The organism is Streptomyces sp. P9-A2, assembly GCF_036634175.1.
GTDB lineage: Bacteria > Actinomycetota > Actinomycetes > Streptomycetales > Streptomycetaceae > Streptomyces > Streptomyces pratens.
On sequence record NZ_JAZIFX010000001.1, the window covers coordinates 6354891 to 6585576 of the forward strand.

The following is a 230686-nucleotide window of genomic DNA, read 5'->3' on the forward strand; positions in this document are numbered from 1 at the left end:
CGACCCAGCTCTCGATCACCAGCAGATGAGCCACAACTCCCCTTTTCCTGTTGTCCCTTGCGGCGCGCTCCGCCGGCGCCGGGGCAGCCCGACGGCACCCGTGAGGAGGTGTCGGACCGCACGATGCACACCATATCGCTAATGATTTTCATTGTCAGTTACCTTGGGGGCTCATCGCGCCGACCCCGCCAGGGGTCGCCGCGCGGCCGAGGTGCGGCCGAGGTGTGGCCGAGGTGTGGCCGAGGTGCGGCCGAGGCGGGTGAGCGGTGCCACCGAGGTGCTCGCCGGATCGCCGCGACAGACCAGGCCTCTCCTGGGCGCGACACCCGCCGGAGGTGATCGCCACCCGGCGGAAGCTCTCGGCGACGCCGTGCCGATGGCTCATGAGCGGCTGAACCCGCAGAGGCGGCCGCGTGCGGCCCGAGAGGGCCGGAAGAGGCCCCCCCGTGCCCGTAGCTGCGCCCCGTATGCCACCTGTGCCCCCGATTCATTAGATCAGGGCCTTTGGGGTCGATTTCCGCAGACCGGAGTCCTTTCCTCCTCGAGGATCGGCCTGCGGCGGACGCGGGAGAGGCGTCGCACCGCGTGGTTCCGACGAGCCGCGCGGCCCAGGAGAAGCGACGAACAGGAGAGGGGACGACATGCACCTGACTCCCCACGAGCAGGAGCGCCTGCTGGTCCACGTGGCGGCGGATGTCGCCCGGCGACGCCGTGAGCGAGGACTGCTGCTGAACTATCCCGAGGTCATGGCGCTGCTGACGGCGCACGTCTACGAAGAGGCGCGGGCCGGGGCGACGGTCGACTCCGTGATGGAGTCCGGGCGGCATGTGCTGCGGCGCGGCGACGTCATGGACGGCGTACCGGAGATGATCACCCACGTCCAGGTCGAGGCGACGTTCCCGGACGGAACGAAGCTGGTGACCCTTCACGATCCGTTCGACGCGGCGGCCACCGAGATCGACGTCCACCCGGGCAGAACGGAACTGCTGCCGGACGAGGACGAGTACAGGGTGGCCTTCAACGAGGGCTCCACGCCCGTGCCGCTGCACGTGTCCAACCCTTCGGACCGTCCGATCCAGGTCGGCTCCCACTTCCACTTCGCCGAGGTGAACGAAGGGCTCGACTTTCCCCGCGAGGCCGCCCACGGCATGCGGTTGCACATCGCGTCCGGCACGTCCGAGCGGTTCGAACCCGGTGACGAGCGGACCGTGTCGCTGGTGCCCATCGCCGGCGACCGGATCGTCGGCGGACTCCGGGCCGGCAAGAGTGAAGAGGAGAAGCACCTCGATGCCCGACGAGACCGATAACCCCTCGGCCCCACTGCTGCGGTCCCGCTACGCCGACCTCTACGGCCCCACGGCCGGCGACCGGATCCGGCTCGCCGACACCAACCTCGTCCTCAGGATCGAGGAGGACTGGTGCGGTGGCCCGGGACGCAGCGGCGACGAGATGGTCTTCGGCGGCGGCAAAGTGATCCGCGAGTCCATGGGCCAGTCGCACATCCCCCGCGACGATCCGCGCAAGCCGGTGGACACGGTGATCACCGGCGCTCTGATCCTGGACCACTGGGGTGTGGTGAAGGCCGACATCGGACTGCGCGACGGCCGGATCCAGGCGATCGGCAAGGCGTACAACCCCGAGACCATGTCGCCGCGCCCCAACGACGACCCGCGCGCGTCCGACTTCGTCGTGGGGCCCGAGACGGAGGTGATCTCCGGAAAGGGGCGCATCCTGACCGCCGGTGGCGTCGACACACACGTGCACTTCCTGTGCCCCGGCCAGATCCACGAGGCGCTCGCCTCGGGCGTGACGACACTGATCGGAGGCGGCACCGGCCCCGCCGAGGGCAGTACGGCCACGACCGTCACACCCGGCAAGTGGCACATCCAGCGGATGTTCGAGGCACTCGACGCCTACCCGGTGAACATCGGCCTGCTCGCCAAAGGCAGCACGGTCTCCGCGAAGGCGCTGCTCGACCAGGTCGCCGCCGGTGCCCTCGGCTTCAAGATCCACGAGGACTGGGGCGCGACCCCCGCGGTGATCGACGCGGCTCTGACGGTGTGCGAGGAGACCGGGGTCCAGGTCGCCCTGCACGCCGACTCCCTGAACGAGTCCGGCTTCGTGCAGCACACCTTCGCCGCCACCAAGAAGGACCGCCGCACCAAGGACGCCAAGTACCGCAGCCTGCACATCTTCCACATCGAAGGCGCCGGCGGCGGCCACGCGCCCGACATGATCAGCCTCGTGAGCAAGCCGAACGTGCTGCCCGCCTCGACGAACCCCACCCGGCCCCTGACGATCAACACCGTCAAGGAACACGTCGACATGATGATCGTGTGCCACCACCTCAACCCCGAGGTCGAGGCCGACATGAAGTTCGCCGACTCGCGGATCCGGCCCTCCACGATGGCCGCCGAGGACCTGCTGCACGACATGGGCGCCATCTCGATGATGTCCTCCGACGCCCAGGCCATGGGCCGCATCGGAGAAATGATCATGCGAACCTGGCAGACCGCGCACGTCATGAAGTCCCGCTACGGCCACCTGCGGGAGGACGACGCCGGCGCGGACAACTTCAGGGCCCGGCGCTACGTCGCCAAATACACCGTCAACCCGGCCATCACCCACGGCATCGACCACGAGGTCGGCTCCGTCGAGCCGGGCAAACTCGCCGACCTGGTCCTCTGGGAACCCAAGTTCTTCGGCGTGAAACCCCACATGGTCATCAAGGGCGGCCAGATCGCCTATGCCCAGATCGGCGACGCCAACGCCTCCATCCCCACCCCGCAGCCCTATCTGCCGCGCCCGGTCTGGGGCTCCCGGGGCCGGTCCCCGGCGGCGAACTCCTTCAACTTCGTCGCGGAGGCGGCCCTCGACGGCGAACTCTCCCGGACCGGACTGCTCAAACCCCTGCGCGCGATCTGCTCCACCCGGGAGGTCACCAAGGCCGACATGGTGCACAACAACGGCCTGCCGGACATCGTCGTCGACCCCGACACCTTCGAGGTCACCATCGGCGGCGCCACCACCTCCGACGTCCGCACCATGGTGGACGGACACGAGGTCGGGCGGAACTACGCGACGGAACTGCCCATGGCCCAGCGCTACTTCCTGTTCTGACTGTTCCGGCACCCCCGGTCCGGGTCGGCACCCCCGGTCCGGGTCGGCACCCCCGGTCCGGGTCGGCACCCCCGGTCCGGGCCGGCCGCATCGACGTGGGCCGGCCCCGCGCCTCACGAAAGGAGGGCCTGTCACCCCATGAGCCGTACTGCCCTGCTCATCCTGGCCGACGGCCGTTTCCCCGCCGGCGGGCACGCCCATTCCGGCGGGATGGAGGCCGCCGTCGCCTCCGGAGGCGTGCACGACACCGCGAGCCTGGAGACGTTCTGCCGCGGGAGGCTGCACACCGCCGGACTGACCGCGGCCGGCCTCGCCGCCGCGGCCGCCACCGGATACGACGCCCTGGCCCTGGACGACGCCGCCGACACCCGCACTCCCGCACCGGCGCTGCGCCGCGTCGCGCGCCGCCTGGGCCGGCAGATGATGCGCGCCGCCCGCTCCACCTGGCCCTGCGCCGGTCTCGACCACCTCGCCCGCCACCGGCCGCAGGGGGCCCACCAGCCGGTCGTCCTCGGCGTCACGGCCCGCGCCGCCGGACTCACCGCGCTCGACGCCGCCCACGCCGCCGTGTACGAGAGTGTCGGCGGTCCGGCGACCGCGGCGGTGCGCCTGCTGAGCCTCGACCCCTTCGAGGCCACCGCGGTGCTGGCACGGCTCGCCGGCGACCTCGACGCCGTCGCCGGCGCCGCAGCCGACGCGGCGGGGCGCGTCGCCGCCGAGGGCGTCACCGTCCTGCCCGCCACGTCCGCCCCCCTGCTGGACATCACCGGCGAGCAGCACGCCGCCTGGACCGTTCGCCTCTTCGCTTCCTGACCACACCCGGACCGACCTGGAGCCCCCGTGCATCTGGACCACCCCGTGACCATGCCGCAGCGCCACACCTACAGCGCCGATCCCCGGCGCCCGGACGGCAGCCGCCGCGCCCTGCGGATCGGCTTCGGCGGACCGGTCGGCTCGGGCAAGACCGCGACCGTCGCCGCACTGTGCCGCACACTGCGGGACCGGCTGTCGATCGCCGTGGTCACCAACGACATCTACACCCAGGAGGACGCGGCGTTCCTGCGCCGCGAGGCGGTGCTGCCACCGGAGCGGATCACCGCCGTGGAGACGGGAGCCTGCCCGCACACCGCGATCCGCGACGACATCTCCGCCAACCTCGAAGCGGTCGAGCAGCTCGAACAGACCCTGGAACCGCTCGACCTGATCCTCATCGAGTCCGGAGGGGACAACCTCACCGCGACCTTCTCCCGCGGACTCGTCGACCACCAGGTCTTCGTCATCGACGTGGCCGGCGGCGACGACATCCCGCGCAAGGGAGGCCCGGGCATCACCACCGCCGATCTCCTCGTGGTCAACAAGACCGACCTGGCCCCGTACGTCGGAGCCGACCTGGAGGCCATGGCGGCCGATGCCCGCAAGCAGCGCAAGGGCCTCCCGTTCGCCTTCACCAGCCTGACGACGGCCGACGGGGTCCGCCCGGTCGCCGACTGGGTCACCGAGTGCCTCGCGGCCTGGCATGCCGGAGCCACCCGGTGAGGGCCGCCGCAGGGCTGCCGGCCGCTTCCCACGTCGTTCCTCACGCCGTCGCCCCTGCCCCTGCCCCTGCCCCTGCCCCTGCCCCTGCCCCCGCCCACCCCGCAGGCCTCCGCGCCACCGCCCGCCTGCGGGCCACCCACAACGGCCGCGCCACGACGGTCCCTCTCCTGCACAGCGACGGGCCCTTCCACCTGCGCCGCCTCCGGCCCCGTGGAGAGTGGGCACGAGTCTGCGTGCTGGGCGCGATGAGCGCACCCCTCGGCGGGGACAGACTCGCGCTCGACGTCACCGCCGAGGCGCGCACCCGGCTGGAGGTGACCGCGGCCGCCGCCACCATCGCCCTGCGCGGCCCCACCGCCGACCCCGCCACCTACGACGTACGGCTCACCGTCGGCGAGGACGCCTCCCTGCGCTGGCTGCCCCAGCCGTTGATCAGCACCCGGGGCAGTACCGTGCACCAGACGTACCGGGTGGAACTCACCGCCGGCTCCCGGCTGCTCCTGCGTGAGGAACAGCTCCTGGGACGCACCGCCGAGCCACCGGGTCACCTGTCCACGCGGCTGACCGTGCGGCGCGACGGCCGGCCGATCCTCGACCAGCACACCGTCTACGGTGCCCCGGCGCCGGCCTGGGACGGACCCGCCGTACTGGGCGACCACCGCGCGACCGGCCAGTTCCTCCTCGTCGATCCCGGGCTGGACGCGCCCCCGGCGGCCGTCCTCCTCGGTGACCCGGTACGGGGACACTGCGTTCTGGCACCGCTCGCCGACGGCCCGGCACTGCTCGCCACCGCTGTCGCACCGACCTCCGCTCGGCTGCGCCGCCTGCTCGACGCGGCCCTCGCCCGGGTGTCCGGCGCGGAGATACGGCCCGGGGTGCGACCCGGCACACCACGGTAAAGAACACGGTGGCCCAGGGCGTGGGCCGATCACCGGCCGGCTTCCGCCCGCCGGAACCGTTCGAAGACGCGCGCCTCGGTTTCGCCGGTGGTCACGTCCACCCGGACGTCGGTGCGGGCGGGGCGTGCCGAACGACGTCGCCCGTCAGGCTGCGCGGTACCCGCCGCAGGCGGGCCGGACCACTCCTGACGGGCGTGGCGGGTAACGGGGCGGAGCGTCGGTGCGGTCGGGGTGGACGACCTGGGCCGCCACCACCGGAGGCGTCGGGAGAACCGTGCCCCGGCCCGCCGGACGCTGCCCACGTCGTGGTTCCTCATCAGCCGGCAGGAGATGCCCGCATCGGCCCAGCAGGAGGTGCCCGCTCGGGTGAGGACGTCGAGGATGCCTTACGGGGCCTGCCTCAGGGACCGCTTCACCCCCGCTCTCTGACAGGCACGCCCGGCCGGGGGACGAGCAGGTGAGCCCGCCCGAGGACACGGGGAAGGGGCGGCACGGGTTCCGGAGCCTCCCCTGCCGCTCCGACCGCGCGCGGAGACACCTCTCCGGAGCCTCTGCCCGCCCCGACCGCGCGCGGAGCCCCCTTTCCGGAGCCTCTGCCCGCCTCCCCGCGCAGCCCACTCGGAACGTTCTCGCCCTCACCGCCGGAAAGCCCGCACACCGTGGACCACTCGACAGCTCCCGTACTCGACGCTCCGACGGCGTACGACGCCGCCCGGGCGGTCCGCCGGGCCTCGACGGACGAGGGCCACCAGTGCCTCAGCATGCGACAGCAGTCACAGGGCAGAAGAGCGGAGACCGCTGCTCGAGTGGCGGTGGGCCATAGGCACGCCGAACCTGAATGAGGTGGGCACGCGCCTGGTGAGACGGACGAAGGCCGGTACCTTTTCGTACCCTCATGGAGGCTTCGGATGGCGACTGCTGCCGCACGCACGGCCGACCTCGGGAACCTGTGGACCCTGCCCGGGGTCTACGCCCCCCAGGCCGACACCCACCTGCTCGCACAGGCGCTCCACACCGAAGGCGTCACGGCGGACACGGACGTCCTCGACGTCTGCACCGGAAGCGGCGCGCTCGCCGTGCTGGCCGCCCGGACGGGGGCACGGGTGACGGCGACCGACATCTCATGGCGGGCGGTGATGACCGCTCGGATGAACGCCCTTCGTGCCGGACACCGCGTCCGGGTCCGGCGCGGCGACCTCACCGGGCCGGTGGCGCGGCAGCGCTTCGACGTGGTGGTGAGCAACCCGCCGTACGTGCCCGCACCCCACGCGCACCGTCCCCGCCGCCACAGACCCGCGGTCGCCTGGGACGCCGGTCGCGGCGGACGGCAGGCCGTCGACCGGATCTGCGCGCACGCCCGGGACGTGCTGCGACCGCACGGCGTCCTGCTCATGGTGCACTCCGGGCTCTGCGGCGTGGAGGAGACGCTGAGGCAGCTGACCAACAGCGGGCTGCGCTGCTCGGTGGTGGACCGCTCCTACGTGCCCTTCGGCCCCGTGCTCACCGAGCGGCTCCCGTGGCTGCGGGCCCAGGGCCTGATCGGCGCCGGCGAGGACAAAGAGGAACTGGTGGTCATCCGTGCCGAACGAAGCTGACCGGCCCAGGCGGGTGACCGTCGACGGCAACGGGCCGATGCTGATCGAAGGACCGGTGGAGATCGTCCGGGAGGACGGCACGATCGCCACCTCCGACCGGTTCGTCGTCGCCGTCTGCACCTGCCGCCGCAGCCGCATCCTCCCGTGGTGCGACACCAGCCACCGCCGCCGCAGGAAACCCCCCGGCGCCGCACCCCGCGAGGAGGGCGACCGGCCGCACGGCCACGACCCGAAGGACATCCATGACGGTGACCACCACTGACCACAGCCCTGCAGCTGACCACAGCCCTGCCGCCGCCTCCGTGCCCGCGCCCAGGGGACCGCTCTCGGCCGGACTGTTCGCCGCCCTCGCCTCCTCGGGCCAAGCCCCTCCCGACGCGGGCGGGGCCGCGGTCGCCGACCCGTACGGGGAGGACCTGCACCTGGCCCTCTATGTGCTCTACGAGCTGCACTACCGCGGTTTCACCGACGTCGCGGAGGACCGTGAGTGGGACCCCGCGCTCATGCCCCTGCTCCGGGCCCTCGAAGAGCGTTTCCTCGACGCCCTGCGCGCCGACGTGCCCGCCGGCCGCACCACGGACGAGGCGTTCGGCGAGCTGCTGGTGGAATCCACCGACCACGGCGACAGCGTCGCCCACCACCTCGAACACCACGGGGAGCTGTGGCAGATCCGGGAGTACGCCGCGCTGCGCTCGCTCTATCACCTCAAGGAGGCGGACCCCCACGCGTGGGTCATCCCCCGGCTGCGCGGGCGGGCCAAGGCCGGCATGGTCGCCATCGAGTACGACGAGTTCGGTGCGGGCCGGGCCGAGAACATCCACGCCCAGCTCTTCGCCGAGCTGATGGCGGACCTGGGGCTGGACACGCGCTACGGCCACTACGTGGAGGCGGCGCCCGCCTGCGCCCTCGCCGTCGTGAACGTGATGACGCTGTTCGGCCTGCACCGCGCGCTGCGGGGAGCACTGGTCGGCCACTTCGCCTGTGTCGAGGTCACCTCGTCGCCGGGCTCCCGCCGGCTCGCCGCGGCGATGCGGCGCACCGGCGCCGGCCCCGCGGCCGAGCGTTTCTACGCGGAGCACGTCGAAGCGGACGCCGTGCACGAACAGGTCGTACGCCGGGAAGTGATCGGGGGCCTGCTCACCGACGAGCCGCACCTGGAGCCGGACGTGGCCTTCGGAGCGGATGCCACCGTCCACCTGGAGGGCCGGCTGGCGTCGCATCTCCTGACGGCATGGCGCGACGGGCGGTCGGCGCTGCGTCAGGGATGACAGCCGGCGCCGCGCCGGGGAGGCCAGTCGGCACCGCGTCGGGGACAGCGGCCGGGGCGCCTCACCGCGCCCCGGCCGCCCGGTCGTCGGCGGGCGCTCAAACGGTCCGCGGGGGCAACGGGCGCAGTGCCGGGCCGTGAAGCACCTCGCCGTCGACGCCGAAGCGTGAACCGTGGCAAGGGCACTCCCACGCGGTTTCCGCCTCGTTGAAGGCGACCGGGCACCCGGGATGGGTGCACCGGGCCGACACGGCGTGCACGGTTCCGCCCTCGTCGCGGTAGACGGCGCAGCGCCGCCCCTCGACGCGCACGACCGCGCCCGATCCGGGGGCGATCTCGGCGACGGAGTCCACGTGGCTGCTCTTGAGCCGGTCGCCCACGAAGTGCCGGGCGACCTCGGCCTGCTGCTTCAACAGCGTCGCGCCCTCCCGGACGGTGCTCTTCAGCCGGCGCGGATCGTAGAGCCCCGCCCACTCGGATTCCGCGCCGGTGATCAGCGAGGTCAGCAGCTGTCCGGCCATGGCGCCGCCGCTCATGCCCCAGCCGCCGAACCCGGTCGCCACGTACACATGGTGCGCGCCGGGGTGGAAGGGGCCCACCAGCGTGACGAGCTTGCGGGCGATCCGATCGCAGGGATCTGCCATCGCTCAGTTTCCGCAGCCGTCGACAAGGGTCAGGATCGCCATCTGACATGACCAGCCTGATTCCTTTCGACTTGACGTATGCCGATATCGGCATACGATCGCCCCATGGCACGAGCAGCGACGACGTCGGACGTCTTCAACGCGATCGCCGAGCCGCAGCGCCGGGAGATCCTGGTACTGCTGCGGGCGGGTGAGCGGTCGGTGACCGAGTTGGCCCAGGAGTTGGGGATGACCCAGCCGGGGGCGTCCAAACACCTGCGGGTGCTCCGGGAGGTCGGGCTGGTGCGCGACCGCAAGGCAGGCAAGCAGCGCCTGTACGGCCTTGACGCCAGCGGGCTGCGGCCCGTCCACGAGTGGACCGGCGGTTTCGAGCAGTTCTGGAACGAGAGCTTCAACCGACTGGACGCCTACGTGCAGGACCTGAAGCAGACAAGGAAAGCGGAGTAGCTGATGAGCACGACAGAACAAGGAACGCCGGCGCAGTCGGCGACAGCCGACCGCGAGATCGTCACCTCCCGGATCATCGACGCCCCACGGGAGCTGGTGTTCGAGGCGTTCACCGACGTCCGACACCTGTCGCGATGGTGGGGACCGGAAGGGTTCACCACCACCACGCGGGCGTTCGAGTTCCGCGTCGGCGGAGAGTGGGACTTCGTGATGCACGGACCGGACGGGACGGACTACCAAGAGTGGATCACCTGGACCGAACTCGCCCCACCGGAACGGATCGCGATGCTCCACGGTGAGACCCGCGACGACCCGAACGCCTTCGAGTCGGTCCTGACGTTCGAGCCCGACGGCACGGCGACCCGGATCGAGATGCACACGGTGTTCCCCACCAAGGAGCAGCGCGACGAGGCGGTCGAGAAGTACCACGCGATCGAGGGCGGCCGGCAGACCCTGAGCAACCTGGCTGCATACGTCACCGAGATCGTTCGGAAGGGAGTTGAGGACTGATGGCCGGGAAGGTGTTCTTCAGCGTGTCGATGTCGCTGGACGGTTTCATCGCGCCCGAGTCCCTTGGGGACTTGATGGGGCAGCAGTGGATGGAACTGCAGCGGTGGATGTTCCCGCTGCGGTTCTTCCGGGAGAACCTGAAGCTCGGCGAGGGCGGCGAGGAAGGGCGCGACAACGACATCGCGCGGGAGACGTTCGAGCGCACCGGCGCGAGCGTCATGGGCAAGCGCATGTTCGACGCCGGCGAGCAGATGTGGCCGGAGGAGGCGCCGTTCCACACGCCGGTCTTCGTCGTGACGCACACCAAGCGTGACCCCTGGGAGCGGCCGGGCGGGACCACCTTCCACTTCGTCAACGACGGCATCGAGTCCGCCCTCGACCAGGCCCGCGAGGCCGCCGGCGACCGGGACGTCCGCATCGCGGGCGGCGGCGCGACGATCCTGGAGTACGTGAACGCCGGCCTGATCGACGAGTTCTCGATCGCGCTCTCACCCGTGCTGTTCGGCTCCGGAATCCGCCTGTTCGAGGGCGTGGACGCCGGCCGCGTGGCCCTGGAGCAGGTCCGCGCGGAGCCCTCCCCGAGGGTGACGCATTTGACCTACGCCGTCCGGGAGCGGTAACTGTCCCGAACTCAGCGCTCTCCCGCCGAGGTCAGCTGCCCGTGGACGGCCCGGCCCGCCCTGGCGGCGACGACGGATGGCGATACGTGCTCACCTATGGGGGCGGGGAGCTGGCCATGTACGCCGACACGGTGTCCGCTGCTGTCCGCAGTGATCCCCGGCTACGACGAACTTCCCAGCGACGAGAACGGCGACGAAGCAGCGTTCGTGGCTCGCTACGAGGCGGCGATCGAGAGGAAGAGCTGCGCTACACGGCCCGCCGCTGTCTGACCGCCGTCGGGCTGAAGGCCGCCGGCGTCGAGACAGCGAATGCCACCTTCGCGGCCCGCTGCGAAGCGATCTGGGGCCAGGGCACCACCACCGTGGCCTCGGACTCCACGCACTTCAAAGCCTGGGACCGCAACATCTTCACCGAGTGGCACTCCCGTTACGAGCTCCAAGGAGATCTGGTGCCGGAAACACAACCTCCAGGCCCCGGCGAGAAGGCCGGGCGTGCCGCGTGTCAGACGTGGCCACCGCACCACCCGGAGGCTTCAACTCATTCCGGGAGTCCTGCGGTGGCCACCAACGACGCTGAAGGGAAGCTCAGAGGCTGCCCAGTTGGTTACAGCCCGACCGGGTTGAGGTAGGTGGCCGGGCGGGTGGCGCCGTCCTGCTTGAGGATCTGGCCGCCGAACGGCCACTTCAGGGTGAAGTGCTCCGTCTCGTTCGGCGGGGTGACCAGGAACTTTGCCGGAACGAACTTCTCCTTCTGCGGGGTGGACTTGGCCACCGGAAGCAGGTTGATGCTGAAGTCCACCGTGTCCCCCTGCTTCAGGATCATCTTTGCGGGCTTCTTGGAGGAGCGCGCCAGCGACCAGGTGCCGTCGGTCTTCTGAGCACCGGTCATGTCGACACCGGCGAAGCCGGACAGGGTGCAGGTGCGCTTGCTCTGGTTGGTGAACCAGATGTACGCCTGGGTCTGCTTCTTGGTCTGCTCCATCTCCGGCTTCGCGTCATCCCCCATGGCGAAGCCGGCCTTCAGGTCGGCGGTGTGACAGCGGGTCGGCTCGGCCTTGGCGGGGGCGGCCGAGGCCGGGATGGTGGTAGCGGCAGTGCCGGCGACGACGACGGCTGCAAGGGCTACGGCGGTCAGCTTGCTCTTCATGAAGTTTCGGGTTCCCCTCGAATGCGAATCGGCGCGCGAGGTCAGTGCGCGCCCTACGCGCCTGAAGATGTGCAATGCCTGGGGGAGGTTCGGTGTGCCGGAGAGCTTTTTTCCGACAGCCAGGCTCCCAACTGTGGCCGCGTACGAGAACTCATGCGGTGCGGTCCGTTGCAGCGTCGTGGGGGAGGACACCGCAACGGCCCGCGACCTCGCTCAGCGTCCGGTCCAGCACAGCGGGACCGATGGCGGCGTGCGACGCCCGTATCCGACCTGAATATCACGCTGAGCTACATGGCACTTGGTTCGCCGCTCGTTAACGACACTCCTACACGAGGGAGTGAGCGGCGGTGAGCTTCGCCGTCGTGTAGCCGGTCACCCCGGTGGCCACGCGGTCCGCCTCCAGCACGACCACACTGCGCCCGGCCCGGGTCAGTTCCCAGGCGGTGCTCAGGCCGGCCATGCCCGCCCCGATCACGGCGACGTCCGCCGTCGTGTCGGTGTCCGACGGGGGCCACCGGGTGCCCGGTGCGGTAGCCATCCAGTACGACTCGGCGATGCAGGGCAGTTCAGGTCGCGTTGTCATGGACCACGTGTTCCCCCCCGCGGCCGGAAGGAGACGCGGCGGGCCTTTTCTTCCCCTGAGCGGCCCTGCGCCACCATATGCGCCGTCAAGTCACCGAACACGCTGTTCCGGACCCGCGCGAGGTACGGACGAACGAGACCGGTCAGGTCTCGAATCCGTCCACGGCTTCCCCCGCGGGCCCGCTCGCACCGGGAACGCCGGCCGCGGGACCGACGGACCTGCCGGCCCAGGTATGGACCCGCCAGCCTTCGTCGGGCGCGCCGGAGAGGATGACGACACCGGTGTTCTGGAGCGCGTGCCGGGAAGCGAAGTCGACGTCGATGTTCCCGGCCCGCGCCGCCGCCCACATACGGATGGCGGCACCGTGACTGACCATGGCCACGGTCCGCGCCCCCGTGGTCGCGGCCTCCTCGACCACCGCGTCGAAGCGCCGCAGCGCCTCCACGCCGTTCTCCCCGCCCGGCATGCGGAGCGCGGTGTCTCCCGCCGACCAGGCGAAGGCGGTGGTCAGGTACGTCTCGACGGCCTGCTCGTCGCCCCGCATCTCCAGATCGCCGGCCGACAGCTCCCGGATACCGTCCCGCACCCGGACCTCCAGCCCCGTCCGGGCCGCCAGCGGCTCGGCGGTCAGCTGGGTACGGAGCAGCGTGGACGCGTAGAGCGCGCCGATCTCCTCCTCCACGAGCGCCGTGGGGAGGGCGGCCGCCTGTTCCCGGCCCAGGGGAGTCAGCGCCGGCCCCGGTGCGGCCGTGTCCAGCAGGTGCTTGAGGTTGGACGGGGTCTGACCGTGGCGAATGAGCAGCAAGCGCATGGGAAGGGTTCTGTCTCCAGGGAAGCCGGTGGCGGGTCTCCACTGTCCCACCTCGAGACCACGCCCGGTGCGGCGGGACCTCTGGCACCGCAGGGGTCCCGCCGCGTGGCGACAAGCCGTTTCCACGCGTCGGCGCGAGGCGGCATCGCCTCCGCGAGCGACATCTGCCGGAGCGAGGCGCAGTCCGTACCGAAGTCCCCGGCGAACCGCGGCCGGCGGTGTCGGCCGCGGTTCGCCGGGGAGGAGACGTGTCGGCTCGCGCCGGAAGAGTCCGCCGGACAGGCCCTACGGGTGCAGTACCACCTTGGTGTAGCCCTCGATCCGCTTGTCGAACTTGTCGTAGGCCGACGCCGCCTGGTCCAGGGGGAGTTCGTGGGAGACGACGAAACTGGGCTTCGCCCTGCCCTCGATGATCATGTCTCGCAGGTACCGGTTGTAGCGCTTCACGTTGCACTGCCCCGTACCCATCCGCAGGCCCTTCTCGAAGAGCTTGCCGATCGCGACGAGGAGCATGCCGTGCTTGGCCTGCTCGTCCGGGCCTCCCGGGTCGGACGGGACGTAGAGGCCGGGCACGCCGAGCGCTCCGGTGGCCCGGACCGTAGCGACGAGCGAGTTCAGGACGGTCGCCGGTTCTTCGTGGTCCGCGCCGTGCGCCGTCGCCTGGTAGCCGACGGCGTCGACGCCCTTGTCCGTGCCGATGCCCTCGGTCTGCTCCTTGATCTGCTCGGCCGGGTCGCCCTCGGCGAAGTTGATCGGAACCGCGCCGATCTCCTCGGCCTTCTGCAGCCGCTCGGGGACCCGGTCCACGGAGAACACCTTCTTCGCGCCGCGCAGCAGAGCCGAGTAGGCGGCCATGAGCCCGACCGGCCCTGCGCCGTACACCGCGACGCTCTCGCCGGGGCGGACCTGGGCGAGTTCACAGCCGTGGTAGCCGGTGGGGAAGATGTCGGCGAGCAGGATGAAGTCGGTCTCGTGCTCCTGTCCCGGCGGCAGCTTCAGGCAGTTGAAGTCGGCGTAGGGAACGCGCAGGTACTCGGCCTGGCCGCCCTTCCAGGGCCCCATGGCGACGTAGCCGTACGCCCCGCCCGGGAAACCGGGGTTGACGGTCAGGCAGTAGCCGGTGAATCCCTCGACGCAGTTGTCGCAGAAGCCGCAGGCGACGTTGAAGGGCATCACCACGCGGTCGCCCTCCTTGAGCGAGGTGACGCCCTGGCCGACCTCCTCGATGATTCCCATGTTCTCGTGGCCGAAGACGATGCCGGGCTCGGCGGCGGTGCGGCCCTCGTACATGTGCAGGTCGGAGCCGCATATCGCGGTGGAGCTGACCCGTACGATCACATCGTTCGGATGCTGGATGCTGGGCTTGTCGACCTCTTCGACCGCGACGGCGAACGGTTCTTTGTACACGACGGCCTTCATGGATGCGACCTCCTGCTCGATGGCACACGTATCCGGTCGCCACGCCCCGGCCCGCTCTCCGCGTGACTCATCTCTCATGATTCTCCGGTCTGCGGGATCGGGCAAACCGGTAATCTCGGGACGTATAAGTTTTCGGCGCCGCACCAGGAAGGGAGTGACGGACCATGGCAGCGCAGAGGCTGGGAACCCTGCTCGTCCCCGTGCCGGGATTGTCAGGCATCACGTACCCGCCAGGAACAACCGTCACGGTCCGTGGCGGCGGCGCGACGGTCGACGCCTTCGTCAACGGCGACTGGCTTCCTCTGTCGTGGTGGGAGTTCTCCGACGGACTCCGCGAGGACATCGCCGACCGCTGACAGCCGTGTCGCGACAGCCGTGTCGCGACAGCCGTGTCGCGACATCCGGGCCTGTCGGGCCGCCGCCCGTCAGGTGACCTTGACCCAGTCCAGGGTGCGTTCCACGGCCCGCTTCCAGTCCTGGTAGCCGCTCTGGCGCTGCTCCTCGCTCCAGACCGGGCTCCAGCGCTTCGACTCCTGCCAGTGCGAGCGCAGTTCGTCGGTGTCGCGCCAGAAGCCGGTGGCGAGGCCGGCGGCGTAGGCGGCGCCCAGGGCGGTGGTCTCGGCGACCACCGGACGGCTGACCGGCACACCCAGCACGTCGGCCTGGATCTGCATGCACAGGTCGTTCGCGGTCACACCGCCGTCGACCTTGAGCACGTCCAGGTGGACGCCCGAGTCCTGTTCCATGGCGTCGACCACGTCGCGGCTCTGGTAGCAGATGGCCTCCAGCGTGGCCCGTGCGATGTGGGCACCGGTGTTGTAGCGGGCCAGGCCGACCATGGCGCCGCGGGCGTCGGAGCGCCAGTACGGGGCGAACAGGCCGGAGAAGGCCGGTACGAAGTACATCCCGCCGTTGTCGTCCACCGAACGAGCCAGCTCCTCGCTCTCCGGGGCGCTCTTGATGATCTTCAGCTGGTCGCGCAGCCACTGCACGGCCGCGCCGGTGACGGCGATGGATCCCTCCAGCGCGTAGACCGCGGGGCTGCCGGCGAACTGGTACGCCACCGTCGTCAGCAGCCCGTGCTGCGAACGCACCAGCTCCGTACCGGTGTTGAGCACCAGGAAGTTGCCGGTGCCGTAGGTGTTCTTGGCCTCGCCGGGGGAGAAGCAGACCTGGCCGACGGTCGCCGCCTGCTGGTCGCCGAGCACCCCGGTGATCGGCACGGGGGCACCCAGCGGCCGGGAGGTCCGGGCCTGGCCGTACGCCTCGGGATGGGACGAGGGGTTGATGGACGGCAGCATCGCACGCGGGATGCCGAAGATGCCCAGCAGCTCGTCGTCCCAGTCCAGGGTCTCCAGATTCATCAGCATGGTGCGGCTGGCATTGGTCACGTCGGTGGCGTGCACCCCGCCGTTGGGTCCGCCGGTGAGGTTCCACAGCACCCAGGCGTCCGTGTTGCCGAACAGGGCGTGGCCCGCCTCGGCGGCCTCACGTAGTCCGTCCACGTTCTCCAGCAGCCACTTGATCTTGCCGCCGGAGAAGTAGGTGGCCGGCGGCAGGCCGGCCTTGTGCCGGATGACCTCGCCGTGGCCGTCACGCTCGAGGGCGGCGGCGATGCTGTCGGTGCGGGTGTCCTGCCAGACGATGGCGTTGTAGTAGGGGCGGCCGTTGCGCGGGTCCCAGACCACGGTCGTCTCGCGCTGGTTGGTGATGCCGATGGCCTTCAGATCGGTGGCCGACAGGTTTCCGGCACGGAGGGCGTTCTGGATCACCGTGTTGGTGCGCTCCCAGATCTCCACCGGGTCGTGCTCGACCCACCCCGACCGCGGCAGGATCTGGCGGTGCTCGAGCTGGTGCTTCGCCACCTCGTTTCCGGCGTGGTCGAAGATCATGAAACGTGAACTGGTGGTGCCCTGGTCCACCGCGCCGACGAATTCGGGCATCGTGGCCACCTCTTCTCGTGGTCGTGCGGTACGACGGACGGCGCCCGCCCGCTGCTGTTACTAGGTCTCCTCGGTGGCCGGGCCTTCCTCGGACGCCCCCATCCGGGCCTTGATCACCGGACTGATGAGCAGGTCGTACACCGCGGTCCCCAGGAGTCCGCCGATGAGGGGGCCGACAATGGGGATCCACCAGTAGCCGCTGAACCATTCGAATGACCCGGGTAGGGCAATGGAGCCCCAGCCTTCGAAGAAGGTGAAAAGTCGTGGGCCGAAGTCGCGTGCGGGATTGATCGCGTATCCGGCGTTGGTGCCGAAGGTCAGACCGATCGCGACGACCACCAGACCGATGAGGAACGGGTGGAGATTCGACATCGGAGCGGTATTGCGGGTGTCGATGAGTGCGCAGATCAGTAGCAGTAGAATCCCGGTGCCCACGATTTGGTCGAGCAAGGGGCCCCACCAGGAATCTCCGAAGTATTCGGCGGGGAATGTGGCGAAGATCGAGTAGGTCGCCAGTGATTCGTCCCGCGGAATCCCCGCTTTGACATTGGCCGCGTCGATCGCCCACCGGTAGCACGCGTAGATGAGCGCGGCGGCGACGAAGGCGCCCGCGACCTGCGCCAGCCAGTAGGGCAGGACCTTCCGCCAGGGGAAGTCCCTCCATGCGGCGAAGCTCAGCGTCACCGCGGGATTGAGGTGGGCGCCGCTGATACCGCCGGCCACATACACGCCGAATACCACGGCGAGACCCCAGCCCCACGAAATGATGAGCCAGTTGGCGGGACCGAAGTCCACTGTTTGCCGCCCTGATCCGGGCAGGCCGACGACGGCGACGGCCACCGAACCGATGCCCAGTAGAAGCAGGACGAACGTCCCCAGGAACTCTGCGAGCATCTCACCGGCGAGGCCTTTTCGGTAACCACGTCGATGGACTATGCGTTCAGCCATCGGTTCTCCTCGGCTGGAATGGCGCAGGCTTGCCCTCCCCATTACCGGGAATCTATGTCGACCGGAGGGATCCCGCCTGCGCGGCGCCGAATTTCCCTCGCATGGAGTAACGGCGCCTTTCCGTTCTCGGACCGAGGCGATCCGGCCGGGGCGGCGAGCGGAGCCGGGGGAGACACCCGGTCGGGTGGCGCCGCCCCCATGGGGCACGGACTCAGCCGATGATCGTTGACCCGATCCGCTCGGACGGGCCGGTGGCCTTGTGCCGGATCAGGGCGAGGTCGATGGTCTCACCCGCCGGACGGTCGTGGTCGAGCGGGACTTCCAACGTCGCGCAGTCGAAGCCCTGCTGGGCCGGATCCTCGCACGGCTGCCAGTCCAGGGCCGCCGCCCCGCCCGGCCCTCCCCGCCCGGCCCTCCCCGCACGGTCTGCGGTACGGCGGCGGCAGCGGGGGAGATCAGTACGCACGGCAGCATCACCGCGACGCACCACGCCGGCCTGCCTCGACATCTCGATATCGGCCCTGACATCAGGTGTCCCTTCGCGTCGACGTACCGGCCGCTCGTTGCCGGGGGCCGGGCTGTTTCCCCTCACCCAACGGCCGGGCGGTTCGCACCGCACGCGCTGAGCATCCGAACGCGGTACGGGAGGAGGCACGGGAGGAGAGACCCCCACCGCCCGGAGCCCGGCGAACGACGAGGTGCGGGTCGAGGCGGGACGGAGAGCGCGGGGGACCCCGCCCCTGGCGCCCAGGGCGGACCTCACCGATGAACCGGTAAAGCCATGCATGTCTCCGCGCCGCCCATGGTCGCCAGTTCACTGGTGCGGCGGTGTTCCGCGGAATGTCCTCCGCCTGCGCCTTTCCTGGAACGGTTCCCGCGCCCCGGGTGTGGCGTCGGGGCGTACTAGACCGGTTCAGCCGCCTGCCGTTAGTTTGAGCGGAGCCGTACACGAGAGGGCCGGACCGTCCTGCCGAAGGAGCCGTACATGAAGGAAGCCGTCCAGCTCACCGAAGGATGGAGCCTCGACCACGACGGGAGCCCTCTGCCCGCTCGGGTCCCCGGCTGTGTGCACGTCGACCTGCTCGCGGCCGGTCTGATCCCGGACCCCTGCGTCGGCCTGAACGAGACCGAGGTGGCCTGGGTGGGCCGCCGGGCCTGGACCTACACCCGGGAGCTGGCCCCCGGCGAGACGGCCGCGGAACGCCACGAGCGGACCGACCTGGTCTTCGACGGCCTCGACACCGCGGCCGTGATCACCCTCGACGGGTACGAGCTCGGCCGGACCCGGAACATGCACCGGCGCCACCGCTTCGACGTCACGGGCCGGCACGGCCCGCTGCACGTCGCGTTCACCTCCGCCTACGAGGAGGCCGCCGCGGTACGGGCGCTGACCGGGGAACGGCCCAACGCCTACCCCGAGCCGTTCCAGTACATCCGCAGGATGGCGTGCGGCTTCGGCTGGGACTGGGGGCCGACGCTGGTCACCGCCGGGATCTGGCGCCCGGTCCGGCTGGAGCGCTGGTCGACGGCGCGTCTGGCGACGGTCCGCCCCCTGGTGACGGTCCGCGACGGCCTGGGCGGGGTGGAGGTGCGCGTCGACGTCGAGCGCACCGAGCGGGGAGCGGACCACCGCCTGGAGGTACGGGTGGCAGTGGGTGGCGTACAGGCCAGTGCCGCGGTGGACGGGACCGGCGCGGTGCTGACCCTCCAGGTACCCGACCCGAGGCTGTGGTGGCCGCGCGGATACGGCGAACAGCCTTTGTACGACCTGGAGGTGACCCTCGTCGACCGGGGCCGGGGTGCGGCAGCACCAGCCGAAACCCCCGCGGAGGACCGGCCGCTCGACTCCTGGACGCGCCGGATCGGGTTCCGCGACGTGACCCTCGACCGCTCACCGGACGCACACGGCACCGCGTTCACCTTCGTCGTCAACGGCGTACCGGTCTTCGCCCGCGGCGTGAACTGGATCCCCGACGACGTCTTCCCCTCCCGCGTCACCCCCGAGCGCTACCGCACGCGGCTGCGCCAGGCCGCCGACGCCGGTGTGGACCTGGTACGGATCTGGGGCGGAGGCATCTACGAGGACGACGCCTTCTACGACCTCTGTGACGAACTGGGCCTCATGGTCTGGCAGGACTTCCTCTTCGCCTGCGCCGCCTACCCGGAGGAGCAGCCCCTGCGCGGCGAGGTGGAGGCCGAGGCGCGGGACAACGTGGTCCGGCTCATGCCGCACCCCAGCCTCGTCCTGTGGAACGGCAACAACGAGAACCTGTGGGGGTTCCGCGACTGGGACTGGGAGCCCGGACTGCGGGGCGACTCGTGGGGCGGCGGCTACTACCTCGACCTGCTGCCCCGGGTCGTCGCCGAACTCGACCCCACCCGCCCCTACACCGCCGGCAGCCCCTGGTCCGGTTCCTGGGACCACCACCCCAACGACCCCGCGCACGGCACCCACCACTCCTGGGAGGTGTGGAACCGCCGCGACTACGCCGAGTACCGCGACTCCGTTCCGCGCTTCGTGGCGGAGTTCGGCTGGCAGGCACCGCCGGCGCTGGCGACCCTGAGGCGCGCGCTTCCCGGGGAACGGCTCGCCCCCGACTCGCCCGGCATGCTCCACCACCAGAAGGCCGAGGACGGCAACGGCAAGCTGAACCGGGGCGTGGCACGCCACTTCATCCTGCCCGAGGACGACTTCGACCGCTGGCACTACCTCACCCAGGTCGTGCAGGCCCGCGCGGTCGCCGCCGGGATCGAGCACTGGCGGTCGCACTGGCCGGTGTGCGCCGGCACCGTGGTCTGGCAGCTCAACGACTGCTGGCCGGTGAGTTCGTGGTCCGCGGTGGACGGCGACGGCCGCCTCAAGCCGCTCTACCACGAGCTGCGCCGCGTCTACGCCGACCGCCTGCTGACACTCCAGCCGGGTGGCGTGGACGACGACACCGACGGCCCGGTGCTCGCCGTGGTCAACCAGTCCGCCGCGCCGTGGCGCACCGCCGTGCGCCTGCGCCGCATGCGCGCGGACGGCACGGTACTGGTGGAACAGGTCCTCGACGACCTGACCGTCCCCGCCCGTCAGGTGAACCGCCTGCCCGTACCCGGCGACCTGATACCGGACGCGCCGTCCGCGAGGGAGTTCCTCGTCGCGGACACGAATGCGGACGGGGGCACGGACGGGGGCACGGACATGCACGCGGACGGGGGCACGGACGGCCTGCGCGCCCTGTACTTCCCCGTCGCCGACAAGGACTTCGCCTACCCCGCCCCGCGCTACGACGTCGTCGTACGGACCCCGGTCGTCGGACCGGCGGGCCCGGCCGGTGCGGGAGACGGTGCCGCCACCGGCGATGGTGGCGGCACCGGTGGCGGTAGTGTCGAGGTCGTGGTCACTGCGCACACCCTGGTACGGGACCTTCTCCTGCGGGCCGACCGGCTGGGCCCCGACGCCGTCTGCGACTCCGGACTGCGCACCCTGCTGCCCGGCGAGACGATCCGGCTACGGGTGAGGAACGCCGTGGACACCGGAGCCAACGCCGTGCGCGGCGCCTTCTCCAGCGTGGAACCGGCGTGAGCACACCCAGTACGCCCGGCACACCCAGTACTCCGGGCACACCCAGTACTCCGGGCACACCCAGTACTCCGGGCGCCTCCCCCGAACGCGTCACCATCAAGGACGTCGCCGCGGCCGCCGGAGTCTCCAAAGGCGCGGTGTCGCTGGCGTTCAACCACAAATCGGGGGTGTCCGAGGCCACCAGGGACCGCATCTTCGCGGCGGCCCGCGAACTGGGCTGGGCGCCGAACTCGTCCGCGCGCAGTCTGTCGCGGCAGTCGGTCGACACCATCGGCCTGGCCATCTGCCGGCCAGCCCGGCTGCTGGGCCTGGAACCCTTCTACATGGAGTTCATCTCCGGCATCGAGAGCGTGCTCGCCGAACGCAACTGCTCCCTGCTGCTGCGCCTGGTGGGCTCACTGGAGGAGGAGATCACCCTCCAGGAGCGCTGGTGGAAGGAACGCCAGATCGCGGGGTCCGTCCTGGTCGACTTCCACCAGCGGGACCCGCGGATCGCTCCGCTGCGGGAGCTCGGACTGCCCGCGGTGGCCGTCGGGCACCCGGACCTCACCGGTGGCTTCCCGTCGGTGTGGACCGACGACGCCCCTGCCGTGGCCGAGGCGGTGCGCTATCTCGCGGCCCTCGGCCACCGGCGCATCGCCCGGGTGGGCGGGCCCGCCGGACTCGGCCACAGTGCCATCCGGGCGGAGGCGTTCGGGCGGACCCTGGGGGAACTCGGCCTGGACGGCGGCCGGCACGTCGAGACGGGCTTCTCGGGGGAGGAAGGCGCACGGGCGACCCGCTCGCTGCTGCTGGCGCCGGACCGTCCCACGGCGATCGTCTACGACAACGACATCATGGCCGTGGCCGGGCTGGGCGTGGCGGCCGAGATGGGCGTCTCCGTGCCCGACGACCTGTCCCTGCTGGCCTGGGACGACTCCCAGCTGTGCCGTCTGACGCATCCGACCCTGTCGGCGATGAGCCACGACGTGTACGGATTCGGGGCGGAGGTCACCGAAGTCCTGTTCGACGTGATCGCCGGCGAGGAGGTCCGGCCCCGCCCCGTGGCGACCCCCTCACTCGTGCCCCGCCGCTCGACGGGACCGCCCCGGGCGCAGGGCGCACGCTTCTAGGGCCTTGCCCGGCGGATCATGTCCGATCCGATGCGCATCTCGTCGGGGGAGTCGCCGTCGTCGTCATTTCCGATAGCCGAGGATAGTCATCATTCCGGATTCGGAGTGGTACTGGTTGTGGCAGTGGAGCATCCACAGGCCCGGGTTGTCGGCGTTGAAGTCGAAGACGAGTTTGCGGTGCGGCAGTACCAGGGCGGTGTCCTTGCGGGCTCCGCCCGCATGGCCGCTGGTGAGGGCGAAGGTGTGGCCGTGCAGATGGATGGGGTGCCACATGTCGGTGGCGTTGAAGAACGTCAGGCGGACCCGTTCTCCCTCTCGGATCGGGTGGCGTTCCTCGACGGAGTAGGGCCGGCGGTCGAAGCTCCAGTCGAACTTCCTCATGCTGCCGGTCAGTCTGAAGCACAGCTCGCGGTCCGGGGGGCGCTCGCAGAGGGCCACGGATTCGTCCGGCACGAACCGTCTGGCCGGCACGAACCGGCCGTCGAGCTCATCCGGATGCGCGGAGCATCCGGGGAAGCTTCCGCTGCCGGTGCGCAGGACGGCCAGGGCCCTCGCGTTCTTGCCTTCGGCGAGCGCGACCAGCGGGAACACTCCGTCCTTGGCGGTGACGAGCACGTCGTAGCGTTCGGCCATGCCCAGCAGCAGCGTGTCCGCCCGCATGTGCTCGACCGGGTAGCCGTCCGTGTGCGTCACGGTCATCTCGTGGCCGCCGAGTGCCACCCGGAAAGCCGTGTCGCTCCCGGCGTTGATGATCCGCAATCGGATCCGGTCCCCGGGGCGGGCCCGGAAAACCGAAGCGGCTTTCGGGAGGCGGCCGTTGATCAGATAGTACGGGTGGTCGACATGACCGCCCCCGCTGCGCAGCAGGTGGCTGTGCCCCTTCCGCAGGACGCGGGAGGGGCCGGCGTGCTCACCGGGGGAGTGGGCCGAGCCATGCGTGCCGGCGGACCCGTCAGGTGCGATGTCCTCACCCATGTCCATCGGGATGTCCCTGCCGTCGTGCAACTGCGTGAGCACACCGTCCGGAGTGGAGCCGTCCACGCCGTCCAGCCAGTCGTCCAGGACGACGACCCATTCCTTGTCGTAGGACAAGGGCTCCTTGGGGTCCTCGACGATCAGCGGGGCGTACAGGCCGCGGTCGAGCTGCATTCCCGAGTGTGAATGCAGCCAGTACGTACCCGGATGCTGCACGGCGAAGCGGTAGGTGAAGTCCGCGCCGGGCTTGATGGAGGGCTGGGTCAGGCCCGGCACGCCGTCCATGTCGCAGCGCAGACGGATACCGTGCGAGTGCAGCGTCGTCGTCACGGGCAGGTGGTTGACGAGCTTGAGGGCGAGAGTGTCACCCGCGGTGACCCGGACCTCCTTGCCGGGCAGCGCGTCACCGTACGCCCATGACCTGACGGTCCGCCCGCCCAGGTCGAGGGGCGTCTCGGTGGCAGTCAGCGTGAACGAGCGCAGAGGGCCGGAGCCTCGTTCCTTCTCGGCGGCGACGACCTCGGGATCGGACGGGTTCACATACCCCTTGGGCCCCCTGGGCACGAAGCCACCGCTGCGGTGGTCGGGGCCCCTGGTCGCCGGGTGGGTTCCGGTTCCGGAGGGCGAACCGGACGCAGAGGGCGAACCGGGCCCGGAGTTCGGGCCGGCTCCGGAGTGCGAGCCCGGTCCGGAACAGGCGGCCAGGGCCCCCGCGCCGATGGCCGTGATCGATGCACCGATCAAGGTGCGCCGTGTAGGTGAGTGCATGTCTAGATAACACATGCCATATAGTCATATATACGGTAAATAGATCGGCGCGTCCTATGATTCACCCGTACTGCCCAACGTGGCTCCCGTCGGGACCCCGGCGGCTGAGCACTGTCACCCCGGCTGTCTGCTGCGGGCGTTCGCCTCGGCGACGAGGGCGCTCAGCAGCTCGGAGGGGGTGAGGGGGCGCAGGTGAAGCGGGTCGGCGTCCCATTCGCGGCCACCGGTGAGCGGGCGGAGCTGGACGTACGGGCCCACATGCCCCATGACCCGTCCGACGCGGTCGCGCACGGTGTCGCGGACGGCCGCGCCGAGGCCGGGTAACCGAACGGCATCGAGGCTGACGTCGTCCGTCACTCGACGACCCTCTCCGCGCCGCCCACCGTCCTTCCCTCCGCGGCCCCCCTCGTGATCACGTCCGCGAGCGCGAGGGCGACCGGGGCCGAGCACACGCCGAGGTGGACCAGGGCGTATGGGGCCTCGCCGGTTCTACGGGCGTCCGCCCACGGCGTACGGATGTCCATCGCGGGAAGCTGGACACCGGCCAGGGTGAGGGTGGTGGCGAGGGCGTCGCGGGCCTCGAGGGCTTCGCGGATCTTGGGGATGTGCGGCATGGGGTCCTCGTCAGGGTGCGGTGGGCCGTGTGCGGACGTGCGGTGATCGACGTGGTTTCGCTGATCTCCTGACCCGACTGCGCTGGGTGTATTACGCTGCGTAGTCCGGTCGTTACAAGGATGCCCGGGGTGCGGGCGCCCACGCCGTGGACGGGGTAGTGGGCCCCCGGCGCGCGGAGGTGCTTCCGTAGAGTCCACACGGCCCACACCGTCGCATCGTTCAGCAGTACATCCCGGAAAGGAGCGGTATGTCGCAGCGACGCGCCATCACCGGCCGCAGCCAGGAGCCCCGCCAGCGGTTCGCCGAGGAACTGCGGACGCTACGGGCGACAAGCGGGATGAGCCTGCGGGCACTCGGCGAACGGCTGGGCTGGGACTGGTCGTTGTTCGGCAAGATGGAGAAGGGCGAGACACTCGGCAGCCCGGAGGTCGTCCAGGACCTCGACACCCACTACGGCACCCCGGGCCCGCTGCTGGCACTGTGGGAACTGGCCGCCGGGGACCATACGCAGTTCCGCGAGCGGTACCGCCGGTACATGGCCCTGGAGGCGGAGGCGGTGAGCCTGTGGCACTTCGCGGTGAGCGTGCTGCCGGGACTGTTGCAGACGCCGGGGTACGCGCGGGAGGTGCTGACTGCGGGCGGGCTCAAAGGCAAGGAACTCGACCAGCAGGTCGACGCCCGGATGAGCCGGCGTGAGCTGCTGGACGGCGAGAAGGCCCCTCCGTTCCGAACCATCCTGTCGGAGGCGGTGCTGCGGACGCCGTTGCGCGATGTGGGGGAGTGGCGCGGGCAGTTGGAGTACCTGGCAGATGTGGCGGAGCGGCCGAACGTGACGGTCCATGTGCTTCTGCAGAGTGCAGGCGTTCACGGTCTTCTGAGTGCCGACGTGTGGTATCTCCTTCTTCCCGAGGGCCGGACCGTCGCGTATACCGAGAACGGATATCAGGGCGAACTCATCGAGGAACCAAGCCCAGTTGTGCGTCTGTAGAAGACGTACGATGCGGTGCGCGACCTGGCGCTTACCCCAGCGGAGTCGCGGAAGTTCATCCTGCGAAGGTTGGAGGAAGTCACGTGCGACCGATAGACCTGACTGCCGTGTCCTGGCGCAAGAGCAGTTACAGCAACCAGGACGGCGGAGCGTGCGTCGAGGTCTCCGACGACTTCGCGTCCGTCGTCCCCGTGCGGGACAGCAAGGTGCCGCACGGTCCGGTGCTCGTGTTCCCGGCGGTTGGCTGGGCGTCCTTTGTCTCCGCTGTCAGGGGCAGGCAGTCGAGAGCCTGAGGGGCGGGGCCGTTCGGCCCGGCAGAGGGCGGGGTGTCCGCGCGGTGCGTGTCACGCACACCGGATTCGGCAGCACGGGCCGGGCCGGGGCGGCCGTCGCCGATACGTGTGTGCGTGACGGGCCCCATCGCATACTGAGGTGACGCGAAGGACGGCGGGGTGTCAGCGTGTCGCGAGGTTTGCAAGCAGTTCGGCGGCGGGCTTCGGGTGGACGAGCCAGCGCAGGTGGCTCCCTTCGAGCGTCCGGACCTCGAACGGGTTGTCGGGTGTGAGCGCGTCGGCTTCGCGGATCATACGGTCCTGCATGGCGAGCGGAATGCTGGCATCATCGGCCAGACGCACATAGGTCCTGGGAATCCGGCCCCAGGTCGCGGCCTGTGCCCGGTCGGTGGACGTACCGACGTCGAGATTCTCATCGGGCTGGAAGGTGTTCAGGAACGTCCGGAACTCGTCATCGGTGAGGTCGGCGGCGAAAGCCTGCCTGAACGCGGTGAGTGCCGTCGGGTCGGCGGTCCGGAAGTTGGTCCGGAGCAGACCGAGCTCGACCGGGTTCCCGGCGATCGCCGGAGCGAAGGCGCCCGGATCGACGTCCGCCATCTCCGGCTCGGCGTAGTAGGCACCGACGTCCAGGTCGACCGGGCACCAGGCGGAGACGTAAGCGATCCTGTCGATCAGCTCGGGCCGTGCGTTGCCGGCCGCGGTGACCGTGGCGCCGCCCCTGCTGTGGCCGACGAGGACGGTCGGCCCGTTGCGCTTCGCCCGTTCGAGGACGTCGATCACGCGGGCGGCGTTGTCGGCGAGTGTGACCCCCTTGATGTTCCCCGGTTCCGCGGCGAGCGCGTGGAGGTCCTGAGGAGCCTGGTAGGCCGCGGGGAACGTCGCCTCGAACCCGTGCCCCGGAAGGTCGACCGCGACCGAGCGGTGGCCGAGCAGGGCAAGCTCGGCCTGCAGCGGCGCGAACGAGAACGAGTTCGCGAAGGCCCCATGGACAAAAATGAACGTCGGTAGATTCCGCATGCCTCAGCCTCCAACGGAACGATCTCCGGGGCAAGCCCAAGTCGGTTGTTCCGCAGTGGTATTCAGCGGTCGCGGAACGGGGGGAGCACCTTCTGTTCCACCAGGCGGTCGAACAGGTGCAGGAGCCGCGTCTCGGTGTCGAGCGCGTCCGCGAAACCCGCCTGACGGATCTTCACGGTCGACGTGATGTTGTCCGCCTCGTGGTGGAACAGGAAGTCCCCGACCGGCCAGGCGACGAGCTTCCCGTACGGCGTCGGGACCAGGCCATGACGGTCGACGAGCCGTTGCCACACGTCCGCGCGGGTCGGCATCGCCTGCGCGAGCGACATCTGCTGCGGCGGGGCGTAGTCCATGCCGAAGTGCTCGGCGAACCGCGGCCAGAGGCCGGACCAGCGGAACTGGTCGCCGTTGGTCACGTTGAAGACCTGATCGGCGGCGCTCCCGGCGGAGCCCGCCCACACGGTCGCCCGGGCGAGCAGCTCCGCGTCGGTGGTCTGGTACAGCACGTCGTAAGCGGCGCGGGTGCCGGGGAACCGCATCGGCAGACCGAGTTCCTTGCAGATCGCGGCGTAGATCCCGATGACGAGCAGGAGGTTCATCGGATTTCCGGTCGCATAGCCGGTCACCCCCTCGGGGCGCAGCGCGGTGAACGCGAAACCCCGGTCGGCGGCGGCCTGCCGCAGGAGGTCCTCCTGCGTGGAGTAGAAGTGCGGGGCGACGAGCCGCGGATCACTCTCCTTCGCCGGCGTCGTGAAGTACCCGAGGTGATGGCCGTACGCCTTGCCGCCCTGGTAGAGCGTGACGTGGCGGAGCGGCGCACCGGCGGCCCGCAGTGCGTCGAGGGTGTTGCGCAGGAGCGCGTCGTTGACCTCGATCAGCTCGGCGTCGGTCGGCTTCTCGATGTAGGCGGCGAAGACGAGGTGCGTGACGTCGCGGAGGCCGGCGAGGCCGGTCGTCGCGCTCTCGGCGTCGAGCAGGTCGACGCTGTGGTGCTGCCAGGGCGCGTCGTCGAGGGCGCGGCGGCTCACGCCGTGGACGGTCCACCCCAGCCGGCTGTACTCGCGGGCGGAGTGGCTGCCGATGAGGCCGCCGTCCCCGGCGACCAGGACGGTGCCGCCGTTCACGGGCAGGTCGGTCAGTCCGAGTCCTGGCGTGGTGGGGGTGGGGGTCGTGGTCATGGACGGGATCTCCGTTCGTGGGACGCGGCGGGTGCGGCCGGGCCTGTTGCGGTGCGGCCGGGTTCATCGCGGTGCGGCCGGCGGCGACGCTCAGGTGAAAGGCTACGACGCGGCGACGAGGGGTGGCGCAAGGTCGTCGCCGCCGCGCCCGAGCACGTCGACGCCGTGCTCCACTACGTGTTCGACAGCCTCACGCCCGAGCAGAAGCGAGCCCTCGGCGAGGCGGCGGCCCGCGTCGTCGAGGCCCTCGGCCCACCGGGCATCGCACGGGCCTGAAACCCCGGCGCTCCGCCGGAGGTGCAGGCGTGCGCGTCGGGCGCCGACGTCGTGAGCGCCGGTCGGACGCCGGGCGGAAGGCCGGGGCCTGCCGCCGGACCCTCGACTCACGGCGGGCTGTCGCTCAGCGTGCGCAGCAGCTCGGGGAGTGCGGTGCCGATCGGTTCCCGGATGACCTCGTCGGCCCGGTCGTCGTACGGAGTGGGCTCGGCGTTCATGATGATCAGCCGGGCGCCGTGGTCCGTGGCGACGCCGGCCAGACCGGCGGCGGGCTGGACCTGGAGGCTGGTGCCGACGGCGACGAAGACCTGGCAGGCCTTGGTGATGGCGAGCGCATCGTGCAGGACCACGGGGTCGAGGCGCTCACCGAACATGACCGTCGCCGATTTCAGGATGCCGCCGCACTCCAGGCACGACGGGTCGTCCTCGCCGGCCTCGACCCGGGCCAGGGCGTCCCCCATCGGCCCGCGGGCATGGCACTTCGTGCACACGGTGCTGCGAGCACTGCCGTGGAGTTCGAGGACCTTCCGGGCCGGCAGGCCGGCGAGCTGGTGCAGACCGTCCACATTCTGCGTGATCACTCTGACCGGCACACCCGACCGCTCCAGCTCGGCGATGGCCCGGTGCGCCGCGTTGGGCTCCGCCTGGAGGGTGCGGTTCTTGCGCCGCATCTGCCAGGACCGCCGCCGGATCTCCGGATCACCCATGTAGTACTCGTACGTGACGAGCTTTTCCGCCTCCGGATCCTTCCGCCACAGCCCGCCCGGGCCACGGTAGTCAGGGATGCCGGAATCGGTGGAGACGCCTGCGCCGCTCAGGAGGGCGACAAGGGGCTTGGTCATGGGCCGAGCGTAGAGCTCCTGGCTGGTTCGGAGCGAGCGCGTTTCACGAGGCCCTTGGGGGAGGGCGGAGGAGAGTGCGTCGAGGTCTCCGACGACTTCGCCGCCGCTGTCCCGGGGCGGGACGGCCGGCTCCCGCGCGGTCCGGTGCGTGTGGTCCCGGCTGTCGGCCGGGTGTCCTTCGTGTCCGCTCTCGGAAGTGGGCAGTTGGGCGGCTGACCGGGCAGGGCGACGGCCCCGCGCTCTTCTCGGATCGCGGGGCCGTCGGCCTGACCGTGCCGGCTCAGGTCACTTGGTGAGGGCCTTCTCGATGTCGGTGATGACCTTCTCCATGGCGATCGGGCCGTTGCTGCTGCTCCAGACCTGGCCGTCGACCCCGTGGTCCCGGCCTGCCTCGACGGCCTTCATCCGGGTGAAGGCCTTCTCGGAGCGGGCGGCCTCCAGTGCCTTGTCCCCCTCGGCGTTCAGCGTGGCGATGAAGACGTGGTCGGCGTCGGCCTTGGTGAGGTTCTCCAGGGACAGCGGGTCCGAGTGCGGCTGCTTGCCGAGGTCCTTGGCGATCGGCAGCGGCGACAGGCCGGCCTCCTCCAGCATCGCGGTGGGCATGTTGGCGGAGTTCATCACGATCGGGCCGCCCGGCATCCACCGCATGACGATGCCCGTGCCCTCGGCGCCGTCGCCCGCGTTCCCCGCGCGCTCGACCAGGGCGTCGATCTTCTGGTCGAGTTCGTCGGTCTTGCCCAGCGCCTCGCCGTAGGTGTCGAGGCCGGAGCGCCAGTCACCGGCGGCCGGGACGATGGTCGGCGCGATGGCGGAGAGCGTCTCGTACTGCGACTTCTCCAGGTTGGCGCCGGTGAGGATGAGGTCCGGCTCGGCCTTGAGGATCGCCTCGGTGTTGGGTTCCCGCACCGTGGCGACCAGTGGGATGTCGGCGGCCCGGTCGCTCAGATAGGCGGGAGCGCCCTCGGCGCCCCGGGCGGCGCTGGTGCCCACCGGAGTGATGCCGAGCGACAGGGCGGTGTCCAAGGAGGCGTCACTGAGGGTGACGATTCTCTTCGGTGTGCCGTCGATCTCCACCTCGCCGAAAGCCGTCTGTACGACCCGCTCGGTCCCGCCGGCCGCCGTCTTCCCTTCACTGTCACCGGAGTTGGCGGAATCCGACCCTCCGCAGGCGGCGAGGGTCATGACCAGCGGGGCAGCGGCCAGAGCGAGAGCGGCAGAGCGCAGCGAAGATCGGCTTCTGGGCATGGGTGTCTCCAGGAGAGGTGGATGCGTGGCGAAAGCAAAGTTAGGTTAACCTCACCTTTGTTGAATGTGGAAGGAGGGGTGAGGGTGACACTGCGTTCACTTGTCGTGCGCGGCCTGCTCCCCGGCGCCGGTGTCCTGCTGGCCGCGGTGATCGCGAGCCTGCTCCTGGGCGCGGGCGACGTCGGACCGGGGCGTGCCCTGTCCGCCCTGCTGGGCGGCGCCGACGGCGATGCCCGGTTCACCGTGCTCGAACTGCGGCTGCCCCGCACCCTGGTCGCCGTCGCCGTCGGTCTGGCCCTGGGGATCGCGGGAGCCCTGCTCCAGGCCGCCGCCCGCAACCCACTGGCCGAACCGGGCCTGCTCGGGGTGAGCGCGGGGGCCTCCTTCGCGGTCGTCGTCGCCCTGGTGCTCGGCGCCTCGGCCGCCACCCTCGGCCCCTACGTGGCCGTCCTCGGGGCCGGCGCCGGATGTCTGCTGGCACTGGGCGCGGCCCGCCTGCGCGGCGCAGGGGACGACCCCGTCCGCCTCGTGCTCGCCGGAGCCGCCTTCAGTGGACTGATGGCCGCCGGCTCCTCGGTGATGCTGCTCGTCGACGCCCGCGCCGCCGACGAGATCCGCTTCTGGACCATCGGATCGGTCGCCGGACGGGAACTGGCGGACCTGTGGGCCGTCGTCCCCGTCGTCGGTCTCGGGCTTCTCCTCGCCGTCCTCGTCGCCCCCGCCCTGACCGCCCTGAGTCTCGGCGACGACGTGGCCACCGGTCTCGGCCACAGACCCGGCCGGGTCAGGGCCGTCGCGGTCGCCGCCGTGGCCCTGCTGGTCGGCGGTGCCACCGCCCTGGCCGGCCCCGTCGCCTTCGTCGGACTCGTCGTCCCGTTCGCCGCACGCGCCCTGGTCGGCCCTGACCTGCGCCGGTTGCTGGCCGTCTCCGTCCTCCTCGGCCCCGCCACCGTGCTCACCGCCGATGTCGTCTCCCGGCTCGTGGCCCGCCCCTACGAGATGCCCCTCGGCGTCATGACCGCGCTGCTCGGCGCGCCCGTCCTGGTCGCCGTCGTCCGATCCCACAGGTTGCCCTCGCTGTGACAACGCACCTCGCCCCGCCCGGACCGGCGACCGAGACCAAGCCCCCGGCACCCGTCCGCCGCCCACCGCTCACCGTCCCCGGGACCTGGCGCCTGGCCGCCGGCCCCTACGCCGTCCTGATACCGCGCAAGCCGCTGCTGGGCACCGCCGCCGCCCTGGTCGTGCTGATCGCCGCGAGCGCGGTGCACCTCGCCGTCGGCGAGATCCTCGTCCACCCGCTGGACGCGCTGCGCGCCCTGTTCGGCGACGGCACCCCCCGCGACCTGCTGGTCGTCGAACGCCTGCGGCTGCCCCGCCTCCAGGCCGGCCTCGCCGTCGGCGCCGCCCTCGGCGCGGCCGGCTGCCTGATGCAGACCCTCGCCCAGAACCGGCTGGCCACCCCCGACACCGTCGGCCTCAACGACGGCGCCGCCGCCTTCGCCGTCGCCTCCGTCACCGGACTCACCACCAGCCTCCTGCCCAGCGGCGCCGCCCTGACCGGCGCCGCCACCGCCGCCGCCCTCACCCTCGCCCTCAGCGGCGGAGCCGGACGCGGAGGCTACCGCTTCCTCGTCGTGGGCCTCGGCGTCGGCGCCGTCTTCGGCGCCGTCACCAGCCTCGTCCTCGCCCGCTCGGCCGCCGACGCGGCCAACGCCGCCTACGGCTGGACCGTCGGCACCCTCAACAGCCGCGACCAGGACGCCGTGGCCCTGCTCGCCCTCGCCCTGCTCGTCGTCCTGCCGCTCGCCATGGTCCTCGGCCGCAGACTGCTCCTGCTGCGCCTGTCCGACTCCGTCGCCTCCGGTCTCGGCGTCCGGATCAAGGGCCTGCGCCTGGCCGTCATCGCCCTCGCCGTCGTCCTCGGCGGCCTCGCCGTCGCCGTCGCCGGACCGCTCGGCATGATCGCCCTCGCCGCTCCCGAGGCCGCCCGCCGCATCGCCGGGCCCCGTTCCGTCCCCGTCCTGCTCTCCGCCCTCGCCGGGGCGCTCTTCACCCTCCTCGCCGACCTGCTGGGCCGCACCGTGCTGGCCCCGCTGGAGATCCCCGTCGGCCTCGTCACCGCCGTCGTCGGCGGCCCGTACCTGCTCTGGCTGCTGCTCACCACCCGTACCAGGAGGTCCCTGTGAGCTGGGACCGGGAGCTGTCCGCGAATCCGTACCAGGAGGCCCCTGTGAACCCGGCCGAGACCGACAGCCGTCTGCGCACGCGGGACCTGCGCCTGGCCCACGGCTCCAGGGTCGTCGTCGACGGCCTCGACCTCGCGCTGCCCGAACGCCGGGTCACCGTCATCGTCGGCCCCAACGGCTGCGGCAAGTCGACCCTCCTCGGCGGGCTCGCCCGGACCCTGCCCGCGCGCGGCGGCGCCGTCCTCCTCGACGGCCGCGAACTCACCAGGATCCCCACCCGGGAGATCGCCCGCAGCATCGGCATGCTCCCTCAGTCCGCGATCGCCCCCGACGGCCTCACCGTCCGCGACCTCGTCCGCTACGGCCGCCAGCCCCACCAGGGCCTGCTGCGCCAGTGGTCCGCCGACGACGCCCGCGCCGTCGAGGAGGCGCTCACCGCCGCCGACCTGCACGACCTCGCCGACCGCCCGCTCGAGACCCTCTCCGGCGGGCAGCGCCAGCGCGCCTGGATCGCCATGGCCGTCGCCCAGGAGACCCCGATCCTCCTCCTCGACGAACCCACCTCGGCCCTCGACATGGGCCACGCCCTCGAAGTGCTCGAACTGGTCCGCTCACTGGCCGACCAGGGCCGCACCCCGGTCCTGGTCCTCCACGACCTGACCACCGCCTGCCGCTACGCCGACCACATGATCGCCCTCAAGGACGGCGCGATCGTCGCCCAGGGCCCGCCGTCCACCATCGTTTCCCCCGACCTGGTCCGGGAGCTCTACGGCGTCGAGAGCGCCATCCTCACCGACCCGCTCCACGGCACCCCGGTGATCTGCCCCCTACGCGTCACGCCCTCCGGGGCAGCCGCCTGAACACACCCCGGACATCCGTGGGACGCGTCGACGAGCCCTGTGCGCCGGGTCCTCGACGCGCCCGCCCGCATCGACGGCACGGCGGGGCCGTCGCCCTCGATGGGTGCCCCGGGGCGGGACCTCCACCTGCGTCGCCGCGTGATTCCGGGGGTGGCCGGGCCCGCCGTCAGACCGGATAGGCGTGGGTCTGGGCCGCCTTGACCGTGGCCCAGACGTCCGCGCCCGGGTGGAGGCCGAGTTCGGCGGCGGCGACCGTGGTGAGGTCGGCGGCCAGGGGGAGTTCGCCGGTGAGGGCGACGCGGATCTGGTCGCCGTGGGTCTCCATCCCGGCGACCTCGCAGTGCCAGAGGTTGCGGGCGCTGGAGCCGGTGGGGCGGTCGCGGTGGAGGGTCACGGCGCCGGGCGGGAACGCGACGAAGACCTGACCGGTGAGATCCTCGGTGGTGGTGAGTGCCGGGCCGCCGTCCAGCCGTACGGTGTGGCCCTCGGCCCGGCCGGTGTAGAGGTTCAGGCCGACGAGCTGCGCGATGTAGTCGGTGCGCGGGTGGCGGGCGATGTCCTGGGGCGTTCCCTCCTGGACGACCCTGCCGTGCTCCACGACCACCAGACGGTCGGCCAGCACCATCGCGTCGAGCGGGTCGTGCGTGACCAGGACGGCGACGGCCTCGAACGCGGCGAGATGGCGGCGGAGTTGGGCGCGTACGTCCAGGCGGGTGCGCGCGTCCAGGGCGGCGAGGGGCTCGTCGAGGAGGAGCAGCCGGGGGCTGGTGGCCAGGGCACGGGCGAGGGCCACGCGCTGCGCCTGGCCGCCGGAGAGACGGCGGGGCTTGGCGCCGGCGTGGTCCGCCAGGCCCATGCGGTCCAGCCACGCGGCGGCCGTCGCCCGTGCCTCCGTCTTCGTGGCGCTTTGGCAGCGGGGGCCGAAGGCCACGTTGTCCAGCGCCGTGAGGTGCGGGAAGAGGAGGTAGTCCTGGAAGACGACGCCCACGGGGCGGGACTCGGGCGGCACACGGTGCAACTCGGTTCCGTCCAGGTGGAGATGGCCCGTGGTGAGGGGTGTGAGGCCGGCCAGGGCGCGCAGCGCCGTGCTCTTGCCGGCGCCGTTCGGGCCGAGCAGGGCGACGACCTCGCCCGGCGCCGCGGTGAGCGCGATGTCCAGGCGGAAGGTGCCGCGGTCGACGACCAGGTGGGCGTCGAGGCCCTCGGGTTCGGGGACGCCGGGTTCGGGGGCGTCGGTGTCGTCACGGGGGAGGTCGTGCCCGGGCTTGCCGGTGTGGGTCATGACGCGGTCATCCAGCGGTCGCGCAGGCCGGCCAGCACCGCGATCGAGACGGCGAGCAGGACCACGCTGAGCGCGATGGCGGCCTCCGGGTCGCTCTGCAGGGCGAGGTAGACGGCGAGGGGCATGGTCTGGGTCCGGCCGGGAAAATTGCCGGCGAAGGTGATCGTCGCCCCGAACTCGCCCAGCGCCCGCGCCCAGGCCAGCACGGCGCCGGCGGCGATGCCGGGCGCGATCAGCGGCAGCGTGACCCGGCGGAACGCGGTGAAGCGCGACGCGCCCAGTGTGGCCGCGGCCTCCTCGTAACGGCGGTCGGCGGCACGCAGCGTGCCCTCGACACTGATGACCAGGAACGGCATCGCCACGAACGCCTCCGCGACCACGACCCCCGCCGTGGTGAACGGCAGGCTGATGCCGAACCAGGCGTCCAGCCACTGCCCGACGACGCCGTTGCGGCCCAGCGCCATGAGCAGGGCGACACCGCCCACCACCGGCGGCAGGACCAGGGGGAGGGTCACCAGCGCACGGACCAGTCCCCGGCCGGGGAATTCCGTACGGGCCAGCAGCCAGGCCAGCGGTACGCCGAGGACCAGACTCACCACCGTCGCCGCGGTGGCGCACACCAGGGAGAGCCGCAGGGCCTGCCACACGGCGGGGCTGGTCAGCTGCTCGGGCATGCTCTGCCACGGGGCCCGGGCCAGCAGCGCGAGCAGCGGCACCAGCAGGAACGCCAGTGCGAGGAGCGCGGGGAGCAGCAGGGGCAGCGGCACGCCCTGCCCGCCGCCCGCCCTCATACGGCGCCGCGGACCGGTGCCCCTACGGGTCCCCTTATGGATCCCTTTACGGGTGCCGGAGGTGTCCGCCGGGGTCACGGCGTCAGGAACCCGGCGTCCGCCAGCACCCGCCGGCCCTCGTCGGACCGCACGTAGGCGACGAACGCCTCGGCCGCCACGGCGTTCGGGGCGTCCTTGAGCAGGGCGATGGGGTAGTCGTTGACGGCCTCGGCGGCCTCGGGGAAGTCCACGCCCTCCACCTTGTCACCCGCCGCGTGCACGTCGGTCTTGTACACGAGGGCGGCGTCGGCCTCCTTCAGCCGGACCTTCGTCAGGGCGCTCTTGACGTCCTGCTCGTACGACACCGGGGTGAGCTTCAGACCGGAGGCGTCCAGCGCTGTCTGCGCGGCGGCCCCGCACGGCACCTCCTTGTCGCACAGGACGACCTTCAGTTCCGGTTCGGTCAGGTCCTTCAGTGAGGAGATACCCTCCGGGTTGCCCGGCAGGGTGGCGATCTCCAGCCGGTTGCGGACGAAGGTGGCCGGGGTGCCGGCGGCGTCCCCCGCGTCCGTGACGATCTTCATCGTCTTGGGGCTGGCGGAGGCGAAGACGTCGGCGGGGGCGCCGCTGGTGATACCGGCGGCGAGGCTGTCGCTGCCGCCGAAGTTGAACGTGACCTCGGTGCCCGGGTTCGCCTTCTCGAACCGCTCGCCCAGCGTCGTGAAGCTCTCAGTGAGGGAGGCCGCGGCGAACACGGTCACCGTGCCGGACAGCTTGCCCGAGGCGGAGCCGGACCCGGAGCCGACCTCGTCCCCGTCCCCGGACGACGAGCAGGCCGTCGCGGCCCCCAGAACCAGCAGCACGGCAGCACCGGCACCGGCCGACCGGGGCAGGCGGGTCAGGGGTGCGGGGCGGGTCATCACGGGGCTTCTCCCTCGGCCTACTGCTGTTCGCGGACCGTTCCAACAGGAACGCACGCGCTGATAATAATGCCGCAGATGCGGGCTGAGAATCTCATTTAACATCGCATCAGCTGTACACAGGTCGCGTGAAGCTCGCAGGTGCGTTTATGTTCAGCCGTCGCTCGCGATGCCTGAGACGCGAAAAGTGATAGCTCCACCTATGATAGGTGCACCTATCATTCCTGTAGAGGTGGTTCCCGATGCTCAAACCGGCGCGGCTGTTCGGACGGGACGTGGAATGGCGGGAACTGGGGGAGTTCGCTTCATCGGAGCGGCAGGGTGCGTCACTGGGGCTCGTGTACGGGCGGCGGCGGCAAGGGAAGACGCTGATGCTCGAGCTGCTGGCCAGGGAGAGAGCCGGCTTCCTGTTCGCCGCGACACAGCAGAGCGAGACGCAGAACCTGGCGGATCTGGGTGCCGCGTACGCGTCGTTCCACGGGCTGCGGCGACCGGTGGTGTTCGGCCACTGGCGGGAGGCCCTCGACGAGTTGCTGCGCATCGGCGAGGACCGGGCCGTGCCCGTGGTGATCGACGAGTTTCCGTACCTGGTTTCGGCGACTCCCGCGCTGCCCTCGTACCTGCAACAGGTGCTGAGTCCGCTGAGCCATGCCAAGGAGCACACCCGTACCCGGCTGATTCTCTGCGGCAGCGCGCTGACCACCATGGCGCAGCTGCTCGGCGGGGGTGCCCCGCTTCGAGGACGAGCGAGCATGGAGCTTGTGGTGCGTCCCTTCCGGTTCCGGGAGGCAGCCGACTTCTGGGGTGTGGCGGAGGATCCCGAAGTGGCCTTCAAGCTGCACGCGCTCATCGGCGGTACGCCCGCGTACAAGGAGATGTCCGGAGGAGCGGGGCCGGACGGTCCGGCGGACGTCGACCGGTGGGTGGCCCGTCGGCTGCTGAATCCGGCCTCGGCCATGTTCCGTGAGGGAGGACTGCTGCTGCGCGAGGAGCCCTCGATCGCGGACCCGACCTCGTACGCGGCGGTCCTGGCGGCGGTGAGCGCAGGTCATCACCGCAGGTCGGAGATCGCCGGCGCCCTGGGGCGGCCGAGCGGCTCGCTGGCGCACCTGCTCTCCGGACTCCAGGACATCGGTCTGCTGGAGCAGGGCGAGGACGCCATAAGGGACAAGCGCAGTGTCTTCCGGGTGGCTGAACCGATGGTGCGGCTGCACCAGTTGCTGATCCAGCGGCATGAGCCGGAGCTGGTGGTCGGCCGGGCCGACCAGGTGTGGCAGGAGAACGCGGACACCGTCGCCGGCAAGATCTACGGACCGCACTTCGAAGAACTGGCCCGCCAGTGGTGCTTCGAGCACGCTGGGCCCGAGACCCTCGGAGGGCGGCCGAACTGGGTGCGGCCCACCGAGATCGCCTGCCGGGAACACCGCCGTGGCCATGAACTGGATGTCGTCGTGGGGGAGTCGCCGGCGTTCGGAACGGACCGGATCACCGCGATCGGTGAGGCGAAGGGCACCCTCACCCCCGTCGGGCTGCCGCATTTGGAGCGTCTGGAGCACCTGCGAGGGCTCCTGCCCAGTGCCCGGGTCGGCGTTCTGCCCAAGCTTCTGCTCTTCGCCCGTTCCGGCTTCACCGGTGATCTCCGGCGGGAGGCGGACCGGCGCAGTGACGTCGAACTGGTCGACCTGCACCGCATGTACCGCGGGGATTGACCAACTCCCTCCGCCTGGGCTTCGGATGAGCGTGAACGGCCGCTGGTGTATGAGATACGAAAGAGCACACCCATGGTGTCCGGAGCCTTGCCAGGCCGACGGAGGTCGCCCTATTCTCGCGGTGAGAAAGCGCTTTCCCCCGGTTGTCGATTCGGACCCAGTGGAGTGAAGTCGCCGCGTCGACAGGTGACTTCACGCAGGAGCCGCCACGGGTCCGGCGAGGGAGAACGGTCGCGGTGATCCCGCGGCCGACCCGGCCGGCATGCCGACCGGGAGAGGGGACGGCGCCCGTGACACCAGCACCGCTCACAGCACCCGCAGCAGGGCAGGATCAGGGCGCCCGCAGGGCGCGATCACAGTACGGCCGCGTACGCAGTGCTCGGCCGAGCACGGCCGAGCGCGGCCGCATCCGTCCGGAGGGATGTCCGCCGGATTCGACCGCACTCTATATGACATGCCCATGCCGTTACGGTCGGCCATCGCGGCTGCCCTGACCCATGCCACCTGTCCCCGGCACGTGCAGACGAACAGGGAGAGACTCGGATGAAGAGATCAGCGGCAGTGCGCCTCAGTGCGACGCTGGCCACGGCGGCCCTCGCGGCCGCGACCGGGCTGGCGGTGTCGACGTCCTCGGCGTCGGCGGCCGTGAGCGGCAGCGCCACGGGCTACGCCACCCAGAACGGCGGGACCACCGGCGGCGCCGGCGGGCAGACCGTGCGCGCCACCACGGGCACCGCGATCCACTCGGCCCTGTGCGGCCGGGCCAGCAGCAGCACCCCGATCATCATCGAGGTCCAGGGGACCATCAACCACGGCAACACCACCAAGGTGTCCGGCAGCAGCTGCAACACCGCGGCCGGCGTGATCGAGCTCAAGCAGATCAGCAACGTCACGATCGTCGGGGTCGGCAGCGGTGCCGTCTTCGACCAGCTGGGCATCCACATCCGGGAGTCCAGCAACATCATCATCCAGAACGTGACCGTCCGGAACGTCAAGAAGTCCGGCTCGCCCACCTCCAACGGCGGCGACGCCATCGGTATGGAGAGCGACGTCCGCAACGTCTGGGTCGACCACGCCACGCTCGAGGCGTCCGGCGGGGAGTCGGAGGGCTACGACGGCCTCTTCGACATGAAGGACAACACCCAGTACGTGACCCTGTCGTACAGCATCCTGCGCAACTCCGGCCGCGGTGGCCTCATCGGGTCCAGCGAGAGCGACCGCTCCAACGGCTACGTCACCTTCCATCACAACAAGTACGAGAACATCGACTCCCGCACACCGCTGCTGCGCGGAGGCATCTCGCACATCTACAACAACCACTACGTGAACCTGCACGAGTCCGGCATCAACACCCGGGCCGGGGCACGCGCGAAGGTGGACAACAACTACTTCGAGGACTCCAAGGACGTCCTCGGCACCTTCTACACCAGCGAGGCCGGCTACTGGCAGGTCGGTGGCAACATCTTCGACAACGTGACCTGGTCCGCCCGCAGCGGCGACAACCAGCCCGCCGGCCCCAACCCGACGTCCAACACCACGGTGAGCATCCCCTACTCCTACGGCCTCGACAACGCGAACTGCGTACCGGACGTGGTCAACCGGACGGCCGGCGCCAACAAGGGCAACCAGGTCTCGGACGGCAACTGCACCCCGCAGAACCCGGGCCCGACCGACCCCACGACTCCCCCCACCGACCCGACCGATCCCCCCACCGGGACCAACCTCAGCCTCGGCGCCGGTGCCGACGGCTCCAGCAAGGCCAGCGGTACGAGCTACGGCAACGTGATCGACGGCAACCTGGGCAGCTACTGGTCGCCGAGCGGCTCGACCGGCTCCGTCTCGGTCAAGTGGTCGTCCGCCACCTCGGTGTCGAAGATCAGCATTCGTGAGGCAGCGGGCTCCGAGGGCGGCATCCGCAACTGGAGGGTCCTCAACAACGACACCGGTGCCGTTCTGACCTCCGGCAGCGGAGCGGGCGTCATCTCCTTCCCGAAGACGTCGCTGAAGAAGGTCACCTTCGAGATCACCAGCTCGAACGGCAGCCCGCGGGTCGCCGAGTTCGAGACCTACAACGGCTAGGCAGGCCCCTGAAGTCAGAGGTCTTCACGCGTCCGGCTCCAGGTCCCCGCCCGGGGCCAGGGGCCGGACGTCGGCCGTGCCGCCGGAAAAAGGGGAGTGTACGTTCGTACGCTCTGCGGATAGGGTCCGTGCATGACCATTGACGTACTGCGGCGGCCGGGCTCGGCCGAGCGGCAGGCTCGCGCAGCCGTTGCCGTGCTCTTCTTCACCAACGGCGCCCTGTTCGCCAACCTGCTGCCGCGCTATCCGCAGATCAAGGCGGATCTCGGCATCGGCAACGCCGCCTACGGACTGGCCGTCGCGGCGTTCCCGGCGGGGGCCGTCGTGGCCGGGCTGGGGGCGGGAGTCCTCGTCCGCCGACTGGGCTCGGCGCGGGCGGCGGTGGCGAGCACCCTGCTGACCGCGGCCGGGATTCTCGTCGCCGGTCTGGCGCAGTCGGTGGTGCTGTTCGCGATGGCACTGTTCCTGGCCGGCGCCATGGACGCGTTCACCGACGTCGCGCAGAACGCCCACGGGCTGCGGGTGCAGCGCCGCTACGGACGCTCCATCATCAACTCCTTCCACGCCATCTGGTCCATCGGCGCCGTCACCGGCGGAGCCATGGCCGCCGGGGCGATCGCGCTCGACCTCCCGCTCGGCGTGCACCTGCTGATCTCGGGCGTGCTCTTCGGGATCACCGCCTGTGTCGCCCTGCGGTTCTGCCTGCCGGGACCCGACACCGAGCCGGCCGAGGAAACGGAGGCGAAGGAGGAGTCGAGGGAGAAGGGGAGCGGCGGAGGCGGGCGTTCGGTCGTGACCTCGCGGACGCGGTACGTGCTGGCCGCGCTCGTCCTCATCGCCACCGCCGGGACGCTCGTCGAGGACGCGGGCAACTCCTGGGCCGCGCTCTACCTCTCCGACTCACTGAACGCGTCGGCGGCACTGGCGGCCTCCGGCTTCATCGCCCTGGTCGGGGCCCAGTTCGTCGGCCGGATCCTCGGCGACCGGCTCGTCGACCGGTTCGGTCAGCGCGCGGTGGCCCGAGCCGGCGGCCTCATCGCCGCGGTCGGCATGGGGCTGGCGCTGGCCGTGCCCACGGTGCCCGGCACGATCCTCGGCTTCGCCGCGGCCGGGTTCGGTGTGGCGACCCTGGTGCCGGCGGCGATGCACGAGGCCGACGAACTGCCCGGCCTCAAGCCCGGCTCGGGGCTGACGATCGTCTCCTGGCTGATGCGGCTCGGCTTCCTGCTCTCCCCGCCGATCGTCGGCCTCGTCGCCGACGAGGCCGGCCTGCGCCTCGGCCTGCTGGTGGTGCCCCTCGCAGGCGTGATCGTGGTCGTGCTCGCCGGGGTGCTGGGGGCCCGGAAGCGGCAACCGGCAAGCGACGAGGGGTAGAAGAGCGCCGCGGCGACCCTCGTACGCAATGAGCGTACGTTCGTACGCTCCAGGGTGTACCGTCGGTTTCATGCCGACGGACCACTTCGCGCAGGACCCCCGTACCAACCTGGAACGGATGCGGGCGGGCGACCTCTACATCGCCGACGATCCCGAGATCGCCCGCCGGCAGCAGGAGGCCGTACGCCTGGCCGCCCGCTTCCAGGCCGCCTTCGTCGAGGACGCCGCCGCGGCGCAGTCGATCCTCGCCGAACTGCTCGGCGCCGTGGGCGAGGAGGCGCATGTGCGCCCGCCCCTGCACGTCGACTACGGCAGCAACATCACCATCGGGGCACGCACCTTCGTCAACTACAACCTGACCGCGCTGGACGTCGCGGCCATCGTCATCGGCGAGGACTGCCAGATCGGCCCGAACGTCCAGCTCCTCACCCCCACGCACCCCGTGGAACCGCAGCCCCGGCGCGACAAGCTGGAGGCCGCGCAGCCGATCACCATCGGCGACAACGTCTGGATCGGCGGCGGCGCCATCGTCCTGCCCGGAGTCACCATCGGGGACAACTCCGTGATCGGCGCCGGCGCGGTCGTCACCAAGGACGTACCGGCGAACGTGATCGCCGTCGGCAACCCCGCCCGCCCGGTCCGCGGTATCTGAGGCTCCCGTGGCCACCGGACACACCGACCCGCAACGGCGCGAACGCATCATCGCCGCCACCCTCGACCTCATCGCGGAGGAGGGCCTCGCGGCGGTCTCGCACCGCAAGATCGCCCGGCGCGCCGGGGTGCCGCTGGGGTCCATGACGTACCACTTCAGCGGGATGGACGAACTGCTCAGAGAGGCCTTCGGTGAGTTCACCGGCCAGGCGGTCGCGGTCTTCGACGCGTATCTCGCGGAGCCGGCCGACAGGGAGGAGGCCATCGAGGCCGTGGCCGACCTCGTCCACACCCTGTCCGAGGGCAGCCGGCGCGACCTCGTGCTCACCCAGGAGCTGTACGCTCTCGCCGCACGCCGGCCCGCCTACCGGGAACTCACCCACGAGTGGATGCGCCGCAGCCGGGTCCACCTCGAGAAGTACTTCGACCCGGACACCGCCCGCCAGCTCGACGCCCTCATCGAGGGACTGACCCTCCATCGCGCCCTGTCCCGGGAACCCCATGACCGGGTCCTGACGCTCGCCGCGATCACCCGCATCACCACGGCGACCGGCACTCACCGGGAGCCCTGAGCGGGACCCCCAGCCGCCCGTGCGGCACAGTCCTGACCACTGTGCCGCACGGGCATCACCGCCTCAGGCGACCCCGTCCACGTCCGGTCCCGCGCCCCCACCGGCCGGGGCGGCCACAGCCTGCTTCCGCCAGGTGACGCGCCGCGCGGAGACGGACACCAGCAGGGCCGAGGCGGCGACCACCGCCATGCCGACCGTCAGGTCCGTTCGGCCCGCCACGAAGCCGATCAGCGCCGGGCCGGCCAGCAGGCCGGTGGTGCCCATGGCGGCGACCAGGGCCAGGGCCCGCGGACCCTCCGCGGCGGCCGCGACGTAGAGGCAGGGCGTCACGGTCGCCATGCCCAGGCCCACACAGGCGAAGCCGATCAGCGCGGGCCAGGTCCCGCCGGCCGCCAGGGCGAGCGCGAGACCGGTGCCGGCCACCACACTGCCGACGTGGACGACCCGTGCGTCGCCCAGGCGGCTCCGCCAGCCGTCGCCGAGGAGGCGGGCCAGCACCATCATCACCGACACCACGGCGATGCCCAGCGGCGCGAGCTGCCCCGACGCGCCGGTCTCCGCCGTGAGGTAGAGCGCCGACCAGTCGTTCATCGCGCCCTCGGTGACCGTGCCGAACACCATCGCGCAACCCAGCCAGAGTGCCGCCCCGGAGGCACCGGCGAAGCGCCGGACGGTCTTGGCGGTGCCCTTCGCGGCATCCTCCTCCGCGACATCCCGCTCGGGCTCGTCCCGCTCGGGCTCCGCAGTGTGCTCGTCGGCGGTCAGACGCGGGCGCGCGGCGGTGAGCAGCAGCAGGAGCAGGGCCGCGGCGACGGCGAAGTGCGCGGACACGGTGTGCGTCACGACGTTCATCCCCGACGCGAGGAGCGCGGCCGCGAGCGAGCCCGCGCTGAACGTGGCGTGCAGCCGCGCCATCGCGGCCCGCCCGTACCGGGCCTCGAGCGCCGCGCCCTGCGCGTTCATGGCGACGTTCAGACAGCCGACGGCCACCCCGTCGACGAAGACCACCACCAGGGCGAGGGGGTAGGAGCCGGCCGCGGACAGCGCCGGCAGCACCGCCGCCAGAGCCAGTGCCGACCAGAGCGCGAGACGCCGCGAACCGAGCTGCCGCATCAGCCGGGCGACCAGCGGGAAGGACACCGCGGCGCCGACCCCGCAGACCATCAGCAGCAGACCCAGCCGTGTTTCGTCGAGGCCGAACCGGTCCTTGAGAGCGGGCAGCCGGGAGACCCAGGTGGCGTACTGGAAGCCGAGGAAGCAGAACAGCGCGGCGATGGCCAGCTGGTCGCGCCGGAAGGCGCCGAGCGCGCGGGGTGCGGGGGTACGGGGTGCGGGGGTGCGGGACATGGGCGTCAGCCCTCCGTTTCGGGGCCGTCGGACCGGCAGCCCGGGACCGGGCCGGACATGTAGACCGCGTTCTCGCCGTAACTCGCGGGGAGTTCGACCCGTCGGTCGGGCCGGAACCCGTGCCGGGCCCAGAAACTCTCGGTGCCTCCCACGGCGACCAGGGAGACCTCCTCGTACACCTGTCGTGCGGTCGCGGTGAGATGGCGTACGAGCCTGCCGCCCAGGCCCCGGCCGCGCAGGTCGTCGGCGACGACCAGGTCGTGCAGGTGCAGATGGGAGGAGGCGAAGGACCGCTCCTCGGGCCGCTCCAGGTCCGGATACCGCGACGGCGGGTAGGGCAGGGCGAGGACGTAGCCGGCGATCCGGTCGCCGGTCTCCAGGACGAAGCAGGTCGCAGGGGAGGCGCGGCCCCGGGACTCCAGCGCCTCCCGGCCCTCGGACAGCCCGGCGGGCGCGTACACCTCGGCCTCCAGGGCGGCGACCCGCGGCCAGTCGTCCTCGGCGAGGAGGCGGATACGCAGGCCGCCCAGCACCTGGTCCCGCACCAGCACCTGATCCCGCACCGGTACCCGATCCCGCCCGGAGCGGACCGGGGAACCACCCCTGCCGCCACCGCCACCGCCCCTGCCGTCGCCGTCGCCGTCGCTCCCGCCCACGCAGCTGTGGGGGAGCGGGGCGAAGCCGTTGAAGCCGCGGGTCATGTAGCTGGTGGCGTAGGCGCCGCTGGACAGCACCCAGACCGGGTCGCCCGAGGCGAGCGCCTTCGGCACGAGGACACGGCGGTGCTCGGGCGCGTAGGAGTCGTCGCTGTCACAGGTGGGGCCCGCGACGACGGCGGGGACCAGGTCGGCGTCGGCCGGATGGGTCGGAAAGACGAGCGGATACTGCAACTCGTCCATCTCATAAAGGCCGTTGAACTTTCCGCAGCTCAGATAGAGCCAGTACGCCCGTTCCCCGTCCGGTCGCCGGCGCGAGGTGAGCCGGGAGACGTGCGCCCTGACGGCACTGTGGTCGGCGACCAGATGGCGTCCCGGCTCGATCAGGAAGTCCAGTGGATCCGGGGCGAGTTCGCGGAGGCGTTCCATGCCCTCGCGTAGGACGGCGAAGATCTTGTCCAGCGGGGGTTCCAGCCGGTCTCCCCGCCGGTCCGTGTAGCCGAGTGCGGGCAGGCCGCCGCCGAGGTTGACGTGATCGGGCGAGATTCCGCGCGCGTGCAGTGCCGGCAGGACCTCACCCAGCGTCGCGAACGCCTGCTGCCAGGCCTCGGTGGTCATCTGCTGCGACCCGACGTGCACCGACAGCCCGGCGGGGACCAGACCCGCCTCCCGCGCCGACTCCAGTACGCGTACGGCGTCGTCCGCCGAGCAGCCGAACTTCCGGCTCAGTCCCCACAGGGCCCCCTGGCCCGTGGTCGCCAGCCGGCAGAACACCCGGGAGCCGGGGGCGTGCGCGGCCAGCGCCGCCACGTCCTCCGGGCTGTCGGTGGCGAAGTCCCGTACGCCGAGCCGGTGGGCCTGGGCGATGTGCTCGTCGGACTTGACGGTGTTGCCGTAGTGGATCCGGTCCGCGGGCGTGCCCGTGGCGAGGGCCTGGACGATTTCCCGGGGGCTCGCCGCGTCGAACCCGGCGCCCCGGCCGGCCAGGCACGCCAGCACCTCGTCCACGGGGCACGCCTTCATGGCGAACCGCACGCCGACGCCGGGCAACTCCCCGGTCAGCGCGTCGAACCGGGCGGCGATGCCGTCCAGGTCATGGATGATCCGGTCGTTCGGGGCAGCCGCGAGCGCGGTACGCAGTGCCGGATTCACCGGACCGCGCCCCGGGACCGGACGGTGGCACCGGGGCGGGCCGCGCTCCGGACGCCGGTCGTCCGGGCCGCTTCCATCAGCGCCGCCCAGCCGTCGATCAGCAGCACGAAGTCCTCGATGTCCCGCCCCGCCTCCGCCAGCAGCGACTCCTGCTCCGCGGCCACTCGCTCGGCGAACTCGGCGTATTTTCCGCCCAGTCGTCGGTAGGTCCGCTGGACGACGTCCAGTCGGCGCTCGTTCTCGGCGCGGTCCAGCCGCACGCTGCGTGCCAGCAGGGCACGGACCGGCGCCGCGTCGAGCCGCTGCCCGTCGTCGAGGAGCGCGGGACCGGCCTCGGCCATGCCGGCGTAGACGAAGTGGAAGTGGAGCATCGACAGCAGGAACTTCACGAACCGCCGCTGGTACGCCATGAATCCGGCATGCGTACGGCGTTCCCCGGTGTAGAAGTTCTCGATGTCCCGGTTGTGCAGGACACCGGGCAGGGTGGCGTCGTGCACGGCGTGGACGAGGAAGTAGTCGCTGCCGATGGTGTCGGTCGCGGGCGGCAGCGGCAGCCGCTCGTACACGTCCTGGTGGAAGGCGATGTTGCACATGTCCACCCGCATGGGGTCGACCAGGGTCAGCGTCGCGTGGTCGCCCCGGAAGGGAAGCAGCCCGGCACCCTTGAAGGACTCCTCGGCCAGGCCCGCCCGCTCCTCCTCGGACCACTCGGCCGGGGCCCACAGGCCCACGACCGTGTCGTACGCGTCCTTGTCGAGTTCCCGGATGCCGCCGATGTCGACGGACAGTTCCCCGATGAAGGACGCGCCCACCATCGCCACCGGCCGATGGGCGAGCGATGGATCGAGGTCCACTTCCGACACCCCGGCGGAGGCGTCGGCGGCCCGCTTGCCGAGAGACGCCAGCTCGTGACGGATCGGGAAGACGGGCTCGCCCTCGAACACCTGGTAGCGGCTGTCGGAGTCCCGGCGGTGCACCGAACGGCACCCCAGAGCGGCCGCGACGAGGAACGCCCGGTCGGTGCAGGCACCGTACGAGACGCCGTCCGGGAGCAGGAGGCCGAGCAGGTGGTCCGGCTCCGACTCCGGCAGCGCGGCGCGGTCGATCACGTCCCGCAGAAAGACCCGTTGGGCCCGCTCGTCGAGGTGGTGCACCACGACACCCGGGACCACGGGCAGCCCGGCGACGGTGCGGTCGTGCGCCGAGACGGTCGGCGCGTCGGAGGAGTCGAGAATCAGCAGATGCACCTCGACCTCGAACTCCCTTACGGCGTAAGCCGCTTCGGCGGCGACGGCGGAGATGGTCGCCGCACACGCCCGGTTCGTCGGGAGTGTCAGACCGACCCTGTGCCGGCGTGGCACGTCGAACGCCCCGGTCATCGCGTCCGCCCGGGACGGCCACCGTGCTCGTGCCAGGAGTCCATTCCCAGCAACTTCCGCCCCAAGTCGCTGAGTTCGGCGGTGCCGTACCGCTCGGACTCGTGCCGGGTCGCGTCGCCGAGCAGGGTCGCGTTCCAGTCCGGCGTGCCGAGCGTGCGCCAGGACTCGATCCGGGACCGGCGCAGTTCCTCGTGCTCCTCCAGCGCCGGCATCATCGACAGGTACTGCACCGCCCGTACCCCGTCGGCGGAAGTGTTGGGTGCCACGCCGTGCGCCAGCATGCCGTTGAAGATCAGCAGGTCACCGGCGTTGAGCTGGGGCCGGATCACCGGGAACTCGGCCCGGTCGGCCCCGGGCCGGATCGGGTCGCGGCCGGCGGGCCGGCCCACCTTCCACTCCTCGAAGCGGTGGAAGAGTCCGGGCGAGCACTGGAAGCCGCCCTGGTCCGGCTCCGTGTCCGTGAGCGCGATGATGCCCTGCACCCGCTGCGGCGGCACACTGGCCGTGGTGTCGACGTCCCAGTGCAGCTCGATGTCGAAGCCCTCGTCCGTCGGCTCGATGAACGACCGGGAACGGTTCCCCACATTGGGCGGGTTGAGGTTGAGACGGTCCAGGGTGACCCAGAGTTCCTCGCAGTCCCACACATCGGCGAAGGCGTCGTGGACGCGCCGCGACTGCCTGCTGTCCCAGAGCAGTTGGTGGTGGTACGCCTCGACGAAGCCGTAGACGTACAGGTCCCGGTCGAGGTCCGAGCGGAAGGTGCGCTCCTCGTACCAGGTCTCGGGGCGCTGCGGGTCGAGGCCCTGGAAGTCCCAGGCGAACTCCAGCAGCAGCTTGGCCGCGTCCGGGGATATCGCCTCCCGGACCACCACATAGCCGTACGCCTGCCAGGAGGCGAACTCCTCCTCGGAGAGCACCCGCAACGGCCGGGACTTGGTGAGGTGCCGCAACTGGGTCCCGGCGAGGTAGGTCTCGCCGTCGGCACTGAAGTACGGGCGTTCGGAGGCGGCGCGGTGTAAGAAGCGGTGGAGCGCAGGACGGTCCTGCGTCGGACGGTCCTGCGTCGGGTGGTTCTGCGTCGTCATGCGGTCACTCCGGAAATCCTGGGTCGGTCGTCAGTGGTGCGGGGGTGTGGGATCGGGCGATCAGGCGCATTCGGGCAGGAGGGCAGAGCCCGGCCGCGTCGGTGCCCGCGCGCGACCGGGGCATGAAGGAAGGGGAAGGGCAGAGGTCGGGTGAGGTGAACCGGTCAGATGCTGCGGACCGCGGCACGCCGGGCCGCCGCTGGGCCCGTCACGGGTCCGAGCCCGGCTCCGGCCTCGGCTCTGTCGCCGGTCGCGTCCCGTCGCAGTCCGCCCGACCAGCGGGCGAACTCCTGTACGCGGGAAGCGGCTTCGGTGAGCCGTTCCTCCGGCAGGCGCCCGTCCCGTACGGCGCGGACCAGGGCGTCGGCGAGCCGGGCCGTGGTCCGTTCGTCCGCGTGCCCGTGCCCGCCGCCGACGCAGACCGCGTCGGCCCCCGCGGCGACCGCCCGGACGGTGGCGCCGGCCACGCCGTAGCGGTCGGCCACGGCGCCCATCTCGATGGCGTCGGTCACGATCAGACCGGTGAAGCCGAGTTCGCCGCGCAGCAGGTCCTGGGTGACGGCGCGGCTCAGGGTCGCCGGCCGGCGGTCGTCGTAGGCGGGGACCAGCAGGTGGCCGGTCATGACGGCCCGCACGCCCGCGTCCATCGCGGCGATGAACGGCGGCAGCGCGGTCAGGGCCACGGTCCCGGCCCGCGCCGGCACCTGCGGCAGCCCGAGACGGCGGCTGACAACGGTGTCACCGTGGCCCGGGAAGTGCTTGGCGCAGGCGGCGACACCCGCCGACTGCAGGCCCCGTACCCACGCGGCGGCGTGCCGGGAGACCACGTCGGTGCGCGCGCCGAAGGAACGGACCCCGATCACCGGGTGGTACGGATCGGGGGCGACGTCGGCGCTCGGCGTGTAGCTCAGGGTGATGCCGAGCGTGTGCAGGTCCCGCCCGACGCCGTGGGCGACCTGTTCGGTGACATCGATGTTGTCGAGGGCGCCCAGTGCACGGTTGCCCGGACGGAACGCCCCGGTGCGGGCGTCCGGGCGGGTGGCGCCGCCCGCCTCCTCGCCGCCCGCCTCCTCGCCGTCCGCCTCCTCGTCCAGGCCGATGACGAGGTCGGGGTTCTCGGCGTGCAGCGCGGAGGTGAGTGCTGCCACCTGCTCGGGGCCGTGGATGTTGCGGCCGGACAGGGCGACGGAGGCGAGCCCCTCGGAGATCCGGCGGCGCACCCAGTCCGGCACGGTGGAGCCGGTGAAGCCGGGCTGGAGAACGGAGTGTGCCAGCCGCAGCAGGCGTGGATTACCGCCGATGCGGCCGTGGTCGGCCATGCGGGACCTCCGGGCGGAGTGGTGCGCGTGGACGGGGAAGGGAGGGGGATCGCGGCGCGGGAGGGCGCCCGATATGACGGGTTCGGGCTGATGGCCCGGACTGATCGGTGCGTTGGATATTGGCCTGGACCAATGAGGCGTGTCAAGGAGCAGTCAGGCGCGAGCATGTCAAGAGGGGTGTCGTCGGCGTGGGGATGCGGACGGCGTCAAGGTGCGGACGGCGTCAGGGTGCGGGCGGCGTCAGGGTCGCCGTGAACCGGTACCGCGAGCCGCGGTACACCGCGCGGACCCATTCGACCGGCGTTCCCGTCTCGTCCCGCGAGTGGCGGGACAGCCGCAGCATCGGCAGGCCCACGTCCGTGTGCAGCAGGTCGGCCTCCCGCGGTGTGGCGGGGGAGGTCTCGATGGTCTCGTCGGCCTCCGCCAGGCGTATGCCGTACACCTCGGTGAGCGTCGCGTAGAGCGAGGTGCGGCGGGCCAGGTTCCGGCGCAGGCCGGGGAAGCGGCGCGCGGACAGATGGGTCGCCTCGATCGCCATGGGTTCGCCCCCGGCCAGGCGCAGCCGCTCGACGCGCAGCACCTTCTCGCCCCGCCCCACCTCGAGCAGGGCCGCCAGTTCCTCACCGGCCGCGATGTGGTCGATGTTCAGGAGCTGGGAGGCGGGGGTGAGGCCCTGGTTGCGCATGTCCTCGGTGTACGAGGTCAGTTGGAGGGTCCGGTAGATCTTCGGGCGGGCGACGAAGGTGCCCTTGCCCTGGATGCGGATCAGCCGGCCCTCGCTCACCAGTTCCTGAAGGGCCTTGCGGACGGTGGTGCGCGAGGTCCGGAACTCGAGGGCGAGGGAGCGCTCGGCCGGCATCGGCGAGCCCGGTGGGCGCGCCTCGGTCAGGCCCAGTAAGTGCTGCTTGATGCGGTAGTACTTCGGGGCGCGGCCGGTGGGGTCCGGTGCCCCCGTGTCGGTCCGGGCGCTGCTGAGGTCCGTGCTCATGACCTGCCTTCCGGCTGCGGGGTCCGGCGGCGCGGGCGGCGGGCGCCGGCCGCGATGCACGTCGGCGGACGGCCGGGTTCGACGCCGCACGCTCGGCGGTCCCGTTATAACCGCACACCCTCTTTTGGTCTAGTCCAACCCTCGACACGTCCCTGTTCAAGGGGAGTTCGAGGTTCCGCGAGAAGCGTCGGGAGAGGCCCGGGGGATTGGCCGCGCGACCCTTGACAGGGCTATAGGTCTAGGCCAAGCTCCCCCTTGCTGGTCTAAACCATTTAGAGGAAGCCGGGCCCCAGCCCGCCGAGTGCCGCGCCGTTGCGAGGGTCACCGCCGAGGGTGTGGGTGTGGAAGGCATTCCTGAGGAGGGGTGGCGCGTGAAGCGCAAGCTGATAGCAGCGATCGGGGTCGCGGGCATGTTGTTCTCCGTCGCCGCGTGTGGCGGCGACAGTGGTGACGGCGACAAGAAGGCAGGCGCGGACGGTTACGCCGGCGAGACGCTCACCGTGTGGGTGATGGACGGCTCGTCGCCGGACCAGTGGCAGAAGGACCTCACCGCCGAGTTCGAGAAGAAGACCAAGGCGAAGGTCAAGTTCGAGGTCCAGCAGTGGAACGGCATCCAGCAGAAGCTGACCACGTCGCTGTCCGAGGAGAACCCGCCGGACGTCTTCGAGATCGGTAACACCCAGACCCCGGCCTACGCGAAGACCGGCGGCCTCGCCGACCTCGCCGACCTCAAGGCCGAGATCGGCGGAGAGTGGACCGACTCGCTCAACGAGTCGTCCGTCTTCGAGGGCAAGCAGTACGCGGCGCCCTGGTACTTCGCCAACCGCGTCGTCCTCTACAACAAGAAGGTCTGGGCGGACGCCGGCCTCAAGGACACGCCCAAGACCCGTGACGAGTTCTACGACGCGCTCAAGGCGATCGGTGACAAGACCGACGCGGAGCCGATCTACCTGCCCGGCCAGAACTGGTACCACTTCGTCGGCCTGGTGATCGGCGAGGGCGGCGAACTGGTCAAGAAGGACGGCGACAAGTACGTCTCCAACCTCGACGACCCGAAGGTCGCCGCCGCCGCGGAGACGTACAAGAAGTTCCAGGCGCTGTCCAAGGCGCCCAAGGACAAGGACGAGGCCACCCCGCAGCAGGGCGAGGTCTTCGCCGACGGCAAGGTCGGCGCGTTCATCGGCATGGGCTGGGAAGCCGGCATCGCGATCGAGGCCAACCCGAAGATCGAGAAGGACATCGGCTACTTCACCATCCCCGGCGCCACGGCCGACAAGCCCGAGGGCGTCTTCCTCGGCGGCTCCAACCTCGCCGTCGCCGCGGGCAGCAAGAAGCAGGAGCTCGCCAAGGAGTTCCTGAAGATCGCCCTCTCCGACCAGTTCGAGGGCCAGCTGGCCAAGCTCAACGGCGTCATCCCCAACAAGGAGTCGCTGCAGAGCAACCTCAAGGGCAACGCCCCGGCCGAGGCCGCCGCGCCGGCCGCCGCCGTCGGTGGCACCACGCCGCTGATCCCGGAGTGGGCCGCTGTGGAGAACGACCCCAACCCGATCAAGACGTACCTGACCGCCGTCCTGAACGGCAAGTCCCCGGCCGAGGCCGCCAAGCAGGTCGAGGGCGAGTTCAACAAGCGTCTGTCGCAGCAGCAGTAGCCGCAGCGAGCGCACGGAGCGGGCGGGGGCCGGCCACTCGCCGGCCCCCGCCCCGGCGTCGAGTATGTCGAGAAGAGAGATCGCGAGCATGACCGTGCAGACCGAACGGCCGCCCTCCGGCCCGGCGGACGTCCGCAAGGCGGACGACGGGGGGGCCGGCAGGCCGACACCGAGAGCGGCGTCGCGCGTCGGCGCACTCGCCCCGTACCTGTTGCTGCTGCCCGCCTGTGTGGCCTCCGTGCTGCTGCTCGGCTGGCCGCTGCTGAAGGACGTGCTGCTGTCGTTCCAGAACCTCAACATGGGACAGCTGATCCAGCGCGTCACCGAATGGAACGGTGTCGACAACTACCGGACGGCCCTCACCAGTGAGGACTTCTGGCGGGTCACCCTCCGCTCGATCCTCTTCACGGCGGTCAACGTCGTCCTGATCATGGTGCTGGGCGCACTGGTCGGCCTGCTGCTCGCCCGTCTCGGCAAGGGGATGCGGTTCACCCTGCTGCTGGGCCTGGTGCTCGCCTGGGCCATGCCGATCGTGGCCGCCACCACCGTCTACCAGTGGCTGTTCGCACAGCGCTTCGGCGTCGTCAACTGGGTCCTGGACAAGCTCGGCTGGCACTCCATGGCCGACTACAGCTGGACCAGCAGCCAGATGTCGACGTTCTTCGTCATCACCGTACTGATCGTGTGGATGTCCATCCCGTTCGTCGCGATCAACCTCTACGCCGCGACCACCACGATCCCGAAGGAGCTCTACGAGGCCGCGTCCCTCGACGGCGCCGGCGCCTGGCGCGGCTTCACCACGGTCACCCTGCCGTTCCTGCGGCCGTTCCTCTACGCCACCACGTTCCTGGAGATCATCTGGGTCTTCAAGGCGTTCGTGCAGGTCTACCTCATCAACCAGGGCGGCCCCGACCGGCTCACCGAGATCCTGCCCGTCTACGCCTACGTCGAGGGTGTCGGCAACCAGCACTACGGCATGGGCGCGGCGATCGCCGTCCTGACCATCGCGATCCTGCTCGGCCTGACCGCCTACTACCTGCGGATCGTGCTCAAGCAAGAGGAGGACGAGCTGTGAAGCGCTCGCTCTTCGGCCGCCTGTGGCCCAACGCCACGGCCGTCGTCCTGTTCATCGGCTTCGTCTTCCCCGTGTACTGGATGTTCAACACGGCCCTCAAGCCGACCGGCGACATCCTCTCGGAGGACCCGGTCTGGTTCCCGACCGACATCACCTTCGAACACTTCAAGACCGCGACCGATGTCGACCACTTCTGGACCTACGTCACCAACTCGCTGACGGTCACCGTCCTGGCCGTGGTCTTCTCGCTGGTGATCGCGCTGGCCGGTTCCTTCGCCCTGGCGCGCATGCGCTTCAAGGGGCGGCGCGGCTTCATCATCGGATTCATGCTGGCCCAGATGGCGCCCTGGGAAGTCATGATCATCGCGATGTACATGATCGTGCGGGACGCGTCCATGCTGAACAGCCTCGTACCGCTGACGCTCTTCTACATGATGATGATCCTGCCCTTCACCATCCTGACGCTGCGCGGCTTCGTCGCCGCCGTGCCCAAGGAGCTGGAGGAGTCGGCGATGGTCGACGGCTGCACCCGCGCCCAGGCGTTCCGCCGGATCATCCTGCCGCTGCTCGCCCCGGGCCTGATGGCCACCTCGCTGTTCGGCTTCATCACCGCCTGGAACGAGTTCGCCCTCGTCCTGGTGCTCAACAAGGACGCCGAGGCGCAGACGCTGCCCCTGTGGCTGTCCAGCTTCCAGAGCCAGTTCGGCAACGACTGGGGCGCGACCATGGCCGCCTCGTCGCTCTTCGCCATTCCGATCCTGATCCTCTTCGTCTACCTGCAGCGCAAGGCCGTCAGCGGCCTCACCGCGGGCGCCGTGAAGGGATAACGCCACCCGATGACGACATTCACCACCGGCACCGACGCCCTCACCCGGGACGCGCTGGCCGTACTGCAGCCCGGCTTCGCCGGCACCGCCGCGCCCGACTGGATACGCCGCAGGCTCGGCGAGGGCCTCGCCTCCGTCGCCCTCTTCGGCCGCAACGTCGCCACCGCCGAACAGGTCACCGCCCTCACCGCGCAACTGCGCGCCGAGCGGGACGACCTGCTCGTGGCCATCGACGAGGAGAGCGGCGACGTCACCCGGCTGGAGGTCCGCACCGGCTCCTCCTTCCCCGGCAACCACGCCCTCGGCGCCGTCGACGACACCGCCCTCACCCGCGGCGTCGCCCGCGAACTGGGCCGCCGGCTCGCCGAGTGCGGCGTCAACTTCAACTGGGCGCCCTCCGCCGACGTCAACGCCAATCCGGACAACCCGGTCATCGGCGTCCGCTCCTTCGGCCGCGACACCGACCTGGTCGCCCGGCACACCGCCGCCTACGTGGAGGGCCTGCAGTCCACCGGCGTCGCCGCCTGCACCAAGCACTTCCCCGGCCACGGCGACACCAGCGTCGACTCCCACCACGCCGTCCCGCACATCGACCTCGACGCCACCACCCTGCACGAACGCGAACTCCAGCCGTTCCGGGCGGCGATCGAGGCCGGCACCCGCGCCGTCATGAGCGCCCACATCAAGGTCCCGGTCCTCGACCCGGACCGCCCCGCCACCCTCTCCCGCCGCATCCTCACCGGCCTGCTGCGCGGCGAACTCGGCTACCAGGGGCTGATCGTCACCGACGGCATGGAGATGCGCGCCGTCTCCGGCACCTACGGTCTCGAACACGGAGTCGTCCTGGCCATCGCGGCCGGCGCCGACGCGATCTGCGTGGGCGGCGGGCTGTGCGACGAGGACACGGTGCAGGGCCTGACGAACGCTCTCGTCGCCGCCGTCCGCTCGGGCGAACTCCCCGAGGAGCGGCTCGCCGACGCCGCCGCCCGGGTCCGCGCCCTGGCCGACTGGACGGCCACGATGCGGCGCTCCCCGGCCCCCGAGGGCGACCGCGATCCGGAGATCGGCCTCACGGCGGCCCGCCGCGCGGTGACCGTCACCCGCACCGGGCCCGCCGCGCCGGTCACCGGGCCGGTGTACGTGGCCACCTTCCACCCCGCCGCCAACATCGCCGTCGGCGACGAGACCCCCTGGGGCGTCGGCGCGGAACTGGAACGGCTGCTGCCGGGCACCACCACCGGCTCCTTCACCGACACCGGCTCCGACACGGGCTCCGGCTCAGGCACGGGCTCAGGCACGGGCTCCGACGTCGGTGCGCGGGCGCTCGAGGCCGCGGCCGGCCGGCGCGTGGTCGCCGTGGTCCGCGACGAGCACCGGCACCCGTGGATGCGCACGGCCCTGGACACCCTGCTCGCGGCCGGGCCGGACGCCGTGGTCGTGGAGATGGGCGTACCGCAGTCCGCGCCGCGCGGCGCGCCGCACATCGCCACGCACGGCGCGGCGCGCGTGTGCGGGACCGCGGCGGCGGAGGCGGTCGTCGCGGGCTGACACGCGGGGAAGGCCCCGGCCGTCGGCGGTGTGCGCCGACGGCCGGGGCCTTCGCGAGGGGGACGGGGTGCGGACGGCCGCGTCAGACCGCGGTCGGGGCCTGGGGCTGTCCGGCCGGGGTTTTTCCGGCCGTGTGCCCCGTGTCCAGCTCCTGGGGAGCGCGGACGCCGGCCATGCCCACCACGGTCACGATCGCGGCCACGAGGGCGGCGACGGCGCACACCATGTAGGCGAGGCTGTAGCCGCTGCCCAGGGCGTCGAGGGCGATGCTCTGCGCGGCCGAGCCGGGGGCGTCCGGCGGCAGGCTGTTGACGGCGATCGGACCGGCCGCCTGGCCGATCTCGGTGGCGGCGCCCAGCTGGTCGGGCGGCAGATCCGAACCGGACAGGTTCGAGGAGAACGTGTCGCCCGCGCGGCTGAGGGCGACCGCGCCGACGACCACCGGGCCCAGTGCGAAGCCGAGGTCGCGCAGCATGTTGGTGGTGGCGCTGGCCATGCCGGCCAGCGGGCCCGGCACGCTGTTCAGCGCGACGGCCGTGATCGAGCTGACGCCCAGGGCGAAGCCGATACCGATGAGCAGGGTCGGCAGGACGAACGGGGTCAGGCTCGTGTCGGTGACGTCCAGCCGGGTGCACAGGAACGAACCGACGGCCATCAGGAGGAAGCCCGTGGTCAGCAGCCAGTTCGGGGCGACCTTGTGGAGCAGCCGGGAGACGACCGGGATCAGGACGAACGCCGGGCCCTGCAGCAGCAGGAACGGAACGGCGACGCGGAGCGGGTCCTGGTGCTGGACGGGGCCGAGCCACATGCTCGTGGTGAAGCACGCGCCGAGGAAGGCGATCATGCCGATGACGGCCACGATCGATCCCACCGTGAAGGCGCGGTCCTTGAACAGGGTCAGGTTGAGGATCGGGGAGTCGGCCCGGCGCTCGATCAGGACGAAGGCGATCAGGAAGGAGGCGCCGACGACGAACGCACCGATGATGTCCGGCTCGCCCCAGCCCTTCTCGGGCCCCTCCACGGCCGCGTACAGCACCAGGATGAGACCGAGCGCGAAGGTGATCTGGCCGGGGATGTCGAGGCGACGCCCCTCCGCGGCCTTCGACTCCTTGGCCATGGTCAGGCTGAGCACCACGCTCGCGAGGGCCAGCACGACGAGGACCATGTAGGAGCCCCGCCACGAGCCGGCCTTGGCGAAGACGCCGCCGATCAGCGGGGAGACCGCCGCACCGGCGGACAGGAAACCGCTCCACAGCGCGATGGCGCGGGCCCGTTCCCGGGCGCTGCGGGCCACGTCCGCGATCATGGTGAGCGATCCGGGGAACATGGCGCCGGCGCCGAGACCGTTCAGCGCGGCACCGGCCCACAGCGTCTGCACGTTGGGCGCGAGGGACGAGACGATGCTGCCGGCGACGACCATCGCCGCACCCGCGGCGATGAGCTTGCGGCGGCCGAACAGGTCGCCGAGGACACCGAAGGTGAACTCGAAGACGACCACGGCGATCATGAAGGCCGCCGTGATCCAGGTCAGCTGGGACCCGTGGGTGCCCAGGTCCTGCTGGAAGAGGCCGTTGAGAGAGGCCGGCAGGGCGTTGGCCAGCTGGGCCACGAACACCGCGCAGCTTGCGGCCGCAAGCGTGCCCGCGTAGCCCGGCCTCCGGGCAGCCCCCGCGGAAGGGCCAGAGGACGTCGTCGTCCCGTTGTTGAGCGTCACTGCGTTCTCCCTGACTGGGATGGTGAGACGGTTCGGCCCCTTGTGGCCGATACCGGTTTGGTGGTGAGCCGCCGCTCAGGGCGTGGGGGAACCGGGTCGGACGGCCCGGACGGGCTTCCGGGGCACAGGGCGTGCGCCGGGAGCCGGACGGGTCGGTGGGTTCGTCCGGCCCCCCTGGGGGGTGGGGAACGCCGGGAACCGGTCGGTGGTGCCGTCGAGCACGGCACGCTGCTCGACGCCCGCGGGGCGGGGTGCCGTGAATGCGGGAGCACGCGGGCGCCGGGTGGCCGGTCCGGTGGAGCCGTGGCCACGGCCGGGACGGCCGGCGGTGATCAGCAGACGGCCGGCCACTGCCGCTCGGGCCGGACTAACGGCATCCGGCGCGCAACGAAGTACCTCACTCGGGAGTTCCTCTCTGAACCATGGGCCGAGAAGTGTTGCGGCCTCACATCCGCGACGGGGCTGGATCGGTGGATACGCCCGTCCGGCCACGGGTGGACGTGGCCCGAAGTGGGGGGAGGAGCGCCGGGTCGGGCTGTAGGAGTGGCGCGAATCAAGCGGGGTGACGGCGAGAATGACACTCCGCTTTACGTTCCGTCAAGGAAATGTGCGCCATGTATTGGAAGTAATCCTGGGGTGAGGACCCCGAGGTCGGGCGCGGTGCCCGGCGCTACGATGAACGCCATGACCGCCCCAGCCGCCGCCCCGCTGCCCACCCCCACTGGCGTCCCGCTGCCCCTCCCGTCCGACACCCGGGGACGGGGGCGCTGACATGGCCGGTCTGCGCGAGGCGCAGAAGCGGATGACCCGCCAGCTCCTGCTGGACTCGGCGCTCGACCTGTTCCGCGCCAAGGGCTACGCCGCGACGACCGTGGACGACATCGCGGCCGCGGCGGGCACCACACGGGTGACGTTCTACGCGTACTTTCCGTCCCGCAGCGATCTGATGCGGGCACTCATCGGCGAGCTGAACGAGAAGCTCGAACGCGTCGACTCGCCCTCCCGCCGCTCCACCGCCCGGCGGCTCGTCGAGGTGGTCCAGGACGGCAGCCGCGAGGCGATCACCGAGTGGCTGTACGACATCTCCGGCCGCTGGGACTCCGTACGGCCCCATCTGGTGGCCGCGTTCGAGGCGGCGGCGGTCGACCCGGATCTGCGCGGACTGGTGAACGCCTGGCTGGACGAGGCCGTCAGCGACGTCGAGGAGGGCCTCCACCGGGCCGACCGCTTCGCACCGGACAGCCGTCACCTGCGCGGCGTCCTCGTTCTCGCCCAGCTCGACCACGTCGCCCGCAACTGGACCCCCGGCCGTTGGAAGGCAGACCGCGAAGCCATGATCGACATCCTCGCGGAAAGCTGGACGAGCCTCCTGAACGACGGCACCACGGCGCAGCCGGCATCGGGACCGGGACCGGTATCGGGACCGGGACCGGTATCGGAACCGGGACTGGCGCCGACATCGGAACCGGAACCGGACCAGCCCTGACCCTCCGTCTTCCTCATGCCGCGGGCGGACCGTCCCTGCCCCCCGTTCCGCACACGCGACGGACGGACCCCTCGCGCGGACGGGCCGGCCACGGGCGACCGGCTGCGGACGGACCCTCGCGGGCCGACCGGCTGTGGACGGTCGGTCGCGGGAGCCGCAGGCCGCTCAGGTCATCGTCGCCAGGTCCGCACCCAGGGCCCGTGCCGCCGCCCGCAGGGTGCCGACCAGGGACTGGAGTTCGTGCGGGTCGTAGCGGACGCCGGGCATGGAGATCGACAGGCCCGCCAGGGTCCTGCCCTCGCGGTCGCGGACCGGGACGCCGACGGCCACCAGACCGCGCTCCGAGCGGTTCCGGTTCACGGCGAAGCCGCCCTTGAGGACGCTCTTCAGCTCCTTGGACAGCCGGCCGAGATCCGGGCGGTCCTGCGGCCGGTCACGGTAGCGCTCGGGTGCGTACACCTCCGCCAGTTCCTCCTCGCTCAGCTCGGCGAGCAGCAGCAGACCCCCCGTCGTACGGTGGGCCGGGAAGACCATCCCCTCGCGGGAACCGACCCGCAGCGACCGGTGGCACTCCACGCTCGCGATGAACCTGGCCGTGTCCCCGGTGCGGATGGTGAGGTTCGTCGTCTCGTTCAGCAGGTCCACCACCCGGTGCAGATGGGGCAGGGCCGCCGTCCGCAACCGTGACACCAGGGAGCGCGAGTGCGTCGCCAGCTCCAGTACCGGGCCCGCGTGGTACACGCGCTGCTCGTCGCGTACCGCGAAGTCCCGGTAGACCAGCATGGCCAGCAGCCGGTGCGCGGTCGACCGGGCGACCCCGAGCCGCTCGGCGAGCTGGGAGACGGTCAGCGCGCCCTCCAGCTGGAGCATCGTCGCGGCCCGCAACGCGTGGTCGACACTCGTGATCGTGTACGGCGGCGGCGTCTTGAGGGGCTTGTCCACGGCGGGCCTCCCGGCGTCAACGGTTCTGCTGACCAGAATTTACATGTTCGTCCCCTGGGACAAGGGAGAAGCTGGTCACGTGACTACCTCATTCAGCACCCCCTCTGCCACGGGCTCCCCCGTCCGCCTGAGCGCCGTCAGTGCCGCGGACCAGCCCGACGTCACCCCGGCGCTCGAGGAGCTGTACCGGGGCTTCGAGAGCGAGCTGCTCGTCCCGCTGTGGACCGAGATCGGCGACCTCATGCCGGCTCACCCACGATCCCGCGCCGTCCCGCACCTGTGGCGCTGGGAGAAGCTGCGGGAGCTGGCCGCCCAGGCCGGCGAGATCGTCCCGGTCGGCCGGGGCGGCGAGCGGCGCGCCATCGCACTGGCCAACCCCGCCCTCGGTGGACGGCCCTTCGCCACGCCCACCCTGTGGGCGGCCATCCAGTACCTGATGCCCGGCGAGGACGCCCCCGAGCACCGTCACACCCAGCACGCCTTCCGCTTCGTCGTCGAGGGCGAGGGCGTCTGGACGGTCGTCGGCCGCGACCCGGTGGCCATGCGCCGCGGCGACTTCCTCCCGCAGGCCGGCTGGAACATGCACGCCCACCACAACGCCACCTCCAAGCCGATGGCCTGGATCGACGGCCTGGACATCCCGTTCCAGTACACCAGCGAGGCCCAGTTCTTCGAGTTCGGCCGCGACGAGATCAGCGACGCCGAGCGGATCACCCCCGACCGGTCCCGCTCCGAGCGCCTCTGGGGACACCCGGGGCTGCGCCCCGTCGCCGCCACCGTGGACGCCCCCGGCACGCCCCTCCTCGCGTACCGCTGGGAGCACACCGACCGTGCGCTCACCGACCAGCTCGCGCTGGAGAAGGAGGGCTTCGGCGGCACCGTCGAGCCCGGCCACGCCGCCGTCCGGTTCACCGACCCGTCCAACGGCACCGACGTGCTGCCCACCATCCGCGCCGAGGTGCACCGCGTGGTGCGCGGCGCCGAGACCGCCCCGGTGCGCGAGACCGGCTCGTCCGTCTACCAGGTCTTCGACGGCTCCGGCACCGTCACCGTCGGTGACACCTCCTGGTCCGTCACCCGCGGCGACCTGTTCGTCGTCCCGTCCTGGCAGCCGCTCTCCGTGCGCTCCGAGGCCGGCTCCACCGACTCCGACTCCGGCTCCCTGGACCTCTTCCGGTTCAGCGACTCCCCGATCTTCGAAGCCCTCCGGCTCAACCGCACCCACGTGGAAGGAACCACCCGCTCATGAAGCTCGCCACCCTCCGTACCGACGGCACCACGAAGGCCGTCCGGCTCGACGGTGACGTCCTGGTCGACCTCGGGTTCCCCGACGTGGGCACCCTCCTCGCGCAGGACGACTGGGCGGAGCTCGCCGCCGCCCCCGCCGCCGGTGACGCCACGACGTACCCCGCCGAGGGCGCCGACCTCGCGCCCGTGGTCCCGCAGCCGTCCAAGGTCGTCTGCGTCGGCCTCAACTACCGCAACCACATCCAGGAGATGGGCCGGGACCTGCCCGAACACCCCACCCTGTTCGCGAAGTTCGCCGACTCCCTGATCGGCCCGGCGGACGACATCATCCGCCCCGAGGAGACCGACCAGTTCGACTGGGAGGTCGAACTCGCCGTCGTCGTCGGCAAGCAGGTCCGCCGCGCCAAGGGCGAGCAGGCCGAGCAGGCCATCGCCGGCTTCACCGTGCTCAACGACATCACCACGCGCGACTGGCAGTTCCGCACCCGCGAGTGGCTCCAGGGCAAGACCTGGGACTCCACCACCCCCGTCGGCCCGTACCTGGTGACCCCCGACGAGCTGCCCGGCGGCGTCCGCCCCACGCTCGACGTCAAGCTCACCGTGGACGACGAGGTCATGCAGTCCGACAACACCGGTGACCTGCTCTTCGACCCGGTCGCCCTGGTCGAGTACGTCTCCACGATCATCCGCCTCAACCCCGGCGACATCATCGCCACCGGCACCCCCGGCGGCGTCGGCCACGCCCGCAAGCCCGGCCGCTACCTGCTCGGCGGCGAGAAGGTCGTCACCGAGATCCAGGGCATCGGCCGCCTGGAGAACAAGGTCGTCAAGGAGAAGCAGGCCTGATGTCCCGCTCGTTCGATGACGCCCGCCGCTGGGCGGAGCTCGGCACGAACCTCGTGCTCGAGGCCACCGCCGACTTCGACGACAAGGCCTACGACGCGCCCAGCGGCCTGCCCGGGTGGCAGCGCCGCCAGCTCGTCGCCCACGTCGCCGCCAACGCGGACGCCCTCGGCAACCTCGTGCACTGGGCGGCCACCGGCGAAGAGACCCCGATGTACGCGTCCCCCGAGGAACGGGCCGCCGGCATCGAGCGCGGTGTCGGCATGCCCGCCGCCGAACTGACCGGGTGGCTGCGCCGCTCCGCCGCCGAACTCGCCGCGTCGACGGCCGGACTCGGCGACGGCCAGTGGCAGCACCCGGTCGTGACGGCACAGGGCCGTACGGTGCCCGCCACCGAACTGCCCTGGATGCGCTCCCGCGAGGTGTGCGTCCACGCCGTCGACCTGGACACCGGCATCACCTTCGCCGACCTGCCGGCCGATTTCCTCGGCGCCCTCTGCGACGACGTCATCGCCAAGCGTGCCAAGGCCCCCGGCCCGGCGCTGCGCCTGACGGAGACCGACACCGGAGAGGTCCGGGAACTCCCCGGCGACGGCGAGCCGACCGTGCTCACCGGCCCGCTCGCCGAGATCACGGCCTACCTCACCGGGCGCAGGCACGCCCTCACCGCCCCCGACGGCGGCCCGGCACCCACTTTGGGCCCCTGGCTCTGACCAACCGGGCCGGTCTCCCCCCGGCTCAGACAGGAAGAACACGATGACCCCAGCGACCCCTCCCACCGAAGGCCGACCCGACGCCATCATCGTCGGCGGCGGTATCGGTGGCCTCAGCACCGCCTTCGCCCTCGCCCGGGAGGGGCTGGCCGTCCGCGTTCTCGAACGGGCCAAGGAGTTCGGCGAGGTCGGCGCCGGCCTCCAGATCGCGCCCAACTGCACCCGCATCCTCGACGAGTACGGTCTGCTCGACGAGGCCAAGGAACTCGGCGTGGTCCCCGAGAACATGGTCATGCGCGACGCGCTCGACTCCCGCGAGCTGGTCCGCCTCGACCTGGGCGAGCTCGAGCGCCGCTACGGCTTCCCGTACATGGTCATCCACCGCAGCGACCTGCACGCGATCTTCCTGCGGGCCTGCCGGCGGGCCGGCGTGGACCTGGTCACCGACCAGACGGTCGTCGACTACGAGAACACGGTCGGCGGGGCCCGCATCACGCTGGCCGACGGCCACACCGAGGAGGCGCCGCTCGTCATCGCCGCCGACGGACTGCGCTCCGTGGCCCGGCAGAAGCTGGTCGGCGACGACGTCGTCAGTTCCGACTACGTGGCCTACCGGGCGGCCGTCCCGATCGACGAGGTCCGGGACAACGGCATCGCCGAGAAGGACGTCACCGTCTACGTCGGACCCCGCTGCCACTTCGTCCAGTACGCGCTGCGCGGCGGCGACATGTTCAACCAGGTCGCCGTGTTCCAGTCGCCCAAGGCCCTCGCCGGGCAGGAGGACTGGGGCACCCCCGACGAACTCGACGCGGCCTTCGAGGGAACCTGCGAGACCGTGGGCAAGGGCATCCCGCTGATGTGGCGGGACCGCTGGTGGCAGATGATGGACCGCGACCCGATCGACACCTGGGTGCACGGCCGCATCGTCCTCCTCGGCGACGCCGCCCACCCGCCGCTGCAGTACATGGCACAGGGCGCGATCATGGCGATCGAGGACGGCTGGGTCCTCGCCCGGCACGTCTCCCGGCTGCGCGCCGAGGGCGCCGCCGCCGCGGGCGTCGACTGGGACACCGCACTGGCCGCGTACGAGGCGGTCCGCGTCGAGCACTGCCGCCGGATCCTGACGACCGCCCGCGCCTGGGGCGAGCTGTGGCACCTCGACGGCACGGAGCGGCTGCAGCGCAACGCGATCATGCGGGGCATCGACCCCGCCGAGTACGCCTTCACCGACTGGGTGTACGGGCCCACCGCGCTGTTCCCGGACGAGGAACCGGCCATGTTCACGCCCGTCCCGCTCGCCTCGGCCGACATCGAGGAGAACGAGGCGGCGGCCCCCGAGGCCGCGCTCGCCAGCGGCACGGCCCGCTGACGACCGCCTGCGCGACCGCCGGTGAAGCGGTCGCGCAGGCGGCCGGCGGATCAGGGCCGGTCCGGCGGTCATGCCGGAGGCGCGGGGGTCGGCACGCCCTCCCCGAGCGGCTTCGAGCAGGGGTGCTCCCCAGCGGCGTTGTCGTCGGTCACCGACTCCCCCGTTCGGCTTCGCTCGAGCGGGGGATCCCCATGTGCGGAAGGGGTCTCCCCCGCACGGGAGGGGTCCCCTGCACGGGAGGGGGCCCATCGCGGCGGCGCCCTTCTCCGCCTCGCGGCTGAACGCACCGGCCCCTGCTCACCCCAGCCGGACGGATGCCGTCGGCTGCCTCCGACCTGGTCCGCCGGACCGGCCCAAGGGCCCGCGCCGACGCGGAGCACGGGTCCACGTTCACTGACATGACGTGACATGACGAACGCCGGCCGGTCCGCAGGTAGCGGACCGGCCGGCGTTCTGTGGTGCGAGCGGCCGGAGAGCGGTCAGCCCCCGGCCGGCAGCATCAGCCGGGCCAGCAGGTCGTCCAGGGTGACCAGGCCGGTCAGCCGGCCCGTGTCGTCCCGGACGACCGCGAGCGTGCCCCGGCGGCGGCGCAGCACGTCGATCGCGTCGGCGACCGTCGTGGTGTCCGTCAGCTCGGGCACCGGGCGGGCCAGCTCGCGGGCGCTCGTGGCACGGCCCCGGGCGCGGGCGACCAGCGCGTCACGCGCGTGGAGCGCGCCGAGGACGGTGGAGCCGTCACGGACGAGCAGCCGGGTCCGGTCGTACGCGGTGGCCACCCGCAGCACCTCGTCGACGTCCGCGTCACCCTCGACGGAGTCGATCTCGTCGGCCGGGATCCGCAGGGCGGAGACCGGGGTGTCGGGCTCGGTCAGCGAACGGGTGAGCAACTGCGAGTCGGTCTTGCTGATCAGACCGAGCCGCTCCGACTCCACCACCAGGTGGGTGAGCTGCTCACGGTCGTGGACCGAGGCCAGCTCGTCGCGCGGGCTCACCCGGCACAGCCGTACCAGTGCGTTGCTCACCACGTTCAGCACGTGGATCAGCGGCCGCACGACCTTCACCACCGCCCGGAACGACGGGGCGAGCAGCATCGCGGAACGCTCCGGGTGGGCGATCGCCCACGACTTGGGAGCCATCTCGCCGACCACCATGTGCAGGAACACCACCACGGTCATCGCGACGGCGAACGCCACACCGTAGCTGACCGCGCTCGGCAGACCCAGGCTGTGCAGCAGCGGGTCCAGCTCGTGCGAGATCGCGGGCTTGGACACCGAGCCCAGACCCAGCGTGCACACCGTGATGCCGAGCTGGGCACCGGCGAGCATCAGCGACAGCTCGCGCATACCCGCCAGAGCGGCACCGGCGCCGCGCCGCCCCTCGGACGCCGCCTTCTCCATACGGTGCCGTTTGGCGGCGACCAGCGCGAACTCGGCCGCCACGAAGAACCCGCTGCCGATCAGCAGCAGCACGGTCACGAAGAGAGCCATCGGGAAACTCATGCGGGCTCCTCCGTCTTCCCGGCTTCCTCCGCCAGGGACACGATCCGGGTGAGGCGCACCCGCTCGGCGACATGCCGGTCCAGGGTGCGTACGTCGATCACCGCGTGGCCGTCCTCGGGCAGCTCGACGGTGACCCGGTCACCCACGGTGGGGAAACGGCCCAGCCGGTCCACGATCAGCCCGGCCACGGTCTCGTAGTCGTCCTCCTCGGGCAGCCGTACACCGGTCGCCTCGGCGACCTCGTCCAGCCGGCGGCCCGCGTCCACGAGCCAGCCGTCGCCGTCGGAGACCGCCAGTTCGGAGACCTTGTCGGACTCGTCGGCGATGTCACCGACCAGCTCCTCTGCGATGTCCTCGTAGGTGACGATGCCGGCCACGCCGCCGTGCTCGTCGAGGACGACCGCGAACTCGTCGTCCTGTTCGCGCATCCGCGCGACCGCGTCCGGCAGCGGAAGCGTGTCCGGCAGCAGCAGGGGCCGCCTGGCCATCGCGCCGGCGGTGGCGCCGGCCAGCCGGCCGGCGGGAACCGCCATCAGCTCGCGCACACCCAGCACCCCCGCGACGTCGTCGGGGTGATCCCCGAGCACGGGATAGTTGGAGTGGCCGTGCGCCGCGATCAGGCCGACCGCCTCGTCGGCGCTCGCCTCCCCGCGGACGAAGACGGCGTCCGCGCGCGGCACCATCACCGTGTGCAGGGTCCGCTCGGAGAACTCCAGCGCGTGGTCCAGCAGGGTGGCGGTGTCCCCGGGCAGTGCCCCGTTCTCGTGGGACTCGCCGATCAGATGGCCGAGTTCCTCCAGCGTGGCCCCGTGGTGCAGTTCCTCGACCGGCTCGATGCCGATGCGGCGCAGCAGCCGGGAGGCGGCGTTGTCGAAGATCCGCACCAGCGGTCCGACGACCTTCAGATACGCCAGGGTCGAGCCGGCCAGCGCCTTCGCCAGCCGCTCGGGCACGGCGATGGCGAGGTTCTTCGGGGCCAGTTCGCCGATCACCATCTGGACGACCGTGGCGAGCACGAAGGCGAGCACGACGGAGACGCCGCTCACGGCCGCGTCCGGCAGTCCGAGGCCGGACAGTGCCGGACGGAGCAGCGCGGACACCGACGGCTCGGCGATGAAGCCGACGACCAGACCGGTGACGGTGATGCCGAGCTGGGCGCCCGACAGCATGAAGGACAGCCGCTCCAGCACCTTCAGGGCACGGGCGGCCCTGCGGTCCCCGGCCTCGGCCTCACGGGCGAGGGCGAGCCGGTCCACGGAGACGTAGGCGAACTCCTGGGCGACGAAATAGCCGGTGCCTGCGGTGAGCACGAACACGGCGAGCAGGCCCAGCAAGGCCTCCACGGCACTCATCGAACACCACCCCGCCGGGTGCCGGTTTCCACAGGTGTGTGACGGGATGGTCGGGAACTGTGTCCCGGGGGGTCCGTCGATCTGGCGGACACGTGCGTGACTCCTCGTAATATGTGCTGGTGGTGTCTGTCAGCGGTCCAACGATTCCGACGGGGGCCATGTTCCCGCAAGAGGCCGGACCGCACCCGTCCGGGTGCGGGGCGGGCGACTTCACGTCTTGCGGCATGCCGGGCCCCGGTCGGTGTCGACAGTCGGTATCTACAGCAGTGTAGGAGTTGGCGGATCCGACCCCGGGGCACGAGGGCTCACGCCGGGCGGCCCGGGGTGGTGGCGTGTGTCGCATTGGGCCGAACGGGTGGCCATGCGTAAGAATTGCCCGATGCAGACAGTCAGCGCGACCCAGGACGGAGCATGCCGGTGAACAGCCACGATGTCACCGACGAGCAGTGGGAAGGGCTCGCCCAGGTCGTGCCGCTGCGGGGCCGCGACGCCTGGCCGTCCTCGGTGGGCCACCGGCCCAGGCCCGAGGCCGAGACCGAGGCGCGACGCCGCTTCGTGGTCCTGAGGGTGAACGTGTTCGCGGACGCCCGCGACGTCGCGGAGACGCTGATGGCCGGGATACCGGTCCTGCTCGACCTCACCAGCGCGGAGGGCGACGTCGCCAAACGGATCCTGGACTTCAGCACCGGCGTCGTCTTCGGCCTGGGCAACGGCATGCACCGCGTCGACCGCAACGTCTTCCTGCTGACCCCGGCCGGCACCGAAGTGGCGGGCCTGATACAGGGCGTCGGGATTCCCGGGGACGGTTAGGGCCTGCCCGCCGGGCAGGTCCCCCGGGCAGGCTCCCGGCTCCCGGGAGTGAACGGGCGGGCGCCCGCTTCGCCCGATCGTGGGAAGTCCGCACAAGCGGAACGGTTCGCCCCGCGCCGTAGCCCTAACGTCCCGCACATGACCCTGCCTCACCCGTCACCACCGTCCACGTCATCCCCGTCCCCCTTCCCGCTCCTCTCCCCGCCCTCCGTCGTCCCGTCCGCCGGGGCCTCCTACGGGGAGGGCGGCACCCAGGGGCGCCCGGACCGGCCGCACCTCACCGAACTGCTGCTGTCCGCCTTCGCCGGGCACCGCAACACCGGGCTCCCGCTCGGGCCCCTCACCCTGCTGGCCGGGGCCAGCGGCAGCGGCAAGACCAGCGCCCTGCGGGCCTACGAGGCGCTGGCCCGGCTCGGGGGCGGGGCCGAACTCGGCGAGGCGTTCCCCGAACCGGACGCGTGCGTGCCGGAACGGGCCCGCGCCGACGCACAGGACCGCCGGGGCTTCCGCATCGGCTGCACCGCCGACGGCCCCGAGGGCCCGGTCCGGCTCGAGGTCGCCGTCCAGGCGCAGCCCGGGCTGCGGATCGTGGGAGAGCGGCTGACGGCGAACGGCATGGTCCTGCTGGAGACCGCGCTGCGCGATCCCCGGCGCCACACCGTGCAGGCCGCCTGGCACACCGCCGGGTCCGCCCCGGTCACCCGCGCCCCGCTGCCCGACGACCGGCTGGGCACCGCGCTGCTGCCGCTGCGCGTCGCCGGCCGGACGCCCGGCGAGCGCAGAGTGCTGGCCGCCGCCGAGCAGATGGTGGTGGCCCTGCGCTCGGTCTTCGCCTGCGACCCCCGGCCCGACCGCATGCGTGACCCCGTGCCGACCGGCACCGGGCGACTGCTCGGCGGCTGCGGCAACCTCGCCGACGTGCTGTGGCGCACCCACACCGAGTGCGCGATCCGGTACGGGCTCCTGGTGTCCGCCGTGCGCGCCGGATGCGCCGGGCCGGTCGCCGGCCTGCTCGCCGAGCCGTACGGCGGTGGACTGGTCCGGGCCCTGCTCGACCGGGGTGACGGAATCCGTACCGAACTCGGACGGCTCGGCGACGGCGAACTGCGGTACGTCGCACTCGCTTTGGTGCTGCTCACCGGACCCGGCGTACTGGAGGTCGACGCACCCGGCGAGGTCCCGGCCGCACTGCAGACCCTCACCGTGCTCGCCGACGGACTCGACCGGGGCATGGACCCGCACCAGCGCGCGGACATGCTGCGGCTGGCGGCGCGGATGTGCGAACGCGGACACATCCGGCTGGTCGGCTCGGTGAGCGACGCCTCCTGGGTGGCGGGAGTGGACGGCGTCACGGTGGTACACCTGGACCGTGACCGACACGCCCGAACCGACGCGCCCCGGTGACCCTGCCGCATCTGCCGCACCTGCCGCTCCCACCACACCCGTCGGCCCGCCCGCCCCGCTGGACGTGGCCGGACTCCAGCGCAGGCTCGCCGAGTTCGCCGCGGCGCGGAACTGGCAGCCGTACCACACCCCGAAGAACCTGGTCGCCGCACTCAGCGTGGAGGCGTCCGAACTGGTCGAGATCTTCCAGTGGCTGACGCCGGAGGAGTCGGCCCGTGTCATGGCGGACCCCGACACCGCGCACCGCGTCGGCGACGAGGTGGCCGATGTGCTCGCGTACCTCCTCCAGTTGTGCGAGGTGCTCGGCATCGACCCCCTGGCCGCGCTGAACGCCAAGATCGACCGCAACGAACACCGCTTCCCCATCTGAACGGGCCCTCCGCGGGCTGCCCCTCCGCGAGCCGTCACTCTGCGGGCACTCTGCGGAGGGGGTCTCTCCGCTATCACTCTCCGCAGTCGATATGTCGACCGTTTTCGAATCGTTGTCCCCAGATTTCCACCTTCCAGCAGGTGTTCTGTCTCAAACGGTCTCACTCTGGGTAGTGAACAAGGAAGTTGGGTGGACGCGTGGGCAGCGCGTCGGACAGACAGGGGCGGCGCATGGACGCTGTGCGGCTCATAGAGACGAGCAGGCGGGCCCTCACCACCGCCGGCGGCGTGCCGGAACTCTCGGCCGAGGTATGGCAGGCGCAGGCACTCGCGCAGGCGATAGGCAGTCGCCTCGCGGTCACCGGCCCGCCCGAACTGCGCGGTGAGGCCTTGGGGCTGACCGAACTGGCGGGCCGTGGCTGCGGTGTGCTGGACACCCCGCGGCTCGGGGCGGGCGAACTGCGCGCGGCCCTGCTCACCGACCTGGGCGACGCCCGGCAGGTCCTGCTGCACCTGGGCGGACTCCTCGGTGAGGTCGGTATCGCGCTGGTCGGCATGGCCTCCTCGGCGGACGACGAGACCTCGTACTGGCAGTGCGTGGAGGCCATCGACGCGGCGGACGAGTCCCGCGACCGCGTCCTGGAGATGCTCCGCAAACTGGCGGACCGCGACCGGACCCTCGCGGAACGCGAGGCGGGCTAGGCGCGACGCAGGCACGGCGCGGGCGCGACACGGCCACGACGGACCGGCCGGGCCCTGCCGGGCCCGAGCAGGCAGGATGGAGGAATGGATCTCCGTATCTTCACCGAGCCCCAGCAGGGGGCCACCTACGACACCTTGCTCACCGTCGCCAAGGCCACCGAGGACCTCGCCTTCGACGCCTTCTTCCGCTCCGACCACTACCTCAAAATGGGCTCCGGGGACGGCCTGCCCGGCCCCACCGACGCCTGGATCACCCTCGCCGGTCTCGCCCGCGAGACCCGGCGCATCCGGCTCGGCACCCTGATGACCGCGGGCACCTTTCGCCTCCCCGGCGTCCTCGCCATCCAGGTCGCCCAGGTGGACCAGATGTCCGGGGGCCGGGTCGAACTCGGCCTGGGCGCAGGCTGGTTCGAGGACGAGCACAAGGCGTACGGCATCCCCTTCCCGAAGGAGAAGCTCGCCCGCCTGGAGGAGCAGCTGGAGATCGTCACCGGCCTGTGGGCCACGGAGACCGGCCAGACCTACGACTTCCACGGCGCGTACTACGACCTCACACGGTCCCCGGCGCTCCCCAAGCCGGCCCAGACCAAGGTCCCGGTGCTCATCGGCGGCCACGGCGCCGTCCGCACGCCCCGGCTCGCAGCGCGATTCGGGGATGAGTTCAATATGCCTTTTGCCTCCATTGAGGACAGTGTGCGCCAGTTCGGCCGGGTGCGCGCCGCCGCCCAGGAGGCCGGCCGCGACCCGGGCTCTCTCGTGTACTCCAACGCGCTGGTCGCCTGCGTCGGCAAGGACGAACAGGAGATCGCCCGCCGCGCCGCAGCGATCGGCCGCGAGCCCGACGAGCTGCGGGCCAACGGACTGGCGGGCACCCCCGCCGAGGTCGTCGACAAGATCGGCCGCTACGCCGAGATCGGCGCCCGGCGCATCTACCTCCAGATCCTCGACCTGTCCGACCTCGACCACCTGGAACTGATCTCCTCCCAGGTCCAGTCCCAGCTCGGCTAGCCTCTCCGACCGTGCGGGCAGGCGCGCCCGCACGGCCCACATGGCCAGGCGGGCCCCGCAGGCCTGCACGCGCTCTCGGCAGGCCTGCGGACGGGAGCCTCGCCGTCCACGCCCATACAGCCATCGGCCCCTCCGGCCTCGGTGACCGTCAGGCATCCCTGCGGTCCCTGGGACACGCTCATGAGGCCTTGGGCAAGGCGCACCTGGACGAGCCCCGCCCGGGCCAGCCGGCCTTCCAGGGGCCGACCGAGCTGACGACACGGCGGAAGGCGGGAACGGCGGAGCTGGTGACGCGGGCGCTCCTGGAGAACCGGCACGAGGACCTCGTGGTCCTGCTCGTCGACACCGAGCACCCCAGGGTGCAGGCGATGTGCGAGTCCTGGGGTTTCCGGAAGGTCGGTGACCGCCGGCCCTTCCCGGACTCGCCGCTGTACGCCGTGATGCCGACCGAGCTGCCTCTGAAGTCGTGACCCCGCAACGGGCCCGGCGGTACTCGGCCAACCCTCGCACCGCCCGGGAGCGAGGATCCTGGACTCAGGACGAGACACCCGATCTGCCCAGGCGACGCTCAGTCTTCCTGCGCGTCGTCCGCGAGTGGAGCGGTGTCCTCGGCCGGCGGGGCTTTGACGGTCACAGGCTGATTGATGTCGAGGAAGGTGATGGTCAGGTCGAGCGGCCCGCCGGTGGTGTCGCCCCGCGTGGTGTCGGACTGGGCCCGCATGCGGAACTGCTTGGCATGGTCGTCGCCGTCGATCCACAGGTCCATGGTGAGTGGGTCGGAGATGCCCAGCCCCATGAACTGATCGAGGCTCTCGATCCGACGCTCCCGAGTCTCCTCGTCCGGGGCGGCTTCACGGGCGGCGAGCAGGCCGTCGAAGGAGACCGTGCCTTTGTAGTGTGCGGTCCTGGTGCCGTCGACCGTCTCCGTCCCGATCACCCTCAGGTCCTTGGCCCCGGTCAGGAGTGTGGACTGCACGACCGGGCTTCCCTCGATCTGACGGGGCAGTACGCCGTAGGTGTTGTTGTCCACCGTGCTGCCTCCCCATGCGGCCGGGTCTCCTCGGAACCAGCTCTTGCCCTCCAGCTTCCCGGCGTCGACCGCACTCCCGCCGACGTACATCACCTCATCGACGAACCGGATCTCCAGCCGGCCGTCCCCGGCTTGGTCAGCCGCGGACATCTTCATACTCAGGCTCAGCGGTTCCGTGTTCATGGATGCCTCGGCCTGCAGCCGGCCTTTCCCCGGCGCGGTCCCGGTGACCCGATAGCGGAGCGATGTGATGTCTTCGGAGTTCGCTGCCGCCTTCGCCACGGCCGTCGTGGGCGCCACCTCGGGCGGGTCTGCAACCGCGGCCTCGCTCCTGGCATCTCCTCCGCAGGCAACCGATCCCCCCACGAGCATGACGGTCACGAACGCCACGCCCGTCACCTTGCGTGGTACGGAAACAAGAGCGGACATTCCCACAACCCCCTTGATGGATGGCAGATCCATGCCAAGGTCGTGAGCCTAACCCGGGTATGTCGTGAGGTCTGATGGGGCCTTGTGAGGTAGGCGCGTCAGACGTACACGCACCACGTTCGGTGGTCGTACTCTCAGCTTGGGAAGCCGATGCGCCCATGGGCGAGTTCATGATCCGATCTGCAGCGGGGCGCTGTCGTAGCCCAGCTGACCGTCACCCGATGTTCCGTCGTTCCTCGTTGCTCCCCGTCCGTTCCTGCTGGATCGGGCACGCTGAGGGCACGGGCGGTGCTCTCCCGGCTTCCCGGGATGGAGGTCGGGAGGAGCCTCGCCGGGTCTGGCCGACGGTCATCCGGTCGGCTGCGGCCGTCGGGCTGATACTGCGCTCACCGCAGAGCCGCAGACCAGGACTGCTGACAGCGCGATCAAGTTGGTCAGAACGTCTTGGATTCGTGCGACGGGGACGATCACGATCACGACGCTGCGGGGCCGGAGACAGGCGCCTTGCCGGAAATCGTGAGCAGCCGGCGGACATGTGTCACGCGAGCGCTCAAATGAGCGACACCGGGACAGTAGTGGTCGAAGTGCTCACGGATTCGGGATGGTGTGTCCTCCCCAGGGCGGTTCAGTGATCAACTGAGCCATGGCGGTGGCAAGGGCGGTCGACAGCCTGTCGTTCACGGCCCGTGCCTCTTGGAGGATCAACAGGCTGTAGCGTACAAACAGCTGTAGGCCGCCGGCGAGAGGGCTCTCGGCTCGGGAGCTTGGGTCATCCACGGGTGGCTGCCCGGCCGGCCCGCGGTGGAGTGGCGGCCGGTGGAGCGGTAACGGACGGGGCTTCCCGTGTGGCCGGGCTCCCGCCGGCCTGGTGGGGGTCCGCTGTCGTTACGAGGTAATCAAGTACCGGCGTGGCCCCGATCCGCTCATACTCGGTCACGTGTTCCTGACGATCTCGACCACCGGCGACCAGATGAACCCCGCTACCGACCTGGGCTTCCTCCTCCATAAGCATCCTGAAAGCCCCTTCTCGGCCCAGCTGTCCTACGGCACCGCGCACGTCCTCTACCCCGAGGCGGACGCCGAGCGCTGTACGGCGGCGCTGCTGCTGGAGGTGGACGCGGTGGCGCTGGTCCGGCGCGGCAAGGGCAAGGGCCGCGGCGGCGCCCCCGATGCCGCCCTCGCCCAGTACGTCAACGACCGCCCGTACGCGGCGTCCTCGCTGCTCGCCGTGGCGCTCAGCGGTGTCTTCTCCAGTGCGATGCGCGGCGTGTGCAAGGCCCGCCCGGAACTCCCCGGGCAGCCGCTGCCGCTGCGCATCGAGATACCCGCGCTGCCCGCGCGCGGCGGCCCCGCCCTGGTGGGGCGGCTCTTCGAGCCGCTCGGCTGGACGGTCACGGCCGACCCGGTGCCTCTGGACACCGAGTTCCCGGAGTGGGGCGACTCGCGGTACGTGCGTCTCGTTCTGGAGGCGGACACCCTCACTCTCGCCGAGGCCCTGCGGCACCTCTACGTGCTGCTCCCCGTCCTCGACGACGCCAAGCACTACTGGGTCTCCTCCGACGAGGTGGACAAGCTGCTGCGGGCCGGCGAGGGCTGGCTGTCCGCCCACCCGGAGCAGAAGCTGATCACCAGCCGTTATCTCACCCGCCGCTGGTCGCTGACCCGGCAGGCGCTGGAACGGCTCGAGCTGGTCCGGCTGGCCGAGGCGGACGACAGCGACGTCGAGGAGATCGACAACGCCGTCGGGGCGGACGCGGAGTCCGAGGAGAGGCCGACCCCGCTCGCCGTGCAGCGCCGGGACGCGATCATCACCGCACTCGGTGCCTCCGGTGCCGCCCGTGTGCTCGATCTCGGCTGCGGGCAGGGTCAGTTGGTTCAGGAGCTGCTGCGCAACCCGGCCTTCACGGAGATCGTCGGCGTCGACGTGTCGATGCGCGCGCTGACCATCGCCTCCCGGCGGCTCAAGCTGGACCGCATGGGGGAGCGGCAGGCGGCGCGGGTGAAGCTCCTCCAGGGCTCGCTGTCGTACACCGACAAGCGGCTCAAGGGGTACGACGCGGCCGTGCTCAGCGAGGTGATCGAACACCTCGACCTGCCGAGGCTGCCCGCCCTGGAGTACGCCGTGTTCGGCGCGGCCCGTCCTCGCACGGTCCTCGTGACCACCCCGAACGTCGAGTACAACGTGCGCTGGGAGAGCCTGCCGGCCGGACATGTCCGGCACGGCGACCACCGCTTCGAGTGGACCCGCGCGGAGTTCCGAGCCTGGGCGGCCGAGGTCGCCGAACGGCACGGGTACGAGGTGGAGTTCGTACCCGTGGGGCCGGACGACCCCGAGGTCGGGCCGCCCACCCAGATGGCCGTGTTCGTGACCGGAGAAAAGAAGGAGGCGAAGGCGGCATGAGCGACGAGACCACCACCGGAGCCCAGTCCGAAGCTCAGTCCGCAGACCGGCCCACCGGGAGCCGCGGCCGGGCCCTGCCCGTCACCGATCTCTCCCTCGTGGTGCTGATCGGCGCCTCCGGCTCGGGCAAGTCCACCTTCGCCCGCCGTCACTTCAAACCCACCGAGGTCATCTCCTCCGACTTCTGCCGCGGCCTGGTCGCCGACGACGAGAACGACCAGAGCGCCTCCAAGGACGCCTTCGACGTCCTGCACTACATCGTGGGCAAGCGGCTGGCCGCGGGCCGCCGCACCGTCGTCGACGCCACCAGCGTCCAGCAGGACGCCCGGCGTCAACTGATCGAACTGGCCAGGCAGTACGATGTGCTGCCGACAGCCGTCGTGCTCGACGTGCCCGAGGAGGTGTGCGCCGAGCGCAACGCGGCCCGTGCGGATCGCGCGGACATGCCCCGCCGGGTCGTCCAGCGGCACATCCGCGAACTCCGCCGCTCCCTGCGGCACCTGGAGCGCGAGGGATTCCGCAAGGTGCACGTCCTGCGCGGGGTCGAGGAGATCGAGGGCGCCACCGTCGTCACCGAGAAGCGGTACAACGACCTCACCCACCTCACCGGCCCCTTCGACATCATCGGCGACGTCCACGGCTGTGCCGCCGAACTGGAGTCGCTGCTCGGTGCGTTGGGCTACGCCGGTGGGGTGCACCCCGAGGGCCGCACCGCGGTCTTCGTCGGTGACCTCGTCGACCGCGGCCCGGACAGTCCGGGCGTGCTGCGCCGGGTGATGTCGATGGTGAGGTCGGGCAACGCGCTGTGCGTCCCCGGCAACCACGAGAACAAGTTCGGCCGGTACCTCAGGGGCCGCCAGGTCCAGCACACCCACGGGCTCGCCGAGACCATCGAGCAGATGGACCGGGAGAGCGAGGAGTTCCGCGCCGAGGTGAGGGAGTTCATCGACGGCCTGGTCAGCCATTACGTCCTCGACGGCGGCAGGCTGGTCGTCTGCCACGCCGGTCTGCCGGAGAGGTACCACGGCCGCACCTCCGGCCGGGTCCGCTCGCACGCGCTGTACGGCGACACCACCGGCGAGACCGACGAGTTCGGCCTGCCGGTGCGCTACCCGTGGGCGGAGGACTACCGGGGCCGTGCCGCCGTCGTCTACGGCCACACCCCGGTCCCGGAAGCCACCTGGCTCAACAACACCATCTGCCTGGACACCGGTGCCGTCTTCGGCGGCAAGCTCACCGCGCTGCGCTGGCCGGAGCGGGAACTGGTCGACGTACCGGCCGAGCGGGTCTGGTACGAGCCGGCCCGCCCGCTGCGCACCGAGGCCCCCGGCGGGCACGACGGCCGGCCGCTGGACCTCGCCGACGTGCACGGCCGCCGGGCCGTGGAGACCCGGCACGCCGGCCGGGTGGCCGTACGTGAGGAGAACGCGGCCGCCGCGCTGGAGGTCATGAGCCGCTTCGCGATCGACCCGCGCCTGCTGCCGTACCTCCCGCCGACCATGGCCCCCACGGCCACCTCGCACCTGGACGGCTACCTGGAGCACCCGGCCGAGGCGTTCGCCCAGTACAAGGAGGACGGGGTCGAGCGCGTGGTGTGCGAGGAGAAGCACATGGGCTCGCGCGCGGTCGCCCTGGTCTGCCGGGACGCGGACGCGGCCGCGAAGCACTTCGGCGTCGAGGACGGCCCGGCCGGATCGCTCTACACCCGCACCGGCCGCCCGTTCTTCGACGACACCGAAGTCACCGAGGAGATCCTCGGCCGGCTGCGCACGGCGATCAGCGACGCTGGGCTGTGGGACACCCTCGGAACCGAATGGCTGCTGCTGGACGCCGAGTTGATGCCGTGGTCGCTGAAGGCGTCCGGGCTGCTGCGCTCGCAGTACGCCGCCGTGGGCGCCGCCTCCGGCGCCGTGTTCCCGGGCGCGCTCGCGGCCCTGGAGAGCGCCGCCGCCCGGGGCGCCGAGGTGGCGGACCTGCTGGAGCGCCAGCGTGAACGGGCCGGCGCGGCCGAAGCGTTCACGCGGGCGTACCGCCGCTACTGCTGGACCACCGAACAGCTGGACGGCGTACGCCTGGCCCCGTTCCAGATCCTCGCGGCCCAGGGCCGCAGCCTCGCCGGGCTGCCGCACGACGAACAGCTCGCCCTGCTGGACCGCATGATCGAGCACGACGCCACGGGCCTGCTGCAGACCACCCGGCGTCTGTACGTCGACCCCGCCGACCCCGAGTCGGTGCGGGCGGGCGTCGACTGGTGGCTGGAGATGACCGGACGCGGCGGCGAGGGCATGGTCGTCAAGCCGGTCGGGGCCCTGGTCCGCGACCCGAAGGGCCGCCTGGTGCAGCCCGGCATCAAGTGCCGGGGCCGCGAGTACCTGCGGATCATCTACGGTCCCGAGTACACGCGCCCCGACAACCTGGCCCGGCTGCGCGGCCGCTCACTCGGCCACAAGCGGTCCCTGGCGATCCGCGAGTACGCCCTCGGCCTGGAGGCCCTGGACCGCCTCGCCGACGGCGAGCCGCTGTGGCGGGTGCACGAGGCGGTCTTCGGCGTCCTGGCCCTGGAGTCGGAGCCCGTCGACCCGCGGCTGTAGGGAACGGGACGGGACGGACACCTACGGCGACCCGGTCGGTCCGGGCGGATCTCCGCGCCGGGACCGCCCGGACCGCCCGGGCCGTCCGGACCGCGGCCGAGGTCCGCCCCGGCCGCGGAGGGGTGAACAGCCCGCCGGGTGGTCAGGATGGAGTCATGACCTACCACGTCGACTCCGAGGCCGGAAGGCTGCGCCGTGTCATCCTGCACCGGCCCGATCTCGAGCTCAAAAGGCTCACCCCCAGCAACAAGGACGCCCTGCTGTTCGACGACGTGCTCTGGGTGCGCCGGGCGCGCGCCGAGCACGACGGATTCGCCGACGTCCTGCGCGACCGGGGGGTCACCGTCCACCTCTTCGGTGACCTGCTCGCCGCCACGCTGGACGTCCCGGCGGCCCGCTCGCTCGTCCTGGACCGGGTCTTCGACGAGAAGGAGTACGGCCCGCTGGCCACCGACCACCTGCGCGCGGCCTTCGAGCCGCTGCCGTCGGCCGAACTGACCGAAGCGCTGGTCGGCGGGATGACCAAGCGGGAGTTCCTGGACGCCCACCCGGAACCGACGTCCGTGCGCTTCCACGCCATGGAACTCGACGGCTTCCTGCTCCGCCCGCTGCCCAACCACCTCTTCACCCGCGACACCTCCGCCTGGATCTACGACGGCGTCTCCATCAACGCCATGCGGTGGCCCGCCCGGCAGCGCGAGACCGTGCACTTCGAGGCGATCTACCGGCACCATCCGCTCTTCCGCGACGAGGGCTTCCACCTCTGGTCCGAGGGGCAGGCCGACTACCCGTCCACCATCGAGGGCGGGGACGTGCTGGTCATCGGCAACGGCGCGGTGCTGATCGGCATGAGCGAGCGGACCACCCCGCAGGCCGTGGAGATGCTCGCGCACAAGCTGTTCGCCGCCGGGTCCGCCGAGACCATCGTGGCCCTCGACATGCCGAAGCGGCGCGCCGTGATGCACCTGGACACGGTGATGACGATGGTCGACGGCGACACCTTCACCCAGTACGCGGGCCTCGGCATGCTCCGTTCGTACACCATCGAACCCGGCTCGGGGGACAAGGAACTGAAGGTCACCGACCATCCGCCGGAGCACATGCACCGCGCGATCGCCGCCGCGCTGGGGCTCAGCGAGATCCGGGTGCTGACCGCGACCCAGGACGTCCACGCCGCCGAGCGCGAGCAGTGGGACGACGGCTGCAACGTTCTGGCCGTCGAGCCGGGCGTCGTCGTCGCCTACGAGCGGAACGCCACCACCAACACGCATCTGCGCAGACAGGGCATCGAGGTGATCGAGATCCCCGGCAGCGAGCTGGGCCGGGGCAGGGGCGGACCGCGCTGCATGAGCTGCCCGGTCGAGCGGGACGCGGTATAGGCCTCTCGTGCGGATCGTGCCGGGCGCAGGCACCCGTCCCGGTACCGCCACCACTCGCTTGCATATAAATTCTGATGCTTGTATACAGTTACATTCATTCTCGTACCCGCAGCTCTGGAGCTCCCCATGGCGACAGTCCCGACCGCCCTCGCAGGCCGCCACTTCCTCAAGGAGGCGGACTTCACCGCGCAGGAGTTCCTCGGCCTGCTCGACCTGGCCGCGGAGCTGAAGGCCGCCAAGAAGGCCGGTACCGAGACCCGGTACCTCCAGGGCAGGAACATCGCGCTGATCTTCGAGAAGCCCTCGACGCGCACCCGCTGCTCCTTCGAGGTCGCCGCCGCCGACCAGGGCGCCTCCACGACGTACATCGACCCGAGCGGCTCGCACATCGGGAAGAAGGAGTCCGCGAAGGACACCGCGCGGGTGCTCGGCCGGATGTTCGACGCGATCGAGTTCCGGGGCGACTCCCAGGACACCGTCGAGACCCTCGCCGCGTACGCGGGAGTGCCCGTCTACAACGGTCTGACCGACGACTGGCACCCCACCCAGATGCTCGCCGACGTACTCACCATGACCGAGCACGGCGGCGGAAAGCCGGTCACGGGGATCTCCTTCGCCTACCTCGGTGACGCCCGCTTCAACATGGGCAATTCCTACCTCGTCACCGCGGCCCTGCTGGGCATGGATGTGCGCATCGTCGCCCCGAAGGCGTACTGGCCCGCCCAGGAGGTCGTCGACCGGGCGCGCGCGCTCGCGGAGTCCAGTGGGGCCCGCATCACGCTCACCGAGGAGATCGCCGAGGGCGTCGCGGGCGCGGACTTCGTCGTCACCGACGTCTGGGTCTCGATGGGGGAGCCCCAGGAGGTCTGGGACGAGCGGATCACCGCCCTCGCGCCGTACGCGGTGACCATGGACGTGCTGCGGGCCACCGGCAACCCGGACGTCCGCTTCCTGCACTGCCTGCCGGCCTTCCACGACCTGGGGACACAGGTCGGCCGCGAGGTGTACGAGAAGCACGGCCTGGAGTCGCTGGAAGTGACCGACGAGGTGTTCGAGTCCGCCCACTCGGTCGTCTTCGACGAGGCGGAGAACCGGATGCACACGATCAAGGCGGTCCTGGTGGCGACCCTGGCCTGAGCGAGGACGGTGCCCGCCGCGGTCCGCTCAGTCGGGCCTGCGCTGGCGCGGCACCGCCGGCAGCCGGAACCACACGGCCTTGCCGGACGAGGTCGAGCGGTGCCCGCACGCCGAACTCAGCGCGCGGATCAGCAGCAGCCCGCGCCCGTGCTCCTGCCAGGGGTCCGGCTCGCCGCGGGGCGGACGGGTCAGATCGCCGGGTGGCTCCGGATCGGCGTCGTGCACCTCGACCCGGCACCCGGTGGGCAGCAGCTCCACCACCAGCTCGATCGGATGGCCCTCGGAGGTGTGCTCCACGGCGTTGGCCACCAGCTCGGCGGTGAGCAGCTCCGCGGTGTCGCGGTCCGCGGCGTGCTCCCGCTCGGCCAGCGCGGTACGGACCAGCGCACGGGCGACGGGCACGGCCGCGGTGGTGTGCGGCAGTGCGACGCGCCAGGAGGCGGAGGTCGAAGGTTCGTACACGCTGAATCCGATCGTGGAGAGCAGGCAGGCGGTAGGCGGTCCTGCTTTCGGTTACTCGATGGTACGGCGCCACCCCCAGGAGGTGTCGCCGACCTGTGACGGACGTCATGCATCCGGGGGTGCGGCCGTCACGGCTTCCCTCGCCCGCCGGACAGCCCCCGGAACCCGCCGCACCGATCATGCCCGGCCCGCCTGTCGCGTAATCATGACGATGGTCACGGATGGGCGATGACGGCGGTGGTCGCGGACGAGTGACGCCACCGGCGGAGGGAAGCCTCGCGAGCCGCGCGTCACCCGTCACGCGTTACCCGTCACGCGTCACATGTCACGTGTCACAGGCTCGCGAAGACCGCTCCCGCGTCCCGCAGACGTGCGTGCAGGCCGTGGAAGACGCGCGCCGAGCGGGCTCCCGGCCAGCCCTCGGGGAGCAGCCCGGGAGGCAGCCCGGGGTCGGTGTAGGGGAGGTGGCGCCAGGAGTCGAGGGCGAGAAGATAGTCGCGGTACGCCTCCTCGGGCGGGGTGTCCTCGCGTTGCCGCCAGGCGTCCAGCACGGGCGCGTGACGGTCCAGGAACGCCTCGTGCTCCTCGGCGATCCCGGCCAGGTCCCACCAGCGGGCGACCGCCTCGACGGTGGGCGTGAACCCGAGGTGCTCGCCGCGGAAGAGGTCGACGTAACCCTCCAGCCCCAGCCGCTCCAGGGTGTGCCTGGTCTCCTCGTGCAGCCGGGCCGGCGCGATCCACACCCCCGGGGCGGCGGTGCCGAAGCCGAGGCCGGACAGGCGGGAGCGCAGGAGGTGACGCTTCTGCCGCTCGGACTCCGGCACGGAGAACACGGCGAGCACCCAGCCCTCGTCCCCGGGGCTCGCGGAGGCGTGGACGCGGCGGTCGCTGTCGTCCAGCAACCGGCGGGCGTCCGGCGAGAGTTCGTAGCCGGCCGCACCCTGGGCGGTGCGAGCCGGCAGGAGCAGCCCGCGCCGTTTGAGCCGGGACACCGAGGAACGCACGGCGGGAGCTTCGACGCCGACCGCGGCCAGCAGCCGGATCAGCTCGGCGACGGGCACGGGGCCCGGCACGAAGCGGCCGTACGCGCCGTAGAGCGTGACGATGAGAGACCGTGGGGCAGGCTGGTCGGACACGTTGATCATCTTAGGACGTGCCGATCGGCGCCCTCCCCCCGGGCATAGGCATCACGCCTGGTCATCTCCCGTACCGGACAAGGAGGTTCCGGTGCGGGGCGGGCGGGGAGCGAGGCGATCAGGGAACGCGGGGGTGTCCCATGCGCCGGGTGCCGCGCCCGCGTCCACCGGGCGGATCGGGGAGGTGGCTCCGAAGACGTCGTCCGGGTCGCAGGCGTGCCACCCTGCGTGGGGCTCCGCCCCCGCAGGCCGCGCTCGCCGGCTTCGGCGCGCGACGCGGACGAGCCGCCGGCCGGAACCTGCCGGCCGAGGACCGGCGCGTTCCGCCGCGCCGCGCCGGTCCGCTCAGGCGGCGACGGTGAGGTGGTCCGCGGGGACCCGGTGCGGGGCGATCACGCGGCCGTCGGGCAGCAGTTCACCCGTGTCGTCGAAGACGATCGCGCCGTCGCACAGCAGGCTCCAGCCCTGTTCGGGGTGGGCGGCGACCACATGGGGGACCTGCACATGGGGGACCTGTACATGAGGCCGGGGGCAAGACGTCCGGTGGGCACACATGGCGCACCTCCACATAGGTGGATCGATCCGAATGGGTCGTCTACGAGGACCATGCCCCCGTCGCGGACTCGTCGGAACGGCCGGCCGCGAAGCGTGACAGCCCCCGGACAATCCCGGGACGGTTCCCCGACGGCCGATGCCGACTCGCCACCGGAGGGGTGAGGGTCACCCCTCCCGGCCCGCTCTCCCGGTACTGGTGGGGGCCTCAAACCCTCGTTCCCTGTGTTCCGGGAGGTTCCCATGTCCGTATCCGTATCCGTATCCACTTCGGCACCCGTGTCCGGGTCCGCGCGTCCCGTCCTCGTCCGCGCGGCGGCCTGTGCGGCGCTGCTGCTCGCCGCCGCCGTGGCCGCGCCCCCGGCGGTGGCCGCCGCTCCGGTTCCTGCCGAGGAGACCGTGACGGTGGACTCCGAGGGACGGATCGCCGACGACGGCACGGTCACCCTCTCCGGCACGTACCGCTGCCTGGACGCCTCCGGGCCGGTCTTCGTCGGCTCCTCCGTCCGCCAGGGCACCGCCCACACGCGCTACGGCGTCGGCGGCACCCCGGCGGTGTGCGACGGCGAGACCCACAGGTGGGAGAACACCGGACGGGTCCCCTCCGACGCCCTGGGGGCCGGCGTCGCCGACGTCGAGGCCACCGTCACCGAGCTGCGTTCGGTGGACGGCCTGACGCTGCTGCCCGTGTTCCACGCGGTCCAGCAGCAGGAGGTCACCCTGGCCCGCGGCTGAGTGACCCGCGGCTGAGTGACCCGCGCCCGAGTGGGTGACGCCCGCCCGCCGTTCGGCCGGACCGGATCGCGCCGGCCTGTCCGCCGGCCCCGGATCAGAGCTGTTCGTCCGGCCAGGCCAGCAGGCGGGCGCCGATGACCGCGGTCTGGAGCATGTAACGGTGGGCGGGCTCGGCCGGGTTGGCGCCGGTGAGCTTGTGGATGCGTTCCAGGCGGTACGTCAGGGCGCGCACGCTCAGTGAGAGCCGGCGGGCCGCCTCCGCCGCCACACAGCCGGAGTCGAAGTACGCGGTGAGCGTGTCGAGGAGCGGTTCGGCGCCGCCCCGGGCCGAGGTGAGCGGGCCGAGGGTGTTGTGGACCAGGTCGGACATGGCCTGGCGGTCGCGGGCGAGGACGGGGTAGACGAGCAGCTCGGCGGCGCGCAGCACCGGCTCGTCGAGTCCCAGCCGTTCGGCTATCTCCAGTGTGCTCAGGGCCTCTTCGTACGACTGGACGACCCCGCCGGGTCCGGACTGCGGGCGGCCGATGGCGACCTGGCCGCCGTCGGTGGCGGCGTGCGCCTGCTTGGCGAAGTGCGTGAGCACCTCGCCCTGGTGCCCCGGTGCGACGCACAGCAGTCGGCCGTCCTTGGTGGTCAGCAGGATGCTGCGGTCACCGAACCGGGAGATGAGGGCCTGCTCCACCTGCCGCGGCACGGCGTCCCCCTCGTCGTAGGCGACGGGGCCCCGGGCGACGGCGACCGCGTGCTCGTGGGAGAGCCGCAGGCCGAAGCGTTCGGCGCGCTCGGCGAGCCGGCCGAGGTCGCTGCGGCCGTAGAGGAGGTCGTCGATGAACTCCCGCCGGGCCGCCTCTTCCTGACGGACGGCCAGCCGCTGCGCCCGTTCGTAGCCCTCGGCGAACGCGTCCACCGCCTGCTGGACGGCGGCGAGCGCCTCCTCGGCCGAGTCGTCCCTGCCGCGAGGCCAGGCGTCACGCGCGGCGGTCAGGTGGATGCGTACCAGGGCGCGCAGTCCGAAGCCCGCCTCCGCCGCCCGTTCCCCCAGGTCCCGGCGGGAGGCCAGCTCGTCGCGGGACAGGCGCCGGCCCGTGGCCGCGACCTCCCCCAGGATCTGGGCATAACCTTCGAGATACTCCTCGGGAATCTCCCGCTCCGCCACATCGCCCCCCGAATCCTGACGCGTCCTTGATGCGTCCTTGACGCCGTCCTGACGCGCGGTTTGATCGACACCCGGCATGCAGACCCTAGTGAACATTGCCGGAATCCGGCAATGCGGGGGCGGCGGTCGGCCGGGCATCATGGTCCGCGGGGAGCACCGCGGACGGTTCCGGTGCCTGGCACCGGCAGGTGCGGGGCTCCGGAACCGGCGAGGCCGGTGCGGCCGTCGGCGCGAGCCGTCAAGAGGGACGCGGGACGCAGCACGCGGGACGCGGGGACCGGGAAAGGGGTGGCAGGGATGTACATGATCGCGGATGCCGCCACGGGCCTGCCCACGCTCCTGCTCACCGCCGCCCTCGTCGTGGCAGCCGGCTTCTGGCTGCTGGTGGCCGTCGGCGTCACCACACCGCAGGCCTTCGACTCGGACGCGGATCTCGACGCCTGGGGGATGGGCGGGGTGCCGGTCGCCCTCGCGCTCTCCCTGCTGACCCTGTTCGCCTGGCTGCTGGCCACCGGCGTGACCGTGCTGCTGGACGCGCACATTCCCGAGGGACCCGGCGCCGGACTGCTGCGCCTGCCGGCCCTGGCCGGAGCCCTGCTCGCGGCCTGGCGGCTCACCCGCTTCTTCGTGCGTCCGCTGCACCGCCTGCTGCCCGACGAACCCGAGCTGTCCCGGTAGTTCCGCGGGCTCCGCGGGCTCGGCGGGAACCGGGGCGGTTCACCCGGCGTGTCCCGTGGCGGAGCCGGCGCGCGGCTCCCGTGCGGACCGCGAGTGCCGCACCACCGCCACACAGCCGTCACTTCGAACGACACGCCACCACCACGCCGTCACCACGTCACCACCGTGCCGTCCGGGCCGGGCGGCACCGGGGCGGTCCCGCCGCCCCACCTCCCGCCGCCCCACCTCCCGGCGCCCGGCGCCGACCTGTCACTTCCGTCCGTCACCCAGCTCCGAAGGACGTATCCCATGGATGCTGCCACCGTGGGCATCGCCGTGCTCGTCGGCGTCTGCCTTCTCGTCGTACTCGTCGTGCTGTTCCTCATGTCCAAGCTGTTCCGGAAGGTGGAACAGGGCAAGGCGCTCATCGTCTCCAAGGTCCGCAAGGTCGACGTGACCTTCACCGGCCAGGTCGTGCTGCCGGTGCTGCACAAGGCCGAGGTGATGGACATCTCGGTGAAGACCATCGAGATCACCCGGGCCGGGAAGGAAGGCCTGATCTGCCAGGACAACATCCGGGCGGACATCCGCATCACCTTCTTCGTCAAGGTCAACAAGACCGTGGAGGACGTCATCAAGGTCGCGCAGGCCGTCGGCACCGCGCGGGCCAGTGACCGGAACACGCTGCAGGAGCTGTTCCACGCGAAGTTCTCCGAGGCGCTGAAGACCGTCGGCAAGCAGCTGGACTTCACCGACCTCTACACCAAGCGCGAGGAACTGCGGTACCGGATCATCGAGGTCATCGGTATCGACCTGAACGGCTACCACCTCGAGGACGCGGCGATCGACTACCTGGAGCAGACGCCGCTCGCCCAGCTGGACCCGGGCAACGTGCTCGACGCGCAGGGCATCCGCAAGATCACCGAGCTCACGGCAATAGAGCACGTCCGCACCAACGAGGCCCAGCGCGGCGAGGAGAAGGAGATCACCCGGCAGAACGTCGACGCGCGCGAGGCGATCCTCGAGCTGGAGCGCCGGCAGACCGACGCCGAGATCAAGCAGCGCCGGGAGATCGAGACCGTACGGGCCCGCGAGGAGGCCGAGACGGCACGGGTGATGGAGGAGGAGCGGCTGCGCGCGCAGAGCGCCTTCCTGCGCACCGAGGAACAGCTCGGCGTGCAGCGCGAGAACCAGGCCCGTGAGGTCGCCGTCGCCGCCAAGAACCGTGAGCGGGTCATCGCCGTGGAGAGCGAGCGCATCGAGAAGGACCGGATGCTCGAGGTCATCGCCCGTGAGCGGGAGACCGAGCTGACCCGGATCGCCGCCGACAAGGAGGTCGAGGCTCAGAAGCGCGACATCGCCGAGGTCGTCCGGGAGCGGGTCGCGGTGGACCGTACGGTCGCCGAGCAGGAGGAGTCGATCAAGAGGCTGCGGGCCGTGGAGGAGGCCGAGCGGGAGCGGCAGGCCGTCATCATCGCCGCCGAGGCGGAAGCGCAGGAGAAGCTGGTCAAGGACATCAAGGCCGCGGAGGCCGCCGAGGTGTCCGCCACGCACCGTGCCGCCGAGCAGCTGACCCTGGCCGAGGCCCGGTTGAAGACCGCCGACCTCGATGCCCAGGCCAAGCTGCGGATGGCCGAGGGCATTCAGGCCGAGGCCGCCGCCGAGGGGCTGGCCGCCGTGCAGGTCCGCGACAAGGAGGCCGAGGTCATCGAGAAGGCCGGCCGTGCCGAGGCCGAGGCGTCCGAAGCCCGGATGCGTGCCGAGGCCGAGGGCGCGCGGGCCAAGGCGCTCGCCGACGCGGAAGGCATCAGCGGCAGGCTCAGGGCGGAGGCCGCCGGTCTCACCGAGAAGGCCGCGGCGATGGCCGCGCTGGACGAGGCGTCCCGCGGACACGAGGAGTACCGGCTGCGCCTGGAGGCGGAGAAGGACGTACGGCTCGCCGGGCTCGAGGTGCAGCGGCAGGTCGCCGAGGCGCAGGCCACGGTGCTCGCGACCGGTCTGGAGAGTGCCGACATCAGCATCGTCGGCGGGGAGTCCGTGTTCTTCGACCGGCTGATGTCGTCGATCGCGCTCGGCAAGGGCATCGACGGGCTCGTCCAGAACTCCGGGACCGTCCAGGCCCTCGCCGGCCCGTGGCTGGACGGATCGGCGAGCTTCCCCGACGACCTGAGCCGGATCCTGGGCTCCGTGTCGAGCGCCGACGTACAGAACCTGACGGTGTCCGCGCTGCTCATGAAGCTGATGAAGGCGGATGGCGAGAACACCGGCCAGATCAAGCAACTGATTGAAAAAGCTGGGGAGTTGGGACTGGCGGACACGCCGTTGGCCGCGCTGAACGGCCATGCCAGGGCCTGACCACCCCCCCCCGGTCGGGGAGCCGCCGCACAGGGGACGGCGGCTCCCCGACCGCTCCTTTTCGAGAGGCAGCCATGACCATCGGCACCCAGGAGACGCCCGGCACGGGCACACACCGGCAGTCCGGAACGGGCGCACACCGGCAGTCCGGCACGGGCACCCGTGACCGGTCCGCCGCGGGCGCGCACGGCCCGGCGGGCGCGGGCATCACCACAAGCGCCACGGCGGGCACCGGCGTCCAGGAGACGGTCGACGGCGGCACCTACCAGGTGCTGCGCGACCGCCTGACCGGGCAGGCCGCCGAACTCGCACGGCGTACCGAGGAGTTGAACCGGCTCCGGATCGACACCTTCGGCTCCGCCGAACTGCGCCTGACCGGCACCGAACGGCTGCGCACCGACCGTGCCGGAGTGCCCCGCGACATCGTCGCCGTGGGTGACGTGCTCCTCTTCGGCTACGGGGCCCAGCCCCGCCCGGAGACGGACACCGCCGTGGGCGACGTCCTCGCCGCCCACGACCGCGACCTGAACCGGCTGCCCGACGACGCCGTGCCCGGCCTCCTCGACGACCCCGTCTTCGTGCGGGAGTTCGCCGCCCTGCACCGTTACTACCGCCAGGCCCGCCTGTTGCGGCTGCGCCGCGTCGACGGCAGGCTCCTCGCCGTGTTCCAGACCGGCGAGAAGGCCGGCGACATCCGCGTCCTGCGCTGGTCGGTGTCCGAGGACGGCCGGGCGGTCTTCCTCGACGCGCGCGGCGACCGCGACCACGCGCGCACCCCCGCCCCGGACATCGAATGGGTCCGCACCACCCGCGAGGACCACGTCCTCGGCCGGCACCCGCACGTCTCCGTCCAGGGAGAGGTCTTCGTCGACACGCTCGGCGGCACCCTCACCGTCAGGACGGACAGCGACACCGAAACCCCCGACGGCATCCACACCGAACCGGTCGACGAGCCGCTCCAGTCCCTCGCCGACGCCGAGATCGCGTACGCCCGCGTCGGCGCGCTGATCCTGCTGCGCGTCCTGCCCTACAAGGAGACCGCGCACCGCCACCTCGTCTTCGACACCCTCACCCGCACCGTGGTCCGCCTCGACGGCATCGGACAGGACTGCCGGCGCCTGCCCGGGGACCAGGGCATCGTCTTCCCCGGCGGCTACTGCCTGGCCGCCGGCACCCACAAGACGTACGGGCTCGACACGGACGGCATGGAGTTCGAACGCGAGGTGCGCTCGCCCAACGGCGAGGACGTGCTGTACGCCTTCCACGCGCCCGGCCGGGGCCGCGCCCTGCTCCTGTCGTACAACGTGATCCGCAAGGAGGTCGCCGCACCGCTGAGCTGCCACGGCTGGGCGCTCTTCGACGACGGCGCGCTGACCCTGCTGCGGCCCGACGGCGACGACCCCGCCCGCGTCCACCCGCTCCAGCTGTGGCACTCGCCCTACGTCTCCGACACCCACGCCGCGGGCCGGCCCGTCGGCGACGGCCCCCTCGACCGGGTCGGCAACGCCGACCTCGTCCGCGGCATCTCCGACTGCCTCTCCCTGGTCCGCTCGGTCACCGAGACCACCCCGACGACCGAGGTGTACGAGGCGCTGGCCGCCGCCTGCGTCCGCACGGCCGACGCCCACCACTGGCTCGACGAACCCGAACTGGGCGACCTGCGCAGTCCGTTGGAAGAGGTGCGCACCACCGCCGAACAGGTCCTGGGCGAGTTCGAGACCGTACGCGACCTCGGACGCCGCGCCGCCGCGGCGCTCGACGAGGCGGCCGCCCGCATCGGCTCCGTGGTGCGCCGGCTGCGCGGCGAGCAGCCCCGCGAGGCCGCCGCCTGGGTCGAGGGCCTCACCGAACTCCGCCACGCCCAGGGCCATCTGCTGACCCTCAAGGAGCTGCGGTACGCCGACCACGCCCGCATCGACGAACTCGCCGACGAGGCCGGAGCCGACCTCTCCTCCTTCGGACAGCGCGCGGTCACCCACCTCGCCCACGAGGACGCCTTCGCCGCCCACCACGCCGACGTCGAACGCCTCGTCGCCGACGCCGAGCAGATCGACACCGCCGCCGAGGCCGTCCCCGTCGCCGCCCGCCTGGACGAACTCGCCGAAAGCCTGCGGACGGTGACCGAGGTCGTCGCCGGACTCGACATCGGCGACGCGACCGTCCGCACCGCCGTACTGGAACGCGTCGCCGAAGCCCTCGGCGGCGTCAACCGCGCCCGCGCCACCCTCGACGCCCGCCGCCGCGGACTGCGCGACCGGGAGGCCCGCGCCGGATTCGCCGCCGAACTCGCCCTGCTCGGCCAGACCGTGACCGGCTCCCTCGCGGCCGCCGCCGACCCCGAGTCCTGCGACGAACAACTGACCCGCGTACTGGCCCAGCTGGAAACCCTGGAGTCCCGCTTCGCGGAGTTCGACGATGTGCTCGGCGAACTCGCCGGCCAACGCACCGAGATCTACGAGGCGTTCGCCGCCCGCAAACAGAGCCTCACCGACGCCCGCGCCCGCCGCGCCGAACAGCTCGCCTCCGCCGCCGAACGCGTCCTGGAGACCATCGCCCGCCGCTCCGCGGCCCTCGCCGACACCGACGAGGTCAGCACCTACTTCGCCTCCGACCCCCTGGTCGCCAAGGTCCGCCGCACCGCCGGCGAGCTGCGCGACCTCGGCGACCGGGTCCGGGCCGAGGAACTCGACGGCCGCCTGCGCTCCGCCCGGCAGGAAGCCGCCCGCGCCCTGCGCGACCGCACCGACCTCTACGCCGACGGCGGCCGCGCCATCCGCCTGGGCAGCCACCGCTTCGCCGTCACCACCCAGCCCCTCGACCTCACCCTCGTCCCGCACGGCGACGGCCTCGCCTTCGCCCTCACCGGCACCGACTACCGAGCCCCCGTCACCGACCCGGCCCTCGCCGAGGGCCGCCGTTACTGGAACCGGCACCTGCCGTCCGAGTCGCCCGAGGTCTACCGCGCCGAACACCTCGCCGCCCGCCTGCTGCACGAGCACGGCCCCGACACCCTGCACGGCGCCGACGACCTCGCCGCCCTCGTACGCCGGGCCGCCGAGGAGACCTACGACGAGGGGTACGAGCGAGGCGTCCACGACCACGACGCCACCGCCCTCCTCGACGCCGTCCTGCCCCTGCACGAGGGAGCCGGACTCCTGCGCCACGAGCCCGCGGCCCGCGCCCTCGCCCTGCTCCACTGGACCCACGGCACCACCGCCGAGGAACGCGCCGACCTCACCCGCCGGGCCCGCTCCCTCGCCCGCGTCCGCGACGCCTTCGGCCCGCCACCGGCCCTCGCCGACCTGTGCGCCGAACTCGCCCGCAGGATCGGTGCCTGGGACAGCGACCGGGACAGCGACCTGAGCGGTGGTCGGGACAGCGACCTGAGCGGTGGCCGGGTCGGCGGCGCCGGCGCCGGTGCGGGTGGCGTACCGGCCCGCCCGGAGGCAGCCGCCGCCTACCTCTTCGACGAACTCACCACCGGCCCCGACGGGTTCGTCATCAGCGCGCAGACCCGCACCCTGCTCGACAAGTTCCGCCGCACGGTCGCCACCGAGGCCTACGACGAGGACCTGCCCGCCCTCGACACCCTCGCCGACCGCCGCCAGCTCGTCGAGGCCTGGCTGACCGCGTACACCGCCGCCACCGGCAGCCGGCTCACCCCCGGCGACCTCGCCGAGGCCGTCGCCGCCGAACTCTGCCCACAGGCGCCCCGCCACGAGTCCGACGCGCCCCTCACCGTCACCGTGGAGGGCCTGCTCGGCACCCACCCCCGCATCGCCGACCGGCGCCTCACCCTCCGCCTGGACGAATTCCTCGCCCGCACCGAGGAGTTCAGGGACCGCGACACCCCCGCCTTCCGTGCCTTCCAGCGCCGCCGCACCGCCCTGGTCACCGCCGAACGCACCCGGCTGCGCCTGGACGACCACCGCCCGCGCGTGATGTCGTCGTTCGTCCGCAACCGCCTCGTCGACGAGGTCTACCTCCCGCTCATCGGGGACAGCCTCGCCAAACAGCTCGGCACCACCGGCGAGTCGGGGAGCACCGGCACCGGCGGTCTGCTGCTCCTCGTCTCCCCGCCCGGCTACGGCAAGACCACCCTCATGGAATACGTCGCCGACCGGCTGGGCCTCGTCCTGGTGAAGATCAGCGGCCCGGCGCTCGGCCACTCGGTGACCTCCCTCGACCCGGCCGAGGCGCCGAACGCCACCGCACGCCAGGAGATCGAGAAGGTCAACTTCGCGCTGGCCGCGGGCAACAACACCCTCCTGTACCTCGACGACATCCAGCACACCTCGCCCGAACTCCTCCAGAAGTTCATCCCGCTCTGCGACGCCACCCGCCGCGTGGAGGGCGTGTGGGAGGGCGAACCGCGCACCTACGACCTGCGGGGCAAGCGCTTCGCCGTCTGCATGGCCGGCAACCCCTACACCGAGTCCGGCGACCTCTTCCAGGTGCCCGACATGCTGGCCAACCGCGCCGACGTGTGGAACCTCGGCGACGTCCTCACCGGCAAGGACGACGCCTTCGCGGCCAGCTTCGTGGAGAACGCGCTCACCGCCAACACGGTGCTCGCCCCGCTCGCCGCCCGCGACCGCGGCGACCTCGACCTGCTGATCCGCCTCGCCGAGGGCGATCCGACCGTCCACGCCGACCGGCTCACCCACCCGTACGCGCCCACCGAACTGGACCGCGTCCTCACCGTGCTGCGCCATCTGCTCACCGCCCGCCGCACCGTCCTCGCGGTCAACGAGGCCTACATCGCCTCCGCCGCCCAGTCCGACGACGCCCGCACCGAGCCGCCGTTCCGCCTCCAGGGCTCCTACCGCAACATGAACAAGATCGTCCAGCGGATCCAGCCGGTCATGAACGACGCCGAGCTCTCCGCCGTCATCGACGACCACTACGCGGCCGAGGCGCAGACCCTCACCACCGGCGCCGAGGCGAACCTGCTCAAACTCGCCGAGCTGCGCGGCACGCTCACCGCCGAACAGGCCGACCGCTGGGCCGGGATCAAGGCCGCCCACGTGCGCACCCACGCCCTCGGCGGCCCCGACGACGACGCCCTCACCCGCGCGGTCGCCGCCCTCGCCCTCCTCGGCGACCGCATCGCCGCCGTCGAGTCCGCCATCACCCGCGCCGCCGACCCCCGCCGGCTCATGGCCCGCCCGGCGGAACGCCACACGCCCCGGCCGGAAGGGCGGCCGGAGAGGGCCCGGCCGGTGGGAGACGGGGGCCCGAAGCCGGAGGAGGGTCTGGAAGGGAGCGGGCACTCGGAGGGGGAGCGAGGGGAGACGTGATGCACACGGCGCCGGGCCCGGATTGCCCGATGCCGTGCGTTGCCGTCGTGCGAAGGCTGGAGCTGCTGTGCAAGGGCCTCAGCTCGTGGTGACGAGCTCGTCGAGCAGCCGCTCCACCAGGTAGTTGTCGCCGAGGAAGCCCTTCACCGAGGCGTCCTCGTTGCGCTGAGGGTCCATGCCCGACCAGTTCAGGTCGTATCCCGCGTCGGCGCTGAGCTGGGCCAGGAATGCTCGCTGGGCACGGCCGTTGCCCTCGCGGAACGGGTGGAGGACGTTCAGGTCGCCGTACAGTTCGGCCAGTCGGATGACGAATTCCGGCCGGGGGAGATCTCGCAGACAGCCGGAGGAGGCGAGACGGCCGAAGACCTCTCCGGCGTAGGGCACGAGATTCCTCGCCGGACAGAACGGCGTGCGCTTGGCAATGTTCACGGTACGTAACTCGCCTGCCCACGGACAGATGTCGCCGAAGAGCGCAGCATGGAACGTCTGGAGATGGCCGAGGTCGTATGCGCCGGGCAGGGGGCGTTCAGCGAGCATGACGAGGCGCGCCCGGGTGATGTCCGCCTCCGCTGCCGCGAGCAGCCGAGGGTCGGTGATGTCGAGCTTGTTGCGCAGCACGCCGTTGGGCAGGGCGTACGGATCGTTCACCCTGCCTGCCGCTGTGAAGTCGGTCGGTGGCGGGCGATCGCACGGGCGACAAGGGTGTCCGCGTCGAGGTCGCCCTTTACGTACTCCTCGGTGTCGCGGTCGGAGGCCTCGGAGGCGTGGAGCCCTTCGGCCTCGATGGAGCCGGTGGCCGAGGCGACGGCCGCACGTCGTGTCGCTCGGCCGCTCAGCGCCTCGAAGGCCTCGACGGACAGAAGGACGCCCTGGGGCTTGCGGTGGGCGCCGATCAGAACCGGGTTGGCATCCGCGCCGGACTCGGACAGGTCGGTCAGGATCCGCGACAGTCTCGCGCGCGCGTCGCTGACGGTCACGACCTCGGGGATCTCCATGCTGTCACCGTACCCATATAGAGGCTTGGTTCTGTACAGATTCTAGTACGGATTCCGATGGGATACGCGGTGTGGCGAGGGTGTGGCCCGTCCTGTCGGCCGACCTTGAGAGCTGTTGTGAACTCACCGAATCCGGAGTACGCAGAAACCTGGAAGCCGGCGTGCTCATCACCGGCGGTGTCACTCCGCAGAAGACCGCCGAACACATCCGGGAACTTCCGGGAACTGCAGCGCCGGGGGATTCCGAGGCCCTTTCCTTGAGCCAGTCACCTTCCGCCACACCGTGGTGGCCGTACCCGGCGAGGTGGGGCCGGTCGACGTGGGCTCGTGAACCGGCTTTCCGCGCGGGGCTGCCTGAGCCGGAGGTCATCCACCGTCGGTGTGCTCCGCGGGCTCCGGGGACACCGCGATCAGCGCGGCCAGTTCCTCCGGGGTCCGGGGCCCGGTGGCCGGGGCTGTCAGCAGACCCTGGGCGCGCAGCAGTCGAGCCGCCGCGATGCCCCACGGAAGCCGCAGTCCCGCCGCCGCGAGGAGGTCCGTACGGGCCAGCATCTCGGCGACCGGCCCGGTACGCACCCCGGAGGGCGTGAGCAGCGCGGCGTCGTCGGCCCAGCGCAGGGCGAGATCCACGTCATGGGTCGCCATGACCACCGTGGTGCCCCGCTCGCGCAACCCGGCGAGCGTCGCGAGCAGCCGTTCCTGACCGTCCGGGTCGAGGCCCGCGGTCGGCTCGTCCAGGATCAGGACGCGCGGCCGCATCGCCACCGCCCCCGCGATCGCGGTCCGCTTGCGCTGCCCGTAGGACAGCAGATGCGTGGGCCGTTCGGCGAGCGAGGTGATGTCGAGCGCGGCCAGCGCCTCCGCGACCCGCGCCCGTACCTCCGTGTCGGACAGCCCGAGGTTCAGCGGCCCGAACGACACGTCCTGGCCCACCGAGGCCGCGAACAACTGGTCGTCGGGGTCCTGCACCACCAGCTGCACCGTCGTCCGCAGCCGGGTCAGCCCCTTGCGGTCGTACCGGACCGGGCGGCCCGACAAGGTCAACTCGCCCCCGCTCGGCCGCAGTCCACCGCTCAGCAGCCGCATCAGCGTGGTCTTGCCACTGCCGTTGCGGCCCAGCAGCGCGAGCGCGCGACCCTCCCGCACCTCGAAGTCGAGGCCGGCGAGCACGGCCGGGCCGTCCTCGTAGGCGAAGGACGCGTCCCGCAGGGCGACCAGGGCGGGTTCGTTCGGCGCGGACCCGTTCACGACAGGGGCCTTTCCAGGACGAGGGCGACGACGGCCAGCGCCGCGAGAAGCAACAGGCTCAGGGCGGTGAACCGTACGGAGACACGTGCCTCGGGCACCAGGACGCGCAGCGTGCCGTCGTAGCCGCGCCCGGCGAGTCCCGCCTGCAGCCGCGCCGCCCGGTCGAAGGACCGGACGAACGCCGTCGCGCCGAGACCGCCCAGTGAACGCCAGGACGCCGCCCGGGTGGTGTGCCCGAGCCGGGCCGCCTGCGCCTGACCGATCCGGCGCACCGAGTCGAGCAGCAGAAAACTCATGCGGTACATCACCAGGGCCACGTCCACCAGCGGTGCCGGCACCCCGGCCCGCACCAGACGCGGCAGCAGGTCGGACATCGGCGTGGTGAAGGCGAACAGCAGCACCCCGAGGGACGCCGCCGAGGTGCGCAGCAGCAACTCGCCCGCGCGCAGCGGCCCTTCGGGGGCCGGGGACACGAACCCGGCCGGCCCGCCCACCTGCACCAGCAGCGTGAGCGCCCCGGTGACGCAGAAGCCCAGCGGCACCCGGTAGGCACGCCACAGCCGCCGGCCCGGCACCCCCGCCGGGCCCAGCAGCACCACGAGCGCGGTCACCAGCACCAGGGCCGCGCCCGGCCACGGGGGCAGGGAGACCGCGAGCACGGTGAGCCCCAGCCCGAGCACGGCCTTGTCCACGGGATGACGGCGGCGCCAGCGACTGCTGTGCGCCGCCGCGTCGATCGGCAGCACGCGGGATCAGGACCGGGGACCGGGGGAGACCGCCTCGCCGGGGCGGCCCGAGGCGGCGTCGGAGTCGGCGTCCGATTCGGTGTCCGGTCCGGTGTCCGGTCCGGTGCCGGGCACCGGCTGCTGCCGCCGCGCTTGTTCCGCACCCTGCCGGCGCCCGCGCCGCACCCCGAAGTAGTACGCCAGGACACCCGCGCCGACGGCGGCCTGGAGGGCGAAGAGCCCCGACTCGATCTCACCGGACGGAGGTTCGTACAGCGGCGAGAACCACGGCTCGTAGTCCGGTTCGAGCTCGGTGATGGCGGTCTCCGCCTCGCCGTCAGCACCGGCGAACGGCTCCTCCTTGTGGTCGCCGAGCCCGAGCGCCAGCGGCAGCACCGCGAGCGCGGCCACGGCGAGCAGCAGCAGGGCGTTGATCTTCGCGTTCCTGGTCATCGAGCCACCGTCCCGGTACCGGTCGTCCCCGTCGTACCCGCCGTCTGCTTCGTCTCTGTCTCCGGCTTCGTCTCCGGCTTCGTCTCCGGCTCCGTTCCCGTTTCCGGCGTTTCCGTCCCCGCCGTCGCCGAAGCGGCCCGCTTACCGGTCAACAGCACGCCGAGACGTGTCAGTTCGCCCCTGCTGGACTGCACCAGCAGGCGCATCACCAGTACGGTCAGCAGTCCCTCGCTCACCGCCAGCGGGATCTGGGTGAGGGCGAAGATGGAGCCGAACTTCCCGAGTGCGCCCGGGAACCCGCTCCCCGGGTCGGGGAAGGCGAGCGCCAGCTGCACGCTGGTGACGCAGTACGTGGACAGGTCGGCGACGAACGCGCCGCAGAACACCGCCGCCATCAGCGGCACTCCGGACCGCCGCGCCAGCCGGTACACGCCGTACCCCGCCCATGGCCCGACGATCGCCATCGAGAAGACGTTGGCGCCCAGCGTGGTCAGCCCGCCGTGGGCCAGCAACAGGGCCTGGAACAGCAGGGTGATGGTGCCCAGCACCGCCATGATCGGCGGCCGGAACAGGATGGCGCCCAGCCCGGTGCCGGTGGGATGGGAGCAACTCCCGGTCACCGACGGCAGTTTCAGCGCGGACAGAACGAAGGTGAACGCTCCCGAGGCGCCGAGCAGCAGCGTGCTCTCGGGATGTTCCCTGACTTCACGGACGAGTGACCGGGCACCGTGGACGACGAACGGCGCCGCCGCGGCGCCCCAGGCGACCGCGTGCACCGGTGGCAGAAAACCTTCGGCAATGTGCATGGTTCAGCAGACCCTCTCCAGCACCTCGTGGATGGTTGACGCGCCTTGGCCGGTCTCCTGGCTGACGGGTACCACCGCCCGTGCTCCGCCTTCCCGGGTCCTGGGGCCTGTCGTCACATTCCTGCCTGCCGGGCGACGCCATGCACGCACTCTCGCCGCACCGGGTGCACGCCCACGTACAACCAGTACGTGGGCGTGCACCCGGCACACCGAGAGCACGCACCTGACGCCGCCCGGCCCGCCCTCCGGGCGGACGACAGGAATGTGACGACAGGCCCCAAGTGGACCCAGTGGCTGCCCGTCGGTCCTGTCGAGGGACAGGACCAGGGGCCGGAGCCGGACTTCCCGATCACAGTGGCGAGGGCCGCACCGGTATCGCACCGGATTTCCCGTTCACCAAGGCGTGGCGACAGTAGACCCGGATCCGTCCTGGTGACAAGCGGGTGCCGGGGGCGCGCGGACGGCGTTCCGCAGCTCGTGTCCCGGCGCGCACCTGCGGTCCTGACAGCAGGTGCGCGCGGATGTACGCAGGTGGTGCGGCGGCCGCCCCCTCGCGGCCCGCCGGACGGCCACTGTCGCCGAGACGCCGGCATGAGGGGCCGGGTCCCTGGGCAGAACCTTGCTGCAATTAGTATGCAACAACGAATTCTGGTCAGTAGAGGTGTGAGGATCGATGACGACCCGACGAATACGGCGCACCACCGGCGCGGCCACCACGGCCGTCGCGATCGCGGTGGTCGCCGCCTGCTCGGCGCCTACAGGCGGCACGGACGCCGGTGCGGGCGGTGGCGGGTCCGCCGAGTCCGTGGTGATCGGGGTCCCCTCCGAACCCGACACCCTGAGCCCTCTGCTCGGCTACGGCAAGGACGGCAACTCCAAGATCTTCGACGGGCTGCTCGCCCGCGACGCCGACCTGAGGCTGAAGCCCGCGCTGGCGAAGGCCCTGCCCGAGATCGGCGACGACGGCCGCACCTACACCTACACCCTGCGTTCCGGCGTGACGTTCAGCGACGGCGAACCCCTCACCGCCGAGGACGTGGTCCACACGTACGAGACGGTGCTCGACGACAAGACCAACAACACCGCCAAGAGCGAACTGGACGCCGTCGAAAAGGTCCGCGCGGACGGCGACGACAAGGTCGTCTTCACCCTCAAGTACCCGTACGCGGCCTTCGCCGCCCGCACCGTCCTGCCCATCGTCCCCGAGCACCTCACCGCCGGGCAGGACCCCAACACCGGCTCCTTCAACACCGAGCCGGTCGGCACCGGACCGTACGTCCTCACCGGCTGGAGCAAGGGCGAGAAGCTGACCTTCAAGGCGAACCCGGACTACTGGGACGGCGCCCCGAAGGTGAAGAAGCTCACCATGGCGGTCATCGCCGACGACGACGTCCGAGCCACCCGGCTGCGCTCCGGCGACCTCGACGGCGCGACCCTCCCGCCCAACCTCGCCGCCACCTTCAAGAACGACGACGGCCGCACCACGTACCAGGCCACCACCTACGACTTCCGCGCCGTCACCCTCCCCACCGCGAACAAGGTCACCGGCGACACCGCCGTCCGCCGCGCCCTCGACCTCGCCGTGGACCGCCGGGCCATGGTCGACAAGATCCTCGACGGAGCCGGCCGCCCCGCCTACGGCCCGCTGCCCCTGGACGACCCCTGGTACACCAAGGACGTCGAACGGCCCCAGAACCTCGCCGAGGCCCAGAAGATCCTCGACCGCGACGGCTGGAAGGCCGGCAAGGACGGCGTCCGCGCCAAGGACGGTGTCCGGGCCGCCTTCACCCTCTACTACCCCTCCGGCGACAAGGTCCGCCAGGACCACGCCCTCGCCTACGCCTCCGACGCCAAGAAGGCCGGCATCGACGTCAAGGTCGAGGGCGCCACCTGGGAGGTCATCGAACCCCGGATGGGCGAGGACGCCGTCCTCGCCGGCTTCGGCAGCACCGGCGACCCCGACTTCGGCCTCTACACCCTGCTGCACTCCTCCCTCGCCGGCGACGGCTTCAACAACATGGCCCGCTACGACAACCCCGCCGTCGACAAGGCCCTCGACACCGGCCGCCGCAGCCAGGACCCCGAGGACCGCAAGGCCGCCTACGACGACCTCCAGCGCGAGCTCGTCAAGAACCCCGGCTACACCTTCCTCACCCACATCGATCACCTCTACGTCCTCGCCGACCGCTGGGAGGGCCTCACCACCCAGGTCGAACCGCACGAGCACGGCTTCGCCAGCGGCCCCTGGTGGAACGCCGAGGACTGGCAGCCCAAGAAGTGACCCCCCTGCCCTGGGCGGCGATGGCCCGCCTCGTGGCACGGCGGGCCCTGCTCGCCGTGCCCGTCCTGCTCGTCGTCACCTTCGGCGTGTTCGCCATCGCCGCCGCCTCCCCCTTCGACCCCGTCAAGGCGTACGCCGGCACCGCCGCGCTCGGCGCCGACCAGGAGACCCTGGACCGGCTCCGGGACAACCTCGGCGTGGACCGCCCCTTCGCCGTCCAGTGGTGGGAGTGGCTGACCTCCGCCGTCACCGGCGACCTCGGCCAGTCCAGCGTGCTGCGCCAACCGGTCGCCGACGCGATCGGTGAGCGGATCATGTGGTCCACGCTGCTGTGCGCCGTCGCCTTCGCCGTCGCGGTCCTGCTCGGCACGCTGCTCGGCGTGCTCGCCGCCCGCCGCCCCGGCTCCCTCCTCGACCGCACGGTCACCTCCCTCTCGTACTCCCTGGAAGCCGCGCCCGTCTTCTGGCTCGCCCTGCTCGCCGTCTGGCTCTTCGCCCTCCAACTCGACGTCCTCCCGGCCGGCGGCCTCACCGACACCGGCAGCGAACACGTCACCGCCGGACAGGTCACCGGCCACCTGATCCTGCCCGCCGGCGTCCTCGCCGTCTCCCAGCTGCCCTGGTTCACGCTCTACGTCCGCCAGGGCGTCGGCGACGCCCTCGCCGAGGACCCGGTACGCGGCGCCCGCGCCCGAGGCCTCGGCGAACGCACCGTGCTCCTCGGGCACGCCCTGCGCTCCGGACTCCTGCCCGTCCTCACCCTGATCGGCTCCCGCGTGCCCGAGCTCATCACCGGTGCCCTGCTGGTGGAGACCGTCTTCAGCTGGCCCGGTATCGCGGCCGCCACCGTCGAGGCGGCCACCGCCGTCGACTTCCCGCTCCTGGCCGCCCTGACGACCCTCGCCACCGCCGCCGTCCTCGCCGGAAACCTCCTCGCGGACCTCCTGTACGGACTGACCGACCCGAGGGTGAAGCTCAGTGAGATGTGATTCCCATGGCTGACACCATCGTTGAGAGGGCCGACGCGAACGTGCCCACGACGGGGACCGAGTGGCGCTCGCGCGGCACCGCCCGCCGTTCCACCCACACCCTGCGGCTGCGCGTCTCCGCCGCCCTGGTCGCCGTCACCGCCCTCGCGGTCCTGCTCGTCCCCCCGCTGGTCCAGCTCGACCAGCAGGCCGTCGACCTCGCCTCGAAACTCCTCCCACCCAGCTGGGCCCACCCCTTCGGCACCGACGACGTCGGCCGCGACCTGCTGCTGCGCTGCGTCTACGGCCTGCGCGTCTCCCTGCTCGTCGGCGTCGTGGCGGCGCTCACCGCCACCGTGATCGGCACCGCCGTCGGAGCCGCCGCCGGGGCCCTCGGCGGCTGGGTCGACCGCCTCGTCATGCGTCTGGTCGACACCATCTCCTCCGTCCCGCACCTGCTGCTCGGCATCTTCATCGTCGCCATGTTCCGACCGGGCGTCTGGCCCGTGGTGGTCTCGGTCGCCGCCACCCACTGGCTGTCCACCGCCCGCATCGTCCGCGCCGAGATCCTCTCGCTGCGCTCCCGCCCCTACATCGACGCGGCCGTCTCCGGCGGCGCCTCCCGCCGCCGGGTGGTGCTACGGCACCTGCTGCCCGGCGTACTGCCGCAGGCGGGACTCGCCGCCGTCCTGATGATCCCGCACGCCATGTGGCACGAATCGGCGCTGTCCTTCCTCGGCCTCGGCCTGCCCACCCACACCGCCAGCCTCGGCACCCTCATCCAGGACGCCCGCGGCACACTGCTCGCCGGGCAGTGGTGGCCCACCCTCTTCCCCGGCCTGTTCCTGATCATCCCCACCCTCGCCATCGCCGGACTCGCCGGAGTCTGGCGGGAGCGGATCAACCCCCGCCGCCGATCGGAGCTGATGCTGTGACCGAGCGACCTCCCGTTCTGTCGGTCCGCGGACTGTCGGTGCGCTTCCTGGTGCCCGGCTCGGGCCCCGTCGCCGCCGTCACCGACGCGTACTTCGACGTCGTACCCGGCGAATGCCTCGCCCTGATCGGCGAGAGCGGCTGCGGCAAGTCCGTCCTCGCCTCCGCCCTCCTCGGCCTGCTCCCCGCCAACGCGCAGACCGCCGGCCGCGCCCTGCTCGACGACCTCGACCTGCTCGCCGCCGACGAACGCACCCTCGCCCGCACCGTGCGCGGCCGCCGCATCGGCCTCATCCCGCAGAGCCCGGCCGCCCACCTCACCCCCGTCCGCACCATCCGCGCGCAGACCGAGGAGACGGTCGCCGCCCTCACCGGCGTCCGCGGCCGCGCGGCCCTGCGTGCCGCCGCCGAAAAGGCCGCCGCACGCGCCGCCTTCCCCGCGGACCACCTCGACCGCCACCCGCACGAACTCTCCGGCGGCCTCGCCCAGCGCGCCGCCACCGCCCTCGCCCTGATCGGCGACGCACCCCTCCTCCTCGCCGACGAACCCACCACCGGCCTCGACCGCGATCTGGTCGACCACACGGTCGACGAACTGCGACGCCACGTCGACACCGCCGACGACCGGGCTTTGCTGATGATCACCCACGACCTGGAGGCAGCCGAACGCATCGCCGACCGCGTCGCCGTCATGTACGCGGGCCGCATCGTCGAACTTGCCGACGCGAAAACCTTCTTCGGCACCCCCGGCCCCCGACACCCCTACAGCCGCGGCCTTCTGAACGCCCTCCCCGACCGGGACTTCACCCCGATCCCCGGCATGCCCCCCGAACTGGGCGCACTCCCCGAAGGCTGCGCCTTCGCCGCCCGCTGCGACCACGCCACCGCTCTCTGCACGACCCTCCCACCCCTGACGGAGACGGTCGCCTGCCACCACCCGCTCCCGGTCGAGACCCTGGAGGACGTCCGTGCTTGAGCTGCGCGCCATCACCGCCGGCTACGACCGCCGGTCGGCCCCCGTCGTCCTGGACGCCACCCTCACCGTCGCCCCCGGCGAGGCCGTCGGCCTGCTCGGCCCCAGCGGCTGCGGCAAATCCACCCTCGCCAGGGTCGCCGCCCTCCTGCACCGCCCCGACGCCGGCACCGTCACCGTCGACGGCACCCTCGTACGCCACTGGCGCCACCGCGCCCCGCGCCCGCTGCGCACCGCCTTCGGCGTCGTCTTCCAGCAGCCCCGCCTCTCCGCGGACCCCCGGCTGTCCCTCGCCGACCTGATCGCCGAACCCCTGCGCGCCACCGGCCGCCGCGACACCGTTCCCGACCGTGTCCCCGAACTGGCCTCCACCGTCGGTCTCACCCCCGACCTCCTCACCCGCCGCCCCCACGAGGTCAGCGACGGCCAGCTCCAACGCGCCTGCCTTGCCCGCGCGTTGGTGCTCCGCCCCCGCTGGCTGATCTGCGACGAGATGACCGCCATGCTCGACGCGTCGACCACGGCCGCGCTGGTGGCGGTGGTCGAGGCCTACCGCACCGAAACCGGCGCCAGCCTCCTCGCCGTGGGCCACGACCGCACCCTCCTCGACCGCTGGTGCGACCGCACGGTCCACTGGGACACGGTGGTGCCCCGGCCGGTCACGGCGGAGTAGCGGCGCGTGCCCGTCAAGCGGCTGCTTGCTCTGCACATGAGCGAGTACGCCGACGCCTCCGACCGTGATCCGTCGGATGGAACTCAGGGGTGCATGACGATCTTTCCCACGTGCCTCCTGCGGGCGAGTTCCTCCTGCGCCTGAGCGGCCTGGTCCAGTGGGAAGGTCGCGGCGACAACGGGCTGGACCTCGGCCTGGCGAGCCAGGTCCACAAGGAGACCGAAGTGCGTGGGCGTGTGCATCGAGGAGCCGATGACCTGCGCGTTGTGCAGGTAGAGACGGCGCACGTCAAAGGTCACGTCGTACCCGCCGAGTGCGCCGGCGATGACCCACCGGCCTCCTTCGCGCAGCAGCGGCAGCCCTTCACCCACCAGTTCGCCGGCCACGACGTCGAGTGCGACGTCGATGCCCTCCGGGGCGGCAACGCGGATCTGCTCCGCGACGTTTCCTGCGCGGTCGACGACTTCGTGCGCGCCTGCCTCGCGCACCGCATCGGTCTTGGATCCGCTGCTGACGGCGAGCACCCTTGCGCCGCGTGCACGGGCGATCTGCACCAGCGCGAGGCCGACGCCGCCGGACGCCCCCGAGACCAGGACGGTCTCCCCCTCCCGCAGCCGACCCCGCTCGATCATGCCCAGTGCCGTGCCGTAGGCAGTCGGCAGTGTCGCGAGCTGATCGTCCGTGAGCGGGGATTCCGTCACGTCGTGTACACGCTCCGCCGACGCGGTCACGTACTCGGCGTAACCACCGTCGCGCTCGCTCCCCATCAGGCCCACCGGGTTCGCATCCGGCCCTTCGGTGTCGTAGATCGCCGGGTCGACGACCACTCGGCGCCCGACGAGGCTCCCGTCCACGTCGGCACCGACCGCCACGACCCGGCCGGCCACGTCGGCGCCCTGAATGCGCGGGAAGTCGATCGGGCCACGCCAGCCCGACAGCGCCTTCGGGTCTCCCGGGCGGCCGTAGGCGCCCTCCCGGGTCCACAGGTCGGTGTTGTTCAGCGCCACCGCGCCGACCCGGACCAGCACCTCTCCCGCCTGAGGGGCAGGCACGGCCACTTCCGTCAGCTCAAGAACCTCCGGCCCTCCGTGTCCCGTGATGCGCACCGCGCGCATGGACTCGGGCACGCCCATCGCCAGGACCTCCTCGCGGGTATACTGATCTGTGAACATCAATCACCGTACACCGCTCAGCGGAAGGGTGCCTTGTGGAGCAAACACGGCCCATGACGCCGGCCGGACGCCGCATCGTGGCGGCCGCCGAGGAGCTGTTCTACCACCGCGGAATCACAGCGGTCGGCGTGGACCTGATCGCTGAGCACTCAGGCGTCACCAAGCGGACTCTGTACAACCAGTTCGGGTCGAAGGACCGCCTCGTGGCGACCTACCTCGCGGAACGTGACCAGCGCTGGCGGTCACTGGTCCGCGCCGCCGTCGACGCCTGCGACGACCCCGTCGAGGCCGTCACCGCGCCCTTCGACGCACTGCGGACCTGGAGCGAGACCAACGCCCGTGGATGTGCGTTCATCAACGCACTGGCCGAACTTCCCGACCCCTCGCATCCCGCGCACCGCATCGCCGCGGCTCAGAAGCTCTGGCTGCTGAACCTGTTCGAGGAACTCGCCACCGCGGCGGGCTGCTCGGGCCCGGCCACCCTCGCCACCCGGCTCCTCGTGCTGCACGAGGGCGCCGTCGCCACGCAGCCGCTCTCGCTCGACACCCTTCCGCACAGCACCGACCTGGCACGATCCCTGGTCCAAGCCGGCACGCCACCCCGCCACCAGCCGTCGAGCAGGACCCCGACCCCCGCACCTCAATGGTCTTATCACCTGCTGTGACGAGGCCGAAGTGCTGGCGTCAGAGGTGGAGTTCGCGGACGCGGGCGGTGGTGTCGGTCATGGGGCGGGGATCCTGCGCCGGTCAACCTCAAGCCGAGGCCGTGGCAATGCAGAACTCATTGCCCTCCGGGTCGGCCATCACGACATGGTGCTCGGCACATTCCTCCAGGACGTTCCCGCCCGCCTTCACCAGCCGCTCGGACTCCGCCCTGATCCTCGCCCACCGCTCATCGTGACTGCCGTGTCCCGGCACCCGGACGTCGATATGGAGTCGGTTCTTCGCGGCTTTCGGCTCAGGGACCTTGAGGATGCAGAGCCGGGGCCCGACGCCGTCAGGATCGCAGAGCCACGCGCCGTCGTCCGCGGATTCGTCTTCCGGAAGGTCGAACTGCGCGAGCCACTCCTCGCGGGTTCTGAAGGGAGCGGGCGGCGGCTCGTCCGCATATCCCAGGGCCGTCTTCCAGAACTCGGCAAGGAGCTTCGCGTCTGCGCAATCAAGGGTCAGATCGATTCTGGCTGCCATGGCAGGACCGTACTGCGCCCCTCTGACAGCCGCGGCTGAGGCGGAGGAGAGACGACGGCTGATACGCCGTGACCGGTCGGCCACGGCAATCCATAGGGCGGCGCCTGCCTTGAGGTTTCCGACGACGTGCTTCCCGTCGTTCCCGTGCGCGACAGTAAGATGTTGAAAGGTCCGGTACTTATCTTTGCGGCGGAGGGCTGGACCTCCTTCGTCACTGCCGTGAGGACCGGCGAGCCGGGCGCCTGACCTACCCGGCGGAGGTCGATAACGGCCCTGTGCACACCGAACGTTGAGCACGGGACCGTCCGGCAGCCGGAAGGTTCACCGGGTTGCGGGACGGGCCTTCGCATCCACGTGCGCTGCAACTACCTCGGTCCTGTCGGCATCGCCCGCACAGGCACTGTCATCGATCTCGCGGTGCCCCGAGCGTTGAGCCCTCAGGGGGCGCGCACGCACGGATCGGTGGCCGGGATGCTAGCCGTGTGAGGTCCCGGCTACGTCGACTGTTTCGGAGCCTTCGCGGCGCACCCGCTCGGCGCCCCAGGCGCCGAGCGGCCCGAGCGCTTGATTGAGCGTGCGTCCGTGCTCGGTCAGTGAGTACTCCACCCGCGGCGGCACCTCGGCATAGACCTCCCGGTGCACGAGGCCGTCCGTCTCCATCTCGCGCAGGTGCTGCGTCAGCATCTTCTCGCTCACTCCCGGCAGACCGCGATGGAGCTCGGCGAAGCGGCGTACGCGACGGGCGTCAAGTTCCCAGAGGATCAGTCCCTTCCACTTGCCGCTCACCACGTCGAGCGCAGCGTCGATGCCGCAGATGTAAGGCCCGCGTCTCGGCGCCTTGGCCATCACTGATCCCCTTACTAAAAGGTAAGTACCGCAGAAAATAGTGGGTACTTCCGAGCGTAGTGGCACCCTCCGAGGATGGAGGGGTGAACGAACAACAGAACCGAATCAGGCGAAACAGCGCTGTCACCGTGATCGGGCTTGGCCCGATGGGCCAGGCGATGACCCGCGCCCTTCTCACCGCCGGCCACCCGGTCACCGTGTGGAACCGCACCGCCGGTCGGGCCGACGGCGTCGTCACCGACGGAGCGACGCTCGCGGCGACACCCGGCGAGGCGGTCGAAGCGAGTGACCTCGTGATCCTCAGCCTCACCGACTACCAGGCGATGTACGACATCCTCGACAGTGCCACCGCATCGCTCGGCGGCCGGACGCTGGTCAACCTGAGCTCTGACACTCCCGACCGCTCACGCGAGGCAGCGACCTGGGCAGCGGGCCACGGCGCCACCTTCCTCACCGGAGGTGTCATGGTCCCCGCGCCGATGGTCGGCACGGAGGCCGCCCATGTCTACTACAGCGGCCCCGACGAGGCGATGCAGAGCCACTTGCCGACGTTGACACTGCTCGGGACACCAAAGCACCTGGGCGGGGACCCGGGTCTCGCCCAGATGATGTACCAAGCCCAGCTCGCGCTGTTTCTGACCACCCTGTCCGGACTGATGCACGCCACCGCGATGCTGGGCACCGCAGGAGTCAAGGCCCAGGAAGCGCTGCCGGAGTTGCTCTCCTTCGCGGACTCGATCGGCGGCATCCTGAGGGCCGGGGAAGAGAACCCCGGCGCCGCGCTCGATGCCGGAGAGTATCCCGGCGACCTCAGCACGGTCATCATGATGGGTGCGACGTCCGACCACATCGTCGAGACCAGCACGTCACTCGGTCTCGACCTCGCGCTCCCGCTGGCCGTGCAGGCCCACTATCGGCGCGCGATCGAGGACGGACACGGCGGCGACAACTGGACCCGCATCATCGACGGCATCCGAGGGCCGCGCTGACGAAACGCGGGACCGATGAACACACGCTCCAGCCGCGACGCACGTGGTCGACTCCGGGGCCGCCGGCTTCGGTGGCCGTGTCCGGTAGTGGCAGGTGTGCCCACAGCGGCCGTCGGAACCGGAACCATCCCCACGGGTGCGGGGAGCAGCTGTACCGGATTGAGGATGGTGCCTCGCCGGGTGGTGTGGGGATCTCCGCGATACCTGCGCTGCGGGGCCGGAGACGGAGGCCTTGCGGAAAAGCGTGAGCAGTCGGCGGGCATGTGTCACGTGAGCGCTCAAACGAGCGGCATCGGGACAGTGGTGGCCAAAGTGCTCACGGCTTCGGGGCGGTGTGTCCTCCCGGGCATGGACGCGTGTCCCGGCATCGCACGCGTCGAGGCCGCCGTCCCACCGGGCGGTCACGGAAAACCGCCCGCACGAGCAGCAGACCGCCCCCTGCAAGGCCCGATGCACCGTCACTCGATCTCATGCCCGCCGGGCAGCACGACCGGCCCCGTCCCGCGACGCCGCCTTCAGATCCCTTAGGGTCTGCCGGAGAACAACATGCGGGTGGGCGGCGCGCTGACCTGCGACATCAAGTCCAGAAACCCACAAGTTGTTTCTCTGCACGCCCTTACGAGATGGTGCGCGATCGAGGTCGCGGCGGGATGGGACGGGTCGGGTTGAGCTGCTTGTCCGGCTGTTCAGAGCAGACGAACCGAGATACTCCGGCCGTGGATGCCGTGGATGCCGTGGATGCCGGGGTGATGGGGTGATGGGGAGTGGGACGCGATCGGACGTGGTGGTGCCTGCAGGGAGCAGGTCGGCGCACGCCGCGGGCCGGCTGCTGCGTTCTGTGGTGGCAGCGGACGTCGAGGTGATCGCGGAGTTGCGGGCCGCGGTCATGCCGGTGCCGCCGTCCCCAGGAGGCCGGACGGTTCCATTGCGCTGACCGCCCGGGCCTGGGCTGTGAGCGGCCGGAAGCCGGTCCACTCAGGGGCGAGCCGAGGGCGGTTCATCACGAACCTCCAGGACGCTGGATGACCTGCCCTGCCGCTGCGCGGGACTGCGGTGCCGGTGTACCACTCGGTCCCTCGCAGGGCCGGTGAGGACGCTGATGCCCGAAGCGTTGACGATGCCGCGGTGGTCACTCCGGCCGGCACTGCCGTCGTCAGTCGTCCTCGGGGTCGAGCTCGAACGTGAAGTAGACGCCCAGGGTGTGGGGCTCGTCCTCGCCGTGGAAGTAGTCCCAGGAGACGTCCACCAGGCGCACGTTGTGCTCCCGCACCCATTCCTGGGCCTTGCCGAACGCCCCTGCGGCGGTCGTGGCGGGGAACAGTTTGCGCGCCATCGGGTGGACCTGGGTCTCGGCATCCGAGTCGTCGAAGCCCTCGGGGGACATCCAGGCAGAGGTCGGGGTCGAGTTCCATGGGCTGTGCCCTTCCCGTCGTCGTCACCGGTTCGCGTCGTCCGGGCGGTGGTCTTACCGGCCTCCGCACGCGACGCCCGGTAAGACCACCGCCCGTCCTGGAAAGGTTGCGACCGCGGGGCGCGGGGCGCGGTGGCGCGACGCAGCGAGCACGGAACCGGCGGTGAACAGGCCGTGCAGAGGTCAGAGGGTCGCGTCGGACCACAGGTCGAGGATGTCGTCGCCGCTCATGGCGCCGTCGGGTTCGCTCTGTGCTCCGTCCAGCAGCTGCTCGGTCCAGATGACCTTTCCGGTGGGCGTGTACCGGGTGCCCCAGCGTTCGGCGTAGCGGGCGACGAGGAACAGGCCGCGGCCGCCTTCGTCCGTGTCCGCCGCCTGGCGCAGATGGGGTGAGGTGCTGCTGCCGTCGGAGACCTCGCAGATCAGGCGGCGGTCCCGCAGCAGACGGACGTGGATGGGGACGGTGCCGTGCCGGATGGCGTTGGTGACCAGTTCACTGAGGATGAGCTCGGTCGTGAAGCCCGCGTCCGTCAGGTCCCATGCCGCCAGCTGGCGGGTGACGTCGGCGCGGACGCCGGACACGGCGGCGGCTTCGGGGGGCACGTCCCAGCCGGCGACCTGCTCGGGGTCGAGCACCCGGGTGCGAGCGACCAACAGGGCGATGTCGTCGTTCCCGCCGTTCGGCAGGAGGGCGTCGAGCACCGCGTCGCAGGTCTGCTCGGGAGTCCGGCCGGGGTGGGACAGCGCGCCACGCAGGATCTCCAGACCGACGTCGATGTCCCGGTCGCGGGTCTCGATGAGCCCGTCGGTGTAGAGGACCAGCTGGCTTCCCTCGGGCACCTCGAATTCCGTGGTCTCGAAGGGCAGGCTGCCCAGGCCCAGCAGCGGACCGGCGGGCAGGTCGGGGAAGGACACGGTGCCGTCCGGACGGACGAGCGCGGGCGGCGGGTGGCCGGCCCGGGCCACGCTGCACCTGCCGACGGCCGGATCGTAGACGACGTACAGGCAGGTGGCTCCGATGAGCCCCTCGTCGTCTCCCTGGTCGGCCCGTTCCCGGTCGAGCCGGGCCACCAGGTCGTCCACCCGGGCCAGCAGCTCGTCCGGCGGGAGGTCGAGGGTGGCGAAGTTGTGCACCGCGGTACGCAGCCGCCCCATGGTGGCCGCCGCGTGCAGACCGTGCCCCACCACGTCCCCGACCACCAGTGCCACCCGGGCGCCGGACAGCTCGATGACGTCGAACCAGTCCCCGCCCACCCCGGCCTGAGCCGGCAGATAGCGGTGGGCCGCCTCCAGCGCGCTCAGGTCCGGCAGGTCGCGGGGCAGCAGACTGCGTTGCAGGGTGACCGCCAACGCGTGCTCGCGGGTGTAGCGGCGGGCGTTGTCCAGTGCCACGGCGGCCCAGGCGGACAGCTCCTCCGCGAACAGCACATCGCTCTCGTCGTACGGTTCCGCTCGCTCCGAGCGCCAGAAGTCCACCGAGCCCAGCACCGTGCCGCGAGCCCGCAGCGGTACCGCGATCAGGGAATGGAAACCCTGGCCCAGGAGCTCCTCCGCGCGGTCGGGGGCCAGGGTCCGCCATCCCTCGGTGGTGCTCAGATCCGCCTCCAGCACCGCGCGGCCGCTCTTCACGCACCGTGCCTGTGGCGTGGCGTCGGGGAAGCGAACGGTTTCGCCCACCGCCATCAGCGGCAGGCCGGTGTGGACGGCGCTCACGCCGGCCCGCCGCATGACGGTGCTCCGCCCGGTCGGCTCCTCGCCGCGCAGCACCTCCTCGGCCAGGTCGACGGTGACCAGGTCGGCGAAGCGCGGAACCGCCACTTCGGCCAGTTCGTGTGCGGTGCGCTCCACGTCCAGGGAGGAGCCGATCCGTGCCCCTGCGTCGTAGAGAAGGCTCAGGCGCTCCCGTGAGGCTTCGGCGCGCCCGGACAGAGCCCGCAGCTCCGTGGTGTCCCTGAGCGTCACCACGCTCCCGGTGGCCCCGTCGTCGGGAGCTGTGCGTCGCTTGTTGACCGCCAGCAACCGGTCTGCCGAGAGGAGCACCTCGTCGGTGGCCGTCCGCTCCGAGGTCATCAGTTCGACGATGTCCGGGCTCAGACCCAGGGCGGTGACCTGCTGCCGCTCCGCGTCCGGCGGCAGGTCCAGCAGTCGCCGCGCCTCGTCGTTGGCCAGCACCAACTGCCCGTCGTCCCCCACGATCAGCACCCCCTCCCGCACCGCGTGCAGCACCGCGTCGTGGTGGTCGTACATCCGTGTCATCTCCACCGGGCCGAGACCGTGGGTCTGGCGCAGCAGCCGCCGGCTCACCAGGGCGGTGCCGCCCGCGCACACGGCCAGCGCCCCGCCCGTGGTCGCCAGGAGCACCGGCAGCTGGTCGGCCGCCATGCCGGCCACCTTGTGGACCGTGATCCCGACTCCCACCGAGCCGACGATCGTCCCGTCGGGCTCGGTGACGGGGACGTACGAGACCACCGCACGGCCCTTGGAGGTGTCGATCTGCTGTGTCCGGGGGGAGGTCGGCGGCCTGAGCGGGCTGATGACGGCCTTCCCGATCTGGGAGGGGTCGGGGTGCGTGTAGCGGACCCCGTTCGGCGAGTACGCGACGATGAGATCCACGTCGGTCGCCCGCACGATCCGCTCGGTGATCGGCTGCAGCACCTTGGACGGGTTGGGCCCGGTCATCGCCGTCAGGGTCTGCGGGGAGTACGCGAACGTCGTGGCGACGGCCCGGGACCGGGCCTCGGCCTCATGGGTGCTGTTGCTCCGGGCCTGGAGTACGAGAGTGACCAGTGCGGCGGTGATGATCAGGGCCACGATCAGGAGCTGCAGCACGAACACCTGGCCGGCCACGCTCCGCACCCGGAGCAGGGACCGCAGCCGCCCCGGGGGCCGCGCCGGCCGGGAACCGCGGCCACGCCGGTTTCGCGGCCGGTCCTCCGGCCGGTTCCGCTGCTCCTCCGACTGCTCCTCCGGCCGGTCCCGCTGCCGGGCGGCTCCCCTGCGCGCGGTGAGGCCCCTGAAGCCGCGGGACGAGGTGCCGGGAGGGCGACGGGAATCTGAGGTCACTGCTTCGTTCGCCTCCTCCGCGGCGATGTCCAGGCCGTCCCGGTGCGCTTCCTGTCCATCGGGTCGTCCGCCCGTCGAACCCGCTCCGCGGGAGACGGGGTATTCGGGATATCAGGATCAAGCAATCTTCAACCTGTACATTCTGCGCATTCCTTACGAACGGGTCAACGGTACTCGCTCGGGGCCGCTTCGGTCCGGTCGGGTGCGGCGTCCGGTGCCCGCCGAGCATGGACAGTGCGGCCGCGGTCGGTGCGGTGGCCGCCGAGGGCAACGGGACGGGAGCGGGCTCGTGTCGCGCAGGGCGTCCGGTGGCTGCGCGTAGGACGTCGGGCGGCTGTACGAGGTGTTCTGGGCGGCCGCGTGCAGGGCGTCGGGTGACGCGGACCGGCCGGGCCGTTCGGGGCGGCGCGCGCCGTGATGCGAGGCGCCCCGCGTGACCCTCCCGGGCAGCGCTTCCGGGGGAGGGGGCCGGCTCCTGCCGACCGTGAGCCGCAGCCGCAGCCGCAGCCGCAGCCGCAGCCGCAGCCGCAGTCTCAGCCGCAGTCTCAGCCGCGGACGCAGTCCTCGATCACCGAGGCGACCTGCTCGACCGCGGCCGAGACGCGGTGCGTGCGCCGGGCCAGTAGCAGCTCGACCGACTCGGGGGCGGTGAGCGGGACGTAGGTCACGCCCTCGAGGCTCAGGCTCTGCACCGACTGCGGTACGAGGGCCACGCCGTGTCCCGCCGCGACGAGGACGACCAGAGTGGCCGTCTCGCCGACCTCGAGGAGCGGGTCGGGCCGGAAACCGGCCCGCCGGCAGGCGGAGAGGACGCGGTCGTGCATCGAGGACCGGGACTGCGAGGGATGGATGACGAACGGCTCGTCGGCCAGGGCCTCCAGTGGGACGCTCGGGAGGCCCGCCAGCCGGTGGTGGGACGGCAGTACGGCCACCAGCGGCTCGGACCGCAACGGCGTGACGCGCACGCTCTCCTCCGGTGCCGCGCCCCGCAGGACGGCGAGGTCGAACACACCCGCGAGCAGGCCCTCGACGAGCCGGGGGGTGAGGATCTCACCCCGCAGGTCCAGGGTGACCTTGGGCAGCTTCGCGCGTACGGTGCGGGCGATCCGTGGCAGGACGTCGTAGGTGGCCGTGCCGATGAAGCCGACGGAGACCCGGCCCGCGTGACCGGTGGCCAGCTCCCGCATGTGGGTCCGCGCGCGTTCCTCCTCCGTGACGAGGGCGCGCGCGTAGTCGGTGAGGTGACGGCCGGCCTCGGTCGGCTCGACGCGCCGGGTGGACCGGTTGAACAGAGAGACACCCAGCTCCCGCTCCAGCTGCTTGATCTGCTGGGAGAGAGCCGGCTGCGCCACGTGCAGGCGGGCGGCCGCGCGCCCGAAGTGGCACTCCTCGGCCAGGGCGAGGAAGTACCGGAGCTGACGGAGTTCCATGGACCCCATTTTATAAGTCCTGCTTATGAATCGATGCCGACTAGGTCTTGGACATGATGAAGCGGGCGCTCGTACGGTGGAGGCGTGAGCGACAGTTACCTTTACGCAGCAGCACGAACGCCCTTCGGCAAGTTCTCGGGCGCCCTCGCCGAGGTCAGGCCCGACGACCTCGCCGCGGTGGCTGTCACCGGGACCCTGGCCAAGACCCCCGGGCTCGATCCGGCGGAGATCGACGACGTCGTCTGGGGCAACGCCAACGGCGCGGGCGAGGACAACCGCAACGTCGGCAGGATGGCCGTCCTCCTCGCGGGACTGCCCACCTCGGTCCCCGCCACGACCGTCAACCGGCTGTGCGGGTCCTCCCTGGACGCCGCCATCATCGCCTCCCGCGCCATCGAGACCGGCGACGCGGACATCGTGCTCACCGGCGGCGTCGAGTCGATGACCAGGGCGCCCTGGGTCCTGCCCAAGCCCTCGCGCGCGTTCCCCGCCGCGGACGTGACCGCCGTGTCCACCACCCTCGGGTGGCGGCTGGTCAACCAGCGCATGCCGAAGGAGTGGACCGTCTCCCTGGGGGAGGCGAACGAGCAGCTGGGCGAGCGCTTCACCATCGCCCGCGAACGGCAGGACGCGTTCGCCGCACGCTCCCACAACCTCGCCGACGACGCCTGGAACGCCGGCTTCTACGACGACCTGGTGGTGCCCGTCGTCGCGGACCGCAAGGGCACGACCGTCGCCCGGGACGAGGGGATCCGCCCCGGTTCGACCGCCGAGAAGCTCGCCGGGCTCAAGCCCGTCTTCCGCCCCGACGGCGTCATCACCGCCGGCAACGCCTCCCCGCTGAGCGACGGCGCCTCCGCGGTGCTCCTCGGTTCGGGTGAGGCCGCCGCACGCATCGGCACCGACCCCGTCGCCCGCGTCGCCGGCCGGGGCGTGTCCGCGCTGGACCCGCAGATGTTCGGCTACGCCCCTGTGGAAGCGGCCAACCGGGCACTGAAGGGCGCCGGGATCACCTGGTCCGACATCTCCGCCGTCGAACTCAACGAGGCCTTCGCCGTCCAGTCGCTGGCCTGCGTGGACGCCTGGGACGTCGACCCGGAGATCGTCAACGCCAAGGGCGGCGCGATCGCGCTCGGCCACCCCTTGGGCGCCTCCGGCGGCAGGCTCCTGGGCACCCTCGCCCACCGGCTCCAGGAATCGGGGCAGCGGTGGGGCGTCGCCGCCATTTGTATCGGAGTCGGCCAGGCACTCGCCGTGGTCCTGGAGAACGTCTCGGGAGGCAACCGATGACCACCCTGCTGTGCGACCACGCCGACGAGGCGGTGGCCGGGATCGAGGACGGCTCGACCGTGCTCGTCGGAGGGTTCGGAATGGCCGGCATGCCGGTCGACCTGATCGACGCCCTCATACGCCAGGGCGCCAAGGACCTCACCGTCGTGTCCAACAACGCCGGCAACGGCGACACCGGACTCGCCGCACTGCTGGCCAAGGGCCGGGTCCGCAAGGTGATCTGCTCCTTCCCGCGCCAGGCGGACTCCTGGGTGTTCGACGGCCTCTACCGGGAGGGCCGGATCGAACTCGAGGTGGTCCCCCAGGGCAACCTCGCGGAACGCATGAGGGCGGCCGGGGCCGGCATCGGCGCCTTCTTCTGCCCCACCGGAGTCGGCACGCTCCTCACCGAGGGCAAGGAGACCCGCGAGATCGACGGCCGCACCTACGTGCTGGAGTACCCGATCAAGGGCGACGTCGCGTTGATCGGCGCCCACCGCGCCGACCGCATGGGCAACCTCGTCTACCGCAAGACCGCCCGCAACTTCGGACCGGTCATGGCCACCGCCGCGACCACGGTGATCGCACAGGTCCGCGAGATCGTCGAGACCGGCGACATCGATCCCGAGACCGTGGTGACCCCCGGCATCTACGTCGACCGTGTGGTGAAGGAGGCCGACCCCGCATGAACGCGACCAGCCGAGTGACGAACGACCGAGACGCGACGAACGACCGAGGTGCGACGAACGGCCAGGGCCCGCTGAGCAAGCAGGCCATGGCAGCCGTCGTGGCACGCGACATCCCCCAGGGCGCCGTCGTCAACCTGGGCATCGGGCAGCCGACCCTCGTCGCCGACCACCTGCCCGCCGACTCCGGGGTGGTCCTCCACACCGAGAACGGCATGCTCAACATGGGGCCCGCCGCGAAGGAGGGCGAGGTCGACCCCGACCTGACCAACGCGGGCAAGGTCCCGGTGACCGAACTGCCCGGAGCCGCCTACTTCCACCACGCCGACTCGTTCGCGATGATGCGCGGCGGCCATCTGGACATCTGCGTCATGGGCGCCTTCCAGGTCTCCGCCACCGGCGACCTCGCCAACTGGAGCACGGGAGCACCCGACGCCATCCCCGCCGTCGGCGGGGCCATGGACCTGGCGATCGGCGCCAAGAAGGTCTTCGTCATGATGACCCTCTTCACCAAGACCGGCGCCCCCAAGCTGGTGCCCGAATGCACCTACCCGCTCACCGGACTGCGCTGCGTCGACCGCGTCTACACGGACCAGGCGGTGTTCGACATCACCCCCCAGGGCCTCAGGGTCGCCCAGACCTTCGGCACCACGGTGGACGAACTCGCCGACCGCCTCGGCATGCCGCTGCTCGCGCCGGAGGCGTGAGACACGGGCCGACAGCCCGCCCGAGAACGTACTGATGGCCTGCCCGCTGACCGCGGGCAGGCCATCAGCACGTCCGCCGGGCATCGCGACGCCCGGCGGACGGGAGCAGGACACCGGCCGGAGAAGCATGGACGCCGACGCCTCCTCGTCCTCCGTGAACTCCGGGGAGATCTTCGGCGGCCGCCTCAGGCGCGGCGGGACCGCACGACCAGGGCCGTGCCCCCGGCCACCGCGAGGACCGCCGCGCCACCGAGGACCGCGGCCCGCTCACCCGCGCCGGTCTCGGCGAGACCGGGACGCGCGCCGTGCGCGGCCTGCAGGATCAGGTCGGTGATGTCGCCCGGATTGGTCTCCATGACGGCGTGCGGGGCGTCGACCTCGACGGTGGTCGAGCCCGCCCGCTTCGCCATGAAGCGCAGGTTCTCGGTACCGATCGTGCGGTCGTCGGTGGCCACGAGGTACCACGAGGGGATCGTCTTCCAGGCGGCCCCCTCGCTCGGCTGGGTGTTCGTGGCCACGTTCGCGGGCCGCTGTGAGGCGGCCAGGGCGTTCGCCCGAGCCGCGTCGAGCCGGTTGCTCAGGAAGACGTCGCTGAATTTGTCCGGCTTGATGTACAGGTCGACATCGTCGGGGCCGCCACCGAGCGGCACGGCGTCCAGTGCGGTGGGGACGAGGGCCCGGGGGTCGTCCGTCAGATGACTGCCGGGGTGCTTGGCGACCAGCTGCAGAGCCGTCTCGCCCTTGTCCGGGGCGAACCCCGCGACGTACACGAGGGACGTGACGTTCGGGTTGCCGGCCGCCGCGTCGGTGATCACCGAACCGCCGTAGGAGTGACCGACGAGAACGAGGGGGCCCTTGATCGTCTTGAGCAGGGCGGCGAGGTAGGCGGAGTCGCCGGAGAGGCTGCGCAGCGGGTTCGCGGGGGCGACCACCGGATAGCCCTCGGCCTGGAGGCTCCGGACGACCTCGTTCCAGCCCGAGGCGTCCGCCCAGGCGCCGTGCACCAGGACGACGGTCGGCTTGGCGCCCTCATGGGCCCCGGCCCCACCGCCGCTCTCGGAGGCCGTGGACGGGCCGGCGACTGCCAGCGCCGCGGCGGGTAGGAGGACGGCCAAGGGAAGTGCCCGCCGGGCGGCGCGCCGTATGTGCTCCATAACCACTCTTTCTCGAGGGGAATGACTGCACGACGACACTGCGTTCCACCGACGGGTGCGGCACCACGAAACGGTCCGGTCGGGTGAAGACCGCACCGGCGGGCACAGCCGCTCAAGGAGGACGCGGCACAGTACCGAAGGAGACCGCGAACCGGCGCCCGGCCCCCTCGGACTCCCTCTGGCCCCCTCGGACTCCCTCGGTCGGTCGGACGACGCCGCGGAGCCGGCCGGTAACCGGGCGCCCCGCCCAGTGGCACGCCACCCGGCCGGGGCCGACGCCCGTCCAGGTCCAGCAGATCCGGTTTCGCCTCCACCCCGATACCGCCCGACGCCGCGATGACCTCCTGCGGGGTGGGCGGTTCGGGGAGCGTGTAGTCGACCTCGCCGGTGAACTCCTCGGCGGTCATCCGCTCCTCGCCGATGACCGCGTCGGCCGCGAACGGCATGCCGAACACCTGCGCCGCCACGTCCAGGATGCCCCCGGCCGGCACGCCTGCCCTCCCCCAAGCTCTCGGCTCCTCCCCCCCACGCTCGGCTTCGCTCGAGCGGGGGGACCCCCATGAGCAGGGGGACTCCCATCGCCCCGAGTGTCGCGGAGGTCGCCACGGGACAGATCCGCCCGAGCGGCCGGTCCGGCCGTGCGGCGCCGACCGCCGTCGCCAGCCGGCGCAGCAGCATGGCCACGTCGGTGCCCTGCGCGCCGTCGTAGGTGTGGAACTCGTCCAGCACCACGTACGTGACGTCCGCGCCCTCCCACAGGGACCTGTCCTCACCGCGCTGAAGCAGCAGGTCCAGCATCTTGTAGTTGGTGATCAGCACGTCCGGCGGGGCGCCACGCATCTCCTCGCGCCGTGTCATGACCCGCCGGAAGTCGGTGTCCGGCCGGTCGCCGATGTACAGCCCCGCGGTCACCTGGGCGAGGTCGGGCGCGGTCAGGTAGTCGCTGACGCGGCCCGCCTGGTCGGTGGCGAGCGCGCTCATCGGATACAGCAGGACGGCCTTCACCCCGCGCCGCCCGAGAGCCTTCTGCCGTCGGCAGTGGTCGAGCACCGGCACCAGGAACGACTCCGTCTTGCCGGAGCCCGTGCCGGAGCCCGTGCCGGTCGTCACGAGCGTCGGCTCGGCCTCCCTGCCGCCCAGTGTGCTGAGCCGCTGCCACGCCTTGGCCTGGTGCCGCCACGGCGTGAACCCGGGCCGCCACTCCAGATACCGCTCCCACCCGTCGTCCGCCTTCTGGAACGGCGTCCTGATCCGCAGATACGGCCCCCGGAAGATCCCCGACCCGGGGTCCCCCAGGAACCGTTCCAGGGCTCGCCGGGTGTCGTCGTCGGCCAGCGCGTAGGTCGTCGTGAGGTACTGCGTCAGACTGCCCCGCAGTTGCGCGGCGGCCAGCGTGGGTTTCACGACGCTCCCCTTCGTCCGTGGATCCCGGGACGCTCGCGTGGCAGCGGTCGCCCCGTGTGATGCGGATCAACCGTATAGGGCAGGTCGGACAGCGTGTGACGGGACGGGTACACCGGCGGACCGCTCCCGCCGGAAGGGGCCGTGCCGGCCCTGCCCCCTCGCCGAATCGTGGCCGATTGGCGCCCTTTCGGGCTTTCCTCACTGGTTTCACCCTGAAAGAAAAAGAAAACGAAGGAAGCACAGCGGCCGTGGAAACGCGGCAGCCATATAAGCGGGTGTCAATTACGACCCTGCTGTCAGAGAAGCCCCAGCACCGCCCACACCGTCTTCCCGGGGGCGTTCACGCGCGGCGTGGTACCCCACTCGTCGGCCAGCGCCGCGACCAGCATCAGACCCCGGCCGGACTCGGCGTCGGTGGGCGGTTCGTCGAGGAGCGGTAGCGGTAGCGGTACGCGTTCCGTTCGGGTGTCGGACACTTCTACGCGTAGCTCCCCATCGGTGCCGGTGAGGCGCACCTCGAAGTCCCTTCCGGGCACGTGGCCGTGGCGTACGGCGTTGGCGGTCAGCTCGGCCGTGATGAGGGACAGCGTCTCGTTGGTGGTGGAGGTGTGGGGGTGGCCCCACGCGTCGAGCCGGTCCGCGACCAGACGGCGTGCGAGGCGGGCACCTCGCGGGGTGGGGCTGAAGCGCATGACGAACTCGCGGTTCACGGTGTGCGCTTCAGCGATGGGGGAGGGTTTGCTGTTCATGGCCCTTACGCTGCCGGACTCACCCTGGTGGTCCCAGGTCCGACGTGCGCACAGCGAGGCGTCGTGGGTGACGGTGTGTTTCGTGTATGCCTCTGTATGCGGCGACGGTGGTCGGAGACGGAACCGCGGGGAGCGGTCCCGTACCTACTCCCCGTACTCCCGCAGCAACTTGTTGAGGTTGCGGATCTTGTCCACGTCGGCCTTCGGCAGGGGATCGCTGCTGTTGAAGTGCATGACGTTGTTGCGGATCCTGCGGATCTCGTCCAGCCGATCGATGAACACCTTTCGGTCGAGCGGCCACCCGAGCTTCTCCCACAGCCCGGAGTTCTCCAGTACGCGTTTGTAGTCACCGACAGTCATATCGCCGAAGGAGGCGATGCGCTCGCTCTTCGGGTCGCAGAGCTTCGTGACCTCGGGCAGGGTGAAGGCCCCCGCGATGACCTGCCGCAGCCTGCGGTCCATCTCCCCGATCAGGAGGAAGTGCCCGGCCAGATCACCGTAGGCCTGGGCCACGTCGGCGGCGGTGACGATGCCGGCGATGGCGTTGCGCTGGTCCCTGACGAGGACGAAGTCGTGCTCGGCCAGGGTGGGAAGGACGTCGATCAGGTCGTGGTCGTAGCGCACGTCCCGCGCGTCCACGATGGCCTGGGAGAGGTGGGCGCCGGGGTCGGCGTGCCGGGCGCGGGCTATGGATTTCCACGAGACCGATCCCCGCAGGTTGTGCGGACCGGCGAGGACGGGCAGTTGGGAGAAGTCGTGGAGCACCATCAGCGTGATGACCTCCTCGAAGGTGGCCGTCGGTTTGACGCTGATGACACCGCCGAGGGCGGAGGGCAGCGTGCCGACGGTCAGCCCGGTCTCGCGGGATTCCTCTTCTTCGGACTGACCGGCCGGCACCGGAATGGTCGCCGGTGACCCGGTGAGAGCAACGTCCTCGGTGTCTTCTTCCGCGGCCTTGACCAACTGGACCGTGGCGGTCAGGGGGACCTTGTCGAATTCCGGTGAGGTGACGAGGCTGTGGTTGGCGAGGTCGGCCTCGATCTGCTCGTTGACGAGTCCTCGGCCCGTCGCACCCCACCAGCCCAGCAGCTCCTGCACGGAGAGGGTGAACGGACTTCCCGCCTCGGCCGATTCACGGGCCTTCTTCAGCCGGGTGTGCCGTTCACTGGGTGACAGCGACGTCTGTCGTTGCTCGTCCGGTTCCGAGGGGTCGGCTTCCTCGGCGGCGCGGTCCAGCAGTTCCTGGCGCAACTGCGTCAGCAATCTGCCGTCGTCCACCTGCCACGCCTCCCACCCGTCGAACGTCCCGTACCCGACGGCGACCATGGCGGCCTTGGACGGCGAGCGGAATTCCTCGCCGTCCGCCAGTCGGATCCACCCCCGGGAGGTGACTGTGGCTTCGTGCTTCTCGCCCATCCGGGGCCGAACGAACGACAGGTGTTCGCCCTCCGAGAGCAGCCCGGCGCCGAGCAGGTCGGTGAGGGTCACTCGGCGTCCGTCCAGGAGGTAGCGGGCGCGGGACTGCGTCTCTGCGGAACCGCCGTTGGAATCGGTCATGTCACCTATGCCTTTGCTGGTGGAAGGGGTGCGAGAGCGTCTGCTTCAGCCCGGATCCACCGGCTTGACGCCTGTGGGCCGTTCTTCCGGGAACGAAGAAGTGCCTTGCGACCTGCGATGATGGGGTTTCTCTAGGACCACATCAGGCACGATCGGCAAGGCACTTCCGAGATGCAATCTTCCCATGCCGCGACGGCGGTCTCATCCGCGTTCGACGACCCGAACCTGGTCGCGTACGGCGGGCTGGAGCCGGTGGTGCGGCTGGCCGAGCGGTGCGGTCTGCCCGCTCTGGCCGATGAGTACATCCGTCTGCCGGCCTCGAAGGACGGCACCGGTGCCTTCCCCGCGGCGAAACTGATGTCGCTGGTGGGCGGCATGGCCGCGGGCGCCGACTGGGGGTTGCCCCCTGCGGGGACATCGATGACATGCACCGGCTGCGGCACGGCGCGATGGGCCGCCTGTTTGCCGGGGTCCGGGCCCCGTCCACGCTGGGATCGTTTCTGCGTTCCTTCACGCACGGGCATGTGAAGCAACTCCACGCCGTGGCCCGCCGGTTCTTTCCCGCACTGGCCCGTCATACCCCGCTGCTGCCCGGCGCGGACCAGGTCGCCTACGTGGACATCGACGACACCATCCGCCGCACCTACGGCTACGCCAAGCAGGGCGCCGGCTACGGATACAGCAAGGTCAAGGGCCTGAACGCACTGCTCGGCATCGCCTCCACACCCCTGGCCGCCCCGGTGATCGCCGCCACCAGAATGCGCAAAGGACCGTCGAACTCCGCGCGCGGCGGTGCGGCGTTCGTCGCCGAGACCATCCGCACCGCCCGCGCCTGCGGCGCCAGTGGCCTGCTGGTGGTGCGGGCGGACTCCGCGTTCTACGGCGCCGACGTCGTGAACTCCTGCCGGGCACTGGGCGCGCGGTTCTCCGTCACCGTGCGGATGAACGCCTCAGTCAAGGCCGCGATCGCCCGCATCGACGACGGCGCCTGGACGCCGATCAAGTACCCCAAGGCGGTCTGGGACGAGGAAGGCGAGTGCTGGATCTCGGACGCCGAGATAGCCGAGGTCCCCTACACCGCGTTCACTTCCAAGCCGAAGAAACAGCAGGTCACCGCCCGTCTGATCGTGCGCCGCGTCAAGCGCCTGGGCCCGGGCACCGTCCCCGCCGGGCAGGGCACGCTCTTCGACACCTGGCGCTACCACGCCGCGTTCACCGACTCCCCGCTCTCGTTGAAGGACGCCGAGCGTGATCACCGTCGGCACGCAGTGGTCGAGCAGGTCATCGCGGATGTCAAGAACGGTGCCTTCGCCCACGCGCCGTCCGGTCACTTCCAGGCGAACGCCGCGTGGCTCGCCCTGGCAGCCCTGGCGCACAACCTGCCCCGCGCCGCCGGCGCCCTGGCGTCCGCCTTCCATGCCAGGGCCACCACCGCAACGATCCGCGCCCACCTGATCAACGTGCCCGCCCGCCTGGCCCGTTCGGCCCGGCGGCTCACCCTCCACCTGCCCGAATACTGGCCCTGGGCCGACGACTTCACCAGGCTCTTCGACCTGGTGCACGCACCACCACGCACCGTCTGAGAAGCCCTGACCACCCCGCCCGCAAGAGCCCGAGACCGCCGAACACGTGGAAGAGCTGGACAGACCAGCGGATACCCCCTGCCCGCAACCCGCAACCCGCAACCCGCAACCCGCAACCCGCAACCCGCAACCCGCAGATCAGCCGTCAGACCACTCGAACGCCCCCGGAACGATCACTCACGAAGTAAGCCGGTGGATCCGGGCTCAGTCGGCGACCAAGATCACTTGTCGGCGAGTGGCGGACTGGTTGCCTTCGCGCGCTTGCGGGACTCCGCCCTTCTGGCATGCCTATGTCACCAGTCTATGATCAACTTCGAATTTGATCACCCTCACGGGTGATTGACAGGAAATAACCCTTACAGGGGAGAACATGAGGAGACGCTTCACGGCGGCGGCCATATCCATGGCCATGTCCGCCACACTGGTTGCCTCAGCGGGCACCGCACAGGCGGAGGGCGGTGGCGACGGAAGCCCCGCCATCACCACTTCCGGCCCCGCGGAGCACGTCACTGAGGCTCCGGACATCACCTCGGCGCAGCTCGCCGCCAAGCTCTCGGGACAGCGGGTGGAAGCCCTTTCCGAGCGCACGGTCGACGCAGGCACCTGGGCCAACCCGGACGGCACCCTCACCACGGAGTCATACTCCGGACCTGTAAGGGTCAAGGAGAACGGCCGCTGGAAGCCCCTGGACACCACCCTCGTCGACACCGGCGCACAACTGGAGCCGAAGACGGCCGTGGCCGACGTCGTCCTCTCGAACGGCGGCAACGAGGACTTCGCGTCGGTCAGTTGGGGCAGCCGCACCTTCGGCCTGGACTGGGGCAAGGCGCTGCCCGCGCCCCGGCTGGACGGCGACACCGCCGTCTACCCGTCCGTGGTCCCCAACGGCGATCTACATGTCACCGCCCTGCCGCACGGCTTCTCCGAGTCGCTGATCCTCAAGAAGCGGCCCACCGAACCGGTCGAACTGCGCCTTCCCGTCACCCTGGAGGGCATGGAGCTGAAGAAGACCGCCCAGCGGCATCTGCGGCTGGAGGACAGCTCCGGCAACCTCGTCGCCAGCGCTCCCGCGCCCCGGATGTGGGGCACGGGAACCGACCCCTTGTCGGGCGACCCGCTGCGCCACGCCGAGATCGCCACCACCGTGGAGGAGACCCCTCAGGGCACGGTGCTGGTCCTCAGGCCCAGCACGGCGTTCCTCGCCGACCCCTCCGTGACCTACCCGGTCACCATCGACCCGACCACCACCCTGGCCGCGTCCACTGACACCTGGGTCGCCACCAACTACCCGGACTCGCAGCGCGGCTCGACCGAGCTGAAGGCCGGCACCTACGACGGCGGCACCACCAAGGCCCGCTCGTACGTGAAGTTCGACGTCACCAAGTTCGCGGGCAAGAAGGTCCTCAACGCCGAGCTGCGGCTGCACTCGTACTGGTCCTCCAGCTGCTCCACCACCGGCTCGGGCGTCGAGGTCCGGCGCATCACCGGCACCTGGGACCCCAGCGGAGTGACCTGGGGCGCCCAGCCCGCGACCACCGCAACCGGCGCCGCCGTGTCCAAGTCCGCGTACGGCTACAGCTCGGCCTGTCCCGCCAACTTCATGCGCTGGGACGTCGCCGGCATAGCCCAGGCGTGGGCGGACGGCCAGCCCAACCACGGTGTCCAGATCAGGGCCGTGAACGAGAGCGACTCCCTCAGCTGGCGGCGCTTTCGCTCCGCCAACTTCGTCGCGGGCTCACAGGGCCCGACCGAGCCCGCGCTCTCCGTCACGTACAACACCCGGCCCGGCGCGGCCACCGCGTTGAACCCGGCCGCGGGCGCCGTCACCGCCGACACCACGCCCACCTTCCAGGGCAAGGCCAGCGACGCCGACAGCAACACCGTCCGCCTCACCTTCGAGGTGTGGAACGCCGACGGCACCACCCGGATCGCCCAGGGAACCTCCCCGTTCGTCGCCTCCGGCAGCACCGCCGCCTGGACCGCGCCCACCTTGGCCGCGGGCTCGTACAAGTGGCGCATCGAGGTCTTCGACGGCATGGAGTGGAGCGGCACCTGGTCCGCCTGGCGGACCCTGACCATCGACCCGACCGTCCCGGCGTCGCCCACCGTCAGCTCGGCGCACTACCCGGCCGACGGACTGTGGCACGGTGACTCCGGCCAGGTCGGCACCTTCCGGATCACCGACGGCACCGGCAGGGCGGTCTCCGCCGAATACACCTTCGACGGCGGCACGACGGTGGTCACGGCCCTCACCTCCGGCACCGCGAACGTCTCCTGGACGCCCGCCGCCCGCGGTGTGCACACACTGCGCGCCCGGGTCCGCAACGCGGCCGGCACCTGGTCCGACTGGCGTGACCACACCTTCCACGTCGGCGACATCACCGGCGACCTGACCACCTCGTTCATCAACGAGATCGCCGAGACCCACTTCGGCTCCCTCCTGCACCCGGCGGACGACACCACGGAGGAGGTCGAGGAGTTCCCGGAGGAGACGGTCGTCGAGGAGGACGACACGCCCCCCGGCCACGTCGAGGAGGAGGACCCCGAGGTCGAGGAGACCGAGGACTCCGCCGGGGCCGACGCGACCGCCCAGCTCCCGGACGCCGCGAACAGCTCCATCGTGGGCACCAGCCCCGACGGCGCCACCCAGACCCTGGTCAACCTGCCCCCGGCGGTGGCCTCCCCGGCCGAGCTGAGCGAGACCGGTCTGGTGATCTACCCCAACACCCAGCAGGACGCCGACACCGTCGCCGTCCGCAACAGCACCAGCGCGGTCGAGGTCTTCCACCTGCTGCGCAGCCCGAACGCGCCGCAGTCGTTCACCTACACGGCCAACATCCAGCCGGGCCACGAGATCACCGCGGTCAGCGAGAACACCCTGATGATCTCCGACGCGGAGGGTGACGCGACCGCCTTCATCTCCGCCCCGCTCGCCCTGGACGCCAAGGGCGAGACCGTGCCGGTCTCCATGCGGCTCTCCGGCAACGACATCATCGTCTCCCTCGCCCCCGCGCCGGGCCAGACGGTCACCTTCCCGGTCCTGCTCGACCCGGGCGCCGGGTACGGCGATCTGACCCCCGCGGAACGGAGTTACTGCCGCACCAACGCGTACGACTGCAACAAGGCCCGCAAGGATGCCGACAAGGCGTTCGGCGAGGCCGCGAAGCGCTACCCCAGGGCGTCTCTGTACCAGGGCACCGGCGACGCGTTCCGCCACTGCTACTGGAACGCCCGTATGGAGATCAACATCGACCATGAAACCGCCTACGAGGTCGCGACCCGTCATGAGTCGGAGTCCCGCGGTGTCGACAAGGAGATGGATCTCCGCAACAACAAGATCGGCCGCAAGATCGGCCGTGACTACCGTGGCAAGAGCAAGTCGAACCACAAGGCCCGCGACAAGTGCATCAGTTACGTCAAGAACGGAAAGCTGTGGATCATCAAGAGCAAGAAGCTTGTGAAGAGCAACGCATGATCCGTTTCCTTACGCGCCGCGTCGCTCCCGCGATACTGCTGCTCCAGGTCGCCTACGAGGGTCTGCTCCAGATCGCCTTTCTGACGCTCTGGCCGGACACCGCGGAACTCGACCACACCGATCCCTCCGGCTTCAGCCCGCTGAACGCCGCCCTGGTGGTACTCACGCTGGTGGGCCTGACCGGCGGTGCGGCCCTGCTGGGCCTGGAGCGCGTACGGTCCCGGGCGCCGCGTGTGCTGACGGTGACCTGGCTGGCCCTGCTGGGCCTCGGCCAGACGGTGCTCGCCGTGGTGGCCCTGGCCACCACCGGCAGCCCGGCGGGCCTCACCCTGCCGACCGCCCTGCTGTTCGCAGCGGCCTGCGCCACGGTGGCCGTCGCCTGTGCACTGACCATCCGCACGGGCTCCGGAGCCGTCCGGCTGAACACGGCCGACTGAGGCGACAAGCCGACGGCCGATACGGAGGCGGCTCCCCGGAAGGTGCGGGGGGCCGCCTTCGGCGTGCTCCGCCGGCCTGGGCCCTGGCCACCAGTTCAGCAACCAGACCGTCATCCACAGCATCCAGCGCATCCACGGCGGCCTCCCCGGCCTCGATGTCACTCATCACGTCAGTCATCAACTGTCGCTTCCAGCTCGGGAGTTAAACCTCGACTTTCGACGTTTTCGTTGATCGTCGCGCGGGTCGCTCAGGCGGGTGATGTGACGTCATCTGGCCGCGCTGGCCGGAGACAGCAGAGAAGCATCGGCGGTGCTTTCGTCGCCTCCGGGGAGGGACCCGCCGATGCTTCCGGATCCGACCGTACCCGCTTCGCCGCTCGCCGTGCTGGAGTTGGTGCGCGGTTGCTTCACCGCGCCGACGTTCCGCACCTTCGCTGCGCTGGTCACGGGGCTGATTGCGCAGACGGGCCGGTGCACGGTGACCGGGATGCTGCTCGGTGCGGGGTTGACGCGCACCTGGTCCCACGACCGCGCCCACGCCTTCTTCTCCCGGGCGGCCTGGAGTCCGGACACCCTGGGCGTGTCCCTGTCCCATCTGATCGTGCGGCGTCTGCTGCCCGAGGGCGCGGTGCTGACCATGGCGGTGGACGACACGCTGTTCAAGCGGCACGGGAAGAAGGTGCACGGTGCGGCCTGGCAGCACGACGGCGCGGCCAGGGGGTCCAGACCGGTCGGGCGCGGGACCTGCTTCGTGGTGGTCGGTATTGTGGTTCAACTGCCGTTCCTGGCACGGCCGGTGTGCCTGCCGGTGATGGCCCGGCTGTGGCGCCCGAAGCAGGAGCAGTCCAAGGTCGACCTGGCCGCGTCCATGATCCGCCTGCTGGCCGCCTGCCACTACCGGCGGCGCATCCACGTCGTCGCGGACGCCGCCTACCACGGCAGGGCGCTCCGGGATCTGCCCGCGACCTGTACGTTCACCACACGGCTGCCCGCCTCGGCGGTGCTGTACGACCTGGCGCCGCCGCCCACCGGGCGCCGCGGCCGACCCGCCCTGAAGGGCAAGCGGCTGGGCACGGCGAAGGACCTGGCCGACGCAGCCGTCTTCGCCGCATTCGAGGTCACGCGCTACCAGCGCACCGGGACCGTCCACCTGGCTGCGACGACCTGCCTGTGGTACGGCTCGTTCCACACCCGCACCGTCCGCGTGATCCTTCTGCGCGATGGGGACACCGTCAGCGGCTACGACCTGGCCCTGGTCACCACTGACCTGGACACGCCGCTTTCGGAGTTGGTCGCCCGCTACGCGTGTCGCTGGTCGATCGAGGTCGCCTTCGCCGAGGCCCGCGACCTGCTCGGGGCCGGCCAGGCCCACAGCCGCACCCGCCACGCGGTGGAGCGCACCGTGCCGTTCGGCCTGTACTGCTACACGATCACCGTGGTCTGGTACACGCTGCACGGCCACCACCCGGCCGATGCCGCCCAGCACCGCGAGCGGGCCCCGTGGTAGACCACCAAGGCCGCGCCGTCCCTGTCCGACATGGTCGCCAAGCTCCGCCGGGTGATCATCGCCGCCCGATTTACGCCCATCAGCCCAGACCGGCCCACGGATGAGGAAATCCGCGCCGTCCAGCAGGCGTGGGCCGCAGCCGGCGCAGCCTGATCACCCAAACCTGCCAGAACGTCGAAAGTCGAGAACATCACTCGTCGCCTGGAGAGCGCATGAATGTCGTTGAGAAGTAAGAGCACCCGACGTGGCGAGGGCTCTCGGTGATCACGTGCGGAGGCATCCCGGCCCGTGGCAGGATGACGGCAGGTCGACCCGAACGGCCGAGGCCGCGTGGGCGTCCGAAGCAGGGGCTGCGTGCAAAGTGCTGGGTCGGGGAGCTGAGACATGGTCGCCTTCTACTCCTCCGCGCTGGACGGAGTCGCTGCCAACCCGGCCCTCCCCACACCGCTGTTGCTGCGGCTGATCGCCTTCGACGGCGGGGGTCACGGCCCGCCCCTCCAGGCCCTCCACCGGCCGGGGCTGCCCGAGCCGGCCGTGGCGGCTGTCCTCACCCACCCGGTCCTGAACGCGCGAGTCCTGTTCGCGATGAGTGGCCAGGCGGAGCCCGAGCAGCGGGCCCGGCTCGCGGACGATCCCTCGCCCAAGGTGCGGGCCGCCGTCGCGAACGGACCCGAGTGGACCCACGATCCCCGGACGAAGGTCCGTCCGCTGCCGGACGCCGTGTGCGGGCGTCTCCTCGAAGACCCCGAACCGTCCGTACGCAGCGCGCTGTTGTACTCGCCCCACTTGGCGCCGTCCTTCCTCGCCTCCCTGGTCCGGCATCCCGATCCGGCCGCACGACGTGCCGCCCTGCGCGTCTGGGACGAACTGACGGCGGACGGGCGCGCCACACTGCTCGACGACCCCGACCCCGAGGTACGGCGGTCGGCCGCGCTGTGCGCGTGTCCGCACGACGCACGGCTCACGGCGGCGCTGCTCCGCGACCCCGCCACCCTGCCCGAGGCGCTGCGCCGGGGGCTTCTCGACCGCGCGGACGCCGAGCGGTTCCTCGCCGAGGGCGTCCACCTGGCCGAACTCGCCGGTAATCCGTCCCTGCCGGCCGACCTCGTGGACCGGCTCGCCGTCGACCCCGACGACGGGGTGCGGCTCGCCGTCTCCCTTCGGCCCGAGCTGACCGAAGCCCGACGCGCCGCGATCGACTTCACCGTGGCCCCGCACGCACGGGGTGACGTGGACTGGGTGGCGGCCGGCATCGCCGATCAGGAGGTGTTGCGGCGGGCCGCGGCCTCCGCCCACCCTCTGCTGCGCCGCGCCGCGGCCCGCAGCCCCTATCTGCCCCCGGATCTCCTGCGGCTTCTGGTCGAGGACGCGGACGTCGTCGTGCGCACCCACTTGGCCGTGTATCACCCCGACATCCCGGAGGAGGTCCTGATGAGCGTGTACGCATGGCTCGGCGGGACGTTCTCCGCCTGGATGGCGACCGGCCACCCTCGCTTCCCCCGCGAGGGGTTGGCCGCCCGCTACGCGGACCATCCGGACGGGATCTACCGGCAGCTGGCCGTCCGCGACCCCGCCGCCGGCCCTGATCTGATCGAGCGGCTCAGCCACGACCCGGACGTCTGGACGCGCCAGGCGGCGGCCCGTGACCCGCGCCTGCCGCTTCCCCGTCTCCTCGAGGCCCTCGCCCTGCCCGAGCTGGCTTTCGGCGCGGGTGCCAACCCGGCCCTTCCCCCAAGTGAGATGGCCGTGGTCATGGACGAGGCCGGGGTGCCCGGATGACGGCGGGCGCCTGGAGCGACGCGGCCGAGGTGCTCGGGGCCGATCCGCGTGTCCGTGGTCACCGCCCGGCGGGCCACCCGCGTCCCGGACGACGGCCCGCCCCAGCCTGCTCCAGGTGCACCGCCGCACGGTCGCGCGGGGCCGGGTGTCCGCGTCAGCACCAGCGGGTTCGGGGGCAGTTCCAGCCGCCTCCGCCGCCTCCGCCGGACGAGCCCCCGGAGCTGCCCGAGCTGTCCGGCAGGCCGTTCGGGAAGGCGCTGTTGCGGTTCCGGTCGCCGGGGAAGGGGTCGCGGTAGTCGGGGTCGCCGTCGTCGTCCCGGTCCGGCAGGCGGGGACTGTCGTCGTCCTCCCGGCCGGGTTCCGGGCAGCCGTTGCCCGGGTGGGTCAGCTCCAGGGTCACCCATGTGCCGATGGTGACGTCCGCGTCCTCGGCGGGGTCGGTCACGCACACCCGCCAGTCGTCGTACTCGCCCTCGTCGGGCAGCGTGTCGTTGAGATACGCCGTGTCCGCCATTACCCGGTCCTCCGGGACGATGTCGAGGTCCACGACCTCCTTGTGCGCGGTCTTCCAGGTCTTCCGGACCAGGTCCGGCATCTTCGGCCACGGGATGGCTCCGCCGTCCGCCCCGGGACACGGCGCGCCCGTCTGTACGGCACCGAAGTCGATCGTCTTCCTGTCGGACGACGTCCAGCCGGTCTTCTGGAAGCAGACGGTCCAGTTGGACCGCATCCAGATGCTCTTGTCGTCGTCTGACGCGTTGTGGTCGTCCACGCCGAACCCGGCGGCCTCGGCCTTGTCCCGCGCCTCGTCCAGCGGCAGGCCCCGGTAGTCGGCGGCCTTCGGCCGGGGCTTGGGCGCCGGCTCCCCGTCGTTCCCGGTCGCCGAGGGCGTCGGCGAGGCCAGGGCGCCGGCCGCACGTCCCTTCCCGTCCGCCTGGGCCACGGGAGAGGTCCCGTCCTCGGGCGGGTCCGGGATGACCGCGCCGAGCAGCGCCATGGCCCCGATGGTGGCGGCCACCTTCACGCCCTTCTGCCAGGGGCTGTCCTTCCAGATCAGGACGATCGCGAAGATCAGCAGGAAGAAACCGAGGAACGTGTTGACCAGCCCCAGCAGGGGCACGGCGAGCACGAAGCCGACACGGGCCGGGGTGGTCAGCCACCACCGGGTGCCGGGAGCCGCCGGGCGGCGGTAGTGCGGCGGCGTCGGAGGGGCGGGCGGGTGGTGCATGGGCGGTGTTCTTTTCTTGAGCAGGGTCATGACGGGCCCGCGAGGTGAGGTCGCTCCGGCCGTCGGTCGAGCGACGGCATCGTACAGGGCGCGCTAAAAGACCCCAAGGGTGGATCAGTGTATGCCGGTCGCCCATCCACGGCTGTCACACCTGATGGGGGGAACTTTCGGACTTCACATGTTCACCGACGTTTTGGGGTTTTAGCGTTGACGCCGGGTGAGGAGCCGACCGGGGGCGCTGTACGCGTCCCCGCGGGGCTTGTAGGCGGGGCGGGCCGTGTCCCTCGGCAGGGTGGGGGAGTTGGGCGGACCGGCCGGTGGGCAGCGGAGGTGAACGGGCTATGAGCGAACTGGTGCGGGAGCCGGGGGAGACGGCCGAGCAAGGAGAGCCGGGGCAGGACGCGGTGCCGGGACCTGCTCCGGAGCCGGGGACGGGCATCCTGCGGGTGTTCGGGCGGCAGATGAAGCTGTGCCGGTTGCGGGCGGGCCTGGAGCGGCCGGAGGTCGGCACGCGGACCGGCTACTCGCCGTCGACCATCGCGGCGTACGAGCAGGGGCGGAGGGTTCCTCCGCCGAGGTTCATCGACCTGGTGGATGAACTACTGGATGCAGGCGGGCTGTTGAAGGAGATGAAGGAGGAGGTTGCTCGGGCGCAGTACCCGGCGTTTTTCCGGGATGCGGCAAGGTTGGAGGCGGAGGCGGTTGAGCTATGGGTTTACGGAACCCATGCGGTGCCTGGCCTCTTGCAGACCGACGAGTACATGCGGGCTGTCTTCGAGATGTGGCGCCCGTTGCTGGATGAGGAGACAGTTCAACAGCGCATCGCTGCACGGCTGGCTCGACAGGGAGTTTTCGCCCGAAGGCCTGCTCCGTTGGTGAGCTTCGTCATCGATGAGTCAGTTCTACGGCGGCCGTTGGGAGGCCGCGCTGTCATGCGTGGACAATTGGAGCAGTTGCTGCTCGTTGGCGCGTACCGCAACGTAGAAATCCAGATCATGCCGTTGAACCGAGAGGACAACGCTGGAGTGGATGGGCCGTTCACCGTGCTGCACAGGGACGGTGAAGATCAAGTGGCCTATCTGGAGGCGCAGGGACGGAGCACAATCGTGTCGGAGCGAACAGAGGTCCGCGGCATCGTGTCGCGTTATGGGATCATCCGAGCGCAAGCTCTCACTCCGCGTGAGTCCTTGGCCTTCATCGAGAAGTCGCTGGGAGAACTATGAGCGTCGAAGAGACCGTCCAGCTCGACTGGTTCAAGAGCAGTTACAGCGGCGGAGCTGGTGGTGAGTGCGTGGAGGTGGCCACCTGCCCGCACACCGTGCACGTGCGGGACTCGAAAGACACGAACCGCATGAGCCTAGCGGTCGATTCGGAGGCGTGGACCGCGTTCGTCGGGTTCGCTGCTGACCGGATCGGCTGATTCGCTGTCTTACCGCTGTGCCCTGTGGCTCCGAGGAGAGTCACAGGGCACAGGCATGTCCGGGCTTGCCCGACGGTCAGGCGTTCACGGTCACTGGCTCGGGCGGAGTCCACCGCCCGGCAGTAACCTCCGCGTCTAGGACCTGTCCTGGCGATCATCCGGTAGGGCGCCTCGATGATATTTTGACCGGAATCGTGGGAGTGGTGGGCGAATAAGTGGACAGTGACCTGCGGCGTGCGGTCGTCATGACGCTTGGCGAACTCGGGCGAAGCGATGACTGGCGTGACCGAGCGGATGCCGGTCACAGCCTGGCAGGGTTCGCCGAGATGCGGGAGGCCGTAGAGCCGCTGCTGGGGCTTGTACTCGACCCTGGTGACACCTTCGTCACCCGACGGACCGCGGAAGGCTTGCTTCGTCGAAAGGACAGGGTCGGACTGACGATAGTCGCGTCCGCGCTGGTAGTCGCCAACGACAATCACGCCGATTGGATCCACACCGCAATCGTCGATGTCTTCAGCATCTTCTCGGACGACCTGGACGAGGCGCTACGGCTCTGCGATGAGATGTCGGACGACACCGACGATCGTGTTGCCCGGGGGGCCCGTCGGCTGCACGAGAGTCTGGCAGAGATCGATCCCGTTCTTCGCCCCTCATAGAGGGGGCGATCGCTGTTGTGAGAGTTTCGCCGCGTACCGCTCCCTGCCGGCGGCTTCGAGGGCCCGGTGCGTCGTCGTGCGGAAGCCGCCGGTCCGATCGTGGCGCCGGGACCGTTCCGGGGGGAGGCTTCACGCCGTCCCGTCTGGGCGGGAGCGGGTGCCGGGGGGAATGACCCGGCACCCGCACACGGTACGGCGGGCGGCGGTTCAGCTGTTCGCGGGCGGCGTCTGAGTCATGGGCAGCGACGGGTCGGCCGACCATTCCTCGATGGATCCGTCGTACACGGTCACGTCGTCCCGTCCCAGCAGGACCAGGACGAACCCGAGCAGCGTCGCCGAGATGCCGCCGCCGCAATAGAGGAGCGTGCCGGTGTCGGCGGGCAGAGCACTGACCGCCTCCTCCAGCTCCGGGCGGGGCCGGAACCGGCCGCGGGAGTCCAGCAGCCGGTCCTTGGCAGGCAGGTTGAGGCTCGTGGGGATGTGGCCGCGGCGGGTGTACCGCGTGGGCGCCCAGCCGTGGAAGGCGTCCTCGCCGAGCGCGCACACCAGGACCCGGTCGGGGCGCGAGCCGTTCATGACGTCGAGCACCTCGGACTTGTCCACCAGGGTGCCGCGCTGCTCGGCCGGCCAACCGGCGCCGGGCGCGGCCGGGCCGGCGGCGTCCAGGTCGGCCGCGGGGCCGGAGGCAGCCGGTCCGCCCTGGGCCAGCCACTCCTGCAGACCGCCGTCCAGGACGGCGACGGTGTGCAGGCCGATCTCCCGCAGGGCCCACCACACGCGGGTCGACCACATGCGCGAGGCGTCGTCGTAGACCACGACGCGGGAGTCCGGGCCGACGCCCAGCTCGCGCAGGGCGGCGGTGAACCACTCGCTGTCGGGCATGGCGTAGGAGAACCCGGCCTCCGGTGCGGCGAGCGCGCCCGCCAGGTCGGCGTAGCGGGAGCCGGGAATGCGGACCCGCTCCCAGTCGTCCCGGCCGGTGGGCAGCGGGGCGGCGTTCCCCGCTCCGTCCGCACCGGGCGCGGAGGCGTCCGTCGGGAGGGGCTTCTGCCGCACCGTGGCATCGAGCACGACGAGGCCGGGGCGGTGCAGGTTCTCCCGCAGCCAGGCGGCATCGACCAGCGGTCCCGGCAGATCGACGGCGGCGGCCGGCGGGGTGGGCACGGCGGGGTGGTCAGGAAGCGGCATCGGTTCGCCTTCCGTAAGCGGCGGCAGGGTGGTCGGGCCGTACGCGTCGCCGGCCCGGGCCGTGGAAGCTCTCCCGCAGGGTCGTCCCCTCGTAGTCCTCCCAGACGCGTCCGCGTGCCCTCAGTTCCGGGACGACCAGATCGATGAAGTCGCCGAAGGAGGCCGGGGGGAGGATGTCGGTGCGCGGGTGCCGCGTCACGCGACAGAAGCGGCCCGGCCGGCGAGAGCGGGACAGGACCGGCCGGTGGAGGCGGCGGCACGGTGGCAGACGGTTCCCTTGGGGAAGAACGAGGGAACGGACACGTGGGCACCGCCTTCCGAGGTCACAGAGCCCGGCTCTGGGCGTGGCCCGACGATAACAGACCCGTTCGGCGCCCCGCGTTGCCTGTGCGAACGGCGTCCTACCAGGTGACGGGCCCTTCGCCTTGGCCCGCCACGTGTGTACCCCGGTGTGTGCGGGGCGCGGAGCCGACGACGCCCGGACCGGACTCGGGACGGGGCTCGGACGGGGCTCAGGACCGTGCGAGGGCCGCCATGCGCAGGTCCTTGGTGCGGCTCTGGTGCTCGATCATGTACTGCCCGGCGGCCGCCGCGTCGCCGCGGCGGACCGCGTCCAGGATCCGGGCGTGCTCCTCGACGATCAGCGCGAGGTTCTCCGGCTGGGTGGTGGCGCCGAAGTCGTACACCTTCAACTGGGCGTCCAGACGGTCCATCAGCTCGATGATCGTCGCGTTGTGCCCGGCCTCGCGCAGCACCCGGTGCCACTGCTCGTTGAGGTCCTGCAGCTTTGCGGGGTCCGCCGACGCCACGGCGCACTCGTGGACGTGGACGAGCCGGGCGAGGTCGAGCTCGGTCCGGCGGGTCGCGGCCGCCTGCGCGGCCGTCGACTCCAGGGCGATGCGCGCCTCGCAGATCTCCAGGATCTCCTGGGGAGTGCGCGTACGGACCACGTAGCCGCGGGTGGCCTGCGTCACCAGGCCTTCCTGTTCGAGCCTGATCAGCGCCTCCCGGACGGGAGTGCGCGAGACGTTGAACTGCGTGCTGAGACCGGTCGGGATCAGGACGGTTCCGGGCGGTGACTGGCCGTCGAGGATGCTCCGCCGGATACGGGCGTAGTGGCTGCCCGTGCCCGCGTCGGCGCCCCGGTCTCCCCGTGCGGTGCTCAAGCCGTTCGCTCCTCTTCCGTGTCGAGGGCCGACCCGCCGGCGGCGCACGCAAAGCGGCGCTCTCGGCGGACAGGTGTTCTCGCGATTCGAGACGGTCATAGTCTGCCACTGTCTACATGTGTATACAGTTGCTTGCAGTTGAATCCGGACTTGAGTTCCGTCGCGTCCTCGGGTCCGGGTCCAAGTGTTCGAGTGGATGACCCCTATACGCCTGACAGGATCACGGGAGCTTCTGATGCATCGTGGCGCGCAGCCAGGGCGATACGCCGCCCACCCGGCGCACCCGGTAGCCGGGCCGACCTCCCGTTTCTGCAACAGCCTGACGAGCCGTCGGCACATCGACCTCATGCGCGTCTTCAGCACGGGCTGTTGCTGATCACACGCCTCCTCCGCCCGCCGCGTCCCGGCCGCTGAATCAGCGGCGGGCGCGGCTGTGTCCGGCCCGATGCCAGGCGCGTCTCCACTTCGTCGCACGCCCCGCCCGTTCCTCGGCACGGCGTGGGAGCCGGCCCCGGGCACCGCTCCCACGACTCCGCAGGCCTCCTCGGCTGCCGCCGCTCACCGGCCAGGCGGCCCAACGGGTGGCCGAACCACTCCTGAAGGGGATCTCCATGCCCGAGCAGCTGCTGCTCGCCAAGGACCCGCAACCGCACTCCGGCCCGCCCGGTCCGTCCGACCCGTCCGGCCGGCCCGGCGCCGGAAAGGACCGGGGGACCGGGTCGCCCTCCGCCGCCCGCAACCGCCGGGTGCTGCTGCGTGCCGCCCGCACGGCCGGCCCCTGGGTCGTCCCCGTGCTGGTCCTGGTGGTGTGGCAGTGGACCGCCGCGGTCGGCATCCTGCCGCCGTCCATCCTTCCCGCTCCGGAGGCGGTGTGGCGGGCGGGAGCCGATCTGGCCGCCACCGGGGAACTCCAGTTCCACATCCTCACCAGTCTCCGGCGCATCCTCCAGGGCTTCGCCCTCGGCGCGGCCACCGGCCTGATCCTCGGGTTCCTGGTCGGCATGTCCAAGGTGACCGAGATCCTCCTCGACCGCTCCCTGCAGATGGTGCGCACCATCCCGCACCTGGCGCTGGTGCCACTGATGATCGCCTGGTTCGGGATCGGCGAGGAGCCCAAGATCCTGCTCGTGGCACTGGGCACCTTCTTCCCCATCTACCTGAACACCGTGACCGGCATCCGCGGCGTCGACCCCAAGCTGCTGCAGCTCGGCCGCTCCTACGGACTGGGGCGGTGGAGCCTGGTGCGCGACATCGCCGTCCCCGGGGCGATGCCCACCATCCTCTCCGGTATCCGGTACTCCCTCGGCGTCGCCTGGATGACCCTCGTGATCGCCGAGACCATCTCGGCCAGCGACGGCATCGGCTATCTCGCCCAGAACGCCCGCGAGTTGCTGCGCACCGACCAGATCGTCCTCGCCATCGTGCTGTACGCACTGGCCGGTCTGCTCGCCGACCTGCTGACCCGGCTCATCGAAAGGAAGGTGCTGCGGTGGCACCCGAACTACCGTCCCAGGGCGAACCAGTGACCCCGGCGCGGACAGGTGCCCGGCTCGCCCTGGAAGGCCTGGGCCGGCAGTACGACGGCCGGTGGGTCCTGGAGAACCTCGACCTGGAGATCGAATCCGGCTCGTTCGTCTCCTTCCTCGGCCCCAGTGGCGCGGGGAAGAGCACCCTGCTGCGGATCATCGCCGGACTCGAGAAGCCGAGCGCGGGAACCGTCGGACTCCAGGGAGAAGGTCCGCAGCCGCCCATGGTGCGGATGATGTTCCAGGAAGACCGGATGCTGCCCTGGCGCTCGGTCGAGGACAACGTGCTGCTGGGGGTCAAGGGCCGCCGGGACGAGGCGCGCGCACTGCTGGAGGCGGTGGGCCTGGGCGACCGCGGCGGCGCCTGGCCGGCCGAGCTCTCCGGCGGGCAGCGACAGCGCGTCGCCCTGGCCCGCGCCCTGCTCCACCACCCCGAACTCCTGCTCCTGGACGAGCCCTTCGGAGCTCTGGACGCGATCACCCGGATCGCCATGCAGCAGCTCCTGGAACGCCTGTGGCTGGAGCAGCCGCGCACCGTCCTGCTGGTGACGCACGACGTGGAGGAGGCGCTCGTGCTCTCCGACCGCGTCCTGGTCCTGGCCGACGGCGCCGTCGGCCGCGACCTGCGCATCGACCTGCCCCGCGGGGAGAGGCGCGGCCACCCCCGCCTCGTCGCCTGGAAGGAAGAACTGCTCCAGGGCCTTCTCGCACCGCACGCCGCCGCCCCGGCCGACGTCTGAGCCCGCGACAGCACGCCACCGCGGCCCCGCCCCGCGCATCCGCCCACCCGAGCGACGCCTCCCCGAGCGACGCCCCACCCGAGCAACGCCCCACCGAGAAAGAACCGACCGTGACCGTGAACCGCCCGTCCGCCCGTTCGACCACCGGAGCCTCGCCACTCCTGTCCGGCAAGCTCTCGCGCCGCGGTGTCCTGGCCGCGGGCGGCCTCGCCGCCCTCGCCCCGGCCCTGGCCGCGTGCGGCGGTGGATCACGGCCCGGCTCCGCCTCGCTCGCCGACGGCGTGCCGCAGAAGCTGCGCTACGCGGTCATCGGCAGTGGCAAGACCGGCATCCCGGCGGCCCTGCGCTACAAGTTCGAGGGCGTGGACCTCGGCAAGGAACTCGGCGGCACCACCGTCTCCTGGCCGTCCGGGTTCACCGCCTCGCTGCCGGTCATGGAGGCGCTCAAGTCCGGCAGCGTCGACTTCACCTTCGCCACCGCCACCGCCGTGGCCTACGCGATCGGCGGCGGCGTGCCCATCGTGCCGCTCGCCGCCTACCCGCTGCCCTCCAACGAGGTCGAGATCCTGGTCCCCCAGAACTCGCCCATCCAGGGTGCCGCCGACCTCAAGGGCAAGCGGGTCGCCGACCAGCAGGGCACCACCGGCACCTACAGCCTCATCAAGTACCTGGAGACCGCCGGCCTGCGGCTGGACGACGTCGAGTACGTCAACCTGCCCGCCGCCGACGCCGAGTCGGCGTTCGCCAACGGCAAGGTGGACGCCTGGATCAGCTGGACCCCGGCCATCAGCCTGGGCCGCGCCCGGCACAAGGCACGCTCGCTGCCGAAGGTCAGGACCTACGACCACACCTTCTACGTGGCGAGCGAGTCGTTCGTCGAGGAGTTCCCGGAGGCCGCCGCGAAGGTCGTCCGCGTCATCCGGGACACCCAGCGCCGCATCAACGCCCGCCCCGAGGCCGCCGTCGACTTCTTCGACAAGATCGGTGGATTCGGCTCGGAGGACCTCGAACGCAAGGTCTTCCTCGAGGTGACCAAGGACAAGCGGCAGTCGGAGTCCCTCGCCGACACGCTCGGACCGGTGGACAGCAAGGCGAGCGAGAACACCCAGGACCTGGCCGACAACTTCCACGACCTGGGCGTCTACCCGTCGAAGATCGACGTGACCGGATTCCTGGAGGACTCGCGGTTCGACGCGATCAAGAAGACGGTGGCCGCCGAACTGGCCAAGTGACGGACCCGGCGTACCGCACGACACAGCGCACCACAGCAGGGAAGAGAGAACACGCAGTGAGCACCCCCCAGAACAAGATGCACCTCGCCGCCTTCGTGACCGCGGGCCCCGGCCGGCCCGGCGGCTGGCGCCACCCCGGATCCGAGCCCGGCTGGCTGTCGGCCTCCTACTACCAGCACATCGGCCGCGTGCTCGAACAGGGCAAGTTCGACCTGATGTTCCTCCCGGACATCCTGTCCGTGCCGGACCGCCTCGGCGGCAGCATGGACAGCCAGCTGCGCTACGGTGCCCTCGGCTCCCTGCGGCTGGACCCGACGCCCGTGCTGTCGGCGGTCGCCGCCGCCACCACCCACCTCGGCCTCGCCGCCACGGTCTCCACCAGCTACTTCGACCCCTTCCCGGTGGCGCGCTCCCTCTCCACGCTGGACCACCTCAGCGACGGCCGCGCCGCCTGGAACGTGGTGACCTCCTTCCAGGACTCCGAGGCCCGCAACTTCGGCGAGGACCGGCACATCGACCGCGACCAGCGCTACGCGCGGGCCGACGAGTTCCTCGAGGTGGCCTGCAAGCTCTGGGACAGCTGGGAGGACGACGCCCTCGTCTTCGACGCCGAGACCCCGCTGTTCGCCGACCCCGACCGGGTCCACAGCATCGACCACAAGGGCGACTGGTTCAACGTCCGCGGCCCGCTGAACACCCCGCGCTCGCCCCAGGGCTACCCGGTGATCATCCAGGCCGGCGCCTCCCCGAAGGGCCGCGACTTCGCCGCGCGCTGGTCCGACGTCATCTTCTGCAGCCACGCCTCGCTGGAGTCGGCCAAGGACTTCTACCAGGACATCAAGGCCCGCGCCGTGGCCCACGGCCGCCGCGCCGAGGACATCAAGATCCTCCCCATGGCGACCCCCATCATCGGCCCCACCACCGAGGCGGCCCGGGAGACCGAGGCGCGCCTGTTCGAACTGGTCCCGCCGCTGGCCGGCCTGTCCACCCTCGCCTACCACCTGGACATCGACCTCTCGGAGCTGCCGCTCGACGAGCCGCTGCCCGACGTCGACGTCCCCGGCGTCCAGGGTCACTACCAGGAAGTCGTGGAGATGACCCGGCGCGAGGGCCTGACCCTGCGCGAGCTGGGCAAGAAGTACGGCGGCCGCACCGAGGGATCGTTCGTCGGCACCGCCGCCGAGGTCACCGACGGCATGGCGCAGTGGTTCACCGAGGGCGCCTGCGACGGCTTCACCATCGGGTCCGTCCACACCCCGGGCGCCTTCGAGGACTTCGTCCGCCAGGTCGTGCCCGAGCTCCAGAACCGCGGCCTGTTCCGCACGGAGTACGAGGGCAGCACCCTGCGCGACCACCTCGCCCTGGAGCGCCCCGAGACCGGGCAGTGGCACGACCGCCGCCACGGCAACGCCGACGGCGACAACGGCTGACCCCGCCCTTCGTACACCGGAACCCGCACAGCGACGCCAAGGACCTCACGGCATGACAGCAGCAGGCGACATCACGAGCATCACCGGCCGCACCACCGACACCCCGGGGCGCCTGCTGGTGACCGCCCGGACGAACCACTTCGTCTCCGACGCCCGCACCGGCCCGGGAGAGGCCGTCCAGGCAGGAGAGCTGCTGCTGTCCTCCCTGGCCTCCTGCTCCCTGAGCAACATCCAGCTCCATGCCGAGGAACGCGGCTCGGGCCTGACCGGGGGCCGGGCCGAGGTCAGCTACCAGCGGGACCCGCAGGACCCCACCCGCTACACGTACCTGCGGATCGAGCTACTGCTCGAGGGAGTCGACCAGGACGAGGCCGATGTCCTGGTCGGGCTCTTCACCGACAGTTGCCCGATCTACAACACCCTGCGCCGGGGCGGCCACGTCGACGTGGCCGCCCGGGTGCGGGAACCGCTCGCCGACGCCGCCTGAGAACCGGACGCCCTCCCCGAAGCCGGGCCACGCCGAAACCCCGCCCGAGGCATGGCCCCGGGCACTCATCGGCATGTCCGCGAACGAGGTGACGGGCCGGGCCGCCCACCCGGCCCGGCCCGCCCCACCACATCCCCCGCCCCACCACATCCCCCTACGTACACACCCGAGGTGATCACCGTGGCCACCGTCCTGTCCGTCTCCGGCAGCCCCTCCGCCACATCCCGCACCGCCCGCCTGGTCCGCCACCTGGACGCGCGGCTGACCGCCAGAGGCCACGAAGTGATCCCGCTGGACGTACGCACCCTGCCCGCCGAGGCGCTGCTCGGTGCCGACTTCGGCCATCCCGCGATCCGCGAGGCCACCGCCCTGTTCGAACGTGCCGACGGTGTGGTGATCGGCACCCCCGTCTACAAGGCGGCCTACTCCGGCCTGCTCAAGTCCCTTCTCGACCTGCTCCCGCAGTACGCCCTGACCGGCCGGACCGTACTGCCCCTGGCCACCGGCGGCTCCACCGCCCACGTCCTGGCCGTCGACTACGCACTGCGCCCGGTCCTCGCCTCGATGGGCGCCGAGCACATCACCCCCGGCTGGTTCGTCCTCGACAAGCACCTGGCCACCGCCCCGGACGGCACCCTGGACATCGAACCGGAGACCGCCCGCCACCTCGAACGCGTCGTCGACGGCTTCGCCTCCGCCCTGGAACGCAGCGTCCTCCAGCCCGCCGCCTGAACAGGGGCAGGTGCGTCGCACTGGACCAGAGGAACCGAGTACACGCGAGGCACTGAAGTCACGTTGCCGTTGTCAACAGGTCTTTACCTGGGGGTCGTTTTTAGTCCGTGTACGCTAGAGGCATGACGGACAATGCCGCCCCACCGGTAGGCCCTCTTGTCACCGGTTCCGAGATTGCCCGGTTGGCCGGAGTCACTCGGGCCGCTGTCTCCAACTGGCGGCGGCGCTACGACGACTTCCCCGCTGCGGCGGGAGGTGCCGCGAACAGTCCGCTCTACGCGCTCGCCGAGGTCCAGGAATGGCTGGACAAGCAGCGCAAGGGCCAAGAGGTGTCACCCGAGGTCGAGTTGTGGCAGGCCATGCGAGCCGCGTACGGGGAACAGATGGTCGCGGGTCTGGCCGAGGTGGCCTCGGCACTGGCCGGAGAAAGTGGGCAGGGCCTGCCGGAGGACGTCGCCACCCGTGTGCGAGAACTCGCCCGGACCGAAGCGCCCGTCGACCTTGTGAAAGCACTGACGGAACGTTTCACGGACTCCGCTCGGCGTGCGGGATCGGACCAGGTGACGTCCGAGCGCGTGGTGCGCGCCATGTGTCACCTCGCTCCCGAACTGCGGTCCGACGCCACGGTGTTCGATCCCGCCTGCGGCATCGGGGTGCTGCTCCTGTCCGTCGCCTCCGAAGCGGGAGCGCGCTGCTGCGGCCAGGAGACGGATGCCGACAGTGCCCGCTTCGCGCAGCTCCGCGCCGACCTCCTGGGCCGATCGGGCGTGCGCATCGCGGCAGGTGACTCCCTGCGCGCGGACGAATGGCCGGATCTCAAGGCGGACCTGGTCGTCTGCGACCCGCCGACCGGCGTGACCGAGTGGGGGCGGGAGGAACTGCTGCTCGACTCCCGCTGGGAACTCGGTACCCCGTCCAAGGCCGAAGGGGAGCTGGCGTGGCTCCAGCACGCCTACGCGCACACCGGGCCCGGCGGCCAGGTCCTCATGGCCATGCCTGCCTCGGTCGCCTACCGCAGGGCGGGCCGCCGCATCCGGGCAGAGCTCGTACGCCGGGGGATCGTGCGCCAAGTGGTCGCCCTGCCGCCGGGCACGGCGACCTCTCACGCCCTGCCCGTTCATCTGTGGTGTCTGAGGCGCCCCGAGAACACGGGAGCCGCGGACACGAACCAGACCGTGCGCATGGTCGACCTGACCGGCAACAGCCCCGACGGGAGCCTGGAACCACGCCCCGACCAGGTCGCCGACGTGCCGCTGATCGAACTCCTCGACGAGACCGTCGACCTGACCCCCGGCAACCATCTCCGGTCCCGGCACCGCGACTATCCCGGTGAGTACGCCGCCCTGCGCGAGGAACTGGAGGACCAGGTCCGTCGGCTCGCCACCCTTCTGCCCGCACTCGCGCCGGGTGGCGAACCGGGCTCACTGGACGGTGCCACCACCAGCGTCGCGGATCTCGCCCGCGCCGGACTCGTCGCGTACGACGGTCCGGAGCCGGTCTCGGCCAGCGAGCAGCTCGACACGGACTATCTGCGGGGATTCCTGCGCAGCTCCGTCAACGCCCGCCGGTCCACCAGTGCCAGCGGTACCTACCGACTCGACGGCAGGGGTTCACGCATTCCCCGCATGGGCATCGACGAGCAGCGTCGGTACGGCACCGCCTTCCGGTCCCTGTCCGCGTTCGAGGAAGGCATGCGCAAGGTCGACGAGCTGAGCCGGCAGCTCGCCGACGTCGCCCGTGACGGCCTCGCCGCGGGCGCTCTGGTGCCGGAGGAGTGACGAGGCCGGGGCGGGCCACCCCTGACGGGTGCCCCGCCCCGAACCGCACCTGTCCGCACCCGTCCGCGTCGGCACGCGCGTCGGCACGCGCGTCGGCCGGCCGGCACGGGCGTTCTGGACGGACTCCAGGCGCAGTCTCTTGTCCGCGTTGAGTTCGGCGACGCTCATGGCCTGGAATTTCGCCATGCCTTGCGCACTCCGGCTCGGCCCGGCTTCTCCAGGGTGTCGTAGCCGTCCCAGAAGCTCTGGGCGAAGGCGAGCCGGGGCATGAGGGCACTTCCTTTCCGCCTGACGGCGTTTCATGATCGAGAATGTGGGGTGGCAGCGGCCAGCCGTCCGGAGCTGACGGCAGATGTTCACCCCTTCGGGAGGCGCCACAGCACACTGGGAATTCGAACACTGAGCGGAACCTGTCAAAGCGATCAAGGCAGGTAGATCGTTCTAACGTTGTGCCGGGATCAGTGGGCCGTCTGGTGTCGGCTTGTTGATCCAGGCCGCTTGGGGGAGTTTCGGCGGCTCCGGTAGCTTGCGGACGAAGCGTTCGGGGTGCTTCGCGTAGACCGCCCGGAGGACGTCGGCACGCATCTCGCGGAGCTGCCCGGCGAGACCGAAGTGCACGTCGTAGGGCGTGTGCAGGCCGATCCCGGAGTGCCGATGCTCCTCGTTGTACCAGGTGAAGAACTGGGTGCACCACGCCCGGGCGTCCTCGAGGGATCCGAAACGCTCGGGAAAGTCGTGCCGGTATTTCAGGGTCTTGTACTGGCTCTCGCTGTACGGGTTGTCGTTCGACGTCTTCGGCCGCGAATGCGACTTGGTGACGCCGAGACCGGCCATCATCTGGGCGACGTTCTGCGCGACCATCGGGGACCCGCGGTCCGAGTGGATCGTCAACTGCCCTGGCCCGATGCCGTACTTGGCGATCGCCTCGGACAGGAACCGCTCAGCGAGATCCTTGTTCTCCCGGTCGGCGATCATCCAGCCGACCGTGTATCGGCTGAAGATATCGATGATCGTGTAGAGGCAGTAGTAGACGCCCTTGACCGGCCCCTTCAGCTTCGTGATGTCCCAGCTCCAGACCCGGTTCGGGCCCTCGGCGACCAGCTCGGGCACCGTCCTTGGTGGGTGGACGGCCTGACGGCGGCGTTCACGGACCTCGCCACGGCGTCGCAGGAGCCGGTACATCGTCGACTCCGAGCACAGGTAGACACCCCGGTCCAGGAGGACCGCGTAGATCTCGGCGGGCGCCATGTCGGCGAACTCCGGGGAATGGAGCACATCGAGGACCCGTATCTCCTCTTCGGGCGCGAGAGCGCGGGGGTGCCGGCGCCGTTTTTGCCGCGGCCTGGCCGGGGCGGGGCTCTGGCGGTGGTGGCGGTAGTAGGTGGCCCGGCTCACGCCGAGCGCGGCACATGCCTGGACGCGCCCGACCAGCCCGGTGAGCTCTTCGAGGGCGTGGTCGCGGGCGGTGTCGAACACGGCCGCGGGGTCGGCCTCGATCACTTGGTGTTCTCGCCGTTCTGGTTCGCGGCGCTGTCCGTGGCGAACTGGTCGAGCAGCGCGGAGAGTTTTCCCTGAACCTCGATCACGGTACGGGCCTTCGCGAGATCGGCTTCCAGGCGGGCCTTCTCCGCCTTCAGCTTCGCGATCTCCCTGTCCCTCGGGTCCATCTTCGGCCGTCCGGCCGGCGCGGCGAGCGCCTGCTGGGCGCCCTTGTCCCGCTGCTGCCGCCACGTCGTGATCAGCGACGAGTACAGACCCTCCCGCCGCAGCAGAGCACCCTTGCCCTTCTTGTCCAAGGTCTCGTACTCGGTGAGGATCCTCGCCTTGTACTCCGCGGTATACCGGCGCGGGCCGGTCGACCGGGCTTCCACCTGCGGATCAGGGGTCCCGTGGTCGTTCGTGCTGGCCACCCGGGCACTACTCCTTCTCCGCCCTCGACTCAATGAATCATCCAGTATGCCTGACTCGACCTACTTTGACAGAGAGGGGAGTGAGCCGCTTGCCGCCGTCAGGGAAGGCGGCCGGCACTCGCCCGCGTGACGTCGATGCTCCACGACGGTGGCAAGCGCCGTCCCCACGACGGACGGGAAAACACGTTGGCCGGCTGTCGCCGAGCTGCGACGATGCAGCTGTTTCCCATACGGAGGACCTTTGTTCGTATTCGCCTGTGCGAGGTGCGGGGCCGAGCTGACCGTCCCGCTGTCCCAGGTCTCCCTTCCGGCCCACGCCCGTCAGATATACGGGAATGGGGTCCGGCTTCCGGTGCTCATGGAGGCAGGGACGTTTGCCGTGGACCCGGAACCCTGGGGGCGGCCGTGGCGGATGTGGGACGAGATCGATCCGGGTGAGGCGGAGGCACGCGGCATCTACGCACCGGTCCACGCCCTGTCCGACAGCGCGCCCGGGGCGATGGTCATCGCGCCCGGCGATATCCGCGGAACCCGGCTGATCCCCGAGAAGCGCGGCGGTGCCTGCTGCGGCCTCGACGGGGCCGACGGCCCCAACATGGCCTGCGAGGCGTGCGACCTGCCCGTGGCGACCAGGGTCGACGACTGCTCGCTCTGGCAGGCCGTGCGGCTCAGCCCGGACGCGGTGCACCGCGTCCTCGTCGACGCTGTCCACGCTATGCCGCTCTCCTGGGCGGAGCTGACGGAGAAGAGGGAGAGCACACCCCCGTTCGAGCCGATCGCCACGTGGGGAGGACGGTTTGGGCCGAGCCACTACTGGTCGTGGAGTCCGCAATGGGAGGCGGCAGCCGGCCGGGCGCTCGCCCACCTGCTGGCGGCCTCCGAAGGGCAGCCGGTGAAGGTCCCCGACGGTCTGACCGCGGACGTGTTCCAACGCGCGCTCGACGCCCTGCTGCCCGCAGGCCCGCCGAAGCGGCGCGCCGTCCTGGCCGGCCCGGCACGGCCCGCCCCCGACGCGGGCGTCGGCATCCTCCTCGTACCGGTCCATCCCCAGACGGGGCAGACCTGGACCCCCGTCGGCCCGGCTGCATCGGCATACCCGGTGCCGCTGCCGCTGGGGGTGTGGCTGTGGCTGGTCTCTCCCCAGTCGTACGTGCCGGTTCCCGCGTCGGGCGGCATACCCCAGGACGTCCTCCGCGACGACCCGCTCCCGCCGCGCCCCAATTACCTGTTCCGGGCCGACCGGGGAACGTTCCAGCACACCTTGGTCCGGCTACCGGCCGTTCGCAGCCCGTGGCTGCGCACGATCCTCGAGAACCTCACGCAGGACAGGCCGGCCGGCCTCTTCTAGCCGTCCGGCAACCGGACAGCGCCAGACTCTCGTGTTCCCTACGCCTACGCGGCCAGCGCAGGGAACACGACCACCGAGCCGTCCTTGTCGCGGGCGATCTCGATCGCCACGTCCGTCGCGGGCTTGTCGACCACGACGCCGTCGCCCAGCTGGCGAATCCGGTGTGCCGCGCGCATCAGGCGATCTACTTCACCGGTGGTGAAGACGGGCCGCAAACCCTGCGGGCGAGCCAACTCCAGTGCCGACAGGCGTTCCAGGACACCGGTGATGCTCGACTCCAGTTTGTCGAGGCGCTGCTGGTCGGCCTTGAGTGCGCGGACGAAGTTCTCGAACAGGTTGTCAGGGTCGGTCTGGGCATGCTCGACGGCCTGCAGGACGATGACCCGCTGCTTCAGCGCGATGGCCAAGGAAGCGAGTTCGAGGTGGGTGCGGAACGTGCCGCCATGGTCGTCGACGCCGGGGAACGACTTGGTCAGCGTGCCGATCTCGACGGCCTCGCCGTCGGGCAGTTCGTCGAGTGCGCTCTGCCACTGGGCAAGGCGGCCGTCAGCGTCCACACCGGAACGGTTGCCTTGCGGTCGTCAGTCATCGTCTCCCCCTCGGTTTCGGACGACAGCCTACGGCTGACGTCCGACAAGAACGGCATGAACCTCGTTCTCTTCGGGGCGAGGGCGGCACGTCACCGCGCGCGTGCCGCCCGACCTCCCCGTGGACTCCGCCGTCGGATCACGGTCTTCACAGCAGGAGGGGAGGCGGGCATGAAGAGCCCCGACTGTTGAGGGCAGTCGGGGCTTCGGCAGCACCCCGGACGACGCGACCGCCATGTGACGGGCGTCGCAGGTGTGGCGGCCTACTGATCGGTGCGGTATCACCCGGCCGTTCGTGTGTGCCTTGGTCAGCCGGTCGAGGAGCCGAGGGCTCCCAGGCCCTGGTCGGGGACTGCGGTCTGCTCCGGGCTCTGGGCGGGTGCGGGGATACGGTCCGTGGCGGAGGGCGCGGCGAAGACCTCGTCGAGGGTGGTCGCGTCGATGGCGCGGTCGAACCAGAGATCCAGGACCGGCCTGTCCGTGCAGGTGGTGACGCGCTGTCGGGTCTCTTCCGTCATCGAGAAGCCGCGGTGCTCCATCAGGCGCAGCAGTTGCTCGGCCTTTCCGGCCACGAGTCCTTCCATGCGTCCTTCCACGCGTCCTTCCTTGAGTCCTTCTTCCTGTCCTGCGAGGCGGGCATCGCCCACGATGGTGCCTCGCCTGGGGGTGAAGAGGGTCTGCATCAGGTTCCTCCAGATCTTCCGGGCGTGTTCGCTGCCCAAGCCGTCCTCGATCAGTCCCGCCAAGTCGTCCCGCGCTTCGCGGTCCGTGTCCTGAGCCAATGCCTCGCCCACTACCGTCAGTATGCCCTCGATGTCCGGATCGTTGCTGTGGATCCACAGGCAGAACGTGGCGAAGTCCAGGTCGGCCGAGGCTTCCTGAATCTGGTTCACACGCGGAACATTGCACGGGCCCAGCACATGAGGCACCGTCACCTGGGTGGGGCGTCCCACGCCGGTACGCAGAGGTCTGGCCGCCCACGCCGCCGTCGCCGTGTCCACGCACAGGACCAGCAGGACGACCTCGAGTTTGTACCGGTCACGCAAGTAGGCGACGTAGTAAGGCCACGAGGTCTCCTTCTTCGTCTCGACGCCGGTCTGCGCCTCGACCAGGAGGATGAACGGATCACGCCCGTCGGGACGGACCACCCGCAGTACGGAGTCCATGTGTCGGGTGAACATCTTCGGGGCGCCGGATGCGTCCGCCGGGAGAGTCTCGGTGGTGACACCGGGCGGGATCCCGAGGTCCAGGAGGTCCAGCGCACGGTTCAGCGCTTTCGGACGTCCCGGCAGGAAGCCGTGCAAGGTGTCGTGACTGACATTAGGCATGATGTGAAACTATGCGCGAAGCAAGAACATTCGTTGGTGTTTGAGATGTAATCACCCGTTCGGTGGAGCCTCCTGAGGTTGACGCCGAGGCGTGCGGTCGGGGCGGCCATGGCGTGTCACGGTTCCGTCGGAGCGCTGAGCGACTTGAGGGCGTGCCGTCCGCTGGAGCAGCGGATGGCACGCCTTCACCGCGTTCGGGAGCCCTTGGTCTCGTCCGTGGGGCCGTAGCCGAGGGCCGCGCGGTTGATGAAACGGTCACCGAGGTCGCGAACGGGTGCGGGCTTCGGCCTCTGCTCGGCCTTTTTCGCCGTGGAATTCTTGGGGGCGAGCTTCTTCGCGCCCACACGCTTGGCTGGTGTCGCCTTCGCCTGCTTGGCGTTCTTCGCGGCCGGCGTGTTCCGCGCCGCGTACCTTTTGCGGAGCGCTGAGAGCTGCTCGCGTTCTCGAACGGCCACGTTGGTGGGGAGGGCGTCGGTGAGGGCGCGGGCTCGGCTGAGCGCGTAACGCGCTGCGCTCCAGTTCTTCTTGTCGATGGCCAGGCGAGCCAGGTGGAGGGCCTGGTGCAAGGCCTTGATCTTCGCGGGCTGCCGCCGGGGTATCGGGGACTCGGCCCCACTGCTCCGCCGTTGCCCGGCGGCACGAGTGCCCCAGTCCGTACCCGAGGTCAGGACGACGACCGAACGGGGGTTGCTGCTCTGGCTTCGACGTACCACGTGCGTTGGTTCCTTGGACGAGTGAAGGGCTCTCCGGGGTGGCCGTAACTATGGCCACCCCGGAGTGGGTCAGCCGTGGCGGGGGCCCTGGCCGGGGGGTGGGGTGAGGGTGGAACGGTAAGTGCCGGATTCGCCCTCGGTGAGCGGGGTCTCCAGGGTCAGACCGGCGGCGGCCATGCGGTCGTACTCGGCGAGGATCAGGTTCTTGGTGCGGTACTCGCCGTGCTTCTCCTCGTCCTTGCGCTTGGTGATCGGGAAAGTGTCGAGGATGTACAACACGTCGTCGCGGTCGATGCCGTAGAGGTGGAAGAAGAGGGCGTCCAACTCGGCGCGGATCATGGCTCGTCGGTCTTCGTCCCAGAGGAAGGGAGTACCGGTGTCGCCGAGATCGTCAGCGAAGGCCGTCATGTCGTAGGTGGTGTATGTGAGTTCGAGAATGCGTGGAGTCAGGCTCTGGGCGTGCGATGAAAGCTGCTCGTGGCTGAGGAACGGGAGCTGTTCGAAGTAGAAGAAGTTCAGGTTGGTCCCTCCGAGCTTCTGCCTCAGGACAAAGTCCAACGGCAGAGCGATGCTATTGCCGTACAGCAGGCCGGATGGTGCTTCCTTGCTGGGCAGCAACGCAGTTCCAGAGTTGCCGAGACCGCTCTTCGGAGCTGCGAACGTGATGCACGTTCGTTCATCTGTTGCTCGACAGACCATGCGGAATCCCAGAATCCAGTCCCTGTCCCAGCCCTTGCCGGTGAGGCGAGAGGTGACGCCCGATTCCTTGATTTCCTGGCCGCTCTTGTCGAACTTGCCAGTGGAGATGTCGCTCTCCGCCACCCAGTAGCGGGGCAAGGGGGCAATGGTGGCATCCTGCTTTTCGGTGATGCTGAGGTCCCGAACGGAGCCGTCCTCTTGGTAGGTGGCCCAGCGGTGGTCGTAGTGGTGCAGCATTTTCGCTTCGTGGAGCGGCAGCAAGCGCTCCTCATTGCGCATCAGGGTGTTGCCGTGAAGGCGCCAGCCGTCCCTGAGGAGGTCGTCGAACGTTTCACCGTTCTGGATGTCGGGGCGGAAGAGGTGAGATTCGTTCGACATGTCGAACATGCGCATGAGCGAGACGCCCCAGGGGTTGCCGTCGGCTCCCTTTGCCTCGTCGACAAGGACGGGGACACGGCGGTAGATGCCGAGGGTGATCTCCGCGTCTCGGCGGGATCGGAAAACAGGGCAGGTGCCGGTGTTGGGGTTGAGGAGAATGATCTCTTCCGGCGTGAGGGGGAAGGTTTTTCCCGCATCAGTCAGTTCTGCTGGATCATGGAGAAAAAAGCCGAATCGGGCGACGGTTGCAGAAATTTCAGTGCCGGTCAAGGAGAGTACGCAGAATTTGAATGACCTGTGGACGCCGGGGAACAGGGGTGCTGCGTTCTCGAAATCGAAGAGCGCCGCCAGTGACTTGTGTTTGACCAGGTCCTTGAAAAAGAATTGCGTCGTCGCGTCCGTCGCGATCCCGGTCGGGACGATCACGCCCGTCCGCCCCCGGGGCCCTGTCAGCATGCGGTCGGTCTCCGCGAAGACCGCGTACGTGTTGATGTCGCCGCGACCCGTCAGCAGGTAGCGGTTACTGAGGCGGAGGAAGTGGCTCTCCCCTTCCGTCCGGCGCTTGGCGGCCTCGAACTCGGCGTAAAGGCGGGCACCGTCGGCGTCGTTGCGCAGTTCCGAGATGAGGCGCTTGCGAGCCGCGGCGTTCTTCGCCTCGGCGATACGCGGGTCGCGCTGGCCGAAGAACTCCTGTTCCTGCAGCTTGACCCGCTCCCACGGTGGGTTCCCGACCACCGCGTCGAACCCGCCGGCCCACCCCGTCCCCGGCTGAACACCAACCCTCGAGTCCGGGACCGCGAACACCTCAGGGAACTCCAGGTGCCAGTGGAAGAAGTGGTACTGGTCGCGTAGGCGGAGGATCTCGGTGTGCGTGGTGTCCGGCACGGCGGACCGGTTGTGGCTGCGCAGTGCGCGGAACACTTGGTCGGTCGGGGCCTCGGGCGCCCCCTCGTGCTTGGGCCAGACGAACGCGGCGCACCAGGCGTCGGCGGCATGGAGGTCGTGGACGTAGGCGGTCGACTTCGTGTAGGCGCGGTAAGCGGATTCCTGCGCCCGTACGTGCTCCAGAAGGTCGGAGGGGGCCATGGTGATACGGGAGAGTTCTGTGGCGTACCGCTCGTTGCCGGGCAGGGGGTCCGTGTCGAAGGCCAGCTCATCCTGGCCGCCACGCTGGGCCTTGTTCCGCTTGACGAGCCCGGCCGCGTACTTCTTGTCGTCGCCCTCGATCGGCTTGAAGGCGTCGTCCGGAACCCCCTCCGCCAGCAGCTTCGGCGTCGCGCCGATCAGACCGTTGCCGTGCTTGACGTGGGCGTCGAGGAAGCCGAGCGGCTTGCCCGGTTCCAGGGCTTCCAGCCACAAGGAGACCTTGGCCAGGTCCACGGCCATGAGGTTGAGGTCGACGCCGTAGACGCAGCGTGCGACGACCTCGTGCAGGGCGTGGCGCACGGCGTCGAGGGGCGGCTCGGGGTTACGCTCGCGCACCGACGCTACTCGCTTGGCGATGCGCCGAGCCGAAGCGACGAGGAAGTGCCCGGACCCACAAGCAGGGTCACAGACCGTCAGGGAGAGCAGTTCCTCCACGATGTCGTCGGCCGGGTCGGGACGGCCGGCCTCGGTGGCGCGCTGCTCGCCGCGCTTGACCGCGTCGTCCATGACCGGGTCGAGCGTCGTGTCGAGCAGGCACTCGATGAGCGAGGACGGGGTGTAGTAACTCCCGGTCGTCTTACGGCTGTTGCCCGCAACCTCGATCAGCTCGAAGGAGCGGTCCGTAGCGGAGTGCTTCGGCTCCAGCTCCAGGAGGGACTCGTAGACCGAGCCCAACTCCTCCGCGTCCAGATGGCGGTAGTCGACGGAGCGCCAACGCCGGGCACCCGGGTCCCGTACCTGGGCAAGATGACGCACAGCGGCCAGCAGCGACTCGTTGGACAGCTTCAGACCGTCCAGCGGCACGTCGGCCTTCGTGTGGGAGAACAGACCGCCGAGGCCGGGCAGGCCGAGCTCGGGGCGACCGCTCTCGGCGCCGAGAGCGTCGAGGACGATGCGCAGCGCCTCGTACTGGTCCCCGTGGGCCGTACCCTGCCGACGGCGGGCCCGCTCACGCAGCCGCGCCGACGAGAAGTACCGCTCGTACGCCTCCCGCTGCCGCTCGCCGGCCTTCGGGTCGAGCAGGGCGTCCCGGTCCTCGGCGACGAAGACGAACAGCAGGCGGTAGACCAGGCGCAGCAAAGCATCCCGGAGTGCCTTCGGATCGGTGTCCTCGCGCAGCCGGGAGTTGTCCGGGTGACGCAGGAACCCGGTCCCGAGCACGGTCAGCGCGTTCTGCACCCCCAGCCGCAGCTGATCCAGCGCACGGGCCCCCGAAGTGACGGCTTCCGCACGCCACTTCTCCAGCCAGCACCCCGCAGGAGCCGCACCCTCCGCCACCGCGAACCGCGACGCGTGCAGCACGCAGTACAGCAGCACGAACTCGCTGAACAGCTCCCCGTCGAAGATCGCCTCAAGGTCGAACTCGACGTACGCGGCCGTCGCGAAGGACGAGGAGTCGCGCAACAGGCGCAGACGGCGGCCGTTGGTGAGGGCCGCCCACAGGTGGGCCTCGGTGCGGTTGAGGCAGTCCTGGAGCATGGACTGCGCGGGGACCTGACCGGCGGCCGGACGCTTGTCCAGCTCCTGGTTCCACGCGACGAGGTGGACCAGCGCCGGCCCGTGCCGGTGTGACACCGGAAACCGCTTCTCCGCATCCGAGTCGGCCGGGATGCCCGCCGCGCCGACCTCTGTCAACGCGCCGAAGTCCAGCTTGCGGAAGAGCTGGGCGAGCCAGTCGGTGCCTGCCCGGCCGGTCGGGTCGGCGGCGGGCGCACCCGTGGTCGGGTCCGAGGGCAGGGCGGTGCGCAGGTCGCGCCAGAGCGGCTTGAGGTACTCCCAGGCGCGCTCGGCCTCGTCGCGTACGGGCACCGAGGCGGGCAGGCCGTAGTCGGCGGACTTGGTGCCCGGCAGGTTCCGCGCCTCGGCGATGCGCAGCAGCATGTCGGCGGGGAGCAGACCGCCGACCGTGGTGACGGCGGTGAAGGCCAGGGCGGTGCGGGTGGCGGCGGACATCAGGCTTCGGCTCCGGACACGGTAGAGGCGGACGCGGCGGGGGCGGGGGAGACGGACGCGGCGGGCTGCGGTGGCACGTACACGTACACGCCCAGGACGTCGGCGGGCTCCTGCGGGACGACCTTCAGGCCGCGGACGATCTCCTCGTTGGCCTTGCGGACCCGGCGGTGCGAGGCGTCGAGTTCGGCGGCCAGGCGGGTGCCGTACTCGGTGAGGCGGGCGGCGAGGTCCGGCAGGCCGTCCAGGTCGCGGGCGATCTGGTTGCGGGCCCGCTGCTCGTGGGTGTTGCCGGTGGCGCGGGCCGCGAGGAGGGCGGTGGCCGCGTCGTCCTCCAGCCAGCGGGCGCGCTGCGGCAGGCCCTCGTAGGCGAGCAGGCGGGCGTCCTCGGCGACCACCTGCCGCTCGCCGGTGCGGGACGGCAGGGTGAGGTGGAAGCGGTAGCGGACCAAAAGGAGCGTGGTGCGGGTGGTGACCGCGTCCGTGGTGACCACACCGCAGCGGCGGGCCGGGCGAGGGCCGAGGGCGTTCGCGTCCAGCGCCGAGTCCAGGACGTACGAGGCGACGGCGCCGATCGCCGGGTCGGTGCGGACCAGGGCGGCCTCGCCGCGGCCGATCGCCGGCGTCGTGCGGAACGGGATCTCGCGGTCCTGTTCGACGAGCCGGTTGCCCAGGGTGGCGGCGAGCGTGGCGCGCAGGCCGGCCGGGGTGCCGCCGACCTGGGCGGTGAAGTCGCCGGTGCCGTCGCGCCCAGAGAATGTCGCAGTGCGGACCAGGGCGTCCAGGTCGCGCAGTGCCTCCAGGGCGAAGTCGCGGACCTCCTCGGCGCCGCCGAGCGCGGCCCGTACGGCGGCGACCTCGCGGGCCACCTCCTCCGGGTGGATGGCGCGCTGGGCGTACTTGGAGCGGGAGGTCTTCTCCCGCTCGGCAGCCGAACTCCACTCACGCTCGATGCGGTCGAAGGACTCCTGGTTGCCGTCCAGGTCGAACAGACTGTCCTGGCTGCCCTGCCGTCCGTGCAGCAGCAGCCACTCCACCACCGCGTCGGTGACGCCGGAGGCGGTCTCGTCGGGCACGGAGACGGAGATGCCCAGGTCCTTCTTGATCTGCCGGTGCTTCTTGAACAGCACCTCCAGGACCTTGCCGTCGATGCCGTTGTCCTCGCCGTACATGGTGATGACGCGGACCTGGTCGCGCTTCTGGCCGTAGCGGTCGACGCGGCCCTCCCGCTGGTCGTGGCGGGTCGGGTTCCAGGCCAGGTCGTAGTGGACGACGGCGTCGAAGTGGTGCTGGAGGTTGACGCCCTCGGAGAGGCAGTCGGTGGCGATCAGGACGCGGCGGACGGCCGGGTCGTCGCCCGCCTCGGCGGCCTCGGCGGCCTCGGCGGCGAGCTGCTCGATGCGCTCCAGACGCTGCTGCGGGGAGACGGTGCCCGTCACGGCGGCGATCTTCGTCTTCTTGCCGAGCCTGCCGTCGAGCTGCTCGGCGAGGTAGTCGGCGGTGGGGATGTAGCGGCAGAAGACGATCGGGTGGTAGCCCTCGGCGATCAGGCCCTTCAGGTGCCGGGTGAGCGCCTTCAGCTTCGCGTCCTCGGCCGGACCGACCAACTGCTCCGCCCGCTGGGCGAGTTCGAGGAGCCGGGCGCCCGCCTCCTCCGACTCGGCGGCGCCCGGCGCGACGTCCATGCCCTCCAGCCGGTCGTTGTCCGCGGAGTCGGCGGCCACCGGGGCGCCCAGCACGTCCGCCTCGTGCGCGGTGCGGGCGGCGGCGGACTCGGAGCGGGTCTTCAGGGTCTGCGCGGCGGCCGCCGGCGAGGAGACCATCGAGCGCAGCAGCGCGATCACCGACCACCAGGCGATCCGGGCCTCCCGCTTGCCCTGCTCGCCGGCCGCCTCGACACGGTCGCGCGCGTAGGCGATGGCGTCGTCGAGCAGCGCCCGGTAGGCGGGGGTCAGCTTGTACGGCTCGTCCTTCGTCCAGCGGTCGGACGGGAAGGCGGTCCGCTCGGCCAGGGAGTCGTCGGCGAGGCCGTCCTCCTTGGTGAGGTAGTCGCGGACGTCGGCGCGCTTGCGGGCCACGAAGTGCTCGGCGAGCTTCGCCCGCCCCGCCGGCGTCTCCAGGTCCAGCGTCGCCAGTTCGGGCCGCACCAGGCCGAGCAGGTTGCGGAACGCGGACTCCTTGCCGGAGTGCGGGGTCGCCGTCAGCAGCAGGAGGTGGCGGTCGGCGTCGGCGGAGACCTTCCGCAGCAGCTCGTAGCGGAGCTGGCTCGAGGCGGACGACGCGGCGCCCTGCGCGGGGTCGTCGGCGGCCACGCAGGTGTGGGCCTCGTCGACGATCACCAGGTCGGGGCAGTGCCGTACGAAGTCCTCGCGGTGGCGGGTCGACTTGATGAAGTCCGTCGAGATGATCGTGAACGGGTGCTTGTCGAACAGGGACTGGCCCAGCTCGAGGTCGCGCTCCAGGCGTGACACCGTGGAGGCGAGGACCAGTTCGGCGTCGATGCCGAACTTCTCCCGCAGTTCGCCCTGCCACTGCTCGGCCAGCGCCGGGGAGCACAGCACCGCCAGCCGGGTCGCCTCGCCCTGCGCGAGCAGCTCCTTGGCGATCAGGCCCGCCTCGATCGTCTTGCCGATGCCGACGTCGTCCGAGATCAGCAGCCGCACGGTGCGCTGCCGCAGCGCCATCAGCAGCGGCACCAGCTGGTAGGCGCGGGGCTCCACGGCGATCGACGCCAGCGAGCGGAACGGGCCCGCACCCGACCGGAATCCGATGCGCAGCGCCGTGCGCAGCAGACCGGCGGCGCGCTGGTCGCCCAGGTCGGCCGCGCTCGGCAGCGCGAACTCGGCGGAGCGCACGTCCTCGAACGCGGGGAAGACGGCCGCGATGTCGTCCTCGCTCCCGCCCAGCGGGCGCAGCACCAGCATGCCGGCGGCGCTCTCGGGCAGCACCACCCACTCCCGGCCACGGGCGGCGACCAGCGAGCCGGCTGTGTACGTGGGGCTCATGAGATCTCTCAGTTCCTGAAGGTCGAGAAGTCGGGAAGGGGCGAGGCGGTCAACGGAGATGGAAGTAGGCGGCGTTATGGTCGACGATGGCGTCCCAGTCCGCGTCCGACGGGAAGCGCAGGACGTCCCAGCCGGCCTCCTCCAGGCGGTAGCCGGCCTCGATGCCGCGGGTGGAGTCGGCCGGGTGGCCGGGGACGTCGACGAACACGGCGAGGTCGGCGCCGTCCAGGCGGAAGACCAGGTCGGGACGGGCGTCCGCCCCGCCGACGAAGGCGTCGACCTCGTCCGGCAGCCGGTAGCCCTTCGCCCTGAGCCAGCCGAGCAGGTCCCCCTGCGCGACGAGGGCCGCCAGGTCCGTCTTCACCGGGGTCGGCGACGGCACCGGGACGCTCGCGGACGCGGCCGGCGGCGCGGTGTTCGTGTCGCCGACCGCCGGGGCGAGCCTGCGGAACCGCTCGCTGCGGGACTCGCCGCGATCCTCCCGCTCGGTGCGGGCGCCGGCCAGCCGCAGCAGCAGCGGGCGGGCGGCGTGCCGGCTCAACTGGCGGTGGTGCGTCTGGTTGGCATACGTCAGCAGGCAGGCGTAGCAGCCGCGGGCGCACTTCTCGCCGTCCGCCGGACCGCCCTCGTCCTCGCCGGTGTCCGGGTCGAAGTGGCAGATCTCCAGGGCGGTCCGGGCGGCCCTGGCGAGAGCGTCCCTGTCGTGCTGGATCCGGCGCAGCACACCGGCGCCGCCCTCGGCGGCCTCCGTGAACAGCATGCGGCGGCGCGGGCCGTCGTCCGGCGGCAGCAGTTCCGCGGTCAGCTCGGAGTCCTCCAGCTCGAACGCCGCCTCGATGCCCCGCTCCAGCGCGTACAGGAACGACCACGCCACCGGCTCGGGCTCCGGCTCGTCGAGGGTGAGCACGAGGATGTTGCGGCGGTCCTCCACGTACGGCAGGACGCGCTTCTTGCGGCGCTTCTCGTTGCCGTCCTCGTCGACCACCGGCATGCCGGTGCCCTCGATGGCGTCCGCGGCGGCCCGGTCGTTGAGCCAGCGGCCGTCGCCCAGGTCCAGCCAGTAGCCGTCCGGCTCGCCCTCCTTGTCGCGGACGCGGCCCAGGTTGGTGATGCGGACGGTCGCCGAGTCGCCGTAGTCCAGGTCGAGGACGGGCCCGCCGCCGGCGTCGGTGACGTGCGAGGTGAGGCGTCCCTTGCGGGCGCCGTGGTCCTGGAACGCGTACGAGGTCTCCAGGCGGAAACCGGCCCGGCGGCGCTCCTCCTCGTCGGAGGAGATCCGCTCGCGCGGCGTGGTGTACACGGTGTGCAGGTGGAGCAGGCCGGTGCGCTTGCCCCTCAGCTGCTCGCCGCACATCGCGCAGACGTCGGAGCCGACCTTGACGTCGTAGTGGTAGCCGCAGCCGTCGCAGCGCCTGGCCTCCGCCGTCGCCAGGTCGCCCGAGGTGTCCGGCGGCAACTGCACCCGGGTGACCTGGTAGCGGGCGCCCTCGTGGTAGATGAGCGCACCGGGCCCGAACTCGCGGATCGCGAGGAACCGGGGACGCTGCAGGTAGTCCCCGTCGGCGTTGCGGCGGTTGCCGGAGCGCGGGATGTACGCGGCCAGCGGCAGCCGCGGGAAGTTGTAGCCGGGCAGGAACCCCTCGGACGCCAGATAGCGGTACGGATTGAAGTCGCTCATCACCGACTTGTTTTCGGCGGAGCGGTTCAGCAGCAGGTTCGTCTGCGTCTCGGCCTCCCGGCGGCGGGTGCGCGCCCGGACCTGCTCACCGGGGGAGAGGGTGTGGTCGACGACCCGCTTGTTCTGCTCGTACTGGTCGATGACGGCGGCCCGGAACAGCTCGCGCCACCGGTCGAAGGAGGCGTCGAACTCCTTCGGGGCCCGCTCGATCCGGTCCTCGATCCACTCGTCGTACCACCAGGTGGTCGACTCGAAGTCCGCGATCAGCGGGGCGAGGACGGTACGGGCGGCGGCGGCCGCGCGCCTGCGGGCGTCCTCGTCCCAGGACCTGTCACTGATGTCGGAGAGGAGCGGCAGCTCCATCCGCGGATCGGGGCGGTCCTCGCCCTCGGGGTCGTAGGCGACGTCGATGACGTCCGGGATCGCGGTGCCGAGCTTCATCTCGGTCTCCGCCAGCCAGATGCCCTGCAGGTGGGAGCGGACCAGGTCCTCGTTGGCGAGGTCCAGGCGCGGCGGGGCCACCTGCCCCGACACCATGTCCTGGGAGCGGCGGAAGTAGTACTGGTCGTGGCTGTTGCCCGTCGCGCAGTACGTGGTCACCAGCGCGGGCTGGCCCGAGCGGCCCGCCCGGCCTGAGCGCTGCGCGTAGTTCGCCGGGGTCGGCGGCACGTTGCGCATCATCACCGCGTTGAGCGAGGAGATGTCCACGCCCAGCTCCATCGTCGGCGAGCAGTACAGCAGGGGCAGTTCGGCCTTGCGGAACTGCCTCTCGCGCTCCAGCCGGTCCTCCGGGGTGACCTGCGCGGTGTGCTCCCGCGCGAACAGGCCGGCCAGCTCGGCGGCCGCGGTGCGGTACAGGTCGCGGAAGAACGGGTTGACGCGCGGGCCCTCGCCGCTGCTGTAGGTGCGCGCCAGCGGATCGACCGCGCCCCGCTCACCGTTGCCGGCCCGCCAGATCAGGGCGGCGGCCGACACCCGGTAGCCGGTGCGCTTCTGCGCCGCGCGGCGGCGGAAGGCCGGACCGGAGTGCTCGGGGACCGCCTCCACCTCGCGCACCAGGTCCGCGTCCCGCAGCACCTTCAGCAGGTCCTCGATGACGCCCTGGACGTCGTCCAGGGAAACGGAGGCCTCGCGCAGCTCGGGCATGTTCCGCCGCAGGTACTTGCCGAACTTGCCGCGCGCCGACAGGAACAGCGCGGAGCGCTCCATACCCGGCCGTGAGCCGTACGGGTAGGCGGTACCGACGTCCGGCCGGTCGCTGTCACCCAGCACCCACGGCCCGGTGAGGCGCTCCTCGCTCGCCCGCTGCAGGGTGTCGAAGTCGTCGCGGAAGTACTGCACGTCGATGGCGAGGGCGCGCCGCATGAAGTCGAGCAGCGTACGGGCGACCTCCTCGCGCAGCGCCGGGTCGGCGTCGCGCAGCACGGCGTGGGCCGACTGCCAGCGCTCGGGCCGGGCGGCGAGCCAGTCCAGGTCCTCGTAGTCGATCCGCAGCAGCCCCGTCTGCTCCAGGTTCGGCATCGTGATGCGCCAGCCGCGCTCCAGGTCGCGGTAGAGGCGGTACCCGACGACGTCCCGGAAGACCTTCGTCGCCCGGCGTTCCATGGACGGGGGCAGGTCCGTACCCACCGCGTACTCGCGGGGCGCGAGGCCCATCACCCCGGTGACGGCCTCGGCGAGGTCGTCGTGGCGCAGCCCCTCCTCGCCCGCCCGCACCGCGGCCTGGTGGAGGGCGCCGCGCAACTGGGTCACCTGGGCGAAGTCGTTGAAGTGCCCGGCCTGCAGTGAGGCGTCCTGCCGGTTGTCGACGAAGGTGAGGAGCTTGCGCGCCTCCTTGCCCAGGCTCTCCTCGGGCACCGCCCGCAGGGATTTCATGATCGACGCGGAGATCAGCGAGGTCGCCGAGGAGCGTCCCTCCTGGTCCAGGGTGGCCAGTTTCGCGAAGTCCCGGCCGCGGGTCTGCTCGTAGGAGACCTGGCAGTGCGTGCAGAACAGGAACGGCGCCGGGACGAACGCCGCCACCAGGCCCTCGCCGGACTCGTCGCCGTGGGCGTCCACGACGACGCGCTTGGGCACCCGGGGCCGGTAGGACTTCTTGACGACCATCACGCCCTGCGCGTCCGGCTCGAGCCACGACTCCGGCAGCCGCCGGTCGTCCACGGCCTTCTGCGGATCGGCCGGCCACTCGTAGTCCTGCCCCGGCATGCCCAGGTACAGGTAGCCCTCGCCGTCGCGGCCCCCGGAGGCGGAGGTGTCCCGGCGAGGCTCGTAACGGAACGCGCCGCCCTCCTCGGTGCGCCAGACGGTCAGGTACTCCTGGCCGCACTCGCGGCAGAACGCCAGCGGGAACAGCGGCTTGCCGCCGCTGCCCGGCTGCTCCAGCTGGTAGGTGCGGGTCAGCGGCCGGGTGAGCGGATCCTCCAGCGTCGTGTAGACGGTGTCGCCCTTGGAGAGGAACTGGTGCAGCCGGAACGCGAACAGCGGCCGTTCCGTCCTCGGGTTCTTGGCCTGCGCACCCGCCTCCAGGGTCGTCCGGATCGCCTCGCGCACGCTCTCCTCGGCCACCCCGGACTCGGCGGCCAGCTCGGCCGCCGCCTCCTCGACGGTGCCCGGGGCACAGCGGCGCAGCCGCCCCGTACCCTCCTCGTGCTCCAGACCGAACCGGGACTCCACCCAGCGGGCCAGCGAGTCCTTCGTCAGCGCCTCGTACGAGCGGGGCGCCGCCGGTACCCGCAGCCGCTCGGCGGGCACGGTCGCCGGTGCCTCGTCGGTCGCCCGGACCAGGGTCTCGCCGATGACCCGCTTCGGCAGCACCGTCGTACCGAACAGCCGCCCCGCGACCTTGGCCACCTCGCGCTGCTGGTCCTCCCAGGAACCTTCGGTGGACATGGTCGCCGAGGTGCCGATGCACTGGAGGGACGCCGAGGCCCGGCAGGCCTCGCGGACCCGGCGGATCAGGAACGCCACGTCCGCGCCCTGCCGGCCCCGGTAGGTGTGCAGCTCGTCGAAGACGAGGAACCGCAGCCCCTCGGCCATGCGGATCAGGCTGGACCGGTCGTCCGGCCGGGTCAGCATCAGCTCCAGCATCACGTAGTTGGTCAGCAGGATGTCCGGGGGATTCTTGCGCAGCTCACGGCGCTCCTCGGTGGACTCCTGGCCGGTGTAGCGGGCGAAGGTGACCGGCTCGCGGCCCTTGCCGAAACCGTGGCGCAGGTACTTCTCCAGCTCCCCGAGCTGCGAGTTGGCCAGCGCGTTCATCGGGTAGACGACGATCGCGCGCACCCGGCCCCCCGCGTCCGGGCCCGCCGCCTGACGCTTCTTCAGCACCCGGTCCACGATCGGCACGATGTACGCCAGCGACTTGCCGGAACCGGTGCCGGTCGTCAGCACGTAGGAGTCGCCCGCCTGCGCGGCCTCGATCGCCTGCCGCTGGTGGAGGTGGAAGGTCAGCGGCCGGCCGTCCGGGCGCGGCGACGTCTCCTTCTTGTCGGCCTGGAAGATCTCCGCGCACCTGGGGTGCAGCACTCCGTCCCGCACGAGGTCGGTCACCTGGCCGCCGTCGGCGAAGAACGGGTTCAGCGACAGCCACGGGTCGGGCCACTGCGACTTCGCCGCCAGGTCGTCCTCGACGAAGCCGGTGATCCGGGCGTCCCGGATCACCGTCCCGCTCTTGGTGAAGCTCTCGTACTCACCGATCAGGTCGGCGTGGATGCCGAAGACGTCCATCGCGTCGGGCAGGCGCGGCTCCCTGCGCGGCACGGGTGCCGGCGCGGCCGGGGCACGCTCCGGGAGCAGGGCGCGCAGCCGCGCCACCGGGTCCATCACCCGCCAGTGCGGAGCCAGCAGGGTGGCCGTGTCGTCCGGCGCGAGCGCGAGCGGGACCAGTACCTCACGGACCACGGCGGCGTTGTCGGGCCGCAGTTCGGCGTCCTTCTCCAGAAGGCGCTCCACCAGCCGGACCAGCCCGGCGGGCAGGTCCGGGCGCACCAGGGTCAACTGGGGCGGCTGCTCGTGCTGGTGCTGTTCGGAGAGCTCGAAGGGGGTCCGGGCGGAGAACGGCGGGCGTCCTATCAGCAGCTCGTACAGGATGCAGCCGAGCGCGTAGAGGTCGGCCGGGGCGGAGACCCGTTCGGCGCGGAACTGCTCGGGTGCCATGTAGCGGGCCGTGCCGAGGCTGGCGCCGGTGCTGGTCAGCCGCGTCTGGTCGGGGTCGTCGACGATCGAGCCCATGCCGAAGTCGAGGATCTTGACGGTGCCGTCGCCGGTCAGCATCACATTGGCCGGCTTCAGATCGCGGTGGACGACCCCGGCGGTGTGCGCGGCGGTGAGCCCGGCGGCGATCTGCGCCCCGATCGCGGCGACCCAGGAGACCGGGAGCTGGGGCTCCTCGTCGATGAGGTCCGCGAGCGGATGGCCGTCCAGCAGCTCCATGGCCAGGTAGGGGAGGCCGCTGGCGCCTGGGGCATCATCCACACCGCCGTCGATCAGCAGGGTGAGGTTGGGGTGGCCCTGGGAGAGCATGCGCATGATCCGCACTTCGCGGCGGAAACGGTCGATCTCCTTGCCGGACCCCGAGGTGTCGACCGCGACCCCGGTCCGGCCGCGCAGCACGGTCTTGACCGCGACCTGGCGGTGCGGGGAGTCCGGGGCCGCCTGAAGGTCTTCGGCCCGATGCACCTCGCCCATGTTCCCGCGCCCCACGACCCCCGTGATCCGAAACCGTCCGTCGACCGTCTCCAGGCCCACCGGCCCTCCCCCTGTTCGCCCGTCGCGTGCAAGATGGGTACATCTTGCACGGAGCGTATACCTTCGCCCTCCAAGGAGGGAGGCGTCTTCACGTTTACGTTGTCAACGGGTTATGGCTTTTGTGAATTCTTGGATGGTCGACGGGGGCGTTCGTGTCCGTGGTGACGAGGATGGTCACCGCTTGGTCACCGCTTGGTCCCGCACACCAAACGGCTGACCGGGATGGGGGTTCTGGTCGGCTCGCACGAACCGCACCGACCGAAGCCCGGGGGAGGCACCGGCGACTTCTGCTGGACGGAGGCGCTGGACCTCCTGGAACCCGGGCTGGCCGCGTAGCGCGCCGCGATCGGACCGGCCTCTTGCCGTCCGTCCAGGCCGAGGCCTGTATCAACGCACGTCGGCGGGAGAGCCGACGGCCCGTCCCCCAGACGGACCGGAAGAGGACAGTGGAGCCCGGCCGCAGTCTGCGGCCGCTGTCTCGGCTCCGATGACTCCGACGGATCTGTCTTCCGGCTGGTCGAGAGCGCATGAGCGATTCGGTGGGAGAGGCACGGAGTGAACCAGGTGCCGGGCGGGACCGAGCAGGAACCCGGGCGGGGCAGTCCTCTGAAGTCCTGTCGGTAACCGTGCCGGCCGCCGGTGGCTCCGTGCCACGGAGCAGGCAGCGAGGGGACCGGCTCTGAGGGCGACGGTGTGCAGTTCGGTGGTCCCGAGGGAGGGTGACACGAGGAACGGCAGAGCCGCGAACGCCCACCGGGAGCGAGGGCAGCCGGTCTCGCCTCTTCGGGCAATCATCGTGCCCCGTAGCTTCCTGACTCGGCGCCATTGCTGCGTTTAACGTCCGGGAGTGAGCCTATGGACTTCTCTTGAGCCGGCGTCGACGACGGTGGATCCCGGTGGTAGTGCGACGGTGCGGTTGCGGGTGCGCAACACCGGTGACGTGGTGGACGAGTACCGGTTCGAGCCGGTGGGTGATCTCGCGCCGTGGGCGCGGGTGGAGCCGCAGTCGTTGCGGTTGTATCCGGGGACGACGGGGACGGTGGAGGTGTCGTTCGCTCCGCCGCGTACGTCGGACGCGGCGGCGGGTCCGCATCCGTATGCGGTGCGGATCACGCCGACGGAGCATCCGGAGGCGACGACCGTTCCCGAGGGGAATGTGACGGTCACGCCGTTCACGGAGGTGCGAGCGGAGTTGGTTCCGCCGGTGGTGAAGGGGCGGTTGCGGGGGCGTCCGAAGCTGGCGGTGGACAATCTCGGTAATACGAGGGTGACCGCGTCGCTCAGTGGCAGTGACAACGGTGATCAGTTGTCGTTCGATCTGGATCCGGGCAATGTGCAGATCGAGCCGGGGCGGGCGGTGTTCGTCAAGGCGCGGTTGAAGCCGCGGGAGATCATCTGGTTCGGTTCGAAGCAGGAGCGTCCGTACGCGTTGGCGGTGCAGCGTTCGGGGGTGGATCCGCAGAGCGTGGACGGGACGTTCGTCCAGCGCGGTTTCCTGCCCGGATGGCTGGCGTCGATGATGGGGCTGTTCCTGGCGCTGGCGATCGCGTTCGTCGTGATCTGGCTGTCCTACAAGCCCGACGTCCGCTCCCTGGCCACCGAAAGGCTCCAGGAAGCCGGCACCAGCACGCTGCCGCCGCCCGCTCTCTCACCGGCCCCCGAGGCGCCGAAGGCCCCGGCCGCCGGCGTCACGGCACCCCCGGCCGTGACCGAGACACAGCAGGCCGGCGGAGAAGGAGAAGGAGCCGGAGCCGGAGAAGGAGAAGGAGAAGGAGCCGGGGCGGGGGGTGGTGGTTCCGAGGAGAAGGAGACCAGCGCACCGGAGAGGACCGCAGCGATCGCCGTCCAGCAACTGGCCGCGGAGGATCCGAGCGGACGGCACATCTGCTACCGGGTCTATGTGGCGGGCCAGGGCTGGAGCGACGCCGTGTGCGACGGCGAAACAGCCGGCACAGCGGGCTCGGGGAAGCCGATCAAGGCCGTCAACACCGCCGTGTCCGGAACCAAGGGCACAGCCGGCGGCGCCTTCGTCCCCGACCCCGCGTCGACCAAGGGCGAGGGGCACTACCCCGATCCGTGGCCGAATGCCGCCGACGGCATCGACAACTACGTCGGCAGTACCGAGGAGGGCGCCCCGGACATGATGGGGTTCAGCATCAGCGTCGACAGTGGCGGCGGCACCGTCTGCCAGTCCGTCTACGTCCACAACGACGCCTGGCTCGGCCTGGAATGCGACGAGCCCGGGGTCGGGTACAAGTTCACCTACGCCGGCACCCGCGACAACGACTTGTGGATCGAAGCGGTCAAGCTCACGGTGTGATCCGAACGGTCCACCGGCCACTGCCGGACGAAGTGGCTCCAGCAGGTGAAACAGGTCGCACCGGGGCCGGCCCACCATGTGCCTTCCAAGGTTGAACCGTTCGTCCACTGGGGCCGGTTGCACGCCGACTGCTTCCTTCTCGGGGAGCAGACACCGCCAGGCGGTGTACGCGAGGGGGAAGGACCCCGAGCATTCCACCGTGGAGCCCTTCCGCACCACCCGGCGGGACGTCATCCCGTTGGTCGCTTCGTTCACCCCGGGAACGATCCGTGCGGTGGACGGTGGTGGCGCCCGGAAGGAAAGGGATTGCCTCGGGGCCGGAGCTCACGTTGGCTGGGCGGCATGGCTGAACTGCGTACCGATCACCTCGTCCTGCGCCGGTGGCGTGACTCCGACCTCGAACCGTGGGCGGCGATGAACGCCGATCCCGAGGTTCGGGAGCACTTGGGCGACCTGCTCACCCGCGAGCAGAGCGATGCCTCCGTGACGCGGTTCCGGGCCGAGTTCGACCGGCGAGGCTACGGATGGTGGGCGGTCGAGGTGCAGGCCACGGGCGAGTTCATCGGCTTCGCGGGCTTGGACGAAGTGGACGACGACATACCGTTCACGGGAGTGGAGATCGGCTGGCGGCTCGCCCGTTCGGCCTGGGGCCACGGGTACGCCACCGAGGCCGCGCTGACCGTCCTGGCCCATGGCTTCGACACTCTTGGGCTTCCCGAGATCCTCGCTGTCACCACAGCCGCCAACCTCCGTTCGCAGGCGGTGATGCGCCGGATCGGCATGACCCGAAACCCGGCCGACGACTTCGACGACCCCACCGAGCCCGAAGGGCCACTGCGTCCGAACGTGGTGTACCGCATCGCCCGTGGTGCGAGGAGCTGACGTTCTCCCCTGGGGTGGTTCGAGCAGGCTGCGGGTGTGAGAGGGCTCCGCCCGGCGCAGGCAGCGGTGCGGGGCCCGGGTCTGTGCCGGATGGCTGAGACGGGGAAGTCGGCCACGGCCGTGCTGCTCTTCGCCGTCCCGTCCCGTTGGTGAGGGCGAGTTCGGCGGTGGTGGGCGTCAAGGTCTCGTTGCGGCCGAAGACGTACGGGCGGCCCGGGACGTCCAGTCGGCGCGGCACCTTTTCTCGCACGGCATCACCGGCTCGCGGGATTCCGTGACCCGGCCGTGCCCGGTGCTCTTCACAGCCTTTGGGGAACGGGTGCCCCGGCTTCGTCCATATCGTGCCAACTGCGCACGGCGCGCTGAAGGTTGAAGGTGCAAGGACCTGCTTAGGGTGAACTTCACCCGATGAGGATCATGCCGGTGCGGAGCTGAAGTGCCGCGTCCGGCAGCAACACAGTGTGAAGGACGGCATGAAGATAGGTTTCGCCCTCCCCCAGTTCCACCACCAGGCGTACGGCGTCGCCCGGACGGGCACGTTCGCCGCGGCGATCGAGGAGGCCGGGGGTGCCAGCCTGTGGGTGGGGGACCGCAACCTGGCCGCGGTCCGTCCCGTCGTGGGATACGGAGGGCAGGGTGACACCATCCCGGAGGAACTGAACCCCGCGGCGGACCCGTTCGTCCTCCTCGGCGTCGCCGCCGCCGCGACCAGCCGGGTGCTGCTGGGCTCCCACGTCCTCGTCGCCCCGCTCTACCCGCCCGTCCAGCTGGCCCGGTCGCTGACGACGATCGACCTGATCAGCGGCGGACGCCTGCTGCCCGGCTTCGGGGTCGGCTGGTCCCCCGAGGAATACCAGGCGGCCGGCCTGGACTTCACCCGCCGCGGTGCCCGCATGGAGGAACTGCTCGACGCCCTCGACGCCATCTGGACCACCGACCCGGCACAGTACGAGGGCGCGCAGCTCTCCGTGCCCGAGCACCACTCGCCGCTGAAGCCGGCGCGTCAGCCGCGTCCGCCCTTCTACCTGGGAGCGATGTCCGAGCGCGCACTGCGCCGTGTCGCCCGACGCGGTGACGGCTGGCTGCCGCTGATCGTCGTCCCCGGTTACGTCGACATCGACGGGCTCGTCGCGCAGCGCTCGCAGCTGGACGAACTGGCCCGGCAGGCCGGCCGTGATCCCCAGGCGATCGACACCGTGCTGCGGGTGAACATCGACGCCGGCACGAGCACGGAGCGGGTCGCCGACACGGTCAAGGAGGTCCACGAGCGGACGGGCATCGACCACTTCATGATCGACTCGATGTACGACGTGGACACCGTCGACGGGTCCATCGAGCACGCCCGGCAGATCCTCCAGCTCGTGGCGAAGGGCTGAGCCCTCGTCGTCCTGGGGCGCTGAGGGCCGGCGCCGGGAGGCCGGCGTGCGTCGGCCCGGTGGTGCGGCCCAGTGGTGTGGCGCGGTCCCGGTGAGGTTCGCTCGCCGGGACCGCGAGCCCGCGACCGCGCCGTGACGAACTCTGCCGTCTCGCCGGGACCCGGCCGACCACACCGCAACGAGACCGCGTGCGTCATCACGACCCGTTGACGACCACCTTCGTGATCCTGATGTCGCCCGAGAAGTCATCCGCCTGGGCGGCCGCCGGAATCGTGAGCGCGGACAGGGCGAGGGCCCCGGCGAAGCCTGCCACGGTGGTGCGGTGATGCATGAAGGCGTTTCCCCCATGCTCCAGCGCCTCAGGAACGTCCCGAGGCGGAGCTGATCATGCCCACCCGGTACGCGGATGGCACGGACATGACCATCAGGTCGCGGGAATGGTTGCCCATCGATCACACGGCTGCCAGGACGAGCGCGGGGCTCACGCCATCTTCCGGCCCGGTCTGCATCGACGCCGCCTCCCTCGCGCCGCAACTCGTCCTCGCCGGGCACGCGCCCGCAGACATCGCCCGCCTGCTCCGCGACCATCCCGCCACCGCCGAAAACCCCGACACCACCACGGCGTTCCTCGCCGCACTCACCTGCCACTGGCACCGTCATGCCCGCAAGCCCGCGCCCCCGGCGTCCCCGGACCGCGCGCTTACCAGCACCGCGCCGCCGCCGGTCTCGCTCTCCTCAGTTACCGCGTGGGGAACAGCGAATGGCTCCAAACCGGTTTCCGTAGGCAGCGACCCCTTCGGCCAACAACGCAGTGGAGCCCGGGCTTCGGTTCGGGCCCCACTGCTTCCGCCGCCTTGTGCCGTCAGGCCTCCGCCACCGAGATGGCCGCGAGGACGGTCCCGGCGATCTGTGCCACAGCGCCCTGACAGGTCGGGGGCGGTTCTTCGTCCTGGCCCATGGGGGCAGAAAGAGGACACGTTCGCGGTCTCTCAGTCGAGACAGAACTCGTTGCCCTCGATGTCCCGCATCACGAGGCACGACTCGTTGTCGTCGTCGGCGAGCAGCAGCCGTACGCGTACCGCGCCGAGCGCGACCAGTCGTGCGCACTCGGCCTCGAGTGCGGCGAGGCGCTCCTCACCCACGAGCCCGGTGCCGACCCGCGCGTCAAGGTGGAGCCGATTCTTGACGATCTTGCTTTCGGGCACGCGCTGGAAGAACAGCCGCGGGCCCGCACCCGAGGGATCAGCGCATGAGGCGAACGCCGGACCCTGCTGCTCAGGGAGCAGTGCGCGATCGAAATCGTCCCAAGTGGCAAACCCCTCCGGCGGCGGTGCGACGTACCCCAGCACCTCGCACCAGAAACGAGCGACGCGCTCAGGTTCCGCGCAGTCGAAGGTGACCTGGAACTGCTTGATCGATGCCATTGGCCCACCGCAGTGGCGCGGGCTGTTCACCGGGACCCCGGATGCCAGCCTCTCGCGGGTCGAGGTCTCGCGTGACATGAGTGGGTGACGCGCTGATCCGGGTCGCGTCCGGTCGTTGGATCGCGCCAGATCCTGTGAACTGCGCCGCCCTCGGTGAGGCGGAGACACTGGCGCCCGGCCCGGGTGAGGGTCACGGTGCGCGTGCTCGCGGCGGTTGCGAACCCGGCGGGCCTGGTGCCGGTGACGGACGCCGACCCGGCGAACTTCCCGGCTCCGGTGCGCGCGTACCCGTTCGAAGCCCACCCGACGGGGGTGTGCACCAGGGGCGGGAAACGCTGCACGAGCGTTTGCGTCGCCCGCCGCTCTCCGCGCCGTACGGCCCTGAGAAGTCTGCGTTCACCGTCGTCGTCATCGCTCATCATGCTGCGATCCGGAAATGTCTGCGCGTGTATGAAATGGCCTCGAGCGTACGTGAAAGCATGCCGAATACGCGTGCGTGACGTTGGATTCTCGCCACGCACGGGGAAAATGGTGTCGCGCCCCGAGAGCGGGCCGAGTTCCCAGGTGGCCGTCTTTCGGCCATCCCGTATCACTTTTTTGAAAGGGGTTTTCTCGCTTTCCTCGAGGGCCTGCCCGCTCCGTCAGTGACCGACCGAGAAGGTGGCGTCGGCCCGGTCCGTGGCGGTGGTGATCGGGGCGATCCGCAGGGCGTAGCCGGAGTGGCGGATGTAGTGGGTGGGCTGGTTGTGGGAGCGGAAGGAGGACCAGGAGGTGTCGGCGAGACCGGCGACGCGGTGGAAGGTGGCGTCCTGGGCGAATGTGCCGGTGCCGTCGCTCGCGTCGAGGCGGAGTGCGAAGTCGTAGTGGCGCAGGTAGCGGGTGGGGTGGCTGACCGACTGGAAGGAGACGCCGGAGGCGTCGGCCAGGCCGGGTACGAGCTTCCACTGGGAGTCGGTGTACGGGTCGAAGGGGTAGGTGTCGATCCGGGCCGTGTAGTCGGCGTGGCGGACGTAGCGAGCCGGGTAGTTGTACGACTTGAGCCGGTTCCAGGCGGGGGCGCCCCACCGGGCCAGGAGATTGGTGTACTCGGTTCCGGTGATGGGTGCGATGGTGCAGTGCTTGGCGTTGACCGGGTGGGTGTAGAGCCTCTGGTCGACCGGGGTCCAGGTGCCGGCGGCGAGGTCGCCGGTCTGCCAGGCGTAGAAGACGCCGTTGGGGGTGTAGGTGTCGCCCCACAGGTACCAGGTGTTCGAGGTCAGGGACTTCACGAGGGTGGGGGCCTCGGTACCGCCGTGGGCGACCGACGTGCTGAACGGGGTGAAGCTGCCCGGATCCAGCGAGGTGGAGCGGGCGCCGACCAGGCCGCCGGTCCCGCTGCTCTTGAAGTAGAGGTAGTTGACGCCGTTGACGCCGACGGCCATGTCGCCGTCGATGACGTCGTAGCCGGGGTCGAAGAAGACCTGGGGGGCGGAGACGGTCGTGAAGTCGCTGGTGTGGTTGACCATGAGGACGTTGTGGCCGGATGAGTTCACCGCCGAGTAGAGGATGGCGTACTGGTTGCGGCTCGCGTCCCAGAAGGCTTCGGGGGCCCAGCTGTGGGTGACCATGCCGTGCAGGTGGGGGCGCCGGTAGTTGGTGAAGGTGCGCAGGTCGGTGGAGTCCCAGACGTGGATGTACTGGCTGTTGTAGCCCCAGTCGGTGCCCTTGAGGTCGGTGGCGAGGACTACGAAGGTGCCGTCCCGCTTGCGCATGATGAACGGGTCGCGCAGGCCGCCGGCGCCGGCGGCGGGAGTGACCACGGGGTTGTTCTGGTTCAGCGGCGTCCAGTTCAGGGAGTCCGTACTGACGGCCAGGTGCAGGCCGTAGTCAGTGCCGATGCCGTTCGGCGACTCGGTGAAGTACCCCATCACGTAGGCGGAGTCGGCGGCCTGCGCGGAGCGGGCTCCGAGCGTCAGATCGGTGGCCAGGGCCATCGTCGTGGCCGTGGCGGCGCCGAGGAAGAGTCTGCGTGACGGCATGGCGGGGGTGCGGGAATGTGCGCTCATCGGTTCTCCGGGGGTGGGGGCGGGTCGGGTGAGCGAACAGCGGTGGACACGCCGAGCGCGGAAGGAGGCCGGCTGGACAGCTTCATCGACGTTCGATATGTGGAACACGGTTCGGCGGGGCAGTCAGGAAAATAAGGCGCTGTTCGTGGTCCGTCAATATCTTGGGTGCGATTTTCGTCATGGGCTCCTTCGTGGACGCTCCCCGCCGGCCGATCGTCCCTCGAGGTGCCGACAGTATTGACGCCGTATTACGTGCCCCCTAAAGTTCCGGCGTCGCTGCGAACGGTTTTCGAAATATCGAACACGCGGGTGCGGGTCACCGATATGGCGGGCTCACATTTATTCCGGTTTCGCGAAGTCCCGCGTTTTCGCATCCCGTTTCTGCTCCTTCCGACTGTGAGGAGACGTTCATGCGCGCTCTGATACCGGTCACTCTCCGGACGCACCGCCGCGGGTCCGGCCCCGCCGACCCGCGCGGATATTTCCTGCGCGTCCCGGACGGCCGCTGCGTGCGGCACTACGCCTACCGCCTGCGACCGGACCCCGGCAACGGCACCGCCGTCTTCGCCCGTGACGCCACGTTCACCGCCCGACCCGACCCGACCCAACCCGGCTCGGCTCCCGGAGCCGTGGCCCTGAAGTCCCGCAGCCACCCGGGTCGATACGTCCGTCACCGCGACTTCGCCCTCCGGCTCGACCCGTGCCGGACCGGCGAGCCGTTCGCCTCCGACCGGTCCTTCCGACTCGCCTGAGCCTCACCCCCGCCCCTCCACACCCCCACACACCACCGCCTCCCACGCACGGAAGAGAGCGCACGATGACCTCCTCCCTCAACAGACGCCGCCTCCTCCAGATCGCCGGAGCCACGGCCGCCGCCTCCGCCACCGGCCCCCTCCTCGGCGCCGTTCCCGCCCACGCTGCGGTGGTCCCGCCCGTCCGGGCGGACATCGGGGCCCTGGCCCACCCCTTCGCGCTCGGCCAGGTCCGGCTGACCGCGAGCCGCTGGCTCGACAACCAGAACCGCACCGCCGCCTACCTGCGGTTCGTGGACGTCGACCGGCTGCTGTACAACTTCCGCGCCAACCACCGCCTCTCCACGGCCGGCGCCGCCGCGACCGGCGGCTGGGAGGCGCCGGACTTCCCCTTCCGCAGCCACAGTCAGGGCCACTTCCTCACGGCCTGGGCGCAGTTGTACGCCGCGGCCGGGGACACCGTCTGCCGGGACAAGGCCACGTACATGGTCGCGGAGCTGGCCAAGTGCCAGGCCAACAACGGCGCCGCCGGATTCACCGCCGGGTACCTGTCCGGCTACCCCGAGGCCGACTTCACCGCCCTCGAAGCCCGCACCCTCAACAACGGCAACGTGCCCTACTACACGATCCACAAGACCCTCACCGGTCTGCTCGACGTGTGGCGCCACCTCGGCAGTACCCAGGCCCGCGACGTCCTGCTGGCGCTGGCCGGATGGGTCGACACCCGCACCGGCCGGCTGACCGCGGCACAGACACAGGCCATGCTGGGCACCGAGTTCGGCGGCATGAACACCGTGCTCACCGACCTGTACCAGCAGACCGGCGACGCGCGCTGGCTCACCGTCGCCCGCCGCTTCGACCACGCCGCCGTCTTCGACCCCCTGGCCGCCGGCCAGGACCGGCTCGACGGCCTGCACGCCAACACCCAGGTACCGAAGTGGATCGGCGCGGCGCGGGAGTACAAGGCCACCGGCACCACCCGCTACCGCGACATCGCCACCAACGCCTGGAACATCTGCGTGGGCACCCACACCTACGCCATCGGCGGCAACAGCCAGGCCGAGCACTTCCACGCCCCGAACGCCATCGCCGCGTACCTGCGCCAGGACACCTGCGAGAGCTGCAACACCGTCAACATGCTCACCCTCACCCGCGAACTGTTCGCCCTGGACCCGAACCGGGCCGCGCTCTTCGACTTCTACGAACAGGCGTGGCTCAACCACATGACCGGCCAGCAGAACCCGGCCGACCCCCACGGCCACGTCACCTACTTCACCCCCCTCAACCCCGGCGGCCGGCGCGGTGTCGGCCCGGCCTGGGGAGGCGGCACCTGGAGCACCGACTACACCAGCTTCTGGTGCTGCCAGGGCACCGGCCTGGAGATACACACCCGGCTGATGGACTCCATCTACTACCACGCCGGCACCACCCTGACGGTGAACCTGTTCGTCCCCTCGGTCCTCACCTGGACCGAACGCGGCATCACCGTCACCCAGACCACCTCCTACCCGGTGAGCGACACCACGACCCTGCGCGTCACCGGCAGCGCGGCCGGCACCTGGACGATGCGCATCCGCATCCCCGGCTGGACCACCGGCGCCACCATCGCCGTCAACGGCGTCACCCAGAACGTCACCACCACACCCGGCGGCTACGCCGCCCTCACCCGCGCCTGGACCCCCGGCGACACGGTCACCGTCCGCCTGCCCATGCGGGTCGTCATGCGGCCGGCCAACGACAACCCGAACGTCGCCGCGATCACCTACGGCCCGGTCGTCCTGTCCGGCAACTACGGCAACACGACGCTCAGCGCCCTGCCCTCCCTGGACACCTCCTCGATCAGGCGGACCGGCACCAGCACACTCGCCTTCACCGCCACCGCGGCCGGCGCCACCGTGAACCTGGGCCCCTTCCACGACGCCCACGGCCACAACTACACCGTCTACTGGAACACCGGAACCGTCCCCGAGGTCCGCCTCGTCAACGCGGCCGGCGGCCTGGTCCTCGGCATCCAGGACATGTCCACCGCCGACGGCGGCCGGGCCCTGCAATGGAACGACTCCGGCACCGCCGACCACAACTGGGAGATGCTCACCGACGGCAGCGCCTTCCGCTTCCGCAACGTCCACAGCGGCAAGGTCCTCGGTGTCCAGGACATGTCCACCGCCGACGGCGCGGCCGTCCTGCAGTGGGCCGACAACGGCACCGCCGACCACCGCTGGACCCTGCTCGACCAGAACGACGGAACATACAAGATCCGCAACGAACACAGCGGCAAACTCCTCGCCATCGCGGGCAACTCCACCGCCGTCGGCGCCTTCGCCGTCCAGGACTCCGACGACGGCACGGCCGACAACCGGTGGCGCGTCGTACGCAACTAGGCCGTGTATCGAAAGTGGATCTTGAGTTGTGAATGATCACGGTTCATGGCACGGGGAGATCTCACGGACGAGCAGTGGTCGGTGTTGGAGCCGTTGTTGCCGAAGGGGGCGAAGGCGGGGCGGCCCCCTGTCCGGCCCCGGCGGCAGCTGATCGACGGCATACGGTTCCGGGTTCGGACGGGGGGTTCCGCGGCGGGACGTGCCCGTCGAATACGGGCCGTGGGGCCGGATCTATGACTTGTTCCGCCGATGGCAGCGGGACGGCACCTGGCACCGGTTCCTCACCCGCCTCCAGTCCCTGGCCGACGCGAAGGGTGAGATCGTGTGGGACCTGAGCGTCGACTCCACGTCATTCGACGTGGCACACCCGAGCCGGTGATGTTCAACATCTTCGCGCGCGTCAATACCGGAGGCGAACCCCTCACTCGGCAGGAGATCCGGCACGCGCTCATCCCGGGACGGGCCCGCACGCTCCTCGCGGAGCTCGCGGAAACCAAGGAGTTCCGGCAGGCCACCGGCTACAGCGTCGTCGGCGACCGGATGGCCGACCGGGAAGTGATGAGTCGGTCCGCAGACCTGACTCACCACTGCCCCAGGAAATCGCCCGCCGTGCGGCCGATGAGCCTTCCCGGGCCCCGGTCGGGCGGGCGGGCGGATCAGCGCAGTCCGGCGAAGAGATCGTTCTCGGGTACGGCCGCGCCGGTGGCGCCCTTGACACGTACGAAGGTCTCCGTGCCCATCAACTCGCCGAACCTCTCCTTGCCCATCTTGAGGAAGAAGATGTTCTCGCCCTGACTGGCGTGCGCGGCCAGCGCATCGAACTTCTGACCGCTGAACGCGGTGGTGTCCACCCACGTGGTGATCTCATCGTCGGGGAGGCCGATCTCGGCCATCGCGGCGGCCTCGGCAGGATCCGGCTCCGGCATGTCCTCATGAAACTCGCGCATGATTTCGCCGAACCGCTGCATCCCCGAGCGGGGCATCGTGGTCCAGTACACCTTCGGTGTCAGCGTGGTCATCTCCAGCGCCGCCATCGTGATGCGGTGGGCCTGGATGTGGTCAGGGTGGCCGTAGAAGCCGTTCTCGTCGTAGGTGACGACCACATCGGGTCGGTAGTGCCGCATGAGTTCCGCAAGCCGGGCGGCGCCTTCCTCGACGGGGGTCCGCCAGAAGGATCCGGGGGCGTCGTTGCTCGGCCAGCCCATCATCCCGGAGTCGGCGTAGTCCAGCATCTCCAGCTCGCTGACCTTCAGGACGTCACAGCTCGCCTCGAGTTCTTGACGGCGCATCAAGGCGACGGCCGCCGGATCGTGCCCGGGATCGCCCGGCTTGGCGCCTCCCGTTCCGTCACCGCAACCGCCGTCGGTACACGTCACGAGAACCGTACGGATGCCTTCCGCCGCGTACCGCGCGAGGATCCCTCCGGTTCCGGTGGCCTCGTCGTCGGGGTGGGCGTGTACTGCCATGAGCGTCAAGGGCCGGTCGGTCATGAAAGAGTCCTCCTGCAGAGATACGTCTTGGTCCGAGTAGCGCGGCGGGCGTACCGCGATCCTGGGGCCCGGGTCCTGGTGGGGCGGACGACCTTGTGGTCTCCGTGTTCCCCGCCCGTGCGGCGCCGGTCCCCCGGTCGATGCAACCGTGCCGGCCCGGCCAACTGTTCCCGGCGCGGCTGTCTGGCCTTCCAGGCGGCGGCGTTCACGCGCGAAGGACGTGCAGGCGCGGCCCGCACGTCTCGGTGCCGTGTCGAATCCGACTTCTGTCCGGCACCAGCCGTGAGGTCCCGGCACGGAACGGGGGATCTTGCAGGATGACGGAATCACAGTTCGCCGGCGGTTCGTCGCCAACCGGACCGGAAGGTCCCGGTCGGCGTACGTGCCAGTCTGAGGAGAACTCGGAACGGCAGGCCCGGCCGGCGCCGGGACGGCGAAGAACCTTGGTGTGCGGGGTCGGCGGAACCGGGTAACGTCTTGGTCATGTTCTTCCAGACGCCGATTTACGAGTGAGAGCGTGACGGGCCCCTGCTGACGACCTTCGACGTCGCCGCGCCCGTCCCCCGCCGATGAATCCGTAGATCACTTCACATCATTCCGGGAGAACCCGTGAGCAAGAACATCAACAACCCCGTGGGCATGGGCGGGGGCCAGCGCAAGAAGCTGTCCCGCACCGAACGGCAGAACAACGGTCCGCACCGCAACCTCGACCGCCAGGGTGCCGCCGACCAGAAGGCAGAGCTGGTGCGCAAGATGCGCGAGAAGGCAGGCGCAGCCGAGGGCGCCGGACAGATGGGCGACGACACCGCGCAGACAGGCGATGACACCGCGCAGAGCTGACGCACCGCCGCCGCAGGGCGGCAACCGCACGGAGCAGGGCCCGGACCGCGACGCGCGGTCCAGGCCCTGCTGCCGTACCGGGGCGGCGGGTCCCGCTCACCGCCCCGGTTCAGCCGCGGGCCGCCCAGCCCGTCGACAGGGTGACGTCTTGTCGATGACTCATCATGTGAAGAGCGCGGTGCTCGGAAGCAGTCGCTCCCGGTTCAAAGTCCCAGAAAAGCCTCAGAGACTCCGTCACACTCCACCTCGCCTCGCATTTATGAAGGTCAGGAGGGGCGTGACAGCGCTTTTTCCGAGAACCCTCAGATGTCCCGGAAGAGACCAGCGAGCGCGGTGACCTGCCACGATGGACGGTTATGGACTGCTGACCTGCACGAATGACCTTTCGGCTGTTTCACGCTCGTACCCGTTGATGCAGCTGGAAGTCCCAGAAAAGTCCCAGGGACCGGCTGCTGCGGCTGAGGCGGTTGCGGACCTGGGCGGCCCGCTCTGGGATCGTGTGAGCGATGCTCCGTCGGCGGAGCCAGGGGCGTATTCCTTCGAGCTGTGGTCCCGTCAACACGACGACGCGGACGAGCCGGCTCGACGTTCTTCCTGGCGATGGACCTGGCGCAGGCGGTCGGGACGGCGATGGGGTCGTCGCGACGACGGCGAACACCGGCGCGGTCTTCCTGATGTCGGCGCTGCTCGTGCGCGCCGCCCTCACCTGGTACTTCACGCTCCGAGCAAGAGGGCGGGCGTAGGGCATGGAGCCGACCGGATAGACGCTCATACCGCTGGTGATCCGGTTCTCCCCGCCCGCCGACGGCGTGGTGATCAGAGGTGTCGTCACTACCGAACCACCACGGTCCAGCAGGGGTACGGACGCGGCCTTGACGATGGTGGTCATCCGGGGTTCCTCTCCACGTTCGGGGGCTGCGCCGACCGACGCTAGGCCGCCTCCCTGTCCTTGGGTGCCCTCCGGCGTGCAGCTTCACGTTGCGCTCCGGGAGGGGTGAGTTCGCAGAACCCGGCTGTACCGTCGGCCGGCGTCCCACGGCGTATCGACTCGTGCGCGCAACGTGCCGGAAAGGAAAGGCAGGTATCGGCCGGATGAGGCTTCCCGTTCTCAGCGATGAGCAGATGACTCCGCGGCAGCAGGACCTGGCCGCTCGGATCGCCGCCCGGATCGCCGGTCGGCGCGGTGCCGTCCGCGGTCCGTTCCGCGGCTGGCTGTACAGCCCGGAGATGTGCGAGCGCGCCGAATCCCTCGGCGCCTTCGCCCGTTTCGACTGCAGCCTCCCCAAGCACTTGCGCGAACTGGCGCTGCTGATGGCGGCCCGGAACTGGGACGCGCAGTACTCCTGGAACGCTCATGTGCACCGGGCGATCGAGGCTGGCGTTCCGGAGGCCGCCGCCAAGACCATCGCAAAGAAGCGCGAGGCCGTTTTCGACAGCGAGGCGGACCAGGCCTTCTACCAGTTCTGCCGCGGGGTTCTCGAGGAGCACTTCGTCTTTGACGCCACCTGCGCGCGTGCCCTGGAGCACTTCGGTGCCAAGGGACTCGTCGACACCATCGGCGCACTCGGCAACTTCACCATGCTCGACATGTGCCTGAACGCCTTCCAGGTGGACCTCCGGGCCGACAAGGAACCCCGTTCCCGGACATCCGCGGCTACGAGCGCGTCACCCCGAGCACGGACGGACAGCGGCCGTGAGCCCGCCCGGGGACGGAAGCACGCGGGGAGGGACCGCCATGACCGAGAGGGCGCCATCGCCACCGACCGATCGCCTTCCACGGCCGTCCTCCGCGTCAGGGGCGTCACCAAGAGCTTCGGCGGCGCGGCGGCCCTCAAGGGCGTCGACCTCGACCTCCACCCCGGCGAGATCCACGCCCTCATGGGCATGAACGGCGCCGGCAAGTCGACCCTGGTGCAGATCCTCTCCGGAGCGCACCAGGCCGACGGCGGCACCGTGGAGGTGGGGGGGGTACCCCTGGCCAGGTGGCTCGGCCATCGGGGAGTGGGCGAGACCATCATCGAAGGCTCCGGCGATGACATCGACGTCCATGTGGTGATCTACTCCGAAGCCGCGCACGGCCGGTTCCTGTACCGGCGCACGAGCTCCCGCGGAACCCGCGACGCCACGCGGTGACCCGCACACGGCGCACCGCCATCAGCCGGTTCCCACGCCTTCTCGACGCCGTGGCGCGTTCCGTACGCCCGCTCCGGGAGGGATGCTGTGGGCAGGTGGCCGCGTTCACCGGCCTCCTTGTGCGACGGGGGCACGACAGGAAATGTGGCGGAGGGACATCGGAGGTTGCTGGTGGCCGTGGGTACGACTCGGGCCCGGTGGTCCCGGCTGGCCGTCTATCCCGCCCGTGGCGTCGTCCTGGCCTTCGCGTTCGTCGTCGTGCTGGGTGCGGCCCTGCTGATGCTGCCGGCCGCCACCGAGCCCGGCAGGGACACCAACGTACTGACTGCCCTGTTCACCTCCACGGGGGCGGTCAGCGGCGGGCTGCCCCTCGTGGGGACCGGCAGCCACTGGAGCGCGTTCGGCGAGGGCGTGGTCCTGGCTCTGATCCAGATCGGCGGGTTCGGCATCATGACGCTCGCGTCGCTGCTGGCCCTGCTCGTCTCCGGTCGGCTGCGACTGCGGACACAGCTCGCCACGCAGGCGGAGAGGAGCCTCAGCGTCGGTGACATCCGTCGGGTGGTCCTGGGAGTCGCGGGCATCACGCTGGCCATCGAACTGGCCACGGCCGCCGTGCTCACGGTCCGTTTCCACATCGGCCATGGCCTGACGGCCGGAAACGCCGTCTACCACGGGATCTTCTACGGGATCTCCGCCTTCAGCAACGCCGGGTTCGGGCTGCGCGACGACAACCTCGTCGGCTATGCGCACGATCCCTGGATCGTCCTGCCGATCGCCGCCGCCTGTGTGCTCGGTGCCCTCGGCTTCCCCGTACTGTTCGAACTGCTGCGCAGCCGCCCGGGCGCCCGCGGCGGCACCCGGCACCGCTGGTCCCTGCACACCCGGCTCACCCTCCTCACCTCCGCGGTCCTGCTCGCCGTCGGCACCGTCATGACCTGCGCGCTGGAGTGGAGCAACCCGAGGACTCTCGGATCCCTGGAATGGGGGGACAAGCTGCTGGACGGGTTCTTCACCGCTGCCAGCTCGCGTACCGCCGGCTTCAACACCGTCGACACCGGTGCCATGGAACCGGCCACCCTCCTGGGCATCTGCGTGCTGATGTTCATCGGCGGCGGCAGCGCGGGTACCGCGGGCGGCATCAAGGTCACCACGTTCGCGGTTCTGGGAGCGGCGATCCTGGCCGAGATCCGCGGGCGCACCGACGCGGACATCATGGGCCGCCGGCTCTCCACGGCCACGCTGCGTCAGGCCCTCACCGTGGCGCTGCTGGGTGTGGGTCTCGTCATGGCGGGCACGTTGGTGCTGCTCGCCGTCACCGGGGAAAGAGCCGACGCGGTCCTGGCGGTCCTGTTCGAGGCCGTCTCTGCTTTCGGCACGGTCGGCCTGAGTACCGGCATCACCGGGAACCTTCCCGCAGCGGGCCAACTCACCGTCATCGTCATGATGTTCGTCGGGCGCGTCGGCCCGATCACTCTCGCCAGCGCGCTCGCACTGCGTCAGCGCGACCGCCGGTACACCCTGCCCGAGGAGCGACCCGTCATTGGCTGACCACTTCAAGTTACTGCGTCCACACCGACGTCGGCGTTCCGCCGACCGTCGCCCGGCCCGCGATTCCAGAGTGGCGGTGATCGGTCTCGGCCGTTTCGGACAGTCCGTGGCGGCGGAGCTGATGCGGCGTGGCTGGGACGTGCTCGGCGTCGACGCCGACGTCGGCGTCGTCCAGAAGGTCGGCGAAGAGCTGACCCAGGTTGCCGCCGCGGACTGCACCGACCCCGCTGTGCTGGCGCAGCTCGGCGTCGGCGAGTTCTCCCGCGTGGTGGTCGGTATCGGCACCGACCTGGAAGCCAGCATCCTGACCACCTCCAACCTCGTCGACGCCGGCGTGGCCGCCATCTGGGTTCGGGCCACCACCCGGCAGCACGGACAGATCCTGGAACGCATCGGTGCCCACCACATCGTCCTGCCCGAGCACGACATGGGCGAGCGCGTGGCCCACCTGGTCACTGGCCGGATGCTGGACTTCATCGCCTTCGACAGCGATTACGCGCTGATCAAGACGCTCGCCCCGAAGGTCGTCGGCGGGATCCCGCTGGGCGAGAGCCGGGTGCGCAGTACGTACGGCGTCACCGTCGTCGGCATCAAACGCCCCGGCGCCGACTTCACTCACGCCACCGCCGAGACGGTCGTCCATCCCGGCGACGTCATCATCGTCACAGGCAGGACCCGGGCGGTGGAGATGTTCGCGGAGCTGGACCGGTGAGACGCACCGTCAACGCAGGCACTACGGCCTCAGACATCAGCGGAATGACAATCCAGCTCGGCCGCGCAGCATCGCGAGCCCGCTCATGGTGTTGAACCACTGCGTGTCCGCGTTCGGACCGGCGAAGGCCGAGCCGTTGTTGTCGGCGCTCGAGCTATAGGGGGTCTGTCAAACGAGCGGCCCTGTCTCACATTCGGTGGTGACGGTAAGTAGTTTCCGTGACTGGCAGTAACACTCCCAGGCCAGCACGGGTGTAGCGACCGTCGGCACCGTGTCTGTCCCGCTCGATGGCGCGTCTGCGGCTGCTCTCCTCGGAGCCCGGAGCAGGCACATCACATCGGTGATGACGTTCCGTCACCACCGAATGTGAGACAGGGCCGAACGTTTTACAGTCCCCGGCGCGGCGTCCCGGGAGATCCTGGGACGGCGTGCCGAGGCCGGCTGAGGTCAGGCAGCCAGCTGCCGCAGCAGGTCGGACGAGTCGTGCAGCGCCGTCATCTGTACGAAGCGACCATCGCTGACCTTGTAGATGGCGTACTCGGTGATCTCGAAGGAGGTGCCGGAGGGAGGAACGCCGAGCCACTCCTTCACCGGGGTGCCGGTGTTGATCGCGCGCACGGCGATCCGGTCCCGGTCGAACAGCAGCTCCTTGACCTCCCAGTGGAGGTCCGGAACGGCGTCGAGGTTGTACTTCATGACCGCGATGACGTCGTCGCGGGTGCCCGGTTCGCCGTTCAGCACGACGTCGTCGGCGATGAACTCGTCCATGCGGTCGAGCTCGCGGACATCGAGCGCCGCCACGTAGCGCAGGTACCAGTCCTTGAGGCCGGAGTCGGTCATCGGTTTCTCCTTCTGGGTCGTCGAACCCTGTGCGGGAACCGAGGGAGAGTGGCGAGGACCGGTGCCCCGCTCAACTCGCTACCGAGGTTAGGGATGGCGACGGTGGTGGCCAGAGTCCTCCCGAGCCCGGGGACTGGGAGTACCACGTTCGCCGCGCCGCGTGAACCTGGCCTCGATTCATGAGTGAGGACGAGGAAGGGCGCGCCGCACACGACGTGAGCAGAGGCTAGGTGTATTGACCCGCAGGGTTGTTGACGCCGTGCGTGCGGTGCTGTCCTGGACAGCACCACCACACCGAAGGTCTTCGCCATGATCAAGCCCGGCCGGCGTCAACAACGCTCATGATCAATGCAGTTAGGTCCTGCGTGTCCGGTCGCGGTCGCGTACGACGGTCGCAGCCCGCTCCGCATGCGCTGGAAGTGCCGGTGGAATCGGCGAGGAAGGTGTGTCGTCCGTTCAGCTTCACCACGGGAGGGGGCCGTAGCGGTCGATGATCCGACCGGTTCCGGCGCTGGGGTCCTCGGTGGCCAGCGTCACGATGGCGTCGGTTCCCTCGGCCACGGTCTGGGTGCCGGTGTGGCCGTTGAGATCGGTTGCGGTGTAGCCGGGATCGACGGCGTTGAACCGGACGTCGCCGAACGCCTTCGCGTACTGAGTGGTCAGCATCGTGACGGCAGCCTTGGAGGCCGCATAGGCGGGGGCGATCACCTTCGACTCGACCCGTTCGGGGTCGTGGGTCAGTGCGACGGACCCCAGGCCGCTGCTGACGTTGACGACGGCCGGAGCGCCGGAGGCGCGGAGGAGCGGCAGGAAGGCCGTGGTGACCCGCACGACGCTGACGACGTTGGTGTCGAGCACCAGTGCGACCTCCGTGCCGGTCAGCTCCTCGACGGACACGATGCTGCCGGTGATACCGGCGTTGTTGATCAGGACATCGATCCGGCCCTCGTTGGCCGCGACATCGGCGGCCGCGGCCGCAACCGAGGCATCCTCGGTGACATCGATCTGGACGAAGCGGGCACCGAGCGCTGTCGCCGCACGGCGTCCGCGGTCGACGTCGTGGGCACCGAGGAGCACAGTGTGGCCGACTTCGGTGAGGCGGCGGGCGGTCTCGAAACCGAGGCCCTTGTTGGCGCCGGTGATGAATGTGGTCTTGGGCATGCCCCAAACCTTTGCCGAGCCTGCCGGAACCAGCCAGGGAACGGTTCTCGGTAGGACCAGCAGTACCACCGAGCGAGCACGGAGACAGACATGTGGCCGCTTACGATGCAGGGGTGAACAATGGCCATGCCGTCGACAACCAGCTGGGAGCGACGCTTCGAGCCTGGCGGGACCGGCTCTCGCCAGAGGCCGTCGGACTGCCGGTGGACAGGGCGCGTCGATCGCCGGGCCTGCGGCGTGAGGAACTAGCCGAGCTGGCCGGTCTCTCCGTCGACTACCTTGTGCGACTCGAGCAGGGCCGGGCCGTCAACCCCTCCGAGCAGATCGTCGGCTCGTTGGCCCGCGCGCTGCAGCTCTCCCAGGACGAGCGAGACCACCTCCATCGGCTCGCCGGGTTCCGGCCGCCGCAGGACCGGCGGGTCGTCGACGACATTCCGCCGAGCATGCGGCGGCTGCTGACCCTGCTCGACTCCACTCCGGTCGCGGTCTTCGCCGCAGACTGGCAGCTGGTCTGGTGGAACCCCAGGTGGGCAGCGCTGTTCGGCGAACCCACGAGGATCGGGGCCGAGGAGCGCAACCTGGTGCGGCTGCGCTTCCCGGTCGCCTCGGACCGCGGTCGTTTGACGAGCTGGCCGGTGATCCCGGTCAACGCCGAGGCCGCCGACCGGGCCCTCGTGGCCGACCTGCGCCGAGCCGCGGCCCGGTTCCCCGACGATCCGCGCGTGTCCGAGCTGGTGGCCGGCAGGGTCGCCGGCAACCCCCGGTTCGCCGCGTTCTGGGCCGACGCCGCCGTGGGGCGGCACGCTGAGGACCGCAAGACCATCCGGCACCCCGTCATCGGGGAGGTGAGCGTCGACTGCGACGTCCTGACGGACGGGGACACCGATCTCAAGGTCGTCGCCTACACGGCGGTCCCGGGCAGTGAGGACGAGTCCAAGCTCGAGCTCGCCGGCATCATCTCGCCTCCAAGGAGCGACGCGTGACCACGATCGGCATCATCGGAGCGGGCGAAGTGGGCAGCCAGCTCGCCCGCGCAGCCGTGGCCCACGGTTACCAGGTGGCCATCGCCAATTCACGAGGACCCGAAACACTGACGCACCTCGTCGACGAGCTCGGACCCTCGGCCCGTGCCGCAACGGCGGCCGACGCCGCCGAAGCGGGCGACTTCGTGATCATCGCCGTCCCCCTCAAGCTGGTCAACGGCATGCCTGTGGAGCAGCTGGCCGGCAAGATCGTGCTCGACACCAACAACTACATGCCCTGGCGCGACGGCCACTTCCAGGCCATCGACTCGGGTGAGGAGACCGTGCACGAGTTGCGGCAGGAGCAGTTGCCCACTTCAAAGGTCGCCAAGGCGTTCACCCACATCCAGGCTCCGCGCCTCTTCCTCTCCGCCAGTTCTCCGGGCACTCCCGGCCGGCACGCTCTCTCGGTCTCCAGCAACCACCCCGAGGCGGTGGAGCTCGTCACGCGCCTGTACGACGAGTTCGGATTCGACACCGTCGACAACAGCCCACTCAGCGAGTCCTGGCGAAGCGGCCCGGGTCAGCCCGCCTGGCTGTCGCACGCCCACCAGACGCGCGAGCAACTCGCCGCCAACCTGGCCGACGCGCACCGGATCAGGTACCCCGTCCGAGGCTGAGCCCGGCGTCCGGCCTCGCCGGTTCACTCGATCCGCTGATCAGCGAGCCGGAGCCGGTGATGCCCGGCACGACATCCACGCCACCGGGAGCGAGTGCCGCGACGTGGTCCACGCCCGAACCGGACTCAGTCGACCCTGAACTTGTCGGCGAGCTGGAACTCGAACTCCCAGGCTCACAGGGCTCGCCGCCGGCGGCCCGACTGGACCTTCCCGACACCCAACCGCACGCCCTCGCACTCTTCGCGCACGGCGTATCCCCCGGTGAGAACCGGTGGATACGGGGAGCCGAGCGCGATCACATCCGCCAGGAGCCGCGTGTGCAGCTCCGGCATGTCCGTCACGCGGCTGCCCGGGTGCGGGAGGCGAGCTGGGGGAAGGCGTCTTCCCACACGGTGCGCACGGTGCGGCCGACGAGGGTGCGCAGCACCGGCCACAGATGGAGGAGCAGGTCCTGGTTGAGGTAGCGGGGCAGGTCGTCGTGCAGGCTCTCGTGCAGGACGGTGCGGTACAGGCCCATACGCTGGCGCTCAGGCCGACGTCCTTCCGGACGCATCACGTGGAGTGCCGGGCAATCCGCCCCCAGCCCCTGAGGCCGACACAGTCTCCCGGCCCGGCCCAAAAGTCCCTGAGAAGTCCCACAGGCGAAGCCGACCCCCCCTCCTGGCTCGCATAGACGCAGGTCAGGAGGGGGCGCGGTGTTGTTTCTGAAGCCTCTCAGATGTCCCGGAAGAGACCAGCCTGGTCCGTGATCTGCTGCACTGAGTAACTTCGGCGGTCTGAACTGCGTCAATGGCCTTTCGGCTGTTTCACGCTCATGCCCGTTGACGCAGCCGGAAGTCTCAGGGCGCTCCCAGAGGCGATGGAGACCCTGCGGTGGTTCTTGGGGTCGGCCAGGGGCGTAAGAGATCGTCGGAGTCGGCTGCCAGGGACGCCTCAGCGCGCGGTTTGGCGGGCCGGGGCCCACTTCCTATGCGCGGTTCGGTGTCAGGTCGCGATGGCGTGTTGGGCTCGCAGTACCAGACTGTTCGACAGGAGGTGAGTATTCGTCGACCACATCCGACCGGTTCAGTCGGATTCCTTCACAGTATCCACGGGTATCCCGCGCAGCCCATAAGATGGCGCCCCTGGGACGTCCGATACCCAAGGCGACGTCTGAGACGAGATGTTGCGGAATCCATCAGGCCGCCTGCCCCTTGGCGTAAGTGGAACGGAGTAGCTGAGAACGGTGCACCTGCACAACTTAACGGTGTGCGGATTCCGATCCCTTGGAGACGTCCGCGATATCCCGGTCAGCGAGCCGACCATTCTTGCCGGTCAGAACGACGGTGGTAAAAGCGCTGTGCTCGCCGCGCTTGCGTTCCTCGTAGGTGAAGGTCTGCTGGCCGAGGACGACCGCACATACGATCTACAGCTGGAGTACTAGCAGTAGAAGGGGAAACCGAACAGAAGGTGATCCCGCTGCTGTTCCGGCTTTCCGAGAGGCAACCCTTGCAGTCCGCCGGCATCGCTCTATGGGCTTGCTTCAACAACGAGGGGGCTCTGCACCTTGCTCGCTACTTGGTCGAGCATCAGCGGTCCGTGATGCTCATGGTGGATGCCGACAGCCGCACCTTGCCGAAAGGGCTGTTCAAGGAAGCACGGCTCCAGCAGTTCTTCGGAGCCGCCTTCGACGACGTGGTCCGATTTGTTGGTGAGCCGGACTCCTTCAACGAACTCGAGGAACTGTTCCCTGACGTCCTCTGGGCCGAGACCGCCAACGCGATCTGGCCGAAGGGCGAAGCATGGAACCCGAGCGACTTCGCTGCCAAGCGCCCCGGTAGGAAATTCAGCAAGGAAGTCCTGGCCATGCTTCGGCAGAGCAGCGCCAGCGGTCCAAGCGGCAAGCCCGACATGATGTTCGGGCTGGTGAGCGGACTCACCAGCCCTGACCAAGTACCGGCCCAGCTGCGAGAGGTCTTTGGAAAGCTCAAAAAGCTGGCCGCAGCCTAGGGACGCGCAATACCCGCCCTGCACCACCTGTTCGGCGGCCGTTCCGGCGTCGCGCAAGCATGCGCTCTTTGCGTTGCTCCAATGTCGGAGGCTCCCACTTGTGCCACCCCACGGGGGCTTCCATCGTTGCGCGTGTTCACGGGCCTCCAGCCCGCACCAGCGGCACCCACCAGGAGCAGGTATGCGCAGGTCAGAGGTGCCTTGCTCGTCGGTCATGAGTTTCCTCCCCACAAGAGATTCTTCCCCAGGGCACTGACATCACCCTTGTCGCCAGAATGATCATTTCGCCATAAAACGGCAAGCGTGACTGTGCGCGGACTACGCGAATAGTGCTTGTCCGCTGATGAGGGAAGGCTGTCCGGGGCGATGCCCAGGCTGAGGGCCCTGGTCGGCGCCGAAGGTGGCGAGGCCGAACGGGGCCACAAGGGGGAGGCTGCCGAGGTGAGCCAGTGTGGTAGCCGGGTGGAGGGGCGCAAGCTCGCTTCCGGCCCCAACCCCAGGAAAGTCCCAGGGGGGCCGTCGGACCCCTCTCGGACTCGCAGCAGTACAGGTCGAAAGGGGTTCGGTAGCACCCGCCTCTCAGATGTCCGGAAGGGACCGGCGAGCCTGTGACCTGCCTGTCCGTGGGGCCGGGTGCGGTGGGGTGGTGCCCAGGGGCGGCGCGGGGAGTCAGTTCTGGGCCATCGTCGGCATGAGCTGCTTCCAGGTGAGCTCGCCGCCGGCGGCCTCCATCACCAACCAGGGATTCCAGAAGTCACGGAAGAGCGCGATCCGGCCCTGCTCGTAGCGCACCACCGACAGGTAGGTCTGGTGGTACTGGCCCCCGGTGGCGAGCAGGGTGCACTCGGCGGTGAAGGCCGCGATGACCAGGCCGTCCTCGGTGGCGGTGTAGAACTCGGGCTCGGAGAACTCGACCTTCAGCTGCTCACGGAACATCGTCATCTGGGCGAGCAGTGCCTCCCGGCCCTGCATCCGGGTGGGGAGGCCCCAGGCCGGATACGGGAATTCGAGGACGCCGTCCTCGGTGAAGCCGTCGATCCACTCCTCGATCCTCCCTTCCGCCAGCAGGTCCAAGCCGTGCGTGAACAGGTCCTTCAGCTCCTGAGGCGTGGTCATACCGATCCCTCTCTCACTGTGGTGTGGTGTGGTGCCGGGGCGCGCGGACGGCGGTCAACGGACGGGCGTGACGATGCCGTCGAGGATCCGGTCGATCGCCCGGTCGGGCAGCAGCCTGGCCAGCACGCGGCTGCCGATCGCGTCCCGGCCGACGCCGTAGCGGGTCCTCGGCCGCTCGGCCACCAGCGCCCGGAAGACCACTCGGGCGACGTGGTCGGGGGTCGTGCGGCTGCTCCGGGCCCGGCTCCCATTGCTCTCCATGAACCGCGGGAACGTGCCGCGGTAGAGCTCCTGGACCGGTTCCGGGACGCTCTCCAGTGCCCGGTTGCCCGTGTCGGACATCTTGTCCCAGAGCGGCGTCAGGACGGCGCCCGGCTGGACCACCGATACGGGGATCCGCTGCGGGGCGAGCTCGCGGCGCAACGCGTCGCTGAGCGCCTCCTTGGCGAACTGGGAGGCGGCGTAGGCGCCGAGATAAGGGATCGCGACGTTCCCGAGGCCCGAACTCACGTTGACGATCCGACCGGCGCCGACCCGCAGCAGTGGCAGGAAGCCCTGGATCATCAGCAGGTGGCCCGTGACATTGACGTTCAGCTGGTGACGCATGAGTTCGCTCTGCACGCACTCGAGTGGAGCCGTGACGGCGATGCCCGCGTTGTTGACCAGCCCCCACAGCCCGGCTTCACCGACCAGCCCGGTGACCTCGTACACGGCTGCCTGCACCGACTTCTCGTCCGTCACGTCGATGACCACCGGAGTCAGCCGTCCGGTGGCAGCCTTGCGCAGGCGCTCCCCGTCCTCGGGGCGGCGGACCCCGGCGAGTACGTGGAAGCCCACCCGTGACAGGTGGAGCGCGCAAGCCTCCCCCAGGCCCGTGGAGGTTCCGGTGATGACCACGGCGCGGCCTGCGGGTGGCATCGGACCCGACGATTTCGACACGTGCTTCCTCCGGGGGCAGGGCTGGAAGGTGGGCGGGAGCGCGCTCCGCGACCCGTCGGCGAGCCGTTTCGCGGTGCTCCCGCTGCAGGGGTGAAGCCTCGGATTTGTCCGCTGATGGCTGATTCCGGCCGTGCTTCACAGTAGAGGGCGACGGCGGAAAGGTCCGGTACGAACGCGCGTAGGCGTCCTGCCCGGAGGTCGATCGCGGCGGCCGGTTCACGGCCGGCTGCACTCGGCCCGAGCCGCGGAGTCCCGCCGGACGCACTCGGTGAGTGGGGCGGAGCGGCTGATGAGGTGAACAAGTCGACCGACAGCCCCTGTCGGATTGTGATTCTTATTCGCTCTGGTCATGGTTGGTCCTGGCATTCCCCCCTTCGTCACAAAGGAGGAGAGATGGCAACTGTTACGCAGGACGTCATCACCACCAAACTCGAGCGAACGTTCGAAACCATGGACGCCAACCATGACGGCTACGTGGACTGGACGGACTACCAGAAGCTCGCCGATCGCTACATCCAGGCTTACCGGCTCGACAAGGACGACCGTCGGGCCCGGGCGCTCCACACCTTCTGCCAGATCTACTGGCTGGAGCTGCTGCGGCACGCGGGCGTGGACGCGGACCGGCTCACGAAGGACGAGTTCGTCACGGCCAACCGCCTCGCGGTCATCGACACCAGCCGGCTCAACGTGACCGAGGGGGGCGGCCACGCGATCTTCGACGTCATCGACGTCAACGGTGACAACGAGATCAGCAAGGACGAGTTCGCCCGCTTCCTGAGGGACGTGTGGCGGAGCGACGCGCCCGACGCGATGGACATGTTCGCCAAGCTGGACACCGACGGGGACGGCGCGATCTCGCGCCACGAGTTCATCCGCGCGGTGCGCGAGCACTTCCTCTCGAACGACCCCGACGCGCCCGGCAGCCTGTTCTTCGGGCACGTCTGACCGGACCCGCGCGAGTGGGCACCGCACCCACCCACCCACCCACCCGTCGGCTACGGCACGCCCGTTCCGGCGGGTGGGTGGCTTCGGTGCCCCTGGAGGGGGCGGCACCGGACACCCTGTTTGCGCTGATTGACCAGTGTGCAACTTTTGATACATTTCCGCCCTGCGTATTCCGCATGATCAATGGGGTGGGCCGCCCGGTTCACCGCGGTTCCCCGTCGAGCGGCTCGACGAAGCGTGAAAGGCCACCTGATGCTGACGCAACACCCCCACATGTCCGGCGAAGTGGGGACCTTCTACAACCGCCACACGGATGTGTACGACGCCGCGCTCGGCGGCAACATCCACGTCGGTTACTGGGCTGACGAAGCAGACGACAGCACCATGCGCGTGGCGACCGACCGGCTGACCGACCTCGTCGCCGAACGCGTCGCCCCCGCTGAGGGGCAGCACCTGATCGACGTCGGGTGCGGCCACGGGAGTACCGCGGCGCGCATCGTCGCGGACCACGCCGTGCGGATCACCGGCGTCAGTGTCAGCGACTACCAGGTCGAGCTGGCCAACAGCCGCCGGCAGTCGCCGGACCAGCCCGGACGGGCCACGTTCCGGCTGGCCGACGCCATGGAGCTGCCCTTCCCGGACGAGTCCTTCGACGGTGCGTACGCCATCGAGTCCTTGATGCACATGAAGGACAAGGAGGCGGCCCTCGGCCACATCGCACGCGTCCTGCGTCCCGGCGGAAGGCTGGTCATCGCCGAGCATCACCTCGATGGTGAACTCGACCTCCCGGACGTCGCCCGCATGGCCGACGCCTACGCGTTCTTCAAACTCTCGCTGACCGACGACCTTTACCGGCGGCTGCTGCGGGAAGCCGGGCTGAAGGTGGTGGATCACACCGACATCACCGAGAACGTGCGGCGCTCCTACGACAGCATGACCCGCGCCTGGCGGGACGCCGCAAGCCGGGAGGCCGACAGCGAGGCGGCGCGCGAGTGGGAGACGGCAGCCGACCTGGGCGAGTGGTTCTTCGGTGCGGTTCCCCAGCTCCGCTACGGACTCCTGACCGCCGTTCGCCCCTGAGTCCCGACTAGTCGCCGTCGAGGTCGTGAGCCGTGTCCTCCCCGCCAGCACAGAGCCGCTGTCCGTACCTCCTGGACGGCAGCGCGGCCGACGTCCACGGTGAAGCCTTGGCGCTGCGTGCTCTGGGGCCCGCCGCCCGGATCGAGCTGCCCGGTGGTGTGCCGGCGTGGTCGGTGACCGACCCGGGGCTTGTCCGGCGGCTGCTGGTCCACCCCCGGGTGTCCAAGGACGCGCACCGGCACTGGCCCGCCTTCCTCGACGGTGAGCTGCCCGTTGACTGGCCCCTGCGGATCTGGGTGGACATCCGTACCGTCCAGACCGCCTACGGGCCCGACCACAGTCGCCTGCGCCACCCCCTGGTTCCCGCGTTCGGCGCTCGCCGCGTACGAGCCCTCGCCCCGCGGATCGAGGAGATCACCGCCACGCTGCTGGACGACCTCGCGGGGGCGGCTGCCGCCGCCCCCGACGGAGTCGTGGACCTGCGGGCCCACCTGGCCTCGCGGCTGCCATGGCTGACGGTCACCGCGCTGGTGGGCGTGCCGGAGGCCATGCGTGACGGCTTCCAGGCCGTCAACGACACCGTCTTCACCACCGATCTGACCGCGGAGCAGGCGGCTGCCAACGCGGCCGAGGCCGCGCAACTCCTCGAGGATCTGCTCGCGCTCAAGACCGAGCACCCCGCCGACGACGTCGCCACCGCCCTGATCGACGCCCACCACCAAGGCCGGCTCGACGAAAGGGAGTTGGCCGACAGCCTCTGGATGGTGCTCGGCGCCGGTTACGGGACCACGGCGAACCTGCTCGACCACGCCGTGGTCAACCTGCTCACACACCCGGCCCAGCTGGAGCTGGCCGTGTCCGGCCGGATCGGCTGGGACCAGGTCGTGGAGGAGACTCTGCGCCACCAGGCTCCGGTGGCCAACTTCATGATGCGCTTCCCCGTCGAGGACCTGTACGACGAGGCGACCGGACTGACCTTCGCGCAGGGCGACGCGATCGTCATCAACTACGCCGCGGCCGGCCGTGACCCCGGGGTGCACGGCGAGGACGCCGACCTCTTCGACATCACCCGCGCCACCTCCCGCGACCACCTGGCCTTCGGCCACGGACCCAACTACTGCCTGGGCGCCGAACTCGCCCGTCTCGAAGGACGCATCGCACTGCCCGCGCTCTTCTCCCGGTTCCCCGCCCTCGAACTCGCCGTCGGACCCGACTGTCTGACTCCGCTGCCCTCCCTCATCTTCAACGGGCACCGGGAGATCCCCGTACGGCTCGAAGGACATCCCGACAGGTGAGCATGAACCGACAAACGCCGTACCGGCTGACGGCGTACCAGAAAGACGTGTGGGCCGTCGGCTCACAGGCTCCGGAATCACCCCAGTTCAACTGCGTTCTCCACGAACGCCTGTGCGGCCGTGTCGAGCACGACAGGCTTGCCGCATCGGCGGAGCGCGTGCTGCACTGCCATGACACCTTCCTGCTGCGGTTCGCCGACAGCGGGGGCGTCCCCTTCCAGCGGGTGGCGCGGGAGCGTGTCCCGGTCACAGTGATCGATTTCTCGCACGAGCCTGAGCCGGATGCCGCCTGCGCCGCGTGGATGCGCGGATCGATGGCCGACGCCCTGCCGCTCACCAGCGGCTCCCTGGTCGAAGCCACACTCCTCGTGGAGAGCCCGGACGTCACGCATCTGCACATCAAGGCACATCACATCGTCGCCGACGGCTGGACCCTCGACCGGCTCGGCCACGAGATCCTCCAGGACTACGCGCGGACGCCGCACGGCGGTGCGCGTCGGAGCGCCCGTGAGGCGCCCTCCTACCTCGCCTTCGTCGAGGACGACGCCGCCTACCACGCCGGCGCGGACGGTGATCGTGACCGCGCCTTCTACCGGGAGTACCTTCTCGGGGTGCAACCCGCGCTCTTCACGCGCAGGAGGGGCGACGGTCCGCGGGGGGAGCGCGGCCGCCACTCCTTCGTGATCGACGGTGCCCTCGTCGGCCGGATCCGCGCGGCGGGCTTCTGGCCGTTCACGTACGTCGCGGCCATGCTCGGCACGTACCTCACGCGCCTGCACCGCAGCGAGGAGGTGATCCTCGGCGTCCCCTTCCTCAACCGTTCGACGGGGCCTCACCGGGACGTGCTCGGCCAGTTCGCCAACACCCTGCCGCTGCGGGTCGCGGCACCCGGCGGCCGTACCGTCCGGGACCTGCTCGCCGAGATCCAGGGCGCGACCCGCGAGCTGCGTCGTCACGAGCGGCTCTCGCTCGGGGACATCCTGCGGGAAGTGCCGGCGACCGCCCAGGGCCCGCGGCAGCTCTTCGATGTGACGCTCTCCTTCGTGAACTGGTCCCGGCGCGACCAGGTCCCCGGACTGGTGCGTCGGGGAGCGCTGATGGCCCCCTCGCACGACCAGGACGCGCTGGGCGTCCTGGTGTCCGCCTTCGACGGCACGGCCGGCCTCCGGGTCGACCTCGAGTACGCCCGCGACGTCTTCGACGAGGACCTCCCCATCGCCTCCGTGGCCGACCACCTCACCACGCTCCTGGAGCACGGCCTGGACTCGGCGGACCGCCCCCTGTCCGACGTCCCGATGCTGACACCGGCCGAGTACCGAGACCTCACCGCCGGCCGCGCTCACGGCAGACGGGTGCCTCTCGCGGACCAGGCCACCCTGCACGGACTGTTCGAGGCGCAGGCCGCCCGTCTGCCGGAGCGGACCGCGATCACCGGGGCGTTCGGCGAGACGCTGACCTACGCCGAACTCGACGAGCGGGCCAACCGTGTCGCGCGGGCCCTGCGCGCGGAGGGCGTCGGCCCGGACGACCGGGTGGCGGTGATGATGCAGCGAGGGCCGCAGCTGCTGGTCGCACTGCTCGGCATCCTGAAATCGGGCGGCGCCTACGTGCCGGTGGATCCCGGCTACCCGGCCGAGCGGGTGGACTTCCTGCTGAGCGACAGCCGCGCCAAAGTGGTGATCGTCGATGACGACGCGCCCGCTGGCCTGCCCACCGAAGCGACCGCGCGGCGGATCGGCGGCCTGCTGCACGGCAGCGGCGTTCCGGTCGATCCGCTCGCCACCTCCCGTGACCTCGCCTACGTCATCTACACCTCCGGCTCGACCGGGCAGCCCAAGGGCGTCATGGTCGAGCACCACAGCGTGGTCAACCGGCTCGCCTGGATGCAGCGTCGCTACCCGCTCGGGGGACGGGACGTCCTCCTGCAGAAGACGCCGGTCTCCTTCGACGTCTCGGTGTGGGAGCTGTTCTGGTGGGCCGCCGGGGGAGCGGCCGTGGCCCTGCTGCCGCCCGGTGCTCGGCGCGACCCGCGCGAGGTCCTCCGGTCGATCCGCGAACACCGTGTCACCGCTGTGCACTTCGTACCCTCCATGCTCGGCCCGTTCCTCGACCTGCTGGAGGAGTCGGCGGCGTCACGCGAGGCCGTCCGGACCCTGCGGAATGTCTTCTGCAGTGGCGAGGCCCTGCCCCCCGCCCGGGTCGAGCAGTTCAACCGGCTGGCCGAGCTGTGCCGTCGTGAGGGCGACGCCGAGCACCCGGTCCGGCTGGTCAACCTGTACGGCCCGACGGAGGCCACGGTCGACGTCTCGTCCTACGACTGCCGGGCCGACCCCGCCCTGCGCATCACGCGGGTGCCCATCGGCCGGCCGATCGACAACACCAGGCTGTACGTGCTCGGCGCCGACAACCTGCCCCAACCCGCCGGTTGTGCAGGCGAGTTGTGCATCGGCGGAACCGGTGTCGCCCGCGGGTACCTCGACCGCCCGGAGCTGACCGCCGAGAAGTTCGGCGACGACCCCTTCGTGCCGGGCGGCCGCCTCTACCGCAGCGGGGACCTGGCCCGGTGGCTCGCGGACGGCACCCTGGAGTACCTCGGACGGATCGACGGCCAGGTCAAGATCCGAGGCAACCGCGTCGAGCCCGACGAGGTGGCCGCAGCCCTGCGCGCGGTGCCCGGCGTCCGGGACGCCGTCGTGGGGAGCCGCACCACCGCCGCCCGGGGAACCGTCCTGGCCGGCTACTACGTCGCCGACGCCCCGATCGCATCGGCACTGCTGCGCGAACGGCTCGGCCGGACACTGCCGGCGTTCATGATCCCGGCGTCCTTCACCCGGATCGACGACATTCCGCTCACCCCCAGCGGCAAGGCCGACCGCGACGCGCTGCCACCACCTCACGACGCCGAGGAAGCCACCGCGTGCGGGCAGCCGCGCAACCGTACCGAGACGGTCCTGGCCGAGGTCTGGGCCGGTGTCCTGGGCCACGCGGCCGTGGGAGTCCACGACGACTACTTCGCCCTCGGTGGCGACTCGATCCTCATGCTCAAGGTGCGAGCCGAGGCGGAGTCCCGGGGCCTGACCTTCTCCCTCACCGACCTTCTGCGACATCCGACGGTGGCCGGTCTGGCCGTGTGCACGGAGGAACGCGACACACGCGCGGCCGAGGCACCACAGGGCCCCTTCGCCCTCGTGGCCGACGTCGACCGGGCCCGTGTGCGGGACGCCGAGGACGCCTACCCGCTGACCCGGCTCCAGCTCGGCCTGCTGTACCACAGCCGTAGGCACGAGACCTCGGCCAGATACCGCGACGTATTTCGGTACACCCTCGAAATGCCATGGAACGAACGAGAGTTCCGTCTCTCCTTCGAACGGCTGACGGCACGGCACCCGGCGCTGCGCACGGCCTTCGACCTGACCGGCGCCGAACCTCTGCAGGTCGTCCGTCCCCGGGCCGACGGCGGCCTGGAGATCACCGACCTGCGTCCACTCGACACCGCGGCGGCCGAGGCCGACGTACGCGCGCACATCGAGGAACGGCGCCGCCATCCTTACGTGTTCGACCAGGCGCCGCTGTTCCTGTTCCGTGTCCACGTGCGTCCCGCCACCGTCGATCTGGTCCTCAGCTTCCACCACGCGCTCCTCGACGGCGGCAGCGTCGCCACCCTGCTTCAGGAACTGCTCCAGGACTACGCCCACGGTCTCGGCCTGGATACCGCCCCCGTCGAGGAAACGGCGCTCCCCTCACCGGCGGCCCACGTGCGGCTGGAGCAGAACGCCCTGCGGTCGCAGGAGGCCCGGCGCTACTGGCGGGAGAAGCTCACCGGCTGCGAGCTCCCGCCGATCGAGGCGTTCTCGCCGCACCTGCCCGGTCCCGGCCGTCAGCCGGCCTCACGGTGGTTCGACCTGCCCGGCGACCTCCTCGAGCGCGTGCGGCACTTCGCGGCCGAACACGCCTTGCCCGTGAAGTCCGTGCTCTTCGCCGCGCACGCCCTGACGCTGGCCATGCTCGCCGGCACCCGGGACGTCACCACAGGGCTGATCACCCACGGCCGACCCGAACTGGCGGGCGCGGAACGTATCGCCGGGCTCTTCCTGAACACCGTGCCGGTGCGCCTGGACACCGCACGGGACAGCTGGCTGGACGTGGCGCGTGAGGGCTTCCGCCAAGAGCGGGAAGACCACCCCCACCGCCGCTACCCGCTGAGCGCCATCCAGGAGGACCACGGCGGGCCCGTCCTGGACACCGCCTTCAACTACGTGCATTTCCATCAGCTCTCTCACATCCTCGGCCGGCCCGGTCTGCGGCTCGTCGCATTCCGCAGCTGGGAGGAGAACGACTTCCGGCTCCTGGTGAACGCGGTCACCGAACCGGACGGCACCGGGATGTGGCTGCGGATCGACTGCGACGGCGCGACCTTCTCCGCCGAGCAGGGCGACCTGTTCGCGGCCGGCTACCTGAGCATCCTGCGCCGCATGGTGGAACAGCCGTACGGCAAACCGGACTTCTCCTTCCTCGCCGCCCAGCCGGTCCTCGCCTCTCCGGCGGAGCACCCCACTGTCGTGACGCGTTTCGCCGAACAGGCCGCGCGCGCTCCGGACGCGACCGCCCTGGTGATGGGCGACGAGCGGTGGAGCTACGCCCGGCTGGCCGAGGCCGCCGAGAACGTGGCCGGCAGGCTGCGCGCGCTCGGCGCGCCGGCGAACGCCCGGATCGCGATCGCCATGAACCGGTCCCCGCTGACCATGGCCGTGCTCCTGGGCGTCCTGCGGGCCGGATGCGCGGTCGTCCCGATGGACGTCGGCTACCCGGCCCCCCGGCTGGCCGCGATGCTGGAACAGGCCCGGCCCTTCCGCGTCGTGGCCGAGGCCCGATACGCCCACCTCGCCGGTGAGCCGACGCTGCTGCTGCCCGCCGAGTCGGTGACCGCGCCGGCGCCACCCTGCCGGACGCCGGGCGGCACGGACGGCGAGAGCAGCGCGTACGTCCTGTTCACCTCCGGCTCCACCGGGGCGCCCAAGGGCGTCGCCATGCCGCACCGCACCCTGGCCGGCCTGGTGGCCTGGCAGACCGGGGCGCCCAGCGCGGTCGGAGGCGGGGTGACGCTGCAGTACGCACCGCTGAGCTTCGACATCTCCTTCCAGGAGATCTTCTCCACGCTCTGCTCCGGCGGCACACTGTGCCTGGCCGGCGACGCCGAGCGGCGCGACATGCCCGCACTGCTGCGCCTGCTCGACCGGGAGCGCGTCGAGCAGGTCTTCCTCCCCCCGGTGGCCCTTCAACAACTGGCCGAAGCCGCCGACACACTGGGCATCACCCCACATGCCCTGCGAGCGGTGATCACCTGTGGCGAGCAACTGCGCGTGACCCCGGAAATCCGCGCGTTGTGCGCTCGACTCCCCGGAGCCGTGCTGGAGAACCACTACGGTCCGACCGAGACGCATGTGGTCACCGCGTTCACCATGACCGGGGACCCCGCGACCTTCCCCGCGCTGCCGCCGATCGGCCGTGCCATCGACGGGGCCGAGATCCACGTCCTGGACGAGCGGCTGCGTCCGGTTCCGGCCGGTGCGCGCGGCGACATCCACCTGGGCGGCGCCTGCCTGGCCGACGGCTACGAGGGCCGCCCGGACCTGACCAAGGAGCGTTTCCTCCCGCACCCCTTCGCGGACGGAGACCACCGGCTCTACTACACGGGCGACGTCGGCATGGTGCTTCCCGGCGGGGACGTCGTCTTCCTGGGCCGCGACGACGCCCAGGTCAAGGTACGGGGCTTTCGCGTGGAGCCGGCCGAGGTGGAACTGGCCGTCACCGGCCTGGCGGAGCGGTACCCGGGCCTGCGCGACGCCGCCGTCGTGGCTCGCCGGCGCGAGGACGGCGAGACGTTCCTCGCCGCGTTCCTCCTCGGCGAGGGCACGGACGCGGACCTGGCCGACGTCCGTGAACGGTTGCGTGCCACCCTGCCCGACCACATGGTCCCCACCCACCTGCAGTGGATCTCCCGGTGGCCGCTGACTCCCAGCGGCAAGCGCGACGACGCCACCCTGCGCCGCGCCCCGCTGACCGCCCCTGGACGAACCCCTGACGCCGGGCCGCGCGACGCGTACGAGCGGGCCCTGACCGAGATGCTGGCGGACGTGTTGTCCCTGGACAGGGTGGGAGTGCACGACAGTCTCTTCGACCTCGGCGGCACCTCCCTGACCGCGATGAGGCTGGTGGTCAGGATCGAGCAGCGCTACCGGACGCACATCCCCCTGGCGGAGTTCATCGCGACACCCACCCCCGCCGGCCTTGCGGCACGGCTGCGCGACAGCGGGGCGAGAGCCGCGTTCGACCCCCTGGTTCCGATTCGCCCCCGGGGCACCCGCCCGCCGCTGTTCATGGTCCACCCGATGGGCGGCAACGTGCTGTGCTACGTCGGGTTCGCCCGGCACCTCCCGGACGACCAGCCGCTCTACGCGCTCCAGGCAGCCGGAGCCGACCCCGGCACCACACCGCTGCGCAGTGTCGAGGACCTCGCGGACAGCTACCTCGGGGCACTGCGGACCGTGCAGCCGCACGGCCCCTACGCCATCGGCGGCTGGTCCTTCGGCGGCTTCGTCGCCTTCGAGATCACCCGCCGTCTGCGGGCGGCGGGTGAGCGGGCGGCCCTGCTGGTGCTCGACACCACCGCCCTGGACCAAGAACCGCGTGCCTCGTACGACGACGAGGCCCTGTCGGAGTGGTTCTTCCACGAGCTGCTCTGGACGCGGGACGGCGGCGCGTCACCCGCACGGCACATCCCTGACAAACTCGGATCGCCGGAGGAGAGGTTCGCGTTCATGGCCCGCGTCGCGAGCGAGCGGGGCGTCCTGCCGGCAGGCAGTTCCGGAGCCGCGATCCGACGCCTGTTCGGCGTCTACCGGGCGAACTGGCAGGCCACGCTGGCCTACCGGCCACCGCGCGACGACCAGGACCTCACCCTGATCCGCGCCGCGGAGCCGCTGCCCGCCGTCCTGTCCGCCATGCACCGCGCCGCCGGCACCCGCCATCAGGACCCGTGCAACGGCTGGAGCGGCATGACCGGCGGCCGGATCCACGTCGTCCGCGCCCCCGGCGACCACCTGACGATCATGGAGGAACCGTACGTGGCACACGTGGCCGCAACCGCCGCGGATCTGATCAGGACCGACCTCGCCCGAACCGGCCGGAAGGACTGACTCGATGTCATCGCCCCGGCGAATCAAAGCCCTTGTCATCGGTGCCGGTATCGGCGGTCTGACGTGCGCCGTCGCACTCAGGCGCGTCGGTATCGACGTCGAGGTGTACGAGCGTGCCACCGAACTGCGCGAAGCGGGCTCCGGTCTGTCGGTCATGAGCAACGCCGTCACCGCCCTGGCCGCCTTCGGTATCGACCTCGGCCTGGACAAGCGCGGCCAGGCCGTGGAGTCGTTCAGGATCATGGACCGGCGTGGCCGGAGGATCAGAGACCTGCCGTTCGAGGAAGCCTCCCGTCAGGCGGGCGCGCCCAGCTTCTGCCTGAGCCGCGCGGACCTCCAGGAGGCCCTGCTGACGGAGGCCGCAGACTGCCCGATCCGCCTGGGAGCGACGGCAGTCGGCTTCGAGGCCGCCGACACGGGCGTCACCGTCCGCTTCGCGGACGGCCGTTCGGCGAGCGGGGACATCCTGATCGGCGCCGACGGCTTCCACTCGGCCGTACGGCACCACCTCGTCGGCCCCGAGACATCACGGGACAGCGGTTACGGTTTCGGGCTCGGCATCGTCCCCTTCCACCACCCGCGCCTCCCCTCGGGCGGAGTGCGGCACTACTGGGGCAGCGGACAGCGTTTCGGCCTCATCGACATCGGCCACGGTCGCTGCTACTGGTGGGCGACCACGCCCCTGCCCGCCGACGCACCCGCCCGGGACCGTGTCAAGGACACCCTCACGCAGGCGTACGCGGGATGGGCCGAGGAGGTACGGGCGGTGATCGAGGCCACACCGCGGGAGGACATCCTCACCGTGCCCTCCCGCGACCGCGACTTCCTGGAACGCTGGGGGGACGGTCCCATCACCCTTCTCGGTGATGCCGCCCACCCCATGCTGACCACCCTCGCCCAGGGGGCGGGCACGGCCATCGAGGACGCCGTCGTCCTGGCCCGCACGCTCGCCGAGCGCGCGAGGGACGACGACCTGACACCGGCCCTGCGCGCCTACGAAGAACGACGCCGGGACCGCACCAGGGCCCTGGTGGACGGGTCCCGCGCGATGAGTGACCTGACCCACGGCGCCGGCCCTCGTCGGCGGCTGGTCCGGGACGCCTACTTCCGGCTGGTGCCACGCTTCCTCCTCCTTCGGCAGACCGCGCAGGCCCTCGCCTTCCCGGACGGTCCGGCCGCCGCACCCCACCTTGTCCAGCGCGAACTCAGCCCCTTGGAACGCCTGTACTGGATCGCCGACCAGACCTCACCCCTCAACGTCATCGCCCGGGCCCGCGTCCATGGACACCTGCCGACGGCGTCGCACCGCCGCGCCCTGGACGCTCTACAGGTCCGGCACCCCTTGCTGCGTGTCGCGATCACCGACGACGGCACGGGAGCGCACCCCGCCTTCACGCCGCTGGACGGGCGACCGGTCCCGCTCCGCCATGTCACCGTGCCGCCCGACGATCCCGCAGCCGACACCTGGTGGGAGCACGAGGTCAACGACCGTGAACTGGCCGAGAGCATCGAATGGTCCGCCGGGCCGCTGCTGCGCACAGTGGTGATCAGCTCGGGAGGATCGGGCGGCGAGGACGAGGGGAACGTCCACGACCTGCTGTTGACGGCATCGCACGTCATCGCCGACGGCAAGACGTGCCTGTCCCTGCTTCGGGAATGGATCGAACTCGTTTCGGAATCGGCCTCCGGTACGCCGCTTCGCGTCACGTCGCTGCGAGCACGGCCGGCGACGGAGGACCTGCTCCCGCCTCGCCACCGGGGCGCGGCAGGTGTCGCCGGACTCAGGGCCATGATGCTGCGCGACCAGCAGGCGGCGCGGCGGCGCCCCACACAGCGGGTCGTCCCCAGCCGGCAGGTCCCGTTCGGGCAGCGGCGTACCCGGATGGAGCACCGGCTCCTCACCGCCGACCAGCTGGATCTGCTGGTGCGGGCTGCCAAGCGCCACGGCACCACGGTCCATGGCGCCCTGGCCGCCGCGATGGTGACGGCTGTCGCCCATGACGCGGGAACCACCACGACCACGCGTTTCTCGATCGGCTCGCCGGTCGACTTCCGTGGTGATCTCGAACCGCCCGTCGCCCACGACGAGGTCGGCACCTATGTGGCCACGGTTCCCTCCCTCGTCTGCCACGAGCACGACCGGCCGTTGTGGCCCATGGCCCGGGAGATCAGCCAGGACCTGGTGCGACGCCGGAGACGCCAGGACCACCTGGCCATGCTCAGCCTGCCGCGCCGGGCAGGGCCGAAGTCGCCTGCGGACAGCGAGTCGTTCATGCGGTTCATGGACGAGAAGGGGCCGATCAACCTGTGCCTCTCCAACGTCGGCCGTTACGAGTTCCCCGGCCGGGTGGGCCCGTGGCATGTCAGCGACGCCCAGTTCATCACGGGCGTCTCGGTCATGGGCGCCATCGTGGCGACAGCCACCACCAGCCATGACCAACTCGCCTGGAACTTCAGCTACGTCGAGGGCGTCGTCCCGACACCGCGTGCACGGCGCATCGCCGACGACTCCGTACACACCCTGCTGTCCGCGCTCTCCGAGTGACCGGTCGAGCTCGTTGCGCACCCCCCTTTTCCTGACCGCCCCTCCTATCGAAAGGCCCACGCTGCGATGACCGCTGCACCGATCCGGACGCTGACCCGGCGCCGTACCCTCACCGCCGGTGAGAGCGGCTCTCTGTGGGCAGCCAGCCCCTCGTGCGGCATCCTCGAATTCCGCGGCACACGTCTGCGGCTCACGGTGGACGACCCCGCCGAGGTTCTGTTCCCGACCGACTGCGGGCTGAGCCTGATCGCCGCTCTCGACGGCGGCGAAGGTCCCGACCTGAAGGGCGTCAACGCCCTGGACATCGGTTCCGGTTCCGGTCTCTACAGCGTCGCCCTGCTCGCGGCCGGTGCCGAGCGGGTCACCGCTCTGGACATCAATCCCGCCTCCGCCGCCCAGACCGCGGCGAACGTGGTGGCCAACGGTCTCGACACCACGCGTCTGACCTGTGTCACCTCACCGCTGGCGGAGTACACACCCGACGAACGCTTCGACCTGGTGATCACCAATCCGCCGCACCTTCCCCATGACCCGAGTTATGCGAGGGCTGACGGGCTGGAAACCGCTCTCGTCGCCCGGAGGGGCGGCCGAGCGGTGTACGACGACGTCGTCGAGCGTATGGACGCGCTCCTTGCGCCGGGTGGCACCCTGCTCATGGCGCATTCCTCGCTCTCCGACATCCCGAGGACCGTCGCGGAACTCACCGCGCGCGGTTACGAGAGCGACACGCTCGAAATCTTCGAGATGGACATTCCGCTCCTGGCGTATGCCGAGCACATGGACACCATGCTGAGCCTGCTGAAGGAGCGGCGAGCAGCGGGCCGCGCTGAATTCGACGGCACGCGCTTCACGGTGCACGCCCTGATGTTCCGACGCCCCTGGGACGCCCCTCACCGCTGACGCCTTCTCGGCACCGTCCGACGAGCCGTACGGACCCGCCGTGTTCCCCGGCGGGTCCGTGTGACCAGGTCAGGCTGCCGGATTCCGCGGCGCATGCCCGCACCGCCGCGGGCCGCTGTCCCGGCCTGCGGGACGCCGTGCAACTCGGCACCGCGGCGGGCGCGGTCCGTCCTCGCCCGCGAGTCGCGGAGTCTCAGACCGACGCGCCGGCCTTGTCCTGCATCAACCGCGCGATGTCGGCCAGAGTGGCTGCGTCCGCCAATTCGTCGTGGTCGATCACGAGCCCGGGGTCCTTTTCCAGCACGAGGGACAGCTCCACCACGAACAGCGAGTCCAGGCCGAGCGCTGCCGGTGTGGCTTCGGGGGAGACCAGCTCGGGCCGCACCTGGAATGTGTCGGTCAGGACGTTGACCAGAATGTCGTACACGTTGTTTCTCCGGAGTGGGTCAGTGCTGAAGGGGTGAGGTGCGGCCACACGAGAGTGGTGGCGCCCCAGGTCAGGCCGCCGCCGAAAGCTGTCAGCAGGACGCGATGTCCGGGCTGGAGGTCTCCTGCGCGGCGGGCGTGGTCGAGCAGGATCGGAATGGACGCGGCCGAGGTGTTGCCGACATGCTCGATATTGGCCAGCGCACGGTCCGCCGCCATACTCAACCGTTCGGCGAGTATGGCGGTGATCCGTGCGTTCGCCTGGTGGGGGACGATCCGGTCCACGTCCTGCGGCTTCCACCCGGCGGCGTCCAGAGCCACGCGGGAGGCGGAAGCCATGTGCTCCACGGCCCGCCGGAACACCTCCCGCCCCTGCAGACGTAGATACGGATCCGCCGGGACGGCGCGTGCCGCCGAGCGTTCCTCGGTCCCGCCGCCGCGTAGGGTGATCAGGTCCCTGCCACCGCCATCGCTGTCCAGCACGCAGCGTCCCAGGGCGCCGGGTTCCTCGCGGTGACCCGAACGCAGGACGACAGCGCCGGCGCCGTCGCCGAAGAGCATGCTCGTGGGGTCGTCCGGCGCGACGCTCAGCGACAGCGCATCAGTACCGATCACCAGAGCGGAGTCGGCGGTGCCAGCGGCGATCAGGCCCTGCGCGACACCCAGGGCATAGACGAAGCCTGCGCACACGGCCTGGACGTCCAGCGCGGCCGCACCGGCCAGTCCCAGCCGTGAGGCGACGCGCGGAGCGGTGCCGGGGCACGGCCTGTCCGGCGACGTGGTCGCGACGACCACGGCTGCGACATCGCCGGCCGCGGCCTCGGCCAGCGCCTCGCGACCGGCCGCGACCGCTAGATCCCCGCTGGTGGTACCCGGCTCGACGACGTGCCGGAACCGGATGCCGGAACGCTGGAACATCCATTCGGGTGACCTGCCCAGACGCTCGGCCAGCTCCTCATTGGCGACCCGACGGGACGGCAGACACGATCCGACGCCCACCAAGACGGACGCCGGGACTCCTTGATCCCTCACTTCTCCACCCTCGACGTCACGGCTCGCCCTCACGTCATCCCGCCCGACTGCCGACGCAGACACAGCGGAACGCTGCGCCGACACTGGACTGGCAGCATTCTGTGCGACTACACGCACACGCGGGGTCTCATGTGGCTCAGTCGTACCACGCCGACCATCCCGGCGGACCGAGCGACCCGCTGCCTCGACCGGCAGGTTCACCGAGCCGCGCGGCGAGTTGGAGGCGATGGACAGGGCGTTTTTCGTGAGTGGCCGGCGGATGCTCGGCGTGCCCCTCCCTGGCGAGCCATGCATGACGACCGCAGGCATCATCGGCCGGACTGCCTTTCTGCCCTGCTCGTCGCCGACGATCGGCTGCGACGACGCTTCACGCCACGGATCCGTGCTGCGCACGTGTACGCCGTGCATGTCCCCTCAGCGATGAGCCGTTACAACTGTCGATCTTGACGCTCCGGCGACCACGAGCCATGCCTCCGACGCAGGAGAACGGCTCCCGATCGAGATGCCGTGGAGCCCCAGGTTCGACCTGATCTTCGACGACGATGCCCCAGGTTCCTTCCCGCACCGCGCGCTGCGTCGCGACTGGCAGGCCGACGGCATCGGGCTCGACCAGGTCGCCGTGGAGCACGCCCCCAACAGCACATCGGAGATCGGGCTCGGCGGGAGCTACGACGTGCCGTCGTTCGAGTTCGCTGCCAGGTTCGGCCTACGCCAACTTCCGGGCACCACGAACCTCGTGGGCCTGGACGGTCGGCGCGCCTCCGCAGTCTTCCGCGCGGACAGACCCTGGCGCGGCCACCTACTCTTCCTGCGCCGTGATCTCGTCGAGGGTTTCGCCGGTGATCGTCGGATCATGCAAGTGGCCTGGGGCGAGCGAGAGGTGGCCGTCGACTGGCACTCTGTTCCTTCCCGGGTACGCGCGGCGCAGCGCAGCCACGCGAACGTGTGGTGTCACATCCGGCTGCTCGGGGCGGATCAGAGCAGCGCAGAGAACTAACGGGCCGTACGCCGCCAGAGCGCGAGTCCTGGCCGGGCGGCGGCTCCGGCAGATGCACACCGAGGTCTGCCCGGCGGGCTTGTCGGCGGACAAGCCGGCGATCGACTGTTTTCCCGCGTACTCATTCCTTGCGCTCTTGCTCCGATAACTGGCAGATGCGGTCTCACCTGGATGCGATCAGTCGATGTCCGGATCATCGGCCTCTTCGAGGAGACGGGCCGCGAGGTCGTCGGCCCACTCCAAGGCCCAGGCGCGGAGTGCGGTGATGGTGGCGTCATTGAGCCCATAGGCGGCGAAGGCTTCGTCGTCGGTCCACTCGGCGCCCGTGAGGTTCGACTGCAGATCCTCGCGTTCGAAGCGGCCACGAGCGTGCCGACGGCCGAACTCCTCGAGCTCGGCATTGGTCCAACGGCGGGAGGCCGCGAACACGTCGATCAGATCACGGGGCGCTCCGCGGTCGGCGAGGGCGCGGACCTTGGTCCCGATCACGTCCTCCTCCGCGAGGACGGGCCCGTACGGGGTCTGGGCGACCGGCCGCCAGAAGATCTCCTTGAGGATGTCGACTTCGCAGTCCTGCCCGGTGGCCGGGTCGGTCACGGTGAAGCGGGCGGACAGCGGGGCGGTCTCCAGCGCGTGCACCTTCCAGCCACGGGCTTCCAGGCCGGCGCGGAGCGTGGCGGCGATGTCGACCATGGGCGCCGGGTTCTCGGTGGCGACATCGGGGTCCTGGCTGGGGCGGTTCACGAGGCGGTGCGCCCGTACGGCATACCCTCAAGTGAGGACCAGGGGATACGGGGAGCCGAGCGCGATCACATCCGCCAGGAGCCGCGTGTGCAGCTCCGGCATGTCCGTCACGCGGCTGCCCGGGTGCGGGAGGCGAGCTGGGGGAAGGCGTCTTCCCACACGGTGCGCACGGTGCGGCCGATGAGCGTGCGCAGCACCGGCCACAGCTGGAGGAGCAGGTCCTGGTTGAGGTAGCGGGGCAGGTCGTCGTGCAGGCCCTCGTGCAGGACGGCGCGATACAGGCCCATGCGCTGGCGCGGCTTGCCCAGGTCGTACGACGTCATCCCGGACCAGGCCATGTGCAGCGGCAGCTCCACGACCCCCTGGGTCGGGCCGCGCAACTCGTCCAGTGACTCCGGCAGACGCCGCCGAAATTTCTCGCGGTACAGCGCGAGGTCCTCGACGTCCGCGCCAGAGAGGCCCGTCGGCGCGGGGGCGGGGTGCTGTGGGCTGGAGGACATGACTTCATTATGACGGCCGGGATGTGGTGCGGGCCATGATGTGCGAGCCGGTGTCTGGAGTGAGCAGCGCGGACCAGTGCCGGGTGAGCATGGTTGTGGCAGCGTGTTCTGCCCCGAGCAAGAAGCATGGGCTGTCGGTCATGACGCTCTGGGCGCCCGCACGCGGGGCAGCGAGCCAAGAAAAGGTCCTGACCTGGCCCTTTTCCCGGACTTGCTCCGGCCCACAAGATGACACCTTCGGTCCCGGCCAAAAGTCCCAGAAAAGTCCCAGAGGCGCCGCCACGCCCCCTCCTGCCTCGCGTTCACGTAGGTCAGAAGGTGTGTGACGGCGCCTTTTCTGAGGAACTTCAGATGTCCCGGAAGATCTCGATCTGCGCTCCGACCGAGTTGAGGCGTTCGGCCAGATCCTCGTAGCCGCGGTTGATGACGTAGACGTTGCGGAGCACCGACGTGCCCTCCGCCGCCATCATCGCCAGCAGGACGACCACGGCCGGGCGCAGGGCCGGCGGGCACATCATTTCGGCGGCGCGCCAGCGGGTGGGGCCCTCCACCAGGACGCGGTGGGGGTCCAGGAGTTGGAGGCGTCCGCCGAGGCGGTTGAGGTCGGTCAGATAGATGGCGCGGTTGTCGTAGACCCAGTCGTGGATCAGGGTCTGGCCCTGCGCCACCGCCGCGATCGCCGCGAAGAACGGGACGTTGTCGATGTTCAGGCCGGGGAACGGCATCGGGTGGATCTTGTCGATCGGCGCCTCCAGCTTGGAGGGCCGGACGGTGAGGTCGACCAGCCGGGTGCGGCCGTTGTCCGCGACGTACTCGGGGGTGCGGTCGTGGTCGAGGCCCATCTCCTCCAGGACCGCGAGCTCGATCTCCAGGAACTCGATCGGTACCCGGCGCACCGTCAGTTCGGACTCCGTGACGACGGCCGCGGCGAGCAGGCTCATCGCCTCGACCGGGTCCTCGGAGGGGAAGTAGTCCACATCGACGTCGATGGTGTGCATGCCGTGCACGGTGAGCGTGGTGGTGCCGATGCCCTCGACCTTGACGCCCAGGGCCTCCAGGAAGAAGCACAGGTCCTGGACCATGTAGTTGGACGAGGCGTTGCGGATGACGGTGACGCCGTCGTGCCGGGCCGCGGCCAGCAGCGCGTTCTCGGTGACCGTGTCCCCGCGTTCGGTCAGCACGATCGGGCGGTCGGGGCTGACGGAGCGGTCCACCACCGCGTGGTACTGGCCCTCCGTCGCGGCGATCTCCAGGCCGAACCGGCGCAGCGCGATCATGTGCGGCTCGACGGTGCGCGTACCGAGGTCGCAGCCGCCGGCGTACGGCAGCATGAAGCGGTCCGTGCGGTGCAGCAGCGGCCCGAGGAACATGATGATGGAGCGGGTGCGGCGGGCCGCGTCCGCGTCGATGGACTCGAGGTCCAGCGTGGCGGGCGGCACGATCTCCAGGTCGACGCCCTCGTTGATCCACCGGGTGCGGACGCCGATCGAGCCCAGCACCTCCAGGAGGCGGTACACCTCCTCGATGCGGGCGACGCGGCGCAGCACTGTGCGGCCCTTGTTGAGCAGCGAGGCGCACAGCAGTGCCACGCACGCGTTCTTGCTCGTCTTCACGTCGATGGCGCCCGAGAGGCGGCGGCCGCCGACGACCCGCAGGTGCATGGGGCCGGCGTAGCCGAGAGAGACAATCTCGCTGTCGAGCGCCTCACCGATGCGAGCGATCATCTCAAGGCTGATGTTCTGGTTGCCGCGTTCGATGCGGTTGACGGCACTCTGGCTGGTGGCGAGTGCCTCCGCCAGCTGCGCCTGTGTCCAGCCGCGGTGTTGCCGGGCGTCACGGATGAGCTTACCGATGCGTACGAGGTAGTCGTCTGACATGAGACTGAGGCTATCTCAGATATGAGATGGCGCCTCTCGGGGGTCTCTTGCAGTGGGCCGTTCGGGTGATGTGGGGTCAGCATTACCTGCTCCGCCGGGTGCTGCGCGTGCTCCGCCACCCGAAAGGTCCGGGCAAATCCATCGATGTCGTGCGACGTCCCGTGCTGCTCATGGTGTGCCGCGGGCTGCGCCCGCCGCCGGTGGTGATGGACCAGGAGCGCTTGTTGATGTTCAGTCGCACCCCCGGGAAGATCCTGAAGCTCTTGCGGAACGTGAGCGGCATCCCTGCCTCCCTCTCCGGGTTCATGACGTCGGGTCCGTGACGTCGAGTTCGTGGTGTCGGGTTCACGGCGCCGGTTCGCGACGCCGTCCCGGTGCGCATACCCCGTCCGGGCCCGGTGATGACGGGCAGGGGGCGGGAGGGTGGAAGTCGGGGCGGGGTCGTTCGGGGTGGCGTGTCCGGGGCGGGCGGGGTACCCGGAAGGGGCATGGGCCCGGAATCCGGGCATGCGGGTGTCCTCGGGCGGGCCCGCGCATGACCAATCGACCGCCGTGTATTAGAGTTATCTCGACATCGAGATACCTGCCGAGGTGCACCGCAGTCGCCACGAACCGGTAAGGGATGCCTAACTTAGCCTTACCTTAGCGGATTGGTCCAGGCGCAGTGGCGGCGCCACGCGGCGGTAGCCGCAAAGGGTTTGCGGTGTGGTGGTACGCGCACATCAATGAAGGAGACTGTCGTGTCGGCGAACAGCTTCGACGCCCGCAGCACGCTGCAGGTGGGCGACGAGTCGTACGAGATCTTCCGGCTGGACAAGGTCGAGGGCGCCGCGCGCCTTCCCTACAGCCTGAAGGTGCTGCTGGAGAACCTGCTCCGTACCGAGGACGGCGCGAACATCACCGCCGACCACATTCGCGCGCTCGGCTCCTGGGACTCCCAGGCCCAGCCGTCGGAGGAGATCCAGTTCACCCCGGCCCGTGTGATCATGCAGGACTTCACCGGTGTCCCCTGTGTCGTGGACCTCGCCACCATGCGCGAGGCCGTCAAGGAGCTGGGCGGTGACCCGGCGAAGATCAACCCGCTGGCGCCGGCCGAGCTGGTCATCGACCACTCCGTCATCGCCGACAAGTTCGGCACCAACGACGCCTTCAAGCAGAACGTCGACCTGGAGTACGGCCGCAACAAGGAGCGCTACCAGTTCCTGCGCTGGGGCCAGACCGCCTTCGACGAGTTCAAGGTCGTCCCGCCCGGCACCGGCATCGTCCACCAGGTGAACATCGAGCACCTGGCCCGCGTCGTCATGACCCGTGACGGCAAGGCCTACCCCGACACCCTGGTCGGCACCGACTCGCACACCACCATGGTCAACGGCCTCGGCGTCCTCGGCTGGGGCGTCGGCGGCATCGAGGCCGAGGCCGCCATGCTCGGCCAGCCGGTCTCCATGCTGATCCCGCGCGTCGTCGGCTTCAAGCTGACCGGCGAGCTCAAGCCCGGCACCACCGCCACCGACCTGGTGCTCACCATCACCGAGATGCTGCGCAAGCACGGCGTCGTCGGCAAGTTCGTCGAGTTCTACGGCGAGGGTGTCGCCGCGACGAGCCTGGCCAACCGCGCCACCATCGGCAACATGTCGCCGGAGTTCGGCTCCACCGCCGCGATCTTCCCGATCGACGGCGAGACGCTGAACTACCTGCGCTTGACCGGCCGCACCGACCAGCAGGTCGCGCTCGTCGAGGCGTACGCCAAGGAGCAGGGCCTCTGGCTGGACCCGAAGGCCGAGCCGGACTTCTCCGAGAAGCTCGAGCTGGACCTGTCCACCGTCGTGCCCTCCATCGCCGGCCCGAAGCGCCCGCAGGACCGCATCGTCCTCGCCGACGCCAAGGCCCAGTTCGCCCAGGACGTACGCAACTACGTCAAGGACGGCGGCGACGTCGACGAGGCCGGCCAGGAGTCCTTCCCGGCCTCCGACTCGCCGGCCATCACCAACGGCGCCCCCAGCCACAAGGTGAAGGTCACCGCCGCCGACGGCACGGAGTACGAGCTCGACCACGGCCACGTCACCGTCGCCGCGATCACCTCCTGCACCAACACCTCCAACCCGTACGTCATGGTCGCCGCCGCCCTGGTGGCGAAGAAGGCGGTCGAGAAGGGCCTGACCCGCAAGCCGTGGGTCAAGACCACCCTCGCCCCGGGCTCCAAGGTCGTCACCGACTACTTCGACAAGGCGGGCCTGACCCCGTACCTCGACAAGGTCGGCTTCAACCTGGTCGGCTACGGCTGCACCACCTGCATCGGCAACTCCGGCCCGCTGCCGGACGAGGTCTCCCAGGCCGTCAACGAGCACGACCTCGCCGTCACCTCGGTCCTCTCCGGCAACCGCAACTTCGAGGGCCGGATCAACCCCGACGTCAAGATGAACTACCTGGCGTCCCCGCCGCTGGTCGTGGCCTACGCCATCGCCGGTTCGATGAAGGTGGACATCACCCGCGAGTCCCTCGGCCTGGACCAGGACGGCAACCCCGTCTTCCTGAAGGACATCTGGCCGACCGAGGCCGAGGTCAACGACGTCGTCGCCAACACCATCGGCGAGGACATGTTCACCAAGTCCTACGCCGACGTCTTCGCCGGTGACGCCCAGTGGCAGGCGCTGCCGATCCCGACCGGCAACACCTTCGAGTGGGACGCCGAGTCCACCTACGTCCGCAAGCCCCCGTACTTCGAGGGCATGGGCATGGACCCGTCCCCGGTCGAGGACATCTCCGGCGCCCGCGTCCTCGCCAAGCTGGGCGACTCGGTCACCACCGACCACATCTCCCCGGCCGGTGCCATCAAGGCCGACACCCCGGCCGGCAAGTACCTCACGGAGCACGGCGTCGAACGCCGCGACTTCAACAGCTACGGCTCCCGCCGTGGCAACCACGAGGTCATGATCCGCGGCACGTTCGCCAACATCCGCCTGCGCAACCAGATCGCGCCGGGCACCGAGGGCGGCTACACGCGCGACTTCACGAAGGCCGACGCCCCCGTCTCCTTCATCTACGACGCCTCGCGCAACTACATCGACCAGGGCATCCCGCTGGTCGTCCTGGCGGGCAAGGAGTACGGCTCCGGCTCGTCCCGCGACTGGGCCGCCAAGGGCACCGCGCTCCTCGGCGTCAAGGCCGTCATCGCCGAGTCGTACGAGCGCATCCACCGCTCGAACCTCATCGGCATGGGCGTGCTGCCGCTCCAGTTCCCGGAGGGCCACACCGCCGAGACCCTCGGTCTCACGGGCGAGGAGACCTTCTCCTTCGCCGGCGTCACCGAGCTGAACAACGGCACCATTCCGGGCACGGTGAAGGTCACCACCGACGCAGGCGTCGAGTTCGACGCGGTCGTCCGCATCGACACCCCCGGCGAGGCGGACTACTACCGCAACGGCGGCATCCTGCAGTACGTGCTGCGCAGCCTGATCAGCAAGTGACCTGATCAGTAAGTAAGCGGTACCGCAGGGCGGTTACCGCAGGGCAGTTGAGGGCCGCACCCCGTCCGCCGGGGTGCGGCCCTCGCCGTTGCCACACTCCTGTCCCGCTCCTGTCCCGATCCCGTCCACGTCCCTTCCTCACCCCGGCCGCCTCCCGGCCCCCGTTGTACGCTGGAGCATCACCAGGTGACGGGGGTGGCGGTGAGCCGCGGCAGTGAGCGCATGCAACTCGTACTGACCGGAGGACCGGACAGTGACCAGGAAGAGCTCGACGAGCTGACCCGGCACCTGCGCGAGCGCCTGCTCGAACTGGACGTCGACCGGGTCGAACCGGTCCGCTCCGGCCATGTTCCCCCCGGTGCCAAACCGGTGGACGCGATCGCCGTCGGCGCACTCGCGGTGACCCTGGCGCCCATCGCGCTCCGCTCGGTGCTGGGCCTCGTACAGACCTGGATCGAGAACCGGCCGGTGCGCACCGTCAGCATCGCGCTGGGCGACGACAGTCTGGAGCTGGAGGCCGTCTCCGCCGCCGACCAGCAGCGCCTCATCGAGGCCTTCCTGGCCGCCCGAGCGGCGACGACGCGGGAGGACGACGGCCGGGACGCGGACGACGGCTCCGCCGTCCTTGACACCGGGCCGGAGGGCTGAGGGAGGGGCGACCATGTTCACAAGCCGCCGCTTCGCCCTGCTCATCGCCACCGGCCGCTACGACAACCAGGCGCTGCGACAGCTCCGTTCGCCCGTGCGCGACGCGCACGGCCTGGCCGAGGTGCTCGAGGACCCGCGGATCGGCGACTTCGAGGTCGGCAGGGTCGTCGACGGCCGGCACCACGAGGTGACCCGGGCCGTCGAACGCTTCTTCCTCGACCGTCGCCGCGACGACGTCCTCCTGCTCCATCTCTCCTGCCACGGTGTCAAGAACGACAACGGCGAACTGCACTTCGCCACCACGGACACCGACCACAGACTGCTCGCCTCCACCTCCGTCCCCGCCGCGTTCCTGCACACCCAGATGCGCCGGTGCCGGGCGCGGTCCATCGTCCTGCTCCTGGACTGCTGCTACAGCGGCGCCTTCCTGCCGGGCAGCAAGGGCGACACCGTGGTGCACCTCAGGGACGAACTCGCCGGACACGGCCGGGCGGTGCTCACCGCGACCAACCGCACCGAGTACGCCTGGGAGGGCGATCGGCTCGACGAACTGGAGCCGCAGCCCTCCCGGTTCACCGGTGCCGTCATCAAGGGCCTGCGTTCGGGCGAGGCGGACCGCGACGGGGACGGGGTGATCGGCGTCCACGAGCTCTACGACTACGTGTACGACGAACTGCAGGCGGCCCAGGTCGTCCAACGCCCTCAGATGTGGGCCGAGCTGGAGCACCGGGTCGTGATCGCGCGCTCGGTGCGCGGACAGCGGCAGGAGCAGGAGCCCGGGCAGGAGCAGGAGCAGGGGCGGAAGCAGGAGCAGGGGCAGGGACACGAGTCGGCGACCCCGGCGACCCCGGCGATCTCGGAGATCCCGGTGCCCCCGTCACCCCCGGTGCCTTCGCCGGGCGACGGTCTCTCCGAACTGGTGCTGATCGCCGAGTTGCTGAGCGGACTGGCGTGCATGGAGGACGTCCGGAGCCGGTCGGAGTTCGCGATGGTGCTGGGGGAGGAACTGAGCCGCCGTGTCGACCTGCGGGGTGTCCGGCTGCGGGAGGACGTGGCGACGATGGCGCGGGCCGCGGTGCGGCAGAAGGGCGGTGTGCGCGCGCTGGTGTGGACGGTGGAGTTCTTCGAAGGAGGTGGTGTGGCCGCCGGGTTGGAGCGGCAACTGGGCCGGGGCGGCAGTGCCGCCTCCGCTCCCGCGGCCCCCGAGGCCCTCACCGCCCCCGCGGCCCCCACCACCGAGGCCCCTACCGCACCCGCCGCACCCGCTCCGGCCGAAGAGGCGGACTCCGGTCCCGCCCTCCGTCCCGGCTCCCCGCGCCGTTCTCGGAGGGTGGCCCTGTTCCTGCGCCTCACCGGAGAGTTGAGCACGCTGTCGTGCATGGCGGACGCACAGGGCCGGGCGCAGTTCGCGTCGGTCCTGGGGGAGCAGTTGCACCACCCGGTCGACCTGCGCGGGACGCGGCTCCGTGACGACGTGGTGGTGATCGTCCGGGCGGCGCTGAACGCCCCGTACGGAGACCGCGTGCTGGCGATCCTGGTCAGGCTCTTCGAAGGAGCGCAAGCGGCAGCCGCCGTCGAACGGCTCCTCGACGAGCCGCCCTGAACGGCTCGTGACCGCCCCCGGTGCCGCCCCTGTTGCGTCACCCGTTTACAAGCGGAGCCTCCGGCGCTACCTTCCCCGTACGAGTGAGATGGGAGCGCTCCCATTCTTCGTCGGACCGGAACCCGCCGCAAGGATGCTCCCGTCTCACTCGGCCCCACACGTGCATGCGTGCACGCATGTGCACGCATGCACGCGCACGACCCGTGACCCGCAGCGCCCCACCCGCAGCGACGGACAGGCATGTCATGATCCTGACAAAAACGAGAACAAGGGCGAGGGGCGGCACCGCTCCCCGGCCCACACTCCCCACCCGCACCCGGGCCGTCTTCCTGGTCCTCGTCTCCCTGCTCGCCACCCTCCCGGCCGTCGGCCTGGTCATGAGCGCGGGCGGCGAGGCGGAGGCGCACGGGACGCCGATGAAGCCCGCCAGCCGGACCTTCCTGTGCTGGCAGGACGGGCTCACCAGCACCGGTGAGATCAAGCCGGTCAACCCGGCGTGCAAGGCCGCCGCACAGGTCAGCGGCACCACACCGTTCTACAACTGGTTCTCCGTACTGCGCTCCGACGGCGCCGGCCGTACCGAAGGCTTCGTGCCGGACGGGCAGCTGTGCAGCGGCGGCAACACCAGCTTCACCGGCTTCAACCAGCCGCGCGACGACTGGCCGCTCACCCACCTCACCTCGGGTGCGACCGTCGACTTCTCCTACAACGCCTGGGCCGCTCACCCGGGCTGGTTCTACGTGTACATCACCAAGGACGGCTTCGACCCGACCCGGACCCTCACCTGGGCCGACATGGAGAAGCAGCCCTTCCTCTCCGTCGACCACCCGCCGCTCAACGGATCCCCGGGCACCGTCGACGCCAACTACTCCTGGACCGGGCAGCTTCCGGAGGGCAAGTCGGGCCGTCACATCGTCTACATGGTCTGGCAGCGTTCGGACAGTGCGGAGACCTTCTACTCCTGCTCCGACGTCGTCTTCGACGGCGGCAACGGCGAGGTGACCGGCATCAAGGAGCCCGGCAACCCCCCGACCGAGCCCGTTCCCGGCCAGTGCACCGCCACCCGCTCCACGACGGGCAGCTGGAACGGCGGCTACCAGTCCCAGGTGACCGTCACCAACAGCGGTAACGTCCCCATGCTCGGCTGGATGGTCGACTGGGCCCTCCCGGCCGGCCAGCGGGTCGACAGTCTGTGGAGCGGCAACGCCACCTACCAGGGACAGAACGTCATGGTCCACAACGCCGACTACAACGGCGCGCTGAATCCGGGACAGAGCACCACCTTCGGCTATGTCGTCTCCGGCTCCGGCGGTGACAGTACGACGAGCCTGCCCTGCCGGGTGGGCTGAACCCGCCCCGTGCACGGCGCTGACACGACGTGCCGCCGGCACGACGAGGCGGGTCCGGGCCACCAAGGCCCGGACCCGCCTCCCGACGCGCGGCCGGCTCAGCTCAGCAGTTCCACCTCCGTCAGCGTCGCCTCACCGCTGAGGACCAGCCGGTAGTGGCCGTACTTCCCCGGCTTGTCCACCGAGAAGGCCCGGGTCTGCCGGTCCCAGCGGAAGGCGTCGGCGTCGTCCGCCCGCTTGTCGAGGGTCTTCCAGCTCGTGCCGTCGGCCGATCCCTGGAGGGTCCAGCCCTTGGGCGCCTCGGCGTGGTCCGAGGACGTCAGCGTGTACTGGACCGCCTTCACGTCCCCCTCCACGGGCAGGTCGACCGTGGTCACCGTGGCGCCGGTCGCCGAGGAGTTGTCGAACAGGGCGCCCGCGCCCTTCAGCACGTCCTCGCGGGGCGTGGGCACCTCGTCGTCCTGGGTGATCGACACGGGGGCCGCCTTCTCGCCGGTGCCCCACGACGACGGCCGCGGGCCCATGTCGAACTCCAGGACCCCGCCCTTCGCGACCACCGAGTGGGGGAGCGAAGTGGAGTTCCAGCGCTTGCCGTTGACCTTCAGCCCTTGTACGTACACGTTCTTCGCGCTGTTCTTCGGCGCCTTGACGACCAGTTCGCGGCCGTTCTCCAGGTGCACGGTCACCTTCTTGAACAGCGGGGAGCCGATGGCGTACTCGCCGCTTCCCATCACCAGCGGATAGAAGCCGAGGGAGGAGAACAGGTACCAGGCCGACTGCTCGCCGTTGTCCTCGTCCCCGTGGTAGCCCTGCCCGATCTCGCTGCCGGTGTAGAGCCGCGACAGCACCTCACGGACGTTCTTCTGGGTCTTCCAGGGCTGCCCGGCCGCGTCGTACATGTACAGGGCGTGGTGGGCCACCTGGTTGGAGTGCCCGTACATGCCCATCCGGACGTCCCGCGCCTCGGTCATCTCGTGGATGACACCGCCGTAGGAGCCCTTGAACTCCGGGGAGGCCGTCTCGGGGGTGGACAGGTACTCGTCGAGCTTGTCCGCGAGACCGCCCCGGCCGCCGTACAGATTGGCCAGGCCCCGGCTGTCCTGCGGGGCGGTGAAGGCGTAGCCCCAGCCGTTCGTCTCGGTGTAGTCGTGGCCCCATATTCGCGGGTCGTACTTCGAGGACTCGACGCGCCAGTCGCCCTTCGTGCTCCTCCCCTGGAAGAACCCGGCCTCGGAGTCGAACAGGTTGACGTACTCCTGGGCCCGGTCGAGGAAGTAGGCGGACTCCTCCTTGTAGCGCTTGTCGCCGGTCTTCTTGTGGAGGGCCTCGCCCATCCGGGCGATGCCGTAGTCGTTGAGGTAACCCTCCAGGGCCCAGGACAGGCCCTCGTGCGTCTCGGTGCCGGTGTAGCCGAGGAAGGGCGAGGTCGCCATGCCCTTGCGGCCGACGCCCGACGACGGGGGCACGACGGTGGCGTTCTTGACGGCCGCGTCGTACGCCGTCTCCGCGTCGAAGTCCACGCCCTTGACGTACGCGTCGGCGAACGCGACGTCCGAGGAGGTGCCGGTCATCAGGTCGGCGTAGCCGGGGGAGGACCAGCGGGAGGTCCAGCCGCCGTCCTTGTAGTGCTGCACGAACCCGTCGACCAGCTCACCCGCCTTGGAGGGGGTCAGGAAGGAGTACGCCGGCCAGGTGGTCCGGTAGGTGTCCCAGAAACCGTTGTTGACGTACACCTTGCCGTCGACGATCTTCGCGCCGGTGTGCGTCGGGGTGTCCGGACCCGGCATCTTCGAGAAGGGGGAGGCGTACTTGTGCTTCCCGTCGACCTTCTCGAAGCCCGAGTTCGGGTACAGGTACAGCCGGTAGAGGCTCGAGTAGAGCGTGGTCAGCTGGTCCGGCGTGGCGCCCTCGACCTCGACCTTGCCGAGGAGTTCGTCCCACTGCCGCTGGGCACTCCGCTTGACCGAGTCGAAGGACCGGCCCGCGGGGATCTCCTGGCGCAGGTTGTCCTTCGCCTGGTCGACGCTGATCAGCGAGGTGGCCAGGCGCAGGGTGACCGTCCGGTCCTTGCCCGCGTCGAACCGCAGATGGCCCTTGACGCCCGCGGTGGAACCGTCCGTCACCGGCTTGTCGAACTCGCCGTGCACGAACAGCCGGGTGGCGCCCGTGGACAGCCCGGACTTCACGTCCGAGTAGCCGTTGAAGGTGCCGTTCTCCTCGTCGAGGGTCAGGCCGGCCTGGTCGGTGACGTTGTCGAACAGGACACTCGCGTCGTCACCCGGGTAGGTGAAGCGCATGACCGCCGCGTGGTCCGTCGGCGCGATCTCCGCCTTCTGGCCGTTCTCGAACCGTACCCCGTAGTAGTACGGCCGCGCGGTCTCGTTCTCGTGCCGGAAGGCCAGTTCCCTTTCCTCACGGCCCAGTTCCGGGGTGCCGGAGGCGGCGGACGGCAGCACTTGGAAGGTCTGCCGGTCGCCCATCCAGGGGCTCGGCTCGTGGCTCGCGCTGAACGCCTGGATCGTCGGCAGGTTGTCCGCGTTGTTGCCGCGCGCGTAGTCGTACAGCCAGCTCAGGGAACCGGCGTTGGTCACCGGCGTCCAGAAGTTGAAGCCGTGCGGTACAGCGGTCGCCGGGAAGTTGTTGCCGCGCGAGAAACCGCCGCTGGAGTTGGTGCCCCGGGTCGTCACCGCGTGGTCGGACAGATGGGCCTTCGGCCGCTCGGGCTTCACCTGCTTCAGCGACACGTCGTCCAGCCAGCCCCGGAACTTCGCCGGGCCCTTGGCGGAGTCGTACGCGACCAGGATCCGGTCGACGGTCTTGCCGGCCGCGACCGAGCCGATCCCCGACGCGACGCTGTTCCACTGGTTGACGTACAGCACCTTGGCGTCGCCCTGTCCCCGCGGGGTCAGCGGGAAGCCGTGCCGGTCGGTGGCGCGCAGCTCGCTCAGGTGGGTGCCGTCGGTGAAGGCCAGGTCGACGGAGACGTTCGTGGCGTCGTAGTCGAGGTCGCCGTCCGCCATCGACGGGAAGATCTTGTACGACAGCTCGGTACGGCGGTCGACCTTCACATTGACGTCGAAGACCTTGTTGTACGAGTAGGCGTGCCCGTCGGCCGTGTGCCGTCCGGCGTAGCGCAGCGCACGCTTTCCGGTGAATCCGGCACCCGACTTCGCCGTCGGGGAACCGCTCGGCCCGCGGTCGACCAGCGAGAGCATGTCCTGCGGGGTGGGCTCCTCGGTGTCGCCGGTGGAGAACTGGACGTCGGCGAGCTGGAGTGCGTCCGCTCCGCCGTTCTTGGTGATCTCCAGCCGGAAGTGCTTGTACCCGGCGACGGCCGATGCGTCCAGGTCGTAGACCTTGGTCTGGAACCGCTCCGCGAACGTCTCGCCCGAACGGGTGTCGAGGGTCGTCCATTTCTCGCCGTCGGCCGAACCCTTCAGGGTCCAGTCCCGCGGGTCGCGCGGGGCGAAGTCGTTGGCCGAGGTGAGCGCGTACCTGACCACCTCGACCGGTGCGTCCAGGTCGAACTCGGCCCAGCCGGTGGACGTGAAGGCCAGCCACTTGCTGCCGGGCTCGCCGTCGACGAGGTTCTCCTTCACCTCCCCGGCGCCCGCGTTCTCCGAACTGGCGCGCACGTCCGTGACATGGTCGGTGACGTTGCCCGGTATGCCGCTGCTGTAGCCGCCGTCGACGCCCGAGGCGCGCTTCTTGCCGCCCCGCGTGGTGTCGACGGTGTTCAGCCAGTCGGGGGCGGGTTCCCCGGCCTCGAACGACGAAGTGAACTCCCGGTCCGCCTTTGCGGGTGCCCCGGGCAGCGCGACCGCGACCCCCGGGGAGGCCGCCGCCACGGCGAAGGCGGTCGTCGCGACGACCGCCGGGCCCCATCTGTAACGGCTTCTGTGCCGAACTCCGTGCTGCATGCGCGAGCACCCTCCCTGCGCTGGACAACGTTGTCAGAATTGCTGCGCAAGCACCAGTAGTGGGTCAAGCGGCGTGTGGTGTCAAGGGTGTTGAATGCGGCCTTCAGGTTCGGAGGCAGGGATTCTTCCGTTTCGAAACGCGACGACCGCTCATATTCGCGCCAGGTCTCAACTCGGAAAAGACCCATGGTGAACCTTGTGTTCGATCTTGCTCCGGCGGCGGAAAGTGGACTATACCTGTCGGCACTCCGGGCATCTTCACAGCTCCCGGACAGCGAACGCCACCACGTCCCGTACCACTGGTGCCGCCGGCACCGGCCACACTTCCTGCACGCCCGGCATGTCCAGCACTTCCTGCACTCCTGCACTTCCTGCACAACCCAGCGCGACCCGAACGCGGTGCCGGGAAGGATCCGGTTCACCGCCTGAGTCCTGGAGAAGGCGAGGACTTGAGCATGGGATCCAACTCCGCCGAGTACGACGGCACCCGCGAGCACGGCACCCGTGACCGAACCGGCCACGGCACCACCGGAGTGGGCCGCCGTGACCTGATCAAGCGGTCCGCGGCGCTCGGCCTGATCTCCGTCCCCACGATGAGCTTTCTGTCGGCGTGTGCCAGTGGCGGCGGGGACGACCAGGAGAAGGCCGAGGCGGGCAAGAAGACCGCGAAGAACCCGCTCGGCGTCAATGACACCGCGCAGATGGAATTCGTCCTGTTCGACGGCGGTTTCGGCAAGGAGTACGCCGAGGACGCCGTCAAGGTGTACGAAAAGGCCTTCCCCGGGGCGAAGGTGAAATTCTCCGCCACCCAGAAGATCCAGTCCACCCTGCAGCCGCGCTTCAACCAGGGCACCCCGCCCGACCTCATCGACAACTCCGGCGCCGAGCAGATGGACATGGGCACCCTGGTCGGCAAGAAGCAGCTCACCGACCTCACCCCGCTGCTGGACGCCCCCTCCTACGACGACCCGGGCACCAAGGTCCGCGACACGCTGCGGCCCGGCATCGTCGAGATGGGCCAGTTCGACGGCGAGCAGGTCTGGATCCTCTACTACGCCTACACGGTCTACGGCGTCTGGTACTCGCAGAAGGCGCTGGACTCGCTCGACGAGCAGTACCCCGAGACCTGGGACCAGATGCTCGCGGTCTGCGCGAAGGCCAAGAAGAAGGGCATGGCCGGCTGGACCTACGCCGGCAAGTACCCGTACTACCTCCCCTTCTCGCTGTACCCGATGATCGGCAAGGTCGGCGGGCGCGAGGTGCTCGACGCCATCGACAACCTGGAGCCGAACGCCTGGAAGCACCCCGCCGTCAAGGCGTGCTTCGAGGCCTACTACGAGCTCCAGCAGAAGGGCTACGTCCTCAAGGGCACCCCGGGCCTGGACCACATCCAGTCCCAGACCGCCTGGGCCAAGGGCGACGCGCTGTTCATCCCGAACGGCTCCTGGGTGGAGAACGAGTCGGCGAACGTCATGCCCGACGACTTCGGCCTCGCCGTCTCCGCGCCCACCGGCCTGGACTCCTCCGACAAGCTGCCCTTCGGCACCATCTGGGCCTCCGGCGGCGAACCCTTCGTCGTCCCCGCCAAGGCGGCGAACACCGCCGGCGGCATGGAGCAGCTGCGCGTCATGCTGAGCGAGGCGTCCTCGAAGAACTTCACCGGCAAGGTGAAGTCACTGACCGCGTACAACGGCGGCACCGACGGCATCGAACTGACCCCGGGCCTGAAGTCCGGTGTCGCAGCGCTGGACGTGGCCGGGGAGAACGTGGTGAACCCGCGCCTCCAGGACTGGTACGTGCAGCTCCAGAAGGAGAAGATCGGCGTCTCCGGCCTCGGCGAGATGATGGCCGGCCGCGCGACCCCGGCCGAGACCGTCAAGAAGATCCAGGCCTTCGCGGACGAGACGGCCAAGGACTCGTCGATCAAGCACTACAAGCACCAGTGAGCGGTCAGTGAGCAATCAGTGAGCTCCCGTCACCAGGGCCTGCCCGGCGCACCGTTGCCGGGCGGGCCCCGACGGCCGCCCGCGCGCAGATCGGGGTCGTAGCAATGCAGCACGGCAAGTACCGGTTCATCGTGGGGTTCCTGGCGGTTCCCCTGGGGCTGTACGCGCTCTTCGTCGTCTGGCCGTTCGTCCAGTCGATCTACTACTCGTTCACGGACTGGACCGGTCTGAGCCCCGACTTCGAGATGGTCGGGTTCGCCAACTACGAACGCATGCTCGACGACGATATCTTCTGGAAATCGTTGCGGCACAGTCTGCTGTTCGCCCTGCTGGTACCGGTGGTGACGATCGGTCTGGCGCTGTTCCTCTCCTTCATGATCAATGCGGGCGGCCGGCGGCGCCGCGGCGGACCGGTGATCTCGGGGGTCCGGGGCTCCGCCTTCTACAAGATCGTCTACTTCTTCCCGCAGGTGCTCTCGATCGCGATCGTCGCCCTGCTGTTCGCGTTCGCGTACAACCCCGACAGCGGTGCGATCAACTCGTTCCTGCGGGCGGTCGGGCTCGACGGCATCCAGCCGCTCTGGCTGGGCGATCCGGACCTCGCCCTGTGGGCCGTCATGGCGGTGATCGTCTGGTCCACGGTGGGCTTCTTCGTGGTCCTCTTCTCCGCCGGTATGGCGTCCATCCCGCTGGACCTCTACGAGGCGGCGCTGCTGGACGGCGCCGACCGGATCACCACCTTCTTCCGCATCACCCTGCCGCTGCTGTGGGACACCGTGCAGTCCGGCTGGGTCTACATGGGCATCCTCGCCCTGGGCGCCGAATCGTTCGCGGTCGTACACATCATGACGACCGGGCCCGGCGGTCCCGACTACTCGACCACCGTCATGGTCCTGTACGTGTACCAGAAGGCGTTCCGCGACGGTCAGGCCGCCTACGCCACCACCATCGGTGTCGCCCTCCTCCTCGTCACGCTGGCCTTCGCCGCCGTCGTGATGAAGCTGGGGCGGCGCGAGCGGCTGGAGTACTGATCACATGAAGACGACCGAGACCCCCGCCCCGGTACCGGCCGAGTCCGGTGTCACCGTCACCAAGACCGACCTCCCCGCCGGCGCGCCCCCCAAGGAGAAGAAGGCGGGCGGCGTCCTCAACGTCTTCTCGCACGGAATCCTGGTGATCTGGGCGGTCATGGTGGCCCTGCCGCTGCTGTGGGCGGTGATGACGTCCTTCAAGGACGACGCCTCCATCTTCGGCTCGCCCTGGTCGCTGCCGGACAAGCTCCACTTCGAGAACTGGTCCCGGGCCTGGTCCCAGGCCCATATGAGCGACTACTTCCTCAACACCGTCCTGGTGGTGGGCGGCTCGCTCATCGGCACCCTGGTGCTGGGTTCGATGGCCGCCTATGTGCTGGCCCGCTTCGAGTTCCCGGGCAACCGGTTCATCTACTACCTGTTCATCGGCGGCATGAGCTTCCCGATCATGCTCGCGCTGGTCCCGCTGTTCTACGTCGTCAACAACATGGGCCTGCTGAACACGATCCACGGGCTGATCCTGGTCTACATCGCCTACTCGCTGCCGTTCACCGTGTTCTTCCTGACCGCGTTCTTCCGGACCCTGCCCAGCAGCGTGGCGGAGGCCGCGTTCGTGGACGGCGCCTCGCACAGCAGGACGTTCTTCCAGATCATGCTCCCGATGGCCAGACCGGGCCTGATCAGCGTGGGGATCTTCAACTTCCTGGGCCAGTGGAACCAGTACATGCTGCCCACCGTGCTCAACACCGACGAGGACAAGCACGTCCTCACCCAGGGCCTGGTGCAGCTGGCCGTCAGCCAGGGCTACAAGGGGGACTGGTCCGGTCTCTTCGCCGGCCTCGTGATGGCGATGCTCCCCGTGCTCGCCGCGTACATCGTCTTCCAGCGCCAGGTCGTGCAGGGCCTCACCGCGGGCGCACTGAAGTAGCCTCCGGCCCCTTTCCGGCCGGTCGGCCGGCGCTGCCCGGAAGGCGCTCCGGGGAGCGTCCCCGGACCCTCTGAAGTCACCCTCCGGATTGCCTCGCACACCCGCCGCTCCCGCCCCAGGGAGTGGCGGGTGCAGTGGTGTCCACGGACCTGGAAACGGTTCAACCTCTTGACGGGAGGCGACCCGAACAGCTCATCTTAGAGTTCACTAGTTGGACACAGGACGGGGCCTCACCGAAGCGGCCCCGCGCGCAGGAGGTCAGTCGTGAAGACTCCGGGGTCGCAGTCGTCACTGCACCGAGCCAATCTTGAACGGGTCGTTCGAGCAGTACGTCTGGCGGGCTCCCTCACCCAGGCCGAGATCGCGAGGACCACGGGTCTGTCCGCGGCGACGGTGTCCAATATCGTCCGGGAGCTGAGGGAGAGCGGGACCGTCGAGGTCACGCCCACCTCGTCGGGCGGCCGCCGGGCCCGCAGCGTATCGCTCAGCGGGGACGCCGGGATCGTCGTGGGCGTGGACTTCGGACACACCCACCTGCGGGTCGCGGTCGGGAACCTGGCCCACCAGGTGCTCGCCGAGGAGTCCGAACCGCTGGACGTGGACGCCTCCGCGGCCCAGGGCTTCGACCGGGCCGAGCAGCTGGTCGACCGGCTGATCGAGGCGACCGGCGTGGACCGGGCCAAGGTCGCCGGGGTCGGCCTCGGCGTGCCCGGACCCATCGACGTGGAGTCCGGCACCCTGGGCTCGACCGCGATCCTGCCCGGCTGGACCGGCGCCAGGCCCGCCGAGGAGCTGCGGGGGCGGCTCGGCGTGCCCGTGTACGTGGACAACGACGCGAACCTGGGCGCCCTCGGCGAGATGGTCTGGGGCAGCGGCCGGGGCGTGCGCGACCTGGCGTACATCAAGGTCGCCAGCGGTGTCGGCGCCGGTCTGGTGATCAGCGGGAAGATCTACCGCGGGCCGGGCGGCACCGCGGGGGAGATCGGGCACATCACGCTCGACGAGTCCGGCCCCGTCTGCCGCTGCGGCAATCGCGGCTGCCTGGAGACCTTCACGGCGGCCCGCTACGTGCTGCCCCTGCTCCAGCCCAGCCACGGCACGGATCTGACGATGGAGGGTGTCGTACGGCTGGCGCGCGGCGGCGATCCGGGCTGCCGTAGGGTGATCGCCGACGTGGGGCGTCACATCGGCAGTGGAGTCGCCAATCTCTGCAATCTGTTGAACCCGAGCCGGGTGGTCCTCGGCGGTGACCTCGCCGAGGCCGGCGAGCTGGTCCTCGGCCCCATAAGGGAGTCCGTCGGCCGCTACGCGATCCCCAGCGCCGCGCGTCAACTGTCCGTGCTCCCCGGAGCACTCGGGGGCCGTGCGGAGGTACTGGGCGCGCTCGCCCTCGCGTTGGGCGAGATGGGCGATTCGACCCTGTTGGACGGTACGGCGGGCGGCACCCTCGCCGTGACCTCCCCTGCCTTCACTTAGAGAACGATTGGCACCGTTGCCATCTCGTTAAGGATTTACTTCTTGACGTCGCACGTGTGGCCGAGTTGACTTCCAGCCACCTCGGTCGCAACGTCGCGGCCTCGTCAGGGAGGTTTCTGAAGTGAACACGCGTATGCGTCGTACCGCCATTGCCGTTGCCGCCAGCGCACTGGCCGTTTCTCTCGCCGCTTGCGGCAGCGCCGCCGAGTCCGGTGACAAGGACAGCGACTCGGGCGACTCCGCCGCCAAGGGCGACAACATCAAGGTCGGTCTGCTCCTGCCGGAGAACCAGACCGCGCGGTACGAGAAGTTCGACAAGCCCCTGATCGAGAAGAAGATCAAGGAGCTCACGAACAACAAGGGCGAGGTCATCTACGCCAACGCCAAGCAGGACGCCAGCCAGCAGAACCAGCAGGTCGACACGATGGTGACCAACAAGGTCGACGTGCTGATCCTGGACGCGGTGGACGCCAAGGCCATCGCCGGCTCGGTGAAGAACGCCAAGGACGCCGGCATCCCGGTCGTGGCCTACGACCGCCTGGCCGAGGGCCCGATCGACGCCTACACCTCGTTCGACAACGTGACCGTCGGCAAGACGCAGGGCGAGGCCCTGCTCGAGGCGCTGGGCGACAAGGCCAAGGACGGCCAGATCGTCATGATGAACGGCTCCTCCACCGACCCGAACGCCGCCAAGTTCAAGGAGGGCGCGCACTCCGCCCTCGACGGCAAGGTCAAGGTCGGCCGCGAGTACGACACCAAGGAGTGGAAGCCGGAGAACGCCAACGCCAACATGGAGGGCGCCATCTCCGCCCTCGGCAAGGACAAGATCGTCGGCGTCTACTCCGCCAACGACGGCATGGCGGGCGGCATCATCACCGCCCTGAAGGCCGCCGGCATCAAGGTCCCGGTCACCGGCCAGGACGCCGAACTCGCGGGTGTGCAGCGCATCGTGACGGGTGAGCAGTTCATGAGCGTCTACAAGCCGTACGCTCCGGAGGCCGAGGCCGCCGCCGAGATGGCCGTCGCGCTCGCCCAGGGCAAGTCGCTCGATTCCGTCGCCAAGGACACGGTCGACAGCCCCACCACCAAGGGCGTGCCCTCCGTACTCGTCCCGGTCGTGTCGCTGACCCAGGAGAACATCAACGACACCGTGATCAAGGACGGCGTCTACACCCTCGAGGAGATCTGCGCGGGCAAGTACAAGGCCGCCTGCGACAAGATCGGTCTCAAGTAAACCGCTCCGCGGTAGCAGTCCCAAGTCCCAAGAACTGAACGGGAGTCCGCACCGGGCTCCCGTACGGGACCGACTGTCATGAGCTCCGTCCGGCGCCCCGCACACACCAGCCCCGCAAGCTACGCGGGGCGTCGGACGGAACACCCCCCATATTTCTGCACAACCTCCCGCCGGGTCAGGCGGCGAAGGAGCTGGTTCACGTGTCCGCTACGCCCGTGCTGGCGTTGCGCGGGGTCTCCAAGCGATTCGGTGCCGTCCAGGCGCTCACCGATGTAGAGCTTGAGGTCCGTGCCGGTGAAGTGGTCGCCCTGGTGGGCGACAACGGCGCCGGAAAGTCCACGCTGGTCAAGACGATCGCCGGCGTGCACCCCATCGATGAGGGCGTCATCGAGTGGAACGGCAAGGCCGTTCAGATCAACAGGCCGCACGACGCCCAGAACCTGGGCATCGCGACGGTCTACCAGGACCTCGCGCTGTGCGACAACATCGACGTCGTCGGCAACCTCTACCTGGGCCGGGAGCTCCGCAAGCGCGGGGTCCTGGACGAGGTGGAGATGGAGCGCCGCTCCCGTGAGCTGCTCGACACGCTGTCGATCCGCATACCCAGCGTCCGCATCCCGATCGCCTCGCTCTCCGGCGGTCAGCGCCAGGTCGTGGCGATCGCCCGGTCCATGCTCGGCGAGCCCAAGCTGGTGATCCTCGACGAGCCCACCGCCGCCCTCGGCGTCGAGCAGACCGCGCAGGTCCTCGACCTGGTCGAGCGGCTGCGCGAGCGGGGCCACGCGGTCATCCTCATCAGCCACAACATGGCCGACGTCAAGGCCGTGGCGGACAAGGTCGCCGTCCTGCGCCTCGGGCGCAACAACGGCATATTCGAGGTCAAGTCGACCTCGCAGGAAGAGATCATCTCCGCCATCACCGGAGCCACGGAGAACGCCGTGACCCGTCGTGCGGCGCGCACCAATGGGGAGGCCGGCAAGTGAGCACCGAAAAGACCTCGACGCCCGCCGCCGACGCGGTCGAGAACACCGAGGCGGCCGCCGCGGCGGTCACCGCCGTCGACCCCCGGCTGCTGGTGCGCGAACAGGGCTTCGCCGGCTACCTCGGCGAGTTCAAGCGCAAGATGAAGGCCGGCGACCTCGGTTCCGTCCCCGTCGTCATCGGCCTGGTGGTCATCTGGGCCATCTTCACCGGCCTGAACTCCAACTTCCTCACCGCCGGCAACTTCTCCGACATGTCCGTCGCCATGGTCGGCACCGGCATGATCGCCGTCGGCGTCGTCTTCGTGCTGCTGCTCGGCGAGATCGACCTGTCGGTCGGTTCGGTCAGCGGTGTCGCGGGCGCGGCCTTCGCGGTCATGAACGTCACGCACGGGATGAACGAAGTGCTGGCCCTGGTGCTGGCCATCCTCACCGGCACGGTCGCCGGCATCATCCACGGTTTCGTCTTCGCCCGCATCGGCGTCCCCGCCTTCGCCGTGACCCTGGCCGGCCTGCTGTTCTGGCAGGGCTTCATGCTGCAGATCCTGGGCAGCAACGGCACGATCAACCTGGACAGCGAAGGCATCGTCGGGAAGTTCACCAGCTACTACTTCACCGACGTCGCGGCCGCCTACGGCCTCGCCGCCGTGGCCGTCGTCGCGTACTTCGTCACCGCGTTCCTGGGCAACCGCCGCCGCGAGGCCGCCGGGATCCCCTCGCGCCCGCTGAACGACATCATCATGCGCACCGTGCTGCTGGCCGTCGTCGCCTTCGTGGTGGCGATCGTCTACAACCAGCACAAGGGCCTGCCGCTCGCCGTGGTGATCTTCCTCGCGGTGCTGGTGCTCACCGACTTCCTGCTCCGCCGCACCGCCTACGGCCGCAAGATCTTCGCGCTCGGCGGCAGCGTCGAGGCGTCCCGCCGTGCCGGTATCAACGTCGAGATGGTCCGGATCTCGGTCTTCGCGATCGCCGGCACCTTCGCCGCGATCGGCGGCCTCTTCGTCGCCTCGAAGATCGCCTCCGCCAACCAGGGCGCGGGCACCGGTGAGTTCCTGATGAACGTCATCGCCGCGGCCGTGATCGGCGGTACGTCCCTCTTCGGTGGCCGTGGCCGCACCTGGAACGCGCTCCTCGGTGTCCTGGTGATCGTCTCGATCCAGTACGGCCTCGCCCTCGAGGGCATCGCCTCGCCGGTCCAGTACATGATCACCGGTGGTGTCCTGCTGGCGACCGTCGTCATCGACGCCATCACCCGCAAGACCCAGAAGACAGCGGGCCGCGCCTAGCGGCTCCCGCCGCGGCGCCGTCCGTGAAACTCTGTGCCCGGTACCCGCGCGGTACCGGGCACAGCCGTGTCGTGGCACGGTCCGATCACGGGTAAATCCGAGGGCGTGACCTACGAAGCACCGCCCGGACGCAGGGCGCCCGACCGGAACATTAGACTCGACAAGCCCGGCAACAGCTCGATCAGCTCTACTGCAAGGAGGCACGGGTGCCGCTGCTGACCCGTATCAGGGGACCGCGTGATCTGGACCGGCTCACCCTGGGGGAGCTCGACCGGCTGGCCGAGGAGATCCGGACCTTCCTCGTCGAGGCGGTCTCCAAGACCGGTGGCCACCTCGGCCCCAACCTGGGCGTGGTGGAGCTCACCCTCGCCCTGCACCGCGTCTTCGAATCGCCCAGGGACAAAGTGCTCTGGGACACCGGACACCAGTCCTACGTGCACAAACTGCTGACCGGCCGGCAGGACTTCTCCAGGCTGAAGATGAAGGGCGGCCTCTCCGGCTACCCCTCGCAGGCCGAGTCCGCGCACGACGTCATCGAGAACAGCCACGCCTCCACCGTCCTCGGCTGGGCCGACGGCCTCGCCAAGGCCAACCAGCTGAGGAAGACCGGCGACCACGTCGTCGCCGTCATCGGTGACGGCGCCCTCACCGGCGGCATGGCCTGGGAGGCGTTGAACAACATCGCCGACGCCAGGGACCGCCCGCTCGTCATCGTCGTCAACGACAACGAGCGCTCCTACTCGCCCACCATCGGCGGCCTCGCCAACCATCTCGCGACCCTGCGCACCACCGACGGCTACGAGCGCTTCCTGACCCGCACCAAGGAGGTCCTGGAGCGCACCCCGGTCGTCGGCCGGCCGCTCTACGGCACCCTGCACGGCGCCAAGAAGGGCCTGAAGGACTTCATCGCCCCGCAAGGCATGTTCGAGGACCTGGGCCTGAAATACGTCGGCCCCATCGACGGCCACGACATCGAGGCCCTGGAGTCCGCCCTCACCCGCGCCAAGGGCTTCGGCGGCCCCGTGATCGTGCACTGCCTCACCGAGAAGGGCCGCGGCTACCAGCCCGCCCTGGCGGACGAGGCGGACCGCTTCCACGCCGTCGGCAAGATCCACCCCGACACGGGCCTGCCGATCGCCTCCTCCGGCGCCGACTGGACGTCCGTCTTCGGCGAGGAGATGGTCAAGCTCGGCGAGGAGCGCGAGGACGTCGTCGCCATCACCGCGGCCATGCTCCAGCCCGTCGGCCTCGACAGGTTCGCCAAGCGGTTCCCCGACCGGGTCTACGACGTCGGCATCGCCGAGCAGCACGGCGCCGTCTCCGCGGCGGGCCTGGCCCACGGCGGGGTCCACCCCGTCTTCGCCGTGTACGCCACCTTCCTCAACCGCGCCTTCGACCAGGTCTTGATGGACGTGGCCCTGCACAAGTGCGGCGTCACCTTCGTCCTGGACCGGGCCGGCATCACCGGCACCGACGGCGCCTCCCACAACGGCATGTGGGACATGTCGATCCTCCAGGTCGTCCCCGGCCTGCGGCTGGCCGCCCCGCGCGACGCCGACCAGGTCCGCGCCCAGCTCCGCGAGGCTGTAGAGGTCACCGACGCGCCGACCGTGGTCCGCTTCTCCAAGGGCGCCGTCGGGCCCGCCGTGCCGGCCGTGGGCCGGGTGGGCGGCATGGACGTCCTGCGCGAGCCCGGCACCGACACCCCGGACGTGCTGCTGGTCTCCGTGGGCGCCCTCGCGCCGATGTGCCTGGAGATCGCCGGCCTGCTCGAGAAGCAGGGCATCTCCACCACCGTCGTCGACCCGCGCTGGGTCAAGCCCGTCGACGAGGCCATGGCCCCGCTCGCCGAGAAGCACCGCGTCGTCGTCACCGTCGAGGACAACTCCCGCGTCGGCGGGGTCGGCTCGACGATCGCGCAGGCCCTGCGCGACGCGGGCCTCGACATGCCGCTGCGCGACTTCGGCATCCCGCCGCGCTTCCTCGACCACGCCTCGCGCGCCGAGGTGATGGCGGAGGTCGGCCTCACCGCCCCCGACATCGCCCGCCAGGTCACCGGCCTGGTCTCGAAGCTGGACGGCGGATACGCGCGCTCCGCCGCCGACTCGGTGGAATCGGCCCGCGACTGAACCGACACCTCCCGCCGATACGCCCGAACGGGTCGCCCGTGCCACTGTGAAGAGTGGTGCGGGCGACCCGTTCGCGTGAACACACCGCTGCCGGGGCACACGTTCCAGGCCCCCTCTCGATCATGTCGGGGACGACGCAGCGTGGGAGGTATCCGTGAGCAACACCCTCTTCCGGACGAAGAAGATCGAGCAGTCCATCCGTGACACCGAGGAACCGGAGCACGCGCTCAAGAAGTCCTTGTCCGCGCTGGATCTGACCGTCTTCGGCGTCGGCGTCATCATCGGCACCGGCATCTTCGTCCTCACCGGTACGGTCGCCAAGAACAACGCCGGGCCCTCGGTGGCCCTGGCCTTCGTGGTGGCCGGCGTCGTCTGCGCGCTCGCCGCGCTCTGCTACGCCGAGTTCGCCTCCACCGTCCCGGTGGCGGGCTCCGCCTACACCTTCTCGTACGCGTCCCTGGGCGAACTGCCCGCCTGGATCATCGGCTGGGACCTGGTCCTGGAGTTCGCGCTCGGCACCGCGGTGGTGGCCGTCGGCTGGTCCGGGTACATCCACTCGCTGCTGGACAACGCGGGCTGGCAGCTGCCCGCCTCGCTCGGTGTCCGGGACGGCGCCGAGGTGTTCGGCTTCGACATCCTGGCCGCCGCCCTGGTGCTGGTCCTCACCGGCATCCTCGTCCTCGGCATGAAGCTGTCCGCCCGGGTCACCACGGTCGTCGTCGCCATCAAGCTGGCCGTCGTCCTCGTCGTCATCATCGCCGGCGCTTTCTTCGTCACCGCCGACAACTACACCCCGTTCATCCCCGAGGCGAAGCCCGTCGAGGCCGGTGACGGTCTCCACTCACCGCTCATCCAGCTGATGTTCGGCTGGGCGCCGTCCGACTTCGGCGTGATGGGCATCTTCACCGCGGCCTCGGTGGTCTTCTTCGCCTTCATCGGCTTCGACATCGTCGCCACGGCCGCGGAGGAGACCAGGAACCCGCAGCGGGACATGCCCCGCGGCATCCTCGGCTCCCTGCTCATCTGCACCGTGCTGTACGTCGCCGTGTCGATCGTCGTCACCGGTATGCAGCACTACAGCGAGCTGTCCGTGGACGCCCCGCTCGCGGACGCGTTCAAGGCCACCGGGCATCCCTGGTACGCGGGCTTCATCAGCTTCGGCGCCGCCGTCGGCCTGACGGTCGTCTGCATGATCCTGCTGCTCGGCCAGACCCGGGTGTTCTTCGCGATGAGCCGGGACGGACTGCTGCCCCGCTTCTTCTCCCGTGTCCACCCCCGGTTCAGGACCCCGCACCGGCCGACCATCCTGCTCGGCGTCATCATCGCGATCCTGGCGGGCTTCACCCCGCTGACGGAACTCGCCGAGCTGGTGAACATCGGCACGCTGTTCGCCTTCGTCATCGTCGCGCTCAGCGTGATCATCCTGCGCCGGACCCGGCCCGACCTGCCGCGGG

177 protein-coding genes, 13 pseudogenes and 1 riboswitch (2 of these 191 only partly in view) are annotated in these 230686 nt (G+C 70.6%); of the genes and pseudogenes, 110 read left to right on the plus strand and 80 right to left on the minus strand.

What is annotated here, in order from left to right:
- Positions 1-34 carry the 5' portion of an ATP-grasp domain-containing protein gene (locus tag V4Y04_RS28840; protein WP_332431288.1) on the minus strand. 1223 nt of this gene lie to the left of the window's left edge, so only the first 34 of its 1257 coding nucleotides appear in the window; it begins with the start codon at positions 32-34; the stop codon falls past the left edge of the window.
- A gap of 607 nt (positions 35-641) precedes the next feature.
- On the opposite strand from V4Y04_RS28840, the gene V4Y04_RS28845 reads away from it, so the two are divergent.
- The 8 genes from V4Y04_RS28845 to V4Y04_RS28880 all read left to right on the plus strand — a co-directional run bounded on the left by V4Y04_RS28845 (position 642) and on the right by V4Y04_RS28880 (position 8418).
- On the plus strand, positions 642-1307 hold the full coding sequence (locus V4Y04_RS28845; RefSeq protein ID WP_332431289.1) for an urease subunit gamma: 666 nt from the start codon (positions 642-644) through the stop codon (positions 1305-1307).
- On the plus strand, positions 1288-3120 hold the full coding sequence (locus V4Y04_RS28850) for an urease subunit alpha (RefSeq protein WP_332431290.1): 1833 nt from the start codon (positions 1288-1290) through the stop codon (positions 3118-3120). The genes V4Y04_RS28845 and V4Y04_RS28850 overlap by 20 nt, the downstream gene beginning before the upstream one ends.
- Positions 3121-3258: 138 nt before the next feature.
- Positions 3259-3933, plus strand: a complete 675-nt coding sequence (locus tag V4Y04_RS28855; RefSeq protein ID WP_332431291.1) for an urease accessory protein UreF — start codon at positions 3259-3261, stop codon at positions 3931-3933.
- A 27-nt stretch (positions 3934-3960) separates the two neighbouring features.
- Positions 3961-4656: an urease accessory protein UreG gene (ureG, locus tag V4Y04_RS28860; RefSeq protein WP_332431292.1), complete on the plus strand. Its 696-nt coding sequence runs from the start codon at positions 3961-3963 to the stop codon at positions 4654-4656.
- A 245-nt stretch (positions 4657-4901) separates the two neighbouring features.
- Positions 4902-5555 (plus strand): urease accessory protein UreD, encoded by a 654-nt coding sequence (locus tag V4Y04_RS28865; RefSeq protein WP_443080101.1) that lies wholly within the window; start codon positions 4902-4904, stop codon positions 5553-5555.
- 908 nt (positions 5556-6463) lie between these two features.
- On the plus strand, positions 6464-7150 hold the full coding sequence (locus V4Y04_RS28870; protein ID WP_332431294.1) for a HemK2/MTQ2 family protein methyltransferase: 687 nt from the start codon (positions 6464-6466) through the stop codon (positions 7148-7150).
- Positions 7134-7412, plus strand: a complete 279-nt coding sequence (locus V4Y04_RS28875) for a CDGSH iron-sulfur domain-containing protein (protein ID WP_332431295.1) — start codon at positions 7134-7136, stop codon at positions 7410-7412. The genes V4Y04_RS28870 and V4Y04_RS28875 overlap by 17 nt, the downstream gene beginning before the upstream one ends.
- Positions 7393-8418 (plus strand): iron-containing redox enzyme family protein, encoded by a 1026-nt coding sequence (locus V4Y04_RS28880; protein ID WP_332431296.1) that lies wholly within the window; start codon positions 7393-7395, stop codon positions 8416-8418. The genes V4Y04_RS28875 and V4Y04_RS28880 overlap by 20 nt, the downstream gene beginning before the upstream one ends.
- Before the next feature lie 97 nt (positions 8419-8515).
- Here V4Y04_RS28880 and V4Y04_RS28885 read toward each other — a convergent pair.
- Positions 8516-9055 (minus strand): annotated as a pseudogene (locus V4Y04_RS28885) (Rieske 2Fe-2S domain-containing protein); the annotation flags it as partial.
- 111 nt (positions 9056-9166) lie between these two features.
- Between V4Y04_RS28885 and V4Y04_RS28890 the strand changes: the two are divergent.
- The 4 genes from V4Y04_RS28890 (at position 9167) to V4Y04_RS37840 (ending at position 11267) form a co-directional block, all read left to right on the plus strand.
- On the plus strand, positions 9167-9508 hold the full coding sequence (locus V4Y04_RS28890) for an ArsR/SmtB family transcription factor (protein WP_331743374.1): 342 nt from the start codon (positions 9167-9169) through the stop codon (positions 9506-9508).
- A 3-nt stretch (positions 9509-9511) separates the two neighbouring features.
- On the plus strand, positions 9512-10018 hold the full coding sequence (locus V4Y04_RS28895) for an SRPBCC family protein (RefSeq protein WP_332431297.1): 507 nt from the start codon (positions 9512-9514) through the stop codon (positions 10016-10018).
- Positions 10018-10638: a dihydrofolate reductase family protein gene (locus tag V4Y04_RS28900; protein WP_332431298.1), complete on the plus strand. Its 621-nt coding sequence runs from the start codon at positions 10018-10020 to the stop codon at positions 10636-10638. The genes V4Y04_RS28895 and V4Y04_RS28900 overlap by 1 nt, the downstream gene beginning before the upstream one ends.
- Before the next feature lie 116 nt (positions 10639-10754).
- A complete protein-coding gene (locus tag V4Y04_RS37840) occupies positions 10755-11267 on the plus strand; it encodes a Tn3 family transposase (protein ID WP_443080102.1) in 513 nt (170 codons plus the stop codon).
- On the opposite strand, the gene V4Y04_RS28910 is transcribed toward V4Y04_RS37840, so the two are convergent.
- From V4Y04_RS28910 to V4Y04_RS28925, 4 genes and pseudogenes are all read right to left on the minus strand, one after another.
- A complete protein-coding gene (locus V4Y04_RS28910) occupies positions 11243-11785 on the minus strand; it encodes a DUF4232 domain-containing protein (RefSeq protein ID WP_332431299.1) in 543 nt (180 codons plus the stop codon). The two genes, V4Y04_RS37840 and V4Y04_RS28910, sit on opposite strands and share 25 nt — an antisense overlap.
- Before the next feature lie 328 nt (positions 11786-12113).
- Positions 12114-12368, minus strand: a pseudogene (locus V4Y04_RS28915) (FAD-dependent oxidoreductase); the annotation flags it as partial.
- A 142-nt stretch (positions 12369-12510) separates the two neighbouring features.
- Positions 12511-13179, minus strand: coding sequence for a histidine phosphatase family protein (locus V4Y04_RS28920; RefSeq protein WP_332431301.1), 669 nt, complete (start codon positions 13177-13179; stop codon positions 12511-12513).
- A 285-nt stretch (positions 13180-13464) separates the two neighbouring features.
- Positions 13465-14598 carry a glutathione-independent formaldehyde dehydrogenase gene (locus V4Y04_RS28925; protein ID WP_332431302.1) on the minus strand — a complete coding sequence of 378 codons (1134 nt, stop codon included), beginning with the start codon at positions 14596-14598 and terminating at the stop codon, positions 13465-13467.
- Positions 14599-14762: 164 nt separating this feature from the next.
- On the opposite strand from V4Y04_RS28925, the gene V4Y04_RS28930 reads away from it, so the two are divergent.
- Positions 14763-14954 (plus strand): hypothetical protein, encoded by a 192-nt coding sequence (locus V4Y04_RS28930; protein WP_326755278.1) that lies wholly within the window; start codon positions 14763-14765, stop codon positions 14952-14954.
- A gap of 69 nt (positions 14955-15023) precedes the next feature.
- Here the strand turns inward: V4Y04_RS28930 and glpK are convergent, their stop codons facing one another.
- From glpK to V4Y04_RS28945, 3 genes are all read right to left on the minus strand, one after another.
- Positions 15024-16541: a glycerol kinase GlpK gene (gene glpK / locus V4Y04_RS28935; protein ID WP_332431304.1), complete on the minus strand. Its 1518-nt coding sequence runs from the start codon at positions 16539-16541 to the stop codon at positions 15024-15026.
- Between the two features lie 60 nt (positions 16542-16601).
- On the minus strand, positions 16602-17489 hold the full coding sequence (locus V4Y04_RS28940) for an MIP/aquaporin family protein (protein WP_332431305.1): 888 nt from the start codon (positions 17487-17489) through the stop codon (positions 16602-16604).
- Between the two features lie 211 nt (positions 17490-17700).
- Positions 17701-17955, minus strand: a complete 255-nt coding sequence (locus V4Y04_RS28945) for a hypothetical protein (RefSeq protein WP_332431307.1) — start codon at positions 17953-17955, stop codon at positions 17701-17703.
- A 519-nt stretch (positions 17956-18474) separates the two neighbouring features.
- Between V4Y04_RS28945 and V4Y04_RS28950 the strand changes: the two genes are divergently transcribed.
- Both V4Y04_RS28950 and V4Y04_RS28955 read left to right on the plus strand, forming a co-directional pair.
- Positions 18475-21057 carry a glycoside hydrolase family 2 protein gene (locus tag V4Y04_RS28950; protein WP_332431308.1) on the plus strand — a complete coding sequence of 861 codons (2583 nt, stop codon included), beginning with the start codon at positions 18475-18477 and terminating at the stop codon, positions 21055-21057.
- A gap of 95 nt (positions 21058-21152) precedes the next feature.
- The gene (locus V4Y04_RS28955; protein ID WP_332433031.1) at positions 21153-22169 is read left to right on the plus strand and encodes a LacI family DNA-binding transcriptional regulator; all 1017 of its coding nucleotides are present in this window, start codon (positions 21153-21155) and stop codon (positions 22167-22169) included.
- Between the two features lie 63 nt (positions 22170-22232).
- On the opposite strand, the gene V4Y04_RS28960 is transcribed toward V4Y04_RS28955, so the two are convergent.
- The 3 genes from V4Y04_RS28960 to V4Y04_RS28970 form a co-directional block, all read right to left on the minus strand.
- Positions 22233-23912, minus strand: coding sequence for a multicopper oxidase family protein (locus V4Y04_RS28960; RefSeq protein ID WP_332431309.1), 1680 nt, complete (start codon positions 23910-23912; stop codon positions 22233-22235).
- 114 nt (positions 23913-24026) lie between these two features.
- Entirely contained in the window at positions 24027-24269 is a 243-nt protein-coding gene (locus tag V4Y04_RS28965; RefSeq protein WP_332433161.1) for a hypothetical protein, read from the minus strand.
- Complete coding sequence (locus V4Y04_RS28970) at positions 24266-24526, minus strand: hypothetical protein (RefSeq protein ID WP_332431310.1); 261 nt, start codon at positions 24524-24526, stop codon at positions 24266-24268. The genes V4Y04_RS28965 and V4Y04_RS28970 overlap by 4 nt, the downstream gene beginning before the upstream one ends.
- A 248-nt stretch (positions 24527-24774) precedes the next feature.
- On the opposite strand from V4Y04_RS28970, the pseudogene V4Y04_RS28975 reads away from it, so the two are divergent.
- Positions 24775-25611 (plus strand): annotated as a pseudogene (locus V4Y04_RS28975) (helix-turn-helix domain-containing protein).
- Entirely contained in the window at positions 25599-25808 is a 210-nt protein-coding gene (locus V4Y04_RS28980) for a DUF397 domain-containing protein (protein ID WP_332431311.1), read from the plus strand. Before V4Y04_RS28975 ends, V4Y04_RS28980 begins: the two are co-directional and overlap by 13 nt.
- 162 nt (positions 25809-25970) lie before the next feature.
- Here the strand turns inward: V4Y04_RS28980 and V4Y04_RS28985 are convergent, their stop codons facing one another.
- From V4Y04_RS28985 to V4Y04_RS29000, 4 genes are all read right to left on the minus strand, one after another.
- On the minus strand, positions 25971-26825 hold the full coding sequence (locus V4Y04_RS28985) for an alpha/beta fold hydrolase (RefSeq protein WP_332431312.1): 855 nt from the start codon (positions 26823-26825) through the stop codon (positions 25971-25973).
- A 62-nt stretch (positions 26826-26887) separates the two neighbouring features.
- Positions 26888-28003, minus strand: coding sequence for an SDR family oxidoreductase (locus tag V4Y04_RS28990; RefSeq protein WP_332431313.1), 1116 nt, complete (start codon positions 28001-28003; stop codon positions 26888-26890).
- A gap of 383 nt (positions 28004-28386) precedes the next feature.
- The gene (locus V4Y04_RS28995; protein ID WP_332431314.1) at positions 28387-29121 is read right to left on the minus strand and encodes an SIR2 family NAD-dependent protein deacylase; all 735 of its coding nucleotides are present in this window, start codon (positions 29119-29121) and stop codon (positions 28387-28389) included.
- A gap of 285 nt (positions 29122-29406) precedes the next feature.
- Entirely contained in the window at positions 29407-30366 is a 960-nt protein-coding gene (locus tag V4Y04_RS29000; RefSeq protein WP_332431315.1) for an iron-siderophore ABC transporter substrate-binding protein, read from the minus strand.
- A gap of 84 nt (positions 30367-30450) precedes the next feature.
- Between V4Y04_RS29000 and V4Y04_RS29005 the strand changes: the two genes are divergently transcribed.
- The 3 genes from V4Y04_RS29005 to V4Y04_RS29015 are packed head-to-tail and all read left to right on the plus strand — an operon-like array spanning position 30451 to position 33415.
- Positions 30451-31449 (plus strand): FecCD family ABC transporter permease, encoded by a 999-nt coding sequence (locus tag V4Y04_RS29005; RefSeq protein ID WP_332431316.1) that lies wholly within the window; start codon positions 30451-30453, stop codon positions 31447-31449.
- Positions 31446-32555 carry a FecCD family ABC transporter permease gene (locus V4Y04_RS29010; protein WP_332431317.1) on the plus strand — a complete coding sequence of 370 codons (1110 nt, stop codon included), beginning with the start codon at positions 31446-31448 and terminating at the stop codon, positions 32553-32555. Before V4Y04_RS29005 ends, V4Y04_RS29010 begins: the two co-directional genes overlap by 4 nt.
- Positions 32552-33415 (plus strand): ABC transporter ATP-binding protein, encoded by an 864-nt coding sequence (locus tag V4Y04_RS29015; RefSeq protein WP_332431318.1) that lies wholly within the window; start codon positions 32552-32554, stop codon positions 33413-33415. The genes V4Y04_RS29010 and V4Y04_RS29015 overlap by 4 nt, the downstream gene beginning before the upstream one ends.
- 166 nt (positions 33416-33581) lie before the next feature.
- Here the strand turns inward: V4Y04_RS29015 and V4Y04_RS29020 are convergent, their stop codons facing one another.
- The 3 genes from V4Y04_RS29020 to modA form a co-directional block, all read right to left on the minus strand.
- Entirely contained in the window at positions 33582-34697 is a 1116-nt protein-coding gene (locus tag V4Y04_RS29020; RefSeq protein ID WP_332431319.1) for an ABC transporter ATP-binding protein, read from the minus strand.
- Positions 34694-35488 (minus strand): molybdate ABC transporter permease subunit, encoded by a 795-nt coding sequence (gene modB / locus V4Y04_RS29025; RefSeq protein ID WP_332431320.1) that lies wholly within the window; start codon positions 35486-35488, stop codon positions 34694-34696. The genes V4Y04_RS29020 and modB overlap by 4 nt, the downstream gene beginning before the upstream one ends.
- Positions 35489-35562: 74 nt before the next feature.
- Positions 35563-36387, minus strand: coding sequence for a molybdate ABC transporter substrate-binding protein (modA, locus tag V4Y04_RS29030; protein WP_332431321.1), 825 nt, complete (start codon positions 36385-36387; stop codon positions 35563-35565).
- Between the two features lie 242 nt (positions 36388-36629).
- On the opposite strand from modA, the gene V4Y04_RS29035 reads away from it, so the two are divergent.
- The 5 genes from V4Y04_RS29035 to V4Y04_RS29055 all read left to right on the plus strand — a co-directional run bounded on the left by V4Y04_RS29035 (position 36630) and on the right by V4Y04_RS29055 (position 42772).
- On the plus strand, positions 36630-38096 hold the full coding sequence (locus V4Y04_RS29035; RefSeq protein WP_332431323.1) for an AAA family ATPase: 1467 nt from the start codon (positions 36630-36632) through the stop codon (positions 38094-38096).
- Positions 38097-38639: 543 nt separating this feature from the next.
- Positions 38640-40175 (plus strand): pectate lyase family protein, encoded by a 1536-nt coding sequence (locus tag V4Y04_RS29040; protein ID WP_332431324.1) that lies wholly within the window; start codon positions 38640-38642, stop codon positions 40173-40175.
- Positions 40176-40307: 132 nt separating this feature from the next.
- Positions 40308-41549 (plus strand): MFS transporter, encoded by a 1242-nt coding sequence (locus tag V4Y04_RS29045; RefSeq protein WP_332431325.1) that lies wholly within the window; start codon positions 40308-40310, stop codon positions 41547-41549.
- A gap of 70 nt (positions 41550-41619) precedes the next feature.
- On the plus strand, positions 41620-42201 hold the full coding sequence (locus V4Y04_RS29050) for a sugar O-acetyltransferase (RefSeq protein ID WP_332431327.1): 582 nt from the start codon (positions 41620-41622) through the stop codon (positions 42199-42201).
- A 7-nt stretch (positions 42202-42208) separates the two neighbouring features.
- Positions 42209-42772 carry a TetR/AcrR family transcriptional regulator gene (locus tag V4Y04_RS29055; RefSeq protein WP_332431328.1) on the plus strand — a complete coding sequence of 188 codons (564 nt, stop codon included), beginning with the start codon at positions 42209-42211 and terminating at the stop codon, positions 42770-42772.
- 63 nt (positions 42773-42835) lie between these two features.
- Here V4Y04_RS29055 and V4Y04_RS29060 read toward each other — a convergent pair whose 3' ends face one another.
- The 7 genes and pseudogenes from V4Y04_RS29060 to V4Y04_RS29090 all read right to left on the minus strand — a co-directional run bounded on the left by V4Y04_RS29060 (position 42836) and on the right by V4Y04_RS29090 (position 50698).
- Positions 42836-44119, minus strand: coding sequence for an MFS transporter (locus V4Y04_RS29060; RefSeq protein ID WP_332431329.1), 1284 nt, complete (start codon positions 44117-44119; stop codon positions 42836-42838).
- Between the two features lie 5 nt (positions 44120-44124).
- Positions 44125-44775, minus strand: a complete 651-nt coding sequence (locus V4Y04_RS29065) for a GNAT family N-acetyltransferase (protein ID WP_332433032.1) — start codon at positions 44773-44775, stop codon at positions 44125-44127.
- Positions 44767-45927: pseudogene (locus V4Y04_RS29070) on the minus strand (type III PLP-dependent enzyme); the annotation flags it as partial. The gene V4Y04_RS29065 and the pseudogene V4Y04_RS29070, both read right to left, overlap by 9 nt.
- Complete coding sequence (locus V4Y04_RS29075; RefSeq protein ID WP_332431331.1) at positions 45924-47306, minus strand: DUF6271 family protein; 1383 nt, start codon at positions 47304-47306, stop codon at positions 45924-45926. The gene V4Y04_RS29075 and the pseudogene V4Y04_RS29070, both read right to left, overlap by 4 nt.
- A complete protein-coding gene (locus V4Y04_RS29080; RefSeq protein ID WP_332431332.1) occupies positions 47303-48391 on the minus strand; it encodes a phytanoyl-CoA dioxygenase family protein in 1089 nt (362 codons plus the stop codon). Before V4Y04_RS29080 ends, V4Y04_RS29075 begins: the two co-directional genes overlap by 4 nt.
- Before the next feature lie 164 nt (positions 48392-48555).
- The gene (locus tag V4Y04_RS29085) at positions 48556-49710 is read right to left on the minus strand and encodes a glycoside hydrolase family 3 protein (protein ID WP_443080103.1); all 1155 of its coding nucleotides are present in this window, start codon (positions 49708-49710) and stop codon (positions 48556-48558) included.
- A 223-nt stretch (positions 49711-49933) separates the two neighbouring features.
- Positions 49934-50698, minus strand: coding sequence for a GntR family transcriptional regulator (locus tag V4Y04_RS29090; protein ID WP_332431333.1), 765 nt, complete (start codon positions 50696-50698; stop codon positions 49934-49936).
- 371 nt (positions 50699-51069) lie between these two features.
- Between V4Y04_RS29090 and V4Y04_RS29095 the strand changes: the two genes are divergently transcribed.
- From V4Y04_RS29095 to V4Y04_RS29110, 4 genes are all read left to right on the plus strand, one after another.
- On the plus strand, positions 51070-52347 hold the full coding sequence (locus tag V4Y04_RS29095; protein ID WP_332431334.1) for an extracellular solute-binding protein: 1278 nt from the start codon (positions 51070-51072) through the stop codon (positions 52345-52347).
- A gap of 88 nt (positions 52348-52435) precedes the next feature.
- Positions 52436-53422: a carbohydrate ABC transporter permease gene (locus V4Y04_RS29100; RefSeq protein WP_332431335.1), complete on the plus strand. Its 987-nt coding sequence runs from the start codon at positions 52436-52438 to the stop codon at positions 53420-53422.
- On the plus strand, positions 53419-54249 hold the full coding sequence (locus V4Y04_RS29105) for a carbohydrate ABC transporter permease (RefSeq protein WP_332431336.1): 831 nt from the start codon (positions 53419-53421) through the stop codon (positions 54247-54249). Before V4Y04_RS29100 ends, V4Y04_RS29105 begins: the two co-directional genes overlap by 4 nt.
- A gap of 9 nt (positions 54250-54258) precedes the next feature.
- Positions 54259-55797, plus strand: a complete 1539-nt coding sequence (locus tag V4Y04_RS29110) for a glycoside hydrolase family 3 protein (RefSeq protein ID WP_332431337.1) — start codon at positions 54259-54261, stop codon at positions 55795-55797.
- Positions 55798-55879: 82 nt separating this feature from the next.
- Here V4Y04_RS29110 and V4Y04_RS29115 read toward each other — a convergent pair whose 3' ends face one another.
- The gene (locus V4Y04_RS29115; protein WP_332431338.1) at positions 55880-57511 is read right to left on the minus strand and encodes an MFS transporter; all 1632 of its coding nucleotides are present in this window, start codon (positions 57509-57511) and stop codon (positions 55880-55882) included.
- A 772-nt stretch (positions 57512-58283) separates the two neighbouring features.
- Between V4Y04_RS29115 and V4Y04_RS29120 the strand changes: the two genes are divergently transcribed.
- A complete protein-coding gene (locus V4Y04_RS29120; RefSeq protein WP_332431339.1) occupies positions 58284-58997 on the plus strand; it encodes a TetR/AcrR family transcriptional regulator in 714 nt (237 codons plus the stop codon).
- A gap of 165 nt (positions 58998-59162) precedes the next feature.
- Here V4Y04_RS29120 and V4Y04_RS29125 read toward each other — a convergent pair whose 3' ends face one another.
- Positions 59163-59939: an IclR family transcriptional regulator gene (locus V4Y04_RS29125; protein WP_332431341.1), complete on the minus strand. Its 777-nt coding sequence runs from the start codon at positions 59937-59939 to the stop codon at positions 59163-59165.
- A 79-nt stretch (positions 59940-60018) separates the two neighbouring features.
- Between V4Y04_RS29125 and V4Y04_RS29130 the strand changes: the two genes are divergently transcribed.
- From V4Y04_RS29130 to V4Y04_RS29145, 4 genes are read left to right on the plus strand one after another with little or no spacing between them, the layout of a single operon-like run.
- A complete protein-coding gene (locus V4Y04_RS29130; protein ID WP_443080104.1) occupies positions 60019-61188 on the plus strand; it encodes a cupin domain-containing protein in 1170 nt (389 codons plus the stop codon).
- Positions 61185-62033: a fumarylacetoacetate hydrolase family protein gene (locus tag V4Y04_RS29135; protein WP_332431343.1), complete on the plus strand. Its 849-nt coding sequence runs from the start codon at positions 61185-61187 to the stop codon at positions 62031-62033. The genes V4Y04_RS29130 and V4Y04_RS29135 overlap by 4 nt, the downstream gene beginning before the upstream one ends.
- Positions 62033-62743 carry a maleylpyruvate isomerase family mycothiol-dependent enzyme gene (locus V4Y04_RS29140; protein WP_332431344.1) on the plus strand — a complete coding sequence of 237 codons (711 nt, stop codon included), beginning with the start codon at positions 62033-62035 and terminating at the stop codon, positions 62741-62743. The genes V4Y04_RS29135 and V4Y04_RS29140 overlap by 1 nt, the downstream gene beginning before the upstream one ends.
- A 43-nt stretch (positions 62744-62786) precedes the next feature.
- Entirely contained in the window at positions 62787-64112 is a 1326-nt protein-coding gene (locus V4Y04_RS29145; RefSeq protein WP_332431345.1) for an FAD-dependent oxidoreductase, read from the plus strand.
- A 479-nt stretch (positions 64113-64591) separates the two neighbouring features.
- Here V4Y04_RS29145 and V4Y04_RS29150 read toward each other — a convergent pair whose 3' ends face one another.
- Positions 64592-65611, minus strand: coding sequence for a hemolysin family protein (locus V4Y04_RS29150; protein WP_332431346.1), 1020 nt, complete (start codon positions 65609-65611; stop codon positions 64592-64594).
- On the minus strand, positions 65608-66963 hold the full coding sequence (locus tag V4Y04_RS29155) for a hemolysin family protein (protein ID WP_332431347.1): 1356 nt from the start codon (positions 66961-66963) through the stop codon (positions 65608-65610). The genes V4Y04_RS29150 and V4Y04_RS29155 overlap by 4 nt, the downstream gene beginning before the upstream one ends.
- A gap of 411 nt (positions 66964-67374) precedes the next feature.
- Between V4Y04_RS29155 and V4Y04_RS29160 the strand changes: the two genes are divergently transcribed.
- The 6 genes from V4Y04_RS29160 (at position 67375) to V4Y04_RS29185 (ending at position 71726) form a co-directional block, all read left to right on the plus strand.
- Entirely contained in the window at positions 67375-67773 is a 399-nt protein-coding gene (locus V4Y04_RS29160) for a cell division protein SepF (protein ID WP_332431348.1), read from the plus strand.
- A 138-nt stretch (positions 67774-67911) separates the two neighbouring features.
- A complete protein-coding gene (locus tag V4Y04_RS29165) occupies positions 67912-69177 on the plus strand; it encodes an ATP-binding protein (protein WP_332431349.1) in 1266 nt (421 codons plus the stop codon).
- A gap of 58 nt (positions 69178-69235) precedes the next feature.
- Positions 69236-69547: a nucleotide pyrophosphohydrolase gene (locus tag V4Y04_RS29170; RefSeq protein WP_332433033.1), complete on the plus strand. Its 312-nt coding sequence runs from the start codon at positions 69236-69238 to the stop codon at positions 69545-69547.
- Between the two features lie 230 nt (positions 69548-69777).
- A complete protein-coding gene (locus V4Y04_RS29175; protein WP_332431350.1) occupies positions 69778-70248 on the plus strand; it encodes a DUF6099 family protein in 471 nt (156 codons plus the stop codon).
- An 84-nt stretch (positions 70249-70332) separates the two neighbouring features.
- Complete coding sequence (locus V4Y04_RS29180; RefSeq protein ID WP_332431351.1) at positions 70333-71256, plus strand: LLM class F420-dependent oxidoreductase; 924 nt, start codon at positions 70333-70335, stop codon at positions 71254-71256.
- A gap of 188 nt (positions 71257-71444) precedes the next feature.
- Positions 71445-71726 carry a hypothetical protein gene (locus V4Y04_RS29185; RefSeq protein WP_443080105.1) on the plus strand — a complete coding sequence of 94 codons (282 nt, stop codon included), beginning with the start codon at positions 71445-71447 and terminating at the stop codon, positions 71724-71726.
- A gap of 98 nt (positions 71727-71824) precedes the next feature.
- Here the strand turns inward: V4Y04_RS29185 and V4Y04_RS29190 are convergent, their stop codons facing one another.
- On the minus strand, positions 71825-72436 hold the full coding sequence (locus tag V4Y04_RS29190; RefSeq protein WP_332431352.1) for a hypothetical protein: 612 nt from the start codon (positions 72434-72436) through the stop codon (positions 71825-71827).
- Positions 72437-73652: 1216 nt separating this feature from the next.
- Between V4Y04_RS29190 and V4Y04_RS29195 the strand changes: the two genes are divergently transcribed.
- The 4 genes from V4Y04_RS29195 (at position 73653) to argF (ending at position 80223) form a co-directional block, all read left to right on the plus strand.
- On the plus strand, positions 73653-75116 hold the full coding sequence (locus tag V4Y04_RS29195) for a 3' terminal RNA ribose 2'-O-methyltransferase Hen1 (protein ID WP_332431353.1): 1464 nt from the start codon (positions 73653-73655) through the stop codon (positions 75114-75116).
- Entirely contained in the window at positions 75113-77707 is a 2595-nt protein-coding gene (locus V4Y04_RS29200) for a polynucleotide kinase-phosphatase (protein WP_332431354.1), read from the plus strand. Before V4Y04_RS29195 ends, V4Y04_RS29200 begins: the two co-directional genes overlap by 4 nt.
- A gap of 155 nt (positions 77708-77862) precedes the next feature.
- A complete protein-coding gene (locus V4Y04_RS29205; protein WP_332431355.1) occupies positions 77863-79086 on the plus strand; it encodes an arginine deiminase in 1224 nt (407 codons plus the stop codon).
- A 126-nt stretch (positions 79087-79212) separates the two neighbouring features.
- Positions 79213-80223, plus strand: a complete 1011-nt coding sequence (argF, locus tag V4Y04_RS29210; protein WP_332431356.1) for an ornithine carbamoyltransferase — start codon at positions 79213-79215, stop codon at positions 80221-80223.
- A gap of 27 nt (positions 80224-80250) precedes the next feature.
- Here argF and V4Y04_RS29215 read toward each other — a convergent pair whose 3' ends face one another.
- The 3 genes from V4Y04_RS29215 to V4Y04_RS29225 form a co-directional block, all read right to left on the minus strand.
- Entirely contained in the window at positions 80251-80685 is a 435-nt protein-coding gene (locus V4Y04_RS29215) for an ATP-binding protein (RefSeq protein ID WP_332431357.1), read from the minus strand.
- 332 nt (positions 80686-81017) lie between these two features.
- Positions 81018-81830: a PaaX family transcriptional regulator gene (locus V4Y04_RS29220; protein ID WP_332431358.1), complete on the minus strand. Its 813-nt coding sequence runs from the start codon at positions 81828-81830 to the stop codon at positions 81018-81020.
- Between the two features lie 336 nt (positions 81831-82166).
- Positions 82167-82376, minus strand: a complete 210-nt coding sequence (locus V4Y04_RS29225; RefSeq protein WP_332431359.1) for a DUF5999 family protein — start codon at positions 82374-82376, stop codon at positions 82167-82169.
- 240 nt (positions 82377-82616) lie between these two features.
- On the opposite strand from V4Y04_RS29225, the gene V4Y04_RS29230 reads away from it, so the two are divergent.
- Positions 82617-83108 carry a DUF6299 family protein gene (locus V4Y04_RS29230; RefSeq protein WP_332431360.1) on the plus strand — a complete coding sequence of 164 codons (492 nt, stop codon included), beginning with the start codon at positions 82617-82619 and terminating at the stop codon, positions 83106-83108.
- Between the two features lie 94 nt (positions 83109-83202).
- Here V4Y04_RS29230 and V4Y04_RS29235 read toward each other — a convergent pair whose 3' ends face one another.
- On the minus strand, positions 83203-84264 hold the full coding sequence (locus V4Y04_RS29235) for a PucR family transcriptional regulator (RefSeq protein ID WP_332431361.1): 1062 nt from the start codon (positions 84262-84264) through the stop codon (positions 83203-83205).
- Between the two features lie 297 nt (positions 84265-84561).
- Between V4Y04_RS29235 and V4Y04_RS29240 the strand changes: the two genes are divergently transcribed.
- The 3 genes from V4Y04_RS29240 (at position 84562) to V4Y04_RS29250 (ending at position 92576) form a co-directional block, all read left to right on the plus strand.
- A complete protein-coding gene (locus tag V4Y04_RS29240) occupies positions 84562-84942 on the plus strand; it encodes a hypothetical protein (protein ID WP_332431363.1) in 381 nt (126 codons plus the stop codon).
- Positions 84943-85230: 288 nt separating this feature from the next.
- Positions 85231-87276 carry a flotillin family protein gene (locus tag V4Y04_RS29245; RefSeq protein WP_332431364.1) on the plus strand — a complete coding sequence of 682 codons (2046 nt, stop codon included), beginning with the start codon at positions 85231-85233 and terminating at the stop codon, positions 87274-87276.
- Positions 87277-87350: 74 nt separating this feature from the next.
- Complete coding sequence (locus tag V4Y04_RS29250; RefSeq protein ID WP_332431365.1) at positions 87351-92576, plus strand: DNA repair ATPase; 5226 nt, start codon at positions 87351-87353, stop codon at positions 92574-92576.
- 78 nt (positions 92577-92654) lie between these two features.
- Here the strand turns inward: V4Y04_RS29250 and V4Y04_RS29255 are convergent, their stop codons facing one another.
- From V4Y04_RS29255 to V4Y04_RS29280, 6 genes are all read right to left on the minus strand, one after another.
- Entirely contained in the window at positions 92655-93224 is a 570-nt protein-coding gene (locus V4Y04_RS29255; RefSeq protein WP_332431366.1) for a Fic/DOC family protein, read from the minus strand.
- Positions 93221-93571: a type II toxin-antitoxin system Phd/YefM family antitoxin gene (locus V4Y04_RS29260; protein ID WP_332431367.1), complete on the minus strand. Its 351-nt coding sequence runs from the start codon at positions 93569-93571 to the stop codon at positions 93221-93223. The genes V4Y04_RS29255 and V4Y04_RS29260 overlap by 4 nt, the downstream gene beginning before the upstream one ends.
- 366 nt (positions 93572-93937) lie before the next feature.
- Positions 93938-94819, minus strand: coding sequence for an energy-coupling factor ABC transporter ATP-binding protein (locus V4Y04_RS29265; protein ID WP_332431368.1), 882 nt, complete (start codon positions 94817-94819; stop codon positions 93938-93940).
- Positions 94816-95565 carry a cobalt ECF transporter T component CbiQ gene (gene cbiQ / locus V4Y04_RS29270; RefSeq protein WP_332431369.1) on the minus strand — a complete coding sequence of 250 codons (750 nt, stop codon included), beginning with the start codon at positions 95563-95565 and terminating at the stop codon, positions 94816-94818. The genes V4Y04_RS29265 and cbiQ overlap by 4 nt, the downstream gene beginning before the upstream one ends.
- Before the next feature lie 6 nt (positions 95566-95571).
- A complete protein-coding gene (locus tag V4Y04_RS29275) occupies positions 95572-95997 on the minus strand; it encodes an energy-coupling factor ABC transporter substrate-binding protein (RefSeq protein ID WP_332431370.1) in 426 nt (141 codons plus the stop codon).
- A complete protein-coding gene (locus tag V4Y04_RS29280; RefSeq protein ID WP_332431371.1) occupies positions 95994-96803 on the minus strand; it encodes an energy-coupling factor ABC transporter permease in 810 nt (269 codons plus the stop codon). Before V4Y04_RS29280 ends, V4Y04_RS29275 begins: the two co-directional genes overlap by 4 nt.
- Before the next feature lie 281 nt (positions 96804-97084).
- Positions 97085-97233: riboswitch (cobalamin riboswitch) on the minus strand.
- A gap of 243 nt (positions 97234-97476) precedes the next feature.
- Here V4Y04_RS29280 and V4Y04_RS29285 point away from each other — a divergent pair.
- Genes V4Y04_RS29285 through V4Y04_RS29305 form a run of 5 tightly spaced genes read left to right on the plus strand, consistent with a single transcriptional unit; the run spans position 97477 to position 102631 of the window.
- On the plus strand, positions 97477-99084 hold the full coding sequence (locus V4Y04_RS29285; protein WP_332431372.1) for an ABC transporter substrate-binding protein: 1608 nt from the start codon (positions 97477-97479) through the stop codon (positions 99082-99084).
- 20 nt (positions 99085-99104) lie between these two features.
- On the plus strand, positions 99105-100073 hold the full coding sequence (locus V4Y04_RS29290; RefSeq protein ID WP_332433034.1) for an ABC transporter permease: 969 nt from the start codon (positions 99105-99107) through the stop codon (positions 100071-100073).
- 5 nt (positions 100074-100078) lie between these two features.
- On the plus strand, positions 100079-100987 hold the full coding sequence (locus V4Y04_RS29295) for an ABC transporter permease (protein ID WP_332431373.1): 909 nt from the start codon (positions 100079-100081) through the stop codon (positions 100985-100987).
- The gene (locus V4Y04_RS29300) at positions 100984-101961 is read left to right on the plus strand and encodes an ABC transporter ATP-binding protein (RefSeq protein ID WP_332431374.1); all 978 of its coding nucleotides are present in this window, start codon (positions 100984-100986) and stop codon (positions 101959-101961) included. The genes V4Y04_RS29295 and V4Y04_RS29300 overlap by 4 nt, the downstream gene beginning before the upstream one ends.
- Entirely contained in the window at positions 101954-102631 is a 678-nt protein-coding gene (locus V4Y04_RS29305; protein ID WP_332431376.1) for an ABC transporter ATP-binding protein, read from the plus strand. The genes V4Y04_RS29300 and V4Y04_RS29305 overlap by 8 nt, the downstream gene beginning before the upstream one ends.
- 83 nt (positions 102632-102714) lie before the next feature.
- Here the strand turns inward: V4Y04_RS29305 and V4Y04_RS29310 are convergent, their stop codons facing one another.
- Entirely contained in the window at positions 102715-103764 is a 1050-nt protein-coding gene (locus V4Y04_RS29310) for a zinc-binding dehydrogenase (protein ID WP_332433035.1), read from the minus strand.
- 92 nt (positions 103765-103856) lie between these two features.
- On the opposite strand from V4Y04_RS29310, the gene V4Y04_RS29315 reads away from it, so the two are divergent.
- The gene (locus tag V4Y04_RS29315; RefSeq protein WP_332431377.1) at positions 103857-104468 is read left to right on the plus strand and encodes a TetR/AcrR family transcriptional regulator; all 612 of its coding nucleotides are present in this window, start codon (positions 103857-103859) and stop codon (positions 104466-104468) included.
- An 88-nt stretch (positions 104469-104556) separates the two neighbouring features.
- On the opposite strand, the gene V4Y04_RS29320 is transcribed toward V4Y04_RS29315, so the two are convergent.
- Positions 104557-104991 (minus strand): VOC family protein, encoded by a 435-nt coding sequence (locus V4Y04_RS29320; protein WP_332431378.1) that lies wholly within the window; start codon positions 104989-104991, stop codon positions 104557-104559.
- Positions 104992-105087: 96 nt separating this feature from the next.
- On the opposite strand from V4Y04_RS29320, the pseudogene V4Y04_RS29325 reads away from it, so the two are divergent.
- A pseudogene (locus V4Y04_RS29325) lies at positions 105088-105237 on the plus strand (DUF397 domain-containing protein); the annotation flags it as partial.
- A gap of 228 nt (positions 105238-105465) precedes the next feature.
- Here the strand turns inward: V4Y04_RS29325 and V4Y04_RS29330 are convergent.
- Positions 105466-105837, minus strand: coding sequence for a winged helix-turn-helix transcriptional regulator (locus V4Y04_RS29330; RefSeq protein WP_332431379.1), 372 nt, complete (start codon positions 105835-105837; stop codon positions 105466-105468).
- 83 nt (positions 105838-105920) lie between these two features.
- Here V4Y04_RS29330 and V4Y04_RS29335 point away from each other — a divergent pair, with 83 nt between their 5' ends.
- A complete protein-coding gene (locus tag V4Y04_RS29335; RefSeq protein ID WP_332431380.1) occupies positions 105921-106826 on the plus strand; it encodes an NAD(P)-dependent oxidoreductase in 906 nt (301 codons plus the stop codon).
- Positions 106827-107979: 1153 nt separating this feature from the next.
- Here V4Y04_RS29335 and V4Y04_RS29340 read toward each other — a convergent pair.
- From V4Y04_RS29340 to V4Y04_RS29350, 3 genes are all read right to left on the minus strand, one after another.
- Entirely contained in the window at positions 107980-108210 is a 231-nt protein-coding gene (locus V4Y04_RS29340) for a hypothetical protein (RefSeq protein WP_332431381.1), read from the minus strand.
- A 210-nt stretch (positions 108211-108420) separates the two neighbouring features.
- Positions 108421-111093, minus strand: a complete 2673-nt coding sequence (locus tag V4Y04_RS29345) for a SpoIIE family protein phosphatase (RefSeq protein WP_443080210.1) — start codon at positions 111091-111093, stop codon at positions 108421-108423.
- Between the two features lie 752 nt (positions 111094-111845).
- Entirely contained in the window at positions 111846-112730 is an 885-nt protein-coding gene (locus V4Y04_RS29350) for a LysR substrate-binding domain-containing protein (protein ID WP_332431383.1), read from the minus strand.
- Between the two features lie 84 nt (positions 112731-112814).
- On the opposite strand from V4Y04_RS29350, the gene V4Y04_RS29355 reads away from it, so the two are divergent.
- From V4Y04_RS29355 to V4Y04_RS29365, 3 genes are all read left to right on the plus strand, one after another.
- Positions 112815-114020: a thiolase family protein gene (locus V4Y04_RS29355; RefSeq protein ID WP_332431384.1), complete on the plus strand. Its 1206-nt coding sequence runs from the start codon at positions 112815-112817 to the stop codon at positions 114018-114020.
- Positions 114017-114688, plus strand: coding sequence for a 3-oxoacid CoA-transferase subunit A (locus V4Y04_RS29360; RefSeq protein ID WP_332431385.1), 672 nt, complete (start codon positions 114017-114019; stop codon positions 114686-114688). The genes V4Y04_RS29355 and V4Y04_RS29360 overlap by 4 nt, the downstream gene beginning before the upstream one ends.
- A gap of 86 nt (positions 114689-114774) precedes the next feature.
- Positions 114775-115392, plus strand: a complete 618-nt coding sequence (locus V4Y04_RS29365; protein ID WP_332433036.1) for a 3-oxoacid CoA-transferase subunit B — start codon at positions 114775-114777, stop codon at positions 115390-115392.
- A 185-nt stretch (positions 115393-115577) separates the two neighbouring features.
- Here V4Y04_RS29365 and V4Y04_RS29370 read toward each other — a convergent pair whose 3' ends face one another.
- The 4 genes and pseudogenes from V4Y04_RS29370 to V4Y04_RS29385 form a co-directional block, all read right to left on the minus strand.
- Positions 115578-116546: an alpha/beta fold hydrolase gene (locus V4Y04_RS29370; RefSeq protein ID WP_332431386.1), complete on the minus strand. Its 969-nt coding sequence runs from the start codon at positions 116544-116546 to the stop codon at positions 115578-115580.
- A 645-nt stretch (positions 116547-117191) separates the two neighbouring features.
- A pseudogene (locus V4Y04_RS29375) lies at positions 117192-117950 on the minus strand (DEAD/DEAH box helicase); the annotation flags it as partial.
- A gap of 296 nt (positions 117951-118246) precedes the next feature.
- Positions 118247-118699, minus strand: a complete 453-nt coding sequence (locus V4Y04_RS29380) for an ATP-binding protein (RefSeq protein ID WP_332431387.1) — start codon at positions 118697-118699, stop codon at positions 118247-118249.
- A gap of 144 nt (positions 118700-118843) precedes the next feature.
- Positions 118844-120256 (minus strand): CBS domain-containing protein, encoded by a 1413-nt coding sequence (locus V4Y04_RS29385; protein WP_332431388.1) that lies wholly within the window; start codon positions 120254-120256, stop codon positions 118844-118846.
- 171 nt (positions 120257-120427) lie between these two features.
- Between V4Y04_RS29385 and V4Y04_RS29390 the strand changes: the two are divergent.
- From V4Y04_RS29390 to V4Y04_RS29410, 5 genes and pseudogenes are all read left to right on the plus strand, one after another.
- Positions 120428-121839, plus strand: a pseudogene (locus tag V4Y04_RS29390) (IS1380 family transposase).
- Positions 121840-122209: 370 nt separating this feature from the next.
- Entirely contained in the window at positions 122210-125314 is a 3105-nt protein-coding gene (locus V4Y04_RS29395) for a DNRLRE domain-containing protein (RefSeq protein ID WP_332431389.1), read from the plus strand.
- A complete protein-coding gene (locus V4Y04_RS29400; RefSeq protein WP_332431390.1) occupies positions 125311-125751 on the plus strand; it encodes a hypothetical protein in 441 nt (146 codons plus the stop codon). The genes V4Y04_RS29395 and V4Y04_RS29400 overlap by 4 nt, the downstream gene beginning before the upstream one ends.
- A 343-nt stretch (positions 125752-126094) precedes the next feature.
- Complete coding sequence (locus V4Y04_RS29405) at positions 126095-127258, plus strand: IS701 family transposase (protein ID WP_332431391.1); 1164 nt, start codon at positions 126095-126097, stop codon at positions 127256-127258.
- A 384-nt stretch (positions 127259-127642) separates the two neighbouring features.
- On the plus strand, positions 127643-129037 hold the full coding sequence (locus V4Y04_RS29410; protein WP_332431392.1) for a Mucin-2: 1395 nt from the start codon (positions 127643-127645) through the stop codon (positions 129035-129037).
- Positions 129038-129191: 154 nt separating this feature from the next.
- Here the strand turns inward: V4Y04_RS29410 and V4Y04_RS29415 are convergent, their stop codons facing one another.
- A complete protein-coding gene (locus V4Y04_RS29415; protein WP_332431393.1) occupies positions 129192-130265 on the minus strand; it encodes a hypothetical protein in 1074 nt (357 codons plus the stop codon).
- 341 nt (positions 130266-130606) lie between these two features.
- On the opposite strand from V4Y04_RS29415, the gene V4Y04_RS29420 reads away from it, so the two are divergent.
- The 3 genes from V4Y04_RS29420 (at position 130607) to V4Y04_RS29430 (ending at position 132341) form a co-directional block, all read left to right on the plus strand.
- The gene (locus V4Y04_RS29420; RefSeq protein WP_332431394.1) at positions 130607-131488 is read left to right on the plus strand and encodes a helix-turn-helix domain-containing protein; all 882 of its coding nucleotides are present in this window, start codon (positions 130607-130609) and stop codon (positions 131486-131488) included.
- Positions 131485-131685, plus strand: coding sequence for a DUF397 domain-containing protein (locus V4Y04_RS29425; RefSeq protein WP_332431395.1), 201 nt, complete (start codon positions 131485-131487; stop codon positions 131683-131685). The genes V4Y04_RS29420 and V4Y04_RS29425 overlap by 4 nt, the downstream gene beginning before the upstream one ends.
- 215 nt (positions 131686-131900) lie before the next feature.
- A complete protein-coding gene (locus tag V4Y04_RS29430) occupies positions 131901-132341 on the plus strand; it encodes a hypothetical protein (RefSeq protein ID WP_332431396.1) in 441 nt (146 codons plus the stop codon).
- 207 nt (positions 132342-132548) lie between these two features.
- Here the strand turns inward: V4Y04_RS29430 and V4Y04_RS29435 are convergent, their stop codons facing one another.
- The 3 genes from V4Y04_RS29435 to V4Y04_RS29445 all read right to left on the minus strand — a co-directional run bounded on the left by V4Y04_RS29435 (position 132549) and on the right by V4Y04_RS29445 (position 134695).
- The gene (locus V4Y04_RS29435) at positions 132549-133529 is read right to left on the minus strand and encodes a sulfurtransferase (RefSeq protein ID WP_332431397.1); all 981 of its coding nucleotides are present in this window, start codon (positions 133527-133529) and stop codon (positions 132549-132551) included.
- Entirely contained in the window at positions 133516-133728 is a 213-nt protein-coding gene (locus V4Y04_RS29440) for a hypothetical protein (RefSeq protein WP_332431399.1), read from the minus strand. The genes V4Y04_RS29435 and V4Y04_RS29440 overlap by 14 nt, the downstream gene beginning before the upstream one ends.
- A gap of 313 nt (positions 133729-134041) precedes the next feature.
- Entirely contained in the window at positions 134042-134695 is a 654-nt protein-coding gene (locus V4Y04_RS29445) for a GntR family transcriptional regulator (RefSeq protein ID WP_332431401.1), read from the minus strand.
- A 611-nt stretch (positions 134696-135306) separates the two neighbouring features.
- Here V4Y04_RS29445 and V4Y04_RS29450 point away from each other — a divergent pair.
- The 7 genes from V4Y04_RS29450 to V4Y04_RS29480 all read left to right on the plus strand — a co-directional run bounded on the left by V4Y04_RS29450 (position 135307) and on the right by V4Y04_RS29480 (position 142620).
- Entirely contained in the window at positions 135307-136221 is a 915-nt protein-coding gene (locus V4Y04_RS29450) for an ABC transporter permease (RefSeq protein WP_332431402.1), read from the plus strand.
- Positions 136185-136961 (plus strand): ABC transporter ATP-binding protein, encoded by a 777-nt coding sequence (locus V4Y04_RS29455; RefSeq protein ID WP_332431403.1) that lies wholly within the window; start codon positions 136185-136187, stop codon positions 136959-136961. The genes V4Y04_RS29450 and V4Y04_RS29455 overlap by 37 nt, the downstream gene beginning before the upstream one ends.
- A gap of 110 nt (positions 136962-137071) precedes the next feature.
- On the plus strand, positions 137072-138193 hold the full coding sequence (locus V4Y04_RS29460) for an NrtA/SsuA/CpmA family ABC transporter substrate-binding protein (protein ID WP_332431404.1): 1122 nt from the start codon (positions 137072-137074) through the stop codon (positions 138191-138193).
- A gap of 56 nt (positions 138194-138249) precedes the next feature.
- The gene (locus V4Y04_RS29465) at positions 138250-139623 is read left to right on the plus strand and encodes an LLM class flavin-dependent oxidoreductase (protein WP_332431405.1); all 1374 of its coding nucleotides are present in this window, start codon (positions 138250-138252) and stop codon (positions 139621-139623) included.
- A 52-nt stretch (positions 139624-139675) separates the two neighbouring features.
- Positions 139676-140110, plus strand: coding sequence for an OsmC family protein (locus V4Y04_RS29470; protein ID WP_332431406.1), 435 nt, complete (start codon positions 139676-139678; stop codon positions 140108-140110).
- Between the two features lie 180 nt (positions 140111-140290).
- Positions 140291-140842: an NADPH-dependent FMN reductase gene (ssuE, locus tag V4Y04_RS29475; protein ID WP_332433037.1), complete on the plus strand. Its 552-nt coding sequence runs from the start codon at positions 140291-140293 to the stop codon at positions 140840-140842.
- Positions 140843-140964: 122 nt separating this feature from the next.
- A complete protein-coding gene (locus V4Y04_RS29480) occupies positions 140965-142620 on the plus strand; it encodes an HsdM family class I SAM-dependent methyltransferase (protein ID WP_332431407.1) in 1656 nt (551 codons plus the stop codon).
- Positions 142621-143061: 441 nt separating this feature from the next.
- On the opposite strand, the pseudogene V4Y04_RS29485 reads toward V4Y04_RS29480, so the two are convergent.
- Positions 143062-144530, minus strand: a pseudogene (locus V4Y04_RS29485) (IS3 family transposase).
- 241 nt (positions 144531-144771) lie between these two features.
- On the opposite strand from V4Y04_RS29485, the gene V4Y04_RS29495 reads away from it, so the two are divergent.
- Positions 144772-145878, plus strand: coding sequence for a hypothetical protein (locus V4Y04_RS29495; protein ID WP_332431409.1), 1107 nt, complete (start codon positions 144772-144774; stop codon positions 145876-145878).
- A 44-nt stretch (positions 145879-145922) separates the two neighbouring features.
- On the opposite strand, the pseudogene V4Y04_RS29500 reads toward V4Y04_RS29495, so the two are convergent.
- The 6 genes and pseudogenes from V4Y04_RS29500 to V4Y04_RS29525 form a co-directional block, all read right to left on the minus strand.
- A pseudogene (locus V4Y04_RS29500) lies at positions 145923-146429 on the minus strand (hypothetical protein); the annotation flags it as partial.
- A 344-nt stretch (positions 146430-146773) separates the two neighbouring features.
- Positions 146774-147793 carry a hypothetical protein gene (locus V4Y04_RS29505; RefSeq protein ID WP_332431410.1) on the minus strand — a complete coding sequence of 340 codons (1020 nt, stop codon included), beginning with the start codon at positions 147791-147793 and terminating at the stop codon, positions 146774-146776.
- Positions 147794-147978: 185 nt separating this feature from the next.
- A complete protein-coding gene (locus V4Y04_RS29510; protein WP_332431411.1) occupies positions 147979-148506 on the minus strand; it encodes a hypothetical protein in 528 nt (175 codons plus the stop codon).
- Positions 148507-148575: 69 nt separating this feature from the next.
- Entirely contained in the window at positions 148576-152682 is a 4107-nt protein-coding gene (locus V4Y04_RS29515) for an Eco57I restriction-modification methylase domain-containing protein (RefSeq protein ID WP_332431412.1), read from the minus strand.
- Positions 152682-155684: a DEAD/DEAH box helicase gene (locus V4Y04_RS29520; RefSeq protein WP_332431413.1), complete on the minus strand. Its 3003-nt coding sequence runs from the start codon at positions 155682-155684 to the stop codon at positions 152682-152684. The genes V4Y04_RS29515 and V4Y04_RS29520 overlap by 1 nt, the downstream gene beginning before the upstream one ends.
- A gap of 49 nt (positions 155685-155733) precedes the next feature.
- Positions 155734-162108 carry a protein kinase domain-containing protein gene (locus V4Y04_RS29525; protein ID WP_332431414.1) on the minus strand — a complete coding sequence of 2125 codons (6375 nt, stop codon included), beginning with the start codon at positions 162106-162108 and terminating at the stop codon, positions 155734-155736.
- A 192-nt stretch (positions 162109-162300) separates the two neighbouring features.
- Here V4Y04_RS29525 and V4Y04_RS29530 point away from each other — a divergent pair, with 192 nt between their 5' ends.
- The 4 genes from V4Y04_RS29530 to V4Y04_RS29545 all read left to right on the plus strand — a co-directional run bounded on the left by V4Y04_RS29530 (position 162301) and on the right by V4Y04_RS29545 (position 166686).
- Positions 162301-162444, plus strand: a complete 144-nt coding sequence (locus V4Y04_RS29530; protein WP_332431415.1) for a hypothetical protein — start codon at positions 162301-162303, stop codon at positions 162442-162444.
- 511 nt (positions 162445-162955) lie between these two features.
- Positions 162956-164428, plus strand: a complete 1473-nt coding sequence (locus V4Y04_RS29535) for a hydrolase (protein WP_332431416.1) — start codon at positions 162956-162958, stop codon at positions 164426-164428.
- Positions 164429-164770: 342 nt separating this feature from the next.
- The gene (locus tag V4Y04_RS29540; protein WP_332431417.1) at positions 164771-165310 is read left to right on the plus strand and encodes a GNAT family N-acetyltransferase; all 540 of its coding nucleotides are present in this window, start codon (positions 164771-164773) and stop codon (positions 165308-165310) included.
- A 473-nt stretch (positions 165311-165783) separates the two neighbouring features.
- Positions 165784-166686: a TIGR03619 family F420-dependent LLM class oxidoreductase gene (locus V4Y04_RS29545; protein ID WP_332431418.1), complete on the plus strand. Its 903-nt coding sequence runs from the start codon at positions 165784-165786 to the stop codon at positions 166684-166686.
- 196 nt (positions 166687-166882) lie between these two features.
- Here the strand turns inward: V4Y04_RS29545 and V4Y04_RS29550 are convergent, their stop codons facing one another.
- The 3 genes from V4Y04_RS29550 to V4Y04_RS29560 form a co-directional block, all read right to left on the minus strand.
- Positions 166883-167017: a hypothetical protein gene (locus V4Y04_RS29550; protein WP_443080106.1), complete on the minus strand. Its 135-nt coding sequence runs from the start codon at positions 167015-167017 to the stop codon at positions 166883-166885.
- A 658-nt stretch (positions 167018-167675) separates the two neighbouring features.
- The gene (locus V4Y04_RS29555) at positions 167676-168110 is read right to left on the minus strand and encodes a VOC family protein (RefSeq protein WP_332431419.1); all 435 of its coding nucleotides are present in this window, start codon (positions 168108-168110) and stop codon (positions 167676-167678) included.
- Positions 168111-168751: 641 nt separating this feature from the next.
- The gene (locus tag V4Y04_RS29560) at positions 168752-170155 is read right to left on the minus strand and encodes a glycoside hydrolase family 43 protein (RefSeq protein ID WP_332431420.1); all 1404 of its coding nucleotides are present in this window, start codon (positions 170153-170155) and stop codon (positions 168752-168754) included.
- Positions 170156-170565: 410 nt separating this feature from the next.
- On the opposite strand from V4Y04_RS29560, the gene V4Y04_RS29565 reads away from it, so the two are divergent.
- From V4Y04_RS29565 to V4Y04_RS37845, 3 genes and pseudogenes are all read left to right on the plus strand, one after another.
- Positions 170566-170907 (plus strand): AbfB domain-containing protein, encoded by a 342-nt coding sequence (locus V4Y04_RS29565; RefSeq protein ID WP_332431422.1) that lies wholly within the window; start codon positions 170566-170568, stop codon positions 170905-170907.
- 65 nt (positions 170908-170972) lie between these two features.
- Positions 170973-173288: a beta-L-arabinofuranosidase domain-containing protein gene (locus V4Y04_RS29570; protein WP_332431423.1), complete on the plus strand. Its 2316-nt coding sequence runs from the start codon at positions 170973-170975 to the stop codon at positions 173286-173288.
- A gap of 45 nt (positions 173289-173333) precedes the next feature.
- Positions 173334-173637: pseudogene (locus V4Y04_RS37845) on the plus strand (transposase); the annotation flags it as partial.
- 307 nt (positions 173638-173944) lie between these two features.
- On the opposite strand, the gene V4Y04_RS29585 reads toward V4Y04_RS37845, so the two are convergent.
- Positions 173945-174778 (minus strand): PIG-L family deacetylase, encoded by an 834-nt coding sequence (locus V4Y04_RS29585; RefSeq protein WP_332431426.1) that lies wholly within the window; start codon positions 174776-174778, stop codon positions 173945-173947.
- A 609-nt stretch (positions 174779-175387) separates the two neighbouring features.
- Here V4Y04_RS29585 and V4Y04_RS29590 point away from each other — a divergent pair.
- Entirely contained in the window at positions 175388-175618 is a 231-nt protein-coding gene (locus V4Y04_RS29590; RefSeq protein WP_332431427.1) for a DUF6243 family protein, read from the plus strand.
- 394 nt (positions 175619-176012) lie between these two features.
- Here V4Y04_RS29590 and V4Y04_RS29595 read toward each other — a convergent pair whose 3' ends face one another.
- Positions 176013-176507 carry a hypothetical protein gene (locus V4Y04_RS29595; protein ID WP_332431428.1) on the minus strand — a complete coding sequence of 165 codons (495 nt, stop codon included), beginning with the start codon at positions 176505-176507 and terminating at the stop codon, positions 176013-176015.
- A gap of 203 nt (positions 176508-176710) precedes the next feature.
- Between V4Y04_RS29595 and V4Y04_RS37850 the strand changes: the two genes are divergently transcribed.
- From V4Y04_RS37850 to V4Y04_RS29610, 3 genes are all read left to right on the plus strand, one after another.
- On the plus strand, positions 176711-177751 hold the full coding sequence (locus tag V4Y04_RS37850; protein WP_443080107.1) for an ATP-binding cassette domain-containing protein: 1041 nt from the start codon (positions 176711-176713) through the stop codon (positions 177749-177751).
- A 177-nt stretch (positions 177752-177928) separates the two neighbouring features.
- Complete coding sequence (locus V4Y04_RS29605; RefSeq protein ID WP_332431429.1) at positions 177929-179299, plus strand: TrkH family potassium uptake protein; 1371 nt, start codon at positions 177929-177931, stop codon at positions 179297-179299.
- Between the two features lie 70 nt (positions 179300-179369).
- The gene (locus V4Y04_RS29610) at positions 179370-180011 is read left to right on the plus strand and encodes a potassium channel family protein (protein ID WP_332431430.1); all 642 of its coding nucleotides are present in this window, start codon (positions 179370-179372) and stop codon (positions 180009-180011) included.
- A 57-nt stretch (positions 180012-180068) separates the two neighbouring features.
- On the opposite strand, the pseudogene V4Y04_RS29615 reads toward V4Y04_RS29610, so the two are convergent.
- From V4Y04_RS29615 to V4Y04_RS29625, 3 genes and pseudogenes are all read right to left on the minus strand, one after another.
- A pseudogene (locus V4Y04_RS29615) lies at positions 180069-180170 on the minus strand (potassium-transporting ATPase subunit KdpA); the annotation flags it as partial.
- Between the two features lie 288 nt (positions 180171-180458).
- Positions 180459-180851: an ester cyclase gene (locus tag V4Y04_RS29620; RefSeq protein ID WP_332431431.1), complete on the minus strand. Its 393-nt coding sequence runs from the start codon at positions 180849-180851 to the stop codon at positions 180459-180461.
- 462 nt (positions 180852-181313) lie between these two features.
- A complete protein-coding gene (locus V4Y04_RS29625) occupies positions 181314-182012 on the minus strand; it encodes an SDR family NAD(P)-dependent oxidoreductase (protein WP_332431432.1) in 699 nt (232 codons plus the stop codon).
- Positions 182013-182125: 113 nt separating this feature from the next.
- Between V4Y04_RS29625 and V4Y04_RS29630 the strand changes: the two genes are divergently transcribed.
- On the plus strand, positions 182126-182995 hold the full coding sequence (locus V4Y04_RS29630; RefSeq protein ID WP_332431434.1) for a helix-turn-helix transcriptional regulator: 870 nt from the start codon (positions 182126-182128) through the stop codon (positions 182993-182995).
- Complete coding sequence (locus V4Y04_RS29635; protein ID WP_332431435.1) at positions 182992-183654, plus strand: NADPH-dependent F420 reductase; 663 nt, start codon at positions 182992-182994, stop codon at positions 183652-183654. Before V4Y04_RS29630 ends, V4Y04_RS29635 begins: the two co-directional genes overlap by 4 nt.
- A 337-nt stretch (positions 183655-183991) precedes the next feature.
- Here the strand turns inward: V4Y04_RS29635 and V4Y04_RS37855 are convergent.
- Positions 183992-184325 (minus strand): annotated as a pseudogene (locus tag V4Y04_RS37855) (hypothetical protein).
- Positions 184326-184879: 554 nt separating this feature from the next.
- On the opposite strand from V4Y04_RS37855, the gene V4Y04_RS29645 reads away from it, so the two are divergent.
- Both V4Y04_RS29645 and V4Y04_RS29650 read left to right on the plus strand, forming a co-directional pair.
- Entirely contained in the window at positions 184880-185077 is a 198-nt protein-coding gene (locus tag V4Y04_RS29645; protein WP_332431436.1) for an AAA family ATPase, read from the plus strand.
- Positions 185078-185103: 26 nt separating this feature from the next.
- Positions 185104-185643 (plus strand): hypothetical protein, encoded by a 540-nt coding sequence (locus V4Y04_RS29650; protein WP_332431437.1) that lies wholly within the window; start codon positions 185104-185106, stop codon positions 185641-185643.
- Between the two features lie 669 nt (positions 185644-186312).
- On the opposite strand, the gene V4Y04_RS29655 is transcribed toward V4Y04_RS29650, so the two are convergent.
- Together V4Y04_RS29655 and V4Y04_RS29660 are read right to left on the minus strand one after the other, a co-directional pair.
- Positions 186313-186759 carry a nuclear transport factor 2 family protein gene (locus V4Y04_RS29655; protein ID WP_332431438.1) on the minus strand — a complete coding sequence of 149 codons (447 nt, stop codon included), beginning with the start codon at positions 186757-186759 and terminating at the stop codon, positions 186313-186315.
- A 54-nt stretch (positions 186760-186813) separates the two neighbouring features.
- Positions 186814-187677: an SDR family NAD(P)-dependent oxidoreductase gene (locus tag V4Y04_RS29660; RefSeq protein ID WP_332431439.1), complete on the minus strand. Its 864-nt coding sequence runs from the start codon at positions 187675-187677 to the stop codon at positions 186814-186816.
- A 414-nt stretch (positions 187678-188091) separates the two neighbouring features.
- Between V4Y04_RS29660 and V4Y04_RS29665 the strand changes: the two genes are divergently transcribed.
- The 6 genes from V4Y04_RS29665 to V4Y04_RS29690 all read left to right on the plus strand — a co-directional run bounded on the left by V4Y04_RS29665 (position 188092) and on the right by V4Y04_RS29690 (position 201659).
- Positions 188092-188643, plus strand: coding sequence for an EF-hand domain-containing protein (locus V4Y04_RS29665; RefSeq protein ID WP_332431440.1), 552 nt, complete (start codon positions 188092-188094; stop codon positions 188641-188643).
- A gap of 273 nt (positions 188644-188916) precedes the next feature.
- Complete coding sequence (locus V4Y04_RS29670; RefSeq protein WP_332431441.1) at positions 188917-189723, plus strand: class I SAM-dependent methyltransferase; 807 nt, start codon at positions 188917-188919, stop codon at positions 189721-189723.
- 32 nt (positions 189724-189755) lie between these two features.
- Positions 189756-191018 (plus strand): cytochrome P450 family protein, encoded by a 1263-nt coding sequence (locus tag V4Y04_RS29675; protein ID WP_332431442.1) that lies wholly within the window; start codon positions 189756-189758, stop codon positions 191016-191018.
- A gap of 2 nt (positions 191019-191020) precedes the next feature.
- A complete protein-coding gene (locus tag V4Y04_RS29680) occupies positions 191021-198214 on the plus strand; it encodes an amino acid adenylation domain-containing protein (RefSeq protein WP_332431443.1) in 7194 nt (2397 codons plus the stop codon).
- Between the two features lie 4 nt (positions 198215-198218).
- A complete protein-coding gene (locus tag V4Y04_RS29685) occupies positions 198219-200759 on the plus strand; it encodes an FAD-dependent monooxygenase (protein ID WP_332431444.1) in 2541 nt (846 codons plus the stop codon).
- Positions 200760-200825: 66 nt separating this feature from the next.
- Positions 200826-201659, plus strand: coding sequence for a methyltransferase (locus V4Y04_RS29690; RefSeq protein ID WP_332431446.1), 834 nt, complete (start codon positions 200826-200828; stop codon positions 201657-201659).
- Positions 201660-201852: 193 nt separating this feature from the next.
- Here V4Y04_RS29690 and V4Y04_RS29695 read toward each other — a convergent pair whose 3' ends face one another.
- Positions 201853-202086 carry an acyl carrier protein gene (locus tag V4Y04_RS29695; RefSeq protein ID WP_332431447.1) on the minus strand — a complete coding sequence of 78 codons (234 nt, stop codon included), beginning with the start codon at positions 202084-202086 and terminating at the stop codon, positions 201853-201855.
- Entirely contained in the window at positions 202059-203087 is a 1029-nt protein-coding gene (locus V4Y04_RS29700) for a beta-ketoacyl-ACP synthase 3 (RefSeq protein ID WP_332431448.1), read from the minus strand. Before V4Y04_RS29700 ends, V4Y04_RS29695 begins: the two co-directional genes overlap by 28 nt.
- Positions 203088-203619: 532 nt before the next feature.
- Here V4Y04_RS29700 and V4Y04_RS29705 point away from each other — a divergent pair.
- On the plus strand, positions 203620-204114 hold the full coding sequence (locus V4Y04_RS29705; RefSeq protein WP_332431449.1) for a hypothetical protein: 495 nt from the start codon (positions 203620-203622) through the stop codon (positions 204112-204114).
- Positions 204115-204291: 177 nt separating this feature from the next.
- Here V4Y04_RS29705 and V4Y04_RS29710 read toward each other — a convergent pair.
- From V4Y04_RS29710 to V4Y04_RS29725, 4 genes and pseudogenes are all read right to left on the minus strand, one after another.
- Positions 204292-204960: pseudogene (locus V4Y04_RS29710) on the minus strand (nucleotidyl transferase AbiEii/AbiGii toxin family protein).
- A 5-nt stretch (positions 204961-204965) separates the two neighbouring features.
- Positions 204966-205358, minus strand: a complete 393-nt coding sequence (locus V4Y04_RS29715) for a hypothetical protein (protein ID WP_332431450.1) — start codon at positions 205356-205358, stop codon at positions 204966-204968.
- 347 nt (positions 205359-205705) lie between these two features.
- On the minus strand, positions 205706-207235 hold the full coding sequence (locus V4Y04_RS29720) for a UDP-N-acetylglucosamine 1-carboxyvinyltransferase (protein ID WP_332431451.1): 1530 nt from the start codon (positions 207233-207235) through the stop codon (positions 205706-205708).
- A gap of 82 nt (positions 207236-207317) precedes the next feature.
- Entirely contained in the window at positions 207318-207518 is a 201-nt protein-coding gene (locus V4Y04_RS29725) for a DUF4236 domain-containing protein (protein ID WP_332431452.1), read from the minus strand.
- A 457-nt stretch (positions 207519-207975) separates the two neighbouring features.
- Here V4Y04_RS29725 and acnA point away from each other — a divergent pair, with 457 nt between their 5' ends.
- From acnA to V4Y04_RS29745, 4 genes are all read left to right on the plus strand, one after another.
- Positions 207976-210699 (plus strand): aconitate hydratase AcnA, encoded by a 2724-nt coding sequence (gene acnA, locus V4Y04_RS29730; RefSeq protein ID WP_332431453.1) that lies wholly within the window; start codon positions 207976-207978, stop codon positions 210697-210699.
- Between the two features lie 201 nt (positions 210700-210900).
- A complete protein-coding gene (locus V4Y04_RS29735; RefSeq protein ID WP_332431454.1) occupies positions 210901-211347 on the plus strand; it encodes a hypothetical protein in 447 nt (148 codons plus the stop codon).
- A 13-nt stretch (positions 211348-211360) separates the two neighbouring features.
- On the plus strand, positions 211361-212950 hold the full coding sequence (locus V4Y04_RS29740) for a caspase, EACC1-associated type (protein WP_332431455.1): 1590 nt from the start codon (positions 211361-211363) through the stop codon (positions 212948-212950).
- Positions 212951-213195: 245 nt separating this feature from the next.
- Positions 213196-214299: a lytic polysaccharide monooxygenase auxiliary activity family 9 protein gene (locus V4Y04_RS29745; protein ID WP_332431456.1), complete on the plus strand. Its 1104-nt coding sequence runs from the start codon at positions 213196-213198 to the stop codon at positions 214297-214299.
- 98 nt (positions 214300-214397) lie between these two features.
- Here V4Y04_RS29745 and V4Y04_RS29750 read toward each other — a convergent pair whose 3' ends face one another.
- Positions 214398-218219: a GH92 family glycosyl hydrolase gene (locus V4Y04_RS29750; RefSeq protein WP_332431457.1), complete on the minus strand. Its 3822-nt coding sequence runs from the start codon at positions 218217-218219 to the stop codon at positions 214398-214400.
- 455 nt (positions 218220-218674) lie between these two features.
- Here V4Y04_RS29750 and ngcE point away from each other — a divergent pair, with 455 nt between their 5' ends.
- The 9 genes from ngcE to V4Y04_RS29795 form a co-directional block, all read left to right on the plus strand.
- A complete protein-coding gene (gene ngcE / locus V4Y04_RS29755; protein WP_332431458.1) occupies positions 218675-220165 on the plus strand; it encodes an N-acetylglucosamine/diacetylchitobiose ABC transporter substrate-binding protein in 1491 nt (496 codons plus the stop codon).
- 104 nt (positions 220166-220269) lie between these two features.
- Positions 220270-221196, plus strand: a complete 927-nt coding sequence (locus tag V4Y04_RS29760) for a carbohydrate ABC transporter permease (protein ID WP_332431459.1) — start codon at positions 220270-220272, stop codon at positions 221194-221196.
- Positions 221197-221200: 4 nt separating this feature from the next.
- Complete coding sequence (locus V4Y04_RS29765) at positions 221201-222124, plus strand: carbohydrate ABC transporter permease (RefSeq protein WP_332431460.1); 924 nt, start codon at positions 221201-221203, stop codon at positions 222122-222124.
- A gap of 264 nt (positions 222125-222388) precedes the next feature.
- Positions 222389-223600, plus strand: a complete 1212-nt coding sequence (locus V4Y04_RS29770; RefSeq protein WP_332431461.1) for an ROK family transcriptional regulator — start codon at positions 222389-222391, stop codon at positions 223598-223600.
- Between the two features lie 133 nt (positions 223601-223733).
- Positions 223734-224834 (plus strand): substrate-binding domain-containing protein, encoded by a 1101-nt coding sequence (locus tag V4Y04_RS29775; protein ID WP_332433038.1) that lies wholly within the window; start codon positions 223734-223736, stop codon positions 224832-224834.
- A 191-nt stretch (positions 224835-225025) separates the two neighbouring features.
- Positions 225026-225817 carry an ATP-binding cassette domain-containing protein gene (locus V4Y04_RS29780; protein WP_332433039.1) on the plus strand — a complete coding sequence of 264 codons (792 nt, stop codon included), beginning with the start codon at positions 225026-225028 and terminating at the stop codon, positions 225815-225817.
- Positions 225814-227103 (plus strand): sugar ABC transporter permease, encoded by a 1290-nt coding sequence (locus V4Y04_RS29785; RefSeq protein WP_332431462.1) that lies wholly within the window; start codon positions 225814-225816, stop codon positions 227101-227103. The genes V4Y04_RS29780 and V4Y04_RS29785 overlap by 4 nt, the downstream gene beginning before the upstream one ends.
- Positions 227104-227309: 206 nt before the next feature.
- On the plus strand, positions 227310-229232 hold the full coding sequence (dxs, locus tag V4Y04_RS29790) for a 1-deoxy-D-xylulose-5-phosphate synthase (RefSeq protein WP_332431463.1): 1923 nt from the start codon (positions 227310-227312) through the stop codon (positions 229230-229232).
- A 154-nt stretch (positions 229233-229386) separates the two neighbouring features.
- Positions 229387-230686, plus strand: partial view of an amino acid permease gene (locus V4Y04_RS29795; protein ID WP_332431464.1) — the 5' portion only. Its footprint extends 224 nt past the window's final position; the window shows 1300 of its 1524 coding nt (coding positions 1-1300); its start codon is at positions 229387-229389; the stop codon falls past the right edge of the window.

Bases quoted from the DNA above. Each gene is read 5' to 3' on its own strand.
- V4Y04_RS29200 (WP_332431354.1), top strand. From the start codon at position 75,113: ATGAGCGACGAGACCACCACCGGAGCCCAGTCCGAAGCTCAGTCCGCA.
- V4Y04_RS29385 (WP_332431388.1), bottom strand. From the start codon at position 120,256: ATGACCGATTCCAACGGCGGTTCCGCAGAGACGCAGTCCCGCGCCCGC.
- V4Y04_RS29040 (WP_332431324.1), top strand. From the start codon at position 38,640: ATGAAGAGATCAGCGGCAGTGCGCCTCAGTGCGACGCTGGCCACGGCG.
- V4Y04_RS28950 (WP_332431308.1), top strand. From the start codon at position 18,475: ATGAAGGAAGCCGTCCAGCTCACCGAAGGATGGAGCCTCGACCACGAC.
- V4Y04_RS29340 (WP_332431381.1), bottom strand. From the start codon at position 108,210: ATGTCCCCCGAGGGCTTCGACGACTCGGATGCCGAGACCCAGGTCCAC.
- V4Y04_RS29750 (WP_332431457.1), bottom strand. From the start codon at position 218,219: ATGCAGCACGGAGTTCGGCACAGAAGCCGTTACAGATGGGGCCCGGCG.
- V4Y04_RS29350 (WP_332431383.1), bottom strand. From the start codon at position 112,730: ATGGAACTCCGTCAGCTCCGGTACTTCCTCGCCCTGGCCGAGGAGTGC.
- V4Y04_RS28985 (WP_332431312.1), bottom strand. From the start codon at position 26,825: ATGCGGAATCTACCGACGTTCATTTTTGTCCATGGGGCCTTCGCGAAC.
- V4Y04_RS29585 (WP_332431426.1), bottom strand. From the start codon at position 174,778: ATGACCGACCGGCCCTTGACGCTCATGGCAGTACACGCCCACCCCGAC.
- V4Y04_RS29120 (WP_332431339.1), top strand. From the start codon at position 58,284: ATGGCCGGTCTGCGCGAGGCGCAGAAGCGGATGACCCGCCAGCTCCTG.
- V4Y04_RS29470 (WP_332431406.1), top strand. From the start codon at position 139,676: ATGACAGCAGCAGGCGACATCACGAGCATCACCGGCCGCACCACCGAC.
- V4Y04_RS29395 (WP_332431389.1), top strand. From the start codon at position 122,210: ATGAGGAGACGCTTCACGGCGGCGGCCATATCCATGGCCATGTCCGCC.
- V4Y04_RS29225 (WP_332431359.1), bottom strand. From the start codon at position 82,376: ATGTGTGCCCACCGGACGTCTTGCCCCCGGCCTCATGTACAGGTCCCC.
- V4Y04_RS29220 (WP_332431358.1), bottom strand. From the start codon at position 81,830: ATGATCAACGTGTCCGACCAGCCTGCCCCACGGTCTCTCATCGTCACG.
- V4Y04_RS29745 (WP_332431456.1), top strand. From the start codon at position 213,196: ATGATCCTGACAAAAACGAGAACAAGGGCGAGGGGCGGCACCGCTCCC.
- V4Y04_RS29565 (WP_332431422.1), top strand. From the start codon at position 170,566: ATGCGCGCTCTGATACCGGTCACTCTCCGGACGCACCGCCGCGGGTCC.
- V4Y04_RS29685 (WP_332431444.1), top strand. From the start codon at position 198,219: ATGTCATCGCCCCGGCGAATCAAAGCCCTTGTCATCGGTGCCGGTATC.
- V4Y04_RS29290 (WP_332433034.1), top strand. From the start codon at position 99,105: ATGGCCCGCCTCGTGGCACGGCGGGCCCTGCTCGCCGTGCCCGTCCTG.
- V4Y04_RS28870 (WP_332431294.1), top strand. From the start codon at position 6,464: ATGGCGACTGCTGCCGCACGCACGGCCGACCTCGGGAACCTGTGGACC.
- V4Y04_RS29020 (WP_332431319.1), bottom strand. From the start codon at position 34,697: ATGACCCACACCGGCAAGCCCGGGCACGACCTCCCCCGTGACGACACC.
- V4Y04_RS29405 (WP_332431391.1), top strand. From the start codon at position 126,095: ATGCTTCCGGATCCGACCGTACCCGCTTCGCCGCTCGCCGTGCTGGAG.
- V4Y04_RS28995 (WP_332431314.1), bottom strand. From the start codon at position 29,121: ATGACCAAGCCCCTTGTCGCCCTCCTGAGCGGCGCAGGCGTCTCCACC.
- V4Y04_RS29410 (WP_332431392.1), top strand. From the start codon at position 127,643: ATGGTCGCCTTCTACTCCTCCGCGCTGGACGGAGTCGCTGCCAACCCG.
- ngcE (WP_332431458.1), top strand. From the start codon at position 218,675: ATGGGATCCAACTCCGCCGAGTACGACGGCACCCGCGAGCACGGCACC.
- V4Y04_RS29505 (WP_332431410.1), bottom strand. From the start codon at position 147,793: ATGCCTAATGTCAGTCACGACACCTTGCACGGCTTCCTGCCGGGACGT.
- V4Y04_RS29250 (WP_332431365.1), top strand. From the start codon at position 87,351: ATGACCATCGGCACCCAGGAGACGCCCGGCACGGGCACACACCGGCAG.
- V4Y04_RS29330 (WP_332431379.1), bottom strand. From the start codon at position 105,837: ATGGCCAAGGCGCCGAGACGCGGGCCTTACATCTGCGGCATCGACGCT.
- V4Y04_RS28960 (WP_332431309.1), bottom strand. From the start codon at position 23,912: ATGCACTCACCTACACGGCGCACCTTGATCGGTGCATCGATCACGGCC.
- V4Y04_RS28920 (WP_332431301.1), bottom strand. From the start codon at position 13,179: ATGCGCTTGCTGCTCATTCGCCACGGTCAGACCCCGTCCAACCTCAAG.
- V4Y04_RS29655 (WP_332431438.1), bottom strand. From the start codon at position 186,759: ATGACCACGCCTCAGGAGCTGAAGGACCTGTTCACGCACGGCTTGGAC.
- V4Y04_RS29160 (WP_332431348.1), top strand. From the start codon at position 67,375: ATGCCGGTGAACAGCCACGATGTCACCGACGAGCAGTGGGAAGGGCTC.
- V4Y04_RS29515 (WP_332431412.1), bottom strand. From the start codon at position 152,682: ATGTCCGCCGCCACCCGCACCGCCCTGGCCTTCACCGCCGTCACCACG.
- V4Y04_RS29155 (WP_332431347.1), bottom strand. From the start codon at position 66,963: ATGAGTGCCGTGGAGGCCTTGCTGGGCCTGCTCGCCGTGTTCGTGCTC.
- V4Y04_RS28845 (WP_332431289.1), top strand. From the start codon at position 642: ATGCACCTGACTCCCCACGAGCAGGAGCGCCTGCTGGTCCACGTGGCG.
- V4Y04_RS29450 (WP_332431402.1), top strand. From the start codon at position 135,307: ATGCCCGAGCAGCTGCTGCTCGCCAAGGACCCGCAACCGCACTCCGGC.
- V4Y04_RS29085 (WP_443080103.1), bottom strand. From the start codon at position 49,710: ATGGCCGACCACGGCCGCATCGGCGGTAATCCACGCCTGCTGCGGCTG.
- glpK (WP_332431304.1), bottom strand. From the start codon at position 16,541: ATGCCCGAATTCGTCGGCGCGGTGGACCAGGGCACCACCAGTTCACGT.
- V4Y04_RS29245 (WP_332431364.1), top strand. From the start codon at position 85,231: ATGGATGCTGCCACCGTGGGCATCGCCGTGCTCGTCGGCGTCTGCCTT.
- V4Y04_RS29380 (WP_332431387.1), bottom strand. From the start codon at position 118,699: ATGAACAGCAAACCCTCCCCCATCGCTGAAGCGCACACCGTGAACCGC.
- V4Y04_RS29145 (WP_332431345.1), top strand. From the start codon at position 62,787: ATGACCCCAGCGACCCCTCCCACCGAAGGCCGACCCGACGCCATCATC.
- V4Y04_RS29045 (WP_332431325.1), top strand. From the start codon at position 40,308: ATGACCATTGACGTACTGCGGCGGCCGGGCTCGGCCGAGCGGCAGGCT.
- modA (WP_332431321.1), bottom strand. From the start codon at position 36,387: ATGACCCGCCCCGCACCCCTGACCCGCCTGCCCCGGTCGGCCGGTGCC.
- V4Y04_RS29140 (WP_332431344.1), top strand. From the start codon at position 62,033: ATGTCCCGCTCGTTCGATGACGCCCGCCGCTGGGCGGAGCTCGGCACG.
- V4Y04_RS29100 (WP_332431335.1), top strand. From the start codon at position 52,436: ATGACCGTGCAGACCGAACGGCCGCCCTCCGGCCCGGCGGACGTCCGC.
- V4Y04_RS29595 (WP_332431428.1), bottom strand. From the start codon at position 176,507: ATGACCACCATCGTCAAGGCCGCGTCCGTACCCCTGCTGGACCGTGGT.
- V4Y04_RS29715 (WP_332431450.1), bottom strand. From the start codon at position 205,358: ATGTCCTCCAGCCCACAGCACCCCGCCCCCGCGCCGACGGGCCTCTCT.
- V4Y04_RS29075 (WP_332431331.1), bottom strand. From the start codon at position 47,306: ATGACCGGGGCGTTCGACGTGCCACGCCGGCACAGGGTCGGTCTGACA.
- V4Y04_RS28850 (WP_332431290.1), top strand. From the start codon at position 1,288: ATGCCCGACGAGACCGATAACCCCTCGGCCCCACTGCTGCGGTCCCGC.
- V4Y04_RS29230 (WP_332431360.1), top strand. From the start codon at position 82,617: ATGTCCGTATCCGTATCCGTATCCACTTCGGCACCCGTGTCCGGGTCC.
- V4Y04_RS29285 (WP_332431372.1), top strand. From the start codon at position 97,477: ATGACGACCCGACGAATACGGCGCACCACCGGCGCGGCCACCACGGCC.
- V4Y04_RS28910 (WP_332431299.1), bottom strand. From the start codon at position 11,785: ATGAAGAGCAAGCTGACCGCCGTAGCCCTTGCAGCCGTCGTCGTCGCC.
- V4Y04_RS28855 (WP_332431291.1), top strand. From the start codon at position 3,259: ATGAGCCGTACTGCCCTGCTCATCCTGGCCGACGGCCGTTTCCCCGCC.
- V4Y04_RS29280 (WP_332431371.1), bottom strand. From the start codon at position 96,803: ATGCACATTGCCGAAGGTTTTCTGCCACCGGTGCACGCGGTCGCCTGG.
- V4Y04_RS29180 (WP_332431351.1), top strand. From the start codon at position 70,333: ATGGATCTCCGTATCTTCACCGAGCCCCAGCAGGGGGCCACCTACGAC.
- V4Y04_RS29415 (WP_332431393.1), bottom strand. From the start codon at position 130,265: ATGCACCACCCGCCCGCCCCTCCGACGCCGCCGCACTACCGCCGCCCG.
- V4Y04_RS29550 (WP_443080106.1), bottom strand. From the start codon at position 167,017: ATGCATCACCGCACCACCGTGGCAGGCTTCGCCGGGGCCCTCGCCCTG.
- V4Y04_RS29110 (WP_332431337.1), top strand. From the start codon at position 54,259: ATGACGACATTCACCACCGGCACCGACGCCCTCACCCGGGACGCGCTG.
- V4Y04_RS29570 (WP_332431423.1), top strand. From the start codon at position 170,973: ATGACCTCCTCCCTCAACAGACGCCGCCTCCTCCAGATCGCCGGAGCC.
- V4Y04_RS29295 (WP_332431373.1), top strand. From the start codon at position 100,079: ATGGCTGACACCATCGTTGAGAGGGCCGACGCGAACGTGCCCACGACG.
- V4Y04_RS29420 (WP_332431394.1), top strand. From the start codon at position 130,607: ATGAGCGAACTGGTGCGGGAGCCGGGGGAGACGGCCGAGCAAGGAGAG.
- V4Y04_RS29765 (WP_332431460.1), top strand. From the start codon at position 221,201: ATGAAGACGACCGAGACCCCCGCCCCGGTACCGGCCGAGTCCGGTGTC.
- V4Y04_RS28900 (WP_332431298.1), top strand. From the start codon at position 10,018: ATGGCCGGGAAGGTGTTCTTCAGCGTGTCGATGTCGCTGGACGGTTTC.
- V4Y04_RS29760 (WP_332431459.1), top strand. From the start codon at position 220,270: ATGCAGCACGGCAAGTACCGGTTCATCGTGGGGTTCCTGGCGGTTCCC.
- V4Y04_RS29425 (WP_332431395.1), top strand. From the start codon at position 131,485: ATGAGCGTCGAAGAGACCGTCCAGCTCGACTGGTTCAAGAGCAGTTAC.
- V4Y04_RS29660 (WP_332431439.1), bottom strand. From the start codon at position 187,677: ATGCCACCCGCAGGCCGCGCCGTGGTCATCACCGGAACCTCCACGGGC.
- V4Y04_RS29705 (WP_332431449.1), top strand. From the start codon at position 203,620: ATGCCGTGGAGCCCCAGGTTCGACCTGATCTTCGACGACGATGCCCCA.
- V4Y04_RS29690 (WP_332431446.1), top strand. From the start codon at position 200,826: ATGACCGCTGCACCGATCCGGACGCTGACCCGGCGCCGTACCCTCACC.
- modB (WP_332431320.1), bottom strand. From the start codon at position 35,488: ATGAGGGCGGGCGGCGGGCAGGGCGTGCCGCTGCCCCTGCTGCTCCCC.
- V4Y04_RS28890 (WP_331743374.1), top strand. From the start codon at position 9,167: ATGGCACGAGCAGCGACGACGTCGGACGTCTTCAACGCGATCGCCGAG.
- V4Y04_RS28990 (WP_332431313.1), bottom strand. From the start codon at position 28,003: ATGACCACGACCCCCACCCCCACCACGCCAGGACTCGGACTGACCGAC.
- V4Y04_RS28925 (WP_332431302.1), bottom strand. From the start codon at position 14,598: ATGAAGGCCGTCGTGTACAAAGAACCGTTCGCCGTCGCGGTCGAAGAG.
- V4Y04_RS37840 (WP_443080102.1), top strand. From the start codon at position 10,755: ATGTACGCCGACACGGTGTCCGCTGCTGTCCGCAGTGATCCCCGGCTA.
- V4Y04_RS29680 (WP_332431443.1), top strand. From the start codon at position 191,021: ATGAACCGACAAACGCCGTACCGGCTGACGGCGTACCAGAAAGACGTG.
- V4Y04_RS29620 (WP_332431431.1), bottom strand. From the start codon at position 180,851: ATGACCGACTCCGGCCTCAAGGACTGGTACCTGCGCTACGTGGCGGCG.
- V4Y04_RS29540 (WP_332431417.1), top strand. From the start codon at position 164,771: ATGGCTGAACTGCGTACCGATCACCTCGTCCTGCGCCGGTGGCGTGAC.
- V4Y04_RS28895 (WP_332431297.1), top strand. From the start codon at position 9,512: ATGAGCACGACAGAACAAGGAACGCCGGCGCAGTCGGCGACAGCCGAC.
- V4Y04_RS29560 (WP_332431420.1), bottom strand. From the start codon at position 170,155: ATGAGCGCACATTCCCGCACCCCCGCCATGCCGTCACGCAGACTCTTC.
- V4Y04_RS29775 (WP_332433038.1), top strand. From the start codon at position 223,734: ATGCGTCGTACCGCCATTGCCGTTGCCGCCAGCGCACTGGCCGTTTCT.
- V4Y04_RS29260 (WP_332431367.1), bottom strand. From the start codon at position 93,571: ATGGAGATCCCCGAGGTCGTGACCGTCAGCGACGCGCGCGCGAGACTG.
- V4Y04_RS29370 (WP_332431386.1), bottom strand. From the start codon at position 116,546: ATGGAGCACATACGGCGCGCCGCCCGGCGGGCACTTCCCTTGGCCGTC.
- V4Y04_RS29050 (WP_332431327.1), top strand. From the start codon at position 41,620: ATGCCGACGGACCACTTCGCGCAGGACCCCCGTACCAACCTGGAACGG.
- V4Y04_RS29205 (WP_332431355.1), top strand. From the start codon at position 77,863: ATGACCTACCACGTCGACTCCGAGGCCGGAAGGCTGCGCCGTGTCATC.
- V4Y04_RS28880 (WP_332431296.1), top strand. From the start codon at position 7,393: ATGACGGTGACCACCACTGACCACAGCCCTGCAGCTGACCACAGCCCT.
- argF (WP_332431356.1), top strand. From the start codon at position 79,213: ATGGCGACAGTCCCGACCGCCCTCGCAGGCCGCCACTTCCTCAAGGAG.
- V4Y04_RS28930 (WP_326755278.1), top strand. From the start codon at position 14,763: ATGGCAGCGCAGAGGCTGGGAACCCTGCTCGTCCCCGTGCCGGGATTG.
- V4Y04_RS29725 (WP_332431452.1), bottom strand. From the start codon at position 207,518: ATGCCGCTCACGTTCCGCAAGAGCTTCAGGATCTTCCCGGGGGTGCGA.
- V4Y04_RS29365 (WP_332433036.1), top strand. From the start codon at position 114,775: ATGGCAGCCGTCGTGGCACGCGACATCCCCCAGGGCGCCGTCGTCAAC.
- V4Y04_RS28970 (WP_332431310.1), bottom strand. From the start codon at position 24,526: ATGCCGCACATCCCCAAGATCCGCGAAGCCCTCGAGGCCCGCGACGCC.
- V4Y04_RS28865 (WP_443080101.1), top strand. From the start codon at position 4,902: ATGAGCGCACCCCTCGGCGGGGACAGACTCGCGCTCGACGTCACCGCC.
- V4Y04_RS29315 (WP_332431377.1), top strand. From the start codon at position 103,857: ATGACGCCGGCCGGACGCCGCATCGTGGCGGCCGCCGAGGAGCTGTTC.
- V4Y04_RS29720 (WP_332431451.1), bottom strand. From the start codon at position 207,235: ATGTCAGACGACTACCTCGTACGCATCGGTAAGCTCATCCGTGACGCC.
- V4Y04_RS29090 (WP_332431333.1), bottom strand. From the start codon at position 50,698: ATGAGCACGGACCTCAGCAGCGCCCGGACCGACACGGGGGCACCGGAC.
- V4Y04_RS29135 (WP_332431343.1), top strand. From the start codon at position 61,185: ATGAAGCTCGCCACCCTCCGTACCGACGGCACCACGAAGGCCGTCCGG.
- V4Y04_RS29360 (WP_332431385.1), top strand. From the start codon at position 114,017: ATGACCACCCTGCTGTGCGACCACGCCGACGAGGCGGTGGCCGGGATC.
- V4Y04_RS29740 (WP_332431455.1), top strand. From the start codon at position 211,361: ATGTTCACAAGCCGCCGCTTCGCCCTGCTCATCGCCACCGGCCGCTAC.
- V4Y04_RS29275 (WP_332431370.1), bottom strand. From the start codon at position 95,997: ATGACCAGGAACGCGAAGATCAACGCCCTGCTGCTGCTCGCCGTGGCC.
- V4Y04_RS29080 (WP_332431332.1), bottom strand. From the start codon at position 48,391: ATGACGACGCAGAACCACCCGACGCAGGACCGTCCGACGCAGGACCGT.
- V4Y04_RS29480 (WP_332431407.1), top strand. From the start codon at position 140,965: ATGACGGACAATGCCGCCCCACCGGTAGGCCCTCTTGTCACCGGTTCC.
- V4Y04_RS37850 (WP_443080107.1), top strand. From the start codon at position 176,711: ATGAGGCTTCCCGTTCTCAGCGATGAGCAGATGACTCCGCGGCAGCAG.
- V4Y04_RS29435 (WP_332431397.1), bottom strand. From the start codon at position 133,529: ATGCCGCTTCCTGACCACCCCGCCGTGCCCACCCCGCCGGCCGCCGCC.
- V4Y04_RS29400 (WP_332431390.1), top strand. From the start codon at position 125,311: ATGATCCGTTTCCTTACGCGCCGCGTCGCTCCCGCGATACTGCTGCTC.
- V4Y04_RS29150 (WP_332431346.1), bottom strand. From the start codon at position 65,611: ATGAGTTTCCCGATGGCTCTCTTCGTGACCGTGCTGCTGCTGATCGGC.
- V4Y04_RS29555 (WP_332431419.1), bottom strand. From the start codon at position 168,110: ATGGCATCGATCAAGCAGTTCCAGGTCACCTTCGACTGCGCGGAACCT.
- V4Y04_RS29320 (WP_332431378.1), bottom strand. From the start codon at position 104,991: ATGGCAGCCAGAATCGATCTGACCCTTGATTGCGCAGACGCGAAGCTC.
- V4Y04_RS29035 (WP_332431323.1), top strand. From the start codon at position 36,630: ATGCTCAAACCGGCGCGGCTGTTCGGACGGGACGTGGAATGGCGGGAA.
- V4Y04_RS29240 (WP_332431363.1), top strand. From the start codon at position 84,562: ATGTACATGATCGCGGATGCCGCCACGGGCCTGCCCACGCTCCTGCTC.
- V4Y04_RS29625 (WP_332431432.1), bottom strand. From the start codon at position 182,012: ATGCCCAAGACCACATTCATCACCGGCGCCAACAAGGGCCTCGGTTTC.
- V4Y04_RS29670 (WP_332431441.1), top strand. From the start codon at position 188,917: ATGTCCGGCGAAGTGGGGACCTTCTACAACCGCCACACGGATGTGTAC.
- V4Y04_RS29310 (WP_332433035.1), bottom strand. From the start codon at position 103,764: ATGGGCGTGCCCGAGTCCATGCGCGCGGTGCGCATCACGGGACACGGA.
- V4Y04_RS29060 (WP_332431329.1), bottom strand. From the start codon at position 44,119: ATGTCCCGCACCCCCGCACCCCGTACCCCCGCACCCCGCGCGCTCGGC.
- V4Y04_RS28940 (WP_332431305.1), bottom strand. From the start codon at position 17,489: ATGGCTGAACGCATAGTCCATCGACGTGGTTACCGAAAAGGCCTCGCC.
- V4Y04_RS29665 (WP_332431440.1), top strand. From the start codon at position 188,092: ATGGCAACTGTTACGCAGGACGTCATCACCACCAAACTCGAGCGAACG.
- V4Y04_RS29545 (WP_332431418.1), top strand. From the start codon at position 165,784: ATGAAGATAGGTTTCGCCCTCCCCCAGTTCCACCACCAGGCGTACGGC.
- V4Y04_RS29175 (WP_332431350.1), top strand. From the start codon at position 69,778: ATGGACGCTGTGCGGCTCATAGAGACGAGCAGGCGGGCCCTCACCACC.
- V4Y04_RS29000 (WP_332431315.1), bottom strand. From the start codon at position 30,366: ATGCCCAGAAGCCGATCTTCGCTGCGCTCTGCCGCTCTCGCTCTGGCC.
- V4Y04_RS29165 (WP_332431349.1), top strand. From the start codon at position 67,912: ATGACCCTGCCTCACCCGTCACCACCGTCCACGTCATCCCCGTCCCCC.
- V4Y04_RS29190 (WP_332431352.1), bottom strand. From the start codon at position 72,436: ATGTCCGCGGCTGACCAAGCCGGGGACGGCCGGCTGGAGATCCGGTTC.
- V4Y04_RS29520 (WP_332431413.1), bottom strand. From the start codon at position 155,684: ATGAGCCCCACGTACACAGCCGGCTCGCTGGTCGCCGCCCGTGGCCGG.